This is a genomic window from Ruegeria sp. SCSIO 43209 (assembly GCF_019904295.1).
Taxonomy (GTDB): domain Bacteria; phylum Pseudomonadota; class Alphaproteobacteria; order Rhodobacterales; family Rhodobacteraceae; genus Ruegeria.
The window spans coordinates 1,754,519-1,980,669 of sequence record NZ_CP065359.1; the positions used below are offsets into that span (position 1 = coordinate 1,754,519).

Below are 226,151 nucleotides of genomic sequence, written 5' to 3' on the forward strand. Positions count from 1 at the left end.
CCTTAGGCCAGACGCAAGCCCACCTTGTGCACCACCACCCAGACAAGGGCGATCAGGAATGGACCTGCAACCGCTATTGGGCCCGTCCTGAAATGCACACCAGCGGTGGTCCGGTACCCCATTACGTAACGCTGATCGGCGATGGGCGCGAAGTTGAGATCGGCGCGTTCCTGTCCGAGGACGAGCGGATCGCGCTGTTTGATGATCTGAGTCAGAAACTGCGCAAATCGACGTGACTAAGCGCCGTTCGAGTTAGCGCAAAGATGATCTTTGACCATCGGTCCTACTTTGCCGAAATCCATCTGACCGGTATAGCGCGACTTCAACTCGCCCATCACCTTGCCCATATCGCGGATTGAGCCCGCCCCAGTAGACGTGATGGCGGTCTGAATGGCCTTGCTAACCTCGTCGTCGTCCAGCTGTTTGGGCAGGAATTCCTCAATCACCTCAACCTCGCGCAGTTCCCGCTCGGCCAAATCAAGGCGTCCGCCCTCTTCGTAGGCGCGTGCGCTTTCCTTGCGCTGCTTGGTCATTTTACCCAGAATTTCAAGCACTTCGGCATCGCCGCAGCCTTTGGTCTCTTCATTGTCAGAGGCGCGCGAAGCAATATCACGATCCTTGATCGCCGCATTGATCAGGCGCAGTGTCGAAAGACGCTCGGCGGCTTTGTCTTTCATAGCTTGCTTCAGGGCAGAGTTCACCCGTGATCGCATATCCATATGGTCTGTCCATCCCCATGGCAAAGGAACCCTGACCATATCGAAACAAAAAGGTTGGTACAACAGTGGACATTAATTGTAACTCATTGATTTTTAACAATAGCCCAAAATTTGAACAGACTTGACCCTAGCGTATAACCCACTTAGTTATGCGCCCGTTTACCTTGCAGGAGAGTCGCGCCATGGCCCAGAACGCCCCGTCTAAGCCCACCGCATGTCTGGCGTTGGCCGATGGAACCCTGTTTTACGGTGTGGGCTTCGGCGCAACCGGTCAAACCGAGGCCGAGTTGTGTTTCAACACCGCCATGACGGGCTATCAAGAGATCATGACCGATCCTTCTTATGCGGGCCAGATCGTGACCTTCACTTTCCCGCATATCGGCAATGTCGGAGTGAATCCCGAAGATGACGAAACCGGCGACCCGGTGGCAGCCGGGATGGTGGTCAAATGGGACCCGACCGAGCCGTCGAATTGGCGCGCGACAGAAGAGCTAAAAAGCTGGTTAGCCCGACGTGGTCGCATCGCAATCGGCGGCGTCGATACCCGCCGCCTGACCCGCGCGATCCGCCAGCAAGGCGCACCGCACGTGGCGCTAGCTCATGATCCCGAGGGAAACTTCGATATCGAAGCCCTGATTGCTGCAGCGCGTAGTTTTGCGGGTCTCGAAGGGATGGATCTGGCCAAAGAAGTCACCTGCGCCCAAAGCTATCGCTGGGATGAGATGCGTTGGGCTTGGCCCGATGGCTACCAGCGTCAGGAAGCTCCGATGCACAAGGTGGTCGCGATCGACTATGGTGCCAAGCGCAACATCTTGCGCTGCCTCGCCTCGGCGGGTTGCGACGTAACCGTATTGCCCGCCACCGCAACGGCTGCGGAGGTGCTGGCACACAAGCCGGACGGAGTGTTCCTGTCAAACGGACCCGGCGATCCCGCGGCTACCGGCGAATATGCAGTTCCAATGATCAAGGAAGTGCTGGATACAACAGATCTGCCTGTCTTTGGTATCTGCCTAGGTCATCAGATGCTGGCACTGGCGCTTGGCGGGCAGACGATCAAGATGAACCACGGCCACCATGGTGCCAATCATCCGGTCAAGGATATGGAAACCGGTAAGGTCGAGATCACCTCGATGAACCACGGCTTCGCCGTGGACGCGGAAACACTGCCCGATGGCGTAGTCGAAACGCATCGCTCTCTGTTTGACGGCTCGAACTGCGGTATCCGCATGACGGGCCGCCCGGTTTATTCGGTGCAGCATCATCCAGAAGCGTCACCCGGCCCGCAGGACAGTTTCTACCTGTTCGAACGCTTTGCCGCGGCGATGGCGGATCAAAAAGCACAAGCTTAAAGGCGAATTCAACAGCGTTAACCGTGTGTTAACCCTGACTAAGCAACCCTGCCGGATGTTACATGCGGCAGGGTTTCGTTATGGTCGAATTGAATCTCCAGCGTCAGACACTGGCGCAGCCTGTGCCCGGGCCGCATTCGCGCAAACCGCTCGGCACATGTCTCGTCGAACAAGGCATCATCACATCCGACCAGTTGGCGCGCGCCCTGCGGATGCAAGTATTCCAGAACGCGCCATTGGGAGAAATACTGGTCAGTGAAGGATGGGCCAGCCGTGCGCAGGTTCTCTCGGCGCTGTCTGACCAAACCGGCCTTCAGATCGCCGATCTTGCGCAGGTACCACCTGCCGCAGATCTCTGCTTGCTCGAACCGGTCGAGTTTTGGTTGGAGCACAATGTACTGCCCTGGATGCGTGTGGGGCCAATCCTGCTGATCGCTACAGCCAGGCCAGATACATTCGACGCAGTGGCAGACGCATTGAAAGGCCACGGTTACACGATCATCCCGGTTCTGGCAGGACCCGAGCAGATCGATGCCGCCATCGCCCGTCAATATGCTCAACCGCTGGCACAAGCTGCAGAAACTCGCGTTGAGGCGCGGCAAAGCTGCAGGAATTGGTCGGCCCAGACGCGCCGTGGGCCGATCATTGGATTTATCCTGTTCGCGGCACTCTGTGTTTGTTTCCCGATAGTTGGCCTCGGCCTTCTTTTGGGCTTTGCACTGCTGACCCTAGGACTGTTCTTGTCTCTCAGGCTCTCGGGGCTCATTGCTTATCTATGGCGAGAAAAATCTGAGCCAACAACAAAGACCTCTGAGTCACTTCGCCTACCCCGCGTCTCGATCCTTGTGCCGCTATATAAGGAACGCGAGATTGCCGATGACCTGATCGCCCGGCTGCGCCGCCTGACCTATCCCAAAGCGTTGCTGGATGTCATTTTGGTGCTGGAAGAGCGGGATGACGTAACCAATGAGGCGCTCAGGCAAATAGAACTGCCAACCTGGATGCGCGCCATTGTTGTGCCGGATCGGGGTGACCTGACCACCAAGCCCCGTGCGATGAACTATGCGCTGGATTTCTGCCGTGGAGAGATTTTGGGCGTTTGGGATGCCGAAGACGCGCCGCAATCCGATCAGATTGAAACCGTTGTCCGCCATTTCGCGAACGCCCCAAAGGAAGTGGCGTGCCTGCAAGGTATTCTAGACTACTACAATCCGCGCACCAATTGGCGGTCGCGCTGTTTTAGCATCGAATACAGCGGCTGGTTTCGCGTCGTCCTGAAAGGCATCGCGCGAATTGGTCTGGTCGTTCCGCTGGGCGGCACAACCTTCTTTTTTCGCCGCGACAAGCTGGTCGAACTGGGCGGTTGGGATGCCCATAATGTCACCGAAGACGCCGATCTGGGTGTCCGCCTAAGCCGTGCCGGATATCGGACCGAGATCGTCAGCACCACGACCTATGAAGAGGCGAACTTTCGCGCCTGGCCATGGGTCAAGCAGCGTTCGCGTTGGCTGAAGGGGTTCATGGTAACCTATCTGGTGCATATGCGCGCACCACGCCAATTGCTGCGCGATCTGGGGTTGCTGCGCTTTTTGGGCTTACAGGCCTTTTTTCTGGGAACACTGGGCCAATTCCTTCTGGCCCCGCTTTTGTGGGCGTTCTGGCCCATCTTTTTCGGGCTGCCCCACCTGTATCAACCAATCCTGACACCCGGTTTATTGACTGCCTGCGTGGTTCTGTTTCTCGTCGCCGAAGCCGCCAACCTATTGGTGGGTATCTGCGGTGTCATCGCAGGCAAACGCAGGTTCCTGCTACCCTGGGTGCCGACCATGGTGCTTTACTATCCGCTGGGCGTGTTGGCGGCCTACAAAGGCCTGTGGGAACTGGCGGTCAATCCGTTCTTCTGGGACAAGACCCAGCACGGCCATGCGGTCGAGGAACGTGAGGCCGCTATTTCTCGCGCCGGATCGCATCCTGTTTCAGCCGCGTCATGAAAGCGACCGAAATGTGATCCTGCAACGCCTTGGCCGCCGCGTCCTCGTCTCGCGCCGCAATCGCGTCCACGATGCCTTTGTGCTCGCTCTGCGCAATCTCGCCACGCCCTTCTGCGGCCAGCGATGTGGTCGCCATCAAGGCCATGGTCCGATGCACCAGATCAAGCTGCTGCACCAGATAGCGGTTATGCGAAGCCAGGTGAATCTGTTCGTGAAATCTCCGGTTGGCCCGCGACAGCGCAACAGGATCTCCGATCAACTCATTATCGGCCACCACCATGTCCTGCAGGACCCGAATTTCCTCTTCGGTTGCGTGTTTTGCGGCCAGACGTGCGGCCAGCCCTTCCAATTCACGCCGGACAACATAAAGCTCGGCCATCTGGTTGTGGTCCAATGAGGCCACGATCAACGACCGCCCGTCCCGTTCCAGCAACGACTGCGTTTCCAGCCGCTGCAGCGCCTCGCGGATCGGAGTGCGCGAAACGCCAAACCGCTCGGCCAGTTCGCTTTCCACCAGCCGATCACCAGGCTTGTAGACACCGACGTCTATCGCTTCGAGAATAAGGCTATAGGCGTCCGTATTGGACTGTTTGGATTGGGGCATCGGCTGAATTGTCTCCTCGTTCGGACCTGTCTAGCCGCCACACGCCCCCCCGATCAAGTGCGGCATTGAAAACCGCAGCCCATCGCCCTAAACCCAAAGCATGGTCAAACCTGCCTTTTCCCATGTCACCCAATGGGTGTTCGATCTAGACAACACGCTTTACCCGCCGCATATGCGCCTGTTCGATCAGATCGAAGTGCTGATGACGGATTACGTCGTGCAAGCTATCGGCGTCGACCGCCCCGAGGCTGACCGGTTGCGTTCACATTACTGGCGCGAATACGGCACGACACTCGCGGGCCTGATGGCAGAGCACGATCTGGACCCCGATCCCTATCTGCACGCCGTGCATCAGGTGGACATGAGCCATATGGAACCCGATGTTGCGCTGGCGGAACATATCCGCGCTTTGCCCGGGCGACGCATTGTCTATACCAATGGATCTGCACCTTATGCCGAGCGCGTTCTGGCGGCACGCGGTCTGAATGGGCTGTTCGACGCGATCTATGGCGTAGAACACGCAGGCTATCGCCCCAAGCCGCAAAAAGCCGCGTTCGAGGCGATCTTTGCGCAGGATGGAATCGATACAGCGAAAGCCGCCATGTTCGAAGATGATCCACGCAATCTGGCCGCCCCGCACGAGATGGGAATGCGTACCGTGCACGTCGCGCCTGACCCGCACGAGGCTGACCATATTCACCATCACACCGATGATCTGACCGGGTTTCTGGGTCGCCTGCGATAGGCTGTCACACTGCGACGATCTGTTCGTTTCGCAGTTGCAGAATTGACCCCATATGCAGCTCAGCGACGAACAGAATCGGAGACCCCAATGACCGCGCTTGAGATGCCTCAGCGCCTGCCTCTTTGGCAGCGCTTTTTGTTTGCAATTCCCGTGTTTGGCTGGATGGCCCGGGACGCGGCCAATGCCGAAGCTGAAGACCTTTATTATACAGCCGCGGCGCTGGTCAGCATGTGGGGCTGTTCCATCCTTCTGTTCGGCCTGCCGGGTCTTTATATTCCTGCCCTGATGCTGGTGCCGACGATGTTCCTTGTCCTGATTTTGATCTCTCGGGGATAAAGCACGAGACAGGATGTCACTTGGCGCCCACCGCGCAACAGCACTAGTGTCTGCGGCAACGGAGACATACTCATGACTGACAGCTGTGACATCCTGATTTCCGGCGGCGGAATCGCCGGATTGACCGCCGCCGCCGCCTTTGGCGCTGCCGGGTTCGACGTAGTCTGCGTCGATCCCACCCCTCCGATCACCGAGCGGGATGTGGACGGATCGGATCTGCGTACCACCGCTTTTTTGCAGCCTGCCCACGGTCTGTTGGAACAATGCGGGCTTTGGGCCAAACTGGATGCCCACGCAGCGCCCCTGCAGATCATGCGCATCGTGGATGCGGGCGGAGATGTGCCTGAACCGCGCGTCGTGCGTGATTTCAACGCCGCCGATATCTCGGACCAGCCATTCGGATGGAACCTGTCCAACTGGCTGCTGCGCCGCGAGATGGTGGCGCGACTGGCCGAACTGCCGAATGTCGATTTCCGCCCGGGCACCGGCACGGTCAGCCTGTTCACCCGCACCAATGAAGCGCGGGTCGGCCTGAGCGACGGAACCCGCATCCGCTGCAAACTGGTAATCGCCGCTGACGGGCGCAGTTCACCAATGCGCGAAGCTGCCGGGATCAATGTTCATACCACGCGCTACGGCCAAAAGGCCCTCGCCTTCGCCGTCACACATCCTATCCCGCACGACAATGTCTCGACCGAGATTCACCGCTCGGGCGGGCCGTTCACATTGGTCCCCCTGCCCGACTGGCAAGGCCAACCGTCTTCGGCGATTGTCTGGATGGAGCGTGGGCCACGTGCCGTTGAACTGCTAAACCTTGAATCCGACGCGTTCGAAGCCGCCATGACCGAACGCTCTTGCGGGCTGTTTGGACCGCTGAAATTGGCCTCACGCCGGACGATCTGGCCGATCATCAGCCAGTCGGCGGAACGGTTGTCGGGTGAACGCATCGCGCTGATGGCCGAGGCCGCGCATGTGGTGCCACCTATTGGTGCGCAGGGGCTGAACATGTCGTTGGGCGATCTGCGCTGCGTGCTGGAATTGACGCAAGCCCGGCCCGAGGGCTTAGGCGATGCGCAGATGCTGGATTCCTATCACAAGGCCCGCCATACCGAGATCGAACTGCGCGTCAAAGGCATCGACCTGCTGAACCGCGCCTCGATGATCGAAGCGCGTCCGCTGCGCGACGCACGAGCGATGGGGCTGAATGCGCTCTATTCCCTACCACCCGTGCGCAAGACGTTAATGCAAATGGGCCTCGGCGTCCGCTGAACCGCAGGGCGGGCTTCTGCCCGCCACGCTATTACAGCACCTGATCCAGAACCCGTTTCAGGCGCGCAATCGTGTCGTCAACATCATACAGCTTGTCCAAGCCAAACAGGCCGAGACGGAAGGTGCTGAACCCTTCGGGTTCGTCACATTGCAACGGTACGCCGGCTGCGATCTGCATGCCTAGGGCCGCGAACTTCTTGCCGTTCTGCACTTCGGGGTCTGCTGTATAGCTGACCACCACACCTGGCGCGCCGAACCCTTCGGCAGCAACCGACATGACGCCCTTGTCCCTAAGATAGGCCCGGACGCCATCACCCAGCGCCCATTGCGCCGCGCGCAGCTTTTCGAAGCCGTACGCGCGCGTCTCGGCCATTGTGTCGCGGAAGGAAAGCAGAGAATCCGTGGGCATGGTGGCGTGATAGGCATGCCCGCCATTCTCGTAGGCCTGCATGATCTGGCGCCATTTCTTCAAATCTATCGCAAAGCTATCGGATGAGGTTTCTGCCAGCCGCGCCTCGGCGCGTTCGGATAGCATGACAAGACCGGCGCATGGCGTTGCGCTCCACCCCTTCTGCGGAGCCGAGATCAGCACATCCACTCCGGTGGCCTTCATATCGACCCAGGCACAGCCCGAGGCGATGCAGTCCAGCACCATCAACGCCCCCACCTCATGCGCAGCAGCGGCCATCGCTGTCACATAATCATCAGGCAGAATCACTCCGGCCGAGGTCTCAACATGCGGCGCGAAGACAATACCCGGTCGTTTCTCATGGATTGTCGCGACAACTTCATCAATCGGGGCCGGAGCAAAAGGTGACGGGCTGGAATTGCCGGTTTCGCGCGCTTTGAGAACGGTGGTCGACGATGTCAGATCACCTGACTCGATGATCTGGCTCCACCGATATGAAAACCACCCATTGCGTACGACAAGCACATCAGCATCCCGCGCAAACTGTCGCGCGACGGCTTCCATCCCAAAGGTACCTCCGCCGGGAATGACCGCAACGCCTTCAGCATTGTAAACTTCACGCAGCATTGCTGAAATATCGCGCATGACTTGCTGAAAACTTGCAGACATATGGTTCAGAGAACGGTCGGTAAAAACCACCGAGAACTCCTCCAGCCCGCCCGGGTCAACAGTATTCAGTAGTGCCGGCATGACGCATCCTTTCTATTGGGTCCTTTTTGTTCTGCCTTGTCTTGCGCGCTCGGTAAAGCGTCAAACGCGGCCTGAAGTTGACCCAAAGTAACCCACAGCCAAAAATTTCATTTTGAGTTTTTACATGCCACAATTAGCAGAAATGACGCCAACCAGAGTCAGGTCCCCTTTACACCCTAGCGTGTTTCTGAACAGATACACACACTTTGAACAAGAACGGATAATTTTACTCGTGACTGCGCAAAAGCGGATTAGTTTTCAAGTCGTTCGAGACGAGGTAAAGCGGCGGATTGAATCCCGCATATGGCCTCAGGGCTCGCTTTTACCCACCGAAACCCAATTAGCGGAAGAGTTCAATTGTGCCCGCGCCACAGTGAACCGGGCGCTGAGGGAGCTCGCCGAACAGGGCTTTGTCGAGCGCAAGCGCAAAAGCGGAACGCGGGTCAAGAAAGAACCACGCAAACAAGCCAAGCTTGAAATTTCACTTGCGAGACAAGCGGTTGAGAACCAAAACTCAGCCTATCGCTATGCTCTGGTGGAACGGAACGTGGTCTACAGCCCCGGCTGGCTGACCTCGCAACTGAATGTCGAACCGGACGCGCGCGTTCTGCACGTGATCTGCATGCACTATGCAGACAACCGCCCCTTCCAGCTTGAAGAACGCTGGATCAATATCGAAGCCGTACCCGAGGTCGAGCAAGCCGACCTCAACAAAAGTGGCCCACACGAATGGTTGTTGAATGCTGCCCCGTTTACCGAGGCTGAAATCGCCTTTTGTGCGATCTCGGCGGACAATCGTCTAGCTGATTTCATGGGCACGACCACTGGCACTTCGATGATTCAGCTGGAACGGACCACGTGGAAGGACGGACAACCGATGACTTTCGCCCGCATGACCCATCATCCGGGGTTCCGCATCCGCACTAAATACTAACCGATCGGCCCGGGCAGGCGTTCTTCGCTCAGCAGTACATTGGCTTCGACCTCTCCGGCCCCTGGTAAGGTCATCACCCTTCGGCGCAGAACCCGTTCGAAGTCTGCCAGATCCCGCGCCACGACGCGCAAGCGATAATCATAAAGACCCAGCACATGCTCAACCGTCTGCACCTCGGGAATGGCGCTGACGGCACGTTCAAAATCTTCAAGGCTGACCTGCCCTTTTCGCGCAAGTTTCACGCCGAGAAAGACGGTCACTCCAAAACCCAGGGCCTCGGCATTCAGACGCAGCCGCCGCCCCTTGATCACGCCTGCTTCTTCCAGTCGACGAATACGCCGCCAGGTCGCAGGCTGCGATAAGCCAAAGCGGCGCCCCAGAGCCCCCGCGCTTTGGGTCGCGTCCTGCACCAGCGCGCGCAGAATTCTGCGGTCGATCTCATCCAGTTCGATCATACCGGCAGCACCTCGTCCCGCTTGACCCGTGCGATATGCATAAGGGCTTCGATATCGGCGATATGCGGTAGGGTCAGAATGCGATCGCGATAGACCTGTTGATAATGCGCCATATCTCGCGCCAACACCGATAGGCGCACATCCACCCGACCAAGGAAGGTCTGGATCTCGATCACCTCGGCCACGTTCCGCGCCGCCGCCGTGAATTCGTCGAACGCCCGTGCCTGCGTCTTGTCCAGCGTGATCCGCAAAGAGACCTCGACCGCATAGCCCAAGGCGGCCCAGTCGATAACGGCTTCCTGCCCCTCGATCACTCCTGCCGCCTGCATTTTTTCGATCCGGCGCCAGCAGACGCCCGAAGTGATGCGGCATCGCTCAGCCAATTCTGCCGTTGTCAGGCTTGGCTCGGCCTGGAAGTGGCGCAGTATACGTCGATCAACATCATCAAGCATGATTTTTTCACATTTCGTTCAATAGAAGAATTATTCTTCATCTATTTGTCAAATACTCAATCCAAACCCTATCGCCAATAGCAATCACGCAAGATAGAAGCACATCAATCGAAACTGAAAGGACCGGCGAAATGCGCGTCTATTACGATCGCGATTGCGACATCAACCTGATCAAAGACAAAAAAGTGGCGATTCTGGGCTATGGCTCGCAAGGCCACGCCCACGCGCTGAACCTGCGCGACTCGGGTGCCAAGAACCTGGTCATCGCCCTGCGCGAAGGCTCCCCCTCGGCCAAGAAAGCCGAAGCGGAAGGCCTGCAGGTGATGGGCATCGCCGAAGCCGCAGCCTGGTGCGACGTCATCATGTTCACCATGCCTGACGAACTGCAGGCTGAGACGTACAAGAAATACGTCCACGACAACATCAAGCCGGGCGCTGCCATCGCGTTCGCCCACGGCCTGAATGTCCATTTTGGCCTGATCGAGCCGAAAGAAGGCGTGGACGTTATCATGATGGCACCCAAAGGCCCCGGCCACACCGTGCGCGGCGAATACACCAAAGGCGGCGGCGTTCCTTGCCTCGTCGCGGTCGACAACGACGCGACCGGCAAAGCGCTGGAAATCGGCCTGTCCTACTGCTCGGCCATCGGTGGCGGCCGTTCGGGCATCATCGAAACCAACTTCCGCGAGGAATGCGAAACCGACCTGTTCGGTGAGCAGGCCGTACTGTGCGGCGGTCTGGTTGAACTGATCCGCTGCGGCTTTGAAACGCTGGTCGAAGCGGGCTACGCGCCCGAGATGGCATATTTCGAGTGTCTGCACGAAGTGAAGCTGATCGTCGACCTGATCTATGAAGGTGGCATCGCCAACATGGATTACTCGATCTCGAACACGGCTGAATATGGCCAGTACGTCACCGGCCCGCGTATTTTGAAATACGACGAGACCAAAGCGCGTATGAAAGAGGTTCTGAACGACATCCAGCAGGGTAAATTCGTCCGTGACTTCATGCTGGAGAACGCTGTAGGCCAACCGACCATCAAAGCGTCGCGCCGTGCGAACGATGAGCACATGATCGAGGAAACCGGTGCAAAACTGCGCGCCATGATGCCCTGGATCTCGGCTGGTAAAATGGTCGACAAAGAGAAGAACTAAGTCTGACAAATGTCAGCGAAAGGGCGGCCCCGGTGGCCGCCCTTTTCATTTGGTGACAGCATTTGCGTAGCATTCACTCAGAACATAATCCCAGCCACTGTCGTAACCGGTGCGTTTGTCCGACGCCTCAGATGCCCAGACTTCCCAGCCCGAATGGGTCAGAGTGACCGTGGTATGCCCGGCTCCGTGGGCTGCGAACCGGACCTCAACCCGCGTGGGGCGGTCGGTGTTGGTGCCGGGGTGCCAGCTGAAGGCCAGGCGAGCCCCCTGTTCGAAGATCAACACCTTGCCCCAATCAGCGCGGGCGCCATCGAACATGGTTTCATAAACCGCACCGCCGACATGAGGTTCGATCACAACTGCCAGCGCAGGCTTGCCTTGCACCGCTGAGACAGCGTGCCCATCCAATGGCCACCAATTGGCGATGCGATTTACAAAAATGTCAAAGGCGCGCTCGGGCGTTGCGTTCACAACAATGGTCTTGATGATTGGTTCGATCATGCATCTCGTCCTTCGTTTACCTCGGCGGCGAAATTCTCCAACACGTCCGACCAGTATTGCTCGAGCCAGGCGCGCAGGTCTGCCAGCCCCTCGGGTCGGGCGGCATAGATGCGGCGCGCTCCCTCGGCCCTGCAAACGACAAGTCCAGCATCGGACAAGACCTTTAAATGTTGCGAGACCGCCGGGCGGCTTACGGGCAAATCCGCAGCCAGATCACCAACCGCCCTGGGGCGCTTGGCCACCGCCTCAAATACCTTGCGACGGGTCGAATCCCCTAAAGCCGAAAGCACATCTTTGTAAGCCATAGCTTACGGTAAGTAGTTACTTACCAAATGTCAATATCAGCGCGTGACACCATCAGATTCGCGGGATAAGTGGATGGAATGGTTCAACAACCGACAAAACAGGATTGGAGCGGTGTTTTCACGCTGGGCCTCATCTGGGGCGGGACGTTCATGGTGGTTGCCATGGCGCTGGAAGGCTATGGACCGGTCACCGTGGCGACGTCGCGCACCACATTGGGTGCCGTTATGCTGCTGGTGCTGATGCGCCTCACCGGACGGCGTATTCCGAGTTTGACACCAGCCCTTTTGAGTTCGATTTTCTTCATCGGCATTCTGTCGACGGCGGTTCCCTTCATGCTGTTAAGCTGGGGGCAACAATTTGTCCCTTCGGCCTTTGCAGGTCTGTCGATGGCGGCGATTCCGCTGATGGTTCTGCCGCTGGCACATTTCTTTTCGGATGAGCCTATGAACTTACGGCGTCTGGTCGGCGTTTGCCTTGGCTTCTCTGGCGCGCTTGTGTTGATCGGGCCCGGTCTGGCGCAATTGGGTCAGGGTACGCAGCCACTGGCGCAAATGGCCTGCGTCACGGCAGCCTTGTGCTACGCCAGTTCGTCGATCCTGACCCGCCGCTGCCCGCCGATTGAACCGATGGCTCTGGCAGCCCTGACGCTGCTGGTTGGCGCAGTACTATTGATACCTATCATGCTGCTAACCGAGGGGCTTCCCACGTGGCAGGGAACGCGCCCCAGTCTGGCCCTGATCGTTCTGGGCCTTGTCCCCACGGCCTTCGCCACCCTGCTGCGAGTATCCATCACCCGCAGCGCCGGGTCCGTCTTTCTGACGCTGGTGAACTATCAGGTGCCCGTTTGGTCGATGGTGTTCGGGGCCTGGATTCTATCCGAAGCCCTGCCGCTGCGGTTCTATATCGCGCTTGCCATGATCCTAACCGGGCTGGCAATCAGCCAGTGGTTCACTCTGCAGAAAATGCTGCTGGGGCGTTAACCTGTCGCCGCCTCAACCTCGGATACGATCCCATCGACCACTTGGGTCAGCAGTGCGGCATCCTCGCATTCCGCCATCACCCGGATCAGAGGTTCCGTGCCCGATTTGCGGATCAGCAAACGCCCCTGCCCATTCAGACGCGCCTCGGCCTCGGAAATCGCGCTTTTGACGCTGGCCGCTTCCAGCGGGGCCTGCCCCGCGCTAAAGCGCACATTCTTCAGCAATTGCGGCACCGTCTCAAACTGGCGCGATAGGTCCGAGGCTTTCTTGCCGGATTGCACCATCTCTGCCAGAAAATGCAGCCCCGCCATCAGACCGTCGCCGGTTGTGGCATAATCGCTCATCACGATGTGACCTGATTGTTCGCCACCAAGATTGAAACCACCCTCGCGCATCCGTTCAACCACATAGCGGTCGCCAACGGCGGTCCGCTCCAGACGCAGCCCCTGCCCGGCCAGGTGCCGCTCCAACCCGAGGTTCGACATCACAGTGGCGACCAAGGCGCCGCCTTTCAGCTGATCCGCGCGGGACCAGGCGGTCGCCAACAGGGCCATCAACTGATCCCCATCAGCAACAGCGCCGGTTTCGTCGATCACAACGACGCGGTCGGCATCCCCATCCAGACAGATACCTACATCGGCGCCATGTGAAACCACGGTTTCGGCCGCAACACGAGGCTGGGTTGAGCCACATCCGAGGTTGATGTTCTTGCCGTTCGGCGCGATGCCGACCGGGATCACATCTGCTCCCAATTCCCAAAGAACTTCCGGCGCAGTACGGTGCGCGGCACCGTTGGCGCAGTCGATCACGACCTTCAGCCCATCCAAGCGCAGATTGCGCGGCAGCGATGATTTCACACGCTCGCCATAACGGAACCGCGCATCGTCAACCCGACGCGCACGACCAATATTCTGCGCCTGTGCGGGACTTACGCCTTCTTCGATCAGCCGCTCGATCTCAATCTCGGCCTGATCGGAAAGCTTGAACCCGTCCGGCCCAAAGAACTTAATTCCATTGTCGATCGCCGGATTGTGACTGGCCGAGATCATCACGCCCAGATCCGCGCGCATCGAGCGCGTCATCAACCCTACCGCAGGAGTCGGCACCGGCCCCAGCAGAAGCACGTTCATACCGGTCGAGGTCAAACCTGCCGTCAGCGCATTTTCCAGCATATAGCCCGACAGCCGCGTATCCTTGCCAATAACAACGCGGTGTACGCCTGAGGCATCGCGGCGGAAATACCGCCCCACAGCTGCGCCAATTCGCAAAGCCATTTCCGCCGTCATAGGGTGCGTGTTGGCGGTGCCCCGCACCCCGTCGGTTCCAAACAGCTTGCGCATAAGTCGGTCTCCTGAAAATTCCTTTTGCCCGGATTACCGGACGGCGGCCCATAGACGCAAGGCCTGAGCCGTCTCGGCCACGTCATGTACCCGTACAATCTGCACGCCCTGTGATATTCCCGCCAGAGCAACCGCGATTGACCCCGGCGCGCGGGCATCCTTGCGCGGCTCTTTGCCGATCTGACCAATAAATCCCTTGCGCGAAACGCCCAGAAGGATTGGACAGCCCAGCCCGTGAAACAGGCTGAGATTGCGCAGAAGGGTCAGGTTGTGGTCCAGATTCTTGCCAAACCCGATGCCCGGATCGATGACAATCAAATCGCGGCTAAGCCCCAGTCCTTCAAGATGGGCGATTTGCCCCTCAAGGAAATCGTAAACATCCAGCAGAACATTGTCATAGTGCGGGTCATCCTGCATCGTGGTCGGATCACCCTGCATATGCATCACACAAACCGGAGCCTCAATCTGCGCGCAAAATGGTGCAAGTTTGGGATCGAAGGTAAATCCCGACACATCGTTGATCAGTCCCGCACCTGCCAGATGAGCCGCCTTGGCAACACCGGCCTTGCGAGTATCGATCGAGATCAACACATCCGTCTCGCCCCGAATTGCCTCAATCAAAGGGCGTGTGCGGGCAATCTCTTCGTCTTCAGGCACAAAATCAGCGCCCGGGCGCGTGGATTCGCCGCCAATGTCCAGAATACTTGCACCATACGCTACCATGCCGGCGGCAGCGGTCCGAGCGGCCTCGACCGAGTTATACAGCCCCCCATCCGAGAAGCTATCCGGCGTGGCATTCAGAATGCCCATGATCTGCGTTCGTGCCATATCAAGCCCGGCAATCGCTGGACGCGCGCAGGTCAGACGATCCAGCTGTTCCTTTGGGATTTCAACGGCATCGACGATCTGGGTGCTTTGCCCGCGCTCAATCCGCTCGGCCTGTGAGAACCACAGCACCTGCCCTGCCAGTGGCACCGCCCCGTCGACGCGCGTGCTCCCATGCTGGACCAATGGGCGGTAATAGACGGTCACAGTTGCGCCTGCTCCACCGGAACTGCGCGCAATGGCGTTTTGGGGGCTTCGGGCAGGTCTCCGCCAATAACCAGCATCTCGCTGGCTTCAAAGGTTGCCGCGAACCAAGCAGCCAGCGCCACCGCGTCAGACGGCGCGGCTGAGGGGCCATCGACCGCATCCAGAACAATTTTGGAGGGTGCCCAAACACAGATCTGGCCGTTTTTCATCGCCCAATCCAGCTCGGTCCGGGTTGAAACGACCACGCAACGGTGATCGCGCGCAGCCAGAACCCAGGCGTTCTGTTCAATTGCCAACAGATCTATCCGGCGTTGGGTCATTGCGTGACCCGTCTGCGGCACATCCAGATCAGACGCCCCAACACACAGGATCAGCGGGCGCTGGCGATTCTCAAGCTGGTCGATCCAGCCGGTGAGATTACCTGATGAAATCGCTGCATTCGACAGAAAGACCAACCGTGGATGTGGCCGCTCTTCTTCGGTCACATCATGATGTACCGCATCCTTGCCGCGCACGATCTCGACGCCAAGCGCGCCAGGTCCACGATCCAGTTTTTCAATGCGAACAAAAGCTCTTACGGCCTGAGGTTCAAGCAGAATGCGCTCCGCCACGCGATCTGCCAGTGTCTCGAGCAAATTTAGCCGTTCAGCAGCCAACTCGAACGCAATCGCTTCGGTTACACGGTCGTAAGACAGAATACGATCCACGTCATCATCGATGGGGTCTGTCAGCGGGCGCACCTCGACCACGATGTTAAAGCAGATCCGTTGCGTGGTACCGCGTTCGGCCTGAAACGCCCCGATCTCGACCTCAACGATGTGATCGCGCAGCGAAATGCGGTCCAGCGCACCGCGCGCGGCGGTAGCCTCGGACCGTTCGGACGGGTGCGCAAAGGCAAGACGGATTTCAGAGCTCATGCGGCGGACCTTTTCGGGCTCGGTGGACTGATGATCAGCCCACTTTAGGCGTTTCGCGGGCGTATAGCATCGCAGCAAACGCCTTTCCAGCTACGGAATGCGGCGTTACGTGACCCGGAACCAGCTCATCATACCCGATGCCGCATGGCCTAGCATGTGACAATGCAACAGCCAGTTGCCCGGATTGTCAGCTACCAACGCTACCTGCCGCACCTGCCCTCGTTCGACTAGAACAGTGTCGCGCCACGGCCCCAGTGTACCGTCCTGCAGGATAATGCGAAAATGGTGCCCATGCAGATGCATCGCATGTGGAAACGCCGTTTCATTTGCGAATTCAATCCGATGAACTGATCCCAATCGCGCATCCAGAAACGGATCATCTGGCCGCTCTGCATATCCGTTCAAAGCCCAGAATCGTCCAAGCTGAGCCAACTCGCGCCCCGACAGCTCGGAATCGCCCAATTTGGCGCTCTCCAGCCAGCGCATTGCACCCCCCTGCATCGTCATACGATGCAGAGGTGTATTCTGCAGTTCAATTTCGGGCATTCGGTTTGCTGGCAACGGTCTAACTTTTGCATTAGCAATACGCGATGATACTCCGAACACATCAAATTTGACGAGTCCGTAAGCGCCATCCCGTTCTACACTCACAATACTTGCCGTCTGGCCGGATTCCGCTGAGACATCAACGATCAAGTCAACCCGCTGCGCAGGCGCCAAAGGAAAACTGCTCTCAACTCGCAATGGAACCTCAAGCGGCATACCGTCAAGCGCAACGATCCAGCCAGCAAGCCCGTCGAGCGCTACGTCGAATACCCGGGCATTCGCGGCATTGATCACCCGCAATCGCAATCGCTCAGACGCCTGCACCGGATAAGAAGGGTCAAACTCTCCGTTCACCGTTACAATGTTGCCCAGCCGACCCGCATGGCTCAGATCATGACCATTGTCGAAATCGCTCGATATCTTTGCGCTCTCGGTGTCAAGGCGCCAATCGTCCAGCATTAAGGTCAGGTCCTGATCAACATCGGGTCCGCTGGCTTCTTCGACGATCAAAGGGCCATAAAGCCCACGCGCGACCTGCTCCATCGATTGGTTGTGCGCATGATACCAATAGGTTCCCGCATCCGGCACCACGAAATCATATTCAAAGTTGGAATCTGGCTGCACAACTTCCTGCGTCAGGCCGGGCACTCCATCCATCGCATTGTCGATCCGGATGCCATGCCAGTGAACGGTCGTTGGTTGCGGCAGCATGTTTACAAGCTTGCGGCGTACCCGAGCCCCCTGCGGAACACGGATTTCCGCGCCCGGAACACCGCCGCCATAACTCCAGACCGGAGTTTCCGGATATCCCTGGGGCGCGATCTGCTGGAGGGAAGTCTGTGCCACCAGTTCGGTGGCAGATGCCATCGCCACGCGTGGTATCATCGACAAGGCCAGGGTCGATTGCAGAAACTGTCGGCGTGTTATGGTCATTGCGAGCCTCCTGGCTCGCAACATAGTTGGTAAAACGCCTGTTGCCAGCACCCTTCCAGCGCTGGTGCGTCAATCAGTTGCTGGCCGTGCGATAATTGTGCTTGTAGAAGATATGCACGCCAATACGCGCCGTTTCTTTATAGACGCGGGACCAGGACGGGCGCACTGCCTTGGTGTGATAGTGCGTGGCACCTGCGGTCATCTCTTCAGCTACACCATCGATTGCGGCACGGGCGACTTTCGAAACGCGATCATAAGCGCGTTTTTCGTTGATAATCTCTTTCTGCCCGTCACAGGTGTAGGTGAACTGGCACTGATATTTCTTGCCCGTTCCTTGCTTTATCACACCGCACAGTGAATCCGGAAAGCGACCGCTTTCAACACGGTTCAGGATAACCTCGGCCACTGCAAATTGACCGCGTACGCTTTCACCGCGAGCCTCGAAATACAGCGCTTCGGCAAGACAACGGAAATTTTCATCTCCGGTCGCCTTTGGCTGCTGGTCCAGCCAGGCTTTGGTGTAGGAGATTTCGACTTTTTCCGGCGCCTTACGCGGCTTAAACAGTTTCAGGTAATCGCGGAAGCTTTGTGCTGGCAACTCGTTACGTGTGACCAACTCAACAGATTTTGTATCGCCTTGCCTATCGGCAAAGGACAAACTCGGTAGCAAGGCTGCGGCCCCCACGGCAACAGCCACTATGTAGCGTCTCATCAGATAACCTCGCACAGGCACAAACGCGCCATACCCTCCCCCGGCGGGCGCGTCGAGGCTAATACCCCAGACGAAGCGAGACGTCCAGTTCTGAAAAAAATGCAAGAGAAAAACCGCTCACGCCGCCAATTATTATCGACAGCGGAACGTTTCCTACGCCACTATTTCTAGGTAGGAGACAGTTAGTCAACCCCCAAGTTTGGACGAAATCGCCAGTTGAGCGGCAGACAGCCGAGCGACAGGAACCCGGAAAGGGGAACAGGACACATAGTCGAATCCAAGTGACCGGCAGATTGCGATTGATTCGGGGTTACCACCATGTTCGCCACAGACAGAAAGCGTAACGTCTGGTTGGGCTTGACGCCCGCGCTCGGCCCCCAGCTTCAGCAATTCACCTACCCCATCTGCATCCAGAACGTGAAATGGATCTTCGCCAAACACTCCTTGGCGGACATATGCCGACATGAAGCGCCCAGCGTCATCGCGCGACAATCCGTAGGTCATCTGGGTCAGGTCGTTTGTTCCAAAGCTTAGGAAAGCGGAATGTGGCGCAATCTCATTCGCGCGCAGACAGGCCCGAGGCGTTTCCACCATCACTCCCAATCGATAGTCGAACTCCTGCCCCTGCTCCGAGGCAACCTCGGCCGCTACAGTATCGATGCGTGTTTTGACCAGTTCAACCTCGCGCTTGGCCGAGACCAGCGGGATCATGACCTCGGGCACGACAGGGGCACCTTCTTTACTGGCCTCAACCGTCGCCTCGAAGATCGCGCGCGCCTGCATGTCGTAGATTTCCGGCACGGTGACACCCAGACGAACCCCGCGCAATCCCAGCATCGGATTGTACTCGCTCATCGCCTCGACCCGACGTTCGACATCCGAGATCGGCAAATCCAGCGCCTCAGCCAGCTCGCGCTGACCAGTGCGCGTAGTGGGCAGAAACTCGTGCAAGGGCGGATCGAACAGGCGGATGCAGACCGGCTGCCCCTCCATAATCCGGAACAACTGCACAAAATCCTGCCGTTGCATCGGCAGCAACCGTTCCAGCACAGCGGCACGTCCAGACGGGGTCTGCGCAAAGATCATTTCGCGCATTACGGTCAAACGACCGGGATCGAAGAACATGTGTTCCGTTCGGCACAACCCGATCCCTTCTGCTTTGAAGTTTCGTGCAGTTTGCGCGTCAGCGGGTGTATCGGCGTTGGCGCGGATGGCGATGTCCCGCTCGGCATCGGCCCAGCTCATCAGTGTCTGAAAGCAATCATCCAGCGCCGCTTCAAGCATCTCGGGTTGTCCGGCCAATACCTGACCAGAAGTCCCATCGATGGTCAGAATATCGCCTGTCTTGAACACACGCCCATCCGGTGCGCTTAGCAGCTTTTTCTTGGTCTGAAACCGCATTTCGGACGCGCCGACAATACACGGCAGACCCAGACCACGGCCAATCACCGCCGCATGGCTGGTGATCCCGCCCTTTTCGGTCAAAACAGCTACTGCGGCATGCATTCCGCGCACATCTTCTGGCGAGGTTTCTCGGCGCACAAGAATACAGGGCTCCCCCCGCGCTGCGCTGGCCTGCGCTTCGGCAGCCGTAAAGACAATTCGACCGGTCGCTGCACCGGGGCTGGCCGCGATGGCTGTGGTCAGCACATCGCGCTCGGCCTCGGGGTGGACTTGCCGGTGCAGAAGTTCGTTCAGCGAATGCGGGTCGATCCGCATCACAGCCTCTTGCGGCGGAATGATCCCGTCTTCGGCCAGGCGCACCGCGATCCGCATCCCGGCCCGCGACCCGCGCGGAACCCGCACGCCGTCCAGAATATGCACCTTGCCGTTCTGCACCACGAATTCGACCTGCATCTCTTCGCGCAACTTCTCACGCATAAGCGCGGCGTGGGCCTTGAGGTCGGCAAACGCCTCGGGAGCTACATCTTCCAGCGCCTGCCCCCGTTCATCCTTTTCCAGATACAGCGCAGCGACACCTTCCCCCAGCGCGTCGCGCCCTTGACTCTGGCTGAGATAGCGGCCCGTGATCTGCGGCATGCCCGTCGCAGGGTCAATCAGTTGCAAAACGCCCGAACCGCACTCGCCCTGGCCGACACCCGGGATCATCTCTTGGATCACCAGCCCCAAACCTGCATCCGCCGGCGCGCCCTTGGCCTGCCGCAGCAGCCGGGCCGACGTGCCATCCCAGGCACGCGCCATCGAGCGCAGAACACCAATTAGTTGCTCTCCTCGATCTTGCGGAAAGGCCTCGTCGGTTTCATCTTCATACGCCCGTAGGGACAAGCTCAGCCCTTCGCGCCCATCCGCATCGATGGTATCGAATACGTCAGGGTCCAGACGGGCAATATGGAGCGCATAGCTCTGCACAAACCGCAGATATAGCGCCGCCGCCGCATCCGCCCCCATTTCCGCAGACCGATCCAGATATCGGGCATCGTTCATGCCGATATTCAGCACCGCCCCCGGTCCACCCCAGTCAGGATCTTCTGAACTGGGCCGTACACACAGCAATGACTCGGCGTCGAACTGTTCCAGAATGGCTGCGATGTCGGGAATGTCGCCCTTGGCAATTCGCTGCACCGCGTCAAAAGAAAGCGCCACGGTCCGCGGCACCGGCATGTCCAGCCGGACCAGTCTTTGCAGGCACTTTGCCCGGCCACCATGGGTATTGGCGGCAACGGGCGCTTTTGGAGTGATAAGCGTGGTATGCGGATTATTCTGCACTGCGGCACCTTTTGGTTTCACCGCAGCATAAGCCCCTGCGCCCTTGGCGCAAGGGCGTTATCCCTCAATACGGGTCAGATCAGCAACGCTAGAGCAGACCTTACGGATCTGGCTCAGCAGGTTCAGACGGTTGCGGCGCAGAATGTCATTATCGGTATTGACCTGCACGTCCTCAAAGAACGCATCCACCGGCCCGCGCAGTTCGGCCATTGCCGCCATCGCTGTCGGGAAATCCTCGGCCTTCAGCGCGGGATCGATCTTGGCCTCTGCCGCGTCAAGCGCTGCAAACAGTGCCTTTTCGCTGTCAGTTTCAGCAAACTTCACATCCGCGCCGTAAGAGTATTCGACTCCATCCTTCTCTTCCGCCTGAGACAGGATGTTGTTCGCACGCTTGAACCCCTGCACGAGGTTCTCTCCATCCTCGGTCGCAATCACCGCATTCAGAGCGCGGGCGCGTTTGACCAGCAGGTTGAGGTCGTCATTCCCCTCCATCGCGATACAAGCGTCGATGACATCATGGCGGATGCCTTCGTCTCGGAGGAAGACTTTGAGGCGGTCGTGGAAGAAAGAAAGAAGATCGTCAGACGCGTCAGGAACCTTTTTCTCAAGCTCAAGAAATGCTGTTGCGGGCGATCCTTCAAGCTTTTCTTTGACAGTCTGGAATGAAGCACCAAAGACACCATGTTTTGCGATTTCTTCCAGGAGATCGCGGACATTCGCTTCGGGCAAAGCCTCATTGATAGCGCGTTCTGATCGAACCAGTTGACTATCGAAAAAACGGTCCAACCGAAGACGCAGATCATTATTCACGATTAGTCGAATTACCCCTAACGCCGCACGACGCAAAGCAAACGGATCTTTCGAACCCGTGGGTTTCTCATCTATCGCCCAGAACCCGGTCAGCGTGTCCAACTTGTCGGCTAGCGCCACTGTCACAGACAACGGTGCGGTCGGAACATCATCCGACGGCCCCAACGGCGAGTAATGCTCCTGAGCCACAGCAGCCACGGCAGCGTCTTCGCCCGCCGCATCGACGTAATATCGCCCCATAAGCCCTTGAAGTTCAGGGAATTCATAGACCATTTCGGAGTTCAGATCAGCCTTGGCCAAACGCGCGGCTTTCTCGGCCTGATCCGCATCCGCCCCGACCACCGGGGCCAGTTCTCGGGCCAGCGCGGCAATGCGGTCGATGCGTTCCGCCTGAGTGCCCAGCTTGTTGTGGAAAGTCACATTCTCCAACGCGCGGGTCCATTGGGCGATGTCCGACTTGGCAACGCGCAGGTCGTTCTCCCAGAAGAATTTCGCATCGGCCAGACGGGCCGACAAAACCTTCTGGTTCCCCGCCAAAATGGTCGCGCCGTTATCGGCGGTCTCGCGATTGGCGACGGTAATGAAGCGCTCGATCCGCCCCGTCTTGGGGTTCTTCACAGAAAAGAACTTCTGATGCTCTTTCATCGAGGTCTGCAGTACCTCGGGCGGCAGCTCAAGAAACTCCTCGTCGATCTGCCCCATCAGCACAACGGGCCATTCGACCAGACCGGCAACTTCTGCCAGCAGACCCTTGTCGTCGACGACTTCCAGACCTGCGGCGAAGGCCATGTTCTGGGCATCGTTCCAGATATGTTCGGCGCGCTCTTCGGGCGACAGCACCACGAAGGCGCGTTTCAGCTTGGCGGCATAATCCTCGAACGAGGTCACCGTAAACCGGTTCGGGGCCATAAAACGATGGCCCTCAGTCGTATCACCGGACGTGATCCCTTCGATCGCAAGCGGCACGACCTGCGCACCTGCTTCATCGGTCAGGATGCACAGGATCGAGTGCAAGGGCCGTACCCACCGCATCGATCCAGCCCCCCAGCGCATGGATTTGGGCCAGGGGAAGTTTCGAATGGTAGCTTCTAAGACCTCGGCGATGATTTCAGCTGCTGGACGACCCGCCTTTTCAATGGTGGCGAAATACACTGCGCCTTTGGGCGTGTCGCGCTCTTCCAACTGGTCTCGGGTCAGTCCCGCGCCGCGTAGAAAGCCTTCGATGGCTTTGTCAGGCGCGCCGACCTTTGGGCCTTTGCGTTCTTCGTGGATTGTCGGGCTTTCCGCCAGCAGGCCTTCAACCGCCAGCGTCAGGCGACGCGGCGTCGTCAGTGCAGCGGCAGAGGCATAGGTCAGACCGCCTTCGACCAGACCATCGGTGATCCGCTTTTTCAGGTCTTCACCGGCGCGGGTCTGCATGCGCGCGGGGATTTCCTCGGAAAACAGTTCGATCAGCAGGTCGGGCATTTTCGGTCCTTAGAAATTGACAATCGTCTGAATGACGATGGCATTGGCGATGTCCACAAAGAATGCGGATACAAGGGGCAGTACGATAAAGGCAATAGGCGACGGGCCATATCGCTTGGTTACGGCGGTCATATTTGCGATAGCTGTGGGGGTAGCACCCAGAGCGAACCCCCCGAACCCGGCGGCCAGAACGGCGGCGCGGTAATTCGATCCCATCAACGGAAACAGAACCCAGATCACGAACACCACGGCAAAGAGGGTCTGGGCGGTCATGATTATTGCTATCGCAAGGCCCAGTTCGGCAATGGTCCACAGTTGCAGGCTCATCAGCGACATCGCCAGAAATGCACCAAGCGCGAATTCCGAGATCAGCGCCAGCGAGGGCGTGCGTGAGACCGGCTTGGCATTCGGCGCGAACATGGCGCGGAGATTGGCAATCACGATCCCCATGATAAGGCAGGGCACAAACAACGGCAGTTTCAGCCCTGCGGCGCTGATTGCTTCGCTCAGGATCGCGCCTGAAATGATCGCGAGGTTGAGGTACAGCAGCACCCGCATGATTGTCAGATGATCAATCTCGGATTTCTGGTCGACCTCATTGGGCAAACCCACCGTATGCTCTTCCCCGGGTCGTTCGGGGCTGAGCTTGCGTCCTTCGATCAGCAGCCGCGCAATCGGCCCCCCGACCAAAGCGGCCAGCACGAGACCCAATGTGGCCACGGCCACCCCCAACTCGGTTGCGCCACTCAAACCGGTGGCGCCCGCAACTTCGGGGGCCCAGGCGATCGCAGTTCCGTGCCCCCCGATCAGCGCAGCAGACCCGAACAGCACCCCGGCTTGCGCCGGATAACCGAACATCGCGGCCCCCACTGCGCCGATCACGTTTTGCGCAACGATGGTCAGAAGCGTCAAAATCAGAAGCAAAAGCAAAGGCTTGCCGCCCGCGATCAAATCGGACAGACGGGCATTTAGACCAATCCCGGCAAAGAACAGAACCAATAGAAAGTCTCGTGCGGTCAAGCCAAAGGATAGCTCAATGCCGAAACCAAGATACAGCGCCAATACCACGAGCGAGGCCAGAAGGCCCCCGGTTACCGGCTCGGGGATGTTGAAGCTGCGCAATTGTGCGACACGGGCGTTGATCTCTGCCCCCAGCAGATAGACCGCAAAGCCCAGCGTTGCTGTCAGGAACTCCGGTATCTCAACGACCATCTGCATCAGCCCTCGGGCCTGGGTGGGCACTCCTCGCCCACAACCGTGCCGTCATAGGCCTTTTCACCGCAATTGTTCAGCGCATGCCAGACGTAGCCTTTGCCATCCTGTGTAATGGTAACGATCCGGTCGACACCATAATGGATGTTCTTGGTGCCCAAGAAAGCCTGTGCTTGACCCGATTTCAATACGTCGGCCAGCGCAACTGCGTCGTAGCAATCAAACCACCCTGGCGCGGTCAATGGCTCGGGGTTCTCGACAGGGATAAAATCCACCATTTGATCCGGCCTCAACTCGGTTTCGAAACAGGCCCGATACCGGATCGGAGAGCTGTCGGCGTCAATGGCCTTAAACCCAGTATAGGCGATGGCTTCGGGCGCTTCCGCCCCTTGCGCCAGCAGGACCACATCCTGGCCCGGGCGCGGTTCTACCTCATAATAGAACCCATAAACCTGCAGGTAATACATGCCAGCACCGGCCAGAACGCCAGAAATCAGAAGGATTAGCGCAACCAATTTTCCAGTCATCGTTTACGCCACCTCTTTCAAGTTCATAGAAAATAAGACAGGTTCCCAAGCAGTACGGTCAGAAACGAGGCTACTCGCATGGAAACCACTCTTGCCGTCGGATTCTTTGGCGCGCTTTTTGCAATCATGAATCCGATTACCAACTTGCCTGTGTTCCTGAGTGTTACGCAAGACCTGCCCGTTTCGGATCAACGCAAAGTGGCTGTGAAGACTGCGCTTTATTGCACGATCCTCGGTGGCGCCTTCGCTGCGATCGGCAGTCAAGCGCTTGGGCTCTTTGGCATCAGCGTCGATGACCTGCGCGTCGCCGGTGGCCTTGTTGTACTGATGATCGGCCTGAACATGCTGAACGGGAACGAGAGCAGCTCGCATCACGGAACCGACGGAGAAAAGAAATCCTATCCCGCGCCCGAGACCGTTGCGTTCTATCCCTTGGCTTTTCCCATTCTGGTCGGCCCCGGAACAATCACAACACTGATCCTTTATGCGCACCACATCAAAACCCCGGTCGAAACCGTTGTCTATGCAGGTGTATTTCTGTTCGTGGTGGCCTTGCTTTTGATCACGTTCTGGAACGCATCGGCGTTGGCTAAGCGGCTGTCGGACAATGCCCGAGTGATAATGAGCCGCTTCATGGGCATGATCCTTGCGGCTATCGCAATCAGCATGATCGCAGACGGCCTGAAGGCGTTGTTGCCCGGACTGGCCTAGGCGCTGCATCAAGCTTCGAACCCGGCAGCCTCGGTCTGCACGAACGCATCTGCGCATTGCTTGGCCAATGCGCGAACGCGGCCGATATAGGCCTGTCTTTCGGTAACCGAAATCACCCCGCGGGCGTCCAGCAAGTTGAAGATGTGGCTGGCCTTGATGCACTGATCATATGCGGGATGCGCCATGATGATGCGCTTGCCCGTCTTCGGGTCGTCATGTTCCTGCGCCAGAATGGTCGCGCATTCGGTTTCAGCCTCTTCGAAATGGCGCAGCAGGACCTCGGTATTAGCAATATCGAAGTTCCAGCGGGCGTATTCCTCTTCGGTCTGCTTGAAGATGTCGCCATAGGTCAGCGGGCTGGGCGACTGAGGATCGTTGAAGGGCATGTCCATCACATGGTCGATGCCCAGCACATACATGGCCAGACGTTCCAGACCATAGGTCAGCTCACCGGAAACCGGCGCACAGTCATGGCCGCCGACCTGCTGGAAATAGGTGAACTGGCTGACTTCCATGCCGTCACACCAGACCTCCCATCCCAGACCCCACGCACCCAGAGTGGGGCTTTCCCAGTCATCCTCGACAAAGCGGATGTCGTGCAGATCCATGTCGATGCCGATGGCCTCAAGGCTGCCCAGATACAGCTCTTGCAGATCCGGCGGGCTGGGTTTGATCAGCACCTGGTATTGATAGTAATGCTGCAACCGGTTCGGGTTTTCGCCATAACGTCCGTCTGTCGGGCGACGCGAGGGCTGAACGTAGGCCGCTGACCAAGCCTTGGACCCCAAAGCGCGCAACGTGGTTGCCGGATGGAACGTACCTGCGCCGACCTCCATGTCATAGGGCTGTAGGATCGCACAACCTTTCGACGCCCAATAGGACTGAAGCCTTAGGATAATCTCTTGAAATGAACGTGGTGCGCTATTGGGTTCGGTCATGACTATTCCCTTGGACGCCCAAGCGCCCGGTTCCGGTGGGTTCGGCCCTTCCTATGCAAGGCATCCAAGGGCGTCAACGGGCCAATCGGCCACTCTGTCGCTGAGCGGCCACACACAGAATTCCCCGTATTCCGGGCATGGCAATCGGACCGCGATTCCGCGTAATCTGCGCCAAAGTGAAAACACTGCAGAACACGGGCAGACAATGACACGCGTATTTACGGTTATTACATTCTTTATCCTCTTCGGCCTGCGCGCCGCTTTTGCCCAGCAAGATGCGGGCGTCTTTGTTCAGATCGAGGCGCAGCCGTCGCTGCGCGAGGCGCAGGAACGGGCGCAGGTTTATGCGAACGCGCTGCCCGATGTGAACGGGTTTCGGCTGAATTCCGGCTGGTATGCCATTGTTATCGGGCCCTATTTACGCGACGACGCCGAACAGGTGCTGCGCGTTTACCGGGCCGAGCGTCAGATCCCATCGGACAGTTTCATCGCATTCTCCAGCGCGCTGGGGCAACAGTTCTGGCCCATCGGTGCCAACATCCTGAACCGCGGCGTCGTCACCGCCCCGATCCAGCCCGAGCCGCAACCAGAGCAGCCCTTGGCCGGTCTTACCCTGCAGGACGCAGATGAAACCCGTTCGCAGGCTCTGCAGGGCGAACGCCTTTTGACCGCGCAAGAGCGCAGAGACCTGCAAACTGCGTTGCAGGCAGCCGGGTTCTACAATTCAACAATTGACGGAGCCTTTGGTCAGGGCACCCGCCGCTCGATGGGCGATTGGCAACGTTCCAACGGGTTCGACGCGACTGGCGTTCTGACCACGCTGCAGCGCAAAACCCTGATGGATGACTACAACGCTCCACTGATCAGCGTCGGGATGGCACGCTATTCCGACCCGCAAGCCGGGATCGAACTGGACATGCCAATAGGCGTCTTGGGCTTTGACCGTTACGAGGCACCCTTTGCCCATTTCAACCCCACTTCTGATCTGGACGCCAAGGCGCTGCTGATCTCGCAGGAAGGCTCTGCCGCAACCCTGCGGGCGCTCTATCAAGTGATGCAGTCGCTTGAAATCGTTCCTCTGGACGGTGAGCGCAGCCTGCGCGGCAACAGCTTCACGATTGAAGGACGCGGAAATGGCATGGCCTCGTTCACGCAAGCAGCTCTGAAAGACGGCAAGATCAAAGGTTTCACGCTGGTCTGGCCTGCCGGGGATGAGGCTCGCCGTGCCCGAGTTCTGGCCGCGATGCGCGCAAGCTTTGCCACGACCGATGCCGTACTGGATGCCGGTGCCGGAGCGGATGCCGACCAGCGCATCGATTTGATGTCTGGACTGCAAATCCGCAAACCGCGGCTATCGCGATCGGGCTTCTTCGCCGACGCTGGTGGTACGGTTCTGACGGTCACCGAGGCCGCTGAAAGCTGCACCCGCATCACGCTGGACGGTGACCAAGAGGTTCAGCTGGCTTGGCAGGATGCCGATCTTGGTGTCGCTGTGCTGCGTCCTAGCAAGACCCTAGCCCCGATCAGTGTTGCCGAGTTCCGCGCGGGCGTTCCGCGTATTCAGTCTCAGGTCGCTGTTTCGGGCTTTTCTTACGAAGGCGCATTGGGTGCCCCTACTCTGACCTTTGGCGAAATCGCTGATATCCGCGGCCTGAATGGAGAAGATGGCGTCAAACGCCTTGCACTGTCCGCCCAGCCCGGCGACGCGGGAGGACCTGTCTTTGACGATAGCGGCAGCGTTGTTGGCATGTTGCTACCTGCCCCTTCCGATGGGCGTACCCTGCCCGACTCGGTCAGCCTTGCGGCGAATGTGGCACGTCTGACCGAAGTTCTGACCAAGGCGGGCATCTCAGGTCAGCCCGCGCAAGGCTCAGCCCAGATTTCACCCAACGAACTGAGCCGCAGAGCCAACGGAATGACCGTTCTGGTGCACTGCTGGGACTGAACAATCAGGTTCAGGGAAAAGGCGCTGCACGAAGGTGCACGCCTTTTTTCATAGGTTTACAGGATATCCGGTGTGACCCATATCAATGTGGGAACCTCGGCCTGAAAGGCGGCGCGCACTGCGGCCTGCATCTCATCCAGCGTCTTCGGTGCAGCTGACAGCGCCCCGAACGCCTCGGCCAGTTTGCAGAAATCCGGGTTTCGCGCGATCACCGCATTGGGCGCGATCTGTCCGCGCACCATGCTCTCTTCAATCTCTTTGAGTTTACCATTGTCCCACAGAATGATGGGTAGCGGCAGGCCGAGTTCGACAGCAACCCCAAGCTCTTGCATTGTGTAGTGAAAACCATAGTCACCCGCGATGACCGCTGTGGGTTTGCCCCGCCGTGCTACTGCACCACCGATCCCGGCTGGCAGGGCGTAACCCAGCGTGCCAAATCCGGTCGGGTGGTGCCAATGATAAGGAAAGCCCATGTCCCAGACTTCTTTCGCGACATACGCGAATTGGGTCATGTCCGAATAAATCATCGTATCCAAGGGCATGGCCGCCCTGAGTGCATCGACCACGGGGACAATGCCCGGGCGCTCGGCATCTACCTCGGCCCGCCAGCGTGCGCGCGCCTCGCGCACCTCGTCCGCAGACCAACCAGCGGCTGGTTTTACCTGATCGGACACTGCCCACAGCGCATGCGCAAAACTCTCACCATCTGCCTGCAGTTTGACAGCCGCACGATTGTGGTCTGACAGCACTTGCGGGTCCAGATCAACACGCACCATAGTTGCGTTGTGGCCCAGATCATGGCGCCACAGATCAACCTCGCCCAATTCAGCACCGACAACAACGACAAGATCAGCCGAGGCAATTACTTTGGCGCTGCCCGGTCGTGGCAGCATCGATCCGAAATCCAGCGGATAATCGGACCCGGCCAGCCCGCGACCGGCATATGTCGTGAAGCACGCCGCCCCCAACTGGGTCAGGATCTGTCGCCAAAGGTTAGACCGGCACCCGCCGCCTAATATGAACAACGGCCGCTGCGCGATATTCAGCAGCGACAGAACCGGTGCCACATCCGGTGGAACAGTCTGGTTGCGCAAGGCAGGCTGGTTTGGAAAAGGTGCAGGCGCTGCCTCGGCCTCCAATTGCGCGATGGGTACCTGAATGTGTTTCGGTCGCGGGCGCGACAGCTCAAACTCTTCGAAGGCGCGCTCGATCAGACCATAGGCAGCCTTGGCATCGTTCGCCTGACAGGACCAGTCTGTAACTGTCTCGGCCGCAGCGCGTTGATCCTTCATCTGATGCAATTGGCCACGCAGTGCTTGTGTCTCTTCGAGACAAGAAGACAACACCAGCATCGGCACCGAATCCGAATAAGCCTGCCCCATCGGCGTCATTATGTTGCACAGGCCCGGTCCGGTGATCACATAGGCCACCCCCGGCTTGCCAGACGCGCGGGCAAATCCATCGGCCATGAAACCGGCCCCCTGCTCGTGTCGGGCCAGAACATGCGTGATCCCGGCCTCTTCGATACCGCGATACATCTCCTGATTATGCACGCCCGGTATGCCAAAGATCACGTCAACGCCACGATCCTTAAGCATGTGCGAGATCTGCGCCCCAAGGGGTCGTTTCATTAGCCTCTCCAGAATTGAACGGTAAAGATTGCGTAGACAGCCAGCAGTTCAAGGCGTCCGACCAGCATCCCAATCGTCAGCAGCCACTTGGCACCGTCATTCAGCCCCGCAAAGTTGCCTGCTGGCCCGATCTGTTCCCCCAGCCCCGGCCCCACATTAGCCAGTGCCGTCGCGGCCCCCGATACCGAGGTGATAAAGTCCAACCCAGTCAGGGCCAGCGCCCACGACAGAACCCCCATCGATAGTGCAAAGAACATGAAGAAACTCATGACCGAGGTCAGCACGTCGCGACTGATCGGTCGTCCATCATAGCGCGGCACGAACACACCATGCGGCGAACGAATTCGGCTGAGCTGGGTTTTAATCGACGCAAACAGCAATTGATAGCGGAACACCTTGATCGAACACGCGGTGGACCCCGCGCAACCGCCAATCAATCCGATCAGGAAGAACAACATGACCGGAAAACTGCCCCAGCCCATATAGTCGACACTCGCGTACCCGGTGCCCGAAATGATCGATGTGATGTTGAACAGCGACTCGCGGAACGCCTGCTCCCAATGGTGCGGAAAGACCGAAGTCAGGAAGATCGACATAATCACAACCAGAACCACGATGGTTGCCAGAAACGCCCGAATCTGGCTGTCTTTCCACAACGAGCTTGTGTGACCATTGGCCAATTGCACATACCGCACAAATGGCAGCGCCGCGAGGATCATGAAGATGGCAGCGGCATATTCCAGAGGTCCCGAAAACCGGGCGAAAGAGCTGTCATAGTTTGAAAACCCGCCCGTAGCGATTGTGGTCATGGCATGCACGACGGCGTCAAAAAAGCTCATGCCGAAACCGGCATAGACCAATGCGCAGACCACCGTCAGAAATACGTAGATCAAGGAAATCTGCCCGGCGATCTCTTGCGCACGGGGCAGAATTTTTCCCATGGTTTCAAACCCTTCCGAGCGGAAGATCTGCATCCCACCAACGCGCAGCTCGGGTAGGAACACCATCGCCACGACGATGATTCCGATGCCCCCCAACCATTGCAAAACGCCCCGCCAGAGCAACAAGCCCTGTGGCAGTTCGTCTAGCCCCGAGATCACGGTTGAACCTGTGGTGGTCAGCCCCGACATCGCCTCGAAATAGGCATCGACGAAACGCAGTTCAGTTTCGCCGAACAGAAACGGAATTGCGCCAAAAACCGGCAACGCCACCCAGACACCCGAGGTCAGCAAGAATGTCTGACGGATGGTCAGACCTTCGCCCACCCCGTTGGAACAGCTCATCGCAAGAACACTGCCGGTCAGCAGTGTGATGACCGCGCTTTCAAAGAAAACATGCCACTCGCCCCGCCCCTCGATCATGTCGACAAGCATAGGCAGCAGCATGGTCGCCCCTAGAATGGCGACCAGCAGGCCAATCACATATCCGACCGGGCGAAGATCCATCATGACGGGCAGCGTTGGCGCGCCAGCCCGACGGTGTCAAGCAGATGATCCGTGTTAACGGTCGGATTTTATCTCAACGCCCGGCATCGCGGGTGGCTTCGACGGGGCGCGTGCACGACGCGGTGCCGGTTTGGCCTGCTCAGCCGACGCAGCTGCGGGTTTCTTCGTCGCAGGTTTTGCAGCGGCAGGTTTCGGAGCCGCTGTGGCCAGAGGCGCAGCTTTTGCCGGGGCGGGCTTAGCTGCCGCAGGTGCCTTGGGCGCCGCTTTTACCGTGTTTGCTGATGCTTTCGGCGCTGCGGCTGCCGGTTGTGCCTTGGCTTGTGCGGAAGATTTAAACTCCGCAACCGGCTTGGCCGCCGTTGATACTGGCTTGGCCGCTTTCGAGGCGGATTTCGCAGATACTTTGGCCTTCGCCGGTGCTGCTTTCACAGCCGTTTTGGCGGCCGGGGCCGCCTTGGGTGCAGCGGCCGCAACCTTAGGAGCCGCCGTTTTCGGCGCTGGTGCCGCCACAGGCTTAGCCGCCGCCTTCGGCTTTGGTGCTGCTTTGGGTTTCGGCGCGGCTTTAGGCTTTGCTGCAACCTTGGCTTTTGCAGCCGGTCTTGCTGGCTTTCGCGTTGCTGGGGTCGCCGCTTTGCGGGCAACCGGTGCGGGTGCCTCGGCTGTCTTCAATCCGTGCAGAGGTGTCATCGGCAGATCAAACGCCGCGCGGGTCATGATCTGCATGATCTCAATCTGACTGGCCATTGCGTAACCGGCCATCCGGATGGCCGCTGCCTGAAACTCAAGCGGTTGAGTAATCGGATTCATTGCATGTCTCTCCTGATAAAACCGAGGCAGCGGGTAGATGAGTAAAGGACCCCGCCCGCCCCAATCGTCCGGGCGGATTTGCAGGTTGGCGGTCCAAGGCGTTGCACGTCCCGGTTTCCTTTCGGGCTGCGCGACCCGGTTTTTACGGATGCGCAGCAGCTGCACTCGGGGACAATCTAGCGCAATTCAGGGTGCAGATGCAGCAATTCCTGCTGCATTGCGGCAAAAAAGCGCCCATGCAGGATTTTTGACTGTTTTTCCAGCAGCTTCCGCAGGGTCAATCAGCCCACATGAAACAGCGTCGTGAACAAACGCGGGTCCAGGCTCGCGGATTCGAAGGTTGGACCTTCGGTCAGAATCGAGACCGCATCATGGCTGTGCAGGCTTTCCTGATGGCTGGCGATCACACGGAAATCGCCGACATGATGATCGGCCTGCAGCTCGGCGCAGAACAGACGCGCGGCATCTTCCACGAATATGGGATTGGCCGCGTTCAGTTCGGCAAAGGCCTGTTCATCTTCGCGCTTGACCATCACCTGAGTTTCGGTTGGCACCGCGCGGCGGCACAGCGCGATCAGATCTTCGAACCACAGGCAATCGGCGTTGCAATCGATAACCACCGAAATCCGCGCCACCGAGCGCTGGGAATGCGGCGTCGCCAACTGCCCGCGGGTTGCGCGCGCGTGTTCGCTCAGTTCCAATGAACAGGGGCAAGTGGACGAATAGACATAGTCCAGATGCATAATCTTCAGACGTTCCCCGCCTTGATCAACCAGTTCCAGCGCGATGTCGTAATACTGATATCCGGACAAGCCCGAACGCAGGCTCTCAATCCGATCGGGATAGGAAAACCGCATCTGTATGCGCGCATCCAAACTATCCAGATCAGTCAGATAGTCGTTCAGCGCTGCCTCCATCACCTCAAAACTAAAGGTGCGCTCGGCGTGCTTGTAGAAGGACCGCATGATCCGAGACATGTTGATGCCCTTCTTCTCGGCCTCAAGGCTGACAGACCCGGTGACCGAGGTCTCAAGTGTCAGCTCGGCACCGCTTTTGCGATGGAACCGGATCGGCAGACGGAAATTCGAGATGCCGACATGCTGGATCTGCTGCATCGAACCCCGGATCAGGCTGGACGGACCGTTTTGCAGATCCGGCAATGTGGCCTTGTAGGCTGCATCCGCCTCGAACCCTTGGGGATATTCGCGCGAGAGGGCTGGATAGTTTGACGGCAACAGCCCCGGGACAAGCTGCGCAATGGCCGGGTCCAGTTGACTGATCTCGGCCGCCGAGGCTGATTTCGCCCATTCGCGCAGCACCTTGAGCGCCGCTGCGGCCTGATCGTGATCGGGTGTCTCGTTGATGTCGCGCGGATGAATGTTCATTGGCACGGATCCCTTGCTAGGCCGACGGTTATATACCACCGAGGTTTAATTACCAGTCCTGAACGATACGCGCGGAATAGCAGTCCGGATCGAAATTCGAGGCAAGAAATCGTCATTTTACAACCAAATGCGCCGGATCAGGCGGATCACATCCGCCTGATGGTGCATTCCCGGCGCAACACTAGCCCTGAGATACGTCTAGCGCGCGCTGGATATCCGCCAGCAAATCACCGGCATCCTCAAGCCCAACCGAAAGGCGGATCAGGCCCGGCGTGATACCCAACTCATCGCGTTGTTCGTCACTCAGACGCTGGTGCGTTGTGGTGGCCGGGTGCGTTGCGATCGACTTGGCATCGCCTAAATTATTCGAGATCACAGGGATCGTCAGCGCATTCAGGAACGCAAACGCTGCCGCTTTGCCGCCCTTGATGTCCAGCGATAGAACCGTACCGCCCTTGCCGCCCAGCTGCTCTTGCACCAACGCGTTTTGCGCATGGGTTCTCAGCCCGGGATACAGAGTCCGCTCCAGTGCAGAATGCCCTTCTAAAGCTTCTGCGATCGTTTGCGCGCTATCGGCTTGCGCGTTTACGCGCAGGGCCATGGTTTCAAGACCTTTGACCATGATCCAAGCGCTGAACGGGCTAAGCGCACCGCCGGTGTGCTTCATGTAAGGCTCGACCGTGCCACGGATGAATTCCTTGGTGCCGATGATCACGCCGCCCAGCGCCCGGCCCTGCCCGTCGATATGCTTGGTCGCCGAATAGACCACCACGTCGGCTCCCTGTTCGATCGCGCGCGAGAACACGGGTGTCGAGAACACGTTGTCCACGATTACAACCGCACCCACCGCATGGGCCAGCTTCGACACGGACGTGATGTCGATCACTTCAAGCGTCGGGTTCGACATGGATTCAAAAAACACTGCCTTGGTGTCAGGCCGGATCGCGGCCTCCCACGCGTCCAGATCGGTGCCGTCTACAAAGGTCACCTCAACGCCATAACGCGTCAGGATGTTTTCGAGGATATACAGACAGGACCCAAAAAGCGCCTTGGCTGAAACCACATGGTCGCCCGCCTGCAGCATCGAAGTCAGCGCACCGTTCACAGCGGCCATACCTGAAGCGGTGGCAAACGCATCCTCGCCGCCTTCCAAAGCTGCGATACGCTGCTCGAACATCGACACGGTGGGGTTGCCGTAGCGGGCATAGATGAACTCATCCGGGCCGCTTTCGATAAACCGGGCCTCGGCCTGCTCGGCGTTATCGTAGACAAACCCCTGCGTCAGAAAGATCGACTCAGAAACCTCATTGTACTGACTGCGACGGATGCCGCCATGGACGGCTTGGGTGCGTTTGTTCCAGCTCTCGCTCATCTCATTCCTTTCAGCCCCGCATTGGAGGCAAACAAAAAACCCCAGACGCGGCCAAGCGAAAGGGGTCTTTCATCCTGACCTTTTAGCGGTGTTGTTTAACGTGGCCCGCAATCCGGTAACAAATCGCCACATGAATGAAGATGCGTTTACGCCCCGCCCCGGAACACGTCAAGCCCGACTGATCACCGGTCACGCTTTCGTAACACGGCCGTGCGCGCTCTTGCCGTTTGTGCAGAAAGCTTCATGATCGCCCAAACTCAAGGAGGCCCCATGATTGAACTCTATTTCTGGCCCACGCCCAACGGCTGGAAAGTGTCCATCGCTCTGGAAGAGATGGAGCTGCCCTACAAAACCCACCTGATCAACATCGGCAAGGGCGACCAGTTCGATCCCGAGTTTCTAAAGATCTCGCCTAACAACCGTATGCCCGCCATCGTCGACCCGGACGGCCCTGACGGCGCGCCTGTTTCGGTCTTCGAAAGCGGCGCGATCCTGATGTACCTCGCCCGCAAGACCGGGCGGTTCTACGGCAATACCGAACGTGACAGGATCGCAGTCGAGGAATGGCTGATGTGGCAAATGGGCGGCGTAGGCCCGATGGCCGGCCAAGCGCATCACTTCCTTAAATACGCCCCACATCTGGACCCGCCACAAGACCATCCCTATCCGAAAGACCGCTATCGCAGTGAGGTCGGGCGTCTCTACGGCGTGCTCGACCGCAGGTTGGCCGAAAACGAATACGTCGCGGGCGATTTTTACTCCATTGCCGATATGTCGATCTGGGGCTGGGCGAGCCTGTGGGAAGGCCAACAACAAGTGCTGGAGGATAAACCGCATTTTACCCGCTGGCTGGACATGATGAGCGCTCGTCCTGCGGTAATAGCAGGCCGCGCGTTGCACGCAGACCTGCGCGGAGATCATCGGGATCAGAAATCACAGGGCGTTTTGTTTAAACGGTAAGCAGTGGGTATGTTTGGATCGTAAGTCATGTTTTCTGGATGCTAGAATCAGGAGTGACTTTTGACTGCGATAGTACAATCGGCTTCTAAATCTGTTCCGCCCGAGACACTCGCCGATCTTCTTTGGAGCACAGATCCAAAACTAAACGGCTACATGTTTGGTAAAATGGATGTCTTGCACAAGATCATCGGAACGGAATGGCCTGCGCAACAGGGTTTGTATTCATACAAAAATGCCTTTACGGCCATGCAACACGACAAGGTTGCGGGTCTCCTTATTGGGCATACAGACGAAGAGTATTCTGCGAATTTCGATTTTTCCGTGGATAATCAGGCTAATGCTCTTGGCGAAGATGAAGCGCTTCATCTAAAATCTGCCTTGCATTGGATGGATCGGTTGTTTCCTGCCCCGCGTCAAAACTCCTACTACATTCTCGAATTCGCCGTGAGTCCAGATATGCATGGCACTGGTATTGCCGGCCAACTCTTTGAAGTAGCAACAAAACGAGCTTTGGCGGGCGAGTGCAATCAGATATGCCTTGACGTAGCCGCCAACAATGAAGCCGTTAGTTTTTATGAGCATATTGGATTTAACGTCGAAATTGAAACGCGCGTGCCCGTATTGGACAACGAATATGGAATAGGTGTGCACCTGCACATGGTCCACGAGATCGATCAAAGCCTCTGACATCGGCTCAGGCTCAATTACAATATTGTTGATAAGAACATTCATACGCGACCGTTCAAGTCGCAATTCCCTCTAGAAACACTTAACTCGCTTCACTAAGGAAGAATTCGACAACCGAAAAAGGAAGACGCACGCAATGGCAAAGATCACCTATGTCGAGCATGGCGGTACCGAACATACAGTCGAGGTCGCCAACGGACTGACAGTCATGGAAGGGGCCCGTGACAACAACATTCCCGGCATCGAGGCCGATTGCGGCGGTGCCTGCGCCTGCTCGACCTGCCACGTCTATATTCATCCTGACTGGGTCGAGAGAATCCCCGCCAAGGACGACATGGAAGAAGACATGCTTGACTTCGCCTATGAACCCGACCCGGCCCGCTCGCGCCTGACCTGCCAGATCAAGGTCACCGACGCGCTGGATGGTCTGGTTGTGCAGATGCCCGAAAAGCAGATCTGATGCACTCTGATGCGCCGCGTCAGCCCAACCGCCTTTGGCACCGTCGGGCGCGTGGCGCTGTTCTGATGGTTTGCATTTGGCTAACGGGGAATATGCCCGCAGCCAGCGGCGAAACCAAAGTATTTGCTCGCTTCACGGAACCAACAACACGCTACGCCCATGGGGTGCTTGGCGACGCCATCGAATACGGTGCTTTGGAAATCGGCGTCGGTACAAGTCTTTCCTCGGCGGTGCGGCGAAAAGTCGATAGCTCCAAACGCTCGACCGTTACAATACGTCTGCCTGAAGACCGCGTATTCGAAGATCTTGCCCCACGCCTGGCCGATATCGATCAGGACGGGTTGCCCGAAGTCATCGTTGTAGAGACCCAGCAGCATACGGGTGCTCAACTGGCGATCTATGACGTCAATGGTCAAAAAATCGCCGCCACCCCCCATATCGGCAAGCGCAACCGCTGGCTCGCCCCCATCGGTGCCGCCGATCTGGATGGTGATGGACATGTCGAGATCGCCTATGTCGACCGCCCACACCTTGCGAAAACTCTGCGCATCTGGCGTTACAAAGACGGTGAACTCATTGAAATCGCGACAATCCCTGGCCTTACCAATCACAGGATCGGAGAAGATTTTATTTCAGGCGGTCTGCGCCAATGCGAAACGCACCCAGAGCTGATCCTCGCCAGCGCCGACTGGTCGCGGATCATAGGCGTCTCGTACAGCAAAGGCTGGCGACAAAAAGACCTCGGACCACTCAACAGTCTCACAGATCTGGCCAACGCACTAAAGTGCTGATCCGATCTTCATCTGGCCATAAATACCTCGGGGAGCGCGAGGGGCTGGCCCCTCGCCCCGAAATCATCAAGCCGGGCGCAGCCCGACCGCTAACCTACAGCGCGCGCCAGCCGATGTCGCGACGGAAGAACCCTTCAGGCCAATCAACACCTTCAACCATGCCATACGCCCGGTCGCGTGCGTCTTTCAGCGTTTCCCCACGCGCAGTCACATTCAGAACGCGGCCACCCGCGGCCTGAACCTTGCCTTCAGCCGCTTTTGTCCCCGCGTGGAATACCATGTTGCTACTATCCTCGGCCAGATCGCCCAGGCCGTTGATCACAGTGCCTTTTTCATAAGAACCAGGATACCCCTTTGCCGCCATCACGACCGTGATGGCGTGATCGTCGGCCCAGTTCACCCGCGTCTCAGCCAAGCGACCCTCGGCCGCCGCGTGCATCAGGTCCATGGCCTGAGCGCCAAGGCGCATCATCAGTACCTGACATTCGGGATCTCCGAACCGCACGTTGTACTCCACCAACCTGGGCTGACCATCCTTGATCATCAAACCGGCGTAGAGCACACCCTGAAACGGTGTCCCGCGCCGCTTCATCTCGGCCACCGTCGGGTGCACGATCTGATCCATCGCAAGGGCCTCGATCTCGGCGCTTAGCACCGGGGCCGGAGAATAGGCGCCCATCCCGCCAGTGTTCAGCCCTGTATCGCCCTCGCCAACGCGTTTGTGGTCCTGTGCGGTGCCAATCGACAGGATATCCTCTCCGTCACAGAGCACGAACAGAGACGCCTCCTCGCCCTCCATGAACTCCTCGATCACCACTTCGGCCCCCGCGCCACCAAAGGCTCCGCCGAACATGTCGTCAATCGCGTCCAGGGCGGTTTGCTCGTCCATCGCAACGATCACGCCCTTCCCGGCAGCCAGCCCATCGGCCTTGACCACGATCGGGGTCCCCTGCGCACGGATGTATTCCTTGGCGGGCTCAGCCTCGGTGAACCGGGCATAAGCCGCCGTCGGCGCGCCGGATGCGTCACAGATTTCCTTGGTGAAACTTTTTGAGGCCTCCAGCCGCGCCGCTTCTGCCGAGGGCCCGAAAACCAACACACCCGCTTCCCGCAGCCGGTCAGCAACCCCTGCGGCCAAAGGCGCTTCGGGGCCAACGATCACGAAATCAATCGCGTTTTCCTCGGCAAAGTTGACCACAGCACCGCCATCCTCGATATCCAACGCCGCGCACTCTGCGATCTGGGCGATCCCGGCATTCCCCGGCGCCACAATCAGGCGATCACATTTGGGGTTTTGCATCACCGCCCAAGCCAGACTGTGCTCGCGTCCACCGCTGCCGAGAATGAGGATATTCATGAAACGCTCCGATCTGCTTGGCCTTGCCTGCGCGGCGTTCTAAGCTGCGCAGAGATTTGACACAAGGCGCTGAAATGTCCGACCTGCTAGATGACCCGATTCCGGGTCAGAACACCCCTGAATACACTGTCTCGGACATCTCGGGCGAGGTGAAGCGCACGCTCGAGGGAACCTTTGGCCGAATCCGTGTGCGTGGAGAAGTGGGCCGCGTGTTCAAGGCCCGCTCGGGCCATCTGTATTACGACATAAAGGACGACCGGAACGTGCTGGCCTGCACAACTTGGAAAGGGCAGATTTCTGGTCTTTCAGTTGTTCCCGAAGAAGGCCTCGAGGTTGTCGTCACCGGGCGCCTGACAGCTTTTGGAGCCCAGTCGAAATACAACCTGAATGTCGATGAAGTCGCCGTCGCCGGGCAAGGCGCGCTGATGGCATTGCTGGAAAAGCGCAAAAAGCAGCTCGAATCCGAAGGCTTGTTTGCGGCTGAACGCAAGAAACCCCTGCCCTACTTGCCGCAGATCATCGGCGTTGTCACTTCGCCCTCCGGTGCGGTGATCCGAGACATCTTGCATCGGCTGCGTGATCGGTTCCCGCGCAAAGTACTGATCTGGCCCGTCGCGGTTCAGGGGGCAAACTGTGCCCCCGAAGTGACCCGCGCCATCGAAGGCTTCAATCAACTCACACCGGGCGGGGCCCTCCCGCGACCCGACCTGATTATCGTCGCGCGCGGCGGTGGGTCCATAGAAGACCTCTGGGGCTTCAACGAAGAAAGCGTCGCGCGCGCGACTGCAGCCTCAGAAATCCCGCTGATCTCGGCCGTCGGGCACGAGACGGACACCACCCTGATCGACTATGTCTCGGACCGCCGCGCGCCTACGCCAACCGCCGCTGCCGAACTTGCCGTACCGGTCCGCATGGAACTGCTGGCTTGGACCAACGAACAAGGGGCCCGCCTGTCGCGCGCCTCCACGGATGCCGTGCAACGCCGCAGCCAGCGTCTGCGCGACCTGTCCCGAGCCCTGCCCCGCCCCGATACACTGCTGGAAAGCCCGCGCCAAAGGCTCGACCAAATCTCGGAACGCCTGCCCAACGCGCTGATCCGGGGTGTTCAGAACCGCCGCGTCAAACTGCTGGACAGTGCGGCGCGTCTGCGCCCCTCGACCCTGCGCAGCTTTGTCGAAACCCGCCGCGATCGCTGGCGCAACCTGTCCTCACGCCTGTCACTGCGCCCGATCCAGCGCGAGCTGGAAACACGGCGCGACGCTCTGAATCGCCTATCCGAACGCCTGAACACCGGGCAATCCACGCGATTGGACCGCCTGCGCCAGCAGATGGACGCCACCGACCGCCTACGTGAAACGCTGAGCTACAAGGCGACGCTCGGACGTGGCTACGCCGTCGTGCGCGCCGAAGGAGAGGTCATCACAACCAAAGCTCAAGCCTCCGGTCACGCTGTTCTTGAGATCGAATTCGCTGACGGTCGCCTCAGGACCGGGGCTGCGGGCAAGGCGCCACCCAAGAAATCCAAACAGGCACCTCCTGATCAGGGATCGTTGTTCTGACCGATGTTGACGATCTGGGGCCGTAAAACATCCTCGAACGTTCAGGCCCTAATGTGGTGCGTGGGTGAGCTTGGCCTAGAATACCAGCGTCACGATCTTGGCCATCGCTTCGGCGGGCTGGACACTGCAGCGTTTCGGGCACTGAACCCAAACAAAACCATCCCCGTCCTGCAAGATGGCGACAACCCACCGCTTTGGGAAACCGGCGCCATCCTGCGATATCTGGCCACCCAATATGGCGAACAGGCATTCTGGCCTTCAGATCCTACCCGGCGCGCCACGATCGACAAATGGGCCGAATGGGCGAAACTCAACGTGGCGATGGCGTTTACCGTTCCGGTGTTCTGGCAAATTGTGCGAACACCCGTTGAACAGCAGGACCAAACAGCGATCCATCGGGCCGTCAGCGATTTGGAAATCAAACTGGCAATCGCAGACAAGGAGCTGGACCAAAACACGTTCCTTGCGGGTGAGCATTTTACACTGGCGGATATACAGTTCGGCCACGTCCTTTACCGCTACTACGATATCGACATCGTCCGCGCACCGTTACCGCATCTGCGTCGATACTATGAACGGCTAACCGAAAGGCCCGCGTTTCAACATCACGTCATGCTGGACTATGAAGACCTGCGACCATTTCAGACCCCGACATCCGGTCCGTAGCACAACATCTCTTCGCCAATATCCTCGGCCTCGTACAACTCGGTCGCTGTCGGATCGCCCTCGAATTGTGCGATCAAACCGCCCCCGGATTGCCAGAAAACCCAGCATTGCGGCGCCAGTTGATCCTCATAGATGAAACAGATCTGATCTTCCTGCTCGTACCAAACTCCGTTCATGCAATTGCCATCCAGAAATGACCAGATGACTCGGCGGTCTGGCAGATACCGTTCAACCCCGTAGGCCTGCCCATCGAACCCGTAATACAAGGTCTTCCCACGCGTATACGCATCGAATTCAGGCCCTGTCAGAGGCGACTGTGCCGCAACGGGCTGAGCGAAAAGGGTCAGCAGAATCATGCAAGTTCGGATCATGGTCACACTGTGTCAGAAGCAACCAACAAGTGCCATTCAACCTTTCCACATCGTGGCGATCGGCAAGATAACTCCACGTCACGCCTTGATGCACCGCCGAGATCATGGCGATGATTGCCTCAAAAACATCGGGGACGCACCATGACGACACTTCTTTTCTGGATTGCGGCGGCCTGCGCGCTGACCTACCTGCCACTTACTACGCGCCCGGCCGGCACCCTGCGTAGCACGCTGAAAACAGCATCGGTCGTGCTGCTGGCAGGTGTCGCCATACTGGCAAGCGCGCCATGGCTCCTGATCCTCGCCCTCACCTTCTGCGCGATAGGCGATGCCCTTCTGTCACGCGAAGCCGACAGCACATTCATGGCAGGCATCGGTGCATTTGCTGCGGGGCATATTGCCTATATCGCCTTGTTTTTGATGAGCCCCAGCAGCAACCCTGAACTGATCTTCGACCACCCCGCGATCTTCTGGTCCCTTATCATCCTGGGCATCGTTATGGCCACGCTGCTCACCCCCCGCGCCGGAGACCTCAAAATCCCCGTGCTCGCTTATATTCCAATCATCCTGGGCATGGGCATCACCGTTCTTGCCCTTCCCGAAACTGGAGCCTTACGCTGGGCCCTTCCCGCCGCGATGGCCTTCATCGCCTCGGACCTGGCGCTTGCGACTGAAAAGTTCCTGCTACCTGCCAATCACCCGACCCTGAAGCTTACGCCCTATCTGGTCTGGCCGCTTTACTGGGCTGCCCAAGCCGGGTTTCTGATCGCCTTCACCTGACCCTTTGCAACTGCCTTCAATCCACATTAGGTGAGGGGAACACCTGCGGAGATCAAAAATGGCGTTTTTCTCAAAGCTCAAGGACAAGCTGTTCAAATCCTCATCGCGCCTCGAAGAGGGGCTGGATGCAATTGTCGAGGATGGCGGCGAGGAAACCCCAAATCCTGATCCGGTGATCCCCGAACCTGAGCCCGAACCGCAACCGGTTCCCGAAGTGCCGGAACCCACGCCCGCGCCCCAACCGGTCGAGCCTCCCGCTCCGATCCCGGCTGATCCCACACTGGCGCCTCCACCCCCAGAGGTTCCAGAATCCAAGGGTTTGATGGGTCGCCTGTTCGGCCGAAATGAATCCAAGACCGTTGTCCGCCGCACGCTGGATGACGACATGCTGGAGCAACTCGAAGAGCTTCTGATCGCCTCGGATATGGGCGTCGACACCGCCTTGCGCGTTACGTCCAACATGGCCGAGGGCCGCTTTGGCCGCAAACTCTCGACCCAGGAAATCAAACAGCTGCTGGCGCAGGAGGTTGCCCGCGTGATGGAACCCGTGGCCAAACCAATGCCGATCTACCCCAAACGCCCGCAAGTGGTGCTGGTTGTTGGCGTCAACGGTTCGGGCAAAACTACGACAATCGGTAAGCTTGCCAGCCAGTTCAAAGCCGCCGGCAAGAAAGTCGTCATCGCCGCCGGAGACACATTCCGCGCCGCCGCCGTCGAACAGCTGCAGGTCTGGGGTGACCGCGCAGGCGTGCCCGTATTGACGGCACCCGAAGGGTCCGACCCTGCCTCGCTCGCCTTCGATGCACTGACCAAAGCCCAGAGCGAAGGTGCTGACCTTCTGATGATCGACACCGCAGGCCGCCTGCAAAACCGCGCCGACCTGATGGAAGAGCTGGCCAAAATCGTCCGCGTCATCCGCAAGGTTGACGACACCGCACCGCACAACACTCTGCTGGTGCTGGACGCCACCACCGGGCAAAACGCCCTCAGTCAGGTCGAAACCTTCCGCAAACTGGCCGATGTCTCGGGCCTCGTGATGACCAAACTGGACGGCACAGCCAAAGGCGGCGTGCTGGTCGCCCTCGCCGACAAGTTCGGCCTTCCGATCCACGCCATTGGTGTCGGTGAGCAAATCGACGACCTCGCCCCGTTTGATCCCGAAGAATTCGCCGCCGCCCTGACGGGCCTACAATCCTGATCCGCCCCTTCATCTGGCCGAAAATACCTTCGGGGGGCGTGGGGGCAGACAGCCCCCCACTCTCTCCGCCCAAGCGAAAGCCCCGATTTGAGCGACTGGCTGATCTCCCTCGAAGGCACCGAAGCAGGCCACCAACTCGCCCTCGCGCTCGCGCTGATGGCGGCCTTCCTGCATGCGGTTTTCGGTGCACTGCAAAAAGGCCGCCACGACCCGTGGATGTCGCGCGGGGCGATCGATGCCTGCTACTGCCTTATGGCGATGCCATTCGCCTTCTTTATCGTGCCATGGCCCGAACCATACATGTGGCCGATCTTTGGCGTCGTTTGGCTGATCCATATCGGCTATAAGGTGCTGCAGGCGATGGCCTACACCAAAGGCTCCTATACCGTTGTCTATCCGGTCGTGCGCGGTACTGGCCCGCTCTTCACCGTGATCGGAGCCTATCTTTTGTTCGGTGAAACCTTCTCGGCCATCCAATGGCTTGGAGTGGCGACGCTTCTTGCGGGTATCTTCGGCCTTGCCGCCTATAACCTGCGCTACCTTGAGACTAATCGAGATACGCTGCAAATCGCGCTGGTGCTAGCGGTCGTCACGGGCCTCTTCGTGGCGCTCTATACGACCTATGATGCCTACGGTATCCGCGCTACGGCCGACCCGTTCACCTTCCTTGCGTGGTTCTTCATGATCGACGGGGCCGCGATGCCGATCTATGCTGCGCTCAGATACCGCGCAATGATCCACCGCCCTGCGCTTGGACCTCTGATGCTTCGCGGGTTCGCGGGCGGCATCATCGCGCCGATGTCCTTCGGTGCCATCATGCTCGCCACGCGACTGGACAAGGTCTGAGAGGCGGCGGTCCTGCGCGAAACCTCCACCGTTTTCGCAGCACTCATCGGCTGGCTGGTGCTGAAAGAAACTGTCGGCCCCAGACGCATTGCGTTGATGGCATTGATTGCACTCGGCGCAGTAATAGTTGAAATGGGCGGGTAAGCAGCAGGTTGGAATCATGGCAGAGAAAAAAGACATCAACCCATTCCTCAAACAGGTACTGGAACTTGGCCCCCCACTGGCTTTCTTCTTCATCTACCTGCGCCTGCGTGATGACAATTTCGTGATCGGCGGCACCGAGTATTCTGGGTTCATCGTCGCCACCATCCTGTTCGTTCCGCTGATGTTGGCCGCCATGGGCATCCTCTGGTACCTGACGGGCAAACTCAGCCGGATGCAGATTTTCACCGCATTCATGGTGATTTTCTTCGGCGGCCTCACCGCGTGGTTTAATGATGAGCGGTTTTTCAAGATGAAAACAACGCTGGTCTATGGCTTCTTTTCCGCCATCCTCGGGATCGGGCTTTTGCAGGGGAAATCCTACCTGGCATATGTTCTGGACGAGATGCTACCCATGCAGCACGAGGGCTGGATGATCCTCACCCGGCGTCTGTGTGCCTGTTTCGCAGTACTGGCCGCAGCCAATGAATTGGTCTGGCGCACGATGTCAACGGACCTATGGGTCAAGATCGAAACCTTCGGCTTTCCCATTGCCTTGATGGCGTTTCTGATGATGCAGTTCAACCTGCTGCAAAGCTATATGGATGATCCCGACAAGCAATAACTGTTCTTGCCCAAGCGTAACAAGCTAACAAAATTTCTTGGCTTAAGCTTGAAGCTGTGAAAAGTTGGGTCACCACCCGCACCACTCAACCCCGGAGATCAGCGCCCGAATGATGGCATTTCCCAACAGTGGATTCCTGTCCGAAGCCTCTGAAGAGCTGCGCACCATGTTGGCAGCCCAGGCCACCGAAGTCACATTGGATCGAGGCGATGTCCTGTTCGAGCAGGACGATGAAGGCGATGCGCTCTATGCCATTCTTTCCGGTGCGCTCGAAGTGTCATTTCTTGCGTCGAGCGGGCGCAAGCTGTCTCTCAGCATGATGCGCCCAGGTGAGGTGTTCGGGGAAATCGCGTTGTTCGACAGCGGTCCCCGCACCGCAACCGTTACTGCAGCTGAGCCCTCCAAAGTCCTGCGCGTTCGCCAGAAAGACATGATGGCGCAGATCCGGGAACATCCTGACCTTGCGGTGGATCTGATCCGCTTGGCCGGTCTTCGCATGCGTTATATGGGCGCTCAATTGAACGAGCAGGTATTCCTGCCGATGCCGATCCGACTGGCGCGCAAGCTTTTGCACCTGGCAGGACAACAGGACAGCCCAACGGCACGTATCACGCTTTCGCAGAGCGAATTGGCCGAATTTGTCGGTGCGACGCGTGAGGCAGTGTCAAAGACCATTTCGACATGGAAACGCGACAATGTCGTCGAAGCTTCGCGCGGCGGGCTGCAGATCCACGACTTTGACGCGCTGCGGCAACTGGCCGAATCCGATTTAATCTAAATTTTCGGCACAGATGTGATCCGCTTCACATACGCAGCTTTAAGATTGCCCTAAGGTCAATCCCGTTACCGTAGGAGGTCGGTTTTATCATCCCCGATATCTGTCCACCGACCTCTCCCTGTACAGAGCCATATGCCTTCCCCGGCATATGGCTTTTTTCTTTACAAAGTATGAAAAAGGCCGGGAAAATATCCCGACCTTCTAATTTCAGATCTGTTCGCTGAGTTTATTATTCTAGGCTCAGCGCTACGAACCGGGGTTCCCCGCCCCGCCGCACCAGCAGCAACAGAGATTTGCGTCCTGCTTCACGCGCCTCATCCATCCGCGTCTCCAGATCAGTGATCGAAGTCACCTTCTGCTGCCCCGCCTCAGTGATAAGATCACCGGCGCGCAGACCCTTTTCAAAGGCTTCCGAAGATTCATCAACATTGGTCACCAACAATCCTTCGGCGTCGGCATCCAGACCCAATTCCTCGCGCTGGCTATCCCCCAGCGGAGCGATGGTCAGGCCAAGAATATCCTTGTCTTCCTCCGTCGGCGTTTCGGCTTCCGGCTCTTCGCCGTTCTCGGCACGTTCGGCGTCTTCGCGGCGGCCCAGCGTCACCAGCACGGTCTGGGTGCCTCCATCACGGTGCACGACCACACGCACAGATTTGCCAACGGTGGTCTCTCCCACCTGCCGCACAAGGCCGCGTGTATCCTCGACCTCGACGCCATCAAAGCTGATGATCACGTCTCCGGCCAGCAGGCCCGCTTCTTTTGCCGGACCGTCCGGTACATCGCTGATCAACGCACCTCCGGGTTTGTCCAGCCCCATCGCCTCGGCCATATCCTCGGTCACGTCCTGAATGCGCACGCCCAACCAACCGCGGCGGGTCTCCCCGAACTCACGCAGTTGATCAACGACCTTGATCACCACGTTCGAAGCCATCGAGAAACCAATCCCGATCGAGCCGCCATTGGGCGACAGGATCGCAGTATTCACACCGATAACCTCGCCATTCATGTTGAACAGCGGCCCACCCGAGTTGCCCCGGTTGATCGCAGCATCGGTCTGGATGTAGTCATCATATGACCCGCTCAGCGCCCGATTCCGGGCCGAGATAATCCCTGCTGACACCGAAAAGCCCTGCCCCAGCGGGTTGCCCATCGCGATCACCCAATCGCCCACGCGGGCAATGTCGCTGTCACCGAACTGCACGTATTTCAGCGGCCCTTCAGCCTCGACTTTCAGCAGCGCGATGTCGGTCTTTTCGTCCCGGCCGATTACCTTGGCAACCAAATCTTTCGCGGGCTGGCCATCACCGGGAAAAAACTCGACCAATATCTCATCGGCTTCGGCAATCACGTGATTGTTGGTGACGATATAGCCGTCTTCCGAGATCACGAAGCCCGAGCCCAGCGCATTGCTGCGACGTGGACGATTTTCATTGTCCCCGCCATTGCGATCCTGAAACTCTCGGAAAAAGTCTTCGAATGGTGAGCCCTCAGGCACGATCCCTTGCGGGCCAGTCTGGCCTTCGATCAGCGTCGACGTGGTGATATTGACCACCGCAGGGCTAATCTGTTCAGCCAGCGGCGCCAGGCTATCACCCCGCGCCTGCGCGGACACAGATTGAGCCAAAACCAGCAGCACCCCCACTAAGGTCAGCCACATCAGCCGCATCTTCGTAACAAAATCGTCCCGTCGGACGGACACACTGCGCGCCTTAGCCTGCACTTGGGGTCTCCTTGTTGACTAATTCTCTGTTGGCATCACCCGGATGCCCTTCTTTGCAACCAATGTAGTCAGTTTGTCCCGGCCCGCAACTCGGGATCGCGGGGAAATCACCCGTGCGTGAAACCATCGCATCAAAAACCGACCTGATATGCGCCCCACAGCAGCACCAGCCCACTGACCACACAAAGCAGCCCGACCAGCCGCCGCGCCTGTTCCGGCAACGCGCGCAGCGCCTCAAGCATGCGTTCTATAAGCGAAGGGGCCAGCGCATAGGCCAGCCCCTCGACAATCAGTACCAGCCCGAAGGCCAGAAGGATCATGCCCATCACTCAGCGGCCGCAGCTGCCGGTGCCCGACGCCCGGTCGGAGAAGCAAGGTAGTTGAAGAACTCCGAGTCCGGGCTCAGGATCAACGAGCTGTTGCTGCCTTGCAGGGCATTCTCATAGGCGGTCAGCGAACGGTAGAATTCAAAGAACTCCGGATCGGCACCATAGGCTTCGGCGAAGATCGCGTTGCGTTCGGCATCGGCCTCACCGCGAATGATCTCGGCCTCACGGTTGGCGTCGGAAACCAGTTCAACCACGGTCCGGTCGGCCTGCGCGCGCACACGCTGCGCGGCTTCGTTACCGCGGGCGCGTTCGTCGGTCGCTTCACGTTCACGTTCTGCCTTCATCCGGTCAAACGTCGCTTCAAGGTTGGCCTGCGGCAGATCGGTCGCCTTCAGACGCACGTCGATTACGTTCACGCCCAGCGCACGTGCCTGTGCAATCGCGCTGTTGCGGATACGCAGCATCAGTGCGGCACGATCCGAACTCAGGATGTCACGGGACGAAACCGAACCCAGTACCTCGCGGGTTTCGGCGCGCAGAATGCGGTCCAGACGATCCTCGGCAACCGGGATACCGCCGACACCAACGGCCTGACGGAACTGTTCCAGATCAGAAATCCGGTAGCGTGCGAAGGCATCGACCACCAGACGACGATCGTCCAGAGGCGTCACTTCCAGCGGCTGAACGTCAATCGACAGGATACGGTCGTCATACCGCACCACTTCCTGAATCAGCGGGATTTTGAATGCCAGCCCCGGATCTTCCTTAACCGCAACAACGCGACCAAATTGCAGAACCAGAGCGCGCTCACGCTCGTCCACGATGAAGATCGAGGACAGAACACCGACTATCGCAAGAAAGATGATCGGCAGAATAAACGTTGTCTTACGCATCAGTTGCTCTCCCCTGCAGGGTTACGGCGCAACTCGTTGAGCGGCAAATAAGGCACAACGCCCTGCCCCGATCCTGTCGAGTTTTCATCCAGAATGATCTTGTCCACGTCACCCAGCACCTGCTCCATGCGTTCCAGATACAGACGTTTGCGGGTCACATCAGGTGCTTTGGAATATTCCTCCAAAACCGCGCTAAAGCGGCTGGCTTCACCCTGTGCACCGTTGATCTGCTGGGCACGATAAGCTTCAGCCTCTTCCAGTACCTGCGCGGCTTCACCACGCGCCTCAGCGAGAACGCGGTTGGCATAGGCGTCAGCGACGTTCTGCAACCTGTCACGCTCCTGCGCGGCGGCCTGAACGTCGCGGAACGCGGCAATCACGTCCTGCGGTGGATCAGCCTTGTCAAAGTTCACACGAACGATGTTTACACCCGAATCGTAGCTGTCCATTGTCTCTTGGATCAGTTCCTGCAGGCGATCAGCAATGATACCGCGATCCCGGTTCAGGATCGGCGCAAGTTCGCTCTGCGCAATAATCTCGCGCATCGCCGATTCAGACACGGCGCGGATTGTCTGGCGCGGATCACGCAGGTTGAACAGAAATTTCGCCGGGTCATTGATGTTCCAGACAACCTGATAGTCGATATCGACCACATTCTCGTCGCCGGTCAGCATCAGACCATCGTCGCTGCCACGGGCACCGCCCATGTCTTCGTTCTGTTCGCGGGTGACCGGAATGACCTCGGCGGTCACAAAAGGCCAAGGCGCAAAGTTCAGACCCGGATTTCCGACAGCCGAGAACTCACCCAGAAACAGTTCGACAGATTGTTCTTCGGGTTTGACTGTATAAAAGCTTGCTAGCCCCCACAGACCTGCCGCAACCAACAGACCGATCGCAACCGTCCCTTTGGTAAACGCGGGGCCACCGCCGCCGCCCGAACCATTTGTACCACGGCCACCGCCGCCACGACCGCCCATCAGGACGCGCAGCTGTTCCTGGCCCTTTTTCATCAGCTCATCGATCTCGGGGATCTGCGGGCCGTCACCTTCGGGGGGCTTGCGCCCATCCCCGTTGTTTCCCCGATTTCCTCCGCCTCCGGATGAGCCTCCGCCCCCCCAGGGGCCGCCGCTGTTGCCCGCCATATGTATCTTTTCCCTTGTGTTGGACCGTGTGATCACGGGTTCCCTTGTAACGTGTGTGCGCGCGCTTGCAAATCAAGCCGTGCGCACAGGTTGCCGCATTGTCACCAGTTCTTCGGCCATCACCGGATGAACTGCAACCGTACGGTCGAAATCTTCTTTGGTGGCACCCATCTTTACGGCAATTCCGGCAAGTTGGATCATCTCACCCGCGCCCGGCGCAACGATGTGACAGCCGAGGATTTTCCGCGTCTCTTGCGACACGATCAGCTTCATCAGCACGCGCTGTGTGCCTCCGGCAAACGCCTTCTGCATGGGCTTGAATGAGGTCGCATAAACCTCAATCGGTTCCTGTTCCGCAGCCGCTTCCTCGCTGAGGCCCACAGTACCCATTTCCGGCTGGGTAAAGATCGCGGTCGGGATCAGTTCGTGATCAACGGGCGTTGGATTGCCTTTAAAGACGGTCTCGACAAAGGCCATGCCTTCGCGGATCGCCACAGGGGTCAGGTTCACCCGATCCGTTACATCGCCAATGGCAAAGATCGAGGGCACGCCGGTCTGGCTGTACTCATCCACGATGATCTCACCCTTGCGACCGCGCGCGACGCCCAAAGCCTCAAGCCCCAGATCATCCGCATTCGGCGCGCGGCCCGTGGCATACATCACAACGTCGAATAGCTGCTCGGAGCCATTTGTGGCCTTCACCCAGATTTTGTCGCCTTGCTTTTTCATCTCAAGCACGTTGGTACCCAGATGCAGGTCGATCCCGTTCTGGCACATCTCTTCACTGATCAGCCCGCGCGCCTCATCATCAAAGCCCCGCAGAATCTGCGCCCCGCGATAGAACTGAGTCGTTTTGACCCCCATCCCATTCATGATCCCGGCAAATTCACAGGCGATATATCCACCGCCAACGATCAGCATGGATTCGGGCAGTTCCTCCAGGTGGAAAATCTCATTCGAGGTGATCGCAAGATCAGATCCCGGGAACTCGGGTACAACCGGGCGACCGCCCGTTGCGACAAGAATATGCTTGGCTGTCTTGCGGGTACCATCAGCCAGTTCCACCGTATGCGGATCAACGACATGGGCGCGCTGGTCGAAACTTTCGACACCATTGTTCTTCAGGATATTGCGGTAGATACCTTCCAACCGATCGAGCTCTGCGTGCAGCTTAACTTTGAAAGTGTTCCAGTTGAACGCACCCGGCTGCATGTCCCAGCCATAAGCCTGCGCGTCCCCAACCGTATCCGCGAACTCGCTAGCGAAAACCATCAGCTTCTTGGGTACACAGCCACGGATCACGCAGGTTCCGCCGTAACGATCCTCTTCCGCCAGAGCCACCTTGGCGCCGTTTTCACCCGCCGCCACCCGTGCCGCGCGAACTCCGCCCGAGCCGCCTCCGATGACGAACAGATCATAGTCAAAGCTCATGTACGAGTTCCTTTTATTCCGCGTGGCCAAAATTCACTGGATATCTGGGCGCAAATCCTGAACTGCCAACCCCTGGCGCGGGAAATAGTGATTTTTCTTCTGCAGTTTATCGCGCTACTTGCCTGATCTTTAGTCCGCCAGATCGGAAAACAGGTTGTCCCCACCGTCACCCAGCATATCGGTCAGGACTGTACCCTCATTGATATCACGCAATTCGACCCGGCCATCGCCATAACCAATGACAACCTTGTCGCAGATATCAATGAACAGCCCATTTTCGACCACACCCGGGATCTGATTCATTACCAGTGCCAATTGGCGGGCATTGCCGATCCGCTTGAGATGCAGGTCCAGAATGTGATTGCCCTCATCTGTAACCTTGGGCGCCTCACCGTTCATGCGCAAAGTGACCGAGGTGCCCAGCACATCCATTGTGTCCAGCGCTTCTTCAATCAGGGTGCGGGTGGTCTGCCAGCCGAACGGGATCACCTCAACCGGCAGAGGGAATGCGCCCAGCGTCTCAACCTCTTTGCCTGCATCCGCGATCACCACCATCTGATCGCTGGCTGTGGCCACAATCTTTTCCTGCAACAGCGCAGCACCACCGCCCTTGATCAGGTTGAACTCGCCATCAAACTCATCCGCGCCGTCGATTGTCAGGTCCAACCAGCCGGCCTGATCCAGCGAGACGACCTCGATCCCTTCTTCCCGCGCCAATTGCGCCGTCGCGGTCGACGTCGGAACGCCCTTGATTTTCAACCCCTCGTCGCGCACCCGTTCACCCAGGCGGCGCACCAACCATGCGGCGGTCGAGCCTGTCCCCAATCCCACACGCATCCCGTCCTGAACAAGATCGGCGGCGCGACAGGCAGCAACGTATTTCGCTTTGTCGATGGGCGACAAATCTCTGGTCATGGCAGCTTCCCCCAAGAATACTGCCAGACTTATACGGAATGCCCCGCGCAACTGCGAGAGGCAAAACACGCCATACCTGTGCTAACATGTCGCTGAAATACGCGTTTCCGATAGGAAACGTCGCAATCAGCCTCTATTGTGATCGCCAGACCCCCTAGATAGTCGCCATGGAATCGCCATACCGCCTGCACTACGCCCCCGACAACGCCTCGCTGGTGATCCGACTGGCGCTGGAACAGATGGGCCTACCCTATGAGACCGTATTGGTCGATCGCGCCAGCGATGCACAGAATAGTGCGGCGTATCGGGCGTTGAATCCGAACGGGCTGATCCCGGTGCTGGAGACGCCCCAGGGTCCGATCTTCGAGACCGCCGCAATCCTGCTGTGGCTGGCTGATACGCATGGGCAATTGGCCCCGACACAGGTCAGCCCTGATCGGGCGGCATTCCTGAAGTGGCTGTTCTTCGCCTCTAATACCCTGCATGCCGATCTGCGAATGCTGTTCTATGCCGAGAAATACATCGCGGCAGATCAAGCCGATACACTACGCTCCGGCATCCGCCCGCGGCTGCGGCAGCACCTGAATCTGCTGGATGCTCAAGCCCAAAAAGCGCCCGACTGGTTCAGTGCTGATCACCCTTCAGTCCTGACGATATATGTCGCCTGCATGATGCGCTGGATGGCGCTTTATCCCGCTAAGGCGGACCGCAGCTGGTATCAACTCGCCGACACGCCTTATCTGCAAAAAATCCTGGTGCAGCTAGAATCAAACCCGTCGACCCGCGCAGCTATTGCCGCCGAGGGGCTGGGGGTCACTCCCTTCACCTCGCCGACCTACGCCAACCCTCCAGAAGGCTCAGCTACCTGATATGTTTCTCTCTGTCTTCGATATGTTCAAAGTGGGCATCGGCCCATCTTCTTCCCACACCATGGGTCCGATGGTGGCCGCCGCACGGTTCCTTGACCTGATGCGCGCCTCACCGTTCGAGTTTTCGGGCCTGCGCGGCTCGTTGCACGGCTCGCTGGCCTTTACCGGCGTCGGCCACGCCACCGACCGCGCTACCATTCTGGGCCTCGCCGGGTTTGTGCCCGATACCTATGACAACGACAAGGCCGAAGCCACACTGGCAGCTATCGCAGAATCCCATACGGTGACACCCGAAGGCCTGCCGACGCTGAGCTTTGATCCCAAAGCCGATCTGATCTTCGACTACGACAACAATCTGCCCGGTCATGCCAATGGTATGATCCTGATGGCCACTGACGCACAAGGCGATGTCATCCTGCGTCAGGTCTACTACTCCATCGGTGGAGGATTTGTTCTCACGGAAGAGGAATTGGCCGAAGGCAAGGCAACTGACGAAGGTGCGCCTGTGCCCTTCCCGTTCAAATCCGCCGCCGAAATGCTGCAAATGGCCAAAGACAACGGTAAAAGCATCGCTCAGATGAAGCGCGAAAATGAGATCGCGCGCGGTTGCGCGGATAGCTTTGCCAAAGGCACCGCGCGTCTTTGGCAGGTCATGAATGACTGCATCGAGCGTGGGCTAAAAACGGATGGCATCCTGCCCGGTGGTCTCAGCGTGCGCCGCCGCGCCAAAGGCATTCACGATGCCCTTCTGGCAGAACGCGGCATGAACCTGAATGCCCCGCATACGATCAACGACTGGATGAGCGTCTACGCCATGGCCGTGAACGAGGAAAACGCAGCCGGTGGGCAAGTTGTCACCGCCCCCACAAATGGCGCGGCAGGCGTGCTGCCATCAGTTCTGCGCTATTACCTCGATCACGTGCCCGGCGCGTCCGAAAGCCATATCGAGGATTTCCTGCTGACCGCCGCCGCCATCGGTGGTCTGGTCAAATTCAACGCTTCGATCTCGGGCGCTGAAGCGGGCTGTCAGGCCGAGGTTGGCAGCGCGTCAGCCATGGCTGCGGCAGGCATGTGCGCCGTGATGGGCGGTACGCCTGAGCAGGTTGAAAATGCCGCCGAGATCGCGTTGGAACACCACCTTGGCATGACCTGCGATCCAGTCGCGGGCCTTGTGCAGGTGCCGTGTATCGAGCGTAACGGATTGGGCGCGATTAAGGCCGTCTCGGCGGCCTCGCTGGCCCTGCGTGGCGACGGCAAGCACTTTATGCCTTTGGACGCGGCCATTGAAACGATGCGCCAGACCGGCGAGGATATGCACGAGAAATACAAAGAAACATCTTTGGGCGGGTTGGCCGTCAACGTGCCGAACTGCTGATCTGACAGCAAGAACAAGTGGGGTGACATGCGCGGACACTGCCTGTGCGGCAAGATTGGATACGAGGTTGATCCTCCGGTTCTGTCCTGTGTCACCTGCCATTGTGACAGCTGCCGTCGCCAATGCGCCGCTCCGATGACCACCTATTTCGGCGTGCGCGACGGCAATTGGCGCTGGATCGGGGAAGAACCGAAACGCTTCAACTCCTCCCCCGGGGTCGAGCGCAGCTTTTGTCCCCATTGCGGCACACCGATATCCTTCCGGTCGACGGTGATGTCGGATGTGATGCATCTCTACGTCGCGACACTGGAAAATCCCGAAGTACTCAGCCCGACCTTGCATGTCGCGCACGAGGAAAAGCTTAGCTGGCTGCAGCTTGGTGACGGCCTGCCCACCTGCATCGGCCCGGATTACACCAAAGTCCAACCCCTGCCCGACACCTGAGATCAGAGCTTCCCCCTGTGCCGCTAAAGCGCTAGCGTCGCGCACATGACTCAGGATCGTCCCGTTCTCGGCATCATTTTGATGCTCGGTTTTTGCGTGCTCGCACCGCTGGGTGACGGGATGGCAAAGCTGTTGGGTGAAACCACAGCTTTGGGACTGCTGGTACTGGTGCGGTTTGCTGTTCAGGCGATGATCCTGATCCCACTGATCGCGATGACCGGCAAGCCATGGAAGATGATGCCGCGCGTTTTGCGCCTGACGATGATCCGCACCCTTCTGCACATCATTGGTATCGCAGCGATGTTCACAGCGCTGCAATATATGCCGCTGGCCGATACCGTGGCCATCGCCTTTGTAATGCCCTTCATCATGCTGCTTTTGGGCAAATACGTACTGGGCGAACAGGTCGGCCCCCGACGTCTGGTCGCCTGTGTCGTGGGATTCATCGGCACCTTGCTGGTCATCCAACCCAGCTTTGCACAAGTGGGCGCGCCCGCCTTGCTGCCCCTGATCGTTGCGGTGGTCTTCGCCCTGTTCATGCTGGTTACGCGGCAGATCGCCAAGGAAACGGACCCGGTTGCGCTGCAGGCTGTATCGGGGGCCATGGCAACCGCCTTTTTGCTGCCGATTGTCCTGCTGGGTTCCCAGATCGGCCTGCCCGCAATGTCCCTGACAATGCCCACTGGCGAGACACTCTGGCTGCTGCTGGGAATCGGTGTGCTGGGCACCGTGGCGCATCTACTTATGACATGGTCTCTGCGCTATGCGCCGTCTGCGACTTTGGCCCCGATGCAATATCTAGAGATTCCGGTCGCCACCCTGATCGGCTGGCTGATCTTCCACGATCTGCCAAACGGGCTGGCCGCGCTAGGCATCGGCATCACAATCGCGGCCGGGCTCTACGTTATCCTGCACGAGCGGGCCAACGCTCGGTCCGGCCCGACTGAAACGCCTGCATGACCTGATCCAACGCCGCGCGCGGCAGGATCGTCAGCAACCCGGGTCCATCGACCTCAAGCGTTAGCGCTCCTAGCGCTCGGTTTGAGGTTCCGACCTGCCCGTCCGGTTCTAGCACCAGATCATCAATCGGCCATTCCAGCCCCTCGCTGCGACCGGTCACCCGCCGTAGCGGAAACAATGAAACCGTGTCTCCTGCCGTGAGCTCCAGACTGATCCTGGGTGGCGCATGAAAGACAATTTCTCGTGCACCCAACAGGACACAAGGCCGATCCTGCAACCGAACCAGAGTATTGAACGCCACCAACTGATGATCCACCCGCGCGCCCAGAAATCCTGCTGCCAGCACCACAGGCGCATCCATATTGCGCAGCGCCTTGTCAAAATCGGTGCTGTTCTGCTCGGATATCCGGAACAACCGATCCTTGGGAATCCGGGCCCGATATTCTGCCGTAATCGAGTCCAAATCGCCGATCACTGCGTCCGGCATCCGTTCCGAATCAATCAACGCAGCCGCACCGCCATCCGCCGCAACGGCAGAATTGACGCGATTTAGCACCAGATTCACATCCTCTGAACAGATTTCGCCCCCACCAAACAGCCCGATTGGCCCGCCAGAGCGAACAATTGCCCCATTTTCCACAAGATTGACCATATTTTCCAGTTTTGGACATAATGAAACCACAAAATGATAGCTTCATGGCTAGAGTTTCGAGTCGGTTGCCCCTGCTGTGTCTGGTAGTCGACCTGGTAGTTTGTAAAGGACATGCGTCTGATGGTACAGAACAACAAGGTACTCACCGTTTCATACGGCACCTTCTCGTGCACCCTCGAAGGCTTTGACGATTCATTTGAAACAATGAAGGCGATCGCCGAGTATTTCCGGGACCTTGCAGCGGATGACCGATACTTCGGATCGGAACCCCCTCAGCCTGACGCCGAGATGCTGACCCGGATCGCACAGCGGGACGCCGCACAGAAGGTTGAAGCCAGCCAGAACGAGACCGGCCTGTTGCTGCGCGCAACGGAAACCGCCCCGGTTGCAGCACCGACCCCCGCTGCAATTGCGCCAGCCACAGCACCTGAGCCTGTTCAGCCTGTCGCGGATGTTGTTCCCCCTGCTCCGTCTGCTCCGCAATCCGAAGATGCTCCCGCCGCTGACAGTATCGCAGCCAAGCTGCAGCGAATCCGGGCTGTTGTTTCGCATTCCGATGCTGCCCCTGCCGGATACTCTGAAGACGAAGACGTCAGCTATCTGCAGCCCGTGAAGCCAAAGGTCGATGCAATTTCTGCTGCTTTTGAGTCCGGCGCGCTGAGCCCGACCGATCTGGAAGACACTGCTACGGACGACGCTCCGGCAACGGCCCCGCAGGTCGAACAGCCTGCCGAACCCGAGCAAATGGCAACGATCGCTGAGCTGCCCGTTCAGGACGAAGAACCACTCGCGCCTGCCGCCATCAAGCAGGACGAAGTCGAAGCAGCCCCGATCATCTCACCGGCGATCACTGCCGAACTTGAAGACGAGGACGAAGCGCCCGAACAGCCGGCAGCCTATGTCACGGACAAGGACGTGTTGTTCTCGGACCTCGACGACGACCCTGAAACTGAAGACGAAGGCCCGTCAAACATTCTGAATGGCCAGGACGACACCGACGAAGACGACACCGACGAAGATGAAACATCACCGGATCTTACCGGCCTCACCCATGGCGTCATCTCGGCCGAGGATGAGGCGCTGCTGCTTGACGAAATGGCGCTGGTAGAAACCGAGCTGGCGGCAAACACGACGGCTGAGCTGCCCGATATGACGGGTCTGGATCAGGACGTCTCGCGCCTGATGGACGAAGCGGGCGCCCATATGGATGATCCTGCCACCAGCGGCCAGCGCGAAACATATTCTCACCTGCGCACTGCCGTTGCTGCAACCGAAGCAGACCGCGAAGATGGCGCAGACAAATCTCAGACCCCCGAGGATGATTATCGCGGTGATCTGGCCTCGGTCGTCAATCCACGCCGACCCGAGATCGAGGTCACCAGTGAACGCCCCACCCCGGATGCTGCCGCACCATTGAAACTGGTGGCTGAACAGCGGGTGGATACCGAAACGGCTGACACCGGCCCGGTGACACCGCGCCGTGTCACCTCGGCGGACGAGGAAACTGCAGATGAAGAAGGTGGTTTTGCAGCCTTTGCGCAAGAACAGGGTGCCCAATCACTACTCGACCTGCTGGAAGCTGCCGCGGCTTATCTGTCCTTCATCGAAGGTCAGGAGCAGTTCTCGCGTCCACAGCTGATGAACAAAGTTCGCTCGCTCAAGCAGGACTCGTTTAACCGCGAAGAAAGCTTGCGCTCATTCGGTCAGTTGCTGCGGGACGGCAAAATCGAAAAGGCCGGAGGTGGCCGTTTCGCCGCCTCAACCCAAATCGGGTTCCGCCCGAACGACGACGAGCGTGCCGCTGGCTGACACCAAGATCCCCCAAATACCCCCTCAAGACAAAATTGGGCCAGAGGAAACTCTGGCCCTTTTTCGTTCCGTGGCTGGCAGCCAAAAAGCCAATCAAGTTCAGAAGTTGAACGCCAGCGCCACGTAAGGGCCGGTCAGGATCAGATCAATCACATCGCGCCCGTCTTCAAACTCAACATCCAGATGGCGATACCCGCCCGCAACGTTGATATTCTCACGCCAATTCCAACTAGCCTGCACCAGCGCCTCCCACTGGAATTCCGAGCCATAACCGAAGCCGCCGATATTGCCCATCGCTGTGAGGCTCCAGCGATCATTCAGCGCGTAGTTATAGCGTGCGCCGATCAACGGGTCGGTCCAGCTTTGATCTGTGCTGAAGGTGCGATCCAGCACGGTGGTCGAAACATCCAGGTCCCAATGGCGCAGCCCGGCCAACGCTTCCAACCGTGACCGATCATCCTGATAGACCGCATAGCTGGCCGCCAGTGAGACCATCGTGCCCTCAAGATCCCAACTGGCTGCATCGTCAAACCGACCGACCGAGACATCGTCACCCAAATTGAGATAATTGAACTCACCACCAATGGTCCAACGCCCATTTCGGGCCTGACCAGCGATCAGGAACGCGCCCTTCAGAATGTCGAAGATCGAGGTATCCCCGTTCACCGGCGGGTTTGGTCCCACGTCCAGTGAGGTTCTGAATTCCGGCCCCCAGAAATAAGGCGCAATGGTATAGCGCCAATCATCGGCCTGAGCGCTGCTCGCGATACATGTTGTGGTAACCGCCGCTAATACCCGGTTTTTCATGCCCTATCTGCCTCTGGTTGCCGCGAAAGAAAGTCGCAAACATCGTGCCACGCAGAAGACACCAAAACAATCGGGCGGCTTAGCTTTGATCTTGATCCGGGTCCTCTTTGCCCACCCCGCGGAAGACAAATTTGAACGGCAACGCCCAGACAATGCCAAGCGCGACATATACCAGAAGTTCCAGCCAGATCGGCGGGCGATCCAACCAGTTCACGATTGTCACAACCGCAACGATATAGATGGGGAGCCCGATCAGCAGCAGCACCAATGACCACCGCCGACGTGCCTTATAGCTGAGGCCGGGTTTGTCGTTGCTGCTCATCAATCTGCAAACGGGTCGGTCACCAGAATGGTGTCCTCCCGCTCCGGGCTGGTGGACAAAAGGGCGACCGGACATTCGATCAATTCCTCGACGCGGCGCACGTATTTGATCGCGTTCGCAGGCAAGTCTGCCCAACTGCGCGCGCCTTCGGTGGATTCGCTCCAGCCCGGCATCTCTTCGTAAATCGGCGTGCAACGTGCTTGCTGGTCGGCGGCGGTCGGCAGATAGTCCAGACGATCGCCATCCAGCCCATACCCGACACAAATTTTCAGCGTCTCGAACCCGTCCAACACATCCAGCTTGGTCAGGGAGATGCCGTTCACACCGCTGGTCGCGCAGGTTTGGCGTACCAGACAGGCATCGAACCAACCACAACGGCGTTTGCGCCCCGTCGTGGTGCCGAACTCATGCCCCCGTTCGCCCAGGCGTTGGCCATCTTCGTCGTCTAATTCGGTTGGGAAAGGCCCCTCACCCACGCGGGTCGTGTACGCCTTGACGATGCCCAAAACGAAGTCGATCGAACCCGGTCCAATCCCAACGCCTGTCGAGGCCTGGCCCGCAATCACATTCGACGATGTCACAAACGGATAGGTCCCGAAATCGATATCCAGCAGCGCACCCTGTGCGCCTTCGAACAGGATTCGCTTGCCTGCCTTGCGCTTCTCGTTCAGCACCTTCCACACCGGTGCTGCGAAAGGCAAAATCTGCGGCGCGATCTCTTTCAACTGCGCAATCAATGCATCGCGATCAATTGGTTCCAACCCCAGCCCATTGCGCAGCGCATTGTGATGGACCAAGGCCCGATCGACCCGCAGCGCTAGCGTCGCATCATCAGCCAGATCAGCCACCCGGATCACACGCCGACCAACCTTGTCTTCATAGCATGGACCGATCCCGCGACCGGTCGTGCCGATCTTGGCCACCGAGTTCTGGCTTTCGCGCGCACGATCCAGCTCGCCATGGAACGGTAGGATCAGCGGGGTGTTCTCGGCAATCATCAGCGTCTGGGGCGTGATATCGACACCCTGCGCGCGGATCGTACCGATCTCTTTGATCAGGTGCCAAGGGTCCAAAACGACCCCATTGCCGATCACGCTCAGCTTTCCACCGCGTACGACGCCCGAAGGTAGCGCATGCAGTTTGTAAACCTCACCCTCAATGACCAGCGTGTGCCCGGCATTATGTCCACCCTGAAAACGCGCGATCACATCCGCTCGCTCACTGAGCCAGTCGACGATCTTGCCTTTTCCTTCGTCGCCCCACTGGGCGCCGACAACAACCACGTTGGCCATATCCGGTCCTTTTGCGCTGAATATTCAAACCCGGCTCATATAGCCGGGCACAGACGGCAGGGAAACCGATATTTCGCCGCAGACACAAATCGTGCTGCGCGCGATGCCTCCGGTGGAGGTGATTTTGGCCAGATGAAGAGCGGATCCCCTGCTTCATCTGGCCAAAAGTACCTCGGGGGAGTCGCCCGGACGGGCGGCGGGGGCAGCGCCCCCTCTGCTTTTAGCGCAATTGTACGGGATGACCGTGGGGTGTTGTCAGGTAAGCCTCTTCCCATGCATTGCGAAGATCCTGGACATCATCAGTGGGCGCTTCCCCCTGCTCAGCCAGCAGCGCCTCCAAGGTCTCCAACCAAGCGTGAAAGTAATCGTCCCCACCATCCAGATCTTTTTTGAGGCCGTTCCGTTTCAAAGTATTGGAAAACCGTTCCGCCCAGTCCGGCCAATCAAACCGGCCCGCTTCGTTCAAGGCCACTGTTACCGCAAAAACCTGTGCGTGCCAAGGCTCAGCAAAAACCGGCTCGGGGGCCGAGTGAGTGATACAATCGCTCATGCGGGCTCCAAATAAGACTGCCAGAGGTCCAGCACGACTTCATCCGCCGGGTGCTCAGGGTTTGCCCAAAGTTCTGAGGCGGGAAACACGACCGCATATAGCGGCTCGGGGGCTTCACCCAACCCATGGGCGTTGGAATCCGGCAGGACATGAGTGCCATGCAGCCTGAGGATGCGACCCGTTGCACCCGCGGCATAGATCGGCAACCGGGTGTGGCCGCCATCAACCAGTCGATTGGCGCTCTGGCCCAGGGTTCGAACGGCTTGCCCGGTTTGAAACCGAACTGCGACGTTCGACGCGCGATCTGCGGGTCCGCCCTTGGCCAAGGCGCCTGCGACGGCGTCAGCCTTCAGGGTACGCTCAGTCAGAGGATGAACACCATCCCCGTCAACACCGCGCAAATCATCAAGCGTCAGTACCCCCTTTTCGACCAGAAGATCAGCCAGACCGGACATCCATTTCTCATAGTAAGAAAACCGCGCGTAGTCCGTAGGAGACAACCTTTCGCGCGCGTGGCGTGAGACATCGATATTCCATCGCCCCAGAAACCCCGCAGCGAGCGTTACCGCCAGCGCCCGACCGTGCCAGTCTTCGGCAAACACCGGCGCGTCTTCGGGTTCCGGGTTCACCGGACCATCACCAAAGCGCCCTCCCATATCATGTACGCGCGTCATGACGGCACCTTGGGTAGCCCAGTGCCGACCATGCTGTCGCGGGTGACCAGCGCCGCCAATTCGTCCGCGTTCAATCCTTCTGTGCCCTCTGGGCGCATCGGCAGGACGAGGTAACGAATTTCGGCCGTCGAATCCCAGACGCGAACCGATGTACCTTCGGGCAAGGTAACACCAAACTCAGACAGGACCTTGCGTGGCTCACGCACGGCACGGGCGCGGTAGGCGTCAGATTTGTACCAGCCGGGTGGAATTCCTAGCAGCGGCCACGGGTAACAGCTGCACAAGGTGCAGACGACCATGTTGTGCTGTTCAGGCGTGTTCTCGACGACCATCATATGCTCACCCTGACGACCGTAAAACCCCAGATCGGCCACGACCGATGTGGCGTCTGCCAGCAGTGAGGCTTTGAAATCGGGATCACTCCAAGCCTTTGCAACAACATGCGCGCCGTTCTGTGGACCTATCTTGTTCTGATAAGTATCGATGATTTCATCCAGCGCTGCAGGATCAATCAGACCCTTGCGGGTCAGAATCGTCTCAAGCGCTTTGACGCGCAGCGCGGGTTCGGGAGGCAACAGGGCGTGCGGGTGGTCGTGATCATCATGTGGCATGAGGCGCAGCCTGCGCGACAGAACAGCGCTCTGTCCAGTCTCTTTGGTGTGATATGAAACATCACCGCACGTGATGCCAACTCGTGACTTGCCCCCGCTGGCAAACTTGCATAAGTACCACGCGATACACGCCACGCTGTACAGGACCACCATGGAAAACGTCGTTCTCATCATCCACCTTCTTCTGGCCTTGGGCCTGATTGTCGTTGTGCTGATGCAACGTTCCGAAGGCGGCGGCCTTGGTATGGGTGGCGGTGGCGGCGGGGCCATGACGGGCCGCGCGGCAGCAACGGCGTTGGGCAAGCTGACATGGATCCTGGCCGCGTGCTTTATCGTCACCTCGATCACGCTGACGATTCTGGCGGCCCAGAAATCTTCTGGCAGCTCAGTGATTGACCGTTTGGGCGTGCCTGCCCCGGCCCCGGCTGAGGAAAGCGCTCCGGCAGTCCCATCGGCAGATGAATTGTTGCCGCCGGCGCAAGGCGACAATGCTCCGCTGATCCCGCAGGCTGGCGACTAAGCCACAAAACCTAGAAATTCATAAGGGAACTGCAACAGCATCTTGCGGTTCTCTTGCGCTATGTGCGCGAATCCTTTATACGTGAAGTCCCGTGATGCAGCGGTTTTTTCGAACCGCCGGGCAGCTAATAATGACGTCTCACGGGAGCAGCCGAAAAACATGGCGCGTTTTATTTTCATCACTGGTGGTGTGGTTTCGTCCTTGGGCAAAGGACTGGCTTCGGCGGCGTTGGGATCGCTGTTGCAGGCCCGGGGATATTCGGTGCGTCTGCGCAAGCTGGACCCCTATCTAAACGTCGATCCGGGCACCATGTCGCCCTTCGAACATGGCGAAGTATTCGTCACCGATGACGGCGCTGAAACCGATCTGGACCTTGGCCATTACGAACGCTTCACCGGTGTGGCGGCACGTAAGACCGACTCGGTCAGCTCGGGGCGGATTTATTCCAATGTGCTGGAGAAAGAGCGCCGTGGAGATTACCTCGGCAAAACCATTCAGGTGATCCCGCACGTCACGAATGAGATCAAGGATTTCATCGCGATTGGCGAGGATGAAGTTGATTTCATGCTCTGTGAAATCGGCGGCACCGTAGGTGATATTGAGGGCCTGCCCTTCTTTGAAGCGATCCGCCAGTTCAGTCAGGACAAGCCGCGCGGTCAGTGTATCTTCATGCACCTGACGCTGCTGCCCTATATCAAAGCATCGGGCGAGTTGAAAACCAAGCCGACCCAGCACTCGGTGAAAGAGTTGCGCTCGATCGGTCTAGCCCCCGACATTCTGGTCTGCCGGTCCGAGGGACCGATTCCAACCAAAGAACGCGAAAAGCTGGCCCTTTTCTGCAATGTCCGCCCTGACAGCGTGATTGCCGCACAAGACCTCAGCACCATCTACGACGCCCCGCTGGCCTATCACCGTGAAGGTCTGGATCAGGCGGTTCTGGACGCATTCCAGATCAGCCCGGCCCCCAAGCCCGATCTGGCCAAATGGGAAGACGTCAGCGACCGCATTCACAACGCCGAAGGCGAAGTGAAAGTAGCCATCGTCGGCAAATACACCCAGCTTGAAGATGCCTATAAGTCAATTGCCGAGGCCCTGACCCATGGCGGCATGGCCAACCGCGTCCGCGTCAAGATCGAGTGGGTCGATGCCGAGGTGTTTGACAACGAAGACGCCGCACCTCATCTGGAAGGCTTCCACGCCATCCTGGTCCCCGGCGGCTTTGGCGAGCGTGGGACAGAAGGCAAGATCAAGGCCGCTCAATATGCGCGTGAACACAAAGTGCCCTATCTGGGCATCTGTCTGGGCATGCAGATGGCCGTGATCGAAGCCGCACGCAACGCGGCGGGAATCACCGAAGCCGGGTCCGAGGAATTCGACCACGAGGCTGGCAAAAAGCGTTTTGAACCCGTTGTTTACCACCTGAAAGAATGGGTGCAGGGCAACCACAAGGTCGAACGCAAAGTCGGAGACGACAAGGGCGGCACCATGCGTTTGGGCGCCTATGATGCGGTTCTGGCCGAAGGCTCGAAGGTCGCGGAAGTCTATGGCGGCACCCAGATTGAGGAACGCCACCGTCACCGCTACGAGGTCGACATCAAGTACCGCGACAAACTGGAAAAGGCAGGCCTGAATTTCTCGGGCATGTCCCCGGATGGTCGCCTGCCGGAAATCGTCGAATGGTCGGATCACCCATGGTTTATTGGTGTTCAGTATCACCCGGAACTGAAATCCAAACCCTTCGACCCGCACCCCCTGTTCCGCGAATTCGTGCGCGCCGCGAAAGACACCTCGCGTCTGGTCTGATCACGGGCCGATAACAGATTTGTACCAGTCGGCGCGAAATATCTTTACGCGCCGGCGGTTTGCACGGTTAACTGCCGCCATAGCAGCGACAGGAGACCGGCCATGACCGATCAGATTACCCAAGCAGAAACATTTGCCGCCCTGCACAAGAAGGGTGATCCGGTCATCCTCTATAACATTTGGGACCCCGGCAGCGCCGTCGCTGTACGCGATGCAGGGGCCAAAGCGCTGGCGACTGGCAGTGCTCCGGTCGCGATGGCGCAGGGGTTTTCGGACGGCCAGAACATCCCGTTTGAGTTGGCGTTAGACAACGCTCGCCGCATTGTCGAGGCGGTTGATATACCGGTCACCATGGACCTCGAAGGCGCTTATGCCGAGGATACTTTTGGCATATCGGCCAATGTCAAACGCGCGCTGGAAACCGGAGTAATCGGCTTTAACTTCGAAGATCAGGTCGTTGGAACTAAAGATCTTTATGACATTGAAACACAGGCAGCGCGTGTCGCTGCGATGCGCGAAAGCTGTGACGTGGCCGGTGTTCCCGCCTTCATCAACGCCCGCACTGACATCTTCCTCAAAGCCGCTCCGGACACGCATGATCAAGCGATGCTGGATGACGCCATGGCCCGCGCGGCAGCCTACGCCGATGCCGGAGCCAGCGGGTTCTTCGCGCCGGGCCTGAAAGACGAATCCATGATCGGCCAGCTTTGCGCGGCCACCGACTTGCCGGTCAACATCATCGCCCTGCCCGGCACGCCTGACACGCCGACGCTGGCGAAACTCGGCGTGGCCCGGATCAGCTATGGCCCGGTTCCCTATCGGCAAATGACCGCTTGGTTACAGGATTCAGCACGCGCCGCGCTGCAATCCGGTGGATGATCCACTTTTAGGGGATTGCATTTCAACCTGTTCCTCCGCACCTTGCATCCGATACCAGCGGAGGACACCTTGTGGCCAAAGGATACTGGGTTGCCCATGTCGATGTAGACGACATTGAAACCTACAAATCTTACATTGCTGCCAATGCGGCCCCATTCGCCGATTACGGGGCCAAGTTTCTTGTACGCGGCGGCGAGAGGAGCGAGCCCGAAGGCAAGGCTCGCGCCCGCACAGTTGTCATCGAATTTCCCAGCTATGAACAGGCGCTGGCCTGCTATGAAAGCGATGCCTATCAAGCCGCCAAGTCCTTGCGCGATCCGGTTTCGACCGGCGATCTTGTGATTATTCAGGGCTATGAGGGCTAGCACCGCTTGGCGCGCCTCGAATTACGGAATATCCTGCCGATATGTTGAAAAAATTCTTCCAGGCCTTTCGGCCGCCGCAACATGACAAACTGCCCGATCCCGATGCCGAACTGGCCCTGGGGGCATTGCTGGTACGTGTCGCGCAGGCCGACCGCGACTACAAGCTGGAAGAGATCAGCCTGATCGACCGCATTCTTGCGCGACTTTATCAGCACAATGCGATCGAGGCCGCCAAGGTCCGCGCCACCTGCGAAAAATTGCACGCAGCTGCTCCGGAAACAGATACATTCGGCAAACTGATCCGCGAAACCACCGATCTTCAGGAACGCTTGGCCGCGCTTGACGCCCTGTGGGAGGTCGTGCTGGCCGATGGCAACTCGGACGAGGGCGAGGTCAAGATCGTCGAAGAAGCCCGCATTGCCATGGGCCTCAGCTTCAACGACAGCAAAGCGGCACGCGAGCGGATACAAAGCCGCTTGGAAGCGACCTAGGCTATCTCTATATAAACGCTTATGTTCAGTGATTTCCTGTCCCGGCTCACGCAGCCGCAGCCCGACCCGCTTGTCGAAGATGATGCCCGTCTGGCCCTCACCGCCCTGTTGGTGCGTATCGCTCGGTCCGACAACGACTATGCCGATACCGAAATGGCCCGAATCGACCGCATCTCGGCCGAACGCTACGGCCTGTCGCCATTTGAGGCCGCAGCCCTGCGCGCCCGCGCCGAAGACCTTGAAGCCGAGGCGCCCGACACCGTCCGCTTTACTCGCGCCATCAAAGAGGCGATCGCCTATGACGACCGCCTGGCCGTTGTGCAGGCCATGTGGTCGGTCGCACTGGCGGATGGGCACCGCAGCGGTGAAGAGGATTCTCTGCTACGCCTTGTCGTCAGCCTGCTCGGCGTGAGCGATGTGGATTCGGCGCTTGCAAGACAAAAGGCGGCGAAGGTCTGATCAACCGGCAAGCCTTTGGGCGTTGTCAGCGCTATGAATCGCTGCCTTCAAGCTCTTTCAGAAACTTGTAGTCCGTCGGTGGATCGTCACAGATGCCAGGCCCACACTCCAAAAGCGCCGAACCAGCGTTCGCGACGGCCAATGCCAAAATCAGGAAAAACGCTGTTTTGGCCAATGTACTTCCTCCGAAGCGTTCGGTTGCCCGAACGTCTGACGCAAGATCATACTGCTTCTCGAATACCAGCATGATTGCGGTGCCAAGGATGATCAAACCAAACGCGACTCCCGCCCAGGTATAGAAGTGTAGGCCCAGAACCGGGGAGCCATAGTGCCCTGTTCCGGGCACGATATGCAGCAGGATCTGGCGGATCGAAACACTGATCCCAAAGATCGCCGCCACCAGCACGATGCCATAGTTTCTGGCGCGCGTACCCCATAACAGGTTCAGAGCAAGCCCGAACCCAACGGCCACGAATCCCACGCGTTGGAGCAAACATAACGGACAGGGCAGTTCGTAAAGGACAAGCTGAAAGTAGAAGGCAAGCACCAGAACCAGGCAAACCGCCAGTGCACCAATCGCATTCATGTTACGAGCAAATTCAGGTGACATTGGACGACCTCACAGTTGAATCGTTAAGGGGGTCGTGGCGTGAAACTTCAGCCAGTAGGCACTCGCCAAAAGCGTCAGCACGAACAATGCGTATGAAATTCTGACCAGCTTAAAGTATGCCAGCACCATCGTGCCGGCGAACAATGCAAATAATAGCGCGATCACAAGAAGCCCCTTACGTGAATTGAATTCGTATATTTCAATCTTTAACTCAAAACGAATTATTCCCAAATTCAAACAGTTTTGGTGATTGGATCAAGCCAGTTCAATAAATTTGGTTTCGCTGAGGATCACCTCGGTTGATCCGGAATCCTGTGACCTGAATCTCTGGGCCGCAATCAAGAGATTGATCTGGCTGACCTGTCGATAATGGTGCATCGAGTCACAGAATGCGCCCAACAAACTGACAGTTTAGACAGCGCGACCGCCCGATTTGGCAATTTCGCAGCGTGAACTTGTCAATTGCGCATTGCATTAGCCCGATTTTTCAGCCCTATTACCGCACCAACACCAATCATATCTGGACTGCCCGTGACAGACGCCGCTCCCGTCATTGAGATCAAGAACCTGCACAAAAGCTTTGGCCAACTCGAGGTGCTCAAGGGCGTGGACATCACCGCGCATCGCGGCGACGTCGTGTCGCTGATCGGATCATCCGGCTCGGGGAAGTCTACCCTGCTGCGCTGCTGCAATCTGTTGGAAGACAGCCAAGAGGGCGAGATTCTGTTCAAAGGCGAGCCCGTCCGTTGGACTGGCAGCCACAATCATCGCCGTCCCGCCGATCCCAAGCAGGTGTTGCGCATCCGCACAAATCTGTCGATGGTGTTCCAGCAGTTCAATCTGTGGGCCCATATGACCATCCTGCAGAATGTGATGGAGGCTCCGGTCACTGTCATGGGCCGCGACAAGGCCGAGGTCGAAGACAGCGCGCGCAAATATCTGGAAAAGGTCGGCATCGGCGACAAATGCGACGTCTATCCGGCGCAACTATCGGGCGGACAGCAACAACGCGCCGCAATCGCACGTGGGCTGTGCATGGAACCTCAGGCGCTGCTGTTTGACGAACCGACCTCAGCGCTCGATCCCGAACTGGAACAGGAAGTGATCAAAGTGATCAAGGATCTGGCCGCAGAAGGCCGCACCATGATCATCGTGACCCATGACATGAAGATGGCTGCGGATATCTCCAGCCACGTTGTGTTCCTGCATCAGGGCCTGATCGAAGAAGAGGGTTCAGCCGAAGACATTTTCACTGCCCCTGAATCCGAACGGCTTCAGGGCTTTCTCTCCGCCACTCAGGCGGCTTAACCAACGGACAGAACCAATAAAGGGGAGTAACTCATGAAAAACCTGATTCTGACCACCGCAGCACTGGCGTTGACCGCCGGTATCGCAATGGCCGAAACTGTGCGCATGGGCACCGAGGGCGCCTACCCTCCGTACAACTTCATCAATGATGCTGGTGAGATCGACGGCTTCGAGCGTGAAGTCGGTGACGAGCTGTGCAAGCGCGCTGGTCTGGAATGCGAATGGGTCAAGAACGACTGGGATTCGATCATTCCGAACCTGGTCTCGGGCAACTACGATACCATCATCGCCGGCATGTCGATCACTGACGAACGCGATGAGGTCATCGACTTTACCCAGAACTACTACCCGCCGACCGCCTCAGCTTACGTAGCTGCTTCAGATGGCGCTGACACGAAAGGTGGCATCGTCGCTGCACAGACCGCAACCATTCAGGCCGGTCACGTTGCTGAATCCGGCGCGACTCTGGTCGAATTCGCCACCCCCGAAGAAACCATCGCCGCCGTGCGCAACGGCGAAGCGGATGCGGTGCTGGCGGACTATGACTTCTTGGTCCCGATTGTTGAGGAATCCGGTGGCGAGCTGGTCTTTGTCGGCGATCTTGTCCCGCTGGGCGGTGGCATCGGCATGGGCCTGCGCGAGAGCGACGCAGAACTGCGCGGCAAGTTCGATGACGCTATTTCGTCCATGAAGGCGGACGGCACGCTCAACGAGATGCTGGTCAAATGGTTTGGCGAAGGTATCGCTACATACAACACAGACGGCTCGGTCGTAACCAACTAAGCCCTCCGTCCAATTGTCCGGCGCGTGCGCGCGCCGGACCTGCCGGACCTGAGACCGGCCAGACGTTCGAAAGACGCCTTATGTTCTCCTACTGCGCTGATCCTGACACGCTGGGCACGTTCCGCTGGTTCTCGTGCTATCTGACCAATGGCGTCCACTGGTCGTTCTACTTGTCGTTCTTCAAGGTGCTGGGTCTGCTGGCCGTCACCGCCCCGGTCGCCCTGAGCTTCGGTTTTGCCGGCGCTATGGCAGCGCGATCGCATTTCCCGCCGCTTAGCTGGCTGGGTAAGGCCTATATCGCCATCGTGCGTGGCGTGCCTGATATCGCTTTCTTTCTGTTCTTCGTGATCGCTCTGGATCAGGGCTTTGAATGGCTGCGCCATAAAGTGCTCTGCCCCGAATGGACCGATCCGGTGCGGCAGGGCAACGACTTCATCGTCTGTCAGGCCGCCAAGCTGCCGCTGGGCACTGCACCCGAATGGGTGCATGAAACCTACGGCTTCTTCCTTGCCGTCGTCACATTCTCTATCGTGTTCGGCGCGTTTGCCGCCAACGTCCTGTTCGGCGGCATGCGCGCTGTACCACACGCCCAGCTTGAGACGGCCGCAGCCTACGGCATGACACGCCGCCAGACCTTTTGGCGTATCCTGGTGCCGCAAATGTGGGTCTACGCCCTACCTGGCCTATCGAACCTGTGGATGGTGCTGATCAAGGCCACACCACTGCTTTTCTTGCTGGGCATCGAAGATATCGTCTATTGGGCTCGCGAGTTGGGTGGCACAAAAACATCCCGCTTTACCGATTACCCTCATGGCGACTGGCGCATGTGGTACTTCCTCGCCCTGCTGATCTTCTACCTCGGCATGACCCGCGTCTCGGAAATCGGGCTTGAGAAACTGATGCGCCGCCTGTCCCATGGTCAGGCCACATCGGGCGGAGAGCTTCTGCGCAAGGAGACCACCGCATGAGCTGCATCCAGACCATTCAAGATTACGGCCTCCGTTCGCTGGGCTTCGGGGAACGCCTGCTGCCCAAAACCGATTTCACCCTCTGCGAGCACTTCACGCTGATCGGCTCGGGCATGATCTGGAATATCTATTTCGGGATCATGGCGATGGTCACGGGGTTCTTCCTCGCCACCGCGTTGGCCGTCGGCAAAGCCTCGTCGAATAAATGGCTGCGTAAACCGTCCGAGTGGTTCATCTTTTTGTTCCGCGGCTCGCCGCTGTTCATCCAGTTCTTCTTTGCCTATTTCTTCTTCCTTTCGCTGAAGAAGCCCTATCCGATGTTCGACGCCTTCACCTCGGCCTGGCTGGGGGCGCTGATCGTGCTGTTCCTGAATACTTCCGCCTATTCGGGTGAGATCTTCTATGGCGCCCTTCGTTCAATCCCCAAGGGCGATATCGAAGCCGCCGACGCCTATGGCATGTCCGGTTGGTCGCGCTTCCGACGTATCGTTTGGCCCACAATGCTGCGGCTGGCGTGGCCCGCCTATACGAACGAAGCGATCTTTGTCTTCCAGTCCACCACACTGGTCTTCTTCTCGGCCTTCCCAGCCTGGCAACAACGGGGCGACGCGCTCTACTACGCCAGCTACTTCGCGGACAAGACGTTCAACCCGTTCATCCCCTACCCGATTCTGGCGTTCTATTTCATCCTGCTGACGCTGGTCATCGTTTGGGGCTTCGGAAGGGTCAACAAACGCCTGAACCGCCACCTACCGGCCGAGCGGAAAGCCAAGATGCGCTTCCGACTAAATTTGGCGCGCTAAGCCCACTCCACCGGGTTCAGCCGGAACAGTTTCGAAAGCTGCTCATAGACCTCGGGCACCTCGTGCTTCAGCGCTTTCGGGCGCTCAAAGAACACTTCGACCGAGACGGCAAAGAACTCTTCATGCCCGGTTGCGCCATAGGGGTCGATAACCGTGTGCCGCCCGCTTTCAACCGCGTGAACATGCGCGTCATAGGCGGTCAGGAATACCTTTTCCCATTCGGCAAAGCTCTGCCCTTCACTCAGGATCGGTACGCCATTTGTACCCCCGGACAAATCATCGATCTGATGCGCAAATTCATGCAGCACTACGTTCTGCCCGTCGCGATCATCCAGAGCGCCCTGCTGGCTGTGTGCCCATGATAAAATGACCGGTCCGCGATCCCAGCTTTCCCCGGTCCGCACGATCTCTTTCTCGGACACGACATAGCCCGAGCGCCGCTGCTGCTTTGACTTGAACGCATTGGGATAGATCAGAATGGTCGTCAGATTGTCATACCAAATGTCGCTATTGATCACGAGCAAACAGGCCTGCGCCGCAATCGACAGCTCCATCTCCTCAGTCACTTCCAACCCGTCGCAGCCGTAGAAGCTCACTTGATCCAGAAACAGGTTCACCTTGCCATCCAAGTGGCTGCGCAGCCCGGCGGGCAGCCGCCGGATGATGGGAACTTGCTGATCAATGATGTCCCGTTGATCCGAGGTCAGACGCGTCGCCAACAGCGCCGCGCGGGCCTGTCTCTTGGACCAGACGTAATAGCCGACCCCGCCTGCGATCAGTAACACTATGGTAAGAAAGATGAACATATATGAGACTATAGGCATCGCTACGCCCGGCACAATCGGGCACCTGAATGTTGTACAACTCGGAAGACAACGGTCTCGACCACTGTACAAGTCGGTTGATTTTCAACATCGCGCCTCACCGCAAGCGACGCCTGTTCGTAATTTGATCAAATTTCGTGACAAGACGCTAATCCTGATTTAAACCTCTCGTGACTAGACCACGGAGCCCCCAATGGACCTGAGCGCCCTGCATACATTCCGCGTCGCCGCCTGTGACCTCAACGGTCAGATGCGTGGCAAACGCGTGCCGCCCTCATACGGTGCCAAGTTGGACAAAGGCGCCGTACGCATGCCGTTCTCTGCGCTCAATGTCGATCTCTGGGGCGCTGATATCGAAGGCAGCCCGCTTGTCTTCGAAAGCGGTGATGCAGATGGTGTGTTGCGCCCCACCGGGCGTGGTCCGGTTCCCATGCCCTGGCTGGATACACCCACCGCGCTGGTGCCCATGTGCCTCTACCACGATGACGGCACGCCTTTTGCAGGCGATCCGAGACACGCGCTTTCTGCGGTTCTGGATCGATTTTCCGAACGGGGCTGGTCGGTCATCGCCGCTACCGAACTCGAGTTCACTCTGCTTGACGCCTCAGGCGACCAACCGCAGCCTCCGATCAACCCGGTCACGCGCCGCAGGCTGCGGGACGAAGCCGTTCTGTCGATGGCCGAAATGGACGCGTTTGATGCGTTCTTCACCGATCTCTATGATGGTTGCGCCGCTATGGGTATTCCCGCTCAGACTGCAATATCTGAAAGCGGGATCGGCCAGTTCGAGATCAATCTGAACCATCAGGACGCCATGCGCTGCGCCGATGATACGTGGCTTTTCAAGACCTTGGCGCGTGGCGTGGCACGCAAGCATGGCTTCACAGCGACCTTCATGTCCAAGCCCTATGCCGAGGATGCGGGCAACGGAATGCATGTGCATTTCTCGATCGTCGATGTCGATGGACGCAATGTCTTCGATGACGGAGGGGCCGAGGGAACCGATGAACTGCGCTCGGCGGTTGCTGGATGTCTGACCGCGATGCCCGGCTCTACGCTGATCTTCGCTCCTCATGGCAATTCTTACACGCGCCTGGTGCCTGGTGCCCACGCACCCACCGGAGCAAGCTGGGCCTATGAAAACCGCACAGCGGCCCTGCGCATTCCGGGTGGTGCCCCTGCCGCCCGACGGATCGAACATCGCGTTGCTGGCGGTGACATCAACCCCTATCTCATGCTGGCCGCAGTTCTGGGCGCGGCAATGGTTGGGATCGAGGATGGCCTGCGACCGCCCAGCCCGATTTCGGGCAATGCCTATGAGTTGACGGATCTGCCGCAGCTGGCAGCAGACTGGCCGTCGGCCATCTCTGCTTTCGAAACTGACCCGGTAGTTGCGCGCATTTTCCCGGACGATCTGATCCGCAACCTGGTAATGACCAAACGGCAGGAAATTGCGCGATTCGCGTCCCACCCCCCTGACGAGCACTGGCTCAGCTATCTTGAGAGCGTTTGAACCTCTTGCCCAGCTCGCTTCGCTCCGTTAGAATAAATTTGATCAAATTTGGTGAACTATGAAAATCGGCATCCTTGTAACCGGCCACCCACCCGATGAATTGCATGAACAATTCGGGGAATATGATGGCATGTTTCGCGCATTACTGGGTGGGAACGGCTTTGAATTCCAAACATACGCAGTGGTCGATGGTGAGTTTCCGGAAGACGCGCATCAGGCCGACGGGTGGATCATCACCGGATCTCGTCATGGCGCATACGAAGATCACGCTTGGATTCCCCCGCTTGAACAGCTGATCCGGGATATTCAGAAGACAGGGAACCCCTTGATTGGTGTCTGCTTTGGACATCAGATCATCGCGCAAGCGCTTGGTGGAAAAGTGGAAAAGTTTGATGGTGGCTGGGCCGTAGGACGCACGGATTACAGCTTTGGCGATCAGACTGTCACCCTGAATGCTTGGCATCAGGATCAAGTGACCAAACTGCCCGCAGGTGCGGTGGTCACCGGTACGAATGACTTTTGCCAAAACGCCATGGTCACCTATGGCGATACGATCTGGACCGTGCAGGCCCATCCTGAATATGAAAATGACTTCATACAGGGCTTGATGGAGACCCGAGGCAAAGGCGTGGTTCCCGATGCGTTGATGCAGGCGGCAGCGAACCGGAAAGATGCCCCGGATGATAATGCCAAAATCGGACACCACATGGCAGAGTTCCTAAAGAAAGTGAGGGCCTGATGGCCGACTGGACAGATCAGCTGCCTGAGGCGGCGCGCACCTACTTTGAAGGCAGACGGCTGGATGAGGTTGAATGCATCATCTCTGACCTGCCCGGCATCGCCCGCGGCAAGGCGGTCCCGGCGTCAAAGTTTGCCAAGCAATCCTATTTTCACCTACCCGACAGCATTTTCTACCAGACCATCACAGGGGATTGGGGCGAAGCTGCAGGTGAGGACGGTTTCATTGAGCGGGACATGATCCTGAAACCCGACTTCTCAACTGCGTCGGCCGCTCCTTGGACGGGCGACTGGACCTTGCAGGTGATTCACGACGCGTTCGACAGAGATGGAGAGCCGATCCCCTTCAGCCCCCGCAATGTGCTCAAACGCGTTGTGAAGATGTATCACGACAAAGGTTGGAAGCCGGTTGTCGCCCCCGAGATGGAGTTTTTTCTTGTCGCGCCAAATGTAGACCCGGCGCAGGGTATCAAGCCGATGATGGGCCGCTCGGGCCGACCTGCGGCGGCGCGGCAGGCTTACTCGATGACAGCGGTGGATGAATTCGGGCCGGTGATCGACGACATCTACGACTTTGCCGAATTTCAGGGGTTTGAGATCGACGGGATCACGCAAGAAGGCGGTGCCGGACAACTAGAGATCAACCTGCGTCATGGCGATCCGGTGAAGCTGGCGGACGAGGTATTCTATTTCAAACGCCTGATCCGCGAAGCCGCGCTACGTCACAACTGCTTTGCTACGTTCATGGCAAAACCGATCGAAGATGAGCCGGGGTCGGCCATGCACATCCATCACTCGATCATCGAAAAAGAAACGGGACAGAACATCTTCTCCGGTCCACAAGGTGGCGAGACGGATGCGTTTTATCACTTCATCGCCGGCTTGCAGAATCACCTGCCCGCAGGGCTGGCGGTGATGGCACCGTATGTGAATTCTTATCGCCGCTACGTCAAAGACCATGCGGCCCCGATTAATCTGGAGTGGGCACGCGACAATCGCACAACTGGCATTCGCGTACCTCTGTCCGGCCCCGAGGCGCGCCGGGTCGAAAACCGCATCGCAGGCATGGACTGCAACCCCTATCTGGGCATCGCATTGTCGTTGGCCTGTGGCTATTTGGGCCTGACTCAGCAAGAGCGCCCACGCCGCCAATTCTATGGCGACGCCTATGAAGGCGACGGCGATATCCCTCAGATCATGGGTGAAGCTCTGGACCTGTTTGATGAAGCGACAGCCCTGCACGAAGTTCTGGGTCCCGAGTTCGCCCGTGTCTACGGCATCGTCAAACGTGCTGAGTACGAAGAGTTCCTGCAGGTCATTTCCCCGTGGGAACGCGAGCATCTGCTAATGAACGTCTAGGGCAAAGACGCGATGAACCTGCTGTATTCTAATGACCGCAAGGCGGAGTATCCGCCTAGCTGGTATGCCGCAACGGCGCACACCTTTGACCGCCACCCAGCGCTTGAAGGCGACCATACCGCAAACGTCTGCATTGTCGGAGGCGGATACACGGGCCTTTCGGCAGCATTGCACCTGGCTGAGGCTGGGTTCGATGTTGTCCTGCTGGAAGCTCATCGCGCGGGCTTTGGGGCTTCGGGTCGCAACGGAGGCCAACTGGGCAGCGCGCAGCGTTTGGATCAAGAGGATCTTGAACGGCTTGTCGGCGATGAAGATGCGTTAAAGCTTTGGGATCTGGCCGAAGAAGCCAAGGATCTGGTCAAATCTCTGATCTCAAAACATCAGATCGATTGCGACCTGAAGCCCGGCATTGCGGTTCTGGGCTTTAACAACTCGGAGCGCGCAGAGCTACATGATCACGCGGCGCATCTGTCGGGTAAATACAAATACGACCAAATCGAAACTTTAGATGCCGATGCCGCGCGCGGGCTTTGCCCCTCACCAGCCTATGCGGGTGGGTATCTGGACAATGGTGCCGCGCACCTACACCCGTTGAACTACGCCCTCGGCCTTGCGCGCGCCGCTGTCAGAGCCGGGTTAAGACTGCATGAAGACACCGAAGTTCTTGGCATCGATCAGGGTGCTCGTGTCACTGTACGCACTGAAAAGGGCAAGATCACTGCCGATCACGTTATTCTGGCCTGCAACGGATATCTTGGAGATCTGAACCGGCAAGTTGCATCGCGCGTGATGCCCATCAACAATTTCATCGCGGCAACCGAACCTTTGGGCGCTGAAGTGCAAAAAGTTTTGGCCAAAGATATCGCCGTTGCTGACACCAAGTTCGTGATAGACTATTTCCGGCTGAGCGCCGATGGCAGGCTGCTGTTTGGAGGTGGCGAAAGTTATGGTTATCGTTTCCCCGAGGACATCGCCGCAAAAGTCCGCAAGCCGATGACCGAGATTTTCCCGCATCTGCGTAACGTCAAAATCGACTACGCATGGGGCGGAACGCTGGGCATCACCATGCGGCGCATGCCCTATTTGACCCGGGTTGCGCCAAATATCCTGTCCGCCTCGGGTTATTCTGGCCACGGCGTCGGCACCGCGACCCATGCGGGGCAACTCATGGCGTTGGCGATCCAGGGGCAGGCTGAGGGGTTCGATACCATGGCCCGCGTTCCTGCAGTGCCCTTCCCGGGTGGTCCTGCTTTGCGGACGCCGTTGCTGATACTGGCCATGACTTGGTATGCGCTGCGTGACAGGCTGGGTATCTGAACACATTCTTTACGACGAATTGGTGAAATCTCGCTGACGATGCGAATTGGGACTTGGCTTGCCTGCATATCGAATTTATATTTCCCAAAGATAAAATTCGGGAAATCCAAATATGACGCTTGTACCCAACGTTCATGAAGCCGAACCCATCCCCGCAGCCGCCCGAGACGCAATCGACGCCCTGATGAAGTCAGGCGATCTGTTTCGCTATACCGCACCTCAGGATGCGCCCGTTGCTCTCCTGGAGGCAGAGTTTGCCGAACTGCTCGGCACAAAATACGCGCTGGCGGTCTCTTCCTGTTCTGCCGCGCTGTTTTTGTCGCTCAAGGCGCTTGGGCTGCCCCGCGATGCGCGGGTTCTGATCCCCGGATTTACCTTTGCCGCCGTGCCGTCTTCAATCGTGCACGCGGATTGCATTCCGGTTCTGTGCGAGGTCGGGGACAATTATCGCGTCGATATGGCCGATTTCACGGCCAAGCTGGACAGCGTGCAGGCAGTGATCATCAGCCATATGCGCGGCCATACCTCGGACATGGACGCGATCATGGAGCTGTGTGAAGCGCGCGATATCCCGGTGATCGAAGACGCCGCCCACTCATTGGGCACAACCTGGCATGGGCGCAATATTGGCACCATCGGTAAGGTCGGCTGCTTCTCGTTCCAGTCCTATAAAATGATCAACGCAGGCGAAGGTGGCATTCTGGTCAGCGACGATGCGGATCTTGTGGCGCGCGCTGTTATCATGTCGGGCGCATACGAACACAACTGGAAAAAGCACTCTGGCTCACCAGAGCTGGAACAGGCCTTTGCCAAATGGCAGAACCAGTTGCCACTGTATAACCTGCGCATGAGCAACCTCAGCGCTGCAGTCATTCGTCCGCAAATCCCCGAATTGGCACGCCGTGTTCGCGACGGGCTGGCAAACCATGACTATGTGGCTGATCGTCTGAACACATCGCCCTACATCGATGTCCCTGCCCCTCTGACACCCGAGCAGCGCGCACCGGATTCGATCCAATTCAATCTGGTTGACCTCAGCGACGATGAAATCCGCGCCTTTGCCGCCGCAGCCGAGGCACGCGGTGTCAAGGTGCAGGTCTTTGGCCTGAGTCAGGATAACGCTCGTGCCTTCTGGAACTGGCAGTTCCTACCCGAACAGTTCGACCTGCCACAGACCCGTGCGATGCTGATGAAGGCCTGCGATGTACGTCTGCCCGTGCGTTTGACGCGCGATGAACTGGACGTAATCTCGGACATCCTGCTGGCTTCTGTTGGCGAGGTTGTCGGCCCGGTGCCAGTCTACGGGACCTGATCGTCAGTTCTATTGCAGATCAAGGTCGTTAATTGAAAGTAACAATGCGTCGATCCCGTCGGGGGTTGGCGCGACGCGCGACAAAATCCCGGCAACGGCAAGCCCGGTTTCTGTTTGCGTCAGAAACGGTGCACCGGAATCCCCCATCATGACGGGGCAGATCGCGCGCATCAGCCCCTGTCCGGCCTGTGCGGCATTACAGCTATCGGTGCGACTGAGCACGTGGGGCCGCAATCCGGGATAGCCCGCGAACGTGCCCATCTGCGGGACAGTCCGGGAAACATCGAAAAAACCAACCTGCTCTCCAATTGGCTCGGCCAACTCCAACACGGCCCAATCCAGATCGGCGCGATTGTTGAATACACCGTCGCGCCCCTGTTCCGAATCCAGCCGATAGGCCAATACATTGGACACGGCGGCAGCCTCGCCGCGCTGATACCCTGCGGCAAACCGGATACTGGCCGGAGGAATCCAGCGGTTGCGCGCGCTGTTGTACAAGCAATGTGCCGCAGTCAAAACCAGCCGCTCAGACACCAGCACGCCTGTACAATGGGACCGCTGACTGCGGCTGGCAAAATTGACCCGGCCAATGGCGCGCCAGGGCGGGGTCGTTGCATCCAGAATTTCGCGCGCGCGAATCTCGTCGCAGCCCGCAGCCGTATCCCGACCCATTGTGCAGATAGGTTCCCACACGGATGTAAACTGGCCTTGGGCCTGTGCAGTCTGGGCCCAGATCAACGCGCCCAGAACAGACAGCCAGCGCATCGGTCAGGCTAGCTCAGCTTCGATAGTTTTTGCTGCAGCTCGGCAAGTTGCTTTTTGATGTCGTCCAAATCCTCTTTGGGTTCGGGCGATGTTTCTTGTTCATCATCCGGCCCCGACCAGTTCCCCGACAGACCACCGGTCATGGCTTTTAGAAAGGCCTTTTGCTGCGCTTGCATCGCCTCGAATCCCGGCATCTGGGACATCGGGTTCATGGCGCTCATGTTCTCCATCATCTTCGATTGGCTTTCGCGCAGCATCTCGAATGAGCTTTGCAGGAATTGCGGCATCATGCCCCCGCCTGGCACCATGTAGCTGCGCACCAGATCGTTCAGCACATTAATCGGCAGAACATTTTCGCCGCGGCTTTCGTGTTCGGCAATGATTTGAAGCAGATACTGACGGGTCAGGTCATCACCGGTTTTCAGGTCGATGATCTGAACCTCGCGGCCATCGCGTATGAAACCGGCTATATCTTCAAGCGTCACGTAATCGCTGGTCTCGGTGTTATACAGCCGACGGCTGGCATAGCGCTTGATCAGCAGCGGTTTGTCTTGTTCCGACACCCTGTACCCTCCCCAAGGATGATGCGTTGCAGCAGAGGTTATGCGACTGCAGAACAAAAAGAAAGGGCAGGTCCTAAGACCCGCCCTGATGCGATCACACCGCTTGGGAGGAATGGGTGCTGCGTCGCAGAATTACCTTACTTGGCAGTTGCTGCTTTCTTGGCTGCAGCAGTTACCTCGTTGGTGGCTTTTTTGACGGCTGCGGTTGCATCTTCTGCAGCGTCTTTGCCAGCTGCCATCAGCAGCTCAACGGTTTCGGTCTGAACTTTTTTCGCGATCTCAGCGAAAGCAGCCAGGTTTTCGGCAGCAACTTCAGCCGACGCGCTTGCGAAATCGGTTGCAGCTTTTGCGTAATCCGCAGGCTCGGTTTTTGCTTTCGACATCTCGGTCAGTTTGGCCAGGGTTTCCTTGGTCCATTTGTTCGAGATTTCAGCCGATATTTCAGCTGCGTCCAGAGCAACACCCGACAGCTTTTCGTTCAGAGAAGCGGTCGATTTGAATGCGTCTTCCAGAGCGGTTGTGTCAACCGGGAACGCGCCCATCATGTCTTTCAGGGTCGCGGTAAAGTCTTGGGTCTTTGCCATTGTCCTAAATCCTTCTAGCCGTTCCGGGCCCACCCCGGTTCTCATCAGCTTGAAGGCAATATGATTGCTGCATTGCAGCATTGCAAGTTTTTTCTTGCTGCAATGCAGAAAAATTTGAGTTTCAAAATGATATCAGCGGTTTGCCTTGACCAAAACATAGGTACCCGGAGCCGGGCAAAGGCGCGGATGATCCGAATCGCCGGTATCGCGCGCGGGAACCTGCTTGCCTGATCGCTTCTTTAACCACGCTTCCCACATCGGCCACCATGAACCTTCGTGGAAGTCAGCTTCTTTCAGCCATGTATCAGCATCACACTTCAGCTCAGGATTGGTATAGTGACCATATTTTTTCTTACTGGGCGGGTTCACAATGCCCGCGATGTGACCGGACTCGGACACCACAAAGGTCTTCGACTTCGCGCCCATCTGCTGTACCCCGCGATAGCAATCCTTCCACGCGGCAATATGATCCGTCTCGCAGGTGATCGCCATCAAAGGCACATCGACATCCTTGATATGCAGCTTATGGCCAAACAATTCGAACCCGTCGTTGACGAAATCGTTGCTCTGACACAAACCGCGCAGATACTGGATCGCCATCCGGCCTGGCAGGTTGGCCCCGTCGCCGTTCCAGTACAACAGGTCAAACGCTGGCGGTGTTTCACCCATCATGTAGCTGCGGATCGCCGGAGTATAGATGAGATCTCTGGATCGCAGGAAAGACATCGTTCGCCCGATGATCCATGCCTTTAGAATACCATCCTTCGAGACCTGTTCTTCGATGCCATCTACAAAGTCATTTTGCAGGAACGGCGTGAACTCCCCCTGCTCACCAAAGTCTGTCAGGGTGGTGAAGAAAGTGGCAGATTTGATCGACTTGTCACCGCGCTGCTTCATCAGCGAAAGCGTCAGGCTCAGCGTCGTACCAGCAATGCAATACCCAACTGCATTGACCTGCTTGACCTTGCAGATTTTCTTCGCCTCTTCGATGGCGGTCAGGAACCCTTCCTGAATATAGTCCTCCATCCCAATATCGGCGTGTGAGCTATCGGCATTCACCCAGCTGACCACAAACAGGGTATAGCCCTGCTCTGTCACCCATTTGATCAGGCTGTTCTGAGCCTTCAGGTCCAAGATATAGAACTTGTTGATCCATGGCGGGAACAGAACGATCGGCGTTTCGTGCACCGTCTCGGTCACCGGTTTATACTGGATCAGTTCCATCATTCGGTTGCGATAGACGACGTCGCCGGGTGTAGTTGCGATATTCCCGCCAATCTCAAAGGCACTTTCGTCAGCAAGTCTGACAACCATTTCGCCGTCATTGGCCTCAAGGTCCGACACGAGGTTCTCCAGCCCCTGTATCAGGGACTGCCCTTCGGTCTCGATCGCCTTTTCCAGCGCATCGGGGTTGGTGGCCAGAAAATTCGTTGGCGCCATCATATCTATGATCTGCTGCGAGAAATACTGCAGACGCTGCTTATCCTTGGTTTCCAGATCGTCAACCGATGCAACGGCCTGCGCGATCGCTTCGGCATTGGTTTGGTACTGCTGGCGAATGAGGCGAAAGTAGGGGTTGGTTTCCCACATTGGATTGGCAAACCGTTTATCTTTGGCAGCGGCTGGGGGTGCATCCCCGTCGCTTTGGGTCATCGCTTTCTGCGCTTCCGCAAAGTTGAGAACCGATTTTCCCCAATACTCAATTTGCTGCTCCAACAGCTTTGTGGGGTTTTGAAACGCTTCAGCCCAATACGCAGTTGCTGCTTTTGCAAAAAGCTCTTGATTCGGGCCATCCAGAGCGGGGGTGTGCGGCGTTTTTCCGGCCATGACCTCGACCAGGCGTTTGGACAGTTCTTCTACTTTGTCCATATTTTCTTTAAGTCGTTCAATATGTTCTTCGGTCAGTTTTGGCGTCTGGTCTTCGGTAGTTGTCATTTTAACAATTCCCCCCTAGTCTCGCTGCTGTGCAGAATAACGTCGTTGGCGTCGGGGGGCAAAGCGGCGAATGGTCCGAATTCTCAGGCTGATACTCAGGAGGCACATTCGATGCGCTACATGATGACCTATGACCTGATGGAAACCATGCGTAACACCAACCAATGGCTTGGTGCAACCGCAAGCGCGATGGCATCCTACCCCCTGTTCTCGATGACACCCAACCCGGCCTTCAACTGGATGGCTGCATGGGGCGAAGTAACCGAGCGCACATTTCAGCGTATGGTCGTCAAGCCTGATTGGGGCATCCGCACCTTTACCTGCGAAGACGGCAAGGACCATCTGGTCGATATCACAACCGTGCTTGAGCGTCCTTTCGGCGACCTGATCCATTTCCGCGTTAATGGACGCACAGAACAGCCACGCAAGGTGCTGCTGGTTGCGCCGATGTCGGGGCATTACGCGACCCTGCTCCGCTCGACCGTCAAAAGCCTGCTTGTCAATTGTGAGGTCTACATTACCGATTGGCATAACGCGCGCGACATTCCCGTGTCCGAAGGCAAGTTCGATGTCGAGGATTACACGCTCTACCTTGTCGATTTTATGAAAGAGCTCGGCCCCGAAACGCATGTTATTGCGGTTTGTCAGCCCGCACCGCTGACTCTGGCCGCAACCGCCTATCTGGCCGAGGTCGAGCCGAAGGCGCAGCCAAGTACCCTGACGCTGATCGGCGGTCCCGTCGACCCCGACGCAACTCCGACCGAAGTTACGGATTTTGGTCGCCGTGTAACGATGGGTCAGTTGGAAGAAACGATGATTCAGCGGGTTGGCTTTAAATACAAGGGCGTAGGCCGGATGGTGTATCCCGGCTTGCTACAACTGGCTTCGTTCATGTCAATGAATGCCGAACGTCACAGCAAGGCGTTCTCGGATCAGATTCAGCGCGTTATTCGTGACGAGGCATCCGACCACGATGCCCATAACCGGTTCTATGACGAATATCTGGCGGTGATGGACATGACTGCCGAGTTCTATCTTTCGACCGTTGAACGTGTCTTCAAAAACCGTGAGATCGCGCGCAACGAGTTCGTTGTAGCCGGCCACAAGGTAGATATCGGCAAGATCACTGATGTGGCTGTGAAATCGGTCGAAGGCACGAATGACGATATCTCAGCCCCCGGGCAATGCATTGCGGCGCTGGATTTATGCACGGGTCTGCCCGACAGCAAAAAGGCCAGCCATGTTGAACCCGGCGCGGGTCACTATGGCATTTTTGCGGGCCGCAGCTGGCGCGACAACATCCGTCCGCTAGTGATTGATTTCATGAATGAAAACAGCCGCAAACCCCGTCGACGAGCCGCCAATAGCAACAAAGTTGCATGAGCCGCGCAGCGGCAGGAGACCTTCCTTTCCGTTGCAATTGCGGCGCCCTTTCGGGGCGCATTACTGAACACGGCGTCGTATCCGGCACTCATGTCGTGTGTTTTTGCCATGACTGCCGCGCGGCTCAGCTGTATTTTGAACAGCCCGACCCTGCACCCGGCCCAGTCGAGGTGTTTCAGATGTCACCGGAAGACATCAAGATCGATGCAGGGGTCGAGCACTTGGCAGCCATGCAACTTAGCCCCAAGGGCATGTTGCGGTGGTGTGCCAGATGCTGCAACGCGCCGCTGGCCACGACGCCGACAACTCCAAAATTTCCGTTCGCGGGTTTTATCGTCAAACGTATTCCCCACCCCAGCAGTTTGGGTCCCATTACTACGCGTGGATTTGTGCCAAGGGCTGACGGCAAGCAGTCTCATGAGAAAATCCGCTATGCCGCTATGGGTCTGCTTAAACGCGTACTAAAATCGCGTCTGTCCGGGAGCTGGAAGAAAACGCCATTCTTTGACTCTGAAACCGGTCGGCCGGTGGTGCAACCAACTGTTCTGACCAAGAACCAGCGCGCGGTTTTCTACGACTAGGTCAGCCGCAGTGGTTTCCGGAGCCAATCCTGCAGCATCGCAATCACGGATTCGGGTGCTTCCAGTGTCGGATAGTGCCCGGCCTCATCAATCACGCGCAACTCTGCATCCGGAATGAGATCAGCCATGAAGGTATTCTTGCGGACCGGATTCTCCGCATCATGGGCACCGCAAATGATCAGCGTGGGCATCCTGATCCGGCGCAGCGTGCCTTGTTGGTCCGGACGGCGTTGCAGGGTTCTTATCTGACGCACAAACACATCCGAGCCCAATTCCTCGGCCATCTGCAACACTTCGTTCAAAATCGGGATGCGTTGCGGACCGGGAGACAACATGTCCGAGCCGATCAGCTTGCGCATCACTTCGTCCAACCTCCCCGCCTGCGCGCCAACGATCAGGTCTTCGCGACTCGCCGCGATATGAGGTGTGTCGGCCTGCGCATCCGTCGCCAGCAAGGCCAGTCGTGTCACCCTCTCAGGTGCTCGCCGCACGATCTCAAGCGCGACGCCACCACCCAGACCAAACCCGCACAAAGCAAACCGGTGCGGCAGTTGATCCAGCAAGCCCGACGCGATCTCTTCGAACCGTTCACCGCCGGTGATCGGTGCGACCATAACTGCACGTTCACGCGACAGCGCGGTGATCTGCGCCTGAAACAACCGTGCATCGCACATCAATCCGGGTAGCAAAACCAACGGCTCGATCACCTCGGTGCCCTCCGCTCGTTGTTATTGTTTTGTTACAGGATGAGAGGTTTGCCAACGGCGGGCAAGCAAAACTTCACGGATAGCTGATCGCCCGAAACGGTGGGAAATCCGCATAGCGTTCCTGCCTTTGGCCCAGCGGTTCATCTGGCTCCGCCCCGGCCCGCAACAAGCAGCCGCGCGGGGCGATGTAGCTGTCGATCCGCCGTACAGGCTTGGGCCGCCAAACCAGATTGAACGCGCATAATTTGGGAAAGAACCAAATCTCGGAATAATCCAGATGGTCATGCATCCACCACGCCAGATCGCGCCAATCGCGCCCCTGCGCATAGCGGTCTGCAAACCACGGAATTACCACCGACGCCCCTGCTACACGTGCGTCACCTTCGCCCCAATCCCAAATGTGGCACTCCAACGGGTTGTCATTGCGGGCACAGTTCAACCTGTTCTCGTTCCCGAACCGGTTCAGTGATCGCGAGCGATAGCCCGAGCGCACCGCGATACGACCAAAGGTTTCTTCCAGCGGATCCAGCAGGGTCTCGCAAAACGCGCGCCCGGTCTCGATCGCAAGATCAGGGTTGTCGGGAATATTTTGCAATGCGTGAAAGTTCCCGATCTCGGTATATAGGAAATCACGCATGAAAAAATGCCGGGATAGTCGCACGCGACCCAACGTCTCAAGGCTCCACATACTGCCCGGTCTACGCATATTCAGCCACCGCCTTGCCTCTGAATCCCCTGCTCTGACAGCCACTCCAATATGCCCGCGACCGCCGCGTCGGTCTGACCCGGTGACATCAGACGCCCCGCGACCACGTGTGAGGCCGGATCATCCCCGGGCCCCATTGTCACCAATGAAACCATCGCCTGACCACCCCAGGTCTTGGCCGCCTCATGCATTTTATCCGGACGCACCACCTGATCATCATCAGAAAACCAGAACAGCGCCGGAACCCGCGCGCCCGAGAAGTCCAGCGCATTGACCGCATCCACAAGGGCAAACATCGGCACGACCGCCTCCCATGGATAAACGGTTGTCCAAAAGATGTTCTTCTCGGGATCAGTGCTTGAGACATCCCGGTCCTGTCCCATCAAAGGCGGCAGCCAATGCCGGGCCCACGGCAAAGATGGCACCCAGGAACCAGCCGAGTTTACGCCAAAGTTCGGCGACACCAAAACCAACGCAGCCACATCAGTGCTCAGTTCCGTGTCCATCGCAGCCGCGGCGGCCAGGGTCGCCCCCGTCGAGGTTGCGATCACAATGACTTGCTCACCAACAGCCCTGGCGGCAGCCAACGCCTCTGCTGTATCCTGCATCCAGCCCGACGCCGTACCTTCGGCCATTGCGTCCCCATCACGGCCATGCCCCTGAAGCCTTGTGTAGACAAGGTTGGCACCCAACGCGTCCGCAACGCGATCAGGTACTGGCCTGATCTCCTCGGACGTGGCGGAAAACCCATGAATGTAGAGCACTGCATAAGCTGTCCGCTGTTCGACAAAACCATCTTGCCAGACCACGCGCTTTTCAACACCTGGCACGATGTCATCATAGGCGGATTCGATGCTTTCAAAGTAAACCTGAACGCCTTCGCCAAATTTGCGCGGATCGAAACGCGGATGCAGGTCCACTGGCTCGCGCGTGCCAAAGGCGTAGATCAACACACCAACCAGCGTCAAACCCACCAGCACCCGCCCCACAACCCAGCCGAGGCGACGCATCAGGTGCCTTCCAGGACTTCTCGCAGAGCCTGCTCAATCAGCCCGAGGCATCGCTCATCCGAGAACCTGTGATCCGCATCTTTGACCAGCAGCAGTTGCATGTCCGGACCAGTGGCATGATCCAGCAGGCGCACCGCCGTATCGGTCGAGACGGCCGTATCTGCTGTCCCCTGCAGGAGACGCACAGGGAAAGGCAGATCAAGCGAAGCGCGCAAAACCAACCGCTGCCGCCCATCCTCAATCATCCGCTTGGTGATGACGTAGGGCTCCATGTAGTCCGATGGCAGTTCTACATGTCCAACCGTCTCTAGTTCAGATTTCTGCTCGTTCGAAAACGACGCCCAATACCCATCCTCGGTAAAATCTGGGGCCGCCGCAATTGTCACCATACCTGCGATCCGTTCGGGCATGACACGCGCCAGCAACAGCGCTTGCCACCCGCCCATCGACGATCCCACAACAACCAGCGGACCATCAGTTAACCGAGAAACTGCGGCCAGCGTATCCTCGTGCCAGTCCCCGATACACCCGTCAGTAAAGGCGCCCGAGCTTTCACCGTGCCCCGAATAGTCAAACCGAAGGAACCCCTGCCCGCGCGCGCGAGCCCACGCTTCCAGGTGCAGCGCCTTGGTGCCCTCCATATCTGATTTCAAGCCACCTAGAAAAACGATGGTCGGCCCGCGCCCATCACTCTTGTGATACGCCAGACGTCGTCCCTGCGCGGTTTCCAGAAATTCTGCCTCTGCCATGCTACCCTCATTGCTTGTCAGCCCATCATGCATGTCACGCACCTCTCTGCAATTGCCCGATCCTTCTTCATCTGGCTAAAAATACCTCGGGGAGTGCGAGGGGCTGGCCCCTCGCTCCTGCCCTTGACACCTGTGTCCCCACCTGCCACATGAGCCGAGCATACATAACCCGCAACCGGGCGTTCAGTGGGCGCCAAACCGACGAGGAGAGCCGATATGGCCCTGGACTCACAGTCAGTCTCCCTTACCTTTCCCGATGGCAATTCCCGATCCTATGAAGCAGGCGTTACGCCCGCACAGGTCGCCGCCGACATCTCGACCTCGCTGGCGAAAAAAGCCATTTCTGCCACGGTGAATGGACAGCATTGGGACCTGCAATGGCCAATCGAAGCCGACGCGCAAATCGCTATTCATACCATGAAGGACGAGGCGCAAGCCAATGAGCTGATCCGACACGATCTGGCGCATGTCATGGCCCGCGCCGTGCAAGAGATTTGGCCCGCAACCAAGGTCACCATTGGCCCCGTCATCGAAAACGGCTGGTACTATGACTTTGACCGTGAGGAACCGTTTACGCCCGAAGATCTCGGCCTCATCGAGAAAAAGATGAAAGAGATCATCAACAAGCGTGACCCGGTGACCACCGAGGTCTGGGACCGCGATCGCGCGATCGAGTTCTACAAGGCCAATAATGAGCCCTATAAAGTTGAGCTGATCGAATCCATCCCGGGTGATGAACCACTGCGCATGTATTGGCACGGACACTGGCAGGATCTCTGCCGTGGCCCGCACTTGCAGCATACCGGTCAACTGCCGGGCGACGCGTTCAAGCTGATGTCAATCGCCGGGGCTTATTGGCGCGGCGACAGCGACCGCGCAATGCTACAGCGCATCTACGGCGTGGCCTTCACCGGCAAGGAAAAGCTTAAGGCTCATCTGCACATGTTGGAAGAAGCCGCCAAGCGCGACCACCGCAAGCTGGGTCGCGAGATGGATTTGTTCCACATGCAGGAAGAGGCCCCAGGGCAGATTTTCTGGCACCCTAATGGCTGGACCATCTACACTCTTCTGCAAGATTACATGCGTCGGCAACAGCGCAAAGGTGGCTATGTTGAGGTCAACACCCCTCAGGTCGTCGACCGCAAGCTGTGGGTAGCCTCGGGTCATTGGGACAAATACCAAGAGAACATGTTCATCGTCGAAGTGGACGAGGAACATGCACGGGAAAAGGCGGTCAACGCCCTGAAACCGATGAACTGCCCCTGCCACGTGCAGATTTTCAATCAGGGTCTCAAATCCTACCGCGACCTTCCTCTGCGCATGGCCGAGTTCGGATCGTGTAACCGGTACGAACCTTCAGGCGCGCTGCACGGCATCATGCGCGTACGCGGCTTTACCCAGGATGATGGCCATATCTTCTGCACCGAAGACCAGATCGAATCCGAGACCGCTGAATTCATTCGGTTCCTGTCCGGGATCTACAAAGACCTCGGGTTTGAGAACTTCTCGGTCAAATTCTCGGACCGGCCGGAAAAACGCTCAGGATCGGACGAAGTTTGGGACAAGGCTGAAGCCGCCCTGCTCAGCGCAACCCGCGCGGCTGGGATCGAGCCGGAACTCAACCCGGGTGAAGGGGCATTCTACGGCCCGAAACTCGAGTTTGTTCTGACCGATGCGATCGGGCGGGATTGGCAATGCGGCACGCATCAGGTGGACTTTGTTCTGCCCGAGCGACTGGACGCCACGTATATCGGCGCTGATGGTGGCAAACACCGCCCAGTTATGTTGCACCGCGCGACCTTGGGCTCGTTTGAACGTTTCATCGGCATTCTGATCGAAGAACACGCGGGCAAGCTGCCGTTCTGGCTGGCCCCGCGCCAAGTCGTTGTGGCCTCGATCACCTCCGAGGCCGATGAGTATGTGGCCGAAGTGGTCAGCACCCTTCGCGCAGCAGGCATCCGCGCCGAGGCGGATATTCGCAACGAGAAGATCAACTATAAAGTCCGCGAACATTCGGTTGGCAAAGTGCCGATCATTCTGGCCGTCGGTCACCGTGAAGTCGAAGATCGCACGGTCAGTGTCCGTCGCCTTGGCGAAAAACAGACGCAGGTCCAATCGCTTGAGGCTGTAACAAATGAGTTGAGCGTGGCTGCAACGCCCCCCGATCTGCTGTAACATTCGGCAGCAAACCGCTAGAAATCCGGCCCGGTGTTTTGGGCCGGATTGAAACAAATATCATTTTTCAATTCAAAAACAATTTGTTAACGTTCAAGGGTGCATGACGACCTTTGACGGGGTTGTGAGACACGGGCTCGTGAATTCAACTGCTGCCCCTGAACCATTACCTTGTCGTTGTCACAAGCAGACATACGCAGTCATTAACAAGGATTACCAAGATGTCGAACACTGCAAAAACACTGGTTATCGCAAGCGCAGTTGCTGCAGCCGTTTCCGGCGCGGCCACAACCGCAACAGCCCAGGCCAAAGAAAAGTGCTATGGCGTTTCTCTGGCGGGTCAGAACGACTGTGCAGCCGGCCCCGGCACAACTTGCGCGGGCACTTCGACCGTCGACTATCAGGGCAACGCATGGACCCTGGTTGACGCAGGCACCTGCGCCGACATCGAGCTGCCTAAAACAGCAGACGGTGCAGATCGCAAAGGCTCGCTTGAGCCGCTGGAGCGTGACCTGCCTGCATAAGGCTTTTCCGAATGAACCAGAAAGGGCGGGCAGGATCGCCCGCCCTTTCCACGTGATCAGGGGATTTGCAAATGTTGGACAATGCGCTCAGATCGAACCGGCTGCCTGCAGCACCGGGCGTTGGTTACAAACCACAGCATTTCTCGCAGATTCTTGAACAGGCCAAGCCTGTGGCGTGGCTAGAGATTCATGCCGAAAACTACATGGGCGATGGTGGCAGACCTCTGGCACAACTGCGTCACCTGTCCGAACAATTCCCGATTTCAGTGCATGGTGTCGGGCTGTCGATCGGCGGCGAAACGCCACTTGACCCAGATCACCTGGACCGCCTGAAGCATCTTGTCGGCTGGTTGAACCCGGCCAGCTTTTCGGAGCATTTGGCATGGTCAACCCATGACAGCCACTTCCTGAACGATCTACTTCCTCTGCCCTATACCGATGCGACTCTGGCCCGCGTTTGCGACCATATCGATCAGGTGCAAGAGGTGGTCGGGCGGCAAATGCTGTTAGAGAACCCCTCAAGCTATTTGGCTTTCGAGGAAAGCACATGGTCCGAACCTGATTTCTTGCGCGAAATCACCCGGCGCACCGGCTGCGGGCTGTTGCTGGACGTGAACAACGTCTTTGTTTCAGCCACCAATCTAGATTTCTCACCGCAGGGCTATATTGATTCCTACCCGCTGGACCAAGTCGGTGAGATTCACCTGGGCGGTCATGACGAAGACGAAGACGATCATGGGCATCCTTTACTGATCGACAGCCACGGGCGCGAGGTCGTTGATCCGGTCTGGTCCCTGCTGGACTACGTTCTGGACAAATCCGGCCCCAAACCCCTGTTGATTGAATGGGACACCGATGTGCCGGACTGGCCAGTGTTACGGGCCGAAGCCGAGCGCGCGCAAAAAGCGCTGGATCGCGTGCCCGCATGAGCGTGTCGCAAACGACATTCCACATGGCACTGCTAGATGCCAACAAGCCCATTCCCGATGGGTTGCTGGACGCCGAGGCGCAGCCCGCTGGTCGTCGCTTCAGCGTCTATCGCAACAACGTCGCCGTCTCGCTGACCGAGGCGATGCATCAAGCCTTCCCGGTCATCACAAAACTTCTGGGCCCCCAGAATATGGACGGGCTGGCTGGAATATTCTTGCGCCAGCACCCGCCGTCCTCACCCCTGATGATGTTTTACGGCGAGGAATTCCCTAAATTTCTGGAAGGAATGGAGCAGTTGTCGCATCTGGGCTACCTGCCGGATGTTGCCCGTCTGGAACTGGCGCTGCGTAGGGCTTACCACGCCGCTGATCGACAACCCATAGATGCCGAAGCGCTCAGCTTGCCACCGGAAGATTTGATGCAAGCCAAACTGACCCTCGCGCCGTCGGTGCAGGTGTTGCGTTCAAGCTGGCCCGTACATTCGATCTGGCTATTTAACACCGAAGAAGGCGCGCCGAAACCTGAGGCGGGCGCTCAGGATATTTTGATCATGCGTCCCGAATACGACCCTGCCCCACACCCATTGCTACCGGGTGGTGCGGCATGGATCGCGCTGATTCAGGATGGCAAATCCATCGGTGAGGCATTTGAATCCACCATGGCCGAAACACCCGAATTTGATCTTGGAACCACTCTGGCACTGCTTTTGCAGGGCGGTGCAATAACTTCTGTGACTATCGAAAGGCTGGACACATGACTGCCCTGATCTCAACTTACAATAATGCGATGGAAAAAGCGGATCACGCGTCCGGTTGGCTGACACCAACCCTGGCTCGGGTGGTCTTTATCGCCGTGTTGTTCGTCTACTACTGGAACTCGGCCACGCTGAAAATCGACGGCTCAATCTTTTCGCCATCGGCCGGAGCCTTCGGTCAGATCTTTCCCAAAGCTGCAGAGGCGGTGCTGTATGATGTGACTCAGATGACCTTTTTCCAGCGGGTCGTCATCTTCTTTGGCACAGTGGCCGAATTTGTCCTGCCTGTGCTTTTGCTGGTCGGCCTGCTGACGCGCCTTGCCGCGCTTGGCATGATCGGATTTGTCTGGGTTCAAACACTGACCGATGTCACCGGACATGGCGTCAAACTGGGCGGCTTGTTCGACAACGCAATTACGTTGATGGATCAGCGCGTGATGTGGACATTCCTGCTGCTGGTGATTGTGATCAACGGCGCGGGTCCGCTGTCTCTGGATCGGTTACTACGCCTGAAGTGACCTAGAAATGTGCCTTGGGCTCGTCCGGTTTTCCTGCGGCGAGCCCAAGCAACCCTGCTACGCCTGCAAAGGCAATCGGGAACATGGTGAAAACGCCGAAGCCAAAGGCATAGTACATCCCAGCCGCAGAAATCAGCAGCAAAATGCCCGCAATCAGCGCTCGAGAATGGGCCATCGCCCCGCCAACGATTGCCAACAAAGGCGCCACGATCGAAGCCGTCTGGATCAACTCGGGGTTCTCTACCTGCTCGGCAATGCCTTCGATCTCACCAAACTGGTCGATCAGTTCCACAAAGCCGTAGCCAAAAAAACCGACGATCATCCCGATCAGCCCGGCAATGACGCCTAAAATCATGGCAGCGTTTCGCATTCACAGGTCTCCGCTTGTTGCCCGTGTCACATAAGCAGTTCTTCAGGCAACACCAAGGGCCTGACGGGTTTCAGGCGTCCAGCCCAGATACATCTGACCATTGGATACTATCAGTGGGCGTTTCATCAGGGTCGGATGATCAGCCAACAGCGCGAGCACCGGTCGATTGCGTGTGTCATCATCCAATCCCCGCCAGGTTGTTGATCGCGTATTGAGCAAGGCTTTGCCGAAAGTCTCGTACGCCTCGGACAGCACATTTTCGGGAACCCCTTGCGCGCGGACATCAACGAAAACCGCATCTGGAAGCAGTTTCAATGCCTTACGGCACGTATCGCAAGTTTTTAACCCATATAGCTGCATTATCTAACTAATCCTGTAATCGCTGCAAATTTAGACAAACCCATCAGGTTGCCCCAGTTATTCTTGATTTTTTACTTCACCGTGTAATGTTGAAAAAGGCGAAACACGCGACCCGGGCTGTATCGTGAGGGCGAACAGTGACGTGTGGCGGTTTTGCCAGCCAAGGCCCCCACCAATTTGTGGGACAACTTGTAAGTAGAAGGAGACACGGGAAATGCCAACCGGCACCGTGAAATGGTTTAATACAACCAAAGGCTATGGTTTTATTGCGCCCGACGAAGGGGGCAAAGATGTGTTTGTTCATATCTCGGCCGTAGAACGATCCGGTCTGACCGGACTCGCTGACAATCAGAAAGTCTCGTACGAGTTGCAGGACGGACGTGACGGCCGCCAAATGGCTGCTGATTTGAAGCCGCTGTAAGGCACAGCCCGCCCCGGCGGGAAAGATAAAAGAAGGTTGACGGCCAATTTCAGGCCGTTAACCGCAAACCCTAGTGAACGCGCCCACCTTGGGACGTGCTCGGTTTTCTGTTGAATCAACCCTCTCGGATAACAGCCTCAAACTCACGCCATTCCCGTGCGGTCATGCCTGAGTTTTCCTGAGTGACATCTTCACCGCTGAGCATCCGACGCAAGCAGGTCACCATCTGCGCCGAGAGGTTGACTGCGCCAAGGCGGTAGTCCTCAAACGCGCGGTAGGCAAACGGTACCCAGTCGGCGACAATCTTGCACATGGTATCTGCGTAAACGCGGATTTCGTACTGCGCGTGCGGGTCGGCACGCAGACGCAAGAAGTGGAACAAGTTGTGCAAGTCCACCTTCCAATACCATTGCGTATAAATGTTGGCTGGAAGGTTCATCCGCGCCAGTTCACGCGCAAGCCCTTGCTGGCCGTCCTGACCGATCATCGCCTCGTAGTTGTCATAGCAGCGCGCACTGTCCGCTTTCAGTATCTCCAACACGCGCGCGGCCTCTTCGCCTTGCAATGTGTCTCCACGGCCCTGATTGTTAACCTCGGATTGCGCGGCGACATGTTCGGGTGCCGGGATATAGAACTCTCGATCCAGGATCGAATACCGCGCCGAATATTCGTTCACATTCGCCGTGCGGTGGCGGATCCACTGGCGGGCTACGAATACGGGCAGTTTGACGTGCAACTTGATCTCGCACATTTCAAACGGGGTCGAATGCCAGTGGCGCATCAGATAGCGGATCAGGCCTTCATCATTTTGCACCGATTTGGTGCCTTTGCCGTAGGAAACACGCGCGGCCTGACAGATCGCAGCATCGTCGCCCATATAGTCGATAACGCGGACAAATCCGTGATCCAGAACCTGATGCGCCGTGTACAGATGATCTTCCATACCTTCGGCAACGACGCGGCGGGTCGGGCTCGACTGTGCGCGTTGAGCTTCGATCTCGGCCAGTTGGTCGGCAGACAGAGGCATGAAATTATCCTTTCCAGCAATGAGTCGCCGACCACTATATATCGGCAAGCTTGCCATCGGAACCGCGATATGTGCGGCGCATTGCGCTAAATCGGAATTGTGTCCGGCCAGCCCCTCGACATGGGATGAAGGCGCGCTAAGGTGCTTGGCATCACAACCAATGCAAGGAAAGTCGCGATGGGGCTGACATATCTCCACACCATGGTCCGCGTGAAGGATCTTGAGAAATCCATAGCGTTTTATGAACTATTGGGCCTGAAGGAAACGCGTCGTTATGAAAGCGAGGCTGCGCGGTTCACACTGGTATTCCTCGCCCCACCGGGACAAGAGGACGCGCCCATTGAACTTACATACAACTGGGATGGCGACGACGCACTGCCAAGCGACAGCCGCCATTTCGGGCATCTCGCCTATGGCGTCGACAACATTTACGAGACCTGCCAGCATCTTCAGGACAATGGCGTCGTGATCAACCGCCCGCCACGCGACGGGCGTATGGCGTTCGTTCGCTCGCCCGACAATGTCTCGATCGAGTTGCTGCAAAATGGTGAAGCGTTAGCCCCGGCAGAGCCTTGGTCTAGCATGGAAAGCACCGGCCACTGGTGATCCGCTGGCTGGGAGCATTGGGGCTGGCTGTCACGGGCAGCCCCCTTTGGGCCGAGACCTGCCGCCTGGCGCTGGCGCTGGCCATGGACATCTCGACCTCGGTGGACGCGACCGAGGATGCGCTGCAACGACAGGGGCTGGCCAACGCATTGATTGCGCCCGAGGTGCAGGAGGCTTTCTTCCTTTCACCTCAACCGGTTGCATTAGCCGTCTATGAATGGTCCGGCAGTTTCAACCAGACATTGCTTTTGGATTGGACGATAATCGATACTCGGGCCAATTTGATCTCCGCCGCGCATCGGATCGGGACATCGAAGCGATCGGAAGACGAGTTCCCAACTGCGATGGGTCACGCACTGGCTTTTGGGGCGACCCTGATGGAGAGCGCCCCAAATTGTCTGTTCCAGACCATCGATATCTCGGGCGATGGCAAGAACAACGATGGCTACGGGCCACAGATCGCTTACAAACACTTTCCGTTCGAAAACACGACCGTGAATGGTCTGGTGATCAATGCAGCTGATTTCGAAGGAGAAATCGACTTGATCCCGTTCTTTCAGAAAAATGTTCTACACGGACCCGGAGCTTTTCTTGAGATCGCCGCTGGGTTCGAAGATTTTGAGCGTGCCATGCGTCGCAAACTGGAACGGGAATTGAAAGGATTGGAACTTAGTGCGTTGCAACCGGATAATGCGAAATGATCCGCCTGTGTGCGACACTTCTTTGCCTGCTGGCCAACCCGCTTTCAGCGCAATGTCGACAGGCCTTGGCGTTGGGAATGGATGTCTCTGGTTCGGTCGACAGTCGTGAGTACAGGTTGCAACTTAGTGGCCTTGCGGCGGCGTTGCGCCATCCCGAGGTGGTTCAACTGATCCTTTCAAACCCGTCCACCTTTGTACGGATCGCTATCTACGAATGGAGCGAACCTGGCCACCAACGCCTCTTGCTTGGTTGGACAGATGTTCGCTCGACTGCTGATCTGCGTCGAATTCAGCAACATTTAGAAAGCACAACACGCTCATCAGCGCCGCAGGGAACGGCGGTCGGGTCGGCCATGTTGTACGGTGCTGATATGTTGGAGAGCCAAAGCGATTGCTGGCGGCGAACACTGGATCTGTCCGGTGATGGTAAACACAATCTCGGACATCACCCGCGGGACATAAAAGCCGCTTTGCAAAACACTGATATTACGATCAATGCCCTAGTAATCGGTATCGACGACCCCAATCCAGGAGACACTCGCCAGGTAGAGATTGGGGAGCTATCCGCCTATTACCACGCGTGGGTCATCCGAGGCCCCGATGCTTTCGTCGAAGTCGCCCTTGGCTTCGAAGCCTATGAAGATGCGATGACACGTAAACTGATCCGTGAGCTTGAGGGTCTGTCGCTCTCCCAAACTCAGCCATCAAAGCTATCAGTAGATATACCGAATCTGATCGGTCCAATATCGTTCGACCCGACGCAGTGAACCGGTGATCTCTTCAATCCCATCGGTCCCGATCACGCCGCGGTTTTGCAGCCCTTCGGCATGGCGGGCGAACAGGTCTGACACGATGTCACGAATCTCGCGCCCGCGCGGGGTCAGGCGTACCCGTACCGAGCGGCGGTCGATCTCGCATCGTTGATGGTGCATATAGCCCATCTCGACCAGTTTCTTAAGATTGTAGCTGACATTGCTGCCTTGATAGTAACCACGGCTCTTCAACTCTCCGGCGGTTACTTCATGGTCGCCTATGTTGAACAACAGCAGGGCCTGCACCGCGTTGATCTCAAGTACGCCGACACGCTCGAATTCATCCTTGATAACGTCCAGAAGCAAGCGATGAAGACGCTCGACCAGCGCCAACGCCTCAAGATAGCTCGTCATGAACCCCTTGGTCCCGGGCGCGGTGACCTGTAACTCCATACTCATTCAATCCTCCGATTCATCGCGCTGTTTCTGAAAACATGACGCGAATTCCCGAAAAATCGGTTAAGCCTGATGATTGCTTATTTTTGAAAGGTTTGCGCGATATCCGCGATCAATTCGGCCAGCGGTTCCGGCGGGCTGGCCTGACCAGAGACCCATTGATACAGGTCCTGGTCATTTTCATGCAGCAAGGCATCGTATGTGTCCAATCCCGCCTCGTCCATCGAAGACAGATTGCGATCGGCATATGCCGTCAGGATCAAATCCATCTCTTTGATGCCCCGCCGCATCGAGCGCATTTTCATGCGCTTGATCCGGGTCTCACGCGGCTCGGTCATTGATTGCGTTCCAATTTCAGACGCAGCGCTTTTTCGACGCGAGCCAGACGCTCGGAGTTGGCTCGCATCTCACCTCGGATCGTGCGTAGCTCTGCAACAAGATCGCGCAATTCCGAGTCCGTATCGCCATGCAGGCTTGTTTCGTCCATGCCGTCGCCCTCGCCCGTCAGAAGCCACATGATCGAGACATTCAGTAGCCCCGCCATCATCGACAGCTTGTTCGCGCGGGGTTCCGACAAATCATCTTCCCACGAAGTGATCGTGGCTTTTTTGACACCAAGCCTGCGGGCCAATTGGGTCTGCGTCATGCCTGCGGCTTCGCGTGCGCCAGCAACGCGATCCCCGAAGGTTGCGGTGTCCGGTCCGAACCAGTCTGTTTCGTCGTTCATCGGGGTCTCCAAAGGGTAAAACTCAATTGGCTTGATCGTTATTTCGGCGCACCCTATGACAGTCGGGCTGAACATACAAACCGAGGCCGACCATGAGTTTCCTGTCTGCGACACTGTCACGCGTAAAACCCTCGCCCACCATCGCGATGACGTCCAAAGCAGCCGAGCTGAAGGCCGCCGGGCGCGATGTGATCGGGCTGAGCGCAGGCGAGCCCGATTTCGACACGCCGCAGAACATCAAGGACGCCGCCGTGGCCGCCATCGCTGCGGGCAAGACCAAATATACTGCTCCGGACGGCATCCCCGAGCTGAAACAGGCGGTTTGCGCCAAGATGAAGCGTGACCACGGATTGGACTATACGCCCGCTCAGGTCTCGGTCGGGACCGGGGGTAAGCAGACGCTTTACAACGCGCTAATGGCTACGCTGAACGAGGGCGATGAGGTCCTCATCCCCGCGCCCTATTGGGTCAGCTACCCGGACATGGTGTTGCTGGCCGGTGGCACACCCGTGATCGTCGAAACTTCGCTGCAGACCAATTTCAAACTGACAGCGGATCAACTGGAAGCCGCAATCACACCTAAAACGAAATGGTTCATCTTCAACTCACCCTCGAATCCCACCGGAGCGGGCTATAGCCGGGCTGAACTGAAAGAACTGACAGATGTCCTGATGCGGCATCCGCATGTTTGGGTGATGACCGATGATATGTATGAGCACCTGGCCTATGACGGGTTCGAGTTCTGCACGCCCGCACAGGTGGAACCGAGACTTTATGATCGGACGCTGACCTGCAATGGCGTCTCCAAAGCCTATGCCATGACCGGTTGGCGTATTGGCTATGCGGCAGGCCCGGTCGAGTTGATCGCCGCGATGCGCAAGGTGCAATCTCAATCAACTTCGAATCCCAGTTCGGTCAGCCAATGGGCAGCAGTCGAGGCTCTGAATGGAACTCAAGCATTCCTTGCGCCGAATAATGAGATCTTCAAACGCCGTCGCGATCTGGTCGTCGACATGCTCAGCCAAATCGACGGTATCTCGTGCCCGACACCCGAAGGCGCGTTCTACGTCTATCCATCAATTGCAGGCTTGATCGGGAAAACCACACCCGCGGGCACTGTGATAGATTCGGACGAAACCTTCGCAATCGCCCTGCTGGAAGAGGCCGACGTGGCGGTTGTGTTTGGCGCTGCTTTTGGTCTGTCCCCCAATTTCCGCGTCAGCTATGCGACCTCTGATGAAGCCCTGACTGAAGCCTGCACACGCATCCAACGTTTTTGCGCCGAGCTCACCTGATACCGGAGTTTGTTATGTCCACAGCCCTGCCTGAATACTATTTCCGCGTGCGCGAAAATGGGGCAGCGGTGTTCAGGATCGACACGGAAAATCGCCATCGCCGGATCGAGATGGAACAGATCGCGGTCATCAACATCCGCAATGGCGAGGTCAAACCGCAGGGCCAGCGTGTACTAAGCGACGCCGACAACGATGAAATCGCGCGCTGGATGGAAGAGCGCAAAGCCCTGCTATCCCGCCGCGATATGGATGATATTCACCGTGCGGTTGACTACCTGAATCTGACCACGCAATGGGCTCAGTCTAAAGCAACGGATGCGCAATTAGAGGACGTGACCGACCCATTGCTAATGGCAATGCACGACTTGCGGTCGGTACTTGTTCGAAAGAAATCCGACCGGATGAGCAAAGAATGATCCCCTAGGCGGGAACTTCTCCTACATCGCGCACCGACCTTAGCCAGAAGCGCGCCATCAACAATACGGCAGCACAAGCGAGGCCAATCACGAGGCCAAGCCAGACTCCGATCCCCTCCATACCTCGAACAAAGCCGAAATAGTACGAAGCGGGGATACCGATCACCCAATAGCTGAGTGCGGCCATCACCATCGGTACTTTTGCATCCTGCAAACCTCGCAACAGGCCTAGTGCGATGACCTGCGCCCCATCGACCAGCTGGAACAACGCAGCCATCGCCAGCAGGCCAGTGCCGATTAGCAGGATCTGTGGCCGCTGCGGATCATCGGCCTCCATAAACAGCGAGATCAGGGGCTCAGCGCATGTCAGGAACAGAACAATTGTCAAGACCGACACGATCAACGACATCCCGGTCACCGTAATCGCGCCTTTCTCAAGATGCGCCCGATCCCGTCGACCCAACGCGTTGCCCGCCCGAATAGTCGCCACATTAGACAGGCCCAAATGAACCATGAACGTCGCTGAGGCGAGGTTCAACGCAATCCCGTGAGCTGCCAGCGGCACTGGACCCAACCAGCCCATCATGACAGCAGAGATCGCGAATAACGACACCTCCGCCAGTGTCGTCAGACCGATGGGAACGCCCAAACGCAGCACGCTCATGAACATCTCCCAATCCGGGCGCCAAAACCGCTGAAACAAGCTGTGTTCCGGCAACGCACGCACCGCATAAATCACGACCGCCACCAATGATACGATCTGCGTCACCACTGACGCGATAGCCGCACCAATCACCCCAAGTTCGGGCGCGCCCCAGTTTCCGAAGATCAGCGCATAGTTGGTCACGCCATTGACCACAGCTGCAACAATCGTGATCCACAGCACAATCTGCGTCCGCTCAAGCGCGGCCAAATAGGACTTCAGGACCATCACCAACAGCGCCGGGAACAAGCCCCACCCCGCGACCCGCAGGTATACTGACGCAGTTTCAGCGACTTGCGGCTCTTGCTTCAAAGCAATCAGGATCGGATGGGACCACCACAAAAGGGGCATCATCACCGTCGCATAGATCAGTGATAGCCACAGACCCATACGAGTGGAGCGGCGAATGCTGGTCTCATTCTCCTCGGCGGCAGCGGTCGCCACCATTGGCATTACGGCCCACCCAAACCCGGCACCAAACAGGAACAGGACGAAGTAATAGCTGTTGGCCAGCGTCACGGCAGCCAACGCCTCGACCCCGTACCAACCTAGCATGACGGTATCGGTCAAACCAATCGCATACTGTGCCAGATGCCCGCCAATCAATGGCAGGCCCAGCACCGCGATTGCGCGCAAATGGCCGGGATATGTCATCACATTGTTCATTCCGCCAGCCTTAGGCTTGCGCGCTGCCCGAGACAAGAGCGGAACAAACTTATTTCATAATGAGACTCGCAAGAACAAAGCGACGAAAGCCATCACCTTTGGTGCAACGGCTTTACAGTTTATCGATTTTCAGCCGATCTTCGCGTCAGGATGCAGCGCTGTCCCCAGAATATGGTCCGAGTTATGAATTACGTGATGCGCCTGCCCAACTATCAACGGATCAGGCTCACCAACGATCCTGAGGTCTTTGTCCGGGTAGTCCAGCGTCGACAGGAAATGTCGCATGCAGTTCAGACGCGCGCGTTTCTTGTCGTTGGATTTGACAATCGTCCAGGGCGCATCAGCGGTGTCGGTGTAGAAGAACATCGCCTCTTTCGCCTCGGTATAATCATCCCATTTGCTCAGGCTAGCCTTGTCAATCGGTGACAGTTTCCATTGCTTCAACGGATCAGTTTCACGACTCCCAAAGCGCCGCTGCTGTTCTTCCTGCGTGACCGAGAACCAGTACTTGTAAAGCTGAATGCCCGAGCGCACCAGCATCCGCTCCAACTCGGGCGTCTGCCGCATGAATTCCAGATACTCATTGGGTGAGCAGAAGCCCATCACCCGCTCGACGCCCGCACGGTTGTACCAGGACCGATCATAAAACACCATCTCGCCCACGGTGGGCAGCTGCTGCACATAACGCTGGTAATACCACTGCCCCTTCTCCTCATCCGTCGGCTTGTTCAATGCGACCACACGCGCCTGACGCGGGTTTAGATGCTCCATGAACCGCTTGATGGTCCCACCCTTGCCGGCGGCGTCGCGGCCCTCGAACAACAGCACAAACCGCTGCCCGGTCTCCTGCGCCCACAATTGCACCTTCAGCAACTCTGCCTGCAGCTCGGCCTTTTGCGCCTCGTAATCCTTGCGTGCCATCTTGCGGCCATAGGGGTACTTGCCGCTCTCGAAAGCTTGCCGGATTTTCTCGGATGTTGGTGCCGAGGCATCCGCCTTCAGGTCAGTTACAGCTTTGATCTGCGACGATTTTTGTTTGATCTGGGGTGCCGCATCCATACATGTTCTCCTCGGTTTCACTGTCGAGGAGTTGCTTAGCCGATTGTCACACGGCGCGCTTTGATTGGTGTCAAATTGACATAGGTTTTATCGGGGCGTCAAAGAACAGGCCTATGCCCGTTCTTTAAATGACCCCAAAATACATAGGGGAGCGGCCAGCCCCGCACTTACCGATGTCCCCAATCATCAGGATTGTCCGAGTTGTTCGGCGACAAGCCCAAAATGTCTCCGTCAGTCGAACACCCCAACCCCAAAACGGTTCTGTTCGCATAGGAGAAATACGAACACACCTGATTGATCTCAAGAATCTCGCCATCTTCCCACCCCGCCTCTCGCAGAGCTATCACATCCGCCTCAGTCAGATCACCGGGTGCCTCGGTCAGCTTGCGCGCATATCTCATCGCTTCGACCTGTGCCGCGTCCAGCGGGGCCGAGGCCGGATCACGCGCCTCAATCGCCGCACGGATCGCATTGCCGCGCACCTCATCCTGCAGCAACCGCTGCAATCCGGAAAAGTGATGTTCTACGCAATACCCGCACCGGTTCAGAGAGCTGACCCACACGCCCAACACTTCAAGAAACCATTTTGGCACCTTGTTGGCCGAATGGTGCAACACGTTCTTGTAGACTGCCATATGGGCTTCCATCGAATGCGGCCGCAGGCTGTGCGCCATCATGATGTTGTCTACATTGTTGTCCGGCCCGGTGACCCGGTCATAAAGCTTCCTCAGCTTTCCCGTAGCCTCTTCGAATGGAATGGTTCTGATCCAACTCAATTCTTCTGCTCCCCTAATTTCTGCTTCCGGAACAAAGCCTAAACGGGATTTCGAAACATGACGAGACCTTGGAAAGCTCGCGGTTTGATAACAATCTGTTTTGCATAACTGATATATGCTGGGCAGCTACCCTTACTGTCTGCTACGTCCCTATTGAAACAACTTTCTGACCAAAGACTTTTCAACTGTGCGCCCACTCATCTGTATTTTTGCCCTGTCTTGTTTTGGCTCTGCTATAGCTATGTTCAATCCAGCGTTCTCAGATTGGTTATTGCTGACAGGACCGTGCGCATTGGCAAGTTTGCTACTGCTGTTCGGAAAAAGGCTACGCCGGCTCAAAACTTCGAAAAACTGGGCTGTCGTCGATGGATCAAATGTTTTGCACTGGAAAGGCGGTGTTCCTAATATCGCCACAGTCCGCGAGGTTGTCGACGAGTTGAAGACAAAGGGGCGGACACCGGGCGTCGTCTTTGATGCCAATGTAGGATACAAAATCTCAGATCGCTATATGAACGACAGTTCCCTTGCGGCTTTGCTTGGGTTGCCATGCAGCCACGTGATGGTTGCGCCGAAGGGTACTCCTGCCGACCCGCTGGTCCTTCAGGTAGCGCGGGATCTCGGCGCTGCTATCGTCACAAATGACCGGTTCCGTGATTGGGATGACGAATATTCGGATGTGCTTGAGAAAAGTTCTCTTGTTCGAGGTGGCTTTAAAGACAAAACTCTCTGGCTGTCATTGTAAACGCGCTGCAATACAGCGCTGAATATCGCTCCGGTTCCGTTGGCCCCGACAAACCGGATACAACACCTCGCGTCCCTCTTCCCCCGGACCACATCACCTGCCATAATGGGGGAAACTCAAAAACAAGAGCAGCACCCATGCCCGACGATCTGTTGACGCCAGAAACAACGACCGCTTACGACGCCTCGTCCATCGAGGTGCTGGAAGGTCTGGAACCGGTCCGCAAACGCCCCGGCATGTATATCGGCGGCACGGATGAGCGTGCATTGCACCATATGGTGGCCGAGATACTCGACAACTCAATGGACGAAGCTGTTGCGGGCCATGCCAACCGGATAGAGGTCGAGCTGCACGCAGATTACGCCCTGACCGTTCGTGACAACGGGCGCGGCATTCCGATCGACCCGCATCCCAAGTTCCCCGACAAGTCGGCACTTGAAGTGATCCTCTGTACCCTGCACGCAGGCGGTAAATTCTCGGGCAAGGCGTATCAGACTTCGGGCGGTCTGCACGGTGTGGGTGCATCGGTGGTGAATGCCCTGTCGGATTCGATGGTCGTGCAGGTGGCACGCGACAAACAGCTATTCGAACAACGCTTCTCGCGCGGTATCCCACTAGGTCCGGTGGAAAGAGTAGGCGCAGCGCCCAACCGGCGCGGTACAACCGTCACGTTCCACGCCGACGCGGACATCTTCGGCCACCACAAATTCAAACCCGCGCGCCTATTCAAATCCATCCGCTCCAAGGCCTATCTGTTCTCGGGCGTCGAAATCCGCTGGAAATCCGCCATCGACGACGGCGAAACCCCGACCGAGGCGACCTTTCACTTCCCCGGCGGTCTTTCGGATTACCTGAAGGAGACGATGAACGGCTCGTCGACCTATGCCGAGCAGCCCTTTGCCGGCACCGTGGACTTTAACGAGAAGTTCGGCACCCCCGGCAAAGTCGAATGGGCGATCAATTGGACACCTTCGCGCGACGGGTTCATCCAGTCCTACTGTAACACCGTCCCAACCCCCGAAGGCGGCACACATGTCGCCGGTTTCTGGGCTGCGGTCCTCAAGGGGATCAAGGCCTATGGCGAGCTGATCAACAACAAAAAGGCCGGTCAGATCACCCGCGACGACCTAATCACCGGAGGCTGTGCGCTGGTGTCGTGCTTCATCAGTGAACCGGAGTTCGTCGGCCAGACAAAAGACCGCCTCGCCACAGTCGAGGCGCAACGGCTGGTCGAAAACTCCGTCCGCGACCATTTCGACAACTGGCTGGCGGCTGACACGAAATCCGCCGGAGCGATCCTCGACTTCCTCATCCTGAGGGCCGAAGAACGCCTGCGCCGACGGGCCGAGAAGGAAACACAACGCAAGTCCGCCACTAAGAAACTTCGTCTCCCCGGCAAGTTGGTGGACTGTAGCAGTTCAACACGCGACGGTACGGAATTATTCATCGTCGAGGGCGACTCGGCGGGCGGGTCCGCCAAAATGGGCCGGGACCGCAAAACACAGGCCCTGCTGCCCTTGCGCGGTAAAATCCTGAACGTGCTGGGCGCGGCCAGTTCCAAGCTGGGCACCAATGCCGAGATCAACGACCTGACCCAAGCGCTGGGTGTCGGCCTTGGCACCAAGTTCAACGTCGACGACCTGCGCTATGACAAGGTCATCATCATGACCGACGCGGATGTGGACGGGGCACATATCGCCTCGCTGCTGATGACGTTCTTCTTCACGCAGATGCGCCCGATGATCGACGCGGGCCACCTCTATCTGGCCTGCCCGCCCCTCTACCGCCTGACCCAAGGCGCCAAGCGCGTCTATTGCCTGGACGAGGCCGAGCGTGACGAATGGCTTGAAAAAGGTCTGGGCGGCAAAGGCAAGATCGACGTCTCGCGCTTCAAAGGTCTGGGTGAAATGGACGCCAAGGACCTGAAAGAGACCACGATGGACCCCGCCTCCCGCAAACTGATCCGCGTCACGATTGATGAGGACGAACCCGGCGAGACCGGCGATCTGGTCGAGCGCCTGATGGGTAAGAAACCCGAACTGCGGTTCCAATACATTCAGGAAAACGCGCGGTTTGTGGAGGAGTTGGATGTTTAGACTGGCTCACCTTTTGCCAACCAATTGAAAATTTCGGCCAAAAGCTCACTTGTTGGGTACTGTCTGATCTCTTCTTCATCAGCGCCTTCAGCGAGTTTCTTCTCCCAATACCACTCTTGGAAATCAGAGTATTTCCCCCAGATACGTCTTGCCGCGACTGGCGCAATTCCAGCTTCTGAAACCAGCCAATTTCGAACATGTTTGACAGCATTTTGGGGCGCTTTCTGATCATCGGCACCATAGGCTTCTATGTCACAGCCGGATATATCGGAGAGAGCCGCTTGGAAGCGGTACCGTTTTTCCTCAAGTATCAAAAACTTTTTTTGGTCCCGCCCCTCTCCAAAATATTGACGACATCCAAAGTCAATTCCAAGCTCGAAGGGCATATTGAGCCTGAAGTGCTCACCCTTTTTCTTCGCTTGGCAACGGCTCAGATCGTGTATCGAATACTTGGAGCATTCGATCAGGCTGCGAATTTTCTCTAGGCGGTTCTCTCCGCTATCATTACGCTCCGATGCCAGTCTGGGCCTGAGGCCCAGATAAGCTACGCAGAACATGATAGCTTGGAGAATAGGTTCGAAGTCTTCGTCAAACGGGCAGTTGATAAATACACAACTTTCAAAAGGGTATTCAGGCAAACTTTAGCCTTTCGACTTCACTGGATCATTCCCATAAGAATCTCGTTCTCTAATTCGACCATCTCGACCATGAATATAGAGTTCAGTACTCTGATTTTTGGCAATTTTCCGGGCTTCACGTATTGCTTCACCCTGAGTTGAATAAGTGCCCGTAACTTTTGACGAACCTGCTTTGCGCACGCTCCATTTGCCCCCATTAGGCACAACGTGCTGACCTTTAGTTGCCATCTCCGACTCCTAACCTTTGTAACGTGTCCCTAACTTTTAAGATATGCCAACTAAACACTTACTCCAACTACGAACCGCAAAAGATTTAACAATTTATGAAGATCTGCCCAAGACTCGAAATAGTTTGTACAAGCTGAGGCTAACGCGTGGGTGATGACTCGCATCATGCATTGGGTCGATAGTACGGAACGTCTCCCCACCCGGTAGGCCGGGCTTCAGCCCAGCACACCGCAACCCCCTTGCTTAACCCGTTGATCCCGTTCACACTTACCCTCAACCCGTCATCCAAGAACGACTTTTGGGGTTCCGAGCGTCCAAGACCCAATAAGACGACAAACAGATTTCCAAACGGGAGGACGACATGAAAACACTAACCCTCGGGCTGGCCCTGACCCTGCTGGCCTCGGCGGCCCCCGCGCAGCAGCTGCTCAGCACTGCATCGCCCATTCCGGACGGGGCCGAGACGCGGTTTTGCTACTATGACGGCATGGCCTATTCGCCAGACGCCTTCATCCTGCTGACCGGTGACAACACCGTAACCTCAACCATCAGCACGCGCGAGGAGCGGCTGCTGCGGTGTCATCGCAATGACGATGGTTCTCTGGTCTGGAAACCACAGAGCACGTTTCAAACCAACAACTGACGTAGGATGGGTTTCCAACCCATCAAAGCGGAGCGGGGACGATGGGGTGAAACCCCATCTTACCCAACATTCCGATCCAACCAGTTGGCAATCTGTTCGGCTGGGCCTTCCCAGCCCGGCTCCATGAACAGAAAATGCGCGTGGTTGTCGACAGGCAGGAAAGTCGCACGGTCTCCGTAAAGCTTCGCCAGAGCACGGCAGGTGTTGGGGTTCACGGCCCGGTCCTCGGTGCCTGAAACGATCAGCACCGGGCAATCGACCTTGTCGATGTCCACCTTCATCGCGTGGTGGTCATCGAACATCCAGAAGAACATCTCGAACATCACCCGCCCGCTTTCGGGGCCGAGTTGGTCATACACCTCATGCTGCTGCGCCTCGGGCATCTTGTTGAGCGCAAAGGGGGCCATCAGGTCGAAATCGACCCGCATGGGCTGTTTCCAGAACGCCCCACCCTCCATCAACGCGCGCGGCACAGCGCGTTCGTCGTCGGTTTCCGGCAATGTGCCCCAAGCCGCGTTTGGGTTGATCAGGACAATTGCGCTGGCCAACCCCCGAGACGCCACCTTCTGCGCCACTACCCCCGCAATCGCATGGCCCAGTAGCACGGGTTCGCTATCCAACCCCTGCACGAAGTCCGAAATGTCATTGGCGTAATCTAGGACGCTTGTGTCGGTGAGGCCGGGATCGGGATCTGCCTTGGGGTCGCCACCATGGTAGCGTAGCGCGGGCGTATGCACCGTCCAGCCACGTGCATGAAAGAAGCCCGCATAATCCTCCATACACCACGGCCCGGCAAAAGCACCGTGGATCAGAACAATCTCTTTCGTCATGAAAATCTCCCTCACCTCCGACCAGTATGAGAGGTGAGGGATGGGTTCGGCAAGCCTGTCAGTGTGCTGCGTTGAAGAGCGTAGTCAGGTTTTCTTCGGTCAATTCGATCGGATTCCCTCCGCATGAGGGGTCGATGATTGCGCCCTGGACCAATTCGGGGATGGCGGCTTTGGTGACGCCGAGGTCGGAGAGATTGCGGGGGATGGCGAGGCTGTCGTTGAACTCTTGCACGAAGCTGCGGAAGCCGTCGAAGCCGCCGTCGATGCCCAGATAGGCGGCGGCCTGCTGGAAGCGGTCGGCGATGACTGGCGCGTTGAACTCGAGCACGGCGGGCATGCAGACCGCGTTGGTGGTGCCGTGGTGGGTGTTGAACACCGCGCCGACGGGGTGGCTCATGGCGTGGATGGCGCCCAAGCCTTTCTGGAAGGCGGTGGCCCCCATCGCCGCCGCGCTCATCATCTGGGCGCGGGCTTCGATGTCGGTGCCGTCCGCATAGGCACGTGGCAGGTAGTCCTTGACCAGCCGCATTCCTTCCAGCGCGATGCCCTGAGACATCGGGTGGTAATGCGGGCTGCTGAACGCCTCGACACAATGCGCGAACGCATCCAGACCGGTGCCTGCGGTGATGAACCTGGGCATGCCCACCGTCAGCTCGGGGTCGCAGATCACCACGGTCGGCAGCACCTTGGGATGGAAGATGATCTTCTTGGCGTGGGTTTCAGAATTGGTGATGACGCTGGCGCGCCCCACTTCGGACCCTCCCGGCAGTTGTGGGGACGGCGATGATCGGCGCGATGGCATCGGCATCCGCTCGGGTCCACCAATCGCCGATGTCCTCAAAGTCCCAGACCGGGCGCGTCTGACCACACATGAAGGCGACCATCTTGCCCAGATCCAGCCCCGAGCCACCGCCAAATGCGATCACCCCGTCATGACCGCCCGCGTTATAGGCCGCAACACCGGCCTCGAGGTTCTGTTCATTGGGGTTCGGGTCCACATCCGCGAACAGACCCCGGCCCAGACCGGCGGTCTCCATGATATCCAGCGTCGCGGTGGTGATCGGCAGGTCGGCCAGCCCCTTGTCGGTGACCAGCAGCGGCTTCTTCATGCCGGCCGCAGCACAGGCTTCGGGCAATTCATTGATCCGCCCGGCCCCGAATTTGATTGCGGTTGGATAAGACCAGTTTCCAACAAGTGACATGTTTGCTTTCCTTCGTGTCAAAAGGCCTGCCCCGGCGAGGGGGTCATTCCGAGGCAGGCCGGCGTCCTTAGCCCGTGACCTTTTTCAGGTGATAGGATTTGGGACGTGTCAGGTTGTGATAGCCAATGACCGACAGACCGCCGCCGCGCCCGGTATTCTTGCAGCCGGTCCAGCACAGGCCGGGATCCAGATAATCGGCGCGGTTCATGAAGACGGTGCCCGTCTCAATCTGGTCGCCCACCCGCGCAGCACGGTCCAGATCGCGGGTCCAGAGGCTCGCCGTCAGGCCAAACGCGCTGTCATTCATCAGCCGGATGGCCTCGTCATCCGTGGACACTTTCATAATGCCCACTACCGGACCAAAGCTTTCATCCCGCATCACCCGCATGTCATGGGTGACATTGGTCAGGATCTGCGGCGTCAGATATGCGCCGCCATCATCCTCGGGGAAGATGTCGATATGGGCCACCGCACCAGCCTCGACCGCCTCGGCAATCTGCGCCCGCACCTCATCGGCAAAGCGCACATTGGCCATCGGGCCAATGGTGGTCTCAGCGTCCAGCGGATTGCCCAGCTTATAGCCCTTCACGATCTCCACCGCCCTGGCGACGAAGTCGTCATACAGGCTTTCATGCACATAAATCCGCTCGATCCCGCAGCAGCACTGGCCCGCGTTGAACATTGCCCCGTCGATCAGCGTCTCAACCGCCGCCTCCAGATCGGCATCGTCCATCACATAACCCGGATCCTTGCCGCCCAGCTCAGTCCCGACGCCGGTAAAGGTGCCCGCCGCCGCGCGCTCCATCGCCTGGCCGCCGCCGACCGAGCCGGTGAAGTTCACGAAGTCGAACGCATTGCCCGCGATCAGATCGTTGGTCACGTCATGGCTCAGAAAGACATTCTGGAACACGTCTTCCGGCACACCCGCTGCATGGAAGGCCTGCGCCATACGCTCGCCCACCAGCAGGGTCTGCGTGGCGTGTTTCAGGATCACCGTATTACCCGCGATTAGCGCCGGGGCCACCGTGTTGATCGCCGTCATGTAAGGATAATTCCAGGGCGCCACCACAAACACCACCCCATGCGGGATGCGCCTGATATAGCGCTTGAACGTCTCATCTTCGCCCACCGCGATATCAGCCAATGCGCTTTCGGCAATCCCGGCCATATGGCTTGCGCGCTCGTTGAAGCCGCCGAATTCACCGCCATAGCGCACCGGGCGACCCATCATATGCGCCAACTCGGGCACGATTTCCTCATTCATCGCGCCAACAGCAGCCACACCCGCCATCACGAGATCAATGCGTTCCCGCAAGGGCCGCGCCGCCCAAGCCGCCTGTGCGGCCCGCGCCCGGCCCGCAACCTCAAACGCCGCCTCCCGCGACAACACCTCGCGCTCGGCAAAAACCGACCCATCAATCGGCGAGACACATTGCAACATCTGCCCCATAGTCACTCCATCTCTAAAGAGAGCAGGATCCCTGCTTCATCTGGCCATAAATATCTCGGGGGCCGCCATTGGTGCGCCATTGGTTCGAGCGCCAATGGCGGCGGGGCTGGCCCCTCGCTTTCACCCTCTCAAGCCCGCTCGAACCCGCGGGCAATTTCCCAATCGGTCACCACGCGCTCAAACTCTTCGATCTCAACCTCGGCCGCGCGCGCATAGTGATCGACAACGTCATCTCCCATCGCAGCCCGCAACATCGCCGAGCCATGCAGCGCATCCCGCGCCGCGCGCAGATCGCCCGGGATCATCCCCGTCTCTCCCTGATAGACGTCGCCCGTGGTCGGCGGCTGCAACTCCAGCCCTTCTTCGATCCCAGCGATCCCCGCCGCCAGCATCCCAGCCATCGCCAGATAGGGGTTCATATCCGAGCCCGGGATACGGCATTCCACCCGCACCGCCTTGGTGCCGTCACCGCACAGGCGGAACCCGGCGGTGCGGTTGTCCACCGACCAGATGATCCGCGTCGGCGCAAAGGTCCCCTTCATGAACCGCTTGTAGCTGTTGATGTAGGGCGCCATGAAACAGGTGTAATCGGCGGCGTATTTCAAAAGACCCGCCATGTAGCTTTTCATCACATCCGACATGCCGAGCGGATCTTTTTCGTCGAAAAAGATCGGCCGCCCCTCGGACCAGAGCGACTGATGCACGTGGCTGGAACTGCCCACTTTCTCATGATGCCATTTCGGCAGGAAGGTCGCGGCATGCCCATGCTGCCAGGCAATCTCTTTCACCGCGTTCTTGGCGATCGAGTGATACTCGGCCGTCTCCATCGCAGGCGCATATTTGATGTTCAGCTCTTCCTGCCCGGTCTCGGCCTCACCTTTCGTGTTCTCGACCGGTATCCCCGCATCCCACAGATGGTTGCGGATCGGGCGCATCACATGCTCTTCCTTGGTGGTCTGAAGGATGTGATAGTCTTCGTTGTACCCCGAGATCGGCTCAAGGTCGCGAAAGCCTTCCTTGCGGATCTGATCAAAGCTTTTCTCGAACAGGAAAAACTCCAGCTCGGTGGCGCACATGGCGTCATAACCCATCGCCTTCAGCCGGTTCACCTGGCGTTTCAGGATCGAGCGCGGCGCGTGTGGCACTTCTTCATGCGTGTGATGATCCAGCACATCGCACATCACCATCGCCGTGCCTTCCAGCCACGGCACTGGGCGCAGCGTGCTCAGATCCGGCTTCATCACATAATCGCCATAGCCCCGCTCCCAACTGGTCGACGCATACCCATCCGGCGTCCCCATCTCGAGATCCGTCGCCAGCAGATAATTGCAGCAATGCGTCTCTTCCCACGCTCCCGCAACAAAATGACCCGCATGAAACCGCTTCCCCATCAAACGGCCCTGCATGTCAACCAGACAAACCAATACCGTATCAATCTCGCCAGACGAAACCTCAGCCTTCAAATGCTCAAATGTCAGCATGCAATACCTCTGTGATATGCGAGAATTTTCGACGAAAATTCTTTGTCCCTGTAACGACCGGCCCGCGAAAGAACGGGCCGGTCCAGTGTTTTATCCGTAACGATAGGGCCGCCCGGCCTTGAGCATTTCAGCGTTGTAGCGCTTGAAGATATCCACGACCTTTGCCTTGGTCTCGGATTCCGCAGCAATTTCGTCCCAGAACTTAACAGCAGCTTCTTCAACCGTCGCCCACTCTTCATCCGGGATGGTCGTCAATTGCATCTTGGTACCGTTAACCCGCAGGTTGGCCTCGCCGCCCCAATACCACCACTGGCGGTAGTAGTGCGACTGGTCACAGCAGACCTTGAACAGAGTTTGCAGATCTTCCGGCAGCTCGTTCCAGCGATCCATATTGGCAAAGAAGTGGCCGGCCCAGGCCCCCGAAATGTTGTTGGTTAGGAAGTAGTTAGTCACATCCGCCCAACCCACGGTGTAGTCTTCGGTGATGCCCGACCAGGCAATACCGTCCAACTCGCCGGTTTGAACTGCAACTTCGATGTCTTCCCACGGCAGCGTGACGGGAACAACGCCAAACTGGCTGAGGAACCGGCCTGCTGTCGGGAAGGTGAAGATGCGTTTGCCCTTCATATCCTCCAGCGAATTGATCGGATCCTTGGTCGCAAAGTGACACGGATCCCACGCGCCGGCGCTGATGTGTTTAACGCCAACCTTGGAATACTCTTCGTCCCAGATTTCGTTCAAGCCCCACTGGTTGAACAGCACCGGTACGTCCAGCGAATAGCGCGAAGCGAACGGGAAGTAGCCGCCGAAAACAGTGACTTCGGTGGGCGAGGCCATCGAGTCATCATCCGATTGAACCGCGTCGATGGTTCCCTTCTGCATAGCGCGGAACAGCTCTCCGGTCGGGACCAGTTGATCGGCGTAGAACAGCTCGATCTGCATACGGTCACCGGCGATCTGGTTGAACATCTTGATAGCCGGGTCGATCACATGCTCGGCCAGTGCAGGACCGGCATAGGTCTGCATCCGCCATGTGATCGTGCTTTGCGCCAGTGCAGGCGTTGCCAAAGGTGCCGCCGCAACCCCTACCCCCGCAGTTTTCAGAAACTTACGTCTTGTCGTCATGTCAATTTCCTCTCCGTTTAAGTTTGGGTGCCCGTGTGTCGGGCCTTCTGGTTAATTTCCGTAAACATACCCGGGCAGCCACAAGGCGATCTCGGGGAATATCATGATTATTGCGAGCGCCAGGATCATCACCCCGACAAAGGGCACGATTGAGCGGTAAATGTCCCGCAGGCTGATTTCTGGTGGAGCCATTGCGCGCATCAGGAACAGGTTGTAGCCGAAAGGCGGCGTCATATACGCGATCTGGGTGGTGATGGTGTAAAGTACACCGTACCAGATCAGATCGAAACCAAGCGCCCCCACGAGCGGCACATAGAGCGGCGCCACGATGACGAGCATTGCGGTATCGTCCAGGAACGTGCCCATGATGATAAAGCTGAGCTGCATCAGGATCAGGATCAGCCACGGTGACAGCCCCAACTGCTCGGTGAACAGGTTCTCGATGGCCTTGACCGCGCCCAGCCCGTCAAACACCGCGCCGAAGCCCAGCGCCGCAAGGATGATCCACATGAACATGCACGAGATGGCCAATGTTTGCTTGGTACAATCCTCGAAAATCTTCCACGTCATCCGACGTTTGAGGACTGACGCCACAAGCGCCGCCAACGCTCCGATGGCCGAACTTTCTACCAATGAGGTCCAACCATTCACGAACGGCAGCATCATCGCAGCGAAAATCATCAATGGCAGTGCCCCGGCCCAGAGCAGACGGAGTTTCTCGGACCTTGGGACCTCGTGCGCGTCTTCCATCGCTGGTCCCAGATGCGGCTGAAGCCGGCAACGAATCCAGATGTAGAGGATGAACAAAGACGCCATCAGCAGCCCCGGCACAATGCCTGCCAGCCAAAGTTGACCGACGGGTTGCCGCGCGATCATGGCATAAAGCACCAGAACTACCGAGGGCGGCACAAGAATGCCCAAGCTCGACCCGGCCTGAATGACCCCCGTCACCATGGTCTTGTCGTATCCGCGCCGCAGCAGTTCAGGCAGCGCAATCGTCGCCCCGATGGCCATACCTGCCACGCTGAGCCCGTTCATGGCCGAGACCAGCACCATCAGACCGATGGTGCCGATGGCAAGCCCACCGTTCACCGGCCCCATCCAGACGTGGAACATGCGATAGAGGTCATCGGCCAGACGACTTTCGCTCAGGACATAGCCCATGAAGATGAACATCGGCAGGGTCAGCAGCGGGTACCATTTCATCAGCTTCATCGCCGCCGAAAACGGAATGTCCTGCCCGCCTGTCCCCCAGAGCGCCAGTGCCGCAATGGCTGCGACGGCACCAATTGCACCAAAGACGCGCTGCCCGGTGAACAGCATCAGCATCATCGAAGCGAACATGAAGATTGCGATAAATTCCTGGCTCATGCCCGCGCTGCCCCGATCTCTTGCCCGTTGATCCGCGCAATGTCTTTGAAAAATTCTGATATCGCCTGCAGCAGCATCAGGAAGAAGCCGAAGACCATGATCGCCTTGACCGGCCAGATGTATGGTCGCCACGCAGTGGAGGATCGTTCTAGCCGTCCGACTTCTTCGCTGCCGGTCAGAAGGCCTGTGAAATAGGCGACAGGCTCATCACCCCAATAGCCCAGGCTGTACGCCGTGGATCCAAGCCCACCGTAGAACAGTACACCCAGATAAAGGATCAGCAGCAGCACCGTGAAGGCATCGAACCAGGCTTTCCTGCGATGGCTCCAATTATGGTAAAACAGATCCATCCGCACGTTCGAACCCAGTTGGATCGAATACGGCCCCCCCATGATGTAATAAGTCACCATCGCAAACTGCGCCATTTCTAGCGTCCAGAGCGAAGGCAGAAAGAAGGTCTTCGAGATCGAGGACCACAGCAGGATACCCATCATCACGAACAGGCCCCACATCATGACCCGCCCGATCCGGTAGTTCACCGCATCGACCACACGCACATATGCTGACATTGCCTTGATCATTCGCCCACCCCGCTACAGAACGGAGCAATGGTACGATTGATCCACGGGGCCAGACAATCGGCCATGACCCGCTGCTGCTCGGCTGTCTGAATCAGATCATTCCGGATCTCGATCATGACGTTCAACAATCCGTTGGGCGCTGCGTGAAGATCCAAAGTGTGCGCCACCCCGTCTGCCGCCGAATAGGGTTCGTTCAATCGAGTAACCAGGGGCAGCTCGTGCGCGGCGCTGGCCAACATCGCCTTGGCAAAGCGGGCGTCCTGGCCATGCAGCAAACCAAGCTCAACATCGCGCGGTGTTCCGCGGTATATCGGCGTGAAACTATGAACCGTCACCATGAGTTTTAGCGTGCGGTGATGACGGATCAGAACATCCTCTAGCCCTTGGCAAAACGGCACGTATACGCCTTCAATCCGCTGCTGACGCGCATTGGCGCTCAGTTCAAGGTTCGCCGGGATCGGTGTGTCTTCACTGCATTCCGGCATAGCATCGGGGGCTTCGGGAGGGCGGTTGCAGTCATAAACCAGCCTCGACACCCCGCCATGCACCAGCACGCCGTTCAACTGCTGGGCCAGTGCCTGTGCAACCGGCAGCGCGCCCGGGTCCCACGCGATATGGCTGCGCAGTGCCTCGGCACTTAGCCCCATGTCCCCCAGTCCGTCCGGGATACGATGCGAGGCGTGTTCGCACACCACCACAACCGAAGGCTCTTCCGGCGCGTCGTCGATGTGAACGACGGGACCGAAATCAGGCTGAGCAGAGGTGAGAGTGGCGCTACGTGATTCCATTTGGAAAAAATTCCACAGAGGTTCTTAACCTGTCAATAAATTTCCTGTATAAAATTCCCCAAGTCAGATTGCATTGTCAAATTTTCCACATAAACATGGGTAGAAAGGGAAAGGAGTATTCCGTGCGAGTGACAGAAAGGCTCCTTGCGCATCGCGAAATGATGACACCGACCGAGCGGCAGTTGGTCAACGTGCTGCTGGATGATTACCCCATGGCAGGGCTTGGCAGCATTACCGAGCTGGCCAGTATCGCCTCGGTTTCCACCGCCACGGTTGCGCGGATGCTTCAGAAAACCGGCTTTGATGGCTATCCGCAGTTTCAGTCCGCGATACGTAGCGAAGTGAAAGAGATGATCTCGGGGCCCGTCGCCAAACGGGATGTCTGGCAGAATGACTTACCTGAAGAACACATTCTCAACCGCTACTCCCGCCAAGCGCTTGAGAACCAGCGGCGTTCGATTGATGAGGTCGACCCGGATGAGTTTGACAGTTTCTGCCGTATGCTTTGCGATCCCAAACGGCGTGTTTTCATCACCGGCGGACGCATAACCGGGACCCTGGCGCAATATCTCTACCTCCACCTGCAGATGATCCGTCCTGATGTGAAGCTGCTGTCAGATGCAGCGTCGTGGACTCACGATCTGCTCGAAGTGCGCGAAGGCGACGTGCTGGTGGCCTTGGATGTGCGGCGTTATGAGAACACTACTTTGTTGATCGGGCAGCTTTGCCATGAACGCGGGGCCGAGGTTGTCCTGCTGACGGATCAATGGCGATCCCCCATCCACCGGCTGGCGAAACACACCTTTGCGGTAAGGATCGCAGTGCCTTCGGCATGGGATTCCATGACTTCGCTAATGGTGCTATTGGAATGCGCGATTGCCGAAATGCAGGAACGTCTCTGGGACAGTGTCAAGCAGCGCACGGACGAGTTAGAGCAGGCCTTTGACCGGACGAAGCTGTTTCGCAAGTTCGGCCAAAGCTCGGGGTCCTGACGTCAGGTAGCGACGTTTCATAAGGTACAACTGCGCGTGAGCCCTGTTGTCAGACGCTGCGCAGACCGTACACTCCAGCGTATGACATTCATCGCTGAAAACCAATTACCTCTGCTGATACTGGCCTTTATGATCGGCCTGTTTGGCACAGGATTTCTGTTCCGCAAACCTGCAGGGCATCGGGCGTGGAAACTGGCGGATCTGGTCTGGGTCGTATTGGGTGGGATCGGTGCGCTGGTCGCCGTGTTGGCCGGGCTTTACACCTCGGACAGTTCGCGGCTGGACCGGCAGATCGACGTTGCTTATGCCGCCACGCTTGCATTCGACCGTGATGCCGCGCGGTTTCGGCTGAGGTTCTGTGACCCCGCTTACGACCCGGATACAGCTGTTTTGTGCGAAAAGGTAGAGTTTCTGTCCGCCTCAACCGCAAGCAATGCCGATTTACCGTTGTTCATCGCGGTCACGAACGAAGTAGCCCCGCTTCAAGGCCTGCATTTTCTATTCGGCCGCACGTCGAGTGATGACATGGATGAGGCCCGCGAGATGGCCGCGAAAGCGGATGCCTTCAGCATCGATCAATTTCTCGTCTTCACATCTCTGGACGATGATACACAAACCGCAATTGACAACATGCGGCGCAAGGTGCCTGCGATTGCCGGTGATTATCTGATCCTGGCCCAAAGCTATGACGATCTGATCGAACAGGTCGGCAAGCTCAAGGATGAATGGGAATATCTGCAGGCGAATGCGCATATTTTGGTACTACAGATCATTGCCCTATGTCTGGTAAGCTTTGCTGCACCGTTCCGTCTGGGCAAATCCATCGTTGAGCTACGCACAGCCTTCAACGCCGATACGACTGCGCCAGCAGATGCGGATCAGCCCCCAGAAAGTACCGCGCCAGAGTCCAAAGGTTCCGCGCGCCCCGCCGAAACCAACCCTGACGGATATAGCGTTCCGCACTCGTAACCGCGTCTGCTTTCAACAGCACCGGGCGCGGCAAAGCGCGGATCAAGGCGACATCCTCCATCAGTGGCTGATCTGGGAATCCTCCGACAGAGTCATAATCCCTGCGGCGTACCAACAGCCCCTGATCGCCGTAGGGCAAACCAAACACTCTGCTACGCAGGTTGGCCCAACCGGCAACCCAGCGGGCACCAATCCCACTGACGCGAAACCGCAATCGGAAGGCTGCTGGTCTGTGCGAACGCAGATGCTCTGCCACGATGGCGCTCCAGCCTGACTGCAACTCGGTGTCGGCATGCAGGATTAGCAGCCAGTCGCCAGATGCTTTGGCACACCCCCTTTGCAACTGCCCTCCCCTTGACGCCGGGCCTGTTACGATCATGGCTCCGGCTTCATCCGCCATCTCAAGTGTTGGATCCTCTGAGCCGCCATCGGTCACGATTAACTCTCGGATCAGGCCTGAATGAAGCCCTTCCATCAAAGCCTGCAGCGTTCCCAGCAGGGAATGCCCCGCGTTAAGGGTCGGAATCACAATGCTGATCGGGGCGGACACGTCTGAAACCCTCTGGTCATGGCAGCGCGATTTCCTATATCACGAAGCCAGACGAATTGACGAGGATCAACCCATGTCCAATCGCCGCATTCTGCGCCTGACCGGCAACGATACTGATAGCTTTCTGCAGGGGCTGATCACAAATGACGTGCAGCGGCTGGACGACGGGCTGGTCTACGCCGCCCTTCTGACCCCGCAGGGCAAGTACCTGGCTGACTTCTTTCTCAAACGAGACGGTGAGTCGGTGCTGCTGGATGTGACCGAAGTGCTGGCCGACGGGCTTGCCAAACGACTGACGATGTACAAGCTGCGTGCAGATGTGACCATCGACCAGACCGACCTGAACGTACAACGCGGCACCGGCCCCGCGCCCGAAGGCGCCCTACCCGACCCGCGGCATCCTGATCTGGGATGGCGCGCTTATTCTACCGCTCCGGAAGGTGATGACGGTACGGACTGGGATGCTATCCGCGTCCGTCACTGTATCCCCGAAACCAGCATCGAACTGACGCCAGACAGCTATATTCTTGAGTCCGGGTTCGAGGCGCTGAATGGCTTGGACTTCAAGAAGGGCTGCTATGTCGGACAAGAGGTCACCGCGCGCATGAAGCACAAGACTGAGTTGCGCAAAGGTCTGCGCGTTGTCGAGATCGCGGGCACCGCTCCGGTCGGGACCGAGATTCACTCCAGTGGTAAACCCGCCGGGGTGTTGTTTACACAGTCTGGCGGAAAGGCGATCGCATACCTTCGGCTGGATCGCGCGGGGGACGAGATGCAGGCAGGTGGCGCGACGCTAAAACTGCCAGGTTGATTTTGTTGCTGAACCGGCACGCCCATTCTTTTGAAACTGTTTGCGTATTTGACGCGGCCGGGCCGCGCGGTATCACTGACTGCAATTGGCCTAACGGGATACGTGCATGTTTCGCCTCTATACCGCGATATGGCGTGTCAGCGCCGGACGGCAAATCATCCTTATTCTGCTGTCATTGGCGGTGGCTGCGCTGGCGGCTGCTCCGCTTGAGTTCCAGCGCGACATCGTCAATCACCTGACATCTGATAGCATCGAAGTGGATCGCCTGCTGTTGCTGGGCGCCGGGATGATGGGCGTCATCCTGTTGAGCCTTACGTTGAAATGGGTGCTCGGGTATCGCTCTGGAACGCTGGGCGAGGACATCATCCGACTGATCCGGGGACGGTTGCTTGCCCGATCAATCGATCTCAGCGAAGAGGGGCAAGACCTTCGTTCGGGCACGATGACAACGGCCGTATCTGCTGAGGCGGAAGAGCTGGGCAAGTTCGCAGGCGGTGCGTTTTCCGATCCTGTGGTGCAAATCGGCACATTGATCAGCGTAATCGGCTACATCTCTTCCACCCAACCGGGGCTGGGCTTGATCGCACTTTCCATGATCGTTCCGCAGATCATTATCGTTCTGGCCTCTCAGCGAAAAGTGAACATCTTCGTGGCCGAGCGTGTTCGAATCCTGCGCAGCGCGACCGACCGCTTGACGCACGAGGATATCGAGGCGGCATCGCGAGCGATTGAGAAACAGTTCGACGAGATATTCGAGACCCGCCGCAAGATGTTCATCTGGAAACTCTCGGCCAAGTTCCTGCTGAGTATCATCAATGGCGCAGGGACTGTTGGGATTCTGATGCTGGGCGGCTGGCTGGTGTTGCAGGGTAAAACCGATGTCGGCACCGTCGTGGCCGCGATAAGCGGTCTCGGACGCATTCAAGGCCCGACCGCTTTCTTGATCGCATTCTACCGACAGGTCAGCGCCAATCGCATCAAGTACGAACTGATGCTGGAGCTGTTTGGAGATCATCCCGAGCGCTATCGCATTCGGACCTAAAAAAGGGCCGCAGAGCGACCCTTTTGCACCGAACTATCGTCCGCTTACGCGCGTTCGGAATACTCCATGGTCTCGGTATTCACTACGATCATCTCATCCTGCCCGATAAAAGGCGGCACCATGACCTTGACGCCATTGTCCAGAACCGCTGGCTTAAACGAGTTCGCCGCAGTCTGACCCTTCACAACCGGCTCGGTCTCGACGATCTTGCAGGTCACTTTTTGGGGCAGCGTGGCGTTCAGCGCCTCGCTTTCGTAAAACTCCACAACGATAGTCATGCCGTCCTGCAGAAACGGGCGGCGCTCACCCAGCAGTTCCGAAGGTAGTTCGATCTGCTCGTAGGTCTCGGAATCCATGAACACCAGCATGCCATCGGATTCGTACAGGAACTGCTGATCCTTCTGCTCAAGGCGCACGCGTTCGACTTTGTCGGCCGAACGGAAGCGTTCGTTCAGCTTTGAGCCATTGCGCAGGTTGCGCAGCTCGACCTGGGCAAAAGCTCCGCCTTTGCCGGGCTTTACGTGATCCACTTTGACCGCCGCCCACAGTCCGTCATTATGCTCAAGCACATTGCCGGGGCGAATTTCGTTCCCATTTATCTTGGGCATGACTTAAATCCTTCACAAACGGTTGATGCGTCAGTTCTCGTCCCTATATCTGGCGTGACCACACCTGACAAGACAACGAAACCTAGTGCTGCACCTGCAGCGAGCCATGCAAATGACGCAACGCAACTATGCATTTTAGGTGTATCCGAATCGCATGTAATAGGTCATAAGGACCGTCACGCCGAAAATTGCAAGAGCAAGAAAAACAGGAAAGACGAGATGAGAGATTTCGTTGACGGCACTGCCTTTAACAACGAACAAGGCAATCGTGCACGCAAACTTTTCGCAGCCGTTGTACTGGCTGCTCTGGATGATGCCATCGCCGACGACAAGAAGTATGGCAACGGACCGGAACAAATTGCCCGTTGGGCACGTTCGCGCGATGGGCGCGAAGTACTATCGTGCGCCGGCATCGACCCCAATGAGCGGGTTGTAGGCGGGCTGATGGAATTTGTTGGTCGCGGCGTACGGACGTCCGTCGCCCTGTCCCGCGAAGAAAGCGAACGCCGGAATGCGGCTCAGCAGGCCGAAGCTGCCTGATTGTTCCCCGCATCCGATTGAAAAAACGCGCCCTGACATCGGGGCGCGTTTTTCTTTGGGCTGATTGGTCAGATCAAAAATACATGATCCATTGCCACGCCACCCAAAGCTCTGCCGTCAGTAACAGCGCAAAGAACAGTTTTGCCGAAACCGACAGGCCGCGCTGCCAAAGCACCACATAGGCGGCAATGCAAATCGTCACTGAGATCGGCGCGATCCAAGCTGCATGATGTGTGCTGTCCCAATAGCTGATCGGACTGTGAAAGACCCATGAACTGATCGGCCAGAACTGCGGTCGGCCATCGCCTGCGTGCAATAGGAAATCCATCACCAAATGAAGTATCCCTGCGGATGCGCCAATGGTCAGCAGGTGCCAGCCGCGCCACAGCCCGAGTGCAAGTGCCACTCCCCACAAAATGAACGAGTTATCGATGGCGAATACGGTTTGCCACGCGGGTGAAAAGTAAAGCTGATCAAACACCACCTGTGCCGGGATGTTCAGGATGTGCAGCGAAACGCCGGCCATCAAGTATAGCGACAAATCCGGCAACAAGGAACCAAACAGAGCTGCCCATAGCGTCGCGCCCCGGGCCGGGCGGGCAAAAACAGCAGCACCGATCAAAAGATGCGCAGGCGTATTCATATGGGGCTTTTCCTTTGGCCTTAAATCAGGTCATCTGCGCCCGAGCATAGGAGACAGGCCATGGCGCGGTCCATCATGATTCAAGGCACCGGCAGCAATGTCGGCAAATCGGTTTTGGTGGCCGGGTTGGCCCGTGCCTATACGCGACGCGGGTTGCGCGTGGCTCCGTTCAAGCCGCAGAACATGTCGAACAATGCCGCTGTTACGGAAAACGGCGGCGAAATCGGGCGCGCGCAAGCCCTGCAGGCGCGGGCGGCCAAACGACCGACGCATACGGATATGAACCCAATCCTGCTCAAACCCGAAACCGATACCGGCGCGCAGATCATTCTTCAGGGCCAGCGCGCAGGCACGATGAAAGCGGGCGATTATCGCAAGGACAAGTCCAAGCTGCTGGGGGCAGCTCTGGAAAGCTTTGAAAGGCTTTGCTGCGACGCTGATCTGGTGTTGATCGAAGGCGCGGGTAGTCCGGCAGAAACTAATCTGCGCAAGGGTGACATCGCCAATATGGGATTTGCCTGTGCCGCACAGGTTCCGGTGGTTCTGGTGGGCGACATTCATCGGGGTGGCGTGATCGCTCAGATCGTGGGGACGCAAGCCGTCTTGGAGGCCGGGGACCTTGCGATGATCCGGGGCTTTGCGATTAACCGCTTCAAGGGCGATGTCTCCCTGTTCGATGAAGGGCGCGACGATATCGCATCCCGGACCGGCTGGCACTGTATGGGCGTGGTGCCCTGGTTCCATGATGCATGGAAGCTGCCGGCAGAAGATATGATGGACATCCGCTCTCATACCGGAGGGGCATGTAAGATCGCTGTGCCTCAGCTTGAGCGGATGGCCAATTTCGATGATCTCGACCCGCTTTCCGCCGAACCGGGCGTTACGGTCGAGATCATCCCAGCAGGCCGCCCCCTGCCCGGAGATGCCGATCTGGTGCTGTTGCCGGGCAGCAAGTCTACAATCGGCGATCTGGCCTATTTCCGCGCGCAGGGCTGGGATATCGACCTTTATGCCCATGTCCGCCGCGGGGGTCATGTTCTGGGCCTGTGCGGGGGTTATCAGATGCTGGGCAAAACCATCTCGGACCCCGATGGCGTCGATGGACGCCCCGGTCAGGTCGAAGGGTTGGGATTGCTGGATGTCAGCACGACAATGGCCGGAGAAAAGCAGGTTATCCTGCGCTCAGCAACCGCCCTGCCCGGTCATGAACCCGTCAGCGGATATGAGATCCACATGGGCCGTACTGATGGCCCGGATTGCGCTCGGGCCTGGCTGCAGATCGAAGGTCGCCCGGAAGGTGCCGCCAGCGCCAATGGGCGCATACGCGGCAGCTATCTGCATGGGATTTTCACCTCGGACACGTTTCGCGCCAGCTATCTGGCAGAGCTGGGCGTGACATCGGAAACAGCTTACGAAGACGGCGTCGAACAAGTGCTGGACGACCTTGCCGACCATCTGGAACAGCATATGGATCTGGATCTGCTTCTCGCGATGGCGCAGACGCCACGCACCAGTTAAGCCTCAGTCAATATCCGCTGCGGCGATCGCCCGCGTGATCTCACGCCGAACCATCTTGCGCAGGTTTTTCGTGATCCGTTCGCCCAGCGCGCCCTGCAGCTCTTCCCGGACGATCTGGGCGACGAGTTCGCGCAATTCCTCTTCTCCGATTGTCACATCGGTCGGCTTCTGTGCCATATCTTCCACCACCTCCGGGTCGCGAATAAATGTGGCTTCGGATTTTGGTTCAGCCGCCTGAGACTGCGCAAAAGCTCTGTCTGCCGGCCATTCAACAGCCTGCGTCTTGGTGCCAGAGTAGTCGTCATCGCTCTCGCCATCGGGCTCCCACTGATCCTCGGTGCGCGCGATAGCAGCTTCCAAAGCTTCAATCTTGGCGCTGAGGCTTCCCGCTAGGTCGCGCTTTGGTGCGTCTGCCTTGGCGTCGACATCACCAGCGCGCACAATATCGCTGGGTTGCAGCCGCATCGGTTCGGCAGGGTTGCTTGGCGCATTTGCGGCCTGCTTTGGGGTACTGTCACCCGCGCTATGCTGGGGCATCAGTTTCAAGGGCGCGGCCTTCTTGGCGATCAGCGGTTCATTGCTGACGCGCAGCGCATCCGTTAAAACCAATCGGCCCGGCTTGGCAGCCGGGGCCGTCGGAACAAAGATGAATTCTGATTCGTCATGCGCGTCCTCGTCGACCATTCGCTTAACCGACGAAAGAACGTCCTGAATATTGGCGCTTACAACACGATCTGACATTATTTTCTACCGCTCTAACCTAGGCCCGATTGTAGCCAATCTGAGCCAGCGCCACAACAGGTAGCGATGCCCTTTAGTCGCGGCGCAATGCCTTGAGCACTCGATCCAGATCGCGGCTTTGCTTACTGACCTGCGACGGCGCCTTTTTCACGAGGTTGTAATACAGGGTCGGATCATAGATCTGCACTGCAAGGCCCAAACGCTCTGCCGTCAACAGCCCCTGGGCTTGCAGCAGTTCATATGCGGCCCGCGACCGCTCGGTCCGGGATGCTACCTCGGCCAATTGCGCGTCCAGCAAATCCTGCTGGGCATTCAGGACGTCCAAGGTCGTCCGTGCACCCAACGTTGCTTCTTCACGAATACCGTCAAACGCCACCTGCGAAGCACGAACCCGTTCTGTTGACGCCCGCAGGCTTGCAGTTGCCGCCTGAAACGCAGCATAGCGATCGGCAACACCTTGTGTGATGTCTTTCTGAACGTTCAGAAGGTTGGCACGCGACGCATCACGAGTTGCCATCGCACGACGCACCGCTGCCGCCAGACCGCCACCGGAATAGATCGGCTGATTGAAGTTCAGTGAGATCGTCGCATCGTTGATGTAATCGTCATTGTCGTAGCTCTCGGTAATGCCCGCATCCGCATTCAAGCTGACATTCGGACCCAGATTTGCACGCTGCTGCTGCACGATCAGGTCCAGCGCACGCACCTGATGCTGTGCGGAAAGAATCGCAGGGTGGTTACGCTGAGCCAAATTCACCGCATCCGCCTCTGAACGCGGCAGGTTGGGCAGCCTTGGCTGGCCAGCCGTCCGCCCAGGTGTCTTGCCAACGGCGTTTACGTATTCAGCCTGAGCAATGCTCAGGTTACCACGTGCGACCGCCAAATCAGCCTGAGAGCTGGCCAATTGTGCCTCGGACAGGGCAACGTCTGTACGTGTAACCTCACCTACTTCAAAGCGATCCTGCGATGCGCGCAGTTCTTCCGCCGACACTTCCACGTTGTTCTGGCGGATCGCAACCGTCTCTTCCTGCAGCAGAACACCCAGATAGGCGTTCGCGGCTCTGATCAGGATTTGTTGTTCAATATCAATAAGAGACTGACGGGTGGATAGCACAGTTTCCTGCGCCGATTGCTTGCCAAGGATGGAAGCGCCACCGTCATAGATCAACTGGCTCAGCGTGAGACCGGAAAAAAAGCTCGAGGGTTCGCGCGTCGTGATCAAGCTGCTCGTATTGGTGCGCGTGTAATCCCGGCTCACCCGCACGGTCCAGTTGATGATCGGACGCAGCGCTGAGAGCGCAATGGCGACATCTTCATCCGCTGCGCGTAACAAGGCACGGTTCTGCTCAAGCAGGCCGCTGGTGTTATACGCGCCGATGAATGCATCGGTCAGATTATCTGCCCAAACCGACCTTTCGGGCATCACACTTAATGCAACACCAGCAGCCAAAGTCAGGCCTTTGACCAGCTTTCCTGTCGTCGTCCCGCGCATAACTAAGTCCTCTCAAATCGAAATTACGCAACCACCAGCGCAGTTTGCGCCGGTGTTTTCAAGTAATCAAGGCATCAAAATACTTCTATTGCCAACTATAGCGAAAATGCACACTCAGCGCAAAATGCGGGCAAAATCGGTGCGCTAGCATTGAATGCAAATCGCCACGAGACACGGCCTGAGGACTTGAGCCCCATACGAACCGTGCCAAGATCACCCTCCATGAACAGGCAAATGATCCGGCCCCCATCCTTGAGTTGATCCAGCAAAGTGTCTGAAAGCTGCTCGACCCCACCCTGAATCATGATCACATCGTAGGGTCCATGCTCAACCGCGCCTTGTTCAAGCGGTCCTTCATGAACAATAGCGTTGTCTACGTCAGCTTCCATCAGAAGCGTCTGAGCTTCAGCCGCCAATGCCGGGTCGGATTCCACGGCCACAACCAACTCTGCCATTCGTGCGGCAATTGCGGTTGAGTAACCCAGCCCCGGAGCGATATCCAGCACCACTTCATCATTGGAAATGTTGACTGCGTCCAACATCTTAGCCAGCGTCCTGGGCTCAAGCAGACAACGTCCATCACCCAACTCGACCAGATCACCAACATAGGCTGCCTCACGTTGCGCATCCGGCACGAAGTTTTCGCGCGCAACGCTCAGCATCGCATCAATGATAGGGAACTTGGTCACATCCGAGGGCCTGACCTGAGTATCAACCATCGTAAGGCGCCGGGCTGCGAAATCTGTCATGTGATCGCTCATTCCTTATCAGACTGTTATCTGGCTTTTGCCACATCCGCCTGCCTGCAGCAACGGGCCAGATTGCATTTCCGGGCGCGGCAAAAACGTACCATTGGGGTATTGTCAAATTTCCAAACAAGACAGAAATAATCGCCCTCAAGGCTATGGACGTTCATCCTGAAAGCTGATAGAACGCCCCTCACACCACGGCAAGTTATTGATATTGCTTAAAAAGGCGAGTTGGCGGAGTGGTGACGCAGCGGATTGCAAATCCGTGTACACCGGTTCGATTCCGGTACTCGCCTCCAATTCACTCCAGATCCTTGACTTAGGGCGATTACGTTTTCCGCCTCGTGCGCATTTTCCTGGAAAACGACAAAACGCTACGCCAGTCCCACCTGCGCCAGCTGTTTCGTCATTTCTCCCAAATTATCCAGCTCCTGTACTACGCAGTTCTAGACGGTGTTGGCTGCAAAGCGAAGGCGCTGGCGACAAACTATGTCGCCGTGTTTCAGAATCTGGATAAAAGGAATCCGAAGCCATGAGGAACGACAGGCGGCATAACTCAACTTCCATTGCGTAGATATGTCCAGCGATAGTGGGGCGGCGTAGGACCTTTGTTACGTCCGCCTTGCTGGGTCTGCTCCCAGGCATGGGCCAGAATACCGACCGACCGCGAAAGGCAAAACAAACCCCGTGCCAATGGAGGGGCAAAGCCTAGCTCTGCATAGATCACTGCCGTGACACCATCGATATTCATCGGCACCGGCTTGCCTTTCCGGCGCATCAGGTCGGTTTCCACGGCTTGCCCGACTTTCATGAACCGACCCTCGCAGGCGTCCTGTTCGACTGCATCAGCAACCAGGGCCATCAGCCGGGGTGCGCGCGGGTCCGTCGGTGTATGGAACCGATGCCCGAAACCCGGCAGTATCTTCCCGCGCTCGGCGATCCAGTCGTCCAATGCCTGTTCTGGGCCTTCGGCATGGGCGTCTACAAAGTGATAAAGCTCCATCGCCTGCTCGCCGGCACCACCATGGATGTCACCCAGCATATTAACAGCACTCGCCATCGCGTTGTTAAGAGACAGCCCGCAGGTCACCGCCATTCGCGCAGCCGCGATCGAAGGGGCTTGCGGGCCGTGATCCACGGCGGCGACCAAAGCGGCCTCGAACAATCGAGCCTGCGCAGGTGTCGGTCTGTCACCCCGCACCATAAACCAGATCATTTCAGCGAAACCCAGATTGCCGATCAGGTCTTGAATCGGCTGGCCACGCAGTTCAATGCGCCCGGGCTCCATATCGATGATGGCGGTGCGCCACCAATCGGCAACATCGCTCATATCACCCTCTCATGTCGCAACGTTTCGATCTCTGCGTCCGACAGTCCAAGCTCGGCCCAAATCGAGAGGTTGTCGGCCCCAAGATCCGGTGGCGCGGATCGTGGCATGCGGCGTGCGCCATCAATGACCACTGGGCTGCCCGCAAGGCGTAACCTCTCTCCGTGCGCCGACAGAGTTCCAATCAGCCCGCGACCTGAGAGTTGATCGTCGGACAAAGCCTGCGGCACCGTCATAACCGGCCCGGCCGGTACACCCAACGCATTCAACTCTTGGACCCAATCACTGGATGGACGGGTAGAAAGCGTGCGTTCCAGCTCTTGACGCAATTCATGCCGGTTGGTCTTGCGATCCTCGCGGGTTAGGTAGTCCGGATGCGTCAAAAGGTCGGCGCGGCCCAGATGTTGGGCGAGCGCATGCCATTGTTCGTCGCGATTGGCGGCGATATTAATAGGGTTGTCGGATGTGGCAAAAGTTCCGGACGGGGCCGAGGTTGTGTTTTCGTTCCCATGCGGCGCAGGAGTCACGCCACCGACCAGATAGTTGGACACCACCCACCCCATGGTCGAAACCACCGCCTCGTTCATTGCGACATCAAGGAATGCCCCGCGCGGGTTGGCATTCAAGGCCGCGCTTATGGCAAAGGCCGCCGTCATCCCGCCGACGGTATCTGCCAGAGGATAGCCGACCCGGTAAGGCGCGGTATCCGACGCACCTGTGATTGACATGACACCGCTGATCCCCTGCACGATCTGGTCATAGGCCGGGTCATCCCGGCGTGGTCCATCCTGACCAAACCCGCTGATGGCACAATAAATCAGTCTGGGGTTCTCGGCGCGCAGAACCTGATACCCCAGCCCAAGCCGGTCCATCACGCCGGGCCGGAAGTTCTCGACCAGCACATCGGCAGTCTTGACCAGCCGCTTGAGCAGAGCCTTTCCCCGATCAGCCTTCATATCCAAAGTCACGGATTTCTTGTCTGCATTCTGCGCCAGAAAGCTGATGCCCATGCCGGCCTTGTTCCGATCAGTATCCGCCCCCAGCACACGGGCCAGATCTCCGCTGCCGGGCCGTTCGACCTTGATCACTTCGGCCCCCATCAGGGCCAGTTGGTAGCAACAATACGGCCCGGCCAGGACATTAGTCAGGTCAAGAACCCGAATGCCTGAAAGTGGCTCAGTCGCCATCGGCCACGCCTGCCGCTCGCGCCTTGGCGCGACGTGCGCGGTAACTGGGCAACAGCACCAGAAGGAGGGCAATTACCAACAGGCCCAGCGTCATCGGACGTTCCCAGATAAAGGCGATGCCGTCATACAGCTGCATGGAACGGGCGAAGTTATCCTCCATCATGCCGCCAAGGATGAAACCGATCAGCAGCGGTGCCAGAGGGTAATCGGCAAATTTCAGTGCTGTGGCGCAGACGCCGAAGCCGACCAATATCAGCAGTTCCGTGGCATTGTTCTGCCCGATATAGGCCCCCATGAGGGTGAAGAACAAAATGAACGGGATCAGATAGTTGCGCGGTACTGCAAGCACCTTGGCGATATAGGGGATCAACGGCAGATTCAGGATCAGCAGCACCAGATTGCCAATGAACATCGACATGATGACAGCCCAGAATACCTGTGGCTCGTCGATCATCAGGCGCGGACCCGGTGTCACATTCAGCGCGATCAGTGCGCCCAACAAAATGGCCGTAGTTCCGGAACCTGGAATGCCGAGCGTCAGCAACGGAACAAAGGAACCGGTACAGGCAGCATTGTTAGCTGTCTCGGGTGCTGCCAGACCTTTGATCGAGCCTTTGCCGAACTCCTCCTGCTCTTCTTTCGGGGCAATATTGCGTTCAACCGCATAGCCAAGGAAACTGGCAATCGTTGCCCCTGCCCCCGGAAGCACACCGATAAAGAAACCCTGGACAGATTGGCGACCAACCACCGGAGCGATGGCCTTCGCCTCGGATCCTGTGATGCGCAGGTCCTTGATTTCGCCTTCATCGCCTTGCAGGTCCTTGGGTTTGAGAACCAGAAACAGCGCTTCGGGCAGGGCAAACATCGCCATTGCAAGCGTGATGAAACCAAAGCCGGACTGCAGATCCATGATCCCCATCGTGAAACGCGGCAAGTTGAACAGCGCGCCCTCGCCGACAGTGGCCATGATCAGCCCGAGAATGGTCATGACAATTGCCTTGGCCACCTGCCCGGTTCCCGCAAAGGCGGCGATGGCGGATAGACCCACTACCATCAAGGCAAAGTACTCAGCCGAGTGGAACAGCAGTGCGACCGAGGATAATGCAGGCGCAAAGACCATCAGCAGTAGCGCGCCTATCGTACCCCCGGCGAAACTGGCGATAGCGGCAACTGTGAGCGCCTTCCCGGCTTTGCCCTGGCGAGCCATCGGATAGCCGTCGAAGCTTGAGGCCACGGTTCCCGCGACCCCCGGCGCGTTCAGAAGAATGGAAGATGTCGAGCCACCAAAGATTGCGCCGTAATAGACACCGGCAAGCAGGATCAATGCGGCGGACGGATCGCCCATCGAAATGGCGACCGGAATCATGATGGCGATAATCGACATCGGCCCAAGACCGGGCAGCATGCCGATGAATGTACCAATCAGACAGCCCGCTATGACCATCAACAGGTTTTGGATGGAGAATGCCGTTTGTAGGCCGATCAACAATCCTTCAAGCATGTCAGCCTCCGAAAACGCCCGGCAAGGGTCGCATGTAGATGCCAAGAACCTCTTGCACGAGGTACCAGACTGAACCTGTAGCGATTACGGCAACCGGCAGCATGACGTGCCATTTGCGTTCGCCCAGAATGAAAGAACCGAGGATCAGGAACCCGGATGTCGAGATCAGAAATCCAACCGGACGCAGGCACAGCGCATAGGCAACCATCAAAGCCAGCAACAGCAGCGCCTGGCCCAGGTGATATTCGCCCAGCCTCCGATAATCGATATCAGCCTCTTTGGGCTCAGCCTTTTCAAATCCCAGCAGAATAATCGTTGTGGCAATTATCCCCAAAATCGACAGCACCTTGGGAAAGGTGCTCGGCCAAATGGGGTTGCGCTGCATGAAGGGGGGCAGACTGCCATCCATCGTGAACCAGGCGGTGTAGCCATATGTCAGGCAAATGCCCAGCAAAACGAGCGCGATCCAGCGATCCAGCGCCATGTTTCCCCCTCCTTTGATTTATTGTTGGTTGAGGCAGAGCGGTTGCCCGCTCTGCCCGAGGTATCCTTACAGGAAACCCAACTTTTTCATCAGATCGCCGATCTGCTTTTCCTGCTGTTCCAGGAACGATTGGAAATCAGCACCCGAGTTGTGGATGTTCACCCAACCGTTACGGGCGCGGACCTCTTCCCATTCAGGTGTGTCATACATCTTGGCGATGGCTTCTTGATAAGCTACCAGCTTGTCCTCTGGCAGACCGGGAGCAGCAAAGAACCCACGCCAGTTCACGAAAGTTGTGTCGATGCCCTGCTCTTTCATGGTCTGCGCATCAGGGGCTGCATCCACGCGCTCTTCCGCGGTGACGCCAATGATCTTCACCTCACCTGCATTCGCCAGATCGACAGCCTCCGAGAAACCGGTCGATAGCGCGGCAATCTCACCGGACAGAAGCGCGGCCATCGCTTTGCCACCTGCATCATAGGGGATGTACTTCACGCCCAAAGCGTCCTTGCCTGCCGCTTCCATCACCATGGCCGCGACCAGATGGTCCATCCCGCCCGGCACAGAACCGCCGCCGATGGCCGTTGTACTTGGATCGGCGTCATATGCGGCTAGCAGGTCCGCCATTGAATTGATGGGGCTGTCTTTGCCCACAACAATCGCGGCGTAATCGCCGATCGTGCCCGAGACCAGTGTCAGGTCGCGGAAATTGTGCGGGAACACTCCGGTCAGAGAGCGGATCACGATCGGGGTCGAGTTGACCATAAGCGTGCCGTGGTTGCTGTCGGCGTTTTCGATCAGATATCCGATGGCTTTACCACCGCCGCCGCCCGACATGTTTTCGTAGGATGCAGTTCCCACGAGACCCGCATTCGTCAGCGCCTCACCGGTGCCACGGGCCGTGCCGTCCCAGCCGCCTCCTGCGCCACCGGGGATCAGAAAGTGGATGCTATCTACGACCTCTTCAGCGAAAGTCGGTCCAGCCAGACCAATAGCGGTCACAGCCGCGATTAGGGCGCGACGGCCCAGTTTGATTTTCGTCATGAATTCCTCCCGTTTGACAACCGGCCGCAGTGCGGCTCAGATTATTCGAAACCTAAACACATCAACCTGACATCAACCTGTCATGGGTGAAATTACTATTGGATCCCGATGAAATTCCTCTTGGTCGAAGACAATCTGGACCTCGCCAATGCCATAAGTTCGCGCATGCGACTGGACGGGCATGTGGTTGATCACGCAGAGAAAATAGAAGATGCTGTGGCCTTTGTTGAAATCGATGAGTATGACCTGATCCTGCTGGACATCATGCTTCCCGACGGGGACGGGCGGGATTTCCTCAAACGGCATCGCGCCAGCCATCTGGACACACCTGTCATCGTTCTGACCGCCCGCAGTCAAGTGTCGGATCGAATCGGCTCACTCGATCTTGGGGCGGACGATTATGTCACCAAGCCCTTCGACCATGCTGAACTTGAGGCGCGCTGCCGCGCAGTGCTGAGACGCAAATCCGGCAAGACCAAAACGACGATTGAAATTGGCGGCGTCGTCTTTGATCCGGTTGCGGGTCATTTGACGGTGGGCGACGACATCGTCTCGCTTCGCAACCGCGAACTGCGCTTGTTGGAACTGCTGATCAACGCCCCCGGTCAGGTGTTTTCTAAGCAGAAGCTGGCGGACCGGTTGTTCTCCTACGACGACAATGTTTCGGACAATGCCATCGAGGTGTATGTTGGACGACTGCGTAAGCATCTGGAAAAATCGGACCTCAGGATCACAACGTTGCGCGGTTTGGGCTACAGGCTGGATCATGGCAATTAATCCAAATGTTTCCGGATCACTGCGAAACCGTCTTGCGCTAACGCTAATCGGCGGTGCCGCGATTCTGGCCCTCGTGCTGTTCTTTGCTGTCCGCGACTATGCAGTTCAGGTTGCCCAGCAAGGTCAGGACAACATTCTGGGTGCCTCAGTCACCTCGATCCTCGACGCCGCGGCGCTGCGTGGAGGCGAGCTTGAAGTCGATATCCCCTATGCTGCCTTTTCCATGCTGAGCACGCCGTCGGACGACCGAGTGTTTTATGCGATTTTTCAGGATGGCGAGTTCTTGTCCGGCTACGAAGACCTGACCCCAACTCAAGGACCCGCTGATGGAAAATGGACCTTTCGCTTCGGTGAAGTGCGCGGTGAAAACGTTCGTCAGGTCAGTGCCAGCCGCACTCTGGTTGGGCTGGGAAATCAGACAGAAATCGAAGTGGCCTTGGGACAGACCCAAGATGCGCTGTCGGAGACGCTGGATCAAATCTCACGCAATGCCGGCCTTTTGGGATTGGGGTTCTTTGTGCTTGCGGCTGTATTGTCCTTCTGGGTGAGTTCGGCCACCATCGGCCAGCTCGACAGATTAACGACATCCGTCACCCGTCGGGGACCGCAAGATCTCAGCCCATTCAAAAAACCAGTACCGCGTGAAATGGCGCCTTTGGTGTCATCGCTGAATTCGCTGATGGGACGCCTGGACCAGTCTCTCAGCCAATCCGAGGACTTTATCGCCGAGGCCGCCCATAGGGTCCGCACCCCGCTGGCAACGGTCAGGTCTTATGCCGAGGCGACGCTGCAACGGGTGGAGAGAGAAGACAACCGCGAGGCGTTACGATCAATGATGCGCGCTATCGACGAAAGCTCTCGGGCCGCGGGGCAACTACTGGATCACGCCATGATCACATTCCGCGCTGACCATCTGGAGCGCGAGGATATCGATCTGGTGACTCTGATCCGAGAGCTTGTCCAGCGCTTGACGCCCATCGCTGAAATGAAAGACCTTTCGCTTGCTTTGAGCGGCGATCCGCAGGTCATGTATTCGGGCGACCCCATCCTCATCCAAAATGCGGTGCGGAACATGGTAGACAATGCGCTTAAATATGCGCCAGCGGACAGTACCGTAGTCATCGATGTCGCAGGGTCACCCACAGCCCGGATCACGGTCAGTGACCAGGGGCCAGGCTTTCCGCCAGATGAAATCGAAACGCTCACAAGACGTTTCGAACGTGGTCAGAACGCGGCAGGAACCATCGGATCGGGCCTCGGGCTAACCATTGCCCAGGACGTCGCGGTCGCCCATGGTGGCACGCTGGTACTTTCAAACAAAGCGGAGGGCGGCGCATGCGTTATCTTGTCACTCTGATCCTGTGCCTGTTCGCCAGCGGCGCAGGGGCTCAGGATTGGGAAGACCGACAAATATTCAACGAAAGTGCCGACGGCCCCCGACTGCGGGTCATTTCCAGCACCGATACCGCCCTGTTTGCGCCGCTGATCGAGGATTTCGTCGCCCAGAATCCAGCGATATCGGTCGAATATCTGGTGACCGGCACGGCCGATATCGACCGACGCGTCCGAGCCACGCCAGAAGCGTTCGACGTTGTCGTTTCCAGCGCGATGGACCTGCAACTGAAGCTCGCGAATGACGGATATGCGCTGGCGCTTAACGATCTTCCGCACCCCCCTTGGGCGCAATGGCATCAAAGCCTGTTCGCCTTCACTTCGGAACCCGCAACCATCGTTGTCAACCGCACCGCGTTCGAAGGACAACCAATGCCGCAAACGCGGCAGGAACTGATCGAAGCGCTGCGTGCCCGCCCGGATGATTTTCGGGGCAAAGTCGGCACTTATGACGTGCGCCAGTCGGGATTGGGCTATTTGTTCGCGACGCAGGACGCCCGCGCCTCGGAAACCTATTGGCGCTTGATGGAGGTTTTGGGCGGCCTGGACGTGCGGCTGTATTGTTGTTCGGGCGACATGATTAACGACCTGGCGGATGGTACGATCGCGGTGGCCTACAACGTGCTTGGCAGTTATGCGGCGGTACGAACAGAAGGAAAGGATGCCCTTCAGATCATTCTGCCTTCGGATTTTCAGACGACGATGATGCGAACCGCCATGGTAACTGGCAAAAGCCGCTTGCCGGAGGAAGCGGAAACCTTTGTCCGGCACCTGACCACGCTGAATCCGGAATCAATGGCAGCACTGCCACTTCTGGACACGCAGGACTCCACGACCGAAAGCGCAGCGATAGCGCTGGACCCTGCGCTGTTGACGTTCCTCGATACGCTGAAGCGCAGAAAGTTCCTGTCTGCCTGGGAAAGTGCCGCTATTCAAAAATGATCGGACTTAGACAACAACCCTATCCGTCATCGCTGAACTTGTTGCTTAACACTGTTGACGCTGGAAGACATCAGCCAGCCCAGATTACCTCGCACGAATCTATAATCAGAAAAATGATCTCGGCTCAAAGTTTCTCGACGGCCACCTGCGCCCCCATGATGGCCTTGAGCCGCAGCCCCGCAGAATGTGCCCCGAGGAATTCGTGGAACGCACGCATCACGTCATCTTTCCACCACCCTCGCCTGTGATAATCGTCAAGCATGATTACGCCGCCTTCGATCATCTTGGGCAGCAAAGCATCCAGATCCGTTTTTACGCCCTCGTAGGAATGGTCGCCGTCCAAATAGGCAAACCCGATGCTTTGATCTTCAAACAAACGCAGCGCCGGTTGCGAATAGTCGCGAATGATCGAAACTTGCCCCTTGGCGATCTCGGTGCTGTATTTACCCGTTACTGCATCGTAGATCCGATCCATATCCTTTTGCGTGCGCGCTCCGGCAAGCGAAGCACCGCCATCCGGGTCTTGCTGTACTTGCCAGGGATCGATGAGGCACAATTTAGAGGGTTGCAGCTCTTCCAGCAGAATCCGCGAAAATTCGCCCTTCCAAACGCCAATTTCAACGCTCAACCGTCCATGCGGCATGGTCTTGAGCATTTCGCGCCGCAGGGAATCCTTCCGTTCGCGCTGCTCAGCTTGCTTCTTGCGGCGATCCTCAGCAGATACAGCTTCACCCATAGACGTCTTCTCCGGTTGAGGAATTTTGCAACGCTTCAACCAGATCAACCCAGTCCGGTCTGGCTCTCAATTCTTCGGCTTTCGACCTGTGCCACTCACATGCTTGGTGATGGAGGTCTGCCAATTGCGGATCTGCCATCATCTCAGATTTGATGTCGTGCATAGCCGGCATGTGTTCCAGAATTGAGCGATCCTCAACATCATTGTGGTTCATCATGAGCCAGTATTTGAGCCCTTGATCCTGCCCCACATGATTGGTGCGCCCACGGTCGCGCTTGACCAAAAAGCTATCAGTGCTGCGCACAGCATAATGATGAATGCGCGCGAATTCATGGCTGAAACCACGCCATGCTTTCCATTTCACTTGGTCTGCTGGGTACAGGTTCCCGCCCGAATCCCGCCACAACACGCCTTCGTATGGCGCGTCAGGGTTCGGTGCATCTTCTGGATTGATCCTGGGACGATGGGCGCGAAAACGGCTGAATTTTCCGTTGTTGCGGAACAGCGTTTTGAACCCTTTGGTCCGATGATGCGGATAGCCGTCTTCGGTGGCGGCCAGAAAGAAAGTCTCAGGTACAGGTCGATCAACGAAATCGTTCTGACCCGCATTTCCGAACATGCGCCAGCAGATCGAGATCGCGTCCGCCACGCCGCTGGCCTCAACGAGGCTTCTTATATCACTATTGGGCAAACGGATATTGATATACTCGTCCACATCCAAACTGAGAATCCAATCCGATGACAGATAGCTTGGGTGATTCCGCGCAAGCGAAAATGCACGAACCTGCGGCGCGGCGCGCGGACCCAGTCTGTTTCGCTCGTGGTGAGCCCAGCCAAGCACTTGCAGCCGTTCGCCCATGGCATCAGTACCATCAGCGCAATCATTGGTATAAATCAGAATGTCATCAAAACCGATTGCGTGGTTGTAGGCCACCCAATCGATCATGAAAGGCCCTTCGTTTTTCATCGTTGTTACGATGAGAAAGGTCTCATTCGTCATAAGTTGTTCTCTTGCCTGTGCCGGTGTCGGACTCCTGTTGATCTGTTTAGAATAGCCCCAGAATTTTGTCCAACCAGGTCGCCAGACAGCCGCAACGCTTGCCGATTATTTGATCTACCGATTCTGCGGGATCACCTCATAACCCGGTTCTTCTGGCTCGTCGTCCAGCATCTCGGTTGGGAACCCTGGCGCCTGGATCTCCAGTCCGGTCGCGTCCTCTAGCCGCCTGATGATGTTCGGGGACAGTTCACGCTCACCATATCGCGCGATGCCATCTTCGAAAATCTTAATCATCAATGGGTTTATCTCCAGAGGAACTCCGGCACGGTCGGCGACCTCCTGAAACAGACCGATATCTTTTTTCACCAGGTCCATGGTGAAGGAAATATCGCGCGAGCCGTTCAGGATGACCTGACTTTCGGTCTCGTGCACGAAGGATGTGCCTGACGATATCTTGATCGCCTCATAGGTGGTTCCAAGGTCCATACCGGCGGCCTTGGCTGTCACCAATGCCTCGGCGCAGGTGATCAGGTTGGCGGTAGCCAGATAATTGGTCAACACCTTCAGAACAGAGGCCGAGCCCAGATCGCCCGTGTGCAAAATGCGACGCCCCATGGTGGTCAGGAATGGCAGGATACGTTCAAAAGTCTCACGATCACAGCCTGCGAAGATCGAGATATTACCCGTCGCTGCCCGGTGACATCCGCCGGAAACCGGGCAATCCACTGCAGCCCCGCCTCGTTCGATGACCATTGCGCCAAGGCGTTTGACTTCGGCTTCATCGGTGGTCGACATTTCCATCCAGATTTTGCCAGGGCCGACCTCTGGCAACATTTCCTGCATCACCGCATCCGAGGCCGCAGGAGAAGGCAAACAGGTTATAACAGCATCGCAATTGCGCATCAGTTGCGCCGGGCTTTTGGCGGCTTTGGCACCCTTGGCGACGAATTCGGTCACCAGATCCGGGTTCAGGTCATGAACCGTCAGATCGATACCGTTTCGTAGCAGCGATCCAGATAGCTTGCCCCCTACATTCCCCAGCCCGATAAACCCTACTTTCATGCGCGGTATCCTCCTGTTCGCATCTTGCTGCCATGCCAGCACGTCGTTGCAGAAGTATCATGCCGCCCAGCGACCCCGACAGGTCGCTTTTTATCCGCTTTTTCACGGATCGGCGCGACTCGCTTGACAAGCAACCCTGCCCTGCCGCATGTCCCTTTCGTTGGTGTCTGCGAGAGCAGATGAAAAGGGAATGCGTCAGCGGTTTTTGCCGTCAAACGCAGCCGCCCCCGCGACCGTGACCGGAGAGGGTGCCCAAAGCCACTGGCAGTATGGCCGGGAAGGCGGGACATCCGACAGAGGCCTCCTCTGACATCCGCAAGCCGGGAGACCTGCCAACGCCCGAAGATGAAACCGGACGGGGTGTTCCGGTGTGGGGCTGTGATCGGCCCGCATGAAACCCCGTCCCCCACGAAGAGGATTTGGGGGGATGAGAGACATGACCGAGACCGCACCGGTCGAACTGCTGGTTTGCACTACCTGCCGTCGCGGGCTGCCTGTCGAGGATGACGCCCAGCGCCCCGGCACGTTGCTGCACAAGGCGCTTGAACAGGCGGGCCTGCCCGAAGGCATTACCTTGAAAGCTGTGGAATGCCTGTCGAATTGCGATGAAGGCTGCTCGATCGTGCTACGCGGAGGACCGGATCGCTGGACTTTCGTGTATGAGCATCTGAACGAGATCGACCATGTTGAAACCATCGTCGAAGGCGCAGCCAAATACCTCGCCACCGAGGACGGTTTGGTCAAATGGCGCGAACGTCCCGAACATTTCCGCAAAAACTGTGCGGCCCGCATTCCCCCGATTGGAGCCCTGAAATGAGCAATCTCGAGAAACTCCCCGTCACTGTGATCACCGGCTTTTTGGGCTCGGGCAAAACCACTTTGGTGCGACACCTGATGCAGAACCCGCAGGGCAAGCGTCTGGCGGTGGTCGTCAACGAATTCGGCGATGTCGGCGTCGATGGCGATATCCTGAAGTCCTGCGCCATTCCTGATTGCCCGGCGGAAAACATCATGGAACTGGCCAATGGTTGCATCTGCTGCACCGTGGCCGATGATTTCATCCCGACCATTGAAGCCCTGATGGCACTAGAGCCGCGCCCCGATCACATCCTGATCGAAACCTCCGGTCTTGCCCTGCCAAAACCGCTGCTGAAGGCGTTCGACTGGCCCGATATCCGCTCGAAAATCACCGTCGATGGCGTGATTGCTCTGGCCGATGCCGAGGCCGTGGCCGCTGGTCGGTTCGCTCCGAATGTCGAGGCGGTAGATGCGCAACGCATGGCAGATGACTCGATTGATCATGAAACTCCCTTGTCCGAGGTGTTCGAGGATCAGATTTCCTGCGCCGACATCATTCTGCTGACCAAGCCCGATCTGGCTGGCCCGGAAGGCGTTGCGAAAGCGAAAGAGATCATCGCCGCCGAAGCGCCCCGCCCCCTGCCCGTCGTCGAAGTGGCTGAGGGTGCCGTGGACGTCCGCGTCGTGCTGGGTCTAGAAGCCGCGGCCGAGGATGACATGGACGCGCGTCCCAGCCATCACGACGGCCATCACGATCACGAGCATGACGATTTCGAAAGCATCATCGTTGAACTGCCCGAGCAAACCGATCCGATTGATCTGGTCGCCAAGATTGAACGATTGGCCAACGAGTTGAATATCCTGCGCGTCAAAGGCTATGCCGCCGTTCAAGGCAAGCCCATGCGCCTACTGGTTCAGGCCGTCGGTGCGCGCGTGCGTCACCAATATGACCGCCCGTGGGAGCCCGGCGAAGACCGTCGCTCGCGCCTTGTGGTCATTGCCGAGCATGACGATATCAAAGAGGCCGAGATCCGCGATATCCTCGTGGGTGTAACCGAGGCTGCCGAGTAAGACTTATGCACGTCGTCTTCCGCGAAAGCCATGGGCTCGAAGAAACCGAGACCCCGACCGATCTGGGTCAGAGCCCGGCGGACCTGGTGGTGCTGTCCTTTTCCGACAGTGACCTTGGCGCTTTCGCGGCGGGTTGGCATCGTGGAGGTGGGCCTGAAGGACGCATGCCAACGATGCGGCTGGCCAATCTGACGGCGCTGAAGCATCCCCTCTCAGTCGACACATATGTCGAGCAGACACTGGAGGGCGCAAAGGGCATCCTGATCCGTCTGATCGGTGGAGTGCCCTATTGGGCGTACGGCTTGCAGCAGGTTCTGGCGCTGGCGCAGGCCAAAGGGATTGCACTGGCCGTACTGCCCGCAGACGGTCGCGAGGATACGCGGCTGGATGATTACTCTACCCTGCCTGTCTCGACCCTGCGGCGGCTGGCGCATCTGTGCGACACCGGCGGTGAGGTCGCGGCGCAGGCCGCTCTGGCGCAGATGGCACTGGCTGCGGGGTTGTATGCAGGTCCGGTCATGGGCGCCAAGACCATCCCCGAATGCGGTGCCTGGTGCCCAGATCACGGCGTGATCCCTGCAGAAAACGCTCTGCCCGGTGATGCGAAACGTATCATCGTAACCTTCTATCGTGCTTATCTGACCTCGGCGGACACAGCCCCAATCGCAGCGCTGATCCGCAGCTTGCGCGCGCGGGGTTTTGAGGCCGTCGGCCTGTTTGCCCCGTCGCTCAAAGCACCAAATGCCGCCGATTGGCTGCGCGAAACTATTGTGGCGCTGAAGCCTTCGGCGATCGTCAACGCCACCTCATTCTCAGGCAAGGGCGCATCAGGCACCTCACCTCTCGATGTGGCAGAGGTGCCGGTCTTTCAGGTGGCGCTGGCCACCTCACGCCGCAAAGCGTGGGCCGAAGCGGAACGTGGCCTTTCACCAGCTGATCTTGCCATGCATGTGGTCCTTCCGGAAGTGGACGGGCGGATCAACGCGGGCATCGTATCTTTCAAAGAGCCGGGCAAACGCGACCCGCATCTCGAATATTCTCGCTTCGCTCATCGGGCTGAACCCGAACGGATCGAAGCCATCATCAACCGCATCTCCGGCTGGCTGAACCTTCACGACAAACCCACAGCGGAGCAGGTTCCGGCGCTGGTACTATCGACCTATCCCGGCAAAGACTGGCAGATGGCACATGCAGTGGGTCTGGATGCGCTGGCCTCGGCTGAGGCAATGTTGCTCGATCTGCAAGGCGAAGGGTATGACACCGCGCCTGCCGAGCCAATTGCTGAAACTCTTCTTGATGCCTGGATTTCATGGCCGCTAGAGGATTATCAGGTGGCGCTGGCGGCGCTGCCGGAAACACTCCGCACCGATCTCAATAAGGTTTGGGGCACTCCCGAAGACGACCCTGCTTTCACAAATGGCGCGTTCTACTTCACTGCGCTGCGTCGCGGAAAGGCTCTGATCGCGCTGCAGCCCGAGCGCGGTACACCCGAACTGCGCGATGACGACTATCACGATCTGTCGCGCACACCGCGCCACGCCTACGTCGCCTTTTACTTATGGCTGCGCAAAGGATTGGTCGCGGATACGCTGATCCATATCGGCGCGCATGGCACGCTGGAATGGTTGCCGGGAAAATCAGTCGCCTTGTGCAACGAGTGTTGGCCCGAGGCGTTAATCGGCGATTTGCCGGTGATCTATCCCTTCATCGTCAACGACCCCGGCGAGGCCGCGCAGGCCAAGCGTCGGATCGGGGCGGTCACGTTGGGCCATATCCCACCCCCGATGAAGGAAAGCGGCACACCGGATCGCATGGTACGGCTGGAATCGCTGTTGGACGAGTTCTCGAACGCGGACGGGCTAGACCCCAAACGCCGTGATCGCCTGCAGGAAGATATCCGGGACGAGGCGCAGGCCATCGGGCTGGAAAGCGATCTTGGCCTCGATCAGGCCACCTGTACCGCCGAGGCGATCACGCGCATTGACCGATTTGTCTGCGACATCAAGGAAAGCCAGTTCGGTGATGGGCTGCATATCTTTGGGCGCGTCCCCGATGAGACGGGCAATTTCGACGCTGCCCCCTCAGCCCAAGCTGAACGCTCTGCCCTGATTGACGCTTTAGCGGGCAAACGGATCGAGGCCGGGCCGTCCGGATCCCCCTATCGCGGGCGTACGGATGTTCTGCCGACCGGGCGGAATCTTTACACGACCGATCCGCGCTCGGTTCCCACGCGCGCGGCCTATACACAAGGCGTCAAGCTCGCTGAGGAACTGGTTCGGCGGCACCTGCAAGAAGAAGGCGACTACCCCAAGGGCTTGATCGTCGATCTATGGGGTTCGGCCACCATGCGCACAGCGGGCGAGGAATTCGCCATGGCGCTGCATCTGCTGGGGGTGAAGCCGGTTTGGGACAAAGGGTCTGAGCGGGTCTCGGGCATCGAAGTGTTGCCGATCACCGATCTCAGCCGCCCGCGACTGGACGTAACATTGCGCGTCTCAGGTCTTTTCCGGGACGTGTTCCCGACGCTTTCCGCGCTGTACGGTCAGGCTGTCCGCGCATTGACCAAACGAGATGAAGCACCCGACTGGAATCCTTACGCCGGTCAGGAGCCTGCGGCACGGGTCTATGGGCCAGCCCCCGGCAGCTATGGTCTGAACATGACTCATCTGTCCGAAACCTATACGGATGAGGCACGCGTGCAGGCGGGTGAGGCTTGGCTGGACGCCAGTTCCTTCGCTTTGGAAGGTGAACACATCGCGCAGGATAAGGACGGTATCTCGCAACGCGTCGCCAACGCCGACAGCTTTGTGCACCTACAGGACCTGACCGAGACGGACTTGCTGCTGGCCAATGATTATGCAACGCACGAGGCCGGATTTGCCGCCGCCAAGAAAATCACCGGCGGTACCGCACAGCTCTATCATCTGGACAATACCAACCCGGACAACCCGCGCGCCCGCACCCTGCCCGAGGAAATCAGCCGCGTCGTCTATGCCCGCGCCGCCAACCCGGGCTGGATTGCCGGAATGCAGCGGCACGGGTTCCGGGGCGCCGCTGAAATCGCGGCGACGCTGGATCATATGGCATCTTTCGCGCATCTGTCCGGCACAGTCGCACCGCATCTGTTCGATCTGTACCACGACGCCACGCTGGGCAATGAAGAGGTCGACGCCTTCCTGCAACAGGCAAACCCGCAAGCACATCAGGCCATGCAGGATCGGTTCCGGGCACTGCTGGAGGCAGGGCTATGGCATACCTGCCGGAACTCGATCCGCGCCGACCTGGAGGGGTTGGGATGAGTGCGCCCATCGTGCAGGGCTGGTGCCCCGGTGCCCATCGCCCGATGATGTCCGGTGATGGGCTGGTCGTGCGTGTGCGCCCTCGGCTGGCGCGCCTGGATGCCCAACAGGCGATAGGGCTGTGCGAATTGGCGGAACGGTTCGGCAATGGCACGATCGACCTTACCAACCGCGCCAACCTTCAGCTGCGTGGAGTAAAGGAAACCGACCATCAATCCTTGTTGGCCGCGCTTTCCTCGCTGAACCTGCTGGACGCCGAACCCGGAATCGAAATTCGCCGCAACATTCTGGTCTCGCCACTCTTTGAAGCCGGTGATCTGACCGCTCGGCTGACACAGGAATTGATCCAGCGTCTGGCCGAGCTTCCGGATTTACCTGCCAAGTTCGGCTTTGCCATCGACACAGGTTCCGAGCGTTTATTGGCCGATGACTCGGCGGATATCCGGCTTGAACTCGGTTCAGGCGGCCTGATCTTGCGCGCGGACGGGGCTGAAACCGGGCGAGCGGTAAGCGAAGCCCAAGCCATCGACCTAATGATCGCGTTGGCGCAGTGGTTTGCGCAAACCCACACAACCGAGACCCGCCGCATGGCGCGGACCGTTGCCACATATGGTTTGCCCAGCGAGTGGCAAGGCAGCGCGCCCGGCCCCATTGGCGTGCCTCTTCAGCCGGGAGCCTGCGTGCAGGGGACACTCTATGGCGCTGCCTTTGGGCAGCTACCGGCGCGGCAACTCCATTTGCTGATCGAAAACAGCAACGCCACTGCCCTGCGGGTCACACCATGGCGGCTGTTCCTGTTGGAAGGCGGGGCGGCGATACCCGCCCTTGACTTTGTCACAGATGGCACCGACCCGCTGAGAACAACCGACGCCTGCCCCGGCGCGCCATACTGCCCGCAGGCGCAGGTCGAAACCCGCGGTGTGGCGCGCGCCCTGGCCGCGCGCGTTGCAGGCAGCCTGCATGTATCGGGCTGCGCCAAGGGATGCGCCCGAATGGGTCCGGCCGATGTCACTTTGGTTGGCAATTCCGGACGATTTGACCTTGTCAAACAAGGCCGTGCGGGGGATGAGCCCTGCCAACGCGGCCTGACCGAAGAAACACTCATGACCATGGACTTCACCTGATGCCCTATGAATACGAAACCGACGGCGCGGCGATCTACAAGCAGAGCTTTGCCACCATCCGATCCGAGGCTGATCTGGCCCGGTTCGATGCCGATGAAGAACAGGTCGCCGTTCGGATGATCCACGCCGCAGGGATGGTCGGGCTGGAAGAGTTCGTCCATTTCTCGGACGGTTTTGTCTCGGCAGCGCGTTCCGCGCTGGAAAATGGCGCGCCGATCCTGTGTGATGCCCGCATGGTCAGCGAAGGCGTCACCCGCTTTCGCCTGCCCGCTGATAACGAAGTGATCTGCACCCTGCATGACGAGCGCGTGCGCCCTCTGGCTGCCGAAATGAGCAACACGCGCTCTGCCGCCGCGCTAGAGCTGTGGCGTCCGCATCTGCAAGGAGCACTGGTCGCGATCGGTAACGCCCCTACCGCGCTTTTCCACCTTCTGAACATGTTGGAAGATCCCGACTGCCCACGCCCCGCTGCCATTATCGGCTGCCCGGTGGGCTTCGTCGGAGCGGTCGAGTCCAAGGATGCCTTGTGGGAGGCGCAGCCCGTACCCTCCTGCATCGTCAAAGGCCGTTTGGGAGGCAGTGCGATCACCGTAGCCGCAATCAACGCCATCGCGAGCCGCGCGGAATGAGCGGGGGAAAGATATACGGCGTAGGCCTTGGCCCCGGCGATCCGGACCTGATGAGTGTCCGTGCAGACCGCCTGCTGCGCAATGCCCGCCATGTGGCGTTTTTTCGCAAACCTGGCCGCACAGGTCAGGCCCGCAAGATCGTCAATGGAATGATCCCCGGCGACGCCATCGAGTTTCCAATGGAGTACCCGGTAACCACCGAAATCCCGGTGACGGATCCAAGGTATAATGAACTCCTTTCGGTGTTTTACGAAGACTGTGCCGCACATCTGAAGTCGCTTACCGAAAATGGTGAGGATGTAGTGGTCCTGTGCGAAGGCGATCCGTTCTTTTATGGATCATTTATGCACCTTTACAATCGATTACGAGACATATCTGAAGTCGAAGTCGTACCTGCCATAACCGGCATGTCCGGCGCTTGGACCGCAACCGGTGACCCGATAACTTGGGGCGACGATGTCCTCACGGTTCTTGTTGGAACCTTGCCCGAGGATACTCTGACTGAACGCATGACCCAGACCGACGCGCTGGTTGTCATGAAGATCGGGCGGAACTTCGACAAGGTAAAGCGCGCGCTGAGACAAGCCGGGCTGTATGACCGCGCGTGGATCGTCGAATACGCTCAGATGCCGAACCAACGGGTCTGCAAACTGTCTGACAATTGCGAAGGGATCACGCCCTATTTCTCGATCATTCTGGTTCATGGACAGGGACGCCGACCATGAGCGGTTGGGTCAAGATCGCTGGCCTTGGGCCTGGAAACGAAGCACTGGTCACTCCCGAAGTCACTGCCGCGCTGGCAGAAGCGACGGACGTGGTTGGCTACATCCCTTATGTTGCTCGGGTGGCCGAGCGAGAGGGATTGACCCTGCACGCCAGCGATAACCGGGTCGAGATCGACCGCTCTCAGCACGCTTTGCAAATGGCGGCCGACGGTAAGCGCGTCGTTGTAGTCTCGTCAGGGGATCCCGGCGTGTTTGCGATGGCCGCAGCGGTGTTTGAAGCGCTTGAAAACGGGCCGAATGACTGGCGCGACATACAGATCGAAGTGTTGCCCGGGATCACTGCGATGCTGGCGGCTTCGGCCCGCGCTGGGGCACCGTTAGGGCATGATTTCTGCGCCATCAACCTGAGCGACAACCTGAAGCCATGGCCACTGATCGAAAAGCGCCTCCGACTTGCCGCGCAGGGCGATTTCGCCATGGCGTTCTACAACCCTCGCTCGAAGTCTCGACCGGAAGGGTTTGAAAAAACGCTGGAAATCCTGCGGGAAGAATGTGAGCCGGAACGCCTGATCCTGTTTGCACGCGCTGTATCCCGCGAGAATGAGGCTTTGCGGATTTCAACTCTGGAAGAAGCCACGGCAGATATGGCGGACATGCAGACCGTCGTCATCGTCGGCTCGTCCCTGACCCGCATAGTCGAGCGCAACAGCGCCCCGATCGTCTACACCCCGAGATTCACGCTGGCCAAGGATTAAGTATGCGCCAGCCAGTCCAAGACCTGCGTGACATTTGCCAACTCGGTCCGCTTCGGCAGGGTCGGACGGTCTATCATCAGAACCGGCAAGCCCAGCGCCCTTGCGGCATCCAGTTTGGCCCGCGCGCCGGTGCCACCCGCATTCTTGGACACAATCAATTGCGTATGGTGACGTTCCATCAAGGCCCGGTCCTCTTCAACAGAAAACGGGCCCCGCGAAACGATCACATCGCTTTTCGGAAGCGGCAATGCGTCCGGATCGTCTACAAGCCGCAAAAGATAGTGATGCTGAGGTTGGGCTGCGAAGTCATGAAGATGCATGCGGCCAACTGCCAGGAAGACGCGGCGGGCTGGACCAGCCAAAGCTTCAACCGCAGCTTCAATATCCGGTACGTGCTGCCAGTTATCTCCGTCTTGCGCGACCCAGGCAGGCCGGGTCAGAGCGGCCAAGGGCGTTGCAGCCCTCGCACAGGCATCCACCGCATTTCGGCTCATCTGTGCCGCAAAGGGATGAGTCGCATCGACAACATGGCTGACGCCGTGCTCGTGAATGTACCGCGCCAGTCCCGCTGCACCACCAAACCCGCCCACGCGCATCGGCACGGGTTGCGAGCGCGGGTTATCGACACGTCCAGCGTAGGAATATGTAGCGGGAATGCCTTGATCGGCAACCGATTTTGCCAGAGCATTCGCCTCGGTCGTGCCACCAAGAATCAGGAGGTTGGGCATGTCTGAAACTCCGTGGCTGACTGTATTGGGTTTGGGCGAAGATGGACTGGATGGCCTGTCCCCTGCAAGCCGTCAAGTGCTGGACCGCGCTGAGATTGTCATGGGTCCGACACGCCACCTGTCGTTGATCCCAGACAGCGCGGCGGAACGGATTGAATGGCCGGTCCCATTTGCCGATGGCCTGCCAATTCTGACCGCATTGCGCGGTCGGCAAACCGTTGTGCTGGCCTCGGGTGATCCGTTCTGGTTCGGGGCCGGGTCCGTTATCGCGCGTAATTTCGAAACGAACGAATGGATTGCCCTACCCGGCCAGTCGACCTTTTCGCTTGCTGCTGCGCGGCTTGGTTGGCCGCTTGAAAACACGTTGACCTTCGGGCTACATGCCGCGCCTCTGACGCGCCTTCGCCCTCACTTGGCACCCGGCCTGCGCGCGATTCTCTTGCTGCGCGACGGCAAAGCCGTAGCCGAGCTTGCGACCTATCTGGGCAAAACCGATTTTGCGGATTGTACTCTGCACGTCATGGAAGCGCTCGGTGGCCCCCGTGAACGCGCGCGCAGCGTGTCGCTGACCGAGGCGTTGCTTGGTACATTCGAACATCCGGTTTGTGTCGGTCTTGATGTCGCGGGTACTGGGCGTGCCTTTCCCAAAGCCTCGGGAAAGCCCGATGACATCTTTGAAACCGACGGCCAGATCACCAAGCGCCCCATTCGCGCGCTAACCCTGTCGGCGCTTGCTCCTCAGCGGGGTGAGCATCTGTGGGATATCGGTGGTGGCACCGGTTCGATCAGCATCGAATGGCTGATGTGCGATCCGACGCTAACTGCAACGACTATCGAGCCGCGTGCTGATCGGGCCGAACGCATTCGCCGCAATGCCAATACGTTAGGGCAGGATCGGTTGTGCGTTGTGCACGGTTCTGCACCAGAGTCGTTGGCTGATCTTGACCGACCCGATGTGGTGTTCATCGGTGGCGGTCTGAGTGCGGATCTGCTGAACTGGCTACAGGCTAATCTTCAGGCCGGCACGCGGCTGATCGCCAACGCGGTGACATTGGAAAGCGAAGCGTTACTAGCTGAATGGCACGACAAGCTCGGCGGAGACCTGCTGCGCATCGAACTGGCGCAGGCAGCTGCGCTTGGTCCACGGCGAGGCTGGAAATCTGCCTATCCCGTAGTGCAGTGGAGCCTCACGTTATGATCGTCGCGGGGTTAGGTTTCTCATCCTCTGCTACGCTGGCCAGTCTTCGTGCCGCTTTCGAGCTTGCCTCGACAGGAAAAACTGTCGAGGCCCTTGCGACCGTTGCGGACAAGGACGGACACGCCGCACTTGCCGCGCTTGCAGAAGCAACTGAGCTGCCGATACATTTCATTCCGGCAAATGATCTTGCCGAACAACGCACACTTACTTGCTCAACCCGCAGTCGCGCCACATATGGCACCGGCAGCGTGGCCGAAGCATCCGCTCTTGCTGCCGCCGGACATGGCGCGCGGCTGATTTCACCCAGACAAATCTCGGACGACCGGCTTGCAACCTGCGCCGTCGCCATCGGAGGACAGACATGACCGTTCATTTCATCGGCGCCGGACCGGGCGCCGCCGACCTGCTGACCCTGCGCGGGCGCGATATCATCGCCTCCTGCCCGGTGTGCCTTTATGCGGGTTCATTGGTACCCGAGGAGATTCTGGGCCACTGCCCCAAAGGCGCGAAGATCGTAAACACCGCACCCATGGATCTGGATCAGATCATGGCCGAAATCGAAGCAGCGCATAAAGCTGGACAGGACGTGGCGCGGCTGCATTCCGGGGACCTCTCGGTCTGGTCGGCGATGGGTGAGCAAATCAGACGTCTGAAAGAGATGGGTGTCCCGGTCAGCGTCACGCCCGGTGTACCCTCGTTTGCGGCTGCGGCTGCAGCGCTCGGGACCGAGCTGACACTGCCCGGTCTGGCGCAATCAGTGGTCTTGACCCGCACGCCCGGGCGTGCGTCTTCGATGCCGGAAGGCGAGACACTGAAAAACTTCGCTAAAACAGGTGCGACTTTGGCTATCCACCTTTCGATCGGAAATCTGGATAACGTCATCGCCGACCTGACACCTGCCTATGGGGCAGACTGCCCGGTCGCCGTGGTCTACCGCGCTAGTTGGCCGGATGAGAAGATCATCCGCGCAACGCTTGCCACGTTGAAGGAGGCGCTGGACAACAGCATCTCGCGCACCGCACTGATCATGGTTGGTCCGGCGCTTGCAGGTGAAGGGTTTGACGAAAGCTGTCTGTATTCCAAGACATATGACCGCCGCTATCGCCCTCAAAGCGCCGACAGTCCGTGGTCGAGCTGGAGCCATGGTGATGACTAACCCACCGGGAATACTGATTTCCGCTCCGTCGTCGGGTACAGGCAAGACCACAGTCATGCTAGGATTGCTCCGGGCGCTGGCCGAGGACGGCTTGACCGTGCAGCCGTTCAAAAGCGGGCCGGACTACATCGACCCGGCTTTTCACCGGGCTGCGGCAGGCCGTGCCTCGTTCAATCTGGATAGCTGGGCGATGGGGGAGCCGCTGCTAAGCGCGATCTCTGAGCAGGCGACGGGCGCGGATATTGTGGTGGCCGAAGGCTCAATGGGTTTGTTTGATGGCGTCGCCAAACCCGGAGAGCTGGGGCATGGGTCGAGCGCTGAAACGGCGCTACGCATGGGATGGCCGGTCGTTCTGGTCCTGGATGTCGGAGGACAGGCGCAATCGGCGGCGGCGACCGCGCTTGGCTTTCGGATATATAACCCCGATCTACCTTTTGCCGGGGTGATCCTGAACCGCTGTGCCAGCCCAAGACATGAGCGGCTGACGCGGCTGGGCATGGAACGGGCTGGATTGCCGGTTCTGGGCGTTCTTCCGCGCCGAGGTGATCTGACTCTGCCCGAAAGACATCTAGGCCTGATCCAGGCGGTTGAGCATCCGGATCTGGAAACGGCAATCGCCGGATATGCCGCATTCCTGCGTGAACATGTCGATCTGGATGCGATCAAACGGGCGGCCTCCTCAGGCCCTGTTGGGCCATCGTCAGCCGCGCTGCCGCGACCCCCGGCGCAGCGGATCGCACTGGCCCGTGATGCAGCGTTTTCATTTACCTACCCGCATCTGCTGGAAGGGTGGCGCAGCGCCGGTGCAGAAATACTGCCCTTTTCGCCACTGGCAAACGAAGCGCCAGCTGCAGACGCTGAACTGGTCTGGCTACCGGGGGGCTATCCCGAGCTGCACGCAGGAACATTGGCGGCAGCAGATACCTTCTTGACGGGACTGCGCAAACACGCGGAAACGCGGCCCGTGCATGGTGAATGCGGGGGCTATATGGCATTGGGGGAAGTTCTGGTCGACAAGGAAGGCGCGCCACATCAGATGGCGGGGTTGTTGGGTCTGCAAACCTCATACCAAAAGCGCAAATTCAACCTTGGCTATCGTAGGGCTGAACTTTTGGCGTCGATGCCTGGCTTTGCCAAGGGTACCGCCTTGCGCGGACATGAGTTCCACTATTCCTCGATCATCGAACAACCTGACGCTCCTCTTGCGCGAGTCTTCGATGCCGAGGGGGCCGAAGGCCCTCAGACAGGATCGCGACGTGGCAATGTCACCGGCACATTTTTCCATCTTATTGCAGAGGCCTCGGCATGACCGGTTTTGTCTCTTTCATTGGCTCCGGTCCGGGTGATCCGGAGCTACTAACGCTCAAGGCCGTAGACCGGATGCAGAAAGCCGATGCGGTGCTGTTTGATGATCTCAGCAGCGGCCCGATCCTGACCCATGCGCGTGACGATGCTGATCTGGTTGGTGTTGGCAAACGCGCCGGTCGCCCTTCGCCCAAGCAGGATCACGTCAGCCGATTGTTGGTGGAGTATGCGCAGACCGGTCAGCAGGTGGTACGCCTGAAATCCGGTGACGGAGGATTGTTCGGTCGACTGGAAGAAGAACTGGTCGCGTTGCAGGCAGCCGGCATCAAGTACGAGATCATTCCCGGCATCCCCTCTGCCGTCGCGGCGGCAGCTGCAGCTGGTATTCCTCTGACCCGACGCCTGACTGCACGTCGTGTTCAATTCGTCACCGGGCATGACGTAAGTGGCAAATTGCCGACCGATCTGAACCTTTCCGCCCTGGCTGATGCTAGCGCGACGACGGTCGTATTTATGGGCAAGCGCACTTTTCCCTTGCTGGTCGAAGCCCTGAGCGCGCATGGCTTGCCGTTGGACACGCCTGCTTTGATGGCCGAATCTGTTTCAACTCCCGAGCAATCCTTGGAGCGCTCCACAATCGGAGACCTGTCCGACAAGCTGCGATCCGAGGTTGGAACCGCCCCGGCCCTGATCCTGTATGGCCCGCTGGCAGAGTTCGAAGATGTTTGAACTGATTCTGATCGGAATCGGCACGGGTAATCCCGACCACCTGACCTTTCAGGGGGCGAAGGCGATCAGATCAGCGGACCTGATCCTGATCCCGCGAAAAGGAGAGAACAAAGCTGATCTGGCCGGTTTGCGCGAAGACATCATCTCGCAGGTCACCGACAAACCTGCACGGATCGCCTATTTCGACGTTCCCAAACGCCGGGCAGATGACGGCTATCTCCGAGGCGTCGACGAATGGCACGACGCAATTGCCCTGCGCTGGCACGAGGCGATTTCAGCCTACCCGGACGCGCAGAAGGTGGCGTTGCTGATCTGGGGTGATCCGTCGCTGTATGACAGTTCGCTAAGAATTGCGGCGCGGCTGGACCCGCAACCGCAAGTCCAGGTTATTCCGGGAATCACAGCGTTACAGGCATTGACTGCAGCCCATGCGATCCCGATCAATGAGCTGGGCGCGCCCTATGTCGTGACCACAGGCCGTCGCATCCGCGATGATGGATGGCCTGAAACGGCGTCGAAAGTGGCCGTAATGCTGGATGGCGAATGCTCGTTCCAGAGCCTGAAGATGACCGATTATGACATCTGGTGGGCGGCATATGTGGGCATGAAAGAAGAGATTCTGATCAAAGGCCCATTGGCGGATGTGGCGCAAGACATTCTGGATACCCGCGCGCAGGCCCGTTCTGATCACGGCTGGATCATGGATATCTATCTGCTGAAGAAACGTGCGGCCTGACGCGCGCACAGGATTGTGAGCCCCGTTTCAGCGCTTTTCTGTCATCAATTCCCCAGTCAACAGGAAGGGAAAGAACATGAGGGCGCTTTGGGCTGCGATCTGCCTGCTGGCGATGCCTGCTTGGGCCGACGGCATCGAACCTCTTACTGGATGGGCGGTTTACTCCAGCGGAAAAAGCTATGAGACCCTCGTGGATGACACAAAGGCCGCGGTAAAGGAAAACGGCCTGATCGTTGTGACACAGGCCGGGCCGACCAAAGCGGCGGCCTCGCGCGGTATCACCATTCCGGGCAACCGGGTGATTGGCGCATTCAACAACGATTACGCAGTTCGGGTTCTTGAAACCTCGACCAACGCGATGATCGAAGCGCCCATCCGTTTCTACGTGACCGAGAACGAGGACGGCACTGCAACCCTTTCTTACAAGACACCAAGCTTCGTCTTTGCCCCTTACGCAGACGAGGGCGGAGACGCTCTGCGCGAGATTGCCACAGAATTGGACGCAAAGTTTCAGGCCGTAGCGGAAAACGCCGTCAAATAGTCACACTGACGTGAACCTGCTTGCGTCCGGACGCGTCCTCCGCAATCTGCTGGCAGATAACTTTGTCGGAGCTTGATTAATGCAGGACTTGTCTCCCCGCGCTGCGGATTTGTTGGCACAACGCCTTTTCGAGGCCGGATGCCGCCATGCGTTCGGAATGCCCGGCGGCGAGGTTCTGACATTGGTGGATGCGCTGGAACGCGCGGGCATTGCTTTCCACCTTGCAAAACACGAAAACTCTGCAGGTTTCATGGCCGAAGCAGTCCACCATCGCGATGGTGCACCTGCAATCCTCGTGGCCACACTCGGGCCCGGAGCGATGAACGGGATCAATGTGGTCGCCAACGCCCTGCAGGATCGGGTGCCGATGATCGTGCTGACCGGATGTGTCGACGCGGATGAGGCGTTGACCTACACCCATCAAGTGATGGATCACGCGCAAGTCTATCGCTCGATCACCAAAGGCAGCTTTATGCTGACGGCCGACGGGGCCGATATCATCGCCGACAAGGCGGTATCGCTTGCCAACCAAGCGCGCCCCGGCCCGGTACACATCGATGTGCCTATCTCGGTGGCCGATACGCGCGTATCAGGGGTTAAACGTCGTCGACTGGCAAAAGTTGCTCCTGTCGCGCCTGGCGCGGAATGTCTGGAAAAGGCCCGCCGCTGGGTGGCCGAGGCTGAGCGACCTTTGGCGATCATCGGTCTTGATGTTCTTTACGACGACTCGCGCTGTGTGGTGCGAGCATTTCTAGAGCATTTCAACATTCCCTTTGTCACCACCTACAAGGCCAAGGGGGTGGTGCCCGAGGATCATCCACTCTGCCTGGGCGGGGCGGGTTTGTCTCCGCTGGCCGATAAGCATCTAGTCCCGCTGGTGGAACAGGCTGATTTGGTACTGTGTTTGGGATATGACCCTATCGAGATGCGCCCCGGCTGGCGCGAGATCTGGGACCCAGAAACCAAGCGCGTGATCGACATATCAGCCGTGGTGAACGATCATTACATGCATCAGGCTGGGCTAAATCTGGTCGCCGACACCGGCGCAACGCTTGAGGCCATTGCCAAGGGCAACCCTGCCGGCAAGACCTGGCCGAATGGTGAGCCTGAACAGGTCAAGGCTGCGCTGGCGAATGCTTTTCCGACAGATGAAGACTGGGGACCGGCGGCGATCATCGCAGAAACTCGTGCCGTTCTGCCACCCGAGACCCTCGCCACGGCCGACAGCGGCGCGCATCGCATTCTGCTCAGTCAGATGTGGGAGTGTTCGGAGGCACGAGGGTTGATCCAGTCCTCGGCGCTCTGCACCATGGGGTGTGCCGTTCCGATGGCGATCGGTCTGAAAATGGCCGAACCGGATCGCCCCGTGATCAGCTTTTCTGGCGATGCCGGCTTTCTGATGGTTGCTGGAGAGCTGTCGACTGCCGCCGAATTGGGTGGCAACCCAATCTTTCTGGTCTTTGTCGATGCCAGCCTTGCGCTTATCGAACTGAAACAACGCCAGCGCCAGATGGGCAATCGCGGAGTGGACTTTGACCGCCATGACTTTGCGGCTTTAGGCCGCGCATTCGGCGGTTATGGTCACACAGTTCGTAGCCGCGACGATTTGCGGGCTGCATTGGATCAGGCGTTGAAAGCAGACAAGTTCACTGTCATTGCTGCGGAAATTGACCGTGGAGGATATGATGGCCGCATCTGAAGGACCGCTGAAAGGCGTCAAGGTACTGGACCTGTCTCGCATTCTGGCAGGACCCACTTGTACGCAGTTGTTGGGCGACCTTGGCGCTACCGTCATCAAAGTCGAAAACCCGGCGACCGGTGGTGATGATACGCGGCAATGGGGCCCTCCTTACGCCGAGGATGCGGATGGCAACCGCTCAGACCTGAGCGCATATTTCATGTCCTCCAACCGCAACAAGAAATCGGTCGCCTTGGATATCGCAACACCCGAAGGACAGGCAGAAGTCCGACGCCTAGCCTCGCACGCTGATATTCTGATCGAGAATTTCAAGCCCGGTGGACTGGCGAAATACGGGCTCGACTACGCAACCTTGTCCAATGAGTTTCCTGACCTCGTCTACTGTTCGATCTCAGGCTACGGGCAGACAGGCCCAAACTCATCGAAGCCCGGATATGATCTTATGGCGCAAGGATATGGCGGGATCATGTCTCTGACCGGAGACGCCGACGGCGCGCCGATGAAAGTAGGCGTCGGAATTGCTGACGTGATGTGTGGTATGTATGCCTGCGTTGGTATTCTGGCTGCGCTGCGTCATCGCGACATGACTGGCGAGGGTCAGCAGATCGATCTGGCGCTGGTGGATGCACAGATCTCTTGGCTGATCAATGAAGGCGTGAATTATCTGACCTCGGGCGAAGTGCCTCAGCGGCGCGGCAACGGGCATCCCAATATTGTGCCTTACGAGGTCTATCAGACGACGGATGGGCACGTGATTCTGGCCGTTGGAAATGACAGTCAGTTCAAAAGATTTTGCAGCTTCATCGAAAAGCCAGAGCTTGCCAACGATCCCCGATTTGCCACCAACCCGGCCCGTCTTGAAAATAGGGATGCGTTGAATGCGATCCTGCGCCCGGCAGTTCAGGCGCTGGATACAGGCAGCGTCATCGCGGGGCTTGAAGACCTGAAAGTCCCTGTTGGCCCGGTGCGGACGCTCGATCAGGTTTTTGCCTCGGATCAGGTCGCAGCCCGCCAGATGCAGATCTCGATGCAAGCTGAGCCTGGCGAGGTGCAACTGATCGGGAATCCCCTGAACCTGTCACGCACGCCTGTAACATATCGCAGCGCACCACCAGTCTGTGGGGCTGACACACAGGCTGTTCTGAACGCGGAAAACCCCTTCGAAGATTGAAACACTCTGCCCGTTTAGGCGGCAAGTTGCTGAAACATGCCCTTGAATCGGCGGTTTTTTTCGCGTTTCTCACACACGGGATTTCACCAATTCGAGAGCAGGGTCGATACTGTTACGACCCGGCTGCACACTCTGTTACATCGAACAGTGTAGAACGTCGCAATCAGATTGGACCCGAGTATGAAACAAGACGTCTTTGGACAGATGAACACCCTGAACCAGCCCGCAAGCGTCGAGGCATGGGATGGTGTTCTCCTTGGGTTCATGGCGCATGCCGCTGTAACACCGCAACATCTGGGCAAGGTGCTGGAGCTTGAGCCGGACTTTGCGCTGGGCCATGCGGTCAAAGGGTTGTTCATGGTTCTGCTGGGCCGGCGTGAGATGATCGCGGTCGCTGCCGAAGCGCTGAGTGCCGCGAATGCAGCGATGGAGCGTCAGCCAGTTTCAGCCCGGGAAAGGCTATATGTCGAGGCGCTTGGTTTGTATATGGCCGACCTTCCATCACAGGCCGTTCAGAAATTTGAAGCGATTCTGCGAGCGCACCCAACTGATACTCTGGCCATGAAGCTCAGCCATGCGACGCGTTTCGTTCTGGGCGATGCGGCGGGGATGCGTCGGTCGATCGAACGGGTGATGCCAGCGTATGAACCCGACCACGCCGGACGTGGATACTTGCTGGGGTGCCACTCGTTCGCGCTGGAGGAAACCGGCGCCTACGAGAAAGCCGAGATCGCCGGTCGTCAGGCCTTGTGGATGGTTTCGGACGACGCCTGGGGATTGCACGCTGTAGCGCACGTGCACGAGATGACGGGCAACGCGCAGCTGGGACTGGACTGGCTCGCGGGACGCGAGGACGCTTGGGCGCATTGCAACAATTTCCGCTATCATGTCTGGTGGCACAAGGCGCTGATGCATCTGGATTTGGGGCAAGTCGATCAAGTTATGGCGCTTTACGATCATCACATCCGCCAGGACAAAACCGACGACTATCGCGATATCTCGAATGCAACCTCGCTGCTGTCCCGGCTAGAGCTTGAGGGCGTTGATGTTGGCAACCGCTGGGAAGAACTGGCCGATCTCAGCGCAGCACGAACCGAAGACGGATGCTTGATCTTCGCCGATCTTCACTACTTGCTGGCATTGACCGGGGACAAACGTTCGGAGGCTACGGCAAATATGCTGCAGCGTATTCAAAATGACGCCCAGCGCAATCAGGGTGACACGCCGATCCGCATGTCCGACCCGGGCATTGCCGCCGCCAAGGGGCTTGAGGCCTTTGGAGAGGGCCTTTACGGCCAAGCCTTTGATTTTCTTTCAAATGCCCGGGGTGGGATGCAACTGGCGGGTGGCAGCCACGCCCAACGTGATGTATTCGAGCGCATCACCATTGATTCCGGCCTGCGCGCTGGCCGCTTGGATGCTGTCGAGCGCATCCTGGACGACCGCCGCGCCAAACGTGCCGGGGGAGAGGACAATTACGCCCTCGCCCGCCGAGAATTGATCGAGGCCGCACGCGACAGCGGCGACGCACAAAGCGTCCCCGCCGAATAACAACAATAAAAGACCAAGAAGGACAGAAACCGTATGGCGACCGCATCGCCCGCTTCTGATTTTGCTCCGGTGGCGTCTCAGGTCGCCGCCCCCGCCGCTACGCGCGATCCGCGGTTGGATTTCTATCGCGGCATCGCGATGTTCATCATCCTGATTGCCCATATTCCGAACGATCCGTGGGCCAAATGGATACCTGCCCGCTTTGGCTTTTCGGACGCAACCGAGATCTTCGTATTCTGTTCAGGCATGGCTTCGGCAATTGCTTTTGGGGGGGCGTTCATGCGCAAAGGCTGGTGGATGGGCACCGCACGCGTGAGCTTTCGCATCTGGCAGGTCTACTGGGCGCATATCTGCCTGTTCTTCTTTGTCGCGATGACAATGGCGGCCCTGAACCAGAGTGGGCTGTTCGAGAAAAACTATATCTCCTCTCTCAATCTACAGCATTTCTTCAACGATCCGGCGTCACAGATCGTCGGACTGTTCACCCTGACCTATGTGCCGAACTACTTCGATATTCTACCGATGTATTTGGTGGTACTGGCGATGATGCCCCTGTTTATGGGGCTATATCGTATCGGATTCTGGGCGGTCGCCATGGCCTCGGTCACGATCTGGCTCGTTGCACAATTCGACTACCTTGACCTGCCGGCCGAGCCCTGGTCAGAGCGCCAGTGGTTCTTCAACCCATTCGGGTGGCAATTGCTGTTCTTCACCGGCTTTGCGTTCATGCGAGGTTGGATTCCAGCGCCGCCGGTGTCGAAAACTCTGATCTGGGCGGCAGCATTGTTTTTGATCTTCTCGATGCCGTTCGGCTCGTGGAAGGTATTCACTTGGATCAATGCAGCAGCCCCTGATCTGGCTGATGAGATTCGCAAGGTCTGGCCAGTGACCAAAGAATTTCGCGACAAGACCGACTTTGGTCTATTCCGATATCTGCATTTTCTGTCGCTTGCCTATCTGGGTTGGGTTATCGCCGGTGAGCATGGCCGTCGCCTGATAGCGACCGGTCATGGGGCAGCCGCAAAGGTCTGGCAGTTCCTGCTGACCATCATCACCAAAGTGGGTCAGCAATCGCTCGCGGTGTTCGTATTTTCTATGGCAGCAGCACGACTTATCGGCGTCGGACTGGACCTGAGTGGGCGGGATGTTGCCAGTGTGTTCATCGCCAACATGATTGGCTTTGCCATGATCATCGGCGTGGCTTATCTGGCCGCCTGGTTCAAGTCACAACCTTGGAAATCAAAGAAATGAACTTTACACGTCGCGCTTTTCTCGCCTCATCAACCGCTCTGGCCTTCGCCCCAGCGGCATATGCCACAGGTGGAGAGACCCCGTTCAGCCGAGACGACGTCATCGCAATGGCCCGCGACCTGGCCAGCCGTGATCATGCCGAGCGTGAGATGGTTCCGCAGGAGTGGCAGGACCTGACGTATCAGCAATACCGTTCAATCCGGTTCCGGCTGGATCGCGCGCTGTGGTATGAGACCGAGACGCCCTTCAACGTCGATTTTTTCACGCCGGGCCTGTATTTTCCACGCACAGTGAAAGTATCGACCGTCGAGGACGGTATGACCAAGCCGGTCGCCTTTGATCTGGCCATGTTCGATAAGTCTGAAGACGTACCTGAGCTGCCCATTGACGACACGCTGGGCTTTTCAGGTCTACGCCTGCGTACTGAGATGCACCGCCCTGGCGAGACAGACGAGTTCTGCGTTTGGCAAGGGGCCAGCTATTTCCGCGCCATCGGTTTGCACGAAGTCTATGGCCTTTCGGCCAGAGGGCTCGCCTTGAAGACCGGCGATCCAGATGGCGAGGAATTTCCCGAATTCATTCGTTTCTGGTTGGAGCGTCCAAAACCGGATCAACGTAACATGGTCGTTCATGCGCTCATGGACAGCCCCAGCGTTACAGGGGCCTACCGCTTCCAAGTTACCGCCGGTTCAGATTGCGTGATGGATATTGAAGCCACCCTGTTCCCACGTACCGAACTGCCCCATGTCGGCATCGCGCCCGGCACATCTATGTTCCTGTTCGATCAAACCAATCACAGCCGTTTCGATGATTTTCGCCCCGCAGTGCACGACAGTGACGGGTTGATGATCCGCAACGGCGCAGGAGAGGTTCTGTGGCGCCCGCTTGCGAACCCGACTCGCCTGCAGATATCGTCTTTTGTCGACACAAACCCCCGCGGCTTTGGCCTGATGCAACGCAAGCGCAAGTTCTCGGACTATGCGGATCTTGAAGCCAATTATCACAAACGCCCAAGCTTGTGGGTCGAACCCAGCGAAGACTGGGGTAAAGGCACTGTCACGCTTGTCGAAATCCCAGCGGATCAGGAGATTTATGACAACATCGTCGCCTATTGGCGCCCGATGGAACCCTACGCAGCAGGCAGCCAGATTGATCTGTCCTATCGCCTGATCTGGGGCGAGGAACCGCAGCACACCCCTATGGCCCGCGTGATCAACACCGCGATGGGCGACAACACGTTCGGCGAGGGCCGTTTGGCTGTGATTGATTTCGAAGCCAGTGAGCTGCTTGACGATCCCGAGGCCATCACGGTGTTTGTCGACTCGCCCCATGCCGAAACTTCAGAAGGCGTTCTGCAGCGTAACCCAGACACGGGCGGGTTGCGGCTGGCGTTCTCATTCGAACCAGGCGAACGCAACCACGTGGAACTGCGCGCGCAGTTGCTGAAAGACAAACAACCAGCCTCTGAAGTCTGGCTTTACCGTTGGACCATATGAACCGCGATCTTCATATCATGCCGCCCGAGGCCCCTCTGGCGATGCCAGCGCAGAACTTTGCGCAGGGATTCCGCGATGCGCAGGTACCTGCCGGGGGTCGAATTCCCTCTGTCGGGTTCTGGCGCGCGCTGGTCTTCTCACCTGCCATGGCGGCGGCTTTGGGCCTGCTCTGGGTCATGTCCGACTGGTTCAGCGCCGAAGGGATTAATCTGGTCGAAGGTATCCTGCTGACGCTAATCTCGTTCAATTTCTTCTGGATTTCCTTCACGGTGTGCACCGTGCTGCTGGGCATGGTCTCGCTGTCCCGGCAAGAGCAGCCAAAGCGTGAAGGACGCTCGCAACCGTTGCGCGTGGCGCTTTTGACGCCTGTCTATAACGAGGTGCCGTGGAACGTGCTGGGGAACGCCCGCACGATGCTGGAAGACCTGCAGAAACGCGGTGGTCAGCACCACTATGCCATGTTCATTTTATCCGACACGCGCGACCCCGAGATCGCCGCGCAGGAACAGGCCAGCGTTGAGGCGTTGCGGACCACGCTGGCACCGGGGCTTGAACTCTATTACCGCCGCCGCCCCCAGAATACGGATCGCAAGGTCGGTAATATTGCCGATTGGGTCAGCCGCTGGGGCGCGGACTGGGATGCGATGTTGGTGCTGGATGCCGACAGCCTGATGACGGGTCGCGCGATCTCGCGTCTGACCGATGCGCTAGCCCGCGATCCCGGCGCAGGCCTGATCCAAAGCTATCCGCAGCTGATTGGCGCGCAATCGGTCTTTGCCCGGATGCAGCAGTTTGCCAACGGCGTCTATGGTATCGCCTTTGCCGAAGGCCTCGCGCGCTGGTGCGGGCAAGAAGGCAATTATTGGGGCCACAACGCCATCATTCGCACCTGTGCATTTGCTTCTAGCGCAGGTCTGCCCAAGTTGCGGTCGCTCAACGGACAAGACAAGCTGATCATGAGCCACGATTTCGTCGAGGCCGGATTGCTGCGCCGCGCAGGATGGGCCGTGCGCTTTCTGCCGCGCATACGCGGATCATATGAAGAAACGCCCCCCACCCTCATTGACCACGCAATGCGCGATCGCCGCTGGTGTCAGGGCAACCTGCAGCACCTGAAACTGCTGGGTTCGACCGGCTTCCGCGCAGTCTCGCGGTTCCATATGTTCCACGGAGCGGTCGGATATCTGATGTCGCCGCTATGGTTCGCACTTTTGGTGATGTGGGCCTTGATCGGTCAGGGCAAGGACGCCTCGGTCCTGCATTACTTCAGCCCGGACAATCCGCTGTTCCCGCAATGGCCAGAAATGTCCGAAACACGGCATGTGCTGATCATTCTGGTGATGTATGCGATGCTATTGGCGCCCAAGGTTTTGGGCGTCGCTGCCCTGCCCCTCAGCGGTGTGCGCTATTCCGATTTCGGCGGAACGCGAAAATTCTTCACTTCATTTCTGTCCGAAGTCATCCTGTCGATCCTCTATGCCCCTATACTTATGGTGCAGCAGATGATTGCAGTGTTCCGCACCGCGTTGGGCATTCAAAAGGGCTGGTCCCCGCAAGCGCGCGATGGTGGCAGCTACGGGCTGCGCACGCTGATCCTGTGCCACAGCCTTGAGACTATCATCGGCGTCGCGCTTAGCGTTGGCATCCTCGCCGGTCTGGTCTCGGTCTGGCTGGCCCCGATTGCGATCAGCCTAGCACTGGCGATCCCATTGTCTGCGCTTAGCGGCGTATCGGCAGGTACCGCGCGCCGTATGGTTGGTATGCGCGAAGATGTCAGCGAGCCTGCAATTACACGCTCGGCCCGGCGCTATCGCGATGAGTTGAAGCGATTGATCGAAGGCAAGGGCGTGATCACACCGGCGGAATGATCACCCGCCGGGCAAGCCTTCGTACCAGTCTACCATCATATCAGCCCAGCCGTTTGGCACCGTATGGCCGCCCGGGAACAGAGCAAATTCCAACGCGCTACCTTCGGCACATCCCATCCAGTTGCGACGCATAAACTGGCCCGTGGTAGAAAACCCGCTGGGCTTGGTATCGGCACACTCATTGGCGACCCGCCAGATTTCCAATCCGGCAAAGATATCGCCCTGGTGGAAACGGCCTCCGCCCAAAAGGCGGCCCTCCAGCGGCACCACATTGTCCGTCCAACCATGGGTGTGGAACATGCGTACCGGACCATCACAGCTTTCGGGATGTGGCCGCCAGAACCCGCCTGAAACCGGGACATAAGCAGAAAATGAATCCGGCGCAGCGCAGGCGAGGTAATAAACCATGAACGCGCCAGCCGAGAAGCCGCCCAGCACCACGCGATCCGGGTCGATATCAAACCGGTCGGCAGCGTCCTGCACTACTTCACGAAGAAACGCGGGTTCATCCCGACCTTCCCAACCGGGAAAGAAGTTCCAGCTTTTTCGGCCGTTTCTCTCGGACCCTTCCGGTGCCATCACCGCGTAGCCGCGCGCCAGCAGTGGCTCGACCATGGATCGGTTCTTGAGCGTACCGGTGGCGCTGCCGCCATAGCCGTGCAGGAACACAACCAGCGGAGGGTTCTCCGCTTTCGGCAGTTCGATGTGATATTCGCCTGATGCGGTTTCGCACATCCCCTCGGTATCGCCACAAGCCGCAAGGCCGGGTTGCCCGGCAAAAACAAAGCACGCGGCCAACCAGTGTCTGACACTCATCCCGTTTCCTCTTCATAAGCGTTGACAGGCAACCCAGCCCGCACCCAACCGGGCCCGGCCGCCGAACCCAGCATGCCCTCGGGTACGTCGATGATATTGGTAAATCCAGCCTCGGTCAGTCGATTGCTTAATCGGGCCGAGCGCACCCCGCGTGCACAGATCAGTGCGACAGGTGCAGATCGGTCCCCCCCGAGCAGGTGGTCCAAGGCCTGCACGAAATCCTCACGGCGCATGTCGAGCGGATGGGCCGCTTCGGCGACCCCGGTCGCCCGCCATTCGCGTGGGGTTCGGATATCGATAAGATGGATCGCGCCGTCGAGAGCCTGCTGATGGGCGGTGGCCGCCGCAATCTGACCACCAGCATAGGCCTGCGGGATCAGCCGGTATTCGCGGATTGCGAAACCCGCTGCAATAGCGGCCCCTCCGCCCAATAGGACCCATCTGCGGGTTCGGCCTTTCCCTTCTGCCATGCGGCACTCTCCTGCATTGTCAGATCGGTATTATCATATGGCAATTCGCGACGCTTTCAGGAAATCCAACCCTCAGATCAAGTTCGCGTCATAGTTACACAGGTAGATCACGTCCAATATGTGCGCTTTAGGACCTTTCGGAACCTTGCAATTTCCGGACAGTCAATAAATTATCCCTAGCAATTCAGTCATATTGACCGCACAGACCGGAGTATCGCACTTGTCCCTATTCCTTATCGCGGCCCTTCCCTTCCTCGGAGCTGTCTTTCCGGCCCTCCTGATCCGGGCAGGACGAAACGCAGCAGCATCAGCGGCTGGGTTGACCACCTTCCTCGCGTTGATGGGATTGCTGATCCACATTCCCAGCGTCATGCGCGGTGATGTTGTGACCGCGCGGTTCGACTGGATACCCGGGCTTGGACTAAACGCGAACTTCATGCTGGACGGTCTGGGTTTCTTGTTCGCCTTGCTGATCCTGGGCATCGGTCTTCTGATCATCCTCTACGCACGATTCTACTTGTCGCGCGAGGATCCGATGGGGCAGTTCTATACCTATCTGCTGCTGTTTCAGGGCGCGATGGTGGGAATTGTTCTGTCCGACAATATCCTGCTTCTGCTAATATTCTGGGAACTTACGTCGCTCAGTTCATTCTTGCTGATTGGTTACTGGAAGCACTTGCCCGAGGGTCGTCAAGGCGCGCGTATGGCTTTGGCCGTGACCGGTTCGGGCGGGCTGGCGATGATCGCAGGGATGCTTATCCTCGGCAATCTCGTGGGATCTTATGACCTGAGTGTCATTCTGCAGAACAAAGAGCTGATCCAGTCCTCGCCGTACTACCTTCCTGCGCTGATCCTGATCTTGCTTGGCTGTTTCACCAAATCGGCGCAATTCCCGTTCCATTTCTGGCTGCCGCACGCGATGGCGGCTCCGACGCCAGTGTCGGCCTATCTGCACTCGGCCACAATGGTGAAGGCAGGCCTGTTCCTGATGGCCCGGATGTGGCCGGTTCTGGCGGGTACGGATGCGTGGTTCTACATCGTTGCCACTACCGGTTTGATCACCATGCTGCTGGGTGCCGTGATTGCGCTGTTCAAGGATGACCTAAAGGCGCTGTTGGCGTTTTCGACGGTGTCCCATCTGGGTCTCGTGACGATGCTACTGGGCTTTGGCACGACGATCGCCGCTGTTGCAGCCGTCTTCCACATCATCAACCACGCGACGTTCAAGGCGGCCTTGTTCATGACCGCCGGGATCGTGGACCACGAGACCGGCACACGCGATGTCAAACGGCTGGGTGGTTTGCGGCATCTGATGCCGATCACGTTTACTATCGGCACAATCGCTGCCCTGTCGATGGCCGGTCTGCCACCGCTGAATGGTTTCCTCTCGAAAGAGATGATGCTGGAAGAGACAGTCCACACGACTTGGCTTAACTCGCCTTACTTGGTACCCGGCTTGGCGCTTTTGGCTGCGCTATTTTCAGCGGCCTACTCCTTTCGCTTTGTCAGCCATGTCTTCCTTGGGCCCGAGCGGGACGATTACCCCGCGCATCCGCATGACCCGCCTGTCGGTCTTTGGTTGGCGCCGGCGTTCCTTGTGGTGCTGGTTGTCCTGATCGGTCTTTATTCCGCAGCCATTGTTGGCCCGCTTGTCGTGGTTGTCTCCAGCGCGGTGATCGGGGGCGAGAAGCTGCCTTATTACTCGCTGAAACTGTGGCACGGCTTTACACCTGCGCTTTACATGTCGGTGGTCGCGACGCTGGGAGGCCTGTTCCTGCTGTCGTTGCACAAACGCGGCGACCAGATATGGAACGCCCTGCCCCGGCCCGAGGCAAAGGTGATCTTCGAGGCAATCATCGACGCGCTGACCCGTCTCAGCCGCTGGATTACGGACGAGCTGCATAATGGTGTGCTCAGCCGATATGCGATCATCTTCGTGGCTTTTGTCGTTGGGCTTGGCTACTACGCCTACACCACCGGCACCATTGGCGTTGAAACACGCGTACCGCTTGAGGCTCAGGTCATCCCGATCATCGGCTGGATCTGTCTGGTGGGTGCGACGCTGGCGATCATGTGGTTCCACCGCAACCGCCTGCTGTCGCTGGTGTTGATCGGGGTGGTTGGCCTGATCGTTTCGATGGCATTCAACTACCTATCTGCCCCTGATCTGGCGCTGACACAGATTTCGGTCGAAGTGGTGACGATGATCCTGCTGTTGTTGTCGCTGAACTTTCTGCCGACCGATACACCCTGGGACAGCAGCGCGGCACGGCGTTGGCGTGATGCGGCAATTTCGGTGGTTGCCGGGATCGGCTCAGGCGCTTTGATCTATGCGCTGATGATGCGGGATTTTGCTTTCCCAACGATCTCGGAATTCCATCTGGCCAATTCGTACAAAGGTGGCGGTGGCACCAACGTCGTGAACGTGATCCTCGTCGACTTCCGGGGTTTTGATACCTTTGGCGAGATCATCGTGCTGGGCATCGCAGCCCTGATCATCTACGCCCTGACCGAAGCAGTGCTGAGCACCAACGTGCGCAGTTACCTGCTGAACCGTAAACCACATTGGCCGCAGTCGGGTGACTCTCACCCATTGATGATGGTGGTCGTCACCCGCGTGATGATGCCCATCGCATTGATGGTCGGGGCCTATATCTTCTTCCGAGGCCACAACCAGCCCGGCGGCGGCTTCATCGCAGGCCTCATCGTCGCGATCGCCTTCCTGATGCAGTACATGGCCAGCGGCTATACCTGGGCGATTGAACGGCAGAGATTCTATTATCACGGCACCATCGGCTGGGGCGTATTGATCGCTGCTGCCACCGGTTTGGGCGCATGGTTCAATGAACGCCCATTCCTGACCAGCGATTTCGGCTATATCCACTGGCCCCCGCTAGAAGAATTCGAATGGGCAACCGCGATTCTGTTCGATACCGGCGTCTTCCTTGCGGTACTGGGCGCTGTGATGCTGGCGCTCGACAGCCTGTCGCGCTTCGCGTGGCAGCCGGGAATGGCACAAGAATTCCCGATGGATATCAACCCGCTGCGGGATAGCCCTCAGGATGAAGATAACGAGAAGGAGCAGGCCTGATGGAAGCGCTCGTAGCCTCTGCCGTAGGCGTCATGACCGCCGCCGGGATATTTCTGATCCTGCGTCGTCGTACATTCCCAGTCATTCTGGGCCTGTCCCTGATCACCTATGCGGTGAACGTGTTCCTATTCGCCACCGGGCGGCTGGCGCTGAACGCACCTGCCGTTCTGAACAAATATGAAGATGTCCCCTATACCGACCCGCTACCGCAGGCGCTGGTGTTGACGGCCATCGTGATCTCATTCGGGATGACGGCGGTGATCGTGATGATTTCGCTGTCCGCCTATCTGTCCTCGAAGGATGACCATATCGATATGAGCGCAAGCGATAGCGTGGACGCACCGGGAGAAGACGCATGAACCATTGGATCGTCGCGCCGATCGTCCTGCCCGCGATCCTGGCCCCGTTTATCATTATGGTGTTGCGATATCATTTGGACCTTCAACGCATCTTCTCGGTCGCCGGCGTCGTGGGATTGCTGGGTATCGCCTTGACCATTACCGCCCAGGCATCGGGTGGCGAGGTTCAGGTCTATGAGCTCGGCAACTGGCCCGCACCGTTCGGCATCGTGATGGTGTTGGACAAACTTTCGGCCATGATGGTGTTGTTGACGGCCCTGCTGGCCCTGCCGGTTGTCCTTTATGCCATCGGCTCTGGCTGGGATGAGAGAGGCAAACACTTCCATGCTCTACTCCATTTTCAGCTAATGGGTGTCTGCGGTGCTTTTCTGACCGGCGACGCCTTCAACCTCTTTGTGTTTTTCGAGGTCCTGCTGATTGCCTCTTACGGCCTCATGACGCATGCAGGTGGCGCAGTGCGGTTGAAGGCCGGTGTTCAGTACGTCGCCTATAACCTGCTCGGCTCGACCTTGTTCCTGTTTGCCTTGGGCACGATCTATGCTGTGACCGGCACGCTCAACATGGCTGATCTGGCCGTTCGCGTGGCCGATATCCCACCCGAAGACACCGCCTTGCTGCGGGTTGGAGCAGTCTTGCTATTACTGGTTTTCTGTATCAAGGCCGCAGTGTTGCCACTGCATTTCTGGCTTCCTGCAAGCTACGCAAATGCGCCGCTGCCCGTTGCGGCGCTGTTCGCGATCATGACCAAAGTCGGTGCTTATTCGATCCTGCGGGTCTATACGCTGGTCTTTGGGCCCGATGTAGCCGCAACCGAAGGGCTAGTCGGTAGTTGGCTACAACCTGCAGCACTGCTGACATTGGCCGTTGGCGCTATTGGCATTCTGGGCTCGCGACATATCGCGCGAATGGTGGCCTTTTGCGCCATCGCGTCGATGGGCACATTGCTGATTGCGATCTCGTTGTTTAGCGAGGCCGCGACGGCGGCAGCGCTCTACTATATCTTCCATTCGACGCTGGCGACGGCCCTGTTGTTCCTTGTCGCGGACATGGTAATGGAGCGCCGTGGCGGAGCCATAGCCCCTTCGACGCCGATGCCGCAATCCGGTCTGATCTCAGCCCTGTTCTTTGTCGGCGCCATCGCGATGGCTGGCATGCCGCCACTATCGGGCTTTGTGGGCAAGCTGCTGGTACTGGACGCCTCACGTGGCGCGCCCGATGCAAATGCGGTCTGGGCCGTGATCTTGATCGGGTCGTTCGTCACAATCGTGGGTCTGGCCCGCGCGGGAACGCTGATCTTCTGGAAAAGTCACGACGCCCAACATAATGTGACGCCTGAGCCAACCGAAGAAGCCGGCCTACCAACCGCGCCCGAGCCCTATCCGGGCCTCGCCTTTACTTCGGTGTTCGGGGCGGTTCTGGGACTTGTGCTGCTGACGCTATTTGCAGGTCCGGCGCTGCAATATGCCAGCAACACGGCGGTGCAACTGTTCGCGCCGGAAGATTACATTTCGGCCGTGCTGGGAGGGGAAGAATGATGAAGCTTCTGCACCGTATATTTCCGCATCCCCATCTGACCGCACTACTTACACTGGTGTGGGTGTTTCTGGCAAACACCGGGTCTTTGAACTCGGTGGTCTTTGGCCTGCTACTGGGCATCATCATTCCGTTTATCACTCAGCCCTATTGGCCGGATCGCCCGAAACTGCGCAATTGGCCGATGGTGGCGGAATACATGTTGGTTGTCTTATGGGATATCGTGATGGCCAATATCGCGGTGGCCCGGATCATCCTGTTCAAACGCGACGCAGACCGCCAGCCAAGCTTTGTCAGCGTGCCGCTGGAACTGCGCACGCCCGAGGCCATCACAGTTCTGGCCGGAACCATCACCATGACCCCCGGCACCGTCAGTTGCGATTTGTCCGCACAAGGGCACTACCTGCTGGTTCATTGTCTGGATGCACCGAACCCCGAAGAGGTGCGCGACCAGATCAAACAACGCTATGAGCGCCGCCTGAAGGAGATTTTCGAATGATCACTTATGCGATCTATTTTGCTTTTGCCTGCTTCGGCGCTGCGATCATGATGTGCTTGTGGCGTATCATTACAGCCGACGGTGTCGGTACGCGCGTTCTGGCTCTGGATACCATGGTGATCAACACCATCGCTCTGCTAATCCTTTACGGCTTGAGTATCGAGACCGAGATCTTCTTTGAATCCGCCATGATAATCGCCATGCTCGGCTTTGTTTCAACCGTGGCTTATGCGCGCTTTATGCTGCGTGGCAATATCATCGAATGAGCGTGGCATGACCTTTATCTTCGAACTGCTCATCGCATTCTTCCTGATCGTATCGGGCATTTTCGGCTTTGTCGGATCATTCGGCATGATCAAGCTGAAAGACCCCATGTCCCGCCTGCACGCACCCACCAAGGCAACTACGCTGGGCGTGGGCGGCGTCCTACTGGCCTCGATCGCGCATTCGGTTTTGCTTGAGGGCAAACTGTCGATGCACGAGTTGTTGATCACGCTCTTTCTGTTCCTGACGGCCCCGATCACGGCCCTGTTCATTGCCAAATGGCACATTCATCGCCATGAAAAACCCAGTGATCTACCAGACGCAGGCGAGGATGAGCTTTGGGCCACCCACGCGGTCGAACAGGTCGAGGACGTCCCGGACCACAGTACGAACTGAGACCTATGCACAAACCTCTGCTGCCCCTAACCCGCGATCTGGTTCTGATAGGCGGAGGACACACGCACGCGCTACTGCTGCGCAAATGGGGTATGAAACCACTGTCCGGCGCGCGGGTTACGGTGATAAACCCCGGTCCCACCGCACCCTATTCGGGCATGTTGCCAGGATTTGTCGCTGGTCACTATCAGCGGTGGGAGCTTGATATTGATTTGGTGCGTCTGGCCCGCTTTGCCGGTACGCGGGTGATACTGGGCGCAGTTGAAGGTATCGACCCGGACACACGCCAAATCCATGTGCCCGGACGCCCGCCGGTGGCGTTTGATGTGGCCTCGGTCAATGTCGGGATCACCTCGGATATGCCAGCATTGCCGGGATTCGCCGAGCATGCCGTTCCGGCCAAGCCGCTCGGCCTCTTCGCCGCGCAGTGGCAAAGCTATCTTTCAGGGACGGGCCGCGCCTTGGTCGCCGTGATCGGTGGTGGCGTTGCGGGAGTAGAGCTAGTCATGGCGATGGCCCATGCACTGCGTTCCAGAGGACGTGAAGCGCAGGTTACGTTGATCGACAGTGCAACAGCCCTGACAGCGACTGTCCCGAAGGCATCCGCTACCATCCGGCAGGCGATGGCGCACCTGGGGATCGAAGTTCTGGAAAACGCATCAATCCAGAAGATTTCTGCGGGCGAAATCGAGCTAACGGACGGTCGCCAGATACCGGCCGATTTCATCACCGGTGCTGCAGGCGCGCGGCCCTATGAGTGGATATCCAATACCGGCCTCGCGCTGCATGACGGTTTCATCAAAGTGAACGCGTCTCTGCAATCCAGCGATCCGGCGATTTTCGCCGCTGGAGATTGCGCCCACCTGTCCGAGAACCCGCGCCCCAAGGCAGGGGTCTACGCAGTGCGCGAGGCACCAATACTGTATGACAATTTGCGCGCCGCGCTAGGGTCTGGGAGTATGCGGCGTTACGTGCCGCAGAAGGATTACCTGAAACTCATCTCTCTGGGTGGAAAATCCGCACTGGCCGAACGATTGGGAACATCGTTCAGCGGACCGCTTATGTGGCAATGGAAAAACCATATCGATCAGAAGTTCATGAACCGATTCCGTGAACTGCCCCAAATGCTCACCACCGCATTGCCCCGTCATCACGCAGCAGGGCTGCAAGAGGCGTTGGGAGAAAAACCAATGTGCGGCGGGTGTGGTGCAAAGGTGGGTCGAGGCGCTTTGCAGGCCGCATTGCAGGAGTTGCCGCAGCTCGACAGGCCCGACATTACACCCCTGCCCGGTGACGATGCGTCGGTGCTGTTAACCGGTGGCACGCGACAGGTTATGACATCGGATCACTTACGCAGCTTCACCAACGATCCCGCCTTGATGACGCGTATCGCCGCTGTCCACGCGCTTGGTGATATCTGGGCAATGGGCGCTCGTCCGCAGGCTGCGACAGCAACGATCATCCTGCCGCGCATGTCAGCTGAGCTGCAGCAGCGCACAATGGCTGAGATCATGCATATTGCCAGCGACGTCATGCACCAAGCCGGGGCTGAGATCGTCGGCGGCCATAGCTCAATGGGTGACGAAATGACGATCGGGTTCACTCTGACCGGGCTCTGTGATGCTGAACCGATCACGCTGGGTGGCGCAAAACCTAATGATGCTTTGATCCTGACAAAGCCGTTGGGCAGCGGTGTTTTGATGGCGGCCGAAATGGCGGGCAAGGCGGAAGGCGCCTGGGTCGCGGCAGCTTTCGCGCAAATGATACAGCCACAGGGTGAGGCGTCCCGCATCCTGAAAAATGCCCATGCGATGACGGATGTCACCGGTTTTGGTCTGGCGGGTCACCTGCAAGGGGTATGCGAAGCGTCTGGCTGCGGGGCAACCCTGTCTTTGGACGCGATTCCAGCTCTGGAAGGTGCGGCAGAGCTCAGTGATCAGGGCATTCGATCTACAATCTACACCGACAACCGTGCCATCGCCCCAGGCCTTCCGACCGGCGGCAAGGCGGATTTATTATTCGATCCTCAGACTGCGGGAGGTCTCTTGGCGGCCGTCGATGCCAACAAAGCCGAGCAAGTATGCTCGGAACTACGCGCCGCCGGTTACCCTGCCGCCCTGATTGGTCACATCGACGCTACATCGGGCCTGCGTGTTCAAAGCTGATCCAGAACATTCTTAATCCGAGCCACCGTCGCCGACAGCCCGGTATCATCAAGTGACGGTGCCTCAATCTGCGCGATCACTTCGGCACGCTGCGCCTTACGCGATTTGGCATAGGCCGGGTCGTAATGCTGTTCCATCAATGCCTGTGTCAGTCCACGCTTGTCGCCGGCATCGATCATTTCCAGCCAACCATCCACAACTTCATGGCCGCGGTGAATGCGCAGTGGAGACAATCGATCACGCAGCCGTTCGCTATCCGACAGGATGTCATCATAAGCAGACACCAGATACGCGGTGCGCGCAGCAATCGGTGCTGTGATCTGGATGCGAGGTGCAGAACACAAGGCCGACCACAGGCTGGGCGGGAGGATCAGGTTTCCGATCTTGGATGATTCTGCTTCAACAACCACCGGACGCGCTGCATCCAGCTCGCCCAAGGAAGCGGCGAGCGCGGATTCGAAGGCTTTCTGACTGGGTTGCCCACCCGGCATTTCGCCCAACAATGAGCCTCGGTGATTGGCCAGCCCTTCAAGGTCCAGCACTTGCGCGCCTTGCGCCTTTAGATGGCCCAACAGGTCTGTCTTGGCCGTCCCGGTATAACCATCCAGCGCGACCAATCGATATGGCAACACTTCATCATAGAGGAACTGCTTTACCAGTCGGCGATAGCTGCGATAGCCGCCTTCAACCACCTCGGCGCGCCAGCCGATTTGTTGCAACATCCAGGTAAATGATCCTGATCGCTGCCCGCCACGCCAGCAATAGACCAGCGGTTTCCAGTCGCCCTCATGATGGCTCAGGTGATCCTCGATATGGCCTGCCGCGTTGCGAAACACCAGCGCAGCACCCAGCTTGCGGGCCAGAAACGGGCTTTGCTGGACGTAGATGGTACCGACCCATGCGCGTTCTTCATTGTCCAGAACCGGCAGATTGATAGCGCCCGGCATATGGTCTTCGGCGAACTCAGCCGGGCTACGCACGTCGACAATCGTATCAAACGTGTGGTTGTAGAATTGCTGCAGGCTGGAGACTTTCAAAACCATATCAACGGTCTATCCCGCATGGTGCCGGAAGAAAACCCTAGCCGCTGTTGAAGGTACCAGACCATAATACGGAACAGCCATTGCAAACCATCTTCGCTTGGGTAATGAACCATCGATACTGGTTTCTTATTGGCATGGGACGTGCGCACAAATGGCACAGCAGACCGCAAATTCCCTCAAGAGCAAAGCATTGGCCGATCTGGAGACAGGGAAGTTGCCGCAGGCCTTGAAAAAAGCGCAGCTTGGCATCAAGAAACACCCCAAGGATGCCGATTACCAAGCAATCGCAGGCTTTGTCCTGACCGAGATGAAGCGGTACAAGCAGTCCATTCCACACTTCGCTGAAGCATCGCGAATGAAACCGGACGATGCTCAATTTGTCGAAAACCTCGCCAACGCGTTAATGCAGACAGGTCAAATTCCGCGTGCGCTGTCTTATGCCGAGCAGAAACTTGAACGCTTCCCGAATAACAAAGAACTGGTCCGCGTCATTGATGAAATTCAGCTCAAGGGACAGAATTGGCGCCTGATCATCGACCATACGACGAACAAACTGGAAAAAGACCCTAACAATGCAGATTTGCTTTGGTTGCGGGCCCGCGCCTACGGAGAGGTCGGATTCTCCGATCACAGCTCTCAGGACATTGCCCGCGCTTATGGGATCGCACCTGAAAATGAAAAAATCGCATTGTCAAAAGCCGTAGACTTGTATCAATCGGGCGACAAAGAGGGCTCAAAAACCATTTTGCGCGCTGTACTTGAGAGAAACAAGTTTTGCGCGGCGGCGCTCTACCAAATGTCTCTAATGGTGGACAATGACCATGCCGAGAGCCTTGCGCGTGCTGTCGACACCGCAATTTCAGAAAGTGATCACGCCAACTCGGTGCTTGAATTCGCAAAGGCGCACTTGATCTCCAAACTTGATGGGCTGTTCTCGGCGCTCCCCCACTTTGCGCGGGCCAATGCCATTCAACACAACGTGAATCCGTATGACAGCACGCAAGAAGAGAAACGGTACAAAGAAATCAGCACGTTTTTTCCCCTGAATGTACCTCCTGCGACTGCAGGCGTAAGCGATGGGCCCAAGCCGATATTCGTAGTCGGACAGCCACGATCAGGCACAACACTGATGGAAATGATGCTTAGTTCGGCACCGGATATCGCCGGCTGCGGAGAGCTGACGATTGCAGGTGAATTATCCCAGAAGGTCAGAGAGAGCGGCAAACCATTTGACGCAGACGCAGCTGCTGAATGTGCAGCAGAGTTTCGCAGGCTGATGCCACCCTTACCCGAAAGTTCGACTGCATTCGTTGACAAGATGCCACATAACTATCAGCGGCTCGGCTTCATAATGTCAGCGTTCCCGAATGCCCGCGTGATCAACATGTTGCGCGATCCAAGGGATGTGGGGCTATCAAAATGGATCAGGCGTTTTCACTCACCGGGTATGCGCTATGCATCCAATCTTGAATCGATTGCCCACTCAGCCAACCTGTACCGGTGCTATCTTTCTCATTGGGAAAAGCTGTTCGGTGATCGTATTCTGACGGTTCGATATGAGGACCTGGTAGTCGACCCCAAAACCTGTATCCAGCAAGTCGCCGCCTTCTGCGGTATCGACTGGGATGAGCGGATGATGACCCCTGAGAAAAATACCCGGAAAGTCCGCACCGCCAGCACCGATCAGGTGCGCAAGAAAATCTCAACCGGGTCAATTGGTGGCTGGCAAGAGGTTGCGGATCAAATTCAGCCGATGTTGGATGGGCTGGATCAGGCATTGTGGCCCGAATACAGGTTCGATTGACCAAAAAAAGGCCGCCCCGAGAGACGGCCTTTTTTTTGCTTCTCCGGTCACATCACTTCTGTTTGATGCGCCCGTCCAGATAAGGCTGATACGGGGCGTTCTCGGCTAGATATTCCGCCGTAACATCCGCCAGATCAGGCCCGAAATCATAGGCGTTCTTGTCATCACCTGAGAACACAGAGTAACCATCGCCGCCATTGCGGACATAGTTGTTTGTCACCACCAGATATGTCGCAGCTGGATCAATAGCTTCGAAACCGCCATCCTTGGCGACCATGACCTCAACAATCCGGCCCTCATTCGGGGCAACCGATGGATCCCAGGTAAATGTCATTCCTGCCACCTGAGGGAAGCGGCCTTTGACCTCTTCAACTTGGCTCACCCCGTTTTCAAGAGCATCAATCACGCCCTGACCGCTGATCTCGAAGGTCGAGAGCGTGTTCTGGAACGGCAGAACTGTCAGCACCTCACCCATGGTCACCTCACCCGGATCGATCGAGGCGCGCAGCCCACCCGAGTTCGCAATCGCAATCTGGGCGCCCTGATCGGCAACCCGCGCCAGCATGGCATCCGCAACAAGATTGCCCATTTCACATTCCTGCACGCGACAAACGGACCGGTCGCCTTCAATCGAAGCTGACGCTTCCGCGACAACCTTGTTGCGAATTTCATCCAGCGGAACGGCCAGCTCGGCGATGCGGTCCAGCGCGGCCTGATCCTCGGTCACCGCATTGTCCATGATCAGCGGTTCACCCTCAGCGGATACAACATTTCCGTCATCATCGAATGTCACATTCAATTCACCCAGAAACTTGCCATAGGCATAGGCCTGAACGATCTGCACCCCGTTTACGACGGTCGGGTACGGCCCGGCGGCCTTGTCGGATGTGTTCGAAAGATATGTGTTCGAATGCCCACCCACGATCACGTCAACGCCCGTGGTCTCCTGCGCCACGCGCTGATCGACGCCATAGCCTGAGTGGCTGAGAACGATGATCTTGTTCACACCTTCGCCGGTCAGCTTGTCGACCTCAGCCTGAACGGCAGGAACTGGATCAGAGAAGGTGATGTTTGGACCGGGTGACGCGATATCGTGCGTGTCTTCCGGTGTCAGTCCGATCAGACCGATCTTTTCGCCGCCCACTTCGATCACAGCCGATTTCTTGATCTTGTCGGTCAGCAGTTCCTCATCCGCATAATCGGCGTTGGACATCAGCACCGGGAAATCGACCGAGTCGATGAAGCCGCGCAGCACCTCAGGGCCATCGTCGAATTCATGGTTGCCCACAGTCATGGCGTCATAGCCCAGCTTGTTCATGAACTCAGCCGCAACCTTACCCTTGTAGTAGGTATAGAACAGCGAGCCCTGGAACTGGTCGCCCCCATCAACGAGGATCGAGTTATCGGCCCGTCCGCGGGCCTCTTCGACTGCCGTCACAAGGCGCGCCGATCCACCAAAGCACTTGCCTTCGGCATTGTCTTCGTCGCCACAGGCGCTGTCGTACTTGTTGATCGGCTCAAAGCGCGAGTGGAAATCGTTTGTATGCAGAATCGTAAGCTTGTATTCGGCAGCCGCCATACCGGCGCTTAGCCCCAATACCGCAGCCGAAGCCAGAAAACGGGTGAACATCGTGAAACTCCCTATGATTGTTTTGCGCGATGGTGCGCGTTGCGTGGCGAAGAGTCAAAGGGGGAAATCCGGCTTGATTCTACCTGTCGTGCGGGGCATCAGGACTTCATGCTGATTTACAAGATCTTCCGCGCCGATGAATGGGCAAACCTGCAGGCACAAGGGGCTTCGGATGGTGCACCGATTGATGTGTTGGATGGATATGTTCATTTCTCAACCGCAGAACAGGCCGCTGAAACCGCTGCCAAGCACTTTGCCGGGGTCGAGGGCCTGACCCTCTTGGCCTGTGATAGCCAAGCAATGGGCGATGATCTGAAATGGGAGGTCTCGCGTGGTGGCGCATTGTTCCCCCATCTCTACCGCCAGATTAAAATGTCGGATGTGGTCTGGTCACGCGAACTGCCCTTTGACGGTCAGGCGCACCAGTTCCCGCAGGAGATGGAATGACACGCTTCATCGATCCCGAACGCGAACAGTTCGAGGCGTTTAAGGCCCTCGATCGAGACCATCCTATCGAGATGCTCAATCTGGTGAAGTTTCGCGAAACAGCTCAGTATCCGTCCGATCACGCGCTGGCCGGCGCACATCTGACCGGCGCACAGGCCTATGGCAAATACGGGTCTGAAACCGCGCCTATCGTCGCCCGCATAGGAGCGTCGATCCTTTGGCGCGGCGCATTTCAGACTATGCTGATCGGTCCACAAAATGAGGCTTGGGATGCTGTGTTCATCGCCCGCTACCCCACCGCCCACGCATTTCTTGAGATGGTGACCGACCCTGCCTATCGCGCCGCGGTGATACACCGGCAGGCCGCCGTTGAAACCTCGCGCCTGATACGTTGCGCGCCGACAGAGGGTGGAGATTCCTTCGGATGAAACTGACCGAAAAACTTGGGCTCGCTGCGCTGCACCGTCTTGACCCGGAAACCGCGCATGGGCTTTCGATCAAGGCCCTGACCTCGGGGCTTGCACCGACGCCTGGGCCGGTCACATCGGACCGGCTGAAGACCCGAGTCGCGGGTCTGGATTTGCCCAACCCCGTCGGACTGGCTGCGGGGTATGATAAGAATGGCGAGGCGCTGGCCCCGCTCTCGCGCGCCGGATTCGGGTTTATCGAAGTGGGTGCGGTGACACCCCGCCCACAGCCAGGCAACCCTAAACCGCGCCTCTTCCGCCTGACCGAAGACCACGCGGCGATCAACCGCTTTGGCTTCAACAATGAAGGTATGGAAGTCATGGCCACGCGTCTTGCGCAGCGTCCCAAGGACGCGGTGATCGGTCTGAACCTCGGGGCCAACAAAGACAGTGATGATCGCCCCAGAGACTTCGCCAAAGTGCTTGCCCATTGCGCTGCGCATTTGGACTTTGCCACCGTCAACGTGTCTTCACCCAACACCGAAAAGCTGCGAGATTTACAGGGCAAAGCAGCGCTAACTGCGCTGCTGAGCGGTGTGATCGAAACCCGAAACGCCCTGCCACGCCCGATCCCTATCTTCCTGAAGATCGCCCCGGATCTAACTGAGCACGAATTGCAGGATATCGCCGCTGTCGCCCGTGAAACCGGCGTGGACGCGGTGATCGCCACCAACACCACGCTGTCGCGCGATGGCCTGCGCAGTGCGCACAAGGATCAGGCCGGAGGCCTGTCCGGCGCGCCGTTGTTCGAGAAATCGACGCGGGTGCTGGCGCAGCTCAGCCAGTTGACGGGCGCAGATATCCCGCTGATCGGGGTCGGTGGCATCAGCACGGCAGAACAGGCCTATGCCAAGATCTGCGCCGGAGCGTCCGCAGTGCAGTTCTACACGGCGATGGTCTATGGCGGGATTTCCCTGGCCGCTGACATCGCACAGGGGTTGGACACGCTGCTGGAGCGCGACGGCTTCGATTCGGTCGCGCAAGCGGTGGGCAGTAAACGAGAGGACTGGCTATGATCGAATATTGGCACAATCCGCGCTGTTCCAAATCCCGCGCGGGGTTGGCGTTGCTGCAGGAAAACGGCGCAGATCCTGAGGTGCGCAAATACCTCGAAGACGCGCCCTCGGCCGATGAAATCCGGACGGTTCTGGCCAAGCTGATTATCCCGGCGATCAGCATGATGCGCACCGGAGAGAAAACGTTCAAAGAGCTTGGCCTGGCCAAGACCTCGCCCGATGAGAAGCTTGTTCAGGCCATGGCCGAACACCCGATCCTGATCGAGCGTCCGCTGGCCATCGCGGGCGACAAAGCCGCTATCGGACGCCCGCCCGAGAACCTGCTGGACTTGCTTTAGGCGATCTGTGCCTCAAGTCGCGGATAGCGCCAACCAAGCGTAAGGCCCCGTGCGATGTTCAACGCCATCAGCGCGGCCCAAAGACCATGATTGCCCATCGTCGGCACCAGCACGAACAACGCAACCACGTACAGCGCGACTGACTGGATCATCGCATTACGCATATCGCGGGTCCAGGTGGCCCCGATATAGATGCCGTCGAACATCCAGCTTGCCACTCCGATGACCGGTGCCAGAGCGGCCCAGATCAGATATTCGCGTGCCGTCGCCCGAACATCAGGCGATGTCGACATCAGATCGATCAGCGCGGGCCCTGCCAGGTAAAACACCAGCCCAAGCCCGATGGCCCCGCCAACGCCCCATTGCGAAGCCATGACCGACGCGCGCCGGACCTTCCGGCGGTCGCGAGCACCGACGGCTCCTCCGACAAGAGCTTCAGCCGAGAAAGCAAATCCGTCCAAAGCGAATGCGGTGATTTCGAGAAACTGCAATAACACCTGATTGGCCGCCAAATTCACGTCGCCCAGATCGGAACCGACAAACAAAAACGTGGTGAATGCTCCGGTCAACAGAACCGAGCGCACCATGATATCGCCATTCACCTGCATCATCCGGCGCAGCCGTGCGGCATCAAAAATACGCGGCCAATCCCGCCATTGCTTGCCGCCAAACGCATCACCACAAAGCCACAAACCCAGGGCAAGACCCGTCCACTCGGCAATCAGTGTCGCGATGGCAACGCCCTCGACACCCCAGCCCAGGCCAAGCACAAACCATAGATCCAGCGCTATATTCAGCCCATTCATCCATATCTGCAGGATGAATACACCTCGCGTGCGTTCGACTGCGATCAGCCAGCCTGTCACCGCATAAAGGGCAATCGTGGCCGGAGCGCCCCAGATGCGAATCTCCAGATAGGCGCGCGTCAGAGACTCGACTTCGGCGCTGGCGGGCGACAGTGCAAAAGCTCCAAGGAATACCCAAACCTGCGCGACAATGAAGACCAATCCTGCTGTTCCGCCCAGCAGCAAGCCTCGCATGAGCAACGCTCCGGTTTCTGCAGTGTCACCTGCACCGCGCGCCTGTGCCGCCAGCCCGGTGGTGCCCATCCGCAGAAAGCCGAAAATCCAGTAGATCGCAGACAGGATCACCGCACCCATGCCCACAGCCCCGATGGGGGCGGCCTGCCCCATCTGACCGACAACGCCGGTATCCACTGCCCCGAGGATCGGTACGGTCGCGTTCGACAGCACGATCGGCAACGCGATTTTCAAAACGCGCCGATGGGTAATGGGCGCTGAGGCGTCCTCCATCCTTAGTCTTTCGATGTCGGAGATTGCGGCATCAGGAAGTGCCCCGTACCTTGCGCAAAGAGTTTGGCGTGATTGTCTTGCCAGGCTTCGACCCGGACAGAGGCATAACGTCGACCCGAGCGATTGATGAAAGCGCGCGCATAGGCGTCTCGCGGCAGGCCAGACCGCAGGTAGTCGACCGTGAAGTCGATGGTTTTGGGAAAGCGGATATTCACGTCAGTCAGGATGTCCTCCGCACCGATCTCACCGCTTTCAATCCTGGGAAACATATGTTCCCAACTCAGCGTGATTACGGCAGTGACTTCCAGAAACGCCGCTGTCACCCCACCGTGGATAGCGGGTAGAAAAGGATTACCGATCAACTTCTCATCGAAATTCAGAACGCCTGTCAGTTCGTCCCCCCGCCGGTCGAATGTTATATTAAGGAACCGAATATACGGCACACCTTCGACCAGCGCGGTCAATGCGGCATCACGGCGTTGCTTGACCACCTGCATAGGTTCTGGGCGAGGTCTTGCCATCTTAGCGACCCTCCACGGTGAAGGCACCTGAAGCGGTGGCAACGGGACGGTCGCTGTCATCATCCGTCGCCGTCGCCCGCACAAAAGCCACGTTGCGCGTGATGTGATAGCAGGTCGCGCGGGTCCGGATACTTTGACCCGGCGTTGCGGCCCGCATGTAATCAATACGCAGATCGATGGTGGCGGTTCCTCCCGGGGCTGAGGGGTGGCTCATCACTGCGGCACCGCAACAGGTATCCAGCATGGCCGACACAGCCCCGCCATGGATCACGCCAGTCCGAGGATCGCCGATCAGTTGCTCGTTATAGGGCATCGAGATTTCAGCCTCGCCCTCTCCGATGTGGGTCAGATCAAGCCCCAAGGCCTTGGCGTGCGGAATCGCCTCGATGAACTGGCGCGCTAAAACTGTCTTATCGGCCATGGGGTTGGGTCCTGTCCTTGTACCTGCCCCTTTATGGGCCTGCGTTTACACCAAGGGCAAGCCCACCTGTTGCGCTTGCCGCAACGACGCCCTAGGTTGCTGCCAAGGAGACCCGGAATGTCCGACACCCGTTTGTCATTCAAAGAAATGTGCGCCGAGTTCGACGTGACCCCACGCACCCTGCGCTATTACGAATACATCGAATTGCTGCAGCCTGACCGTGAAGGCAGGTCGCGGTTTTACGGGCCTCGTGAATGCGCCCGGATGAAACTGATCATGCGTGGTCGAAAGTTTGGATTTCCTTTGGAAGAGATTCGTCAGTGGCTGCTGATCTACGAAGATCAGGGCAATCAGGCGCAGATGGCGACCTTTATCGAGATGGCCGATCGTCAAATGGAAGAGCTGCGCCAGCAGCGCGCGCAGTTGGATGAAGCAATGGATGCGCTTCAGCAATTGCGCGATCAGACCGTCGGCCTGCTGAAATAGCCCCTTCCCCTACGGCAAGAAAATTGCCGAAACCCCTACTTACGCGACTGGATGTTACGTCAACTATTTTGTGACGCAGCGTCCGCATTACGTAAACGTCACTTGTGTGTTGTAAAACGCTCATCGACTGCGCAACTCAGATTGCATGACGCCAGTGATGAGAGTTTGAACCATGACCGAAGATCTGCTGACCATCCGCGAAATGTGCGAGACCTATGATGTCACGCCCCGCACATTGCGGTTCTACGAGGCCAAAGAGCTTTTGTTTCCGATCCGCGAGGGCCAAAAGCGCTTGTTCACCAAACGGGATCGTGCACGCCTGAAACTGATCCTGCGCGGCAAGCGCTTTGGCTTCAGCCTCGAAGAGATCCGCCAGCTTCTGGACCTGTACCACGTGGGTGACCAGCAGCTGACCCAGATGTCCCGCACTTATGAAATCGCGTGCGAGCGCCTTGCTGACATGGAATCGCGCCGCGAAGAGCTGACGCAGGCCATTGACGAACTAAAAGAGCAGTTGCGCTGGGGCGAAAAGGTTATCGCCTCGATGAAACAGGAAAAGAAGGCCGCCGAATAAGCCCGGCCTTTCGGACATATGAATTAAGGGAGCTTCACATGCCCGTCTATAACGCGCCAACCAAAGATACGCAGTTCATCCTGCACGATGTTCTGAAAGTCTCGCAGTCGGATATCCCCGGCTATGATGAACTGGAGGCCGAGTTTACCGGCGCGGTTCTGGAAGAAGCGGGCAAAGTTGCCACCAATGTGTTGCACCCGCTGAACGTGGTTGGGGACATCGAAGGGTGCCGGTTGGAAAACGGGATTGTGTACACCCCAACAGGTTTCAAAGATGCCTTCGAGCAGATGAAAGAAGGCGGCTGGACTGGCCTCGACATGCCGGAAGAGTATGGCGGCCAGAACATGCCTTATGTGATGGGTACTGCGGTGGGCGAAATGTTCTCGGGCGCGAACCAGGCGTTTGTGATGTATCAGGGCCTGACCCACGGCGCAGCCTCGGCAATCCTCGCGCATGGTTCGGATGAGCAAAAGAACACGTACCTGCCCAACATGGTCAGCTGCGAATGGACCGGCACCATGAACCTGACCGAACCGCATTGCGGTACCGATCTGGGCCTGATGCGCACCAAGGCGGAACCTCAGGGCGACGGTAGCTACAAGATTTCCGGTCAGAAAATCTTTATCTCGGCGGGCGATCACGACATGGCCGACAACATCATTCACCTGGTGCTGGCCAAAATTCCAGGCGGACCCGAGGGCATCAAAGGTGTGTCGCTGTTTATTGTCCCGAAGTTTATCGTGAACGAAGACGGTACTCCTGGCGAGCGTAATGGTGTTTCGGTCGGCAAGATCGAGGAAAAGATGGGCATCCACGGCAATTCGACCTGCGTCATGAACTATGACGAGGCCACCGGCTGGCTGCTGGGCGACGAACACAAAGGCATGCGCGCCATGTTCACGATGATGAACGAAGCGCGTCTGGGTGTGGGCATGCAAGGACTGTCTCAGGCCGAGGCAGCGTATCAAAACGCCGTCGAATACGCCAAAGACCGCCTGCAGGGCCGCGACGTAACAGGTGTGAAGAACCCGGACGGCCCCGCCGATCCGCTGATCGTACACCCCGACATTCGCCGCAACCTGATGGATCAGAAAAGCTTCACCGAGGGCGCACGCGCATTCATCCTGTGGGGCGCAACCATGATCGACAAGGCGCACCGCTCGGGTGACAAGGATGCGGACGGGCTGATCTCGCTGCTGACACCGGTCATCAAGGGCTTCCTGACGGATGAAGGCTACGACATGACCGTTCAGGCGCAGCAGGTCTATGGCGGCCATGGCTACATCGAAGAATGGGGCATGTCGCAATACACCCGCGACGCCCGCATCGCGATGATCTACGAAGGGGCAAACGGCGTTCAGGCGTTGGATCTTGTCGGCCGGAAGCTGGCGCAGGATGGCGGCAAGCATGTCATGGCGTTCTTTGAGATGGTTAAAACCTTCTGCAAGGAAAATGCCGGCAAGGATGAAGCTTATAACAAAGCGTTCATCGAACCGCTGAAGGCCGCGTCCAAGGACCTGCAAGCCGCTGGCATGTATTTCATGCAGGAAGGCATGAAGAACCCTAACAACGCGCTGTCCGGTTCGTATGACTTCATGCACATGTTTGGTCATGTTTGCCTGGGCCTGATGTGGGCTCAGATGGCGAAAGCCGCTCGCGAAGCGCTGGATGGTGGCGCCTCGGACAAAGAGTTCTACGAGACCAAGATCAATACCGGTCGCTTCTACATGGCCCGTCGCTTGCCCGCGACAGCCATGCATTTGGCGCGCATCCAAACCGGAGCGGACACGGTAATGGCGCTGGACGCAGCGAACTTCTGATCTCAGTGTGGGCTCGGGCGTCGTAGCCCGAACCCACCCTTGGAGGAGACAAGATGCCAAAACGCTTTCGCCTGACCCGCCGCTTTCCCGTCGCCATGACCGAGGATGGCTATCGCAAACTCCGCGGATTCGCGCGAGAGGCGGGATTGGATGAAGGTGAGGCTTTGTCGTTCCTGTTCGAGAATTTCAATAGCGTGATTGATCACGAGAACCTGACGCACAGATTGCGCATCTTCAACTCCGAGCTGGACGCAAGAAAGCGCTGAACGCGCAATACGCCTTGGGAGGGGCGCCCAAATGACCATCAAACTGCATTGCTTCGGTGAAAGCGGAAACAGCTACAAAGCCGCTCTGGCGCTTGAGATGTCGGGTCTGGAGTGGGAGGCGGTCTTTGTCGACTTTTTCAACGGCGCAACGCGCACCCCTGAATTCCGGGCCGAAGTGAACGAAATGGGCGAAGCACCCGTACTGGTCGATGGCGATTTTCGCACCAGTCAGTCTGGCGCAATTCAGGCCTATGTCACCGAGAAGTCCGGCAAATTCGGCGGCAAGGATCGTGATGAGAACTATGACATCTTCCGCTGGGTTCTATGGGACAATCACAAGCTTAGCTCGATGGCCGGACTGACCCGATTTCTGATCAACTTCCTGCCGGAACAGCACCGCAACCCGGATGTGATTGCGTTCAATCAAGGCCGGTTGAAAGCAGCCTATCAGACGCTGAACGCTCATCTTGATGGCCGTGATTGGATCGTTGGCGACAGGGTAACAAATGCTGATATCAGCTGCTGTGGCTATCTCTATTACCCAGAACCATTCGGCTTTGATCGCGCCGACTGGCCCAACATTGACGCCTGGCTGACGCGTCTCAGCGAACAGCCCGGCTGGAAACACCCCTATGACCTGATGCCCGGCAACCCGTCGGATCGAGCTTAAGGAGAAGACCCCATGACAGAAGCCTATATCTATGACGCCTTGCGCACGCCGCGCGGCAAGGGCCGCAAGGATGGCAGCCTGCACGAAGTAACGTCGGTGCGCCTGTCCGCACTGACCCTCAACGCGATGAAAGAACGCAACAATCTGGAAGGCCACGCCGTTGAAGACGTGATCTGGGGAAACGTCACACAAGTGATGGAGCAAGGCGGCTGTCTGGCACGCTCGGCGGTACTGGCCTCGGATCTGGATGAATCGATTCCCGGTCTTGCGATCAACCGGTTTTGTGCCTCGGGTATGGAAGCGGTAAATCTAGCGGCTAACCAGGTGAAGGGCGGCGCGGGTGAAGCCTATATCGCTGGTGGCGTGGAGATGATGGGTCGCGTGGCCATGGGCAGCGACGGTGCGGCAATTGCGGTTGATCCCTCGCTGGCGATGGAGACCTATTTTGTGCCGCAGGGTATCTCGGCAGATATTATCGCGACCGAATATGGTTTCAGCCGCGATGACGCGGATGCGCTGGCCGTTGAATCTCAGAAACGCGCTGCAGCGGCGTGGGAGGACAACCGGTTCGAGAAATCGGTCATCACAATCAAAGATCAGAACGGCCTGACCATTCTGGACCGCGACGAATATATGCGCCCCGGAACAGATATGCAGAGCCTTGGCGCGCTGAACCCGTCATTCCAGATGATGGGTGAACAGATGCCGGGGTTCGACAAGGTGGCGATGATCAAATACCCGCATCTTGAGCGGATCAACCACATCCACCACGCGGGCAACAGCTCGGGCATCGTGGACGGGGCGGCGGCTGTTCTGATCGGCAACAAGGAGTTTGGTGAGAAATACGGCCTGAAGCCGCGCGCCCGTATCAAGGCGACTGCCAAGATCGGCACCGACCCGACCATCATGCTGACCGGCCCGGTTCCGGTGACCGAGAAGATCCTGGCCGATAACGGCATGAAGATCGGCGATTTGGACTTGTTTGAAGTAAACGAAGCCTTCGCCTCGGTCGTGCTGCGCTTCCAGCAGGCGTTCGACGTCGATCCGGCGCTGGTGAACGTGAACGGCGGCTCGATCGCGATGGGTCACCCGCTGGGTGCAACCGGCGCGATGATTATCGGTACGCTGCTGGATGAGCTTGAGCGTCAGGACAAGGAAACCGGTCTGGCCACACTCTGCATCGCATCCGGTATGGGCGCGGCAACAATTATCGAGCGCGTCTGATGCCCAAACTGGATCTTTCTCAGATACCGTTCAAAGGCGGTTCATCTTATCCCGGCAAGTTAGCCGAGGCCACCGCGGGTCGTTTTGTCCAGCGCGTCGGAGATGCAGGCGGGCTGACCCAATACGGGGTCAACATCGTACGTTTGGAGCCCTCGGGGCTATCCTCGCTGCGCCATTACCACATGGAGCAGGACGAGTTTGCCATCATGCTCAGCGGCAAATGCATTCTGATCGATGATGATGGCGAGCATGAGATGCTGCCCGGTGACTGCGCCGCTTGGCCTGCAGGTGAGGCCAATGGCCATCACCTTGTGAACAAAACCGACACGCCCGCAACCTTTCTGGTGGTGGGCACCCGGACCCCGACCGAGACCGGCTATTACAGCGATATAGACATGATGGTGAAAGATGATGAGAACGGATTCTCTTTCACTCGCAAGGATGGCAGCCCGCTGACGGCTGACCAGATTGGAGATGACAATGACTGATTTCACCCTCAGCAAAGACGCCGATGGCGTCGCCTTCATCACCTGGGACGTTCCCGGCAAATCCATGAACGTCCTGTCGCGCGAGGCCTTCACTCTGGTCGGTGATCTGATCGATCAGGCGCTGGCGGATGATGAGATCAAGGGCATCGTTATCACCAGTGGAAAAGAAGGGTCGTTTGCAGGCGGCATGGACTTGAGCACGCTCGCCACGATCCGACAGGAGGCCGGCGACGAACCCGCGCAGGCACTGTTCGATTTCGTCATGAGTGGCCATAACATCCTGCGTCGGCTGGAACTGGCAGGCATGGACCCCAAGTCCAAAAAAGGCGGCAAGCCGGTCGCCTGTGCCATCAACGGCACCTGCGCAGGGATCGGGACCGAGATCGCATTGGCCTGTCATCACCGTGTGATGACCAGCAATCCGAAATCCAAGATCGGCCTGCCTGAGATTCTGCTGGGTATCTTCCCCGGTGGAGGCGGCACCATGCGCTACAGCCGTATGGTCGGCGCAATGGCAGCGGCACCCGTCTTGCTTGAAGGCAAGATGATGGACCCGAAGAAGGCCAAAGGCGCACAACTGATCGACGCGGTGGCGGATGATCCGGTTGCGGCGGCCAAGGAATGGGTACTGAACGCCAAGGAAGCTGATCTGGTAAAGCCGTGGGATGCCAAGGGCTACAAGATGCCCGGCGGCGCACCCTACCACCCCGCAGGTTTCATGACCTTCGTCGGCGCAAGCGCCATGGTGAACGGCAAGACTCAAGGTGCCTTCCCAGCGGCCAAGGCTCTGTTGAGTTCAATCTACGAAGGCGCATTGGTTGACTTTGACACCGCCTTGAAGATTGAGGCGCGCTGGTTCACCAACGTGCTCATGAACCCGTCTTCGTCAGCGATGATCCGGTCGCTGTTTCTGAACAAGGAGGCGCTGGAGAAAGGCGCAGTGCGGCCCAAGGACGTGCCCGATCAGCGGGTCAAGAAGATCGGCGTTCTGGGTGCCGGCATGATGGGGGCTGGTATCGCGCTAGTCTCGGCACAGGCCGGGATGGAGGTCGTTCTGATCGACCGCGATCAGGCGGCTGCCGACAAGGGCAAAGCCTATAGCGAAAGCTACATGGATAAAAGGATCAAGCGCGGCAAAGCGACGGCTGAGAAGAAAGAAGCCCTGTTGGACCGCATTACCGCCACGCCCGATCTGGAGCACCTGAAAGGCTGCGACCTGATCATCGAAGCCGTGTTCGAAGACCCCGGCGTCAAGGCTGAAATGACCAAGAAGGTCGAGGCGATCATCCCCAAGGATTGCATCTTTGCGTCGAACACCTCGACCCTACCGATCACAGATCTGGCCAGGGCCAGCGTACGGCCCGAGCAATTCATTGGCATCCACTTCTTCTCACCGGTCGAGAAGATGTTCTTGGTCGAGATCATCAAAGGCAAGGAGACCGGCGATCGTGCTGTCGCCAAGGCGCTGGACTATGTGCGCCAAATCCGCAAGACACCGATCGTGGTCAATGACGCGCGCTTCTTCTACGCCAACCGCTGCATTATTCCGTACATCAACGAAGGTCTGCGGATGATCACCGAAGGCGTCAGCCCTGTTCTGATCGACAATGCGGCGCGTCAGTTGGGCTTCCCCGTAGGACCCATTCAGCTGAACGACGAAACCTCGATTGACCTGGGGGCCAAGATCGCCCGCGCTACTAAGGCAGCTATGGGCAACGCTTACCCGGAAAATCCGGGCGATGATCTGATCTTTTGGATGGAAGAACAAGGTCGTCTGGGTCGCAAGGCCAATGCAGGATTCTTCGACTATGACGACAAGGGCAAACGTGTCGAGTATTGGAAGGGCCTGCAGGACAAATACCCACATGCCGCAAACCAGCCCGACCTGATCGAAGTGCAGGAACGTCTGATGTTCGCGCAGGTTCTGGAAGCCGTCCGTGCGCTGGAAGAAGGTGTTCTGGAAGATATCCGCGAGGGCGACGTGGGTGCGATACTTGGCTGGGGCTTTGCGCCGTGGTCCGGTGGCCCGCTCAGCTGGTTGGACATCATTGGTACGCCCTACGCCGCCGAACGCTGCGATCAACTTACCGAAGCCTATGGTGAGCGCTTTACCTGCCCGCCGCTGCTGCGCGAGATGGCGGAAAAAGGTCAGAGCTTCTATGGCCGCTTCAACCCCGAAGCACAGGCCGCCTGAACAAAGACAGCAGGCGCATGAGCCCATGCGCCTGCTTCATACTCAAACACCTACTATTGCAGCTGCCATTCAGGCCGCAGGAACAGCGCAGGCATATTGGGCCGCCCCGGTCGCCCGGGTCGACGTACGCCCAATGCCGGTCGGATCGGGAAAATTGGCTCTTGCGGAATGGGTGCAGGTAACGCAGCCAACGGGTTGGTTAAAGCCGAAAGGTTCCCTTTGCCGGTCACGGCCTCGATCAGAAGATCGGCGTGTTCAGCATCCGCGACTTCATAGGCCTCAGGGTTTCGACTTGACCCGGTATTCATGCGACCGGACGGGCAATAAGCCTGAAATCCGCCCTCGATAAAAACCAGCTCATCCTCGTCAAAGAATAATGACGTGACATCGAATGACTGCGCAGGCGTGCTGGACTCAATACGCCCCACCCCGCTGAGCGTTCGAGCTGGAATGATCGAAACCCCCTCGATTCCAACACCAAGCTTGCCTTGATCCAATGCCATACCCTGTTCCGGCATCAGCCAGACTGGGCGCCCATTATAAGCTGCTCGGGATGGCACAAGGATCGGCAGATGCTCGGGCCTGCGTTCGTCTCCCGGCACCACGATCCGGTCGACGCAAACGCGCCTCAGTTCTTTGAACCCATGGTCCCGGGTCCGCACCAGATCGCCTGCAACTAGTCTTTCGACCCGTTTCCAGCCCCCTGTTGTGGACACTTTGGTTCCGTGCAGCAATCCCCCACGACGCGCTGATGCGGCCTGTCCCACAAAGGCCTGTCGGCCTTTAACTTCACGTTTCGAATACCCCGAAACACTCACTAACTCTAACACGTGCCGTCCCCCTTTTGGCACCTTCAAACAACTCAGAAGGTCTTAGAGTTGTGCCTCAATTGGACTTAGTTTTGCCACATTTGAGGCCAAATTAGGCCAGTTTCGCCGCAATTTACTGGTTTTGAATAAACAAATCAGTATTCCGAACGGGCTTTGATATGCATCTCGAAACGATACTATGACGGATACAAGCCGATTCTATTCCGTTCTTACTGCGCCGCCTGCTGTAGCGAGGATATCCGCCGCTCCCGCCACCCAAGCAGCACTCCGGCAGAGGCGATCATGCCAATACCGATAATTTGCATCTGCCCGACGGACTGCCCAAACGCCACCCAGGCAAAGAGCGGGCCAAATATCATGACCGAGTATTCAAAGACTGCGACATATGATGGCTCACCCAGTTGATAGGCTTTGATCAGCATAAAAACGGCAATTGTTGAGCCCACGGCCTGAACCACTACCCAAGGCAACGCGTCTTGCATCGGCCAAACCCAACCGCGCATCGCGAAGCCATCCGGCCCGACTGGCACGCCAACCGGAAACAGGGCAAGCCAGATCAGTCCGATCGCCCCCGCAAGCCCCAGTGTGACAACCATCGCCGCCAGCAGCGCAACAGTGCTTTCGTCGGAACAGTGGGTGCGCGTTACAACAGCGCTGAGTGCGTAAAAGAAGCCACCAGCGACTGGCAGTAGCGTCTTTACGTCAAATGATGTCGGGTCCGGCTGCAATACGCACAGAATTCCCGAAAACCCCAATAAAACAGCCACGATCCGCCAGGGACCTATGCGCTGCTTCAACAAAAGGGCCGAAATCAACAGCACGAATATCGGCGATGTGAATAACCCGGCAAGCGCCTGAGCGATGGGCATCAATGCCAGCGCGCTGAAATAGAAAAGCATTGCCAGCGTGATCAACACGCTGCGCACCGCGACGACACCAATCCGCCGGGGTCTTAAGGTGCCCAAACCCAATATCGACAACACCGCGATCAGCGGCAGCATCAGTAAGGCGCGACTTAGGTGAAACTGCCAAAGCCCCACGCTCTCGGCCACGCGGATCACGAAATTGTCGATCACGCCGATAATGGACATGGCCGCAACCATCAGCAACGACGCCATGATTGAATGGGTTTGTTGTTGTGACTGCATCCGCGCCTCTGCCCTTAATCAGCCCGTTCTGTTCGAAACTTACCCGGCACACTCAGCACATTTCACAAACACTGAGCAACAGGTTTGCGCCGCTGGTTTTCGCCATGCTAAGCTTGGCGCAAAATAATATTCGAGCAGCATTACCCGATGACCGCACTCAAACAGTACCAGCGGATCGAAGCCACCGGTCTTTGGCGTCCCTCGCCCGATGAGCAACGGCGCGAAGTAGTCGTATCGATTGGTGAAGCCACTCTGACGATTTCTGACTTCAATGACAGCGCGCTGACCCATTGGTCGCTGGCGGCGCTAGAGCGACAAAACCCCGGAACCTATCCCGCGATATTCAATCCCGACGGCGATCCCGGCGAAACACTGGAGCTTGCAGAATCTGAAACCACAATGATCGAAGCAATTGACCGGCTGCAGCGCGCCATCGACCGTGCCAGACCACATCCCGGACGGCTGCGTTGGCTCAGCGTTGCAGGGGTTGTGCTGGCGGTTTTGGCGGTGCTTTTGTTCTGGCTACCCAATGCATTGCAGCGCCATGTTGTTTCGGTAGTGCCAGAGGTCAAGCAACAAGAAATCGGCGATGCAATCCTGCAGCGGATCGAAAGGGTATCAGGCAAGGCTTGCTCTTCGCCTGATGCGCAAGCGTCGCTGGATCAGCTGGCGCGCCGCACCGGTGTCCGCCAAGTCGTGATCCTACCAGCAGGTCTGCCTGACAGCCTGAGCCTGCCGGGTGGAACCGTACTGCTAAACCGGGCACTGGTCGAAGATCACGAAGACCCAGCCGTTGCCGCCGGATACATCATAGCCGCGCGCGCGCGGGCAACTCAGCAGGAACCGCTGGACGATCTGTTGGACCGTACAGGCCCGAGTGCCGCATTTCGGTTGCTGACCACCGGCGAATTGACGCCCGAGATCGTGGACACCTACACCGAGCAGGTTCTATCCGGTCCACAGCCGCAGCTAAGCGATGACGTGCTGCTCGCGGTTTTTGCACAGACCGCTCTGCCCTCGACCCCATACGCCTATGCGATTGATATCACAGGCGAGTCCGTTCTTGGATTGATAGAAGCCGATCCGATGGCGGGTCGTACTTTGGAACAGGTACTGCCCGACCGCGATTGGGTCCGGCTACAGAATATCTGCGGGCAATAGCACCTATTTGGTCCCGAACATCCGATCCCCGGCGTCACCTAGTCCAGGCATAATGTAACCCTTTGAGTTCAGTTCACGATCCAGCGCGGCCGTGACGATTTTGACATCCGGGTGCGCCTCTTTCATGCGCGCGACGCCCTCGGGGGCAGCCAGCAGGCACAGAAAGCGGATATCTTTCGCCCCCTGCTCTTTCAGCAAATCAATGGCCGCAGCCGAGCTGTTGCCGGTTGCCAGCATCGGATCAACAGCAATGACCAAACGGTCCGTCAAACCCTCGGGAGCTTTGAAATAGTATTGGACCGGCTTCAGCGTCTCTTCATCCCGATAAAGCCCCACGAACCCCACTCGGGCAGAGGGGATCAGCTCCAGCACGCCGTCCAACATCCCGTTTCCAGCCCGCAGGATCGATACCAGCGCCAATTTTTTGCCCGCCAGAATGGGTGCGTCCATTTCTTCCATCGGGGTTTCGATATGGCGGGTGGTCAGCGGCATCTCGCGGGTGACCTCATAAGCCAGCAAAAGCGTGATCTCGCGCAGCAACTGCCGGAACACAGCGGTTGAGGTGCCTTTGTCCCGCATGAGCGTCAATTTGTGCTGCACCAATGGGTGGTCGACGACGGTCAGGTGATCGCTCATGATGTCTCCAGTCTTTTCTTGACCCGCGCGCGGGTCTCTTCATCGCAAAAGGCCGCGTTCAGGGCTGTTTCATTCAGGGCAGCAAAATCTTCGGCTTGCCAGCCGAACGCTGCATTCAGCATCTCATATTCGCGCCGCATCGTGGTATGAAAAAACGGCGGATCGTCAGTGGATACCGTGACGTTGACGCCTGCATCACGCAATTTAGCGATGGGATGTGCGGCAAAATCAGGAAACAGGCCCAGTACCACGTTTGAACCCGGGCAGACCTCAAGCGTTATGCCCCGGTCAACTAACTCGTACACAAGATCCGGGTCTTCGATGGCGCGAACGCCATGGCCTATGCGCTCGACCCCCAAATCACGGACAGCATCCCGAACACTCTCTGGACCGCCAAATTCACCGGCATGGGTCGTCAATCGCAACCCAGCCTCGCGCGCGCAATCAAAGGCCCATTTGAAATCGCCCTGCATTCCGACGGATTCGTTGCCGCCCATACCAAATCCGGTAATCCAGTCACCTGCAGTTTCAGCCGCACAATGGGCGCTGGCCTTGGCTTGCTCGGGTCCAAAATGGCGCACGCAAGTGATGACACCACGCAGGGTGATCCCGAATTTGCGCTCGGCCTCGTCTGCGGCGTCCTGAATCGCAGTCAGGTAATCCTTCCATGCATGCAAATCGCCACCGCCGCAGAAATCCGGGCTAAGGAATGTTTCGGAATACACCACACCATTCGCGGCGCTCTCTTCCAGAATGGCCAGTGTCAGGCGGCGGAAATCTTCGGGCGTTTTCAGCACCTCGCACGCAGCCTCATAAACGCTAAGGAAATGGGTAAAGTCGCGGAAATCATAAGAGCCGTCGGGTTTGAATATCCCGCTCAGGTCCACTCGTTTCTCATGGGCCAGTTGGCGTATGAAGCTAGGCGGAGCGGCGCCTTCATGGTGCAAATGTAATTCGATCTTAGGCAGGTCAGCGACTGTCATAGAAAAGTCCTTCCCGGCCCTTGCGCCGGTATGTTCAGGTGGTGCGCTATACTGGCGGCGATATCGGCAAAGTTCACGGGACCGATCTCGCCCGTGCCCTGCCCTGCGATCAGCACGGGCACTTGTTCACGCGTGTGGTCAGTGCCACTCCAACTGGGGTCGTTGCCGTGGTCTGCGGTCAATAGCATCAGATCACCGGGGCGCAGTTTTTGCGCAATCACTCCGATTTCACGATCGAACCATTCCAGCGCGCGGGCATAGCCGCTGATATCGCGCCGATGGCCATACAGACTGTCGAACTCGACAAAGTTTGCAAAGGTCAGGCTGCCCTCTTCCGCCTCATCAACGAGGTCCGACAGGTGACGCATCAACTCTGCGTCCGAACCCTTTCGCAGCGTGTCGATCCCCTGCATTGAAAATATATCGCCAATCTTGCCCACCGCATGCACACGGCGACCGGCATCCTGTGCCCAATTCGTAAGAACGGGTTCAGGTGGAACGATGGCAAAATCCTTGCGGTTGGTTGTCCGGGTGAACCCCTTTTCGGGCGTTCCGACAAACGGCCGGGCGATAACGCGGCCCACTTTCATCTCGTGCAATCGCGGCGCAAGGGTGCGGCACATATCCAGCAGGCGGTCGAGCCCAAAGCTGTCTTCATGGGCGGCAATCTGGAATACGCTATCGGCAGACGTGTAGCAGATCGGCCAGCCGGTACGTATATGCTCGGCCCCCAGTTCTGAGATGATCGTCGTCCCCGAGGCATGGCAGTCGCCTAATATTCCGTCGGTCCCCGCTGCCTCGGCGGCAGCCTTGCTTAGCGTTTCGGGAAACGCTGGCTGGCGATCCGGGAAATAACGCCAGTCCCATGGCACAGGTAAACCCGCCAGTTCCCAATGCCCTGAGGGCGTATCCTTTCCCGGAGAATATTCACGTGCGCAACCCCACAAGCCCGTCGGCGCGGCCTCAAGGCCCGGCGTCGGTGCGCCCGAGGCCAGACGGGTCGCCGCCCCAAGCCCCATGGCATCCAGGTTGGGCAGTTGCAACGGTCCTCTCCGCCCTTCTTCCGCACGCCCCTCGGCACAAGCTTGTGCTATGTGGGCCAATGTATTCGCGCCTGTATCGGGTTTGGTGCCGTTGTAAAACTGATCGGCATCCGGCGCGCCGCCGATACCCACCGAGTCCATCACCACAAGGAAAGCGCGGCTCATGCGCAGATCCTTTCATGGATTTGCGGCGGTTGCGCGACCAGTTCGTCACTCAGCGAAATAGCATCCAGTACCACCGCCGCAGCCCTTTGCGCCGCATCTTCCCGCCCCGCATGAACAACCGCCAACGGAGCGCCTTTGGTCACCTTATCTCCGACCCTCAGAATGCCCGACAAGCCAACCGCCGGATCAATCTCATCGCTCTCGATCTGGCGCCCACCGCCTAGGGCCACGACTGCGAGGCCCAGCGCCTCGCCATCAATAGACGAGACATATCCGCCATGCGGAGCATGAACTTCCCGGATCACATTGGCCTCCGGCAAAAACCGATCCCATGTGTCAACGAAATGCACCGGTCCACCCACGGCAGCCATCATGCGTCCGAACCGTTCGGCTGCACGACCATCGCGGATCACTTGGGTTATTCTGGCGTTCCCTTCCTCTGCCGAAGCGCACATACCGGCATCCGCCATGAGAACGCCCCCCAACTCGGCCGAGATTTCCGCCAAAGGTGATCCCTGCCCGCTGGTCAAAGCTTTCATCACCTCGGCCACTTCCAGCGCATTGCCCAGCGCGGACGCAAGGGGCTGGCTCATGTCGGTGATCACTGCGGATGTACGGCAACCAGCGGCATTAGCCGTTTCGGTCAAGGCCTGCGCCAAATTGCGTGCCTCATCGAGTGTCTTCATGAACGCGCCGCTGCCCACCTTAACGTCCAGAACCAACGCATCCGGGCTCGCCGCCAGCTTCTTGGACAGGATTGATGCCGTAATCAGGTCAAGGCTCTCCACCGTCGCCGTCACATCGCGCACCGCATACAGCCGCTTGTCCGCAGGGGCGATCTGGCCCGTTGCCCCCACGATGGCTGCCCCGGTGTCTTTCAGCACTTGCGTCAGTCGCGCCTGCCCGATCTGAGTGGTCACTCCCGGTATGGCCTCGAGCTTGTCCAGAGTGCCCCCGGTATGGCCCAGACCACGCCCCGAGATCATCGGCACATACGCCCCGCATTCCGCCAAAGCCGGGGCAAGCAGCAGGCTGACGCAATCGCCGACCCCACCGGTCGAATGCTTATCGACCACCGGCCCGTCCAAATCCCACATCAGCACCTCGCCGCTGTCGCGCATGGCAACAGTCAGATCAGCCCGCCCATTGGCCCCCAGACCGCCCATACAGACAGCCATCGCAAAGGCCCCGGCCTGCGCGTCACTGACGCCACCATCGGCCAGGCCTTGCGCGAACCACATTAGTTCGTCACCAGTTGGCACCTCCTGACGGCGAAGTTTGGCGATGATCGAGCGCGCATCCATGAAGTCAGACATCCTCCATATGCGACGCGTCGAACGCACCGGGCAATAGATCGGCAATCGTGGTTTTGGTTTCCAGACCATCAACCGTCGCCATCGTAACGACCACATCCCCATTGCCGAATTCGGCCAGTTTCTGACGGCATCCACCACATGGGGGCACCGGCTGCGGGCTGCTGGCGACCACGTAGACCTCGGTCAGTTCTTTTTCACCAGCGGCGACCATTGCCGCGATTGCCCCGGCCTCGGCGCACGTACCTTCGGGGTAAGCAATATTTTCGACATTGCAGCCAAAATAGATCACACCTGAACTGGACCGGATCGCCGCCCCGACCTTGAAATTCGAATAAGGCGCGTGGGCATTTTCCCGAACGGCCAAAGCTGCATCTTTCAAAGACATGGCGAATCCCAATTTTTGATCATCTGGTCAGAATATCATACCCTACTGGAAAGCGACGGGGGAATTGAAGCCCCCTTGACGCCATTATCCACTTCTTCTTGGACCTAACCCAACGTCGTATTGAAGGTCCCCGGTAAAGTCACCTCAAGCAGTTCCACATCCTGCGAGGGGTCTGACAGCCGTGTTCGCATTCCCGGCGGGATGACGAAGGCATCGCCTTGTTCCAACCGATAGGGCTCGCGCCCTTCACCCTCAAGAGTCACCTCGCCGGTCATCACGAAGGTAAAGTGTATGTCGGTGTCGTGGCTGGCCCATTGAGGGTTACCCTCGCCCCGGCGCACGACCTGAACGCCCGCCACGCCTTTGGTATTCTCGGCAATCGTCGTGTCACGGCAGATGTAACCGGGCAAGCGGAATGGCACCCAGTCGGCATCATTGGCTTGATTGTAAACGAACCGCTGCCCATCCCATTCCCGATCCGGACGGAAATGCGGGGTGGGCAGTTCCATCTCATGATCAATCTCCGTGACATGCTCGGCTGGGACACCAATCTCGATCACCTGAACGTTGTCTGACGCTTCCAGCACGCGGTGGCGGATTTCAGGCGGCTGAATAAAGCAATCGCCTGCCGTCAGGCGCATCTTGTCGCCCTGATCTTCGTAGACCACATCGACCCAGCCGTGGATGCAGAAGATCAGCTGAAATCCGACTTTGTGGAAATGCACCATATCGGGCACAGGACCGCCATCTGGGATACGTATATGGCTGGCGATAATCGATCCGCCCAGCCGGTCCGGCACGAGATCGCGATAATGCATCCCTGCCCGTCCAATGATCCACGGCGCCTGATCCTTGAGCCTACGGACTACAAAAGAGTGGACCGTATCCGGCATGACCAGCGGCGGGTTCAACTCGTCAATCTCGATCCGGGTGCCGTTTGGGGCTACAAGACTTCGTTGACCTTCTGCAAAACCATCTGGATCGGATGTCAGAATGCGCAACGTTCCCGCCGCTTCAGCTGCATCTTTCTCGACCCGCAAGCGCAGACCGTGACCAGAGAACACGGCAACCCGAGGGTCATCTGCCGGATAGATCATATCCATCCGCATCCCCAGTACCTTGGTATAAAACGGGATATCGTTGCGCAGTTCCTGCGTCGGCAGTCGGATTTCAGCGCGCGTGAGGGAGTCGCCGGTATTGCTGGTCATTCTGTTTCTCTTCGGATTTTGGTTTTGGCCATCCGATCAGAACAGCAGCCAAAATGCCAATCGAAAAGTACATCTCCAGCGTTTCTTCCATCACGAACAAACGTGTAGCCATCGCAACCGAAAGGTATTCGTCGAACAATCCGCTGATTTCCTCAAGAAGCTGAGCCAGCACCGCAACACTTCCGGCCAGGAAAAAAATCATCAAAAAAGGCGCGCGGATCTTCAGTGCCTTAATTCCGTTCGGTATCCCATGCCAGAGCAAACCACCAATGACGATCGCAGCCAAAGCGATCCTTACTGCAGTCACATCAAGCAATAAATCAACCCAATTTAGCACCACGAAAGGCGCGCTGCCTTCTGTGTACACCTCCGCCTCCAATTCGCGCTCGGCCAACAGCAGGCAGACCACCGCGATGTAAAGCCGCGAGACGCCTCGGTAACGCGCCAACGCGACCAGCCCGGAAACCAGTAACGCAGTGGCCGATATCGTCTCAATCAACCCGCCTTCCTGGATGAAAGCCGCAGCCGCTTCGGGCCAAATCATAACCACAAAAAGAAATGAAACCGCCGAAACAAGCACAACAAAGAAGACATTCCGATTGACACCAATCCTGATTGAAGGGTTGGCAAATTGCGCATTAGCACAAGCTTTGTCTTCATGACGCATGATAAGGTCCGCCGCTTCTGGTGTCCGTCAGGTTCCCCGGAATTGGCTGTACATAAAAACGATGCAGCAACTCTCAACCAACGTTTCGTTAACGTATCCGTGAGGCCTGTCTCTGACTGCGGTCCGAGGCGACATAGCCAAGCGCTGAGAAATAGTTTAACCATCAAACGAATATTGGAACGGAGTTGTATTACCGATGTCTGACACACCGAACCTGAGACAGGCCGCGCTTGACTATCATGCGCATCCAAAGCCCGGAAAGCTTGAGATCAAGGCAACCAAACCAATGGCAAATGGTCGTGACCTTGCGCGGGCATATTCGCCAGGCGTCGCCGAAGCCAGTCTTGAGATAAAGGACAACGCCGCCAATGCTGAGAAATACACCGCCCGCGGCAATCTTGTTGCGGTTGTGTCAAACGGCACCGCAGTTCTGGGCCTTGGGAATATAGGCGCATTGGCCTCGAAACCGGTGATGGAAGGCAAGGCCGTCCTGTTCAAAAAGTTCGCAGGCATCGATTGCTTTGATATCGAGGTGGATCAGCCTGACCCAGAAAAGCTGGCAGATATCGTCTGCGCCCTGGAACCTACCTTTGGCGCGATCAACCTTGAAGATATCAAGGCACCGGATTGTTTTATTGTCGAAAAACTGTGCCGGGAACGGATGAACATCCCGGTGTTTCATGACGATCAGCACGGCACGGCAATCGTTGTTGGTGCCGCAGCGAAGAACGCCCTGTATGTGGCAGGAAAGAGCTTCGAGGATATCAAAGTAGTTTCGACCGGCGGCGGTGCTGCCGGGATCGCCTGCCTCAGCATGTTGGTGAAGCTCGGCGTCAAACGCGAGAATATCTGGCTCTGCGACATTCACGGGTTGGTCTATGAAGGTCGCGCCGAGGATATGAACCCGCACAAGGATCAGTTTGCGCAGAAAACCGATCTGCGCACTCTGGATGATGTGATCGGAGGTGCCGATCTGTTTCTGGGGCTGAGCGGACCAAATGTGCTCAAGCCTGAGATGGTCGAGAAGATGGCCAAAACCCCGATCATCTTTGCACTGGCCAACCCAACTCCGGAAATCCTGCCACAGGCGGCGCGCGAAGTTGCCCCTGACGCGATCATTGCGACCGGTCGCAGCGACTTTCCGAACCAAGTGAACAACGTATTGTGCTTTCCGTTTATCTTCCGAGGTGCCCTGGACGTGGGCGCGACTGAAATCAACGACGAGATGCAGATCGCCTGCGTCGACGGCATCGCCGACATGGCCCGCGCGACGACCAGCGCCGAAGCCGCGGCGGCCTATAAGGGTGAGCAGCTGACTTTTGGTCCAGATTACCTGATCCCAAAACCCTTCGACCCGCGCCTCGTTGGGGTCGTTTCCTCATCGGTTGCACAGGCGGCTATGAAGAGCGGGGTCGCAAAACGACCCATTGATGACCTCGAGGCCTACAAAGAGCGCCTGAACCAGACCGTGTTCAAATCTGCACTGTTGATGCGGCCAGTGTTCGAAGCCGCAGCCGTCGCATCGCGTAGAATTGTCTTCGCAGAAGGCGAGGACGAGCGTGTTTTAAGGGCTGCGCAAGCGATATTGGAAGAAACCACGGAAACCCCGATCCTGATCGGGCGACCGGACGTGATCAGCGCACGGTGCGAAAGGCTAGGCCTGACAGTACGACCGGGGCAGGATTTTCAAATCGTGAACCCTCAGGACGATCCCCGTTACTACGATTATTGGAATTCGTACCATCAAATAATGCAGCGTCGGGGGGTCACTCCGGATCTGGCCAAGGCCATCATGCGCACCAACAACACCGCCATTGCAGCAATCATGGTGCATCGCGGTGAGGCGGACAGCATGATCTGTGGCACTTTTGGTGAGTATCGCTGGCATCTTAACTATGTCGAACAGGTTCTGGATGATGGCGATTTGCGCCCGCATGGCGCGCTTTCGCTGATGATTCTGGAAGATGGCCCTCTGTTCATTGCAGACACGCATGTAAGACAATTGCCGACACCAGAAGAACTTGCCGAATCCACCATTGGAGCTGCTCGTCACGTGCGGCGGTTCGGGTTGGAACCCAAGATCGCATTTTGTTCGCAATCGCAATTCGGCAATCAGGCCGAGGGATCAGGCAAGCGGCTGCGGGCTGCGCTTGAGATTCTCGATTCCGAGCCACGCGACTTCAGCTATGAAGGCGAGATGAACCTTGATCTGGCTTTGGATCCTGAATTGCGTGCACGTATCTTCCCGAACTCGCGTTTGGAAGGCTCTGCAAATGTCCTGATCTTCGCCCATGCGGATGCGGCAAGCGGTGTGCGCAATATCTTGAAGATGAAAGCGGACGGGCTTGAGGTAGGTCCAATCCTCATGGGAATGGGAAACAAGGCGCATATCGTAACGCCCTCGATTACGGCCAGGGGACTGCTGAACATGGCGGCCATCGCAGGTACGCCAGTCGCGCACTACGGATAAGCCCAGCGCCTAAATCATTACGAATACATGACCGGGCACCAGATTAGGTGCCCGGTTTGATTCTGTTAGCGCCAGCACATTTGCAGTAATAAATTTGCAGATTTGCAAATCTTTGCGTGTGACACTCAGAAATCTGCTCAGATCAGAGGATTTGCAAAAATTTGCAAGCCAAACTGCAAGGTTCTGCAAAGATTTTGCGATAAACTGACGCGCCGTTATGCGCATCGCTTGCTCGGAACATCCACGATGCCTAACACATAGCTCAAGGAATTTGGGAGGAGGCCATCATGGCATATCAGGACGTCTACGAGAGCTGGAAGAACGACCCCGAAGCATTCTGGATGGATGCCGCCAAGGGGATCGATTGGGTTCAAGCGCCCAGCAAAGCTCTGTTTGACGACAATGCGCCTCTTTACGAATGGTTCAGTGATGCCAAGGTAAATACGTGCTGGAACGCCGTTGATCGCCATGTGGAAAATGGTCGTGGTGAGCAAACCGCGATCATCTATGACAGCCCAATTACTCATACCAAACGCGAAATCTCATACGTCGAGTTACGCAATCGGGTTGCTAATCTGGCTGGCGCGCTCCGTGCAAAAGGTATTGAGAAAGGTGACCGCGTCATCATCTACATGCCTATGATCCCCGAAGCGCTGGAGGCAATGCTGGCTTGCGCCCGGCTAGGAGCAGTGCATTCAGTGGTATTCGGCGGCTTTGCCAGCAACGAACTGGCCGTACGTATCGACGATGCGAAACCCAAGGCGATCATCGCTGCCTCATGCGGGATGGAGCCGGGACGCGTTGTGCACTACAAACCCCTGCTGGATGGCGCGATCGATCTGGCCGCCCACAAACCCGAATTTTGCGTAATATTCCAGCGCGAGCAGGAAGTCGCACAACTAATCGAGGGGCGCGACGTCAACTGGCACGGTTTCCAATACGGTACCGAGCCCGCAGAATGTGTACCAGTCAGCGGCAATGATCCAGCCTATATCCTCTATACATCCGGCACCACTGGTGCGCCCAAAGGCGTCGTGCGCCCGACTGCCGGCCATCTGGTCGCACTGAACTGGACGATGAAGAACATCTACAATGTCGATCCTGGAGATGTGTTCTGGGCGGCTTCGGATGTCGGCTGGGTCGTTGGCCATTCCTATATCTGTTATGCCCCGCTGATCCACGGCAACACGACGATTGTTTTTGAAGGCAAGCCCGTCGGAACACCTGACGCCGGAACTTTCTGGCGCGTGATATCCGAACACAAGGTCAAAAGCTTCTTCACCGCCCCAACCGCCATTCGTGCCGTAAAACGCGAAGACCCAAGCGCAGAATTGATGGCGAATTACGATCTATCCTGCCTTAAGGCTCTGTATCTTGCAGGAGAGAGGGCTGATCCAGATACGATCATCTGGGCGCAGGATGCGCTGAAAGTTCCGGTCATCGATCATTGGTGGCAAACCGAAACTGGCTGGACCATCGCTGGCAACCCGCTCGGAATCGAAGAGCTTCCGGTCAAGCTGGGATCACCTGCCAAGCCTATGCCGGGCTATGACGTTCAGATTCTGGACGAGGGCGGCCATCCTATGAAACCGGGCGAGTTGGGCGCGATCGCAGTCAAGCTCCCGCTTCCGCCAGGCACATTGCCAAACCTGTGGAATGCCGAGGCGCGCTTCAGAAAATCCTACCTTGAGCATTTTCCCGGCTATTACGAAACCGGTGATGCGGGCATGATCGACGAAGATGGGTATCTCTATATCATGGCCCGTACCGATGACGTGATCAACGTCGCCGGGCACCGACTTTCGACGGGCGGGATGGAAGAGGTTTTGGCCGCTCACCCCGATGTGGCAGAATGCGCCGTGATTGGGGTTTCTGATCAACTGAAAGGCCAGATGCCCGTAGGTTTCCTGTGCCTGAATGCCGGATCCGACCGAAATCACGCGGAGGTGGTAACCGATGTGGTCCAGATGGTTCGTGACAAAATCGGCCCAGTCGCTGCGTTCAAGAAAGCAGTGGTGGTGGATCGTCTGCCCAAGACACGCTCGGGCAAGATCCTGCGTGGTACGATGGTGTCGATCGCGGATGGCAAGGCGTATAAAATGCCTGCCACAATCGATGACCCAGCAATTCTGGACGAGATCACGGCGGCCCTGCAAACTATCGGCTACGCACAGTAATTTCACGGTACGATCAAGTGGAGCGCCTTACGGCGCACTAGATTTGCGCTGTCGCGCGTGTGCGAGGCTCTGCCTCGCGCTCGGAGATATTTTTGGCCAGATGAAGGTTGGATCCGTTTTGCGATTGCGGGGCTTGTCATTGGGTCTTCCTCACCTCAGTTTGAGGTGAGGAGGACGAGCATGACACAGGGCGATATCTGGCGTTTTGATGCAACAGAATTGGCTGCGCTGACCCAAGCAGGCGAGTTGAGCGCTAAAGAGGTGATCAGTGATGCATTGGAGCGGATGCATCAGGTAAATCCCTCGCTGAATGCTGTCGTGGACGATCTGGGCACAGAAGCGTTAGAGCGTGCATCTGCGCTTGATCAGGCGCGCCGCAATGGTGCCTCGGTTGGACCGCTGCACGGGGTCCCCGTGACCATCAAAGTGAATGTCGACCAGAAGAACCATGCCACTACAAATGGTGTGGTTGCCTTGAAGGATGTCATTGCCCCTGATGACGCACCGGTGGTTTCAAACTTGCACAATGCGGGGGCCATTGTCATCGGGCGGACCAACACACCCGAATTCTCGTTCCGCGCTGACACGGATAATCCACTTCATGGGCGCACGCACAATCCTTGGGGCCGCCATATCTCGCCCGGTGGGTCGTCCGGGGGCGCGGGGGCTGCGGTCATGGCGGGCATCGGTGCCCTGGCTCATGGCAACGATATCGGAGGCAGTCTGCGCTTTCCGGCAGCGGCTAATGGCGCAGTTACGGTGAAACCGGGGCTGGGCCGCGTACCCGCCTGGAACCCCAGCCAGAAGGCAGAACGTGGGATGCTGGCACAATCGATGTCGGTACAGGGCTTGATCACAAGAAGCGCAAAGGACTTGCACCTTTCGATGCCCACCCTGATCGCCCCGGACGCCCGCGACCCCTTCCATGTGCCAATGCCTTGGCGCGGCGCGGGGCCGGACGTCCCAATCAAAGTTGCGTTCACCAAAAATACGTTCGAATACGCTTTGCACCCCGAAGTGGACAAAGCGCTAAGTACCGCTCGGGAGGCGCTGGTAGATGCCGGATATATAGTTGAAGACATTGATCCGCCGGATGTGTTCGAATGCGGGCGCATCGGCTATCGCGCGCTGATGGGTGAAGTGCTGACGTTGATGAAAAACGATATCGAGGCAGCCGGGTCTCAAACCATCCGTGATATTTTCGAGGTTTATTTTCAGGAGTTTCCTCCGATCGTAGGCGACGAACTGATTCAGGCGTTGGCGCAACGCAGCCATTATGCGCGCCAATGGTCGCTATTCATGCAGAAATATCCTTTGGTCCTGTCTCCATTCCTGCCGCAGCCGTTCTTTAAACCTGATCGCGATACCGAAGGTGCCGAAGGCGTTCATGAGGTGTTAGGATGCGCGGTCTATTCTTATGCGATGAATTTCCTCGGGCTGCCCGCCGCCAGCGTTCCCGCACGCTTGGCCGAATTGCCGAATGGGCCGCAACCGATCAATGTTCAGATTGCTGCTCGACGCTGGCGTGAGGATATGGCGGTGGATGCAGCGGTCGCGATCGAAGCGCGTGTGGGGCAGATGGCTCCGATTCTGTGGGATCGAATGAGCGCGCAAACCTGAGACATCGTCACTCAGGCCTCACAAATGAAATAGACCCCGGGATTTTGTCCCGGGGTCCGCATACTAAAATATGCCCGGATTAAGATGACGAGCGTAGCACCACCCACCCTCGCCAGCGCGAAAACTGCGCAACCATTCGAAAACACCTTTAGATGGCCACTCACTTCCACCTCGGCGTGTTCTCCGGGCAACTTGAAGTTAACAAACCCTTATCGCGTTGCATGTGAACTGGTTCACACAAGCGGTGGAAAAATGATCAACACGCTGAGATTTAAGTAAATTGTTCGGAGATCAATCGTTCTTCCAGGCCGTGGCCAGGGTCAAATAGAATACGATGCTGGATCGCAATCTCAGACCTGATCTCGACCCAATCGATATCCGGAAACGATATGGAATCGGCCGCAACGATAACCGGGCGTTTGTCAGCCTCGATCACATCGAATCTGACTTTCGCAACTTTCGGCAGCAAGGCGCCACGCCACCGCCGGGGGCGAAACGCGGCGATTGGCGTCAATGCCAGAACGTCCGCGCCAATGGGTACAATGGGTCCGTGAGCGGAATAGTTATATGCGGTTGAACCCGCCGGCGTGGCAAGCAATGCACCATCACACACGAGTTCGGCCATGCGTACCCGCCCATCAACGCTGATCCGCAACCGCGCTGCCTGCGGCCCCGCACGAAGCAGCGAAATCTCGTTGATTGCAAGTGCTTGGTGCTTTTGGCCCGCCTGGTCCATTGCAGTCATCGCCAATGGATTGATGACTTCTTCCTCTGCCTCTGCTAGCCGGGCCATCAGATCAACTTCGGCATATTCGTTCATCAGAAACCCGATGGTACCGCGATTCATTCCATAAACCGGCTTGTCCAAATGCTGGACGCCCTGCAGCGTCTGAAGCATGAAGCCATCACCACCCAGCGCCACCACAACATCTGCGTCTCTCGGCGCTGCATTTCCGTAGCGCGCCACAAGCGCATCCCGGGCGGTCTGCGCAACCTTGGCATCGCTGGCCAGAAAGGCGATTCTCTTTGTCATGTTTTATAGTTTCCAGTGCTGCACATTTGGTTCCGAAACAAACATACCTTTCCGCAATAGGCCAGAGTTGACGCCATAGAGGGCCATTTCGTCGCTTTACAACCTTTCTGACACACGTCGTTTCCGATAGGAAATCCGCCAGATACACCCCAGCCATGCGGAGCGCACATGAACGCCAATCTTCGTGACAACGGATTTTTCACCCAGTCCCTCGCGGATCGTGACCCCGAGCTGTTCGGCTCGATCACATCTGAATTGGGCCGCCAGCGCGACGAGATCGAACTGATCGCCTCGGAGAACATCGTCTCTGCCGCCGTGATGGAGGCGCAGGGCTCGGTCATGACCAACAAGTATGCCGAAGGTTATCCGGGCCGCCGGTACTATGGCGGTTGTCAGTTCGTCGACATTGCCGAGAACCTGGCTATCGACCGTGCCAAGCATTTGTTTGGGTGTGAGTTTGCCAACGTCCAACCGAATTCGGGATCGCAGGCGAACCAAGGTGTATTTCAGGCGCTGATCAAGCCCGGTGACACCATTCTAGGAATGTCGCTGGATGCAGGTGGTCACCTGACCCATGGTGCGGCGCCGAACCAGTCGGGCAAGTGGTTCAACGCGGTACATTATGGCGTGCGCAAGCAGGACAACCTGATCGACTATGATCAGATTGAAGCGCTGGCAAAGGAACATAACCCCAAGCTGATCATCGCCGGAGGCTCGGCCATCCCGCGCGTCATCGATTTTGCCCGCATGCGTGAAATCGCCGATATGGTCGGCGCCTATCTGCATGTGGATATGGCCCATATCGCCGGTCTGGTTGCCGCAGGCGCGCACCCTTCGCCCTTCCCGCATGCGCATGTGGCCACCACCACCACGCATAAAACCCTGCGCGGCCCGCGCGGCGGCATGATCCTGACCAATGATGAAGCGATTGCCAAAAAGGTAAACTCGGCGATCTTCCCGGGCATTCAGGGTGGTCCGCTGATGCATGTGATTGCTGGCAAGGCCGTTGCCTTTGGCGAGGCACTGCGTCCTGAGTTCAAGGACTATATCAAACAGGTCGTTGTGAATGCGCAGGCTCTTTCAGATCAGCTGATCAAGGGTGGCCTGGACACTGTGACCCACGGCACCGATACCCATGTGGTTCTTGTCGACCTGCGCCCCAAAGGCGTTAAAGGCAACGCAACCGAGAAAGCTTTGGGCCGGGCACATATCACCTGCAACAAGAACGGTGTGCCGTTCGACCCCGAAAAGCCGACGATCACCAGCGGTATCCGTCTGGGCTCGCCTGCCGGAACCACCCGCGGTTTTGGTGAGGCCGAGTTCCGCCAAATCGCAGACTGGATCATCGAAGTGGTCGACGGTCTGGCCGCAAATGGCGAAGACGGAAACGGTGCGGTCGAAGCCAAAGTCAAAGCCGAAGTCGCCGAACTTTGCGCGCGCTACCCGCTTTATCCGAATCTCTGATCCAATACGGATCTTAGAACAGAAAACGGCGCCCTGATCGGCGCCGTTTTTCTTTGAGGTGTGCAGCGGTCAGATATACCCGCGCCATCGTAGTACGAACACAGCCAACGCCGCCAACACGATCAGGCCCAACGCAAGCGAACCAAGAAAGCTCAGGAACCATCCCCAACGTCGATCTGCCAGATTGATCGCGTTTAGGTGGCCTTGCACCTCGTCCGACGCTTTTTCGAGCCGGGGCATATCCAAAACCATCCGCAGTTTGGGATGCTCGGCCATCTGCTCGGCCTCTGCCAGAACCAAGGCCTGTTTATAGACCTTGCGCGGCAAACGCCGCTTTGCGCGCCGGACCGAGGCAATCAGGGTCTTGTCTTTCACGCCAAGCTTTTTACGCAGCAACCGAATGGTCTCTGCGATCCGGGTCTGGATATCGATTTCCTGCGTCATTGGCGCCTCCTGACGGGACAATGTAGCCGCGCGTCACACCGGCGACAATGGGGCTGGTTGTTCCGCGCGGTGACGCGTATCACAGGAGCATGCTGAATACGATCATCCATGGCGACCCGACCGATCATCCGCCCCTGCTGATAGCGCATGGCCTCTATGGTTCGGCGCGCAACTGGGGAGTCATTGCGCGGCGACTGTCGGACGAAAGACAGGTGATCGCGGTCGATATGCGCAATCACGCCTACAGCTTTTGGGATGCTCAGCATGGCTACCCGGATTTGGCGCATGATCTGGCAAAGGTCATCGACAGCGTTGGCGGCATCGCCGATATCGTCGGGCATTCCATGGGTGGAAAAGCTTCGATGGTGCTGGCGCTGGAATATGGCGATCTGGTGCGCAAGCTGGTCGTCGCAGACATCGCACCAGTGGCATACAGCCACAGCCAGATTCAATTCATCGAGGCAATGCGGGCGGTCGATATGTCCCGCGTTCAGCGTCGTTCAGATGCCGAAGCACAGCTGGCCGATCTGGGCGTCGAAAAGGCGCTGCAGAGCTTTTTTACGCAGTCTTTGGATGTTGAGGGAGGCCGCTGGCGGCTGAACCTAGATGTACTGGCCAGCGAAATGCCAAAGATCATGGGCTTCCCCGAGATTTCGACCCATTGGGACGGCCCTGCTCTGTTCCTGTCCGGCGCAGCATCCGATTATGTTCTGCCCGAACACCGAGGGCAGATTCGCACCCTGTTTCCTGCAGCTCGCTTCGCCAAAATCCCCGGCGCGGGGCACTGGCTGCACGCCGAGAAACCCCGCGAATTCGAAGCGGCGGTCAGAACCTTCCTGAATGCCTGATCACGCGCCTTGATACAGGCGTTTTGCCACCAGCCACGACACCGGCGCGGCAACCACCGCCCCTGCGGCTGCGGCGGAAACGATCGCCATCCAGGTCACCATACCAGCCAACAACACCGCAATCACGGCGGAACCAGCGATGGCTGTGGCGATCAGAGAATAAAGCATAGCTGCAAGGCGTATCATGGCCAGTATCCTGTCTTTTGGCTTCCGGCGCTACACTACAGAAACGGAATATGTGCGGCCTTGATTTGAGTCAGTTCACGCCACTACATTCCGCGGTCCAGGGGCCCGGTCGCCTCGCCGCCGCCATTCACCCAATCCGCGAATCCACCCAGATTGTAGACATGTAAATACCCCATATCCTTGAGCAGTTTTCCAGCCAGCGCCGCCCTGCCACCCGATGCACAATGCAGGATGATCACCCGGTCCTTGCGCAGTTCCGCATCATGGGAAGGCAGTTCCGGATCAGCCCGAAACTCCAACATACCGCGCGGGATATGATGTGCGCCAACCGCGCGCCCTGTCCTTTCCAGTTCAGGCGCATCGCGAATATCCAACAGCAAAGCGCCCTGCCCGATCAGTTCTTTCGCCCGGCTGGCATCGATACGCTCAACCACCGCGTTTGCAGCCTGCATCATGTCTTTGACCGTCAATGGCATTTGCGCCCCTCCAGAAAGTGAATCTGTGAAAGGCTAACATGCAGAAAATTGAAGGTGTAGACGTTCGGGCGCTTAATGTTCGCGGAAAGCACGCGACATACTGTCGACCACCGGCTTGGCGATATAGGCCGCAAAGGTGCGTTCCTCGGTCTGGATCATGATCTCGGCGGGCATTCCGGGTGTCGGCACGAAGCCCCGCACGCGACCCATCTCTTCCGTGGTCAGAGAAATGCGCGCCAGATAGACCTCTTGCGGCATACCGGCAGAGTCCTCAACCAGTGAGTCAGCCGAGACGTAATAGACCTCGCCCTCAAGCACCGGCGTTGTCCGTTGATTGAGCGCGACAAGGCGCACTGTTGCGATCTGCCCGGTGACCACGCTGTCGATCTCGGTGCGCGGGATCTGTGCCTCGATGATCAGCGGAGCATCCGCGGGCAAAATCTCGGCAATCTGTTCGCCAGTTTCGATCACCCCGCCCGGCGTGTGGTGATGAAGCCGCACCACTGTGCCGGTCACCGGGGCACGCACAACGGCACGGGCCAGAACGCTGCGGGCCTGGCGGGCTTTTTCACGCACACTTTCGAGGTCGGCTTCAATCACGCCCAACTCGTCCAGCGCGGCCTCGCGATAGGCTGAGCGGGTGCGCAGAATCTGCTCTTCATACTTCAGCAACATCTGGTTGACCTCAGCCGTTTCAGCGCGCAAACGCGCCAGTTGACCCTCGGCCTCGGCCTGTACCCGGCGGATCGTATTTAGATCACCTTTGCGCACCAAGCCTTTCTCAAACAGTGAGAATTTTGTTTCGTACTCTTCCTCGAGTATCTCCGATCGCCGCTCCATGCTGATCAGTTGCGCTTCGAACCCCGACGCGCGAATTTTCAACGCCTCCATGTTGCGCTGAAGCAGCGCAATATCGTTCAGCAATGTCTTGCGCGACACATCAAAGCTGAGTTTCTGATTGTCGAGAATCGTCATGACTTCGACGTCATCCGACGCCTCGATCAATCCGGGTGAAAACACGAGGTTTTCCTGTTCGCTATGCTCGGCCAGCAACCGTTCGGTCATGGCCTGAAGGCGAAGTTTGCGAATGAACAATTCGCGTTCACTCGCCTCGGCCGAGGTCTGATCCAAAGTCATCATGATCTGTCCGGCTTGAACAGATTCACCTTCCGAGACCAGAATGTTCTCGATGATACCGCCTTCCAAATGCTGCACGATCTTGTTGCGGCCGGTCGCGACAAAGCTGCCTTGCGCGATGACTGCAGCGGCCAGAGGTGCACGGAAGGACCAGACGCCAAAGCCGCCAAAACAGACAATAAGCATGATAAAGCCAATCACGATGAATTTGGTGATCGAGCGCGGAACTTCAGAGTACCAAAGACCGCCTTCATCGGTGCGTGCCACGTCGTTCATCGCTTAATCCCCCTTGCCCTGTATTTCGGGCGGTTGCTGGCGCGGCCCGTTGAGCTGTTCCAGCACCTGTTCGCGCTGCCCGAACAGCGCCACGCGCCCATCGGTCAGCAGCATGATCTTGTCGACAACATTCAACAGAGTCGGCTTTTGCGTAATCACTACAACGGTGATCTTGCTTTCCTTTGCTTGCTGAATTGCGCGCGCAAGCGCCTTGTCACCTGCCACGTCGAGGTTCGAATTCGGCTCATCCAGAACAACCAAACGCGGGTTGCCGAAGAAGGCACGCGCCAAAGCAATACGCTGCTTCTGGCCACCTGAGAGAGGTGAGCCGTCGGCGGCCACAACAGTCTCATACCCCTGCGGCAGTGTAGCGATCATGTTGTGCACGTCGGCCAAAACGGCGGCATCGTGGATCTGCTCATCCGTGGCATCGGCACGCATCCGGCCAATATTGTCTTTGATGCTGCCTGGGAACAGCTGTACGTCTTGCGGCAGATAGCCAATATTTTCGCCAAACTGGCGGGGATCCCAGTTGCGGATATCCATCAGGTCCAGCCGCACACTGCCTGAGGTCGGCAGGATCGAACCCACCAGCGTTTTACCAAGTGTCGTTTTGCCTGCGCCTGAATTCCCGATGATCGCCAGAGTTTCACCCGGGTTCAGCGCAAAGGTAATCCCGTTCAGAACCACCCGCTTGGTGCCGCCGGGGACATATAGCAGGCGTTCGACATCCAACCGCCCCTCAGGCCGTGGTAGGCGCAGTTTTTCATATTGCAGGGCCGAGTTCGACAGCAGAGCCTTGATCCGCCCAAAAGCGCCACGCGTCAGTAGGAAGGTATTCCAACCCTCAATCGAGCCTTCGATCGGCGCAAAAGCCCGCCCTGCGATGATCGAGGCGGCGATGACCATACCGCCTGTAATTTCGCCCTGCAGCGCAAGAAATGCGCCCCAGCCCAGAATGCCGATCTGCGTCAAAAGACGGACGGCACGTGAAATGGCCGCGAAGATCACGTTACGATCCTGCGCCTTGACCTGCCATGTCAGCGATTGTGCGGTGTCACGCCCCCAGATGCGCACTGCCTCGGGGATCATCGCCAAAGCGTTGATGATCTGACTGTTGCGCGACATTGAATCCAGATGCTGGTTCGCCATTGATTGCGCCTGATTGGCCTTGGCAAAGGGCTTGGCGGTCATTTTCTGGTTGATCAGCGCGATGATCATCAGAATCACGGCCGTCGTCACCACAATCATCCCAAGTTGCGGATGCACCAGAAAGATCATCAGGATGAACAGCGGTGCAAATGGTACATCCAGAAATGAGATCAGAGTGCCCGAGACCAGAAAGCCCCGCACCTGTTGCAGATCCCCAAGTGTCTGATATTCGCGTCCGTTGCCGTGCAGCGAGGCATGGGCCGCAGCGCTAAGAACCGGGGCCCCAAGACGGGCGGCGACCTCGACCGCTGTACGCATCAGCATGAACCGACGAACGGCATCAAATGCGGCTTGAAAAATGACTGCTCCGGCAACGATTGCCGTCAGCATGATCAACGTATCCAGCGAGCGACTAGTCAGAACCCGGTCACTGATCTGAAACAGGTAGATCGGGATCGCTAGGATCAGGACGTTGGTCGCGCAGGTCAGTACCAGCACGAAGGCCAGATTGCGCCAAATCGCGCGCAGTGAGGTACGCAGCGTCTTCTGGAAATCCTCAGGCGGCGTGCGTTTGTGGAATGTTTGGGGTGGCCCCTTGCCATCGCCACCACCCGTCCCCGGGCGCAGCAAGGGTTGGTTGGCCTTGGCCTCGATCGTGGTGCCCATGCGGTCTTTACCATCCGACGGCGCAGAGGGGGTCATGCGTGCAGTCGATTGGTCGGCGGTTTCACAATCGGGGGCTTCGGTATCGGCCACCCCAGTGTCGCCACCCGCAGGATCCTTATCTTGCGCGGGCCGCGACGACGCGCGCCGAAGGGGAGAACCAGCGCGCGGTTGTGATGTTTGATCCAACTGCTCTGCCTGGGTCTGCCCCGGATTATCCGGTTGTGTCGTCGCCTGAGGCGCTTCTGATTGCCGCGATCGTTTCGCGGGCCCGGCAACCGGGGTGTCACTTGCTTCCGGGGTCTCTGGTTTGGTTTCGGGTTCCGCCAGTTGCATATCACTTGTCAAACGCAGGCGGGACGCTGTTTTTGCAAGTTTACTTTCATTTGGTTTTGCTACCCGATTTCGGGGTTCCAGGGTCAATGGGCCTCCGCCTCCGTGCCGGTCCAATGGACTTGCAAAACGGGTGCGGCGCGACGAAAAAACGATCGACATAAACTAACCTTCCGGTCACTCGTAAATCAGGAAATATTAGGCCAGCATGGTCTGCAGGCCATCGGAGGAATTCGCCATTTCGCTTGGCGTGAGATCGTTACCGTTAGGCCCAATGCCATTGTCGTGACCTGGCATACCCGCCTCTTCCATGATGGCGGCGATTGCCTCGTTGGTCATCTCGGCGATGTCCTCATTCGTGGGCATGTCAAGCAGGCTTGCCTGATGCAGTAGCAGGTCAGAAAATGCCCCATCCTGAGCCATAACAACCGAATCCACGCCGGCCTTGGTTACATTGGCGGCGTTCAGCATCGCATTGCTGCCTGCCAGAACCTCGGTCTCGTCCGCGTGGGGACCATTCAGATATACGTCATCCTGATCGGCAAGCATCGTCGATTGCTCGGCCACGTTGACCTGAACCAGCGATCCATCGATCTTGAGGACCCGCATCTGCTCCATGCCAGCAAACATCGGATCGTTCATTAGCGCCTCTTCCAGCGCTGCCATGTCGTCCTCGCCCATGGTCATGGCGTCGGCCATGGAGTCGTGCATCGCCTGATACGTATCTTCGCCTTCTTTCTTGAGAGAAACCTCGTTCATAACCAGGTTCTCGTCCGATCCATCGATGGGTCCGGGCAATCCGCCCATCACCACATCGTCATCCAATAATACGTGCGTCTGGACAAACGCATCGACCGATATCATGTCGCCTTCGATCATGATCAGGTCATAATAACTGCCAAGTTGAAGAATATTGGTGACATCAATCAACTCGTTGTCACCCAACGCATACAGCGTGGTCGTCGCGCTAATCTCGGCATCAATATGATCGATATCCGTTGCGTCGATGTCCTGCTTGACAAAATTTGCAACGATCAGATCGGTCGTAATCCAATCAACATGCACATATGCCGGGGCATCGTCTCCACTTGAGCCTTTCTTAAGCCAAGGGGCTGAGTTGCCTTCGACCTCGATCGTCGACGAGTGCACCACATTGGTGCCCGAGCCGCCATTCGTGCCTTTGTCTGTGTCAGATACAACGGCGACCTGGCTCACCATGGCCAGTTCGATTGCTTTTCCACCGACCGCAATATAAGGCGCATCGACCCAGGCCACAGTTGCGTTCATCTCGTTGATCGCAAGGTTGCCGCCTGCGATCACCGTGTGACCTTCGGCAAATTCGTCTTCCTCGTCCTGAGCCCATTCGGCGGGCATCATATCGGGCGTTTCGTCTTCTTCTTCCTCGTCCAGTCTATGATGCGCAGGCAGAAGATCTTCCCATTCCGGGGCTTCGTCCACATACTCACCATTGACGATCACGCCCATCGCGTCTTCGCCGTGGAACTGATAAACAACCGCGCCTTCAACTTCGACATTGATCGGGGCCAACATCGCTTCGGCCAAAGACTCGACGTATTCAACCGACAAGTAGTCCGAGATCGAGAACGAGGGCACGGCAAACGCGTGCATCGATGCTGCGACCTGCGCAGCCGCCTCGGCCAATGCGATCAACTGATCGACATCGCGGAAATCTCCCTCGCCGACAACGTCATTGTCGCGTAGGAAAATCGTCTGGAACGTGTAGGTCACAGCAGACCCGATAAGCTCTGTCACAATCTCCAGCTGCTGCTCGATCACAAACGTTGCACCTAGGCCGGTTGTCGCTTCGGGTAACGGCGGACCGTCTGAGAGTGGTGGTTCAAGTACAACGACCGTTTCAAATTCAGGGCCGTCGGTTGGGGGTGGAAGTTCAGGAGTGGCGGGGGGGGTGTCAAACCGATAGGAAAGCGGACCATATTTGCCTGGGTCCAATTCAAGATCTGCCTTGATCCGGATCTTTGCGGGTTCTTCCAGTTCGTCCAGTTCCGCCTTGCGCCGCATGGCGGTGAACTCTTCGTACTGATCCCTCAACCGGGCTTTTTCAATCGTAAGATCAAAAGATCCAATAAAGTGTGCAATCTTTTCGGTAACACTATCGAATGACATTTCGATGATCCCTTACCCCCTTGCCGGCTAAAATTTCCGGTTCGGGATTTGCTGGGCCGAGGCCACATTACGCGGCCCCGGCGATTTCATTGAACGGGGGCCGATAATGCGGCCCCCGCGAATTGGTCTTAGACCTCGGTGTCGTCGCTCGAATAAGTCGAGGTCATCGAACCGCCAACCATGGTCGTATCGACCGAGTTACCAAGCACGTTGGCACCCTGTACGATCGATTGGTTGAACGCGTTCGTATCGACGACTGCTGCTGCGGATGCATAAGACTCGCCGTTGACGATACCATCGCCACCATTATCCGAACCCCAGGTACCGCCATTACCGCCAGCACCACCGGCACCCGAATATGCACCGGATGCTTCACCACCGGTGTTCATTGCACCTGTGGTTGCACCACCAGTAGACGAGCCCATGACGTCGCCGCTGGTACCGCCAGTCGATGCCGCTGCACCACCGGCACCGCCGTCACCTGACATCGCAGTACCTGTTGCATCACCTGAAGCCATCGAGTCCGCATCATTATCGGACGAAGCATCTCCACCGTATCCGGCAATCGCTTCGGCAAGGCTTTCGGCATAACCATCGTTGGCTGAATCGGCCCATGCTTCAGAGTCACCGCCGTTTCCGGCTTCGTTGGTTGCGTCAGCTGAACCAGCACCGCTTCCGGCCGAGCTTGCCTCGGGGTTGGCCGTACCGCCAGCGCCACCAGTACCTTCGGCCGATGCCATTCCATCGCCGCTGGCGTCTGCTGATCCATTACTTGTGTTGGTACCACCATTACCACCAGAACCGTCAACGTCCTGATCATTGTCGGCAGAGCCATCGATATCACCAGGTGACTGCGTGATTACAGGGCCGGCAGCATCTTGGTCACCAACACCTTGCGCATCCGCATCCGTGTCAACGTAGCCGCCGCCTGCACCACCGGTTCCTGTACCGCCAGCACCCGGTCCGCCAGTACCTGTGCCACCAGTACCAGTACCTCCAGTACCCGTACCACCAGTACCTGTACCGCCAGTACCCGTACCGCCGGTACCTGCACCACCAGTACCACCGTCTCCGCCGGTACCGTTCGAGTTACCAGCTGCTGCAGCTTCTTCGTCTCCGTCAGGATCTTCCTCTTCCACAAGGAGTACCGGGAATGGGAAGGCTTCTTCGACCGAGCCGGAATCTCCGCCGGTGCCGTCGCCACCATTGGCATTGCCACCGGAGCCTTCGCCACCAGTGCCTTCACCGCCTGAGCCTTCACCGCCTGAGCCTTCACCGCCTGAGCCTTCGCCCCCTGAGCCTTCGCCGCCGGAGCCTTCACCGCCGGAACCGCTACCGCCATCGGCATCATTCCAGCCCATCGCGCCAGCGCCAGCCAGACCCAAACCAATATTGCCTCCAGAGGAAGACTCGTTGGCTTCGTTGGTTCCGTCGCTAGAGTTGTCTGCCGAACCATCGTTATCGGCATCACCAGCGCCACCATCGGCACCGTCGTTGGAAGCATCGGTGCCTGCCAGACCAAGGCCAGCAGCTAATGCCCCAGATGTATTGTCACCACCGTCTGCATCGCCATCGGCGTTCGCTCCGGACAAACCAAGACCAAGACCAAGGCCAATCGATCCGGCATTACCACCGTTACCACCAGTCGAGTCACTATCGGAACTCGCTTCGCCGTGGTTGTCGGCATTGGACTCGCTGTCTGCTGCGCCGCCTTCGCCGCCGGTGCTGTCACCGTCTGCGCTGGCACTCGAATGACCAAGACCCAGGCTTGCGTTATAGGTATCACCCGAAGATGCGCCATCTCCACCTGTCGCAGCGCTATCAGCATTTCCTGAATGACCACCAAAGGCCAGCGAATGGCTGCCATTGGTGTCGCCATAGGCTTCACCACCATAGCTCATGCCGCCATCGCCAGAGGAGCCACCGTCGTTGTTTACGTCGATACCGTCTTCGGCATAGGCTTCACCGCCGTTGGCGTCACCGCTTTGTGTGAAATCACCTGAATTCACGACACTTGCGGTACCCAGACTGTCATTGTCTTCCAGGCTGGCAAACTGCTGGTTGATTGACGCGAAATCATTTCCGGGCCCGTCTTGCGAGATATCAATGTTGACGTCGTCGCCTGGATCGTAATTTACATCGTCACCGGCAGTAATAACGTCGCCGACATCACCTTCGACGTCCTCAATATCAACGTCGACTTTGTCATCGTCGCGCGGAATCCACTCTCCGCCGCCGAAGTCGATATCTACGGTCGCGGTATTGGTGTTGCTGTCGTCACCGCCATTGGTCTGTGAGTTGCTGTCGTTACCACCATTGGTGTTGCTGTCGTTACCACCATTGGTGTTGCTGTCGTTACCACCATTGGTGTTGCTGTCGTTACCACCATTGGTGTTGCTGTCGTTACCACCGTTGGTGTTGCTGTCGTCGCCCTGCTGTTGTTGCTGCTGCTGTTGCTGTTGGTTCAAATCTTCAACAGCCATCTCTTCTTCTTCCAGCTGCGGTTCGTCTACAACAGGATCCTGATCGTCGATAACTTCTTGGACATCGGTGATTGGAGCTAATCTGCGTTCCATAATAAGTTCCACTTTTACTGAAGCACCAGACCGCCATTCATCTACAAAGCGGTAACAGGCGCGGTTTGAAACAGACTTTGCGCGCAACGTGTCAATCTGGACACTCGCGCGGCCGTGAAGGTCTTCTGTTTGGTTTGCCCCCCTTTCTCGGCTAAGCCGATTCCATGACCACGGAGAATTCGCAGAAATACGCGGACCGCAGGCACGTCAGGTCTAAGATCACTTCACAAATTGAAGCTTGGGCATGGTTGCAGCGATAAGGGGATGTGCATAGCTGGCCGAAAGGGCTATTTTCCGTAATTAGCTGTTTAATATATATATTTTTCGAAATCTGGCGTATTTCGCACCAAATTTGCCTCAGAAACAATCATGCGCAAACATATAGGATTATTAACCCTGAAATTTCATAAAGTTACGCTAAAACTATATACGAAAAACCTGATCAAAGGTTCTAGTACGCGGTATTGCGGAACCCGCCTTTGGTTGCTGAAACACGTACTTTCAGCTATGATAAGGTACTATTTGAGTTCAAAGTTACTGTTTCGCGCCATCCAGTTCTGTACCCGATTTAAAGTTTCAGAGGGTGGCGTTTGTATTAGTGGGGGGAAGATCAATGAATATTTCATTGCAAGAAGACGCCCGTGATCAGATTGAATATCCCGAAGAGCTGTCGATCATTTTTATCGGCAAGGAACTGTTCTACTCGAACCAAACCCTGAGAAGTGTTCAAAGCGAATTCGGCGTTCGTGCGTCAAGATATGAAAGCCTTGACGACCTGCTGGCCGAGAGTGGGAACTCTGTTCCCTCCGAGCGCATCATTGTTGTGGATCAGATGATGCTCGAAGATCTGTTGGCGCGGCCCGCTGATTACTCCCGGCTCGCCGAGACAGGATGTCTGGCCTTCGCCTATCGCAAGAAAAGTCCGGCCCGGGTTCTGTTCGAACGCTGGGATCGTACCCGTTTCGGCAGTGTCGGGTATTTGCCAATGAACGTGGCGCCGGATGTTTGGCGCGCAATACTGCGCCTTCTGATGCACGAAGAGCTGCACCTGCCCTGCTTTCTGGCCGACAGCATGACCGCAACACAAAGTGCGCCAGGCACACCTATCGAAAAACAGCCTGCAACCAGAACCCGGTCGCCTGACAAACTGTTGCGATACTCAAAGCTGACGCGCCGCGAAAAGCAAGTCCTGAGGCTGGTATCGCAAGGCAAGAGCAACAAGACCATTGCGTCGAATCTGGGCATCACCGAACACACCGTCAAACTGCATATGCACAATGTCTCGGGCAAGATCGATGTGAGCAACCGGACTGAAGCTGCGCATTTCTACTTTGAGGTCGCGCCGAACGAAGCGCGCAACGCGCCCGTTGGATGAGGCATTCGAAACCCGGTTCGACCGGCTCATTCTGTTGGTGGGTCGGCTCAACTATATGTGGACGAACACTGAAAGCCTGCTGATCCACCTGATCGCAGGTCTGACCGGGGCCAAAAAAGATGTTGCGGTCATCATATTCCTGACGCTTAACACCACACGTGCCCGTATCGATCTGGTCGAACGTCTCGCCAAGATGGAGGGTCGCCCCCGTGAAATCCGCGATCCGATTCTCGAACACACCCAGCGGTTGTCGCGCCTGTCCTCTATTCGAAACAAGTACAATCACTGCATCTATTCTTTCGATCAGGAAAGCGGAAATCCAAAGACCATCCTGATGCGCATTGCTGATCGCAAGACCGACATCAAACTTGGTCGCGAAGACACAGTTGACGACAAAGCAATGAAAGAAATCGAGGATGTTGTCACTCAGCTCTCGAATGCCAACAGGGATATCTGGAAATTGATCACCCAACTGGGTTTCCCTGTCTGAGATGGTGCTGGTGCGGGCGGTGGGACTCGAACCCACACGGCACTAAGGCCTTCGGATTTTAAGTCCGATATGTCTACCATTCCATCACGCCCGCACATCATCGTCGAAGTTTTGTCTCACCGCGCCGATGTCGTGTGCAGACACTTACAACCAACCAAAACGATTGAAAAGATACTCATTCATCAGATCCAGGGATGCATGCAGAACACGAACACAATCCTGCTGAATCAAGGCCGAGCTTGACAGCCTTCGGCCAATTCGTTCACGTCGGCGCAACACAAGATCAGGGAGCGAGCGATGAAACTAGTCAGTAACCCGTTTCGAGGTGGTTCTAAGCTTTCGGATCAGGCCCCTTATCCCTCCGTAGAGACAGATGGGTTGGGCCGGCATCGATCCTTCTGTCCTGACTTTGTCGAAACGCCCCTTGTGAATGCATCGGCGCTGGCACCCGTCGCGAATCTCTGGGTTAAAGATGAGCGAAGCCGTATGGGCCTGGGATCGTTCAAAGCGCTGGGTGCGGCTTATGTGATCGCCTGCGAAGCGAATGACATCTCGGTCACGCCAGATGGTAACACGCTCAAAGGGCGCACCTATGTTACGGCAAGCGCGGGCAATCACGGGATGAGCATGGCCGCGGGCGCGCGCACTTTCGGAGCTGATGCAGTTGTCTACATCGCAGAAACAGTTCCTGAAAGCTTTGCAGATCGCCTGCGCGCTCAAAACGCACAAGTGGTCCGGGCGGGTGCGGATTACGCTGCCAGCATGGAAGCAGCCAGTCAGGCGGCGCAGGACAATGGCTGGACTTTGCTCTCGGACAGTTCCTGGGAGGGGTATACTGAACTACCGTACTTGCTGATGGAAGGGTATCTGCAAATGGCGGTCGAAGCCGCCGAGCAATGTACTGAGGCACCAACGCACGTTCTTTTGCAAGCCGGTGTTGGCGGCATGGCCGGAGCCGTCGCTGCCTATGCGCGGGTCGTTTGGGGAGATGCTCCGCAGATCATTGTTGTCGAGCCAACCTCTGCCCCGGCGCTGCAGGCCAGTATCGAAGCGGGGCATTGTGTGTTTGCTGACGGGCCCGACAGCATCATGGGGCGACTGGATTGCAAAGAGCCCTCGCTGATCGCCTTGAACGGCTTGGCCCGAGATGCCGATCTGTTTGTGACAATCGAAGATGACACTGTCGAAGCACAGCTTCCGGCCATGGCGAAGGCCGGGTTGGAAACCAGCGCCTCGGGCGGTGCTGGCATTGCGGCCGTTCTGAACGACGCGATCCGTATTGAACTGGGTATTGGACCGAATTCCAAAGTGCTCTGCATCTTGAGCGAGCAACCTGCATGAGAGGTTTCGCACCAGAGGAATTCGCGATCCGCGTTGCGCGCGCCCAGCATCGGATGCAAGAAACCGGTCTATCGGCCCTGTTGCTTACGACTGAGCCCCAGCTTCGCTATTTCACAGGTTATCTGACCCGTTTCTGGGAAAGCCCAACGCGGCCTTGGTTTCTGATCGTTCCGATTTCTGGCAAGCCGGTTGCAGTAATCCCATCCATCGGTGCTGCATTGATGGCGCAGACATGGATCGACGACATTCGAACCTGGAGTGCACCCGACCTTGAAGATGATGGGGTATCCCTGCTGGCCGATACACTGAGAGAGTTGACGCCTGAAAACGCCTCAATCGGCTGCCCCGACGGGCATGAGACCCATGTAAGGATGCCACTGGCCGATCTAAGGCATCTCGAATCCGCAATTGGAGCGCGCCAAATTACGGGTGACCATGGCATCCTGCGGGCGCTGCGGATGGTGAAATCTGACGCCGAGATCGCAAAGATTCGAACTGCCTGTCAGATTGGTGCCCACGCCTTTGCACGAGTGCCCGAGATTGCCTCAGCAGGGACACCGCTGGATCAGATATTTCGAAACTTTCAGAGACTCTGCCTTGAAGAGGGTGCCGACTGGGTGCCCTATCTGGCCGGAGGGGCCGAGCAAGGCGGGTACTCGGATGTAATCTCACCCGCGACACAGACGCCGCTTCGTTCGGGCGATGTGTTGATGCTCGATACCGGTCTCGTCCACGATGGCTATTTTTGCGACTATGATCGCAATTGGTCCGTCGGCCCAGCGAGCAAAGCGATACGTGATGCACATGCCCGCTTGGTCGAGGCTTCGGATGCAGCGTTTGATCAAGCCCGCCCAGGCGTGACGGCTTCTCAGCTTTTTCATACGATGAACACAATACTTACCGATGGCAGCGCGGGTACCGATGCCGGGAGACTGGGCCACGGGTTAGGAATGTCGTTGACCGAATGGCCTTCGCTTATTCCCGATGATCATACTGAACTGCAACCGGGAATGGTTTTGACGCTTGAACCGGGTATTGCGGTCGATGGCAAAATTCTCGTGCACGAAGAAAACATCCTGATAACCGAAGGCGCGCCCGAATTCCTCAGCCCCCGGATAGGACCGGAGATTGCCGAGATATGAGCACGTTGCCGTACACACTGGATCCTGACGATCCCTCGGCCGTACCAATGGGGCTGATCGTTTTACAGACTGACGAGACAATCGAACCTGAGTTTCGTAGCCTTTTTATCGATGACAAAAGCCCTCTTTATGTCAGCCGCATTCCCAGCGGGGCCGAGGTTAACACCGACACGCTGGCGCAGATGGAGACCGACTTGCCTGCAGCGGCTGATCTGCTGCCAAAGGCGCGGCCCTATCGAGTTGTTGGCTATGGATGTACGTCAGCCAGTTCGGTTATCGGCTCGGATCGGGTTGAGCAGATGGTCATGCAGACCTGTAATACAGCGACCGTCACCAACCCGTTGCGGGCAGCCTCCGCCTGCGCGAGACATTTGGGCGTCTCAAAATTTGCACTGCTGTCGCCTTACATTGAAGAAGTAAACACTCCGTTGCGACGCGCGTTTGCAGAACAAGGCATCTCGATGGATGTGTTTGGCACTTTCGGCGAATCCGAAGAAGCCAAAGTTGTGCGGATCTCAACCGATTCCGTGGTCGATGCCGCCGTGCGACTGGGAAGAGATTCAACAGTCGACGCCGTATTCCTTAGTTGTACGAACCTTCGGACACTGACGGCTATCCCAAGGATCGAAGCGCAGATCGGTAAGCCTGTCCTGTCAAGCAACCAGAGTTTGGCCTGGCATATGAAACAACTGAACGTGTCGCAAAATTAGGCAAATGCGGCGTTTACGCGACTCCAATTGCTTTACGGGCTTGCGACCATTTGTTAGCCTCGTCATCAATGCACGAGAAGATCAATGAGGCCCGGACCAACCGGGTAATCATTTGACGCAACAGGGGGTCTTGTGACCGACACAAATAGCGACGCCGCGTTTGTTGAATTTCAACGCGTTCAAAAGTCTTATGATGGCGAGAACCTCGTCGTCAAAGATCTCAACCTGGCAATGCCAAAGGGCGAATTCCTGACCATGCTCGGGCCGTCCGGATCAGGTAAGACAACCTGCCTGATGATGCTTGCTGGATTCGAAACCGCCACCCATGGCGAGATTCTTCTGGATGGAAAACCCATCAACAATATCCCTCCGCACAAACGTGGCATCGGGATGGTGTTCCAGAACTACGCTCTGTTCCCGCATATGACTGTAGCCGAGAACCTTTCGTTCCCGCTGGAAGTCCGCAAGCTGGGCAAGTCCGAGCGCGAGGAGAAAGTCAAACGCGCGCTGGACATGGTGCAGATGGGTGCCTTCGGCAATCGTCGCCCCGCGCAGTTGTCGGGTGGTCAGCAGCAACGGATCGCACTGGCACGTGCGCTGGTTTTCGAGCCCGAACTGGTGTTGATGGACGAACCGCTGGGTGCGTTGGACAAACAACTACGCGAGCATATGCAGTTCGAAATCACCCGTCTGGCGCATGAACTGGGCATCACCACCGTCTACGTGACCCACGATCAGACCGAAGCTCTGACGATGTCCGACCGCGTGGCAGTGTTTGACGATGGTCGCATTCAGCAATTGGCCCCGCCGGATCAACTTTATGAAGAGCCCGAAAACAGCTTCGTCGCACAATTTATCGGTGAAAACAATACGCTAGAAGGCGTTGTTAAATCGATAGACGGTGACACTTGCCTTGTACAGCTGGATGACGGTTCGGAAATTGATGCAGTTCCGATCAACGTGCACAATCCGGGTGAGCGCACCAAGGTCTCGATCCGGCCCGAGCGTGTGGAATTCAACAAGGACCGTCTGCATGCCGATGCACATACGCTGAAAGCCACGGTCAAGGAATTCATCTATATGGGCGACGTGTTCCGCTTCCGCATGTCGGTGGCGGGCAATGACGAATTCATTGTCAAAACACGGAATGCCCCCGACGCCATTCGCCTGCAACCGGGGCAGGAAATCGAAATCGGATGGTTGGCACAGGATTGTCGTGCGCTCGACGCATAGACCAAGCCGCGCGATACAAACGTGGTTTACCGAGGGACCAGCTGGCGAAAACCCGTGCGTCAGCTGACCAAACAACAAACGGGAAGTACTGGGAGTAACACATGAAAACTACCAAAACACTGCTGACAGCAGCTGCTATTGCGACAGCGGCTGGCGGCGTTTCCGCCGAAGAGATGACCATCGTCTCGTGGGGCGGCGCCTATTCCAAATCACAGCTCAAGGCTTATCACGAGCCCTATTCGGAGAAGACCGGCGTCACCATCCTGAACGATGACAGCTCGAACGAGGCCGTCGCCAAACTCCGCGCGATGAACGAAGCGGGCAACATCACATGGGACGTGGTTGATGTGGTTGCGGCGGACGCGATCCGCCTCTGCGACGAAGGTCTGGCACTTGAGATCGATTTCGACACTCAACTGGCCCCTGCCCCCGATGGCACGCCTGCCTCCGAAGATTTCGGTGACCTTCTGGTCAGCGACTGCTTTATCCCGCAGATCGTCTATTCAACCACCTTCGGTTATCGCACCGATCTGGTCGGTGATACTCCACCAACCGACATCTGCGCAGTATTCGATCTTGAAGCCTATCCCGGCAAGCGCTCGCTGGAAAAGCGCCCGATCAACAACATGGAATGGGCGTTGCTGTGTGACGGCGTTGCAAAAGACGACGTCTACGACGTTCTGGCCACTGCTGAAGGTCAAGACCAGGCACTGGCCAAACTGGATACCATCAAGGACAGTGTCGTCTGGTGGTCTGCCGGTGCCGACACGCCACAATTGCTGGCTGATGGTGAAGTTGTCATGGGTTCGACCTATAACGGTCGCCTGTTCAGCGTGATCGAAGAGCAAAAGCAGCCGGTAGCGATGCTGTGGGATGCTCAGGTATTCGATCTTGATGGCTGGATCATTCCGGCTGGCCTGAGCGAAGAGCGTCAACAGCGCGCGCTGGACTACATCATGTTCGCAACTGACACGCAGCGTCTGGCAGATCAGGCCAAGTACATCTCGTACGGCCCGGCTCGTGCCTCCTCTGCACCGCTGGTGGGTCAGCACGCCGATCTGGGCATCGACATGGCACCACACATGCCGACCGATCCGGAAAACGCCAAGAACACGTTCCTGTATAACTACGAGTTCTGGGCGGATTACCGCGACGATATCGACGCCAAATTCCAGGCTTGGCTGGCGCAATAAGCGTCTGATTTCCTGAGATTGTCGGGGGCGGCTATCGCCCCCGACCCCAAAAATACCCAAGGGGTACCGATGACTGACGCCACCCAAAATACTGGTCCCATGCTGGCCGCGGACGGCACGCCACTCAAGCAATCGCTGGCCCGGTCTCTGCGACGGCAAAAGCTGCGGGCCCTGATGCTGGTCGCCCCACTGCTGCTGTTCGTTATGTTCTCGTTCATCGTGCCTATTGCGGCGATGCTGTTCCGATCTGTGGAAAACAGCATCGTACAAGAGACACTGCCCCTGACGGTCGAAGCATTGCAAAGCTGGGATGAAACCAGCGGCGAGTTGCCCGACGAGGCCGTTTATGACGCCTTTGTCCGCGACATGGTCGTGGCCGTCGATAACAAGACACACACCCGGCTGGGTTCGCGTCTGAACTACGAAGAGACAGGCATGTCTTCGATGTTCCGCCGCTCGGGTCGGAAAATGGGTAAGCTGGACCCCGAAACCGATGGGCCGTTCAAAGACCAGGTCATCGAGATTCACGACGGCTGGGGTGAACCGCAGACATGGGCGGTTATCAAGACGCATTCGCCCGCTGTCACCAATGGCTATTTCCTGAACGCTGTGGACATGCGCCGCACGCCCGAGGGCGCGCAGGCGCAGCCCGAGGACAAGCAGATCCTGATCAAGCTGTTCGGGCGCACTTTGTTCATGTCGCTGGTGATCACCGCGTCCTGTATCCTGCTGGCCTATCCGGTCAGTTATTTGCTGGCGACGCTTCCGATGCGGGTGTCGAACCTGCTGATGATCCTCGTGTTGTTGCCCTTCTGGACGTCATTGTTGGTGCGAACCTCGGCGTGGAAGGTGATGTTGCAGCAACAGGGCGTGATCAATGAAACATTGGTCTGGCTGGGACTGGTCGCCGACGACGCCAGGCTGGTGATCATCAACAACCAGATCGGCACGATCATAGCTATGACGCATATCCTGCTGCCGTTCATGATCCTGCCAATGTAT

General features: G+C 57.8%; 224 protein-coding genes, 2 tRNA genes, 2 pseudogenes and 2 riboswitches (2 of these 230 running past the window's edge). Of the genes and pseudogenes, 121 read left to right on the top strand and 107 right to left on the bottom strand.

Going from position 1 to position 226,151, the window contains the following annotated elements:
• On the top strand, positions 1-236 hold the end of the coding sequence (locus I5192_RS08790; RefSeq protein WP_170510555.1) for a DUF2244 domain-containing protein. The gene continues 250 nt to the left of window position 1, outside the view; only the last 236 of its 486 coding nucleotides appear in the window; its start codon lies beyond the left edge, outside the window; its stop codon occupies positions 234-236.
• On the opposite strand, the gene I5192_RS08795 is transcribed toward I5192_RS08790, so the two are convergent.
• The gene (locus I5192_RS08795) at positions 237-719 is read right to left on the bottom strand and encodes a GatB/YqeY domain-containing protein (protein WP_170393469.1); all 483 of its coding nucleotides are present in this window, start codon (positions 717-719) and stop codon (positions 237-239) included. It abuts the gene before it with no gap.
• Positions 720-901: 182 nt separating this feature from the next.
• On the opposite strand from I5192_RS08795, the gene carA reads away from it, so the two are divergent.
• Together carA and I5192_RS08805 are read left to right on the top strand one after the other, a co-directional pair.
• The gene (gene carA, locus I5192_RS08800; RefSeq protein WP_170393471.1) at positions 902-2,068 is read left to right on the top strand and encodes a glutamine-hydrolyzing carbamoyl-phosphate synthase small subunit; all 1,167 of its coding nucleotides are present in this window, start codon (positions 902-904) and stop codon (positions 2,066-2,068) included.
• Between the two features lie 62 nt (positions 2,069-2,130).
• Positions 2,131-4,059 (top strand): glycosyltransferase family 2 protein, encoded by a 1,929-nt coding sequence (locus I5192_RS08805; RefSeq protein ID WP_255612124.1) that lies wholly within the window; start codon positions 2,131-2,133, stop codon positions 4,057-4,059.
• Here the strand turns inward: I5192_RS08805 and I5192_RS08810 are convergent.
• On the bottom strand, positions 4,016-4,663 hold the full coding sequence (locus tag I5192_RS08810) for a GntR family transcriptional regulator (RefSeq protein WP_223118212.1): 648 nt from the start codon (positions 4,661-4,663) through the stop codon (positions 4,016-4,018). The genes I5192_RS08805 and I5192_RS08810 overlap by 44 nt on opposite strands.
• Positions 4,664-4,763: 100 nt before the next feature.
• On the opposite strand from I5192_RS08810, the gene I5192_RS08815 reads away from it, so the two are divergent.
• From I5192_RS08815 to I5192_RS08825, 3 genes are all read left to right on the top strand, one after another.
• A complete protein-coding gene (locus I5192_RS08815) occupies positions 4,764-5,408 on the top strand; it encodes a pyrimidine 5'-nucleotidase (protein WP_170393475.1) in 645 nt (214 codons plus the stop codon).
• Positions 5,409-5,495: 87 nt separating this feature from the next.
• Positions 5,496-5,744: a hypothetical protein gene (locus tag I5192_RS08820; protein ID WP_170393477.1), complete on the top strand. Its 249-nt coding sequence runs from the start codon at positions 5,496-5,498 to the stop codon at positions 5,742-5,744.
• Between the two features lie 72 nt (positions 5,745-5,816).
• Positions 5,817-7,013 (top strand): UbiH/UbiF family hydroxylase, encoded by a 1,197-nt coding sequence (locus I5192_RS08825; RefSeq protein ID WP_223118213.1) that lies wholly within the window; start codon positions 5,817-5,819, stop codon positions 7,011-7,013.
• A gap of 31 nt (positions 7,014-7,044) precedes the next feature.
• Here I5192_RS08825 and I5192_RS08830 read toward each other — a convergent pair whose 3' ends face one another.
• Positions 7,045-8,172 (bottom strand): aminotransferase class V-fold PLP-dependent enzyme, encoded by a 1,128-nt coding sequence (locus tag I5192_RS08830; RefSeq protein ID WP_223118214.1) that lies wholly within the window; start codon positions 8,170-8,172, stop codon positions 7,045-7,047.
• Positions 8,173-8,404: 232 nt separating this feature from the next.
• On the opposite strand from I5192_RS08830, the gene I5192_RS08835 reads away from it, so the two are divergent.
• Positions 8,405-9,106: a GntR family transcriptional regulator gene (locus tag I5192_RS08835; RefSeq protein WP_170393483.1), complete on the top strand. Its 702-nt coding sequence runs from the start codon at positions 8,405-8,407 to the stop codon at positions 9,104-9,106.
• Here the strand turns inward: I5192_RS08835 and I5192_RS08840 are convergent.
• Both I5192_RS08840 and I5192_RS08845 read right to left on the bottom strand, forming a co-directional pair.
• Positions 9,103-9,561, bottom strand: coding sequence for an Lrp/AsnC family transcriptional regulator (locus tag I5192_RS08840; protein ID WP_170393485.1), 459 nt, complete (start codon positions 9,559-9,561; stop codon positions 9,103-9,105). The genes I5192_RS08835 and I5192_RS08840 overlap by 4 nt on opposite strands.
• The gene (locus tag I5192_RS08845) at positions 9,558-10,013 is read right to left on the bottom strand and encodes an Lrp/AsnC family transcriptional regulator (protein ID WP_170393487.1); all 456 of its coding nucleotides are present in this window, start codon (positions 10,011-10,013) and stop codon (positions 9,558-9,560) included. Before I5192_RS08845 ends, I5192_RS08840 begins: the two co-directional genes overlap by 4 nt.
• A 131-nt stretch (positions 10,014-10,144) precedes the next feature.
• Between I5192_RS08845 and ilvC the strand changes: the two genes are divergently transcribed.
• Positions 10,145-11,167, top strand: a complete 1,023-nt coding sequence (ilvC, locus tag I5192_RS08850; protein ID WP_170393489.1) for a ketol-acid reductoisomerase — start codon at positions 10,145-10,147, stop codon at positions 11,165-11,167.
• Positions 11,168-11,212: 45 nt separating this feature from the next.
• On the opposite strand, the gene I5192_RS08855 is transcribed toward ilvC, so the two are convergent.
• Complete coding sequence (locus I5192_RS08855) at positions 11,213-11,668, bottom strand: SRPBCC domain-containing protein (protein ID WP_223118215.1); 456 nt, start codon at positions 11,666-11,668, stop codon at positions 11,213-11,215.
• The gene (locus I5192_RS08860; RefSeq protein ID WP_223118216.1) at positions 11,665-11,973 is read right to left on the bottom strand and encodes a helix-turn-helix transcriptional regulator; all 309 of its coding nucleotides are present in this window, start codon (positions 11,971-11,973) and stop codon (positions 11,665-11,667) included. The genes I5192_RS08855 and I5192_RS08860 overlap by 4 nt, the downstream gene beginning before the upstream one ends.
• Positions 11,974-12,051: 78 nt before the next feature.
• Between I5192_RS08860 and I5192_RS08865 the strand changes: the two genes are divergently transcribed.
• The gene (locus tag I5192_RS08865; RefSeq protein ID WP_223118217.1) at positions 12,052-12,954 is read left to right on the top strand and encodes a DMT family transporter; all 903 of its coding nucleotides are present in this window, start codon (positions 12,052-12,054) and stop codon (positions 12,952-12,954) included.
• Here I5192_RS08865 and glmM read toward each other — a convergent pair.
• The 9 genes from glmM to I5192_RS08910 form a co-directional block, all read right to left on the bottom strand.
• Positions 12,951-14,294: a phosphoglucosamine mutase gene (gene glmM / locus I5192_RS08870; RefSeq protein WP_170393497.1), complete on the bottom strand. Its 1,344-nt coding sequence runs from the start codon at positions 14,292-14,294 to the stop codon at positions 12,951-12,953. The genes I5192_RS08865 and glmM overlap by 4 nt on opposite strands.
• Before the next feature lie 33 nt (positions 14,295-14,327).
• Positions 14,328-15,326 carry a dihydropteroate synthase gene (gene folP / locus I5192_RS08875; protein ID WP_170635558.1) on the bottom strand — a complete coding sequence of 333 codons (999 nt, stop codon included), beginning with the start codon at positions 15,324-15,326 and terminating at the stop codon, positions 14,328-14,330.
• Entirely contained in the window at positions 15,323-16,243 is a 921-nt protein-coding gene (locus tag I5192_RS08880; protein WP_170393501.1) for a dihydroneopterin aldolase, read from the bottom strand. The genes folP and I5192_RS08880 overlap by 4 nt, the downstream gene beginning before the upstream one ends.
• Positions 16,244-16,348: 105 nt before the next feature.
• Positions 16,349-17,722: a multicopper oxidase family protein gene (locus I5192_RS08885; protein WP_223118218.1), complete on the bottom strand. Its 1,374-nt coding sequence runs from the start codon at positions 17,720-17,722 to the stop codon at positions 16,349-16,351.
• Positions 17,723-17,795: 73 nt separating this feature from the next.
• Positions 17,796-18,434 (bottom strand): cell wall hydrolase, encoded by a 639-nt coding sequence (locus I5192_RS08890; protein WP_170393504.1) that lies wholly within the window; start codon positions 18,432-18,434, stop codon positions 17,796-17,798.
• 186 nt (positions 18,435-18,620) lie between these two features.
• On the bottom strand, positions 18,621-21,182 hold the full coding sequence (locus I5192_RS08895; RefSeq protein ID WP_170645854.1) for a putative PEP-binding protein: 2,562 nt from the start codon (positions 21,180-21,182) through the stop codon (positions 18,621-18,623).
• Between the two features lie 36 nt (positions 21,183-21,218).
• Positions 21,219-23,438, bottom strand: coding sequence for a glycine--tRNA ligase subunit beta (gene glyS, locus I5192_RS08900; protein ID WP_223118219.1), 2,220 nt, complete (start codon positions 23,436-23,438; stop codon positions 21,219-21,221).
• 9 nt (positions 23,439-23,447) lie between these two features.
• Positions 23,448-24,656, bottom strand: a complete 1,209-nt coding sequence (gene gltS, locus I5192_RS08905) for a sodium/glutamate symporter (protein ID WP_223118284.1) — start codon at positions 24,654-24,656, stop codon at positions 23,448-23,450.
• Complete coding sequence (locus I5192_RS08910; RefSeq protein ID WP_170563334.1) at positions 24,656-25,177, bottom strand: DUF6446 family protein; 522 nt, start codon at positions 25,175-25,177, stop codon at positions 24,656-24,658. The genes gltS and I5192_RS08910 overlap by 1 nt, the downstream gene beginning before the upstream one ends.
• 78 nt (positions 25,178-25,255) lie before the next feature.
• On the opposite strand from I5192_RS08910, the gene I5192_RS08915 reads away from it, so the two are divergent.
• Entirely contained in the window at positions 25,256-25,888 is a 633-nt protein-coding gene (locus I5192_RS08915) for a MarC family protein (RefSeq protein ID WP_223118220.1), read from the top strand.
• A gap of 8 nt (positions 25,889-25,896) precedes the next feature.
• On the opposite strand, the gene I5192_RS08920 is transcribed toward I5192_RS08915, so the two are convergent.
• On the bottom strand, positions 25,897-26,826 hold the full coding sequence (locus I5192_RS08920) for a glycine--tRNA ligase subunit alpha (protein ID WP_170511026.1): 930 nt from the start codon (positions 26,824-26,826) through the stop codon (positions 25,897-25,899).
• Positions 26,827-27,031: 205 nt separating this feature from the next.
• Between I5192_RS08920 and I5192_RS08925 the strand changes: the two genes are divergently transcribed.
• Positions 27,032-28,771 (top strand): serine protease, encoded by a 1,740-nt coding sequence (locus I5192_RS08925; RefSeq protein WP_223118285.1) that lies wholly within the window; start codon positions 27,032-27,034, stop codon positions 28,769-28,771.
• A 56-nt stretch (positions 28,772-28,827) separates the two neighbouring features.
• Here I5192_RS08925 and I5192_RS08930 read toward each other — a convergent pair whose 3' ends face one another.
• From I5192_RS08930 to metZ, 5 genes are all read right to left on the bottom strand, one after another.
• Entirely contained in the window at positions 28,828-30,402 is a 1,575-nt protein-coding gene (locus I5192_RS08930; RefSeq protein ID WP_223118221.1) for a thiamine pyrophosphate-binding protein, read from the bottom strand.
• Positions 30,402-31,850 (bottom strand): TrkH family potassium uptake protein, encoded by a 1,449-nt coding sequence (locus I5192_RS08935; RefSeq protein WP_170393516.1) that lies wholly within the window; start codon positions 31,848-31,850, stop codon positions 30,402-30,404. The genes I5192_RS08930 and I5192_RS08935 overlap by 1 nt, the downstream gene beginning before the upstream one ends.
• 51 nt (positions 31,851-31,901) lie before the next feature.
• Positions 31,902-32,654, bottom strand: coding sequence for a hypothetical protein (locus I5192_RS08940; RefSeq protein ID WP_223118222.1), 753 nt, complete (start codon positions 32,652-32,654; stop codon positions 31,902-31,904).
• A gap of 281 nt (positions 32,655-32,935) precedes the next feature.
• Positions 32,936-34,039, bottom strand: coding sequence for a GTP cyclohydrolase FolE2 (gene folE2, locus I5192_RS08945; protein ID WP_170511035.1), 1,104 nt, complete (start codon positions 34,037-34,039; stop codon positions 32,936-32,938).
• A 181-nt stretch (positions 34,040-34,220) separates the two neighbouring features.
• Positions 34,221-35,411 (bottom strand): O-succinylhomoserine sulfhydrylase, encoded by a 1,191-nt coding sequence (gene metZ, locus I5192_RS08950; protein WP_223118223.1) that lies wholly within the window; start codon positions 35,409-35,411, stop codon positions 34,221-34,223.
• Positions 35,412-35,473: 62 nt separating this feature from the next.
• Positions 35,474-35,551, bottom strand: a riboswitch (SAM riboswitch).
• Between the two features lie 130 nt (positions 35,552-35,681).
• Here metZ and I5192_RS08955 point away from each other — a divergent pair.
• The 4 genes from I5192_RS08955 to I5192_RS08970 all read left to right on the top strand — a co-directional run bounded on the left by I5192_RS08955 (position 35,682) and on the right by I5192_RS08970 (position 38,309).
• A complete protein-coding gene (locus tag I5192_RS08955) occupies positions 35,682-36,371 on the top strand; it encodes a glutathione S-transferase N-terminal domain-containing protein (RefSeq protein ID WP_223118225.1) in 690 nt (229 codons plus the stop codon).
• 60 nt (positions 36,372-36,431) lie between these two features.
• Positions 36,432-37,058, top strand: a complete 627-nt coding sequence (locus I5192_RS08960) for an N-acetyltransferase (RefSeq protein WP_223118226.1) — start codon at positions 36,432-36,434, stop codon at positions 37,056-37,058.
• 136 nt (positions 37,059-37,194) lie between these two features.
• Positions 37,195-37,518 (top strand): 2Fe-2S iron-sulfur cluster-binding protein, encoded by a 324-nt coding sequence (locus tag I5192_RS08965; RefSeq protein ID WP_170393530.1) that lies wholly within the window; start codon positions 37,195-37,197, stop codon positions 37,516-37,518.
• Positions 37,518-38,309: a VCBS repeat-containing protein gene (locus I5192_RS08970; RefSeq protein WP_223118227.1), complete on the top strand. Its 792-nt coding sequence runs from the start codon at positions 37,518-37,520 to the stop codon at positions 38,307-38,309. Before I5192_RS08965 ends, I5192_RS08970 begins: the two co-directional genes overlap by 1 nt.
• A 94-nt stretch (positions 38,310-38,403) precedes the next feature.
• Here I5192_RS08970 and purD read toward each other — a convergent pair whose 3' ends face one another.
• Positions 38,404-39,666: a phosphoribosylamine--glycine ligase gene (purD, locus tag I5192_RS08975; RefSeq protein WP_223118228.1), complete on the bottom strand. Its 1,263-nt coding sequence runs from the start codon at positions 39,664-39,666 to the stop codon at positions 38,404-38,406.
• A 74-nt stretch (positions 39,667-39,740) separates the two neighbouring features.
• On the opposite strand from purD, the gene xseA reads away from it, so the two are divergent.
• Both xseA and I5192_RS08985 read left to right on the top strand, forming a co-directional pair.
• Positions 39,741-41,225 (top strand): exodeoxyribonuclease VII large subunit, encoded by a 1,485-nt coding sequence (gene xseA / locus I5192_RS08980; protein ID WP_170393536.1) that lies wholly within the window; start codon positions 39,741-39,743, stop codon positions 41,223-41,225.
• 3 nt (positions 41,226-41,228) lie between these two features.
• The gene (locus I5192_RS08985; RefSeq protein ID WP_223118229.1) at positions 41,229-41,891 is read left to right on the top strand and encodes a glutathione S-transferase family protein; all 663 of its coding nucleotides are present in this window, start codon (positions 41,229-41,231) and stop codon (positions 41,889-41,891) included.
• Here I5192_RS08985 and I5192_RS08990 read toward each other — a convergent pair.
• Positions 41,867-42,247, bottom strand: a complete 381-nt coding sequence (locus tag I5192_RS08990; protein ID WP_255612129.1) for a hypothetical protein — start codon at positions 42,245-42,247, stop codon at positions 41,867-41,869. The genes I5192_RS08985 and I5192_RS08990 overlap by 25 nt on opposite strands.
• Before the next feature lie 156 nt (positions 42,248-42,403).
• Between I5192_RS08990 and I5192_RS08995 the strand changes: the two genes are divergently transcribed.
• The 5 genes and pseudogenes from I5192_RS08995 to I5192_RS09015 all read left to right on the top strand — a co-directional run bounded on the left by I5192_RS08995 (position 42,404) and on the right by I5192_RS09015 (position 46,630).
• Positions 42,404-43,042, top strand: coding sequence for a lysoplasmalogenase (locus tag I5192_RS08995; RefSeq protein WP_223118230.1), 639 nt, complete (start codon positions 42,404-42,406; stop codon positions 43,040-43,042).
• 58 nt (positions 43,043-43,100) lie between these two features.
• Positions 43,101-44,240 (top strand): signal recognition particle-docking protein FtsY, encoded by a 1,140-nt coding sequence (ftsY, locus tag I5192_RS09000; protein ID WP_223118231.1) that lies wholly within the window; start codon positions 43,101-43,103, stop codon positions 44,238-44,240.
• Between the two features lie 87 nt (positions 44,241-44,327).
• Positions 44,328-45,230 (top strand): annotated as a pseudogene (locus tag I5192_RS09005) (EamA family transporter).
• Positions 45,231-45,246: 16 nt separating this feature from the next.
• Complete coding sequence (locus tag I5192_RS09010; protein ID WP_170393548.1) at positions 45,247-45,852, top strand: inner membrane-spanning protein YciB; 606 nt, start codon at positions 45,247-45,249, stop codon at positions 45,850-45,852.
• A gap of 109 nt (positions 45,853-45,961) precedes the next feature.
• Complete coding sequence (locus tag I5192_RS09015) at positions 45,962-46,630, top strand: Crp/Fnr family transcriptional regulator (RefSeq protein WP_170393550.1); 669 nt, start codon at positions 45,962-45,964, stop codon at positions 46,628-46,630.
• Positions 46,631-46,859: 229 nt separating this feature from the next.
• Here I5192_RS09015 and I5192_RS09020 read toward each other — a convergent pair whose 3' ends face one another.
• The 6 genes from I5192_RS09020 to rpiA form a co-directional block, all read right to left on the bottom strand.
• Positions 46,860-48,296: a Do family serine endopeptidase gene (locus I5192_RS09020; RefSeq protein ID WP_255612143.1), complete on the bottom strand. Its 1,437-nt coding sequence runs from the start codon at positions 48,294-48,296 to the stop codon at positions 46,860-46,862.
• Between the two features lie 185 nt (positions 48,297-48,481).
• The gene (locus I5192_RS09025; protein WP_170393554.1) at positions 48,482-48,676 is read right to left on the bottom strand and encodes a DUF2065 domain-containing protein; all 195 of its coding nucleotides are present in this window, start codon (positions 48,674-48,676) and stop codon (positions 48,482-48,484) included.
• Complete coding sequence (hflC, locus tag I5192_RS09030) at positions 48,676-49,572, bottom strand: protease modulator HflC (protein ID WP_170393556.1); 897 nt, start codon at positions 49,570-49,572, stop codon at positions 48,676-48,678. The genes I5192_RS09025 and hflC overlap by 1 nt, the downstream gene beginning before the upstream one ends.
• Positions 49,572-50,714 carry an FtsH protease activity modulator HflK gene (hflK, locus tag I5192_RS09035; RefSeq protein ID WP_170393723.1) on the bottom strand — a complete coding sequence of 381 codons (1,143 nt, stop codon included), beginning with the start codon at positions 50,712-50,714 and terminating at the stop codon, positions 49,572-49,574. Before hflK ends, hflC begins: the two co-directional genes overlap by 1 nt.
• 72 nt (positions 50,715-50,786) lie before the next feature.
• The gene (gene gor / locus I5192_RS09040) at positions 50,787-52,145 is read right to left on the bottom strand and encodes a glutathione-disulfide reductase (RefSeq protein WP_170393558.1); all 1,359 of its coding nucleotides are present in this window, start codon (positions 52,143-52,145) and stop codon (positions 50,787-50,789) included.
• A 129-nt stretch (positions 52,146-52,274) separates the two neighbouring features.
• Positions 52,275-53,060 carry a ribose-5-phosphate isomerase RpiA gene (rpiA, locus tag I5192_RS09045; RefSeq protein ID WP_170645840.1) on the bottom strand — a complete coding sequence of 262 codons (786 nt, stop codon included), beginning with the start codon at positions 53,058-53,060 and terminating at the stop codon, positions 52,275-52,277.
• Positions 53,061-53,227: 167 nt separating this feature from the next.
• Between rpiA and I5192_RS09050 the strand changes: the two genes are divergently transcribed.
• From I5192_RS09050 to I5192_RS09065, 4 genes are read left to right on the top strand one after another with little or no spacing between them, the layout of a single operon-like run.
• A complete protein-coding gene (locus I5192_RS09050; protein ID WP_223118232.1) occupies positions 53,228-53,929 on the top strand; it encodes a glutathione S-transferase family protein in 702 nt (233 codons plus the stop codon).
• A gap of 1 nt (position 53,930) precedes the next feature.
• Complete coding sequence (locus tag I5192_RS09055; RefSeq protein WP_170393564.1) at positions 53,931-55,304, top strand: L-serine ammonia-lyase; 1,374 nt, start codon at positions 53,931-53,933, stop codon at positions 55,302-55,304.
• 27 nt (positions 55,305-55,331) lie between these two features.
• The gene (locus I5192_RS09060) at positions 55,332-55,748 is read left to right on the top strand and encodes a GFA family protein (RefSeq protein ID WP_170510657.1); all 417 of its coding nucleotides are present in this window, start codon (positions 55,332-55,334) and stop codon (positions 55,746-55,748) included.
• Positions 55,749-55,793: 45 nt separating this feature from the next.
• Positions 55,794-56,708 carry a DMT family transporter gene (locus I5192_RS09065; protein ID WP_223118233.1) on the top strand — a complete coding sequence of 305 codons (915 nt, stop codon included), beginning with the start codon at positions 55,794-55,796 and terminating at the stop codon, positions 56,706-56,708.
• Here the strand turns inward: I5192_RS09065 and I5192_RS09070 are convergent.
• Positions 56,653-57,360 (bottom strand): thiamine diphosphokinase, encoded by a 708-nt coding sequence (locus I5192_RS09070; protein WP_223118234.1) that lies wholly within the window; start codon positions 57,358-57,360, stop codon positions 56,653-56,655. The two genes, I5192_RS09065 and I5192_RS09070, sit on opposite strands and share 56 nt — an antisense overlap.
• Before the next feature lie 111 nt (positions 57,361-57,471).
• On the opposite strand from I5192_RS09070, the gene I5192_RS09075 reads away from it, so the two are divergent.
• Positions 57,472-59,169, top strand: a complete 1,698-nt coding sequence (locus I5192_RS09075) for a hypothetical protein (RefSeq protein ID WP_370644446.1) — start codon at positions 57,472-57,474, stop codon at positions 59,167-59,169.
• Between the two features lie 99 nt (positions 59,170-59,268).
• Here the strand turns inward: I5192_RS09075 and I5192_RS09080 are convergent, their stop codons facing one another.
• The 6 genes from I5192_RS09080 to nthA all read right to left on the bottom strand — a co-directional run bounded on the left by I5192_RS09080 (position 59,269) and on the right by nthA (position 63,425).
• Positions 59,269-59,976 (bottom strand): YfaZ family outer membrane protein, encoded by a 708-nt coding sequence (locus tag I5192_RS09080; RefSeq protein ID WP_170563396.1) that lies wholly within the window; start codon positions 59,974-59,976, stop codon positions 59,269-59,271.
• Between the two features lie 79 nt (positions 59,977-60,055).
• Positions 60,056-60,298 (bottom strand): DUF2842 domain-containing protein, encoded by a 243-nt coding sequence (locus I5192_RS09085; RefSeq protein ID WP_170393574.1) that lies wholly within the window; start codon positions 60,296-60,298, stop codon positions 60,056-60,058.
• The gene (locus tag I5192_RS09090; protein WP_223118235.1) at positions 60,298-61,590 is read right to left on the bottom strand and encodes an adenylosuccinate synthase; all 1,293 of its coding nucleotides are present in this window, start codon (positions 61,588-61,590) and stop codon (positions 60,298-60,300) included. Before I5192_RS09090 ends, I5192_RS09085 begins: the two co-directional genes overlap by 1 nt.
• 220 nt (positions 61,591-61,810) lie before the next feature.
• Positions 61,811-62,140 carry a nitrile hydratase accessory protein gene (locus I5192_RS09095; RefSeq protein WP_170404914.1) on the bottom strand — a complete coding sequence of 110 codons (330 nt, stop codon included), beginning with the start codon at positions 62,138-62,140 and terminating at the stop codon, positions 61,811-61,813.
• The gene (gene nthB, locus I5192_RS09100) at positions 62,137-62,814 is read right to left on the bottom strand and encodes a nitrile hydratase subunit beta (RefSeq protein WP_223118236.1); all 678 of its coding nucleotides are present in this window, start codon (positions 62,812-62,814) and stop codon (positions 62,137-62,139) included. Before nthB ends, I5192_RS09095 begins: the two co-directional genes overlap by 4 nt.
• Entirely contained in the window at positions 62,811-63,425 is a 615-nt protein-coding gene (nthA, locus tag I5192_RS09105; RefSeq protein WP_223118237.1) for a nitrile hydratase subunit alpha, read from the bottom strand. Before nthA ends, nthB begins: the two co-directional genes overlap by 4 nt.
• A gap of 151 nt (positions 63,426-63,576) precedes the next feature.
• Here nthA and secG point away from each other — a divergent pair, with 151 nt between their 5' ends.
• From secG to I5192_RS09135, 6 genes are all read left to right on the top strand, one after another.
• Entirely contained in the window at positions 63,577-63,945 is a 369-nt protein-coding gene (gene secG, locus I5192_RS09110) for a preprotein translocase subunit SecG (RefSeq protein WP_170422417.1), read from the top strand.
• A 159-nt stretch (positions 63,946-64,104) separates the two neighbouring features.
• Positions 64,105-65,748, top strand: a complete 1,644-nt coding sequence (locus I5192_RS09115) for a CTP synthase (protein ID WP_170393584.1) — start codon at positions 64,105-64,107, stop codon at positions 65,746-65,748.
• A 102-nt stretch (positions 65,749-65,850) separates the two neighbouring features.
• Positions 65,851-66,627: an isocitrate lyase/phosphoenolpyruvate mutase family protein gene (locus tag I5192_RS09120; RefSeq protein ID WP_170393586.1), complete on the top strand. Its 777-nt coding sequence runs from the start codon at positions 65,851-65,853 to the stop codon at positions 66,625-66,627.
• Positions 66,628-66,698: 71 nt separating this feature from the next.
• On the top strand, positions 66,699-66,992 hold the full coding sequence (locus I5192_RS09125; protein ID WP_170563411.1) for a DUF1330 domain-containing protein: 294 nt from the start codon (positions 66,699-66,701) through the stop codon (positions 66,990-66,992).
• A 41-nt stretch (positions 66,993-67,033) separates the two neighbouring features.
• Positions 67,034-67,483, top strand: coding sequence for a TerB family tellurite resistance protein (locus I5192_RS09130; RefSeq protein WP_170393590.1), 450 nt, complete (start codon positions 67,034-67,036; stop codon positions 67,481-67,483).
• 21 nt (positions 67,484-67,504) lie between these two features.
• Positions 67,505-67,942: a TerB family tellurite resistance protein gene (locus tag I5192_RS09135; RefSeq protein ID WP_170393592.1), complete on the top strand. Its 438-nt coding sequence runs from the start codon at positions 67,505-67,507 to the stop codon at positions 67,940-67,942.
• A gap of 31 nt (positions 67,943-67,973) precedes the next feature.
• Here the strand turns inward: I5192_RS09135 and I5192_RS09140 are convergent, their stop codons facing one another.
• Both I5192_RS09140 and I5192_RS09145 read right to left on the bottom strand, forming a co-directional pair.
• Positions 67,974-68,552, bottom strand: a complete 579-nt coding sequence (locus tag I5192_RS09140; RefSeq protein WP_223118238.1) for a disulfide bond formation protein B — start codon at positions 68,550-68,552, stop codon at positions 67,974-67,976.
• A 9-nt stretch (positions 68,553-68,561) separates the two neighbouring features.
• The gene (locus I5192_RS09145) at positions 68,562-68,717 is read right to left on the bottom strand and encodes a DUF5993 family protein (protein ID WP_223118239.1); all 156 of its coding nucleotides are present in this window, start codon (positions 68,715-68,717) and stop codon (positions 68,562-68,564) included.
• A 366-nt stretch (positions 68,718-69,083) separates the two neighbouring features.
• On the opposite strand from I5192_RS09145, the gene I5192_RS09150 reads away from it, so the two are divergent.
• From I5192_RS09150 to I5192_RS09165, 4 genes are all read left to right on the top strand, one after another.
• The gene (locus tag I5192_RS09150; RefSeq protein WP_170393596.1) at positions 69,084-69,860 is read left to right on the top strand and encodes an ABC transporter ATP-binding protein; all 777 of its coding nucleotides are present in this window, start codon (positions 69,084-69,086) and stop codon (positions 69,858-69,860) included.
• 33 nt (positions 69,861-69,893) lie between these two features.
• Positions 69,894-70,643: a transporter substrate-binding domain-containing protein gene (locus I5192_RS09155; RefSeq protein WP_170393598.1), complete on the top strand. Its 750-nt coding sequence runs from the start codon at positions 69,894-69,896 to the stop codon at positions 70,641-70,643.
• A gap of 80 nt (positions 70,644-70,723) precedes the next feature.
• Positions 70,724-71,611, top strand: coding sequence for an ABC transporter permease (locus I5192_RS09160; RefSeq protein WP_170393600.1), 888 nt, complete (start codon positions 70,724-70,726; stop codon positions 71,609-71,611).
• The gene (locus I5192_RS09165; protein ID WP_170393602.1) at positions 71,608-72,414 is read left to right on the top strand and encodes an ABC transporter permease; all 807 of its coding nucleotides are present in this window, start codon (positions 71,608-71,610) and stop codon (positions 72,412-72,414) included. The genes I5192_RS09160 and I5192_RS09165 overlap by 4 nt, the downstream gene beginning before the upstream one ends.
• Here the strand turns inward: I5192_RS09165 and I5192_RS09170 are convergent.
• Positions 72,411-73,220, bottom strand: coding sequence for a zinc-dependent peptidase (locus I5192_RS09170; RefSeq protein ID WP_170817603.1), 810 nt, complete (start codon positions 73,218-73,220; stop codon positions 72,411-72,413). The genes I5192_RS09165 and I5192_RS09170 overlap by 4 nt on opposite strands.
• 211 nt (positions 73,221-73,431) lie before the next feature.
• Between I5192_RS09170 and I5192_RS09175 the strand changes: the two genes are divergently transcribed.
• From I5192_RS09175 to I5192_RS09195, 5 genes are all read left to right on the top strand, one after another.
• A complete protein-coding gene (locus I5192_RS09175) occupies positions 73,432-74,751 on the top strand; it encodes a glutamine synthetase family protein (RefSeq protein WP_223116710.1) in 1,320 nt (439 codons plus the stop codon).
• Positions 74,752-74,809: 58 nt separating this feature from the next.
• On the top strand, positions 74,810-75,490 hold the full coding sequence (locus tag I5192_RS09180; RefSeq protein WP_223116711.1) for a type 1 glutamine amidotransferase: 681 nt from the start codon (positions 74,810-74,812) through the stop codon (positions 75,488-75,490).
• On the top strand, positions 75,490-76,848 hold the full coding sequence (locus I5192_RS09185) for a glutamine synthetase family protein (protein ID WP_223116712.1): 1,359 nt from the start codon (positions 75,490-75,492) through the stop codon (positions 76,846-76,848). The genes I5192_RS09180 and I5192_RS09185 overlap by 1 nt, the downstream gene beginning before the upstream one ends.
• 12 nt (positions 76,849-76,860) lie before the next feature.
• Positions 76,861-78,165 (top strand): FAD-binding oxidoreductase, encoded by a 1,305-nt coding sequence (locus I5192_RS09190; protein WP_223116713.1) that lies wholly within the window; start codon positions 76,861-76,863, stop codon positions 78,163-78,165.
• Positions 78,166-78,277: 112 nt separating this feature from the next.
• Positions 78,278-79,477: a DegT/DnrJ/EryC1/StrS aminotransferase family protein gene (locus I5192_RS09195; protein ID WP_170610082.1), complete on the top strand. Its 1,200-nt coding sequence runs from the start codon at positions 78,278-78,280 to the stop codon at positions 79,475-79,477.
• 9 nt (positions 79,478-79,486) lie between these two features.
• On the opposite strand, the gene I5192_RS09200 is transcribed toward I5192_RS09195, so the two are convergent.
• The 4 genes from I5192_RS09200 to I5192_RS09215 form a co-directional block, all read right to left on the bottom strand.
• A complete protein-coding gene (locus tag I5192_RS09200; protein ID WP_223116714.1) occupies positions 79,487-80,242 on the bottom strand; it encodes a serine protease in 756 nt (251 codons plus the stop codon).
• Positions 80,243-80,250: 8 nt separating this feature from the next.
• Positions 80,251-80,805, bottom strand: coding sequence for a polyhydroxyalkanoate synthesis repressor PhaR (gene phaR / locus I5192_RS09205; protein ID WP_170393618.1), 555 nt, complete (start codon positions 80,803-80,805; stop codon positions 80,251-80,253).
• A gap of 137 nt (positions 80,806-80,942) precedes the next feature.
• Positions 80,943-81,389 (bottom strand): phasin family protein, encoded by a 447-nt coding sequence (locus tag I5192_RS09210; protein ID WP_223116715.1) that lies wholly within the window; start codon positions 81,387-81,389, stop codon positions 80,943-80,945.
• A 132-nt stretch (positions 81,390-81,521) separates the two neighbouring features.
• Positions 81,522-83,324 carry an alpha/beta hydrolase gene (locus I5192_RS09215; protein WP_223116716.1) on the bottom strand — a complete coding sequence of 601 codons (1,803 nt, stop codon included), beginning with the start codon at positions 83,322-83,324 and terminating at the stop codon, positions 81,522-81,524.
• 111 nt (positions 83,325-83,435) lie between these two features.
• Here I5192_RS09215 and phaZ point away from each other — a divergent pair, with 111 nt between their 5' ends.
• Both phaZ and I5192_RS09225 read left to right on the top strand, forming a co-directional pair.
• Positions 83,436-84,707 (top strand): polyhydroxyalkanoate depolymerase, encoded by a 1,272-nt coding sequence (phaZ, locus tag I5192_RS09220; protein ID WP_170393624.1) that lies wholly within the window; start codon positions 83,436-83,438, stop codon positions 84,705-84,707.
• A complete protein-coding gene (locus I5192_RS09225; RefSeq protein ID WP_170393626.1) occupies positions 84,704-85,288 on the top strand; it encodes a DUF6151 family protein in 585 nt (194 codons plus the stop codon). Before phaZ ends, I5192_RS09225 begins: the two co-directional genes overlap by 4 nt.
• On the opposite strand, the gene I5192_RS09230 is transcribed toward I5192_RS09225, so the two are convergent.
• The 4 genes from I5192_RS09230 to I5192_RS09245 all read right to left on the bottom strand — a co-directional run bounded on the left by I5192_RS09230 (position 85,285) and on the right by I5192_RS09245 (position 88,460).
• Positions 85,285-85,995 carry an alpha/beta fold hydrolase gene (locus tag I5192_RS09230; RefSeq protein ID WP_170421006.1) on the bottom strand — a complete coding sequence of 237 codons (711 nt, stop codon included), beginning with the start codon at positions 85,993-85,995 and terminating at the stop codon, positions 85,285-85,287. The genes I5192_RS09225 and I5192_RS09230 overlap by 4 nt on opposite strands.
• Positions 85,996-86,068: 73 nt before the next feature.
• Positions 86,069-86,683 (bottom strand): hypothetical protein, encoded by a 615-nt coding sequence (locus I5192_RS09235; protein WP_223118287.1) that lies wholly within the window; start codon positions 86,681-86,683, stop codon positions 86,069-86,071.
• 20 nt (positions 86,684-86,703) lie between these two features.
• Complete coding sequence (locus I5192_RS09240; protein ID WP_223116717.1) at positions 86,704-87,711, bottom strand: carboxylesterase; 1,008 nt, start codon at positions 87,709-87,711, stop codon at positions 86,704-86,706.
• Positions 87,711-88,460 carry an alpha/beta fold hydrolase gene (locus I5192_RS09245; RefSeq protein WP_170662137.1) on the bottom strand — a complete coding sequence of 250 codons (750 nt, stop codon included), beginning with the start codon at positions 88,458-88,460 and terminating at the stop codon, positions 87,711-87,713. The genes I5192_RS09240 and I5192_RS09245 overlap by 1 nt, the downstream gene beginning before the upstream one ends.
• A 216-nt stretch (positions 88,461-88,676) precedes the next feature.
• Here I5192_RS09245 and thrS point away from each other — a divergent pair, with 216 nt between their 5' ends.
• The 5 genes from thrS (at position 88,677) to I5192_RS09270 (ending at position 93,361) form a co-directional block, all read left to right on the top strand.
• Positions 88,677-90,635 carry a threonine--tRNA ligase gene (thrS, locus tag I5192_RS09250; RefSeq protein ID WP_170421002.1) on the top strand — a complete coding sequence of 653 codons (1,959 nt, stop codon included), beginning with the start codon at positions 88,677-88,679 and terminating at the stop codon, positions 90,633-90,635.
• Positions 90,636-90,856: 221 nt separating this feature from the next.
• Positions 90,857-91,159, top strand: a complete 303-nt coding sequence (locus I5192_RS09255; protein ID WP_010439128.1) for a DUF2282 domain-containing protein — start codon at positions 90,857-90,859, stop codon at positions 91,157-91,159.
• Positions 91,160-91,230: 71 nt separating this feature from the next.
• Positions 91,231-92,088, top strand: a complete 858-nt coding sequence (locus I5192_RS09260; RefSeq protein ID WP_223116718.1) for a DUF692 family multinuclear iron-containing protein — start codon at positions 91,231-91,233, stop codon at positions 92,086-92,088.
• Positions 92,085-92,846 carry a DNA-binding domain-containing protein gene (locus I5192_RS09265; protein WP_170563450.1) on the top strand — a complete coding sequence of 254 codons (762 nt, stop codon included), beginning with the start codon at positions 92,085-92,087 and terminating at the stop codon, positions 92,844-92,846. Before I5192_RS09260 ends, I5192_RS09265 begins: the two co-directional genes overlap by 4 nt.
• A complete protein-coding gene (locus I5192_RS09270; RefSeq protein ID WP_170626091.1) occupies positions 92,843-93,361 on the top strand; it encodes a DoxX family membrane protein in 519 nt (172 codons plus the stop codon). The genes I5192_RS09265 and I5192_RS09270 overlap by 4 nt, the downstream gene beginning before the upstream one ends.
• 1 nt (position 93,362) lies before the next feature.
• On the opposite strand, the gene I5192_RS09275 is transcribed toward I5192_RS09270, so the two are convergent.
• On the bottom strand, positions 93,363-93,731 hold the full coding sequence (locus I5192_RS09275; RefSeq protein ID WP_170393641.1) for a hypothetical protein: 369 nt from the start codon (positions 93,729-93,731) through the stop codon (positions 93,363-93,365).
• Positions 93,732-93,773: 42 nt separating this feature from the next.
• Positions 93,774-94,091, bottom strand: a complete 318-nt coding sequence (locus I5192_RS09280; RefSeq protein WP_170422413.1) for an arsenate reductase family protein — start codon at positions 94,089-94,091, stop codon at positions 93,774-93,776.
• A 214-nt stretch (positions 94,092-94,305) separates the two neighbouring features.
• Between I5192_RS09280 and I5192_RS09285 the strand changes: the two genes are divergently transcribed.
• Positions 94,306-94,512, top strand: a complete 207-nt coding sequence (locus tag I5192_RS09285; RefSeq protein ID WP_008758035.1) for a cold-shock protein — start codon at positions 94,306-94,308, stop codon at positions 94,510-94,512.
• A 115-nt stretch (positions 94,513-94,627) separates the two neighbouring features.
• Here I5192_RS09285 and thyX read toward each other — a convergent pair whose 3' ends face one another.
• Positions 94,628-95,539, bottom strand: coding sequence for an FAD-dependent thymidylate synthase (thyX, locus tag I5192_RS09290; protein WP_170393643.1), 912 nt, complete (start codon positions 95,537-95,539; stop codon positions 94,628-94,630).
• Positions 95,540-95,716: 177 nt separating this feature from the next.
• On the opposite strand from thyX, the gene I5192_RS09295 reads away from it, so the two are divergent.
• The 3 genes from I5192_RS09295 to I5192_RS09305 are packed head-to-tail and all read left to right on the top strand — an operon-like array spanning position 95,717 to position 97,613.
• Complete coding sequence (locus I5192_RS09295) at positions 95,717-96,145, top strand: VOC family protein (protein ID WP_170393645.1); 429 nt, start codon at positions 95,717-95,719, stop codon at positions 96,143-96,145.
• Positions 96,142-96,846: a DUF1194 domain-containing protein gene (locus I5192_RS09300; protein WP_170404841.1), complete on the top strand. Its 705-nt coding sequence runs from the start codon at positions 96,142-96,144 to the stop codon at positions 96,844-96,846. Before I5192_RS09295 ends, I5192_RS09300 begins: the two co-directional genes overlap by 4 nt.
• Complete coding sequence (locus I5192_RS09305) at positions 96,843-97,613, top strand: DUF1194 domain-containing protein (RefSeq protein WP_223116719.1); 771 nt, start codon at positions 96,843-96,845, stop codon at positions 97,611-97,613. The genes I5192_RS09300 and I5192_RS09305 overlap by 4 nt, the downstream gene beginning before the upstream one ends.
• On the opposite strand, the gene I5192_RS09310 is transcribed toward I5192_RS09305, so the two are convergent.
• The 3 genes from I5192_RS09310 to I5192_RS09320 all read right to left on the bottom strand — a co-directional run bounded on the left by I5192_RS09310 (position 97,560) and on the right by I5192_RS09320 (position 98,781).
• A complete protein-coding gene (locus I5192_RS09310) occupies positions 97,560-98,057 on the bottom strand; it encodes a MarR family winged helix-turn-helix transcriptional regulator (protein WP_170393651.1) in 498 nt (165 codons plus the stop codon). The two genes, I5192_RS09305 and I5192_RS09310, sit on opposite strands and share 54 nt — an antisense overlap.
• A gap of 77 nt (positions 98,058-98,134) precedes the next feature.
• Positions 98,135-98,392, bottom strand: a complete 258-nt coding sequence (locus I5192_RS09315; RefSeq protein ID WP_223116720.1) for a succinate dehydrogenase assembly factor 2 — start codon at positions 98,390-98,392, stop codon at positions 98,135-98,137.
• Entirely contained in the window at positions 98,389-98,781 is a 393-nt protein-coding gene (locus tag I5192_RS09320; protein WP_170393655.1) for a helix-turn-helix transcriptional regulator, read from the bottom strand. Before I5192_RS09320 ends, I5192_RS09315 begins: the two co-directional genes overlap by 4 nt.
• A gap of 92 nt (positions 98,782-98,873) precedes the next feature.
• Between I5192_RS09320 and I5192_RS09325 the strand changes: the two genes are divergently transcribed.
• Complete coding sequence (locus I5192_RS09325) at positions 98,874-100,076, top strand: pyridoxal phosphate-dependent aminotransferase (RefSeq protein WP_223116721.1); 1,203 nt, start codon at positions 98,874-98,876, stop codon at positions 100,074-100,076.
• Positions 100,077-100,090: 14 nt separating this feature from the next.
• Positions 100,091-100,492, top strand: a complete 402-nt coding sequence (locus I5192_RS09330) for a hypothetical protein (protein ID WP_170404825.1) — start codon at positions 100,091-100,093, stop codon at positions 100,490-100,492.
• Between the two features lie 4 nt (positions 100,493-100,496).
• Here I5192_RS09330 and I5192_RS09335 read toward each other — a convergent pair whose 3' ends face one another.
• From I5192_RS09335 to I5192_RS09345, 3 genes are all read right to left on the bottom strand, one after another.
• Positions 100,497-101,861: an MATE family efflux transporter gene (locus I5192_RS09335; RefSeq protein ID WP_223116722.1), complete on the bottom strand. Its 1,365-nt coding sequence runs from the start codon at positions 101,859-101,861 to the stop codon at positions 100,497-100,499.
• 129 nt (positions 101,862-101,990) lie between these two features.
• Entirely contained in the window at positions 101,991-102,920 is a 930-nt protein-coding gene (ppk2, locus tag I5192_RS09340; protein ID WP_170404818.1) for a polyphosphate kinase 2, read from the bottom strand.
• A 167-nt stretch (positions 102,921-103,087) separates the two neighbouring features.
• Positions 103,088-103,696 (bottom strand): carboxymuconolactone decarboxylase family protein, encoded by a 609-nt coding sequence (locus I5192_RS09345; RefSeq protein ID WP_223116723.1) that lies wholly within the window; start codon positions 103,694-103,696, stop codon positions 103,088-103,090.
• 187 nt (positions 103,697-103,883) lie between these two features.
• On the opposite strand from I5192_RS09345, the gene I5192_RS09350 reads away from it, so the two are divergent.
• Both I5192_RS09350 and parE read left to right on the top strand, forming a co-directional pair.
• Positions 103,884-104,438, top strand: coding sequence for a hypothetical protein (locus I5192_RS09350; protein WP_255611694.1), 555 nt, complete (start codon positions 103,884-103,886; stop codon positions 104,436-104,438).
• 137 nt (positions 104,439-104,575) lie between these two features.
• Positions 104,576-106,534, top strand: coding sequence for a DNA topoisomerase IV subunit B (gene parE / locus I5192_RS09355; protein ID WP_223116724.1), 1,959 nt, complete (start codon positions 104,576-104,578; stop codon positions 106,532-106,534).
• Here parE and I5192_RS09360 read toward each other — a convergent pair.
• Both I5192_RS09360 and I5192_RS09365 read right to left on the bottom strand, forming a co-directional pair.
• Positions 106,531-107,091, bottom strand: a complete 561-nt coding sequence (locus tag I5192_RS09360; RefSeq protein WP_223116725.1) for a hypothetical protein — start codon at positions 107,089-107,091, stop codon at positions 106,531-106,533. The genes parE and I5192_RS09360 overlap by 4 nt on opposite strands.
• A gap of 84 nt (positions 107,092-107,175) precedes the next feature.
• Entirely contained in the window at positions 107,176-107,400 is a 225-nt protein-coding gene (locus tag I5192_RS09365; protein WP_223116726.1) for a DUF2188 domain-containing protein, read from the bottom strand.
• Between the two features lie 361 nt (positions 107,401-107,761).
• Here I5192_RS09365 and I5192_RS09370 point away from each other — a divergent pair, with 361 nt between their 5' ends.
• Entirely contained in the window at positions 107,762-108,043 is a 282-nt protein-coding gene (locus I5192_RS09370; RefSeq protein WP_223116727.1) for a hypothetical protein, read from the top strand.
• Between the two features lie 59 nt (positions 108,044-108,102).
• Here I5192_RS09370 and I5192_RS09375 read toward each other — a convergent pair whose 3' ends face one another.
• The 8 genes and pseudogenes from I5192_RS09375 to I5192_RS09410 all read right to left on the bottom strand — a co-directional run bounded on the left by I5192_RS09375 (position 108,103) and on the right by I5192_RS09410 (position 116,871).
• Positions 108,103-108,873 (bottom strand): alpha/beta hydrolase, encoded by a 771-nt coding sequence (locus tag I5192_RS09375; protein WP_223116728.1) that lies wholly within the window; start codon positions 108,871-108,873, stop codon positions 108,103-108,105.
• A gap of 58 nt (positions 108,874-108,931) precedes the next feature.
• Positions 108,932-110,075, bottom strand: a pseudogene (locus I5192_RS09380) (iron-containing alcohol dehydrogenase).
• 67 nt (positions 110,076-110,142) lie between these two features.
• Positions 110,143-111,525 carry an aldehyde dehydrogenase family protein gene (locus tag I5192_RS09385; RefSeq protein WP_223116729.1) on the bottom strand — a complete coding sequence of 461 codons (1,383 nt, stop codon included), beginning with the start codon at positions 111,523-111,525 and terminating at the stop codon, positions 110,143-110,145.
• A gap of 128 nt (positions 111,526-111,653) precedes the next feature.
• Positions 111,654-113,006, bottom strand: coding sequence for a glutamine synthetase family protein (locus I5192_RS09390; protein WP_223116730.1), 1,353 nt, complete (start codon positions 113,004-113,006; stop codon positions 111,654-111,656).
• Between the two features lie 90 nt (positions 113,007-113,096).
• A complete protein-coding gene (locus I5192_RS09395) occupies positions 113,097-114,131 on the bottom strand; it encodes a TRAP transporter substrate-binding protein (RefSeq protein WP_170391784.1) in 1,035 nt (344 codons plus the stop codon).
• 51 nt (positions 114,132-114,182) lie between these two features.
• Positions 114,183-115,502, bottom strand: coding sequence for a TRAP transporter large permease subunit (locus tag I5192_RS09400; RefSeq protein ID WP_170391787.1), 1,320 nt, complete (start codon positions 115,500-115,502; stop codon positions 114,183-114,185).
• Positions 115,499-116,083 (bottom strand): TRAP transporter small permease subunit, encoded by a 585-nt coding sequence (locus I5192_RS09405; protein WP_170420973.1) that lies wholly within the window; start codon positions 116,081-116,083, stop codon positions 115,499-115,501. The genes I5192_RS09400 and I5192_RS09405 overlap by 4 nt, the downstream gene beginning before the upstream one ends.
• A complete protein-coding gene (locus I5192_RS09410) occupies positions 116,080-116,871 on the bottom strand; it encodes an N-formylglutamate amidohydrolase (RefSeq protein ID WP_170420971.1) in 792 nt (263 codons plus the stop codon). Before I5192_RS09410 ends, I5192_RS09405 begins: the two co-directional genes overlap by 4 nt.
• 128 nt (positions 116,872-116,999) lie before the next feature.
• Here I5192_RS09410 and I5192_RS09415 point away from each other — a divergent pair, with 128 nt between their 5' ends.
• On the top strand, positions 117,000-117,863 hold the full coding sequence (locus I5192_RS09415) for a MurR/RpiR family transcriptional regulator (RefSeq protein ID WP_255611699.1): 864 nt from the start codon (positions 117,000-117,002) through the stop codon (positions 117,861-117,863).
• Positions 117,864-118,707: 844 nt separating this feature from the next.
• Here the strand turns inward: I5192_RS09415 and I5192_RS09425 are convergent.
• The gene (locus I5192_RS09425) at positions 118,708-119,382 is read right to left on the bottom strand and encodes a TIGR04283 family arsenosugar biosynthesis glycosyltransferase (protein WP_223116731.1); all 675 of its coding nucleotides are present in this window, start codon (positions 119,380-119,382) and stop codon (positions 118,708-118,710) included.
• A gap of 73 nt (positions 119,383-119,455) precedes the next feature.
• On the opposite strand from I5192_RS09425, the gene I5192_RS09430 reads away from it, so the two are divergent.
• Together I5192_RS09430 and I5192_RS09435 are read left to right on the top strand one after the other, a co-directional pair.
• Positions 119,456-120,193 (top strand): folate-binding protein YgfZ, encoded by a 738-nt coding sequence (locus I5192_RS09430; protein ID WP_223116732.1) that lies wholly within the window; start codon positions 119,456-119,458, stop codon positions 120,191-120,193.
• 106 nt (positions 120,194-120,299) lie between these two features.
• A complete protein-coding gene (locus tag I5192_RS09435) occupies positions 120,300-121,235 on the top strand; it encodes an ABC transporter transmembrane domain-containing protein (RefSeq protein ID WP_170594898.1) in 936 nt (311 codons plus the stop codon).
• Between the two features lie 44 nt (positions 121,236-121,279).
• Here I5192_RS09435 and efp read toward each other — a convergent pair whose 3' ends face one another.
• The gene (gene efp / locus I5192_RS09440; protein ID WP_170391801.1) at positions 121,280-121,843 is read right to left on the bottom strand and encodes an elongation factor P; all 564 of its coding nucleotides are present in this window, start codon (positions 121,841-121,843) and stop codon (positions 121,280-121,282) included.
• Positions 121,844-122,062: 219 nt separating this feature from the next.
• Between efp and I5192_RS09445 the strand changes: the two genes are divergently transcribed.
• Positions 122,063-122,383: a DUF6280 family protein gene (locus I5192_RS09445; protein ID WP_008757056.1), complete on the top strand. Its 321-nt coding sequence runs from the start codon at positions 122,063-122,065 to the stop codon at positions 122,381-122,383.
• A gap of 73 nt (positions 122,384-122,456) precedes the next feature.
• On the opposite strand, the gene I5192_RS09450 is transcribed toward I5192_RS09445, so the two are convergent.
• Positions 122,457-123,026 (bottom strand): cobalamin biosynthesis protein CobQ, encoded by a 570-nt coding sequence (locus I5192_RS09450; RefSeq protein ID WP_170512151.1) that lies wholly within the window; start codon positions 123,024-123,026, stop codon positions 122,457-122,459.
• A gap of 60 nt (positions 123,027-123,086) precedes the next feature.
• Between I5192_RS09450 and I5192_RS09455 the strand changes: the two genes are divergently transcribed.
• Entirely contained in the window at positions 123,087-124,544 is a 1,458-nt protein-coding gene (locus tag I5192_RS09455; RefSeq protein WP_223116733.1) for a cobyric acid synthase, read from the top strand.
• Positions 124,545-124,547: 3 nt separating this feature from the next.
• Here the strand turns inward: I5192_RS09455 and I5192_RS09460 are convergent, their stop codons facing one another.
• The 3 genes from I5192_RS09460 to I5192_RS09470 form a co-directional block, all read right to left on the bottom strand.
• Complete coding sequence (locus I5192_RS09460; RefSeq protein WP_170401189.1) at positions 124,548-125,285, bottom strand: hypothetical protein; 738 nt, start codon at positions 125,283-125,285, stop codon at positions 124,548-124,550.
• 73 nt (positions 125,286-125,358) lie between these two features.
• Positions 125,359-126,777 (bottom strand): TolC family outer membrane protein, encoded by a 1,419-nt coding sequence (locus I5192_RS09465; protein WP_223116734.1) that lies wholly within the window; start codon positions 126,775-126,777, stop codon positions 125,359-125,361.
• 95 nt (positions 126,778-126,872) lie between these two features.
• The gene (locus I5192_RS09470) at positions 126,873-127,526 is read right to left on the bottom strand and encodes a protein-L-isoaspartate O-methyltransferase (RefSeq protein ID WP_170401191.1); all 654 of its coding nucleotides are present in this window, start codon (positions 127,524-127,526) and stop codon (positions 126,873-126,875) included.
• 225 nt (positions 127,527-127,751) lie between these two features.
• Here I5192_RS09470 and I5192_RS09475 point away from each other — a divergent pair.
• A tRNA-Cys gene (locus I5192_RS09475) sits at positions 127,752-127,825 on the top strand.
• A 257-nt stretch (positions 127,826-128,082) separates the two neighbouring features.
• Here the strand turns inward: I5192_RS09475 and I5192_RS09480 are convergent.
• The 5 genes from I5192_RS09480 to I5192_RS09500 all read right to left on the bottom strand — a co-directional run bounded on the left by I5192_RS09480 (position 128,083) and on the right by I5192_RS09500 (position 133,069).
• Entirely contained in the window at positions 128,083-128,856 is a 774-nt protein-coding gene (locus I5192_RS09480; RefSeq protein WP_170401213.1) for a citryl-CoA lyase, read from the bottom strand.
• Positions 128,853-130,040 (bottom strand): CaiB/BaiF CoA-transferase family protein, encoded by a 1,188-nt coding sequence (locus I5192_RS09485; RefSeq protein WP_223116735.1) that lies wholly within the window; start codon positions 130,038-130,040, stop codon positions 128,853-128,855. Before I5192_RS09485 ends, I5192_RS09480 begins: the two co-directional genes overlap by 4 nt.
• Positions 130,030-131,541 carry a tripartite tricarboxylate transporter permease gene (locus I5192_RS09490; protein ID WP_170391820.1) on the bottom strand — a complete coding sequence of 504 codons (1,512 nt, stop codon included), beginning with the start codon at positions 131,539-131,541 and terminating at the stop codon, positions 130,030-130,032. Before I5192_RS09490 ends, I5192_RS09485 begins: the two co-directional genes overlap by 11 nt.
• Before the next feature lies 1 nt (position 131,542).
• Positions 131,543-132,025 carry a tripartite tricarboxylate transporter TctB family protein gene (locus I5192_RS09495; protein ID WP_170401217.1) on the bottom strand — a complete coding sequence of 161 codons (483 nt, stop codon included), beginning with the start codon at positions 132,023-132,025 and terminating at the stop codon, positions 131,543-131,545.
• 66 nt (positions 132,026-132,091) lie between these two features.
• Positions 132,092-133,069 (bottom strand): tripartite tricarboxylate transporter substrate binding protein, encoded by a 978-nt coding sequence (locus tag I5192_RS09500; protein ID WP_170563585.1) that lies wholly within the window; start codon positions 133,067-133,069, stop codon positions 132,092-132,094.
• Positions 133,070-133,177: 108 nt separating this feature from the next.
• Here I5192_RS09500 and I5192_RS09505 point away from each other — a divergent pair, with 108 nt between their 5' ends.
• Genes I5192_RS09505 through I5192_RS09515 form a run of 3 tightly spaced genes read left to right on the top strand, consistent with a single transcriptional unit; the run spans position 133,178 to position 136,180 of the window.
• Positions 133,178-133,846, top strand: a complete 669-nt coding sequence (locus I5192_RS09505; protein ID WP_170420955.1) for a response regulator transcription factor — start codon at positions 133,178-133,180, stop codon at positions 133,844-133,846.
• A complete protein-coding gene (locus I5192_RS09510) occupies positions 133,836-135,203 on the top strand; it encodes a sensor histidine kinase (protein ID WP_170563588.1) in 1,368 nt (455 codons plus the stop codon). The genes I5192_RS09505 and I5192_RS09510 overlap by 11 nt, the downstream gene beginning before the upstream one ends.
• Positions 135,182-136,180 (top strand): ABC transporter substrate-binding protein, encoded by a 999-nt coding sequence (locus tag I5192_RS09515; RefSeq protein ID WP_170401224.1) that lies wholly within the window; start codon positions 135,182-135,184, stop codon positions 136,178-136,180. The genes I5192_RS09510 and I5192_RS09515 overlap by 22 nt, the downstream gene beginning before the upstream one ends.
• A gap of 124 nt (positions 136,181-136,304) precedes the next feature.
• Here the strand turns inward: I5192_RS09515 and I5192_RS09520 are convergent, their stop codons facing one another.
• From I5192_RS09520 to I5192_RS09530, 3 genes are all read right to left on the bottom strand, one after another.
• Positions 136,305-136,916, bottom strand: coding sequence for a class I SAM-dependent methyltransferase (locus I5192_RS09520; RefSeq protein ID WP_170662099.1), 612 nt, complete (start codon positions 136,914-136,916; stop codon positions 136,305-136,307).
• On the bottom strand, positions 136,909-137,916 hold the full coding sequence (locus tag I5192_RS09525; protein WP_255611700.1) for a glycosyltransferase family 2 protein: 1,008 nt from the start codon (positions 137,914-137,916) through the stop codon (positions 136,909-136,911). The genes I5192_RS09520 and I5192_RS09525 overlap by 8 nt, the downstream gene beginning before the upstream one ends.
• A 114-nt stretch (positions 137,917-138,030) precedes the next feature.
• The gene (locus tag I5192_RS09530; RefSeq protein ID WP_370644452.1) at positions 138,031-139,017 is read right to left on the bottom strand and encodes an NAD(P)-dependent oxidoreductase; all 987 of its coding nucleotides are present in this window, start codon (positions 139,015-139,017) and stop codon (positions 138,031-138,033) included.
• Between the two features lie 105 nt (positions 139,018-139,122).
• A riboswitch (cobalamin riboswitch) is annotated at positions 139,123-139,330 on the top strand.
• Between the two features lie 84 nt (positions 139,331-139,414).
• Between I5192_RS09530 and I5192_RS09535 the strand changes: the two genes are divergently transcribed.
• The 7 genes from I5192_RS09535 to cobJ are packed head-to-tail and all read left to right on the top strand — an operon-like array spanning position 139,415 to position 147,379.
• Positions 139,415-139,795, top strand: coding sequence for a DUF1636 domain-containing protein (locus tag I5192_RS09535; protein ID WP_170391837.1), 381 nt, complete (start codon positions 139,415-139,417; stop codon positions 139,793-139,795).
• A complete protein-coding gene (gene cobW / locus I5192_RS09540) occupies positions 139,792-140,847 on the top strand; it encodes a cobalamin biosynthesis protein CobW (protein WP_170662098.1) in 1,056 nt (351 codons plus the stop codon). Before I5192_RS09535 ends, cobW begins: the two co-directional genes overlap by 4 nt.
• 5 nt (positions 140,848-140,852) lie before the next feature.
• A complete protein-coding gene (gene cobN, locus I5192_RS09545) occupies positions 140,853-144,146 on the top strand; it encodes a cobaltochelatase subunit CobN (RefSeq protein WP_223116736.1) in 3,294 nt (1,097 codons plus the stop codon).
• A complete protein-coding gene (gene cobG / locus I5192_RS09550) occupies positions 144,143-145,270 on the top strand; it encodes a precorrin-3B synthase (protein ID WP_170420945.1) in 1,128 nt (375 codons plus the stop codon). Before cobN ends, cobG begins: the two co-directional genes overlap by 4 nt.
• On the top strand, positions 145,270-145,899 hold the full coding sequence (locus tag I5192_RS09555) for a precorrin-8X methylmutase (protein WP_223116737.1): 630 nt from the start codon (positions 145,270-145,272) through the stop codon (positions 145,897-145,899). The genes cobG and I5192_RS09555 overlap by 1 nt, the downstream gene beginning before the upstream one ends.
• Positions 145,896-146,624: a precorrin-2 C(20)-methyltransferase gene (locus tag I5192_RS09560; RefSeq protein ID WP_170420941.1), complete on the top strand. Its 729-nt coding sequence runs from the start codon at positions 145,896-145,898 to the stop codon at positions 146,622-146,624. Before I5192_RS09555 ends, I5192_RS09560 begins: the two co-directional genes overlap by 4 nt.
• Entirely contained in the window at positions 146,621-147,379 is a 759-nt protein-coding gene (gene cobJ / locus I5192_RS09565; RefSeq protein WP_223116738.1) for a precorrin-3B C(17)-methyltransferase, read from the top strand. The genes I5192_RS09560 and cobJ overlap by 4 nt, the downstream gene beginning before the upstream one ends.
• Here cobJ and I5192_RS09570 read toward each other — a convergent pair.
• Complete coding sequence (locus tag I5192_RS09570) at positions 147,376-148,107, bottom strand: cobalt-precorrin-6A reductase (protein ID WP_170401244.1); 732 nt, start codon at positions 148,105-148,107, stop codon at positions 147,376-147,378. The genes cobJ and I5192_RS09570 overlap by 4 nt on opposite strands.
• On the opposite strand from I5192_RS09570, the gene cbiE reads away from it, so the two are divergent.
• From cbiE to mdoH, 13 genes are all read left to right on the top strand, one after another.
• On the top strand, positions 148,106-149,305 hold the full coding sequence (gene cbiE, locus I5192_RS09575; RefSeq protein WP_223116739.1) for a precorrin-6y C5,15-methyltransferase (decarboxylating) subunit CbiE: 1,200 nt from the start codon (positions 148,106-148,108) through the stop codon (positions 149,303-149,305). The genes I5192_RS09570 and cbiE overlap by 2 nt on opposite strands.
• Positions 149,302-149,670 (top strand): cobalamin biosynthesis protein, encoded by a 369-nt coding sequence (locus I5192_RS09580; RefSeq protein ID WP_223116740.1) that lies wholly within the window; start codon positions 149,302-149,304, stop codon positions 149,668-149,670. Before cbiE ends, I5192_RS09580 begins: the two co-directional genes overlap by 4 nt.
• Entirely contained in the window at positions 149,667-150,461 is a 795-nt protein-coding gene (gene cobM / locus I5192_RS09585; protein WP_170401250.1) for a precorrin-4 C(11)-methyltransferase, read from the top strand. The genes I5192_RS09580 and cobM overlap by 4 nt, the downstream gene beginning before the upstream one ends.
• Positions 150,448-151,770, top strand: coding sequence for a cobyrinate a,c-diamide synthase (locus I5192_RS09590; protein WP_370644453.1), 1,323 nt, complete (start codon positions 150,448-150,450; stop codon positions 151,768-151,770). Before cobM ends, I5192_RS09590 begins: the two co-directional genes overlap by 14 nt.
• Positions 151,767-152,495, top strand: coding sequence for a uroporphyrinogen-III C-methyltransferase (cobA, locus tag I5192_RS09595; RefSeq protein WP_223116742.1), 729 nt, complete (start codon positions 151,767-151,769; stop codon positions 152,493-152,495). Before I5192_RS09590 ends, cobA begins: the two co-directional genes overlap by 4 nt.
• The gene (gene cobF / locus I5192_RS09600; protein ID WP_223116743.1) at positions 152,488-153,231 is read left to right on the top strand and encodes a precorrin-6A synthase (deacetylating); all 744 of its coding nucleotides are present in this window, start codon (positions 152,488-152,490) and stop codon (positions 153,229-153,231) included. Before cobA ends, cobF begins: the two co-directional genes overlap by 8 nt.
• Positions 153,232-153,307: 76 nt before the next feature.
• The gene (locus tag I5192_RS09605) at positions 153,308-153,772 is read left to right on the top strand and encodes a DUF302 domain-containing protein (protein ID WP_170512176.1); all 465 of its coding nucleotides are present in this window, start codon (positions 153,308-153,310) and stop codon (positions 153,770-153,772) included.
• Between the two features lie 79 nt (positions 153,773-153,851).
• A complete protein-coding gene (locus tag I5192_RS09610; protein WP_223116744.1) occupies positions 153,852-155,471 on the top strand; it encodes a thiamine pyrophosphate-binding protein in 1,620 nt (539 codons plus the stop codon).
• On the top strand, positions 155,458-156,642 hold the full coding sequence (locus I5192_RS09615) for a CaiB/BaiF CoA-transferase family protein (RefSeq protein WP_223116745.1): 1,185 nt from the start codon (positions 155,458-155,460) through the stop codon (positions 156,640-156,642). Before I5192_RS09610 ends, I5192_RS09615 begins: the two co-directional genes overlap by 14 nt.
• Before the next feature lie 180 nt (positions 156,643-156,822).
• Positions 156,823-158,193 carry a tetratricopeptide repeat protein gene (locus I5192_RS09620; RefSeq protein ID WP_223116746.1) on the top strand — a complete coding sequence of 457 codons (1,371 nt, stop codon included), beginning with the start codon at positions 156,823-156,825 and terminating at the stop codon, positions 158,191-158,193.
• Between the two features lie 33 nt (positions 158,194-158,226).
• Positions 158,227-159,444 (top strand): OpgC family protein, encoded by a 1,218-nt coding sequence (locus I5192_RS09625; RefSeq protein ID WP_170594865.1) that lies wholly within the window; start codon positions 158,227-158,229, stop codon positions 159,442-159,444.
• Entirely contained in the window at positions 159,441-160,940 is a 1,500-nt protein-coding gene (locus tag I5192_RS09630) for a glucan biosynthesis protein (protein WP_223116747.1), read from the top strand. The genes I5192_RS09625 and I5192_RS09630 overlap by 4 nt, the downstream gene beginning before the upstream one ends.
• Positions 160,937-162,808, top strand: coding sequence for a glucans biosynthesis glucosyltransferase MdoH (mdoH, locus tag I5192_RS09635; RefSeq protein WP_170563640.1), 1,872 nt, complete (start codon positions 160,937-160,939; stop codon positions 162,806-162,808). Before I5192_RS09630 ends, mdoH begins: the two co-directional genes overlap by 4 nt.
• Here the strand turns inward: mdoH and I5192_RS09640 are convergent, their stop codons facing one another.
• Together I5192_RS09640 and I5192_RS09645 are read right to left on the bottom strand one after the other, a co-directional pair.
• Positions 162,809-163,624 (bottom strand): PHB depolymerase family esterase, encoded by an 816-nt coding sequence (locus tag I5192_RS09640; RefSeq protein ID WP_223116748.1) that lies wholly within the window; start codon positions 163,622-163,624, stop codon positions 162,809-162,811.
• Positions 163,621-164,094: a rhodanese-like domain-containing protein gene (locus tag I5192_RS09645; RefSeq protein WP_170732875.1), complete on the bottom strand. Its 474-nt coding sequence runs from the start codon at positions 164,092-164,094 to the stop codon at positions 163,621-163,623. Before I5192_RS09645 ends, I5192_RS09640 begins: the two co-directional genes overlap by 4 nt.
• A gap of 220 nt (positions 164,095-164,314) precedes the next feature.
• On the opposite strand from I5192_RS09645, the gene I5192_RS09650 reads away from it, so the two are divergent.
• The 7 genes from I5192_RS09650 to selD are packed head-to-tail and all read left to right on the top strand — an operon-like array spanning position 164,315 to position 172,401.
• A complete protein-coding gene (locus tag I5192_RS09650) occupies positions 164,315-167,185 on the top strand; it encodes a monovalent cation/H+ antiporter subunit A (RefSeq protein ID WP_223116749.1) in 2,871 nt (956 codons plus the stop codon).
• Positions 167,185-167,544, top strand: a complete 360-nt coding sequence (locus I5192_RS09655) for a Na+/H+ antiporter subunit C (protein ID WP_170391885.1) — start codon at positions 167,185-167,187, stop codon at positions 167,542-167,544. Before I5192_RS09650 ends, I5192_RS09655 begins: the two co-directional genes overlap by 1 nt.
• Positions 167,541-169,079, top strand: a complete 1,539-nt coding sequence (locus I5192_RS09660) for a monovalent cation/H+ antiporter subunit D (protein ID WP_223116750.1) — start codon at positions 167,541-167,543, stop codon at positions 169,077-169,079. Before I5192_RS09655 ends, I5192_RS09660 begins: the two co-directional genes overlap by 4 nt.
• On the top strand, positions 169,079-169,576 hold the full coding sequence (locus tag I5192_RS09665; RefSeq protein WP_170392908.1) for a Na+/H+ antiporter subunit E: 498 nt from the start codon (positions 169,079-169,081) through the stop codon (positions 169,574-169,576). The genes I5192_RS09660 and I5192_RS09665 overlap by 1 nt, the downstream gene beginning before the upstream one ends.
• Positions 169,573-169,842 carry a K+/H+ antiporter subunit F gene (locus I5192_RS09670; protein WP_170391889.1) on the top strand — a complete coding sequence of 90 codons (270 nt, stop codon included), beginning with the start codon at positions 169,573-169,575 and terminating at the stop codon, positions 169,840-169,842. The genes I5192_RS09665 and I5192_RS09670 overlap by 4 nt, the downstream gene beginning before the upstream one ends.
• 7 nt (positions 169,843-169,849) lie before the next feature.
• Complete coding sequence (locus tag I5192_RS09675) at positions 169,850-170,236, top strand: Na+/H+ antiporter subunit G (RefSeq protein ID WP_170401276.1); 387 nt, start codon at positions 169,850-169,852, stop codon at positions 170,234-170,236.
• A gap of 5 nt (positions 170,237-170,241) precedes the next feature.
• Complete coding sequence (gene selD, locus I5192_RS09680; protein ID WP_223116751.1) at positions 170,242-172,401, top strand: selenide, water dikinase SelD; 2,160 nt, start codon at positions 170,242-170,244, stop codon at positions 172,399-172,401.
• Here the strand turns inward: selD and mnmH are convergent.
• Positions 172,392-173,444 carry a tRNA 2-selenouridine(34) synthase MnmH gene (mnmH, locus tag I5192_RS09685; protein WP_223116752.1) on the bottom strand — a complete coding sequence of 351 codons (1,053 nt, stop codon included), beginning with the start codon at positions 173,442-173,444 and terminating at the stop codon, positions 172,392-172,394. The genes selD and mnmH overlap by 10 nt on opposite strands.
• Positions 173,445-173,595: 151 nt before the next feature.
• On the opposite strand from mnmH, the gene I5192_RS09690 reads away from it, so the two are divergent.
• Positions 173,596-175,248: a sulfotransferase gene (locus I5192_RS09690; protein ID WP_223116753.1), complete on the top strand. Its 1,653-nt coding sequence runs from the start codon at positions 173,596-173,598 to the stop codon at positions 175,246-175,248.
• Between the two features lie 52 nt (positions 175,249-175,300).
• Here the strand turns inward: I5192_RS09690 and I5192_RS09695 are convergent, their stop codons facing one another.
• Complete coding sequence (locus tag I5192_RS09695; RefSeq protein WP_170464941.1) at positions 175,301-176,878, bottom strand: bifunctional UDP-sugar hydrolase/5'-nucleotidase; 1,578 nt, start codon at positions 176,876-176,878, stop codon at positions 175,301-175,303.
• Between the two features lie 108 nt (positions 176,879-176,986).
• Between I5192_RS09695 and I5192_RS09700 the strand changes: the two genes are divergently transcribed.
• From I5192_RS09700 to arsC, 4 genes are read left to right on the top strand one after another with little or no spacing between them, the layout of a single operon-like run.
• Complete coding sequence (locus I5192_RS09700) at positions 176,987-177,325, top strand: DUF952 domain-containing protein (protein ID WP_223116754.1); 339 nt, start codon at positions 176,987-176,989, stop codon at positions 177,323-177,325.
• Entirely contained in the window at positions 177,322-177,753 is a 432-nt protein-coding gene (locus I5192_RS09705) for a DUF1330 domain-containing protein (RefSeq protein WP_170420906.1), read from the top strand. The genes I5192_RS09700 and I5192_RS09705 overlap by 4 nt, the downstream gene beginning before the upstream one ends.
• Positions 177,750-178,808 (top strand): quinone-dependent dihydroorotate dehydrogenase, encoded by a 1,059-nt coding sequence (locus I5192_RS09710; protein WP_223116755.1) that lies wholly within the window; start codon positions 177,750-177,752, stop codon positions 178,806-178,808. Before I5192_RS09705 ends, I5192_RS09710 begins: the two co-directional genes overlap by 4 nt.
• Positions 178,805-179,146 (top strand): arsenate reductase (glutaredoxin), encoded by a 342-nt coding sequence (arsC, locus tag I5192_RS09715; RefSeq protein ID WP_223116756.1) that lies wholly within the window; start codon positions 178,805-178,807, stop codon positions 179,144-179,146. The genes I5192_RS09710 and arsC overlap by 4 nt, the downstream gene beginning before the upstream one ends.
• On the opposite strand, the gene I5192_RS09720 is transcribed toward arsC, so the two are convergent.
• From I5192_RS09720 to I5192_RS09730, 3 genes are read right to left on the bottom strand one after another with little or no spacing between them, the layout of a single operon-like run.
• Positions 179,143-180,459, bottom strand: a complete 1,317-nt coding sequence (locus I5192_RS09720; RefSeq protein ID WP_223116757.1) for an MATE family efflux transporter — start codon at positions 180,457-180,459, stop codon at positions 179,143-179,145. The genes arsC and I5192_RS09720 overlap by 4 nt on opposite strands.
• Positions 180,460-180,461: 2 nt before the next feature.
• Positions 180,462-180,980 (bottom strand): PaaI family thioesterase, encoded by a 519-nt coding sequence (locus I5192_RS09725; protein WP_170391910.1) that lies wholly within the window; start codon positions 180,978-180,980, stop codon positions 180,462-180,464.
• Position 180,981: 1 nt separating this feature from the next.
• The gene (locus I5192_RS09730) at positions 180,982-181,401 is read right to left on the bottom strand and encodes a PaaI family thioesterase (RefSeq protein WP_223116758.1); all 420 of its coding nucleotides are present in this window, start codon (positions 181,399-181,401) and stop codon (positions 180,982-180,984) included.
• A gap of 117 nt (positions 181,402-181,518) precedes the next feature.
• On the opposite strand from I5192_RS09730, the gene I5192_RS09735 reads away from it, so the two are divergent.
• The 8 genes from I5192_RS09735 to I5192_RS09770 all read left to right on the top strand — a co-directional run bounded on the left by I5192_RS09735 (position 181,519) and on the right by I5192_RS09770 (position 189,123).
• Complete coding sequence (locus I5192_RS09735; protein WP_170391912.1) at positions 181,519-181,887, top strand: MerR family DNA-binding transcriptional regulator; 369 nt, start codon at positions 181,519-181,521, stop codon at positions 181,885-181,887.
• 172 nt (positions 181,888-182,059) lie between these two features.
• The gene (locus I5192_RS09740) at positions 182,060-182,461 is read left to right on the top strand and encodes a MerR family DNA-binding transcriptional regulator (RefSeq protein ID WP_039536426.1); all 402 of its coding nucleotides are present in this window, start codon (positions 182,060-182,062) and stop codon (positions 182,459-182,461) included.
• A 38-nt stretch (positions 182,462-182,499) separates the two neighbouring features.
• Positions 182,500-184,281 carry an acyl-CoA dehydrogenase C-terminal domain-containing protein gene (locus I5192_RS09745; protein ID WP_223116759.1) on the top strand — a complete coding sequence of 594 codons (1,782 nt, stop codon included), beginning with the start codon at positions 182,500-182,502 and terminating at the stop codon, positions 184,279-184,281.
• Positions 184,282-184,334: 53 nt separating this feature from the next.
• A complete protein-coding gene (locus tag I5192_RS09750) occupies positions 184,335-184,547 on the top strand; it encodes a hypothetical protein (RefSeq protein WP_170391916.1) in 213 nt (70 codons plus the stop codon).
• 31 nt (positions 184,548-184,578) lie between these two features.
• Positions 184,579-185,217: a glutathione S-transferase family protein gene (locus I5192_RS09755; RefSeq protein ID WP_223116760.1), complete on the top strand. Its 639-nt coding sequence runs from the start codon at positions 184,579-184,581 to the stop codon at positions 185,215-185,217.
• Between the two features lie 12 nt (positions 185,218-185,229).
• The gene (locus I5192_RS09760; RefSeq protein ID WP_170635958.1) at positions 185,230-186,441 is read left to right on the top strand and encodes an acetyl-CoA C-acetyltransferase; all 1,212 of its coding nucleotides are present in this window, start codon (positions 185,230-185,232) and stop codon (positions 186,439-186,441) included.
• Entirely contained in the window at positions 186,441-186,929 is a 489-nt protein-coding gene (locus I5192_RS09765; RefSeq protein ID WP_170391922.1) for a cupin domain-containing protein, read from the top strand. The genes I5192_RS09760 and I5192_RS09765 overlap by 1 nt, the downstream gene beginning before the upstream one ends.
• On the top strand, positions 186,922-189,123 hold the full coding sequence (locus I5192_RS09770; RefSeq protein WP_223116761.1) for a 3-hydroxyacyl-CoA dehydrogenase NAD-binding domain-containing protein: 2,202 nt from the start codon (positions 186,922-186,924) through the stop codon (positions 189,121-189,123). The genes I5192_RS09765 and I5192_RS09770 overlap by 8 nt, the downstream gene beginning before the upstream one ends.
• 53 nt (positions 189,124-189,176) lie before the next feature.
• On the opposite strand, the gene I5192_RS09775 is transcribed toward I5192_RS09770, so the two are convergent.
• Positions 189,177-189,953: a Hint domain-containing protein gene (locus tag I5192_RS09775; RefSeq protein ID WP_255611709.1), complete on the bottom strand. Its 777-nt coding sequence runs from the start codon at positions 189,951-189,953 to the stop codon at positions 189,177-189,179.
• Positions 189,954-190,162: 209 nt separating this feature from the next.
• Positions 190,163-191,101, bottom strand: coding sequence for a DMT family transporter (locus I5192_RS09780; RefSeq protein ID WP_170594814.1), 939 nt, complete (start codon positions 191,099-191,101; stop codon positions 190,163-190,165).
• A 147-nt stretch (positions 191,102-191,248) separates the two neighbouring features.
• Here I5192_RS09780 and I5192_RS09785 point away from each other — a divergent pair, with 147 nt between their 5' ends.
• The gene (locus I5192_RS09785; protein WP_223116762.1) at positions 191,249-192,262 is read left to right on the top strand and encodes a hypothetical protein; all 1,014 of its coding nucleotides are present in this window, start codon (positions 191,249-191,251) and stop codon (positions 192,260-192,262) included.
• Between the two features lie 3 nt (positions 192,263-192,265).
• On the opposite strand, the gene upp is transcribed toward I5192_RS09785, so the two are convergent.
• From upp to I5192_RS09820, 7 genes are all read right to left on the bottom strand, one after another.
• The gene (gene upp, locus I5192_RS09790; protein ID WP_170391930.1) at positions 192,266-192,898 is read right to left on the bottom strand and encodes a uracil phosphoribosyltransferase; all 633 of its coding nucleotides are present in this window, start codon (positions 192,896-192,898) and stop codon (positions 192,266-192,268) included.
• Positions 192,895-193,881, bottom strand: coding sequence for an adenosine deaminase (locus I5192_RS09795; protein ID WP_223116763.1), 987 nt, complete (start codon positions 193,879-193,881; stop codon positions 192,895-192,897). The genes upp and I5192_RS09795 overlap by 4 nt, the downstream gene beginning before the upstream one ends.
• Complete coding sequence (locus I5192_RS09800; protein ID WP_223116764.1) at positions 193,878-195,089, bottom strand: phosphopentomutase; 1,212 nt, start codon at positions 195,087-195,089, stop codon at positions 193,878-193,880. The genes I5192_RS09795 and I5192_RS09800 overlap by 4 nt, the downstream gene beginning before the upstream one ends.
• Entirely contained in the window at positions 195,086-196,393 is a 1,308-nt protein-coding gene (locus I5192_RS09805) for a thymidine phosphorylase (RefSeq protein ID WP_223118289.1), read from the bottom strand. The genes I5192_RS09800 and I5192_RS09805 overlap by 4 nt, the downstream gene beginning before the upstream one ends.
• Before the next feature lie 4 nt (positions 196,394-196,397).
• On the bottom strand, positions 196,398-196,790 hold the full coding sequence (locus I5192_RS09810) for a cytidine deaminase (RefSeq protein ID WP_170391936.1): 393 nt from the start codon (positions 196,788-196,790) through the stop codon (positions 196,398-196,400).
• Between the two features lie 104 nt (positions 196,791-196,894).
• The gene (locus I5192_RS09815) at positions 196,895-197,998 is read right to left on the bottom strand and encodes a cupin domain-containing protein (RefSeq protein WP_170512248.1); all 1,104 of its coding nucleotides are present in this window, start codon (positions 197,996-197,998) and stop codon (positions 196,895-196,897) included.
• A complete protein-coding gene (locus tag I5192_RS09820; protein WP_223116765.1) occupies positions 197,961-198,665 on the bottom strand; it encodes a hypothetical protein in 705 nt (234 codons plus the stop codon). The genes I5192_RS09815 and I5192_RS09820 overlap by 38 nt, the downstream gene beginning before the upstream one ends.
• A gap of 196 nt (positions 198,666-198,861) precedes the next feature.
• On the opposite strand from I5192_RS09820, the gene I5192_RS09825 reads away from it, so the two are divergent.
• The 3 genes from I5192_RS09825 to I5192_RS09835 all read left to right on the top strand — a co-directional run bounded on the left by I5192_RS09825 (position 198,862) and on the right by I5192_RS09835 (position 204,932).
• Positions 198,862-201,135 (top strand): NADP-dependent malic enzyme, encoded by a 2,274-nt coding sequence (locus I5192_RS09825; protein ID WP_170401318.1) that lies wholly within the window; start codon positions 198,862-198,864, stop codon positions 201,133-201,135.
• 287 nt (positions 201,136-201,422) lie between these two features.
• Complete coding sequence (gene prpE, locus I5192_RS09830; protein ID WP_223116766.1) at positions 201,423-203,312, top strand: propionate-CoA ligase PrpE; 1,890 nt, start codon at positions 201,423-201,425, stop codon at positions 203,310-203,312.
• A 180-nt stretch (positions 203,313-203,492) separates the two neighbouring features.
• Positions 203,493-204,932, top strand: coding sequence for an amidase family protein (locus I5192_RS09835; RefSeq protein ID WP_170420875.1), 1,440 nt, complete (start codon positions 203,493-203,495; stop codon positions 204,930-204,932).
• Between the two features lie 271 nt (positions 204,933-205,203).
• Here the strand turns inward: I5192_RS09835 and I5192_RS09840 are convergent, their stop codons facing one another.
• Entirely contained in the window at positions 205,204-205,965 is a 762-nt protein-coding gene (locus I5192_RS09840) for an NAD kinase (RefSeq protein WP_170391948.1), read from the bottom strand.
• Between the two features lie 168 nt (positions 205,966-206,133).
• Here I5192_RS09840 and glyA point away from each other — a divergent pair, with 168 nt between their 5' ends.
• Positions 206,134-207,429: a serine hydroxymethyltransferase gene (gene glyA / locus I5192_RS09845; RefSeq protein WP_170594798.1), complete on the top strand. Its 1,296-nt coding sequence runs from the start codon at positions 206,134-206,136 to the stop codon at positions 207,427-207,429.
• A 69-nt stretch (positions 207,430-207,498) separates the two neighbouring features.
• On the opposite strand, the gene I5192_RS09850 is transcribed toward glyA, so the two are convergent.
• Positions 207,499-207,873, bottom strand: a complete 375-nt coding sequence (locus I5192_RS09850; protein WP_170391953.1) for a hypothetical protein — start codon at positions 207,871-207,873, stop codon at positions 207,499-207,501.
• Positions 207,874-207,962: 89 nt separating this feature from the next.
• Between I5192_RS09850 and I5192_RS09855 the strand changes: the two genes are divergently transcribed.
• Entirely contained in the window at positions 207,963-208,721 is a 759-nt protein-coding gene (locus I5192_RS09855) for an alpha/beta fold hydrolase (RefSeq protein ID WP_223116767.1), read from the top strand.
• Here the strand turns inward: I5192_RS09855 and I5192_RS09860 are convergent, their stop codons facing one another.
• The 6 genes from I5192_RS09860 to I5192_RS09885 form a co-directional block, all read right to left on the bottom strand.
• On the bottom strand, positions 208,722-208,907 hold the full coding sequence (locus I5192_RS09860) for a hypothetical protein (RefSeq protein ID WP_223116768.1): 186 nt from the start codon (positions 208,905-208,907) through the stop codon (positions 208,722-208,724).
• An 83-nt stretch (positions 208,908-208,990) separates the two neighbouring features.
• Positions 208,991-209,383 (bottom strand): rhodanese-like domain-containing protein, encoded by a 393-nt coding sequence (locus I5192_RS09865; protein ID WP_170692773.1) that lies wholly within the window; start codon positions 209,381-209,383, stop codon positions 208,991-208,993.
• A 72-nt stretch (positions 209,384-209,455) separates the two neighbouring features.
• Positions 209,456-210,796, bottom strand: coding sequence for an HlyD family type I secretion periplasmic adaptor subunit (locus I5192_RS09870; protein ID WP_223116769.1), 1,341 nt, complete (start codon positions 210,794-210,796; stop codon positions 209,456-209,458).
• Positions 210,797-210,799: 3 nt separating this feature from the next.
• A complete protein-coding gene (locus tag I5192_RS09875; RefSeq protein WP_170391971.1) occupies positions 210,800-213,106 on the bottom strand; it encodes a type I secretion system permease/ATPase in 2,307 nt (768 codons plus the stop codon).
• Between the two features lie 36 nt (positions 213,107-213,142).
• Positions 213,143-215,089 carry a type I secretion protein gene (locus I5192_RS09880; RefSeq protein WP_170563724.1) on the bottom strand — a complete coding sequence of 649 codons (1,947 nt, stop codon included), beginning with the start codon at positions 215,087-215,089 and terminating at the stop codon, positions 213,143-213,145.
• 128 nt (positions 215,090-215,217) lie between these two features.
• Positions 215,218-217,665, bottom strand: a complete 2,448-nt coding sequence (locus I5192_RS09885; protein WP_170818737.1) for a hypothetical protein — start codon at positions 217,663-217,665, stop codon at positions 215,218-215,220.
• 613 nt (positions 217,666-218,278) lie between these two features.
• On the opposite strand from I5192_RS09885, the gene I5192_RS09890 reads away from it, so the two are divergent.
• Positions 218,279-219,040: a response regulator transcription factor gene (locus I5192_RS09890; protein ID WP_170401338.1), complete on the top strand. Its 762-nt coding sequence runs from the start codon at positions 218,279-218,281 to the stop codon at positions 219,038-219,040.
• Positions 219,033-219,530, top strand: coding sequence for a hypothetical protein (locus I5192_RS09895; protein WP_170420862.1), 498 nt, complete (start codon positions 219,033-219,035; stop codon positions 219,528-219,530). The genes I5192_RS09890 and I5192_RS09895 overlap by 8 nt, the downstream gene beginning before the upstream one ends.
• Positions 219,531-219,538: 8 nt before the next feature.
• Here I5192_RS09895 and I5192_RS09900 read toward each other — a convergent pair.
• Positions 219,539-219,624, bottom strand: a tRNA-Leu gene (locus I5192_RS09900).
• Positions 219,625-219,827: 203 nt separating this feature from the next.
• On the opposite strand from I5192_RS09900, the gene I5192_RS09905 reads away from it, so the two are divergent.
• From I5192_RS09905 to I5192_RS09930, 6 genes are all read left to right on the top strand, one after another.
• A complete protein-coding gene (locus I5192_RS09905; protein WP_223116770.1) occupies positions 219,828-220,871 on the top strand; it encodes a pyridoxal-phosphate dependent enzyme in 1,044 nt (347 codons plus the stop codon).
• Positions 220,868-222,013: a Xaa-Pro peptidase family protein gene (locus tag I5192_RS09910; RefSeq protein ID WP_223116771.1), complete on the top strand. Its 1,146-nt coding sequence runs from the start codon at positions 220,868-220,870 to the stop codon at positions 222,011-222,013. Before I5192_RS09905 ends, I5192_RS09910 begins: the two co-directional genes overlap by 4 nt.
• Positions 222,010-222,723 carry an aspartate/glutamate racemase family protein gene (locus tag I5192_RS09915; RefSeq protein ID WP_170594782.1) on the top strand — a complete coding sequence of 238 codons (714 nt, stop codon included), beginning with the start codon at positions 222,010-222,012 and terminating at the stop codon, positions 222,721-222,723. The genes I5192_RS09910 and I5192_RS09915 overlap by 4 nt, the downstream gene beginning before the upstream one ends.
• A gap of 132 nt (positions 222,724-222,855) precedes the next feature.
• Positions 222,856-223,956 carry an ABC transporter ATP-binding protein gene (locus I5192_RS09920; protein WP_170391997.1) on the top strand — a complete coding sequence of 367 codons (1,101 nt, stop codon included), beginning with the start codon at positions 222,856-222,858 and terminating at the stop codon, positions 223,954-223,956.
• Positions 223,957-224,057: 101 nt separating this feature from the next.
• Entirely contained in the window at positions 224,058-225,149 is a 1,092-nt protein-coding gene (locus I5192_RS09925; RefSeq protein WP_170391999.1) for an extracellular solute-binding protein, read from the top strand.
• A gap of 69 nt (positions 225,150-225,218) precedes the next feature.
• Positions 225,219-226,151 carry the 5' portion of an ABC transporter permease gene (locus tag I5192_RS09930; protein ID WP_170392001.1) on the top strand. It continues 342 nt past the right edge of the window, so 933 of the gene's 1,275 nt are visible here — the first part of the coding sequence; its start codon is at positions 225,219-225,221; the stop codon falls past the right edge of the window.

What these genes read in the sequence shown, in the direction of transcription:
- I5192_RS08795 (WP_170393469.1), bottom strand. Translation starts at nt 719, where the DNA reads ATGGATATGCGATCACGGGTGAACTCTGCCCTGAAGCAAGCTATGAAA.
- carA (WP_170393471.1), top strand. Translation starts at nt 902, where the DNA reads ATGGCCCAGAACGCCCCGTCTAAGCCCACCGCATGTCTGGCGTTGGCC.
- I5192_RS08805 (WP_255612124.1), top strand. Translation starts at nt 2,131, where the DNA reads ATGCGGCAGGGTTTCGTTATGGTCGAATTGAATCTCCAGCGTCAGACA.
- I5192_RS08810 (WP_223118212.1), bottom strand. Translation starts at nt 4,663, where the DNA reads ATGCCCCAATCCAAACAGTCCAATACGGACGCCTATAGCCTTATTCTC.
- I5192_RS08815 (WP_170393475.1), top strand. Translation starts at nt 4,764, where the DNA reads ATGGTCAAACCTGCCTTTTCCCATGTCACCCAATGGGTGTTCGATCTA.
- I5192_RS08820 (WP_170393477.1), top strand. Translation starts at nt 5,496, where the DNA reads ATGACCGCGCTTGAGATGCCTCAGCGCCTGCCTCTTTGGCAGCGCTTT.
- I5192_RS08825 (WP_223118213.1), top strand. Translation starts at nt 5,817, where the DNA reads ATGACTGACAGCTGTGACATCCTGATTTCCGGCGGCGGAATCGCCGGA.
- I5192_RS08830 (WP_223118214.1), bottom strand. Translation starts at nt 8,172, where the DNA reads ATGCCGGCACTACTGAATACTGTTGACCCGGGCGGGCTGGAGGAGTTC.
- I5192_RS08840 (WP_170393485.1), bottom strand. Translation starts at nt 9,561, where the DNA reads ATGATCGAACTGGATGAGATCGACCGCAGAATTCTGCGCGCGCTGGTG.
- I5192_RS08845 (WP_170393487.1), bottom strand. Translation starts at nt 10,013, where the DNA reads ATGCTTGATGATGTTGATCGACGTATACTGCGCCACTTCCAGGCCGAG.
- ilvC (WP_170393489.1), top strand. Translation starts at nt 10,145, where the DNA reads ATGCGCGTCTATTACGATCGCGATTGCGACATCAACCTGATCAAAGAC.
- I5192_RS08855 (WP_223118215.1), bottom strand. Translation starts at nt 11,668, where the DNA reads ATGATCGAACCAATCATCAAGACCATTGTTGTGAACGCAACGCCCGAG.
- I5192_RS08860 (WP_223118216.1), bottom strand. Translation starts at nt 11,973, where the DNA reads ATGGCTTACAAAGATGTGCTTTCGGCTTTAGGGGATTCGACCCGTCGC.
- I5192_RS08865 (WP_223118217.1), top strand. Translation starts at nt 12,052, where the DNA reads ATGGTTCAACAACCGACAAAACAGGATTGGAGCGGTGTTTTCACGCTG.
- glmM (WP_170393497.1), bottom strand. Translation starts at nt 14,294, where the DNA reads ATGCGCAAGCTGTTTGGAACCGACGGGGTGCGGGGCACCGCCAACACG.
- I5192_RS08880 (WP_170393501.1), bottom strand. Translation starts at nt 16,243, where the DNA reads ATGAGCTCTGAAATCCGTCTTGCCTTTGCGCACCCGTCCGAACGGTCC.
- I5192_RS08885 (WP_223118218.1), bottom strand. Translation starts at nt 17,722, where the DNA reads ATGACCATAACACGCCGACAGTTTCTGCAATCGACCCTGGCCTTGTCG.
- I5192_RS08890 (WP_170393504.1), bottom strand. Translation starts at nt 18,434, where the DNA reads ATGAGACGCTACATAGTGGCTGTTGCCGTGGGGGCCGCAGCCTTGCTA.
- glyS (WP_223118219.1), bottom strand. Translation starts at nt 23,438, where the DNA reads ATGCCCGACCTGCTGATCGAACTGTTTTCCGAGGAAATCCCCGCGCGC.
- gltS (WP_223118284.1), bottom strand. Translation starts at nt 24,656, where the DNA reads ATGCAGATGGTCGTTGAGATACCGGAGTTCCTGACAGCAACGCTGGGC.
- I5192_RS08910 (WP_170563334.1), bottom strand. Translation starts at nt 25,177, where the DNA reads ATGACTGGAAAATTGGTTGCGCTAATCCTTCTGATTTCTGGCGTTCTG.
- I5192_RS08915 (WP_223118220.1), top strand. Translation starts at nt 25,256, where the DNA reads ATGGAAACCACTCTTGCCGTCGGATTCTTTGGCGCGCTTTTTGCAATC.
- I5192_RS08920 (WP_170511026.1), bottom strand. Translation starts at nt 26,826, where the DNA reads ATGACCGAACCCAATAGCGCACCACGTTCATTTCAAGAGATTATCCTA.
- I5192_RS08925 (WP_223118285.1), top strand. Translation starts at nt 27,032, where the DNA reads ATGACACGCGTATTTACGGTTATTACATTCTTTATCCTCTTCGGCCTG.
- I5192_RS08930 (WP_223118221.1), bottom strand. Translation starts at nt 30,402, where the DNA reads ATGAAACGACCCCTTGGGGCGCAGATCTCGCACATGCTTAAGGATCGT.
- I5192_RS08935 (WP_170393516.1), bottom strand. Translation starts at nt 31,850, where the DNA reads ATGATGGATCTTCGCCCGGTCGGATATGTGATTGGCCTGCTGGTCGCC.
- I5192_RS08940 (WP_223118222.1), bottom strand. Translation starts at nt 32,654, where the DNA reads ATGAATCCGATTACTCAACCGCTTGAGTTTCAGGCAGCGGCCATCCGG.
- folE2 (WP_170511035.1), bottom strand. Translation starts at nt 34,039, where the DNA reads ATGAACATTCATCCGCGCGACATCAACGAGACACCCGATCACGATCAG.
- metZ (WP_223118223.1), bottom strand. Translation starts at nt 35,411, where the DNA reads ATGAGCGAGAGCTGGAACAAACGCACCCAAGCCGTCCATGGCGGCATC.
- I5192_RS08955 (WP_223118225.1), top strand. Translation starts at nt 35,682, where the DNA reads ATGATTGAACTCTATTTCTGGCCCACGCCCAACGGCTGGAAAGTGTCC.
- I5192_RS08965 (WP_170393530.1), top strand. Translation starts at nt 37,195, where the DNA reads ATGGCAAAGATCACCTATGTCGAGCATGGCGGTACCGAACATACAGTC.
- I5192_RS08970 (WP_223118227.1), top strand. Translation starts at nt 37,518, where the DNA reads ATGCACTCTGATGCGCCGCGTCAGCCCAACCGCCTTTGGCACCGTCGG.
- purD (WP_223118228.1), bottom strand. Translation starts at nt 39,666, where the DNA reads ATGAATATCCTCATTCTCGGCAGCGGTGGACGCGAGCACAGTCTGGCT.
- xseA (WP_170393536.1), top strand. Translation starts at nt 39,741, where the DNA reads ATGTCCGACCTGCTAGATGACCCGATTCCGGGTCAGAACACCCCTGAA.
- I5192_RS08985 (WP_223118229.1), top strand. Translation starts at nt 41,229, where the DNA reads ATGTTGACGATCTGGGGCCGTAAAACATCCTCGAACGTTCAGGCCCTA.
- I5192_RS08990 (WP_255612129.1), bottom strand. Translation starts at nt 42,247, where the DNA reads ATGATTCTGCTGACCCTTTTCGCTCAGCCCGTTGCGGCACAGTCGCCT.
- I5192_RS08995 (WP_223118230.1), top strand. Translation starts at nt 42,404, where the DNA reads ATGACGACACTTCTTTTCTGGATTGCGGCGGCCTGCGCGCTGACCTAC.
- ftsY (WP_223118231.1), top strand. Translation starts at nt 43,101, where the DNA reads ATGGCGTTTTTCTCAAAGCTCAAGGACAAGCTGTTCAAATCCTCATCG.
- I5192_RS09010 (WP_170393548.1), top strand. Translation starts at nt 45,247, where the DNA reads ATGGCAGAGAAAAAAGACATCAACCCATTCCTCAAACAGGTACTGGAA.
- I5192_RS09015 (WP_170393550.1), top strand. Translation starts at nt 45,962, where the DNA reads ATGATGGCATTTCCCAACAGTGGATTCCTGTCCGAAGCCTCTGAAGAG.
- I5192_RS09020 (WP_255612143.1), bottom strand. Translation starts at nt 48,296, where the DNA reads ATGCGGCTGATGTGGCTGACCTTAGTGGGGGTGCTGCTGGTTTTGGCT.
- I5192_RS09025 (WP_170393554.1), bottom strand. Translation starts at nt 48,676, where the DNA reads ATGGGCATGATCCTTCTGGCCTTCGGGCTGGTACTGATTGTCGAGGGG.
- hflC (WP_170393556.1), bottom strand. Translation starts at nt 49,572, where the DNA reads ATGCGTAAGACAACGTTTATTCTGCCGATCATCTTTCTTGCGATAGTC.
- hflK (WP_170393723.1), bottom strand. Translation starts at nt 50,714, where the DNA reads ATGGCGGGCAACAGCGGCGGCCCCTGGGGGGGCGGAGGCTCATCCGGA.
- gor (WP_170393558.1), bottom strand. Translation starts at nt 52,145, where the DNA reads ATGAGCTTTGACTATGATCTGTTCGTCATCGGAGGCGGCTCGGGCGGA.
- rpiA (WP_170645840.1), bottom strand. Translation starts at nt 53,060, where the DNA reads ATGACCAGAGATTTGTCGCCCATCGACAAAGCGAAATACGTTGCTGCC.
- I5192_RS09050 (WP_223118232.1), top strand. Translation starts at nt 53,228, where the DNA reads ATGGAATCGCCATACCGCCTGCACTACGCCCCCGACAACGCCTCGCTG.
- I5192_RS09055 (WP_170393564.1), top strand. Translation starts at nt 53,931, where the DNA reads ATGTTTCTCTCTGTCTTCGATATGTTCAAAGTGGGCATCGGCCCATCT.
- I5192_RS09060 (WP_170510657.1), top strand. Translation starts at nt 55,332, where the DNA reads ATGCGCGGACACTGCCTGTGCGGCAAGATTGGATACGAGGTTGATCCT.
- I5192_RS09065 (WP_223118233.1), top strand. Translation starts at nt 55,794, where the DNA reads ATGACTCAGGATCGTCCCGTTCTCGGCATCATTTTGATGCTCGGTTTT.
- I5192_RS09070 (WP_223118234.1), bottom strand. Translation starts at nt 57,360, where the DNA reads ATGGTCAATCTTGTGGAAAATGGGGCAATTGTTCGCTCTGGCGGGCCA.
- I5192_RS09075 (WP_370644446.1), top strand. Translation starts at nt 57,472, where the DNA reads ATGCGTCTGATGGTACAGAACAACAAGGTACTCACCGTTTCATACGGC.
- I5192_RS09080 (WP_170563396.1), bottom strand. Translation starts at nt 59,976, where the DNA reads ATGAAAAACCGGGTATTAGCGGCGGTTACCACAACATGTATCGCGAGC.
- I5192_RS09085 (WP_170393574.1), bottom strand. Translation starts at nt 60,298, where the DNA reads ATGAGCAGCAACGACAAACCCGGCCTCAGCTATAAGGCACGTCGGCGG.
- I5192_RS09090 (WP_223118235.1), bottom strand. Translation starts at nt 61,590, where the DNA reads ATGGCCAACGTGGTTGTTGTCGGCGCCCAGTGGGGCGACGAAGGAAAA.
- I5192_RS09095 (WP_170404914.1), bottom strand. Translation starts at nt 62,140, where the DNA reads ATGAGCGATTGTATCACTCACTCGGCCCCCGAGCCGGTTTTTGCTGAG.
- nthB (WP_223118236.1), bottom strand. Translation starts at nt 62,814, where the DNA reads ATGACGCGCGTACATGATATGGGAGGGCGCTTTGGTGATGGTCCGGTG.
- nthA (WP_223118237.1), bottom strand. Translation starts at nt 63,425, where the DNA reads ATGCCACATGATGATCACGACCACCCGCACGCCCTGTTGCCTCCCGAA.
- secG (WP_170422417.1), top strand. Translation starts at nt 63,577, where the DNA reads ATGGAAAACGTCGTTCTCATCATCCACCTTCTTCTGGCCTTGGGCCTG.
- I5192_RS09115 (WP_170393584.1), top strand. Translation starts at nt 64,105, where the DNA reads ATGGCGCGTTTTATTTTCATCACTGGTGGTGTGGTTTCGTCCTTGGGC.
- I5192_RS09120 (WP_170393586.1), top strand. Translation starts at nt 65,851, where the DNA reads ATGACCGATCAGATTACCCAAGCAGAAACATTTGCCGCCCTGCACAAG.
- I5192_RS09130 (WP_170393590.1), top strand. Translation starts at nt 67,034, where the DNA reads ATGTTGAAAAAATTCTTCCAGGCCTTTCGGCCGCCGCAACATGACAAA.
- I5192_RS09135 (WP_170393592.1), top strand. Translation starts at nt 67,505, where the DNA reads ATGTTCAGTGATTTCCTGTCCCGGCTCACGCAGCCGCAGCCCGACCCG.
- I5192_RS09140 (WP_223118238.1), bottom strand. Translation starts at nt 68,552, where the DNA reads ATGTCACCTGAATTTGCTCGTAACATGAATGCGATTGGTGCACTGGCG.
- I5192_RS09155 (WP_170393598.1), top strand. Translation starts at nt 69,894, where the DNA reads ATGAAAAACCTGATTCTGACCACCGCAGCACTGGCGTTGACCGCCGGT.
- I5192_RS09160 (WP_170393600.1), top strand. Translation starts at nt 70,724, where the DNA reads ATGTTCTCCTACTGCGCTGATCCTGACACGCTGGGCACGTTCCGCTGG.
- I5192_RS09165 (WP_170393602.1), top strand. Translation starts at nt 71,608, where the DNA reads ATGAGCTGCATCCAGACCATTCAAGATTACGGCCTCCGTTCGCTGGGC.
- I5192_RS09170 (WP_170817603.1), bottom strand. Translation starts at nt 73,220, where the DNA reads ATGTTCATCTTTCTTACCATAGTGTTACTGATCGCAGGCGGGGTCGGC.
- I5192_RS09175 (WP_223116710.1), top strand. Translation starts at nt 73,432, where the DNA reads ATGGACCTGAGCGCCCTGCATACATTCCGCGTCGCCGCCTGTGACCTC.
- I5192_RS09180 (WP_223116711.1), top strand. Translation starts at nt 74,810, where the DNA reads ATGAAAATCGGCATCCTTGTAACCGGCCACCCACCCGATGAATTGCAT.
- I5192_RS09185 (WP_223116712.1), top strand. Translation starts at nt 75,490, where the DNA reads ATGGCCGACTGGACAGATCAGCTGCCTGAGGCGGCGCGCACCTACTTT.
- I5192_RS09190 (WP_223116713.1), top strand. Translation starts at nt 76,861, where the DNA reads ATGAACCTGCTGTATTCTAATGACCGCAAGGCGGAGTATCCGCCTAGC.
- I5192_RS09195 (WP_170610082.1), top strand. Translation starts at nt 78,278, where the DNA reads ATGACGCTTGTACCCAACGTTCATGAAGCCGAACCCATCCCCGCAGCC.
- I5192_RS09200 (WP_223116714.1), bottom strand. Translation starts at nt 80,242, where the DNA reads ATGCGCTGGCTGTCTGTTCTGGGCGCGTTGATCTGGGCCCAGACTGCA.
- I5192_RS09210 (WP_223116715.1), bottom strand. Translation starts at nt 81,389, where the DNA reads ATGGCAAAGACCCAAGACTTTACCGCGACCCTGAAAGACATGATGGGC.
- I5192_RS09215 (WP_223116716.1), bottom strand. Translation starts at nt 83,324, where the DNA reads ATGACAACTACCGAAGACCAGACGCCAAAACTGACCGAAGAACATATT.
- phaZ (WP_170393624.1), top strand. Translation starts at nt 83,436, where the DNA reads ATGCGCTACATGATGACCTATGACCTGATGGAAACCATGCGTAACACC.
- I5192_RS09225 (WP_170393626.1), top strand. Translation starts at nt 84,704, where the DNA reads ATGAGCCGCGCAGCGGCAGGAGACCTTCCTTTCCGTTGCAATTGCGGC.
- I5192_RS09235 (WP_223118287.1), bottom strand. Translation starts at nt 86,683, where the DNA reads ATGTGGAGCCTTGAGACGTTGGGTCGCGTGCGACTATCCCGGCATTTT.
- I5192_RS09240 (WP_223116717.1), bottom strand. Translation starts at nt 87,711, where the DNA reads ATGCGTCGCCTCGGCTGGGTTGTGGGGCGGGTGCTGGTGGGTTTGACG.
- I5192_RS09245 (WP_170662137.1), bottom strand. Translation starts at nt 88,460, where the DNA reads ATGGCAGAGGCAGAATTTCTGGAAACCGCGCAGGGACGACGTCTGGCG.
- thrS (WP_170421002.1), top strand. Translation starts at nt 88,677, where the DNA reads ATGGCCCTGGACTCACAGTCAGTCTCCCTTACCTTTCCCGATGGCAAT.
- I5192_RS09255 (WP_010439128.1), top strand. Translation starts at nt 90,857, where the DNA reads ATGTCGAACACTGCAAAAACACTGGTTATCGCAAGCGCAGTTGCTGCA.
- I5192_RS09260 (WP_223116718.1), top strand. Translation starts at nt 91,231, where the DNA reads ATGTTGGACAATGCGCTCAGATCGAACCGGCTGCCTGCAGCACCGGGC.
- I5192_RS09265 (WP_170563450.1), top strand. Translation starts at nt 92,085, where the DNA reads ATGAGCGTGTCGCAAACGACATTCCACATGGCACTGCTAGATGCCAAC.
- I5192_RS09270 (WP_170626091.1), top strand. Translation starts at nt 92,843, where the DNA reads ATGACTGCCCTGATCTCAACTTACAATAATGCGATGGAAAAAGCGGAT.
- I5192_RS09275 (WP_170393641.1), bottom strand. Translation starts at nt 93,731, where the DNA reads ATGCGAAACGCTGCCATGATTTTAGGCGTCATTGCCGGGCTGATCGGG.
- I5192_RS09280 (WP_170422413.1), bottom strand. Translation starts at nt 94,091, where the DNA reads ATGCAGCTATATGGGTTAAAAACTTGCGATACGTGCCGTAAGGCATTG.
- I5192_RS09285 (WP_008758035.1), top strand. Translation starts at nt 94,306, where the DNA reads ATGCCAACCGGCACCGTGAAATGGTTTAATACAACCAAAGGCTATGGT.
- thyX (WP_170393643.1), bottom strand. Translation starts at nt 95,539, where the DNA reads ATGCCTCTGTCTGCCGACCAACTGGCCGAGATCGAAGCTCAACGCGCA.
- I5192_RS09295 (WP_170393645.1), top strand. Translation starts at nt 95,717, where the DNA reads ATGGGGCTGACATATCTCCACACCATGGTCCGCGTGAAGGATCTTGAG.
- I5192_RS09305 (WP_223116719.1), top strand. Translation starts at nt 96,843, where the DNA reads ATGATCCGCCTGTGTGCGACACTTCTTTGCCTGCTGGCCAACCCGCTT.
- I5192_RS09310 (WP_170393651.1), bottom strand. Translation starts at nt 98,057, where the DNA reads ATGAGTATGGAGTTACAGGTCACCGCGCCCGGGACCAAGGGGTTCATG.
- I5192_RS09315 (WP_223116720.1), bottom strand. Translation starts at nt 98,392, where the DNA reads ATGACCGAGCCGCGTGAGACCCGGATCAAGCGCATGAAAATGCGCTCG.
- I5192_RS09320 (WP_170393655.1), bottom strand. Translation starts at nt 98,781, where the DNA reads ATGAACGACGAAACAGACTGGTTCGGACCGGACACCGCAACCTTCGGG.
- I5192_RS09325 (WP_223116721.1), top strand. Translation starts at nt 98,874, where the DNA reads ATGAGTTTCCTGTCTGCGACACTGTCACGCGTAAAACCCTCGCCCACC.
- I5192_RS09330 (WP_170404825.1), top strand. Translation starts at nt 100,091, where the DNA reads ATGTCCACAGCCCTGCCTGAATACTATTTCCGCGTGCGCGAAAATGGG.
- I5192_RS09335 (WP_223116722.1), bottom strand. Translation starts at nt 101,861, where the DNA reads ATGAACAATGTGATGACATATCCCGGCCATTTGCGCGCAATCGCGGTG.
- ppk2 (WP_170404818.1), bottom strand. Translation starts at nt 102,920, where the DNA reads ATGGATGCGGCACCCCAGATCAAACAAAAATCGTCGCAGATCAAAGCT.
- parE (WP_223116724.1), top strand. Translation starts at nt 104,576, where the DNA reads ATGCCCGACGATCTGTTGACGCCAGAAACAACGACCGCTTACGACGCC.
- I5192_RS09360 (WP_223116725.1), bottom strand. Translation starts at nt 107,091, where the DNA reads ATGTTCTGCGTAGCTTATCTGGGCCTCAGGCCCAGACTGGCATCGGAG.
- I5192_RS09365 (WP_223116726.1), bottom strand. Translation starts at nt 107,400, where the DNA reads ATGGCAACTAAAGGTCAGCACGTTGTGCCTAATGGGGGCAAATGGAGC.
- I5192_RS09370 (WP_223116727.1), top strand. Translation starts at nt 107,762, where the DNA reads ATGAAAACACTAACCCTCGGGCTGGCCCTGACCCTGCTGGCCTCGGCG.
- I5192_RS09375 (WP_223116728.1), bottom strand. Translation starts at nt 108,873, where the DNA reads ATGACGAAAGAGATTGTTCTGATCCACGGTGCTTTTGCCGGGCCGTGG.
- I5192_RS09385 (WP_223116729.1), bottom strand. Translation starts at nt 111,525, where the DNA reads ATGGGGCAGATGTTGCAATGTGTCTCGCCGATTGATGGGTCGGTTTTT.
- I5192_RS09390 (WP_223116730.1), bottom strand. Translation starts at nt 113,006, where the DNA reads ATGCTGACATTTGAGCATTTGAAGGCTGAGGTTTCGTCTGGCGAGATT.
- I5192_RS09395 (WP_170391784.1), bottom strand. Translation starts at nt 114,131, where the DNA reads ATGACGACAAGACGTAAGTTTCTGAAAACTGCGGGGGTAGGGGTTGCG.
- I5192_RS09400 (WP_170391787.1), bottom strand. Translation starts at nt 115,502, where the DNA reads ATGAGCCAGGAATTTATCGCAATCTTCATGTTCGCTTCGATGATGCTG.
- I5192_RS09405 (WP_170420973.1), bottom strand. Translation starts at nt 116,083, where the DNA reads ATGATCAAGGCAATGTCAGCATATGTGCGTGTGGTCGATGCGGTGAAC.
- I5192_RS09410 (WP_170420971.1), bottom strand. Translation starts at nt 116,871, where the DNA reads ATGGAATCACGTAGCGCCACTCTCACCTCTGCTCAGCCTGATTTCGGT.
- I5192_RS09430 (WP_223116732.1), top strand. Translation starts at nt 119,456, where the DNA reads ATGTCCAATCGCCGCATTCTGCGCCTGACCGGCAACGATACTGATAGC.
- I5192_RS09435 (WP_170594898.1), top strand. Translation starts at nt 120,300, where the DNA reads ATGTTTCGCCTCTATACCGCGATATGGCGTGTCAGCGCCGGACGGCAA.
- efp (WP_170391801.1), bottom strand. Translation starts at nt 121,843, where the DNA reads ATGCCCAAGATAAATGGGAACGAAATTCGCCCCGGCAATGTGCTTGAG.
- I5192_RS09445 (WP_008757056.1), top strand. Translation starts at nt 122,063, where the DNA reads ATGAGAGATTTCGTTGACGGCACTGCCTTTAACAACGAACAAGGCAAT.
- I5192_RS09450 (WP_170512151.1), bottom strand. Translation starts at nt 123,026, where the DNA reads ATGAATACGCCTGCGCATCTTTTGATCGGTGCTGCTGTTTTTGCCCGC.
- I5192_RS09455 (WP_223116733.1), top strand. Translation starts at nt 123,087, where the DNA reads ATGGCGCGGTCCATCATGATTCAAGGCACCGGCAGCAATGTCGGCAAA.
- I5192_RS09460 (WP_170401189.1), bottom strand. Translation starts at nt 125,285, where the DNA reads ATGTCAGATCGTGTTGTAAGCGCCAATATTCAGGACGTTCTTTCGTCG.
- I5192_RS09465 (WP_223116734.1), bottom strand. Translation starts at nt 126,777, where the DNA reads ATGCGCGGGACGACGACAGGAAAGCTGGTCAAAGGCCTGACTTTGGCT.
- I5192_RS09470 (WP_170401191.1), bottom strand. Translation starts at nt 127,526, where the DNA reads ATGACAGATTTCGCAGCCCGGCGCCTTACGATGGTTGATACTCAGGTC.
- I5192_RS09480 (WP_170401213.1), bottom strand. Translation starts at nt 128,856, where the DNA reads ATGAGCGATGTTGCCGATTGGTGGCGCACCGCCATCATCGATATGGAG.
- I5192_RS09485 (WP_223116735.1), bottom strand. Translation starts at nt 130,040, where the DNA reads ATGGCGACTGAGCCACTTTCAGGCATTCGGGTTCTTGACCTGACTAAT.
- I5192_RS09490 (WP_170391820.1), bottom strand. Translation starts at nt 131,541, where the DNA reads ATGCTTGAAGGATTGTTGATCGGCCTACAAACGGCATTCTCCATCCAA.
- I5192_RS09495 (WP_170401217.1), bottom strand. Translation starts at nt 132,025, where the DNA reads ATGGCGCTGGATCGCTGGATCGCGCTCGTTTTGCTGGGCATTTGCCTG.
- I5192_RS09500 (WP_170563585.1), bottom strand. Translation starts at nt 133,069, where the DNA reads ATGACGAAAATCAAACTGGGCCGTCGCGCCCTAATCGCGGCTGTGACC.
- I5192_RS09505 (WP_170420955.1), top strand. Translation starts at nt 133,178, where the DNA reads ATGAAATTCCTCTTGGTCGAAGACAATCTGGACCTCGCCAATGCCATA.
- I5192_RS09510 (WP_170563588.1), top strand. Translation starts at nt 133,836, where the DNA reads ATGGCAATTAATCCAAATGTTTCCGGATCACTGCGAAACCGTCTTGCG.
- I5192_RS09515 (WP_170401224.1), top strand. Translation starts at nt 135,182, where the DNA reads ATGCGTTATCTTGTCACTCTGATCCTGTGCCTGTTCGCCAGCGGCGCA.
- I5192_RS09520 (WP_170662099.1), bottom strand. Translation starts at nt 136,916, where the DNA reads ATGGGTGAAGCTGTATCTGCTGAGGATCGCCGCAAGAAGCAAGCTGAG.
- I5192_RS09525 (WP_255611700.1), bottom strand. Translation starts at nt 137,916, where the DNA reads ATGACGAATGAGACCTTTCTCATCGTAACAACGATGAAAAACGAAGGG.
- I5192_RS09535 (WP_170391837.1), top strand. Translation starts at nt 139,415, where the DNA reads ATGACCGAGACCGCACCGGTCGAACTGCTGGTTTGCACTACCTGCCGT.
- cobW (WP_170662098.1), top strand. Translation starts at nt 139,792, where the DNA reads ATGAGCAATCTCGAGAAACTCCCCGTCACTGTGATCACCGGCTTTTTG.
- cobN (WP_223116736.1), top strand. Translation starts at nt 140,853, where the DNA reads ATGCACGTCGTCTTCCGCGAAAGCCATGGGCTCGAAGAAACCGAGACC.
- cobG (WP_170420945.1), top strand. Translation starts at nt 144,143, where the DNA reads ATGAGTGCGCCCATCGTGCAGGGCTGGTGCCCCGGTGCCCATCGCCCG.
- I5192_RS09555 (WP_223116737.1), top strand. Translation starts at nt 145,270, where the DNA reads ATGCCCTATGAATACGAAACCGACGGCGCGGCGATCTACAAGCAGAGC.
- I5192_RS09560 (WP_170420941.1), top strand. Translation starts at nt 145,896, where the DNA reads ATGAGCGGGGGAAAGATATACGGCGTAGGCCTTGGCCCCGGCGATCCG.
- cobJ (WP_223116738.1), top strand. Translation starts at nt 146,621, where the DNA reads ATGAGCGGTTGGGTCAAGATCGCTGGCCTTGGGCCTGGAAACGAAGCA.
- cbiE (WP_223116739.1), top strand. Translation starts at nt 148,106, where the DNA reads ATGTCTGAAACTCCGTGGCTGACTGTATTGGGTTTGGGCGAAGATGGA.
- I5192_RS09570 (WP_170401244.1), bottom strand. Translation starts at nt 148,107, where the DNA reads ATGCCCAACCTCCTGATTCTTGGTGGCACGACCGAGGCGAATGCTCTG.
- I5192_RS09580 (WP_223116740.1), top strand. Translation starts at nt 149,302, where the DNA reads ATGATCGTCGCGGGGTTAGGTTTCTCATCCTCTGCTACGCTGGCCAGT.
- cobM (WP_170401250.1), top strand. Translation starts at nt 149,667, where the DNA reads ATGACCGTTCATTTCATCGGCGCCGGACCGGGCGCCGCCGACCTGCTG.
- I5192_RS09590 (WP_370644453.1), top strand. Translation starts at nt 150,448, where the DNA reads ATGGTGATGACTAACCCACCGGGAATACTGATTTCCGCTCCGTCGTCG.
- cobA (WP_223116742.1), top strand. Translation starts at nt 151,767, where the DNA reads ATGACCGGTTTTGTCTCTTTCATTGGCTCCGGTCCGGGTGATCCGGAG.
- cobF (WP_223116743.1), top strand. Translation starts at nt 152,488, where the DNA reads ATGTTTGAACTGATTCTGATCGGAATCGGCACGGGTAATCCCGACCAC.
- I5192_RS09605 (WP_170512176.1), top strand. Translation starts at nt 153,308, where the DNA reads ATGAGGGCGCTTTGGGCTGCGATCTGCCTGCTGGCGATGCCTGCTTGG.
- I5192_RS09610 (WP_223116744.1), top strand. Translation starts at nt 153,852, where the DNA reads ATGCAGGACTTGTCTCCCCGCGCTGCGGATTTGTTGGCACAACGCCTT.
- I5192_RS09615 (WP_223116745.1), top strand. Translation starts at nt 155,458, where the DNA reads ATGGCCGCATCTGAAGGACCGCTGAAAGGCGTCAAGGTACTGGACCTG.
- I5192_RS09620 (WP_223116746.1), top strand. Translation starts at nt 156,823, where the DNA reads ATGAAACAAGACGTCTTTGGACAGATGAACACCCTGAACCAGCCCGCA.
- I5192_RS09625 (WP_170594865.1), top strand. Translation starts at nt 158,227, where the DNA reads ATGGCGACCGCATCGCCCGCTTCTGATTTTGCTCCGGTGGCGTCTCAG.
- I5192_RS09630 (WP_223116747.1), top strand. Translation starts at nt 159,441, where the DNA reads ATGAACTTTACACGTCGCGCTTTTCTCGCCTCATCAACCGCTCTGGCC.
- mdoH (WP_170563640.1), top strand. Translation starts at nt 160,937, where the DNA reads ATGAACCGCGATCTTCATATCATGCCGCCCGAGGCCCCTCTGGCGATG.
- I5192_RS09640 (WP_223116748.1), bottom strand. Translation starts at nt 163,624, where the DNA reads ATGAGTGTCAGACACTGGTTGGCCGCGTGCTTTGTTTTTGCCGGGCAA.
- I5192_RS09645 (WP_170732875.1), bottom strand. Translation starts at nt 164,094, where the DNA reads ATGGCAGAAGGGAAAGGCCGAACCCGCAGATGGGTCCTATTGGGCGGA.
- I5192_RS09655 (WP_170391885.1), top strand. Translation starts at nt 167,185, where the DNA reads ATGGAAGCGCTCGTAGCCTCTGCCGTAGGCGTCATGACCGCCGCCGGG.
- I5192_RS09660 (WP_223116750.1), top strand. Translation starts at nt 167,541, where the DNA reads ATGAACCATTGGATCGTCGCGCCGATCGTCCTGCCCGCGATCCTGGCC.
- I5192_RS09665 (WP_170392908.1), top strand. Translation starts at nt 169,079, where the DNA reads ATGAAGCTTCTGCACCGTATATTTCCGCATCCCCATCTGACCGCACTA.
- I5192_RS09670 (WP_170391889.1), top strand. Translation starts at nt 169,573, where the DNA reads ATGATCACTTATGCGATCTATTTTGCTTTTGCCTGCTTCGGCGCTGCG.
- I5192_RS09675 (WP_170401276.1), top strand. Translation starts at nt 169,850, where the DNA reads ATGACCTTTATCTTCGAACTGCTCATCGCATTCTTCCTGATCGTATCG.
- selD (WP_223116751.1), top strand. Translation starts at nt 170,242, where the DNA reads ATGCACAAACCTCTGCTGCCCCTAACCCGCGATCTGGTTCTGATAGGC.
- mnmH (WP_223116752.1), bottom strand. Translation starts at nt 173,444, where the DNA reads ATGGTTTTGAAAGTCTCCAGCCTGCAGCAATTCTACAACCACACGTTT.
- I5192_RS09690 (WP_223116753.1), top strand. Translation starts at nt 173,596, where the DNA reads ATGGCACAGCAGACCGCAAATTCCCTCAAGAGCAAAGCATTGGCCGAT.
- I5192_RS09695 (WP_170464941.1), bottom strand. Translation starts at nt 176,878, where the DNA reads ATGTTCACCCGTTTTCTGGCTTCGGCTGCGGTATTGGGGCTAAGCGCC.
- I5192_RS09700 (WP_223116754.1), top strand. Translation starts at nt 176,987, where the DNA reads ATGCTGATTTACAAGATCTTCCGCGCCGATGAATGGGCAAACCTGCAG.
- I5192_RS09705 (WP_170420906.1), top strand. Translation starts at nt 177,322, where the DNA reads ATGACACGCTTCATCGATCCCGAACGCGAACAGTTCGAGGCGTTTAAG.
- I5192_RS09710 (WP_223116755.1), top strand. Translation starts at nt 177,750, where the DNA reads ATGAAACTGACCGAAAAACTTGGGCTCGCTGCGCTGCACCGTCTTGAC.
- arsC (WP_223116756.1), top strand. Translation starts at nt 178,805, where the DNA reads ATGATCGAATATTGGCACAATCCGCGCTGTTCCAAATCCCGCGCGGGG.
- I5192_RS09720 (WP_223116757.1), bottom strand. Translation starts at nt 180,459, where the DNA reads ATGGAGGACGCCTCAGCGCCCATTACCCATCGGCGCGTTTTGAAAATC.
- I5192_RS09725 (WP_170391910.1), bottom strand. Translation starts at nt 180,980, where the DNA reads ATGGCAAGACCTCGCCCAGAACCTATGCAGGTGGTCAAGCAACGCCGT.
- I5192_RS09730 (WP_223116758.1), bottom strand. Translation starts at nt 181,401, where the DNA reads ATGGCCGATAAGACAGTTTTAGCGCGCCAGTTCATCGAGGCGATTCCG.
- I5192_RS09735 (WP_170391912.1), top strand. Translation starts at nt 181,519, where the DNA reads ATGTCCGACACCCGTTTGTCATTCAAAGAAATGTGCGCCGAGTTCGAC.
- I5192_RS09740 (WP_039536426.1), top strand. Translation starts at nt 182,060, where the DNA reads ATGACCGAAGATCTGCTGACCATCCGCGAAATGTGCGAGACCTATGAT.
- I5192_RS09745 (WP_223116759.1), top strand. Translation starts at nt 182,500, where the DNA reads ATGCCCGTCTATAACGCGCCAACCAAAGATACGCAGTTCATCCTGCAC.
- I5192_RS09750 (WP_170391916.1), top strand. Translation starts at nt 184,335, where the DNA reads ATGCCAAAACGCTTTCGCCTGACCCGCCGCTTTCCCGTCGCCATGACC.
- I5192_RS09755 (WP_223116760.1), top strand. Translation starts at nt 184,579, where the DNA reads ATGACCATCAAACTGCATTGCTTCGGTGAAAGCGGAAACAGCTACAAA.
- I5192_RS09760 (WP_170635958.1), top strand. Translation starts at nt 185,230, where the DNA reads ATGACAGAAGCCTATATCTATGACGCCTTGCGCACGCCGCGCGGCAAG.
- I5192_RS09765 (WP_170391922.1), top strand. Translation starts at nt 186,441, where the DNA reads ATGCCCAAACTGGATCTTTCTCAGATACCGTTCAAAGGCGGTTCATCT.
- I5192_RS09770 (WP_223116761.1), top strand. Translation starts at nt 186,922, where the DNA reads ATGACTGATTTCACCCTCAGCAAAGACGCCGATGGCGTCGCCTTCATC.
- I5192_RS09780 (WP_170594814.1), bottom strand. Translation starts at nt 191,101, where the DNA reads ATGCAGTCACAACAACAAACCCATTCAATCATGGCGTCGTTGCTGATG.
- I5192_RS09785 (WP_223116762.1), top strand. Translation starts at nt 191,249, where the DNA reads ATGACCGCACTCAAACAGTACCAGCGGATCGAAGCCACCGGTCTTTGG.
- upp (WP_170391930.1), bottom strand. Translation starts at nt 192,898, where the DNA reads ATGAGCGATCACCTGACCGTCGTCGACCACCCATTGGTGCAGCACAAA.
- I5192_RS09795 (WP_223116763.1), bottom strand. Translation starts at nt 193,881, where the DNA reads ATGACAGTCGCTGACCTGCCTAAGATCGAATTACATTTGCACCATGAA.
- I5192_RS09800 (WP_223116764.1), bottom strand. Translation starts at nt 195,089, where the DNA reads ATGAGCCGCGCTTTCCTTGTGGTGATGGACTCGGTGGGTATCGGCGGC.
- I5192_RS09805 (WP_223118289.1), bottom strand. Translation starts at nt 196,393, where the DNA reads ATGGATGCGCGCTCGATCATCGCCAAACTTCGCCGTCAGGAGGTGCCA.
- I5192_RS09810 (WP_170391936.1), bottom strand. Translation starts at nt 196,790, where the DNA reads ATGTCTTTGAAAGATGCAGCTTTGGCCGTTCGGGAAAATGCCCACGCG.
- I5192_RS09815 (WP_170512248.1), bottom strand. Translation starts at nt 197,998, where the DNA reads ATGACCAGCAATACCGGCGACTCCCTCACGCGCGCTGAAATCCGACTG.
- I5192_RS09820 (WP_223116765.1), bottom strand. Translation starts at nt 198,665, where the DNA reads ATGCGTCATGAAGACAAAGCTTGTGCTAATGCGCAATTTGCCAACCCT.
- I5192_RS09825 (WP_170401318.1), top strand. Translation starts at nt 198,862, where the DNA reads ATGTCTGACACACCGAACCTGAGACAGGCCGCGCTTGACTATCATGCG.
- prpE (WP_223116766.1), top strand. Translation starts at nt 201,423, where the DNA reads ATGGCATATCAGGACGTCTACGAGAGCTGGAAGAACGACCCCGAAGCA.
- I5192_RS09835 (WP_170420875.1), top strand. Translation starts at nt 203,493, where the DNA reads ATGACACAGGGCGATATCTGGCGTTTTGATGCAACAGAATTGGCTGCG.
- I5192_RS09840 (WP_170391948.1), bottom strand. Translation starts at nt 205,965, where the DNA reads ATGACAAAGAGAATCGCCTTTCTGGCCAGCGATGCCAAGGTTGCGCAG.
- glyA (WP_170594798.1), top strand. Translation starts at nt 206,134, where the DNA reads ATGAACGCCAATCTTCGTGACAACGGATTTTTCACCCAGTCCCTCGCG.
- I5192_RS09850 (WP_170391953.1), bottom strand. Translation starts at nt 207,873, where the DNA reads ATGACGCAGGAAATCGATATCCAGACCCGGATCGCAGAGACCATTCGG.
- I5192_RS09855 (WP_223116767.1), top strand. Translation starts at nt 207,963, where the DNA reads ATGCTGAATACGATCATCCATGGCGACCCGACCGATCATCCGCCCCTG.
- I5192_RS09860 (WP_223116768.1), bottom strand. Translation starts at nt 208,907, where the DNA reads ATGATACGCCTTGCAGCTATGCTTTATTCTCTGATCGCCACAGCCATC.
- I5192_RS09865 (WP_170692773.1), bottom strand. Translation starts at nt 209,383, where the DNA reads ATGCCATTGACGGTCAAAGACATGATGCAGGCTGCAAACGCGGTGGTT.
- I5192_RS09870 (WP_223116769.1), bottom strand. Translation starts at nt 210,796, where the DNA reads ATGAACGACGTGGCACGCACCGATGAAGGCGGTCTTTGGTACTCTGAA.
- I5192_RS09875 (WP_170391971.1), bottom strand. Translation starts at nt 213,106, where the DNA reads ATGTCGATCGTTTTTTCGTCGCGCCGCACCCGTTTTGCAAGTCCATTG.
- I5192_RS09880 (WP_170563724.1), bottom strand. Translation starts at nt 215,089, where the DNA reads ATGTCATTCGATAGTGTTACCGAAAAGATTGCACACTTTATTGGATCT.
- I5192_RS09885 (WP_170818737.1), bottom strand. Translation starts at nt 217,665, where the DNA reads ATGGAACGCAGATTAGCTCCAATCACCGATGTCCAAGAAGTTATCGAC.
- I5192_RS09890 (WP_170401338.1), top strand. Translation starts at nt 218,279, where the DNA reads ATGAATATTTCATTGCAAGAAGACGCCCGTGATCAGATTGAATATCCC.
- I5192_RS09905 (WP_223116770.1), top strand. Translation starts at nt 219,828, where the DNA reads ATGAAACTAGTCAGTAACCCGTTTCGAGGTGGTTCTAAGCTTTCGGAT.
- I5192_RS09910 (WP_223116771.1), top strand. Translation starts at nt 220,868, where the DNA reads ATGAGAGGTTTCGCACCAGAGGAATTCGCGATCCGCGTTGCGCGCGCC.
- I5192_RS09915 (WP_170594782.1), top strand. Translation starts at nt 222,010, where the DNA reads ATGAGCACGTTGCCGTACACACTGGATCCTGACGATCCCTCGGCCGTA.
- I5192_RS09925 (WP_170391999.1), top strand. Translation starts at nt 224,058, where the DNA reads ATGAAAACTACCAAAACACTGCTGACAGCAGCTGCTATTGCGACAGCG.